This window comes from Pseudomonas sp. GYB4201 (assembly GCF_056312595.1).
Map to the genome: position 1 here is coordinate 1 of NZ_JBWGIG010000001.1, position 226,312 is coordinate 226,312.

Genomic DNA, 226,312 nt, shown 5'->3' on the forward strand with positions numbered 1-226,312 from the left:
AGCGCAAGGCCCGAAGGTCCCCTGCTTTCTCCCGTAGGACGTATGCGGTATTAGCGTTCCTTTCGAAACGTTGTCCCCCACTACCAGGCAGATTCCTAGGCATTACTCACCCGTCCGCCGCTGAATCAGAGAGCAAGCTCTCTTCATCCGCTCGACTTGCATGTGTTAGGCCTGCCGCCAGCGTTCAATCTGAGCCATGATCAAACTCTTCAGTTCAATACTGCAATCGGGTTTTGAGAAAACCCTATAAACTTGGCTCAGCAATCGTTGGTTAAACCATGATTTCTCGTGGAGTAACTTATGATGCTGATAATCTTTTTGACTATCAGTCTGAGTCACAAGCACCCACACGAATTGCTTGATTCAATTGTTAAAGAGCGGTTGGTTGATTCTTTCGTCTCAACCGAGGCGCGCATTCTACGCCTTCCTCAGAGCCTGTCAAGCGTTTATTTTGAAGTTTTTCAGAGAATCCCTAACAACTTCAACCACTTGGCTCGCTTCGATCTCTCGTTAGCGGGAGGCGAATTCTACAGCAACTTGCGTTGCTGTCAACTGCCTTTTTCACCGCTTTCGACGTTGATATCGAAACCCTTCGGAACTGCTTACTTCGGTTAACTCGTTGAGTTTCAAGGAGTTTTCCGTTTCGGTTGCGCCGGAAGTGGGGCGAATTATAGAGAGATCTGCGGGGGCGTCAAGCGTTGTTTTCACAGAAATGCCATATAGATCAAAAGCATCCCCGCCGGTGACCGCATCAGGGCCACCAGGTGCATGTCGGGAGAGGTTCATGCCTCATGGCATCGAGCGCCGCCCGCGCGGCGCGACCCGGCCTGCGGCCGGTGCTACCCGTTTGTTTCGGGCCAGTTATGTCAGTGGCATCTCCCGGGGACGCCTTGGTGGTACTAATGGAGATTTGTAGTGAAACAAAAAGGCGGGCCTTGCGGCCCGCCCTTTTCTCACGCTACAACCTTAGAGGCTGGGGAACGCGAACTGCGACGCCTCGTGGCTGGCCCGCTGCGGCCAGCGCTGGGTGATTGCCTTGCGGCGGGTGTAGAAGCGCACACCGTCCGGGCCATAGGCATGCAGGTCGCCAAACAGCGAACGCTTCCAGCCGCCGAAGCTGTGGTACGCCACCGGTACCGGCAGCGGCACGTTCACGCCGACCATGCCCACTTCAATCTCGTCGCAGAACAGCCGCGCCGCTTCACCGTCACGGGTAAAGATGCAGGTGCCGTTGCCGTATTCATGGTCGTTGATCAGCTTCATCGCCTCTTCCAGGCTGTTCACCCGCACGATGCACAGCACCGGGCCGAAGATCTCTTCCTTATAGATGCGCATTTCAGGGGTGACGTTGTCGAACAGGCAGCCGCCCAGGAAGAAGCCGTCTTCATTGCCCGGCACGACCAGGCTGCGGCCATCGACCACCAGCTTGGCGCCAGCCTGCACGCCGTCTTCGACATAACCGGCAACCTTGTCACGGGCCTGGCCAGTGACCAGCGGGCCCATGTCCAGGCCGCAGGAGGTGCCGGCACCGATTTTCAGCGCCTTGATCTGTGGCACCAGCTTGGCCACCAGGGCATCCGCCACCTGGTCACCCACGCACACGGCTACCGAGATAGCCATGCAGCGCTCGCCGCAGGAACCGTAGGCCGCGCCCATCAGCGCACTGACGGCGTTGTCCAGGTCGGCGTCGGGCATCAACACGGCGTGGTTCTTGGCGCCGCCCAGTGCTTGCACGCGCTTGCCGCGCTTGGTGCCTTCGCTATAGATGTACTCGGCAATCGGCGTGGAACCCACGAAGCTGAGGGCTTTGACTTCCGGCGCCTGGATCAGCGCGTCCACCGCCACCTTGTCGCCGTGCACCACGTTCAGCACGCCAGCCGGCAGGCCGGCTTCCAACAGCAGCTGGGCGATGAACAGGGTGGAGCTTGGGTCGCGCTCGGACGGCTTGAGGATGAAGCAGTTGCCGCAGGCGATGGCCAGCGGGTACATCCACAGTGGCACCATGGCCGGGAAGTTGAACGGGGTGATGCCGGCGACCACGCCCAGGGGCTGAAAGTCGGACCAGGCGTCGATGTTCGGGCCGACGTTGCGGCTGTACTCGCCCTTGAGGATTTCCGGCGCGGCGCTGGCGTACTCGACGTTCTCGATACCGCGCTTCAGTTCACCGGCTGCGTCTTCCAGGGTCTTGCCGTGCTCTTCGCTGATCAGCTGGGAGATCTTGGCTTCGTTCTGCTCCAGCAGTTGCTTGAAGCGGAACATCACCTGGGCACGCTTGGCCGGCGGCGTGTTGCGCCAGGCCGGGAATGCGGCCTTGGCCGAGTCGATGGCTTGCTGCACGGTTTGCAGGTCGGCCAGCTGGAGCTTGTGGATAACCTGGCCGGTCGATGGGTTGTAGACGTCGGCGGTGCGGTCGCCGCCGGAAACCAGATCACCGTTGATCAGGTGCTGAATGCTGCTCATGTGAAACTCCTGGAATAGATGCCAGGAAGCGGCGCGTGCCGCTTCCTATATAAAGAGGGGATCAGTCGATCGCGTTCAGCGCCTGGCCAACGGCATCGAACAGGCGGTCCATGTCCTGGGCCTTGGCGTTGAAGGTTGGCCCGAACTGCAGGGTGTCGCCACCGAAGCGCACGTAGAAACCTGCCTGCCACAGCTTCATCGAGGCCTCGTAAGGGCGGACGATGGCATCACCGTCGCGCGGGGCCAGCTGGATGGCGCCGGCCAGGCCGAAGTTGCGGATGTCGATGACGTTCTTGCTGCCCTTGATGCCATGCAGCGCTTTTTCGAAATGCGGCGCCAGTTCGGCGGCCTGTTGCACCAGGTTTTCCTTCTGCAGCAGGTCCAGTGCGGCCAGGCCAGCAGCGCAGGCCACCGGGTGGGCCGAGTAGGTGTAGCCGTGGGGGAATTCCACCGCGTACTCGGGCGTGGCCTGGTTCATGAAGGTCTGGTAGATCTCGGTGCTGGCGATCACCGCGCCCATGGGGATGGCGCCGTTGGTGACCTGCTTGGCGATGCACATCAGGTCCGGGGTGACGCCGAAGGTGTCGGCACCGAACATGTTGCCGGTGCGGCCGAAGCCGGTGATCACTTCGTCGAAGATCAGCAGGATGTTGTGCTGGGTGCAGATCTCGCGCAGGCGCTTGAGGTACCCCTTGGGCGGCGGCAGCACGCCGGCGGAACCGGCCATGGGCTCGACGATCACCGCGCCGATGTTCGAGGCGTCGTGCAGCTCGATCAGCTTGAGCATTTCATCGGCCAGGGCGATACCGCCCTCTTCCGGCGCGCCCTTGGAGAAGGCATTGCTGGCCAACAGCGTGTGCGGCAGGTGATCGACGTCCATCAATTGGCCGAACATCTTGCGGTTGCCGTTCACGCCACCCAGGCTGGTGCCGGCGACGTTCACGCCGTGGTAGCCACGGGCGCGGCCGATCAGCTTGGTCTTGGTGGCCTGGCCTTTCAGGCGCCAGTAGGCACGCACGATTTTCACCGCGGTGTCGCAGCACTCGGAACCGGAGTTGGTGTAGAAGACGTGGTTCAGCTCGCCGGGGGTCAGCTCGGTGATCTTCTCGGCCAGCTGGAACGACAGCGGGTGGCCGTACTGGAACGCCGGGGAGTAGTCCAGCACGCCCAACTGGCGCGCCACCGCTTCCTGGATTTCCTTGCGGGTGTGGCCGGCGCCACAGGTCCACAGCCCGGACAGGCTGTCGTAGATCTTGCGGCCCTTGTCGTCCGTCAGGTAGCTGCCTTCGGCGGCGACGATGATACGCGGGTCGCGCTGGAAGCTGCGGTTGGCCGTGTAGGGCATCCAGTGCGCGTCGAGTTTCAGCTGGCTGGCGATTCCGTGCGGAGCGTTTTCGGGCAAGTTCATGCGTGCAAGACCTCGAATCGGAAGTAACGAGTGTTGTTGCAGCTACGTTGTCACGGCGATAAAGTCTGGAAAATCCTGTTTTTCCAATCTTTGGTTAGGCGATGACTAAACTATGAGCCGACGTCCCGATCCCCTGGCGCAGGTCAGCGATTTCGACATTCGCCTGCTGAAAATCTACCGCAGCGTGGTGGAGTGCGGCGGCTTTTCCGCAGCCGAAAACGTGCTGGGCATCGGCCGCTCGGCCATCAGCCAGCAGATGAGCGACCTGGAACAGCGCCTCGGCCTGCGCCTGTGCCAACGCGGCCGCGCCGGCTTTTCGCTGACCGAGGAAGGCCGTGAGGTGTACCACTCGGCGCTGCAACTGCTCAGCGCCATCGAAAGCTTCCGCACCGAGGTCAACGGCCTGCACCAACACCTGCGCGGCGAGCTGAACATCGGCCTCACCGATAACCTGGTGACCCTGCCGCACATGCGCATCACCCATGCCCTGGCCCAGCTCAAGGACCGCGGCCCGGACGTGCGCATCCAGATCCGCATGATCGCCCCCAGCCAGGTGGAACAAGGCGTGCTCGACGGCAGCCTGCACGTGGGCGTGGTGCCCCAGGCCAGCCCGCTGTCGGGGCTGGAATACGCACCGCTGTATAGCGAGCGCTCGCTGCTGTACTGCGCCGTGGGCCACCCGCTGTTCTACGCCGCCGACGCCGACCTGGACGACGCGCGCCTGAACGCCCAGGACGCCATCGCCCCAACCTTCCGCCTGCCGGCCGATATCCAGGCGCACTACCAGGCGCTGCATTGCACCGCCAGCGCCTCGGACCGCGAGGGCATGGCGTTCCTGATCCTCACCGGGCGTTTCATCGGCTACCTGCCCGACCACTACGCCAGTTTCTGGGTGCAGCAAGGGCGGCTACGCGCGCTGAAACCGGACAGCCGGTTTTATGACCTGAGCCTGTCGTGGGTGACGCGCAAGGGCAGGCGCCCACATTTGGTGCTGGAGAGCTTCCTGGAAAGCCTGGCGGCCACACGCTAGTGCACGTTGCTAGCAACCGAGTGCAGTTGGAACCTCGTCAAAGCGGCCGTAAAAACTTTTAATCCTTTGATTTACAAGGGCTACAGGTTAAACACCCATTTCAAACCTGAGCAGTTGGACAGCTTTTTGCAACAGGACGTGTCATCCGATACACGCCCCGTGCCGAGAGCTTCCCATGCCACCAGAATCATCGTCGCCCAACGAACTGATCTACGGTCTGAATGATCGCCCCAACCCCATGGCCGCCGTGCTGGCCGCGCTGCAGCACGTGCTGGCGAGCTTCGTCGGCATCATCACCCCGCCGCTGATCATCGGTTCGGCCCTGGGCCTGACCGAGCACCTGCCCTACCTGATCAGCATGGCGCTGATGGTGTCCGGCGTAGGCACGTTCATCCAGGCCCGTCGGCCGTTCGGCATCGGCGCCGGCATGATCTGCCTGCAAGGCACCAGCTTCGCCTTCCTCGGCGCGGTGCTGTCCGCCGGCTTCATGGTCAAGCAGCGCGGCGGCAGCCCCGAGGACATCATGGCGATGATCTTCGGCGTGTGCTTCTTCGGCGCCGCCGTGCAGATCGTGCTCAGCCGCTTCATCGGCCAGCTGCGCCGGGTGATCACGCCGCTGGTGACCGGCATCGTCATCACCCTGATCGGCATCAGCCTGATCAAGGTGGGCATGACCGACCTGGGCGGCGGCTTCAACGCGCCGGACTACGGCGCCCCCGGCAACCTGGCCCTGGGCGCGTTCGTGCTGCTGGTGATCATCCTGCTCAACCGCTCGAGCACGCCGTGGGTGCGCCTGTCGGCGATCATCATCGGCCTGGCAGTGGGCAGCATCGCCGCCTGGTTTACCGGCAAACTGGTGCCCCAGGCGCTGCCGCCACTGCCCCTGGTCAGCCTGCCGATCCCGTTCAAGTTCGGTTTCAATTTCGACTGGGCGGCGTTCTTCCCGGTGGCCTTGATCTACCTCATCAGCACCATCGAGACAGTCGGCGACCTGACCGCCAATTGCATGCTCTCGCGCCAGCCCATCAGCGGCCCCACCTACATTGCAAGGCTCAAGGGCGGCGTGCTGGGCGACGGCTTCAGCTGCATGCTGGCCGCTACCTTCAGCGCGTTCCCCAACACCACCTTCGCCCAGAACAACGGCGTGATCCAGCTGACTGGCGTGGCCAGCCGCTACGTGGGCCTGTACATCGGCGCGATCCTGTTCCTGCTGGGCCTGGTGCCGGTGATTGGCGCGGTGCTGCAGCAGATTCCCAAGCCGGTGCTGGGCGGTGCCACTCTGGTGATGTTCGGCAGCGTCGCCGCCGCCGGCGTGCGCATCCTGGCCCAGGGCCCGCTGGACCGGCGCAACATGCTGATCATTGCCACCTCGTTCGGCGTCGGCCTGGGCGTGGCGGCGCAGCCAACCCTGCTGCACCTGTTGCCCAAGCTGGTGCAGAACCTGTTCGATTCGGCCATCACCAGCGGCGGCATCACTGCCCTGGTGATGTGCCTGCTGCTGCCCGAGGGCAAGCCCGTGGCCACTATGCCGGCGGTTGAAAGCGAAGGACTTGAAACTCGCGTTTGAAGGTTTTCGGCGCCAGGCCTTGTCTGGATCACGTGGGTGCGTTATCAACGCATCACGATGCACCCACACGATCTGTTCGGAACCGCCCATGACCCTCGAAGTCCCCGCGCACAGCGCCCACGCCTCCGGCAAACCTGCCAGCCGTATTCGTCAGAAGAACGAAGAGACCATCATCCAGGCTGCCGAGGACGAGTTCGCCCGCCACGGGTTCAAGGGCACCAGCATGAACACCATCGCCCTCAAGGCGGGGCTGCCCAAGGCCAACCTGCACTACTACTTCACCAACAAGCTGGGCCTGTACATCGCGGTGCTGAGCAACATCCTCGAACTGTGGGACAGCACCTTCAACACCCTGACCGTGGACGATGACCCGGCCCAGGCGCTGACCCGCTACATTCGCGCGAAAATGGAGTTCTCGCGGCGCCAGCCGCAGGCCTCGCGCATCTTCGCCATGGAGATCATCAGCGGCGGCCAGTGCCTGAACGAATACTTCAGCCAGGACTACCGCGCCTGGTTCCAGGGCCGTGCCGGGGTGTTCCAGGCCTGGATCGACGCCGGCAAGATGGACCCGGTAGACCCCGTGCACCTGATTTTCCTGCTGTGGGGCAGCACCCAGCACTACGCCGACTTCGCCACGCAGATCTGCCGCGTCACCGGCCGCACGCGCCTGACCAAGCAGGACTTCGAGGAAGCCGGCGAGCAATTGACCCGTATAATCCTCAAAGGCTGTGGCCTCACCCCTGTCCAATGACTGTTTGCGCGGATCTGCCCTGAATGCCCTCGACTTTGCTCGGCCCTTGCGAATTTCGTGAAGAGATCCGCAAGAGCCGCTTCATCACCCTCGCCGCGCCCATCGCCAGCGTGGCCGACGCCCAGGCGTTTCTCGACCAGCACAGCGTGCCCGACGCCACCCACAACTGCTGGGCCTGGAAGCTGGGCGAGCAGTACCGCAGCAACGATGACGGCGAGCCAGGCGGCACAGCGGGCCGGCCGATACTGGCGGCCATCGAGGCGCAGGATTGCGACCAGGTGGTGGTGTTGGTGATTCGCTGGTACGGCGGCATCCAGCTGGGCACCGGCGGCCTGGCCCGCGCCTATGGGGGCGGCGCCAACAAGTGCCTGCAGCAGGCGGAAAAACGCGTGCTGGTGAGCCGCATCGCGGTGACCTGCTCGTGCAGCTTCAGCGAATTGGCCCTGGTGAAACTGCGCCTGGCCGAGCTGGACGGGCTGGTGGTGCAGGAGGACTTCACCGCCAACGGCGTCGACCTGCAACTGGCCCTGGGCCGCGAGCACGTGGCGCGCTTGCAGCAGCAACTGGCCGACCTGAGCCGCGGCCGCATCCTCCTGGAACTCCCCTCTACCCCGTAGCAGCTGCCGAAGGCTGCGTCATGGCCCTGACGCGGCCTGCGGCCGCTGCTACAGGGGCCGGCGTCATGGCCCCGACGCGCGCCCTTTCGGGCAAAACTGCCCACATCTACTGTGCACCCGGTTGTGGATAAGCTCTGCGCAATCAGCGCCAGCCCTTGTGATTCAAGGCCTGCAGACTTCTGTACGTTATTTGACCAATTGCCTTATCCACAGCGGAAAACGACGCCCGTTCAAACACTTATGCACAGTTATCGCCGTTCGAACATAGCCCGCCCGGGCTTATACCCGCGCTTTCCCCTTGCGCACAAAAACTGTGGAGCAGTCTGTGGATAAGCCGTGCAAGCCTGCGCCAGCCGCAGGCTGCACGGCCTGCACAGGCAGCTGATCATTTTTTAACCAGCACGATTTCGATGCGCTCCTCCCTGCGCCGCCCTGGCTTGGTGCCCTTGCACCACGGCGAAAACCGCGGAAACGCAGGCGCCACGCATTTCCTGACTCACTGGCCAGGAAATTGCTTATGCACCAGCGTCCCATTCCAACCGAGCCTGTCATGTCCAACCCTGCGAACACCCCGCGCCTGCAATTGCGCGCGATCAGCAAGCGTTACCCCGGCTGCCTGGCCAACGACAGCATTGACCTGAGCCTGCAGCCCGGCGAGATCCGCGCGTTGCTGGGCGAGAACGGCGCCGGCAAAAGTACCCTGATGAAGATCATCTACGGGGTCACCCAGGCCGACAGCGGCAGCGTGTTGTGGCAGGGCCAGCCGGTGCGCCTGCGCAACCCGGCCCAGGCGCGCCAGCTGGGCATCGGCATGGTGTTCCAGCATTTCTCGCTGTTCGAGACCCTGACAGTGGCGCAGAACATCGCCCTGGCCATGGGCCCGGGGCAGACGCCGGCGCAGCTGGAACCGAAGATTCGCGAGGTGTCGGCGCGCTACGGCATGCCGCTGGCGCCTGACCGCCTGGTGCACAGCCTGTCCATTGGCGAGCGCCAGCGCGTGGAGATCGTGCGCTGCCTGATGCAGGACATCCGCCTGCTGATCCTCGACGAGCCCACCTCGGTGCTCACCCCACAGGAGGCCGACGACCTGTTCGTGACCCTGCGCCGCCTGGCCGCCGAGGGCTGCAGCATTCTGTTCATCAGCCACAAGCTGGGCGAGGTGCGCGCCCTGTGCCACAGTGCCACGGTGCTGCGCGGTGGACGGGTGTCGGGCCACTGCGTACCGGCCGAGCGCAGCGACCTGGAACTGGCGCGGCTGATGGTCGGCGACGCCGAGGGCCTGGTGGCGCAGTACCCGAAAGCCGAGGGCGGCGCGCCGTTCCTCAGCGTCACCCAACTGAACTGGAGCAACCCCGACCCGTTCGGCTGCTCGCTGCAGGGCGTCAGCCTGCAGGTGCGCAGCGGTGAAATCGTCGGCATCGCCGGCGTGGCCGGCAACGGCCAGGACGAACTGCTGGCCCTGCTCAGTGGCGAACAGCGCCTGAAGCAGCCGGCTACCATCAGCTTTGATGGCGAGCCCGTGGCCCACCTGCGCCCCGACCAACGCCGCGCCCGCGGCCTGGCCTTCGTGCCGGCCGAGCGCCTGGGCCACGGCGCCGTGCCGGACATGAGCCTGGCCGACAACGCCCTGCTCACCGCTTTCCAGCAAGGGCTGGTGAGCAAGGGCATGGTGCACACCCGCAAGGTGCTGGCCCTGGCCGACGAAATCATCCGCCGCTTCGCGGTGAAAACCCCGGACGCCCAGGCCGCCGCCCGTAGCCTGTCGGGCGGCAACCTGCAGAAATTCATCCTCGGCCGCGAGATTCTCCAACAGCCACGCCTGCTGATAGCAGCGCACCCCACCTGGGGCGTGGACGTGGGCGCGGCCGCCACCATCCACCGCGCGCTGATTGCCCTGCGCGATGCCGGCGCGGCGATCCTGGTGATCTCCGAGGACCTGGATGAACTGTTCCAGATCAGCGACCGCCTTGGCGCCCTCAGCGGCGGCCGCCTCAGCGCCCTGCAAGCCACCGCGCAGACCACCCAGGTGGAACTGGGCGGCTGGATGGCCGGGCGCTTCGCTGACCTTCCATCCCCCACCCCTGCCCTGGCCGGTTAACGGAGCCTTCCATGTTGCTTTCCCTCGAACCCCGCGGCCAGCAGTCACGCCTGATGCTCTGGTGCTCGCCGTTGCTGGCCGCGCTGCTGACCCTGGGCTGTGGCTCGCTGCTGTTCATCGCCCTGGGGCATGACCCGCTGCAAACGCTGCATACCTTGCTGATCGAGCCGATCAGCGACCTGTACGGCGTCAGCGAACTGCTGGTCAAGGCGCTGCCGATCCTGATGTGCGCCCTGGGGCTGGCGGTGGCCTACCAGGCGCGCATCTGGAACATCGGCGCCGAAGGCCAGCTGCTGATCGGCGCCCTGGGCGGCAGCGCCGTGGCGGTGAGCATCATCGGCGTGGACAGCCGCTGGGCGCTGGTGCTGGTGCTGCTGGCCGGCACCCTTGCCGGTGCCGCCTGGGCCGGGCTGACCGCCTGGCTGCGCACACGCTTCAACGCCAATGAAATCCTCACCAGCATCATGCTCAACTACATCGCCCTGAACCTGCTGCTGTATTTCGTCCACGGCCCGCTGCGCGACCCCGCCGGGTTCAACTTCCCGCAGTCGGCCATGTTCGGCGACGCCAGCCGCCTGCCGCTGGTGTTCGAGGGCGGGCGCCTGCACGCCGGGCTGTACTTCGCCCTGCTGGCGCTGGTGGCGGTGTGGGTGTTGCTGCAGAAAAGCTTTTTGGGTTTCCAGATCAAGGTACTGGGCCTGGATCAGCGCGCCGCCGGCTTCGTCGGCTTTCGCGAGAAACGCCTGGTGTGGTTGGCGCTGCTGGTCAGCGGTGCGCTGGCGGGCCTGGCCGGGGTGTGCGAGGTGACCGGGCCAATCGGCCAACTGGTGCCGCAGGTGTCGCCCGGTTATGGCTACGCGGCGATCACCGTGGCCTTTCTTGGCCGCTTGAACCCTATTGGCATCGTGTTCTCCAGCCTGCTGATGGCGCTGCTGTACCTGGGCGGCGAGAACGCGCAGATGGCGATGAACCTGCCCCAGGCCATCACCGAACTGTTCCAGGGCCTGATGCTGTTCTTTTTGCTGGCCTGTGACGTGCTGATTCTCTACCGCCCGCGCCTGAACGTGCGCTGGGCCCGCCGTACCACCGCGGTCGCCACCGCAGGAGCGCTGTGATGGATATCGATCTGCTGGGTAACATTCTCTTCGCCATGGTGCGCTGCGGCACGCCGCTGCTGCTGGTGGCCCTGGGCGAATTGATCTGTGAAAAGAGCGGCGTGCTCAACCTGGGCCAGGAAGGCATGATGCTGTTCGGTGCGGTGGTGGGCTTCATCGTCGCCTTCAGCAGCGGCAACCTGTGGCTGGGCGTGGTGCTGGCGATGGTCGCCGGCATGCTGCTGTCGTCGCTGTTCGCCCTGGTGGCGCTGGTGTTCAACGCCAACCAGGTGGCCACCGGCCTGGCGCTGACGATTTTCGGCGTGGGCTTGTCGACCTTTGTCGGTGCCGGCTGGGTGGGCAAGCCGCTCACTGGCTTCGACCCGGTGGCGATCCCCGTGCTGAGCAGCATTCCGCTGATCGGCCGCATGCTGTTCGCCCAGGACCTGCTGGTGTACCTGTCGTTCGCGCTGTTCGCGCTGGTGGCCTGGGTGGTGCTGAAAAGCCGGGTGGGCCTGATCATCCAGGCCGTGGGCGAAAACCCCGACGCGGCCAGCGCCATGGGCCTGCCGGTGCTGCGCGTGCGCACCCTGGCGGTGTTGTTCGGCGGCGCCATGGCCGGCTTGGCCGGGGCGTATTTGTCGTTGGCATACACGCCCATGTGGGCGGAAAACATGAGCGCCGGCCGCGGCTGGATTGCCCTGGCGCTGGTGGTGTTCGCCAGCTGGCGGGTGTGGCGCGTGCTGCTGGGCGCCTACCTGTTTGGCCTGGCGAGCATCCTGCACCTGGTGGCCCAGGGGGTTGGCCTGTCGATTCCGTCGAACCTGCTGGCGATGCTGCCGTACGTGGCGACCATCGTGGTGCTGGTGCTGCTGTCACGTGATGGCGTGCGCACGCGGTTGTATGCGCCGGTGTCGCTGGGGCAGCCGTGGCAGCCGGGGCGGTAGGCCCGGACGCGGCCTGCGGCCGCTGCTACGGGATGTGTGTGGTGGCGGTGTATGCTGATGCTCTTTGCCTGCCAAGGGACATCCATCATGAGCAAGAACGCATTGATCATCGGCGCTTCGCGCGGCCTGGGCCTGGGGTTGGTGCAGCGCCTGCGCGAGGACGGCTGGAACGTCACCGCCACGGTGCGCAACCTGCGCACCGCCGACGCGCTGCAAGCGGTACCGGGCGTGCGCATCGAGAAGCTGGACATGGATGACGCCGGCCAGCTGGCGGCGCTGGCGCAGACGCTGCAGGGCCAGACCTGGGACCTGCTGTTCGTCAACGCCGGGGTCAAGGGCCCCAACGACCAGGGCGTCGACAAGGTCAGCCCCGAGGACATCGGCGCGCTGTTCTACACCAACGCCGTGGCGCCGATTCGCCTGGCCAACCACTTCAAGGACCAGGTCCGGCCCCAGGGCGGCGTGATCGCCTTCATGAGTTCGGTGCTGGGCAGCGTGACCATGCCAGATGCGCCGGAACTGGCGCTGTACAAGGCCAGCAAGGCGGCGCTGAACTCCATGACCAGCACCTTCGTCGGCAGTTTGGGCGACACCGCGCTGACCGTGCTCAGCCTGCACCCCGGCTGGGTGAAGACCGACATGGGCGGCGAAGGCGCGGAAATCGACGTGCAGACCAGCACCCGCGGGCTCATCGACCAGGTCAACGCCTACGCCGGCAAGGGCGGCCATCACTTCGTGAACTATCGCGGCGAGACCATCCCTTGGTAATATGCCCACGCGCCTGACGGCGCCCCTGGATCAGCAGACAGGGCAATCACTGAGCTGGCTTACCTCAATCAACTGACAGAGGAGCCGGCTCATGCCCGCACCCCGTATCTGGATCAAGCACCCCCTGGCCCTGTTCACCGGCAACGACCTCGACGGCCGTGGCGGCCTGGTGCTGCAAGACGGCCTGATCAGCGAAGTACTGGCCGCCGGCCAGCAACCGTCGCAACCCTGCCAGCAGGTGTTCGACGCCCGCGAGCACGTGGTACTGCCGGGGCTGATCAACACCCACCACCACTTCTACCAGACCCTGACCCGCGCCTGGGCGCCGGTGGTCAACGAGCCGCTGTTCCCCTGGCTCAAGACCCTGTACCCGGTATGGGCACGGCTGACCCCGGAAAAACTGGCGCTGGCCACCAAGGTGGCGCTGGCCGAGCTGCTGCTGTCGGGCTGCACCACCGCCGCCGACCACCATTACCTGTTCCCGGACGGCCTGGAACAGGCCATCGACGTGCAGGTGGAGGTGGTGCGCGAGCTGGGCATGCGCGCCATGCTCACCCGCGGGTCCATGAGCCTGGGCGAGGCCGATGGCGGCCTGCCGCCGCAGCAGACGGTGCAACAGGGCGAAGTGATCCTGGCCGACAGCCAGCGGCTGATCCAGCGCTACCACCAGCGCGGCGCCGGCGCCCAGGTGCAGATCGCCCTGGCGCCCTGCTCGCCGTTCTCGGTCACCCCGGAAATCATGCGCGCCAGCGCCAAACTCGCCGAGGAACTGGACGTGCGTCTGCACACGCACCTGGCGGAAACCCTCGACGAAGAAGACTTCTGCTTGCAGCGCTTCGGCCTGCGCACCGTGGACTATCTGGACAGCGTCGGCTGGCTGGGCCCGCGCACCTGGCTGGCCCACGGCATTCATTTCAACCCCGACGAAATCGCCCGGCTGGGCGCGGCGGGCACCGGCATTTGCCATTGCCCGACCTCGAACATGCGCCTGGCCTCGGGCATCTGCCCCACCCTCGACCTGCTGGCCGCCGGCGCGCCGGTGGGCCTGGGCGTAGACGGCTCGGCGTCCAATGATGCCTCGAACATGATCCTCGAAGCGCGCCAGGCCCTGTACATCCAGCGCCTGCGCTACGGCGCCAAGGCCATCACCCCCGAGGGCGTGCTGGGCTGGGCCACCCGCGGTTCGGCGCGGCTGCTGGGGCGCGATGACACTGGCGAGTTGGCAGTGGGCAAGCAGGCCGACCTGGCGCTGTTCAAACTGGACGAACTGCGTTTTTCCGGCAGCCATGACCCGCTGAGCGCGCTGTTGCTGTGCGCGGCGGACAAAGCCGACCGGGTGATGGTGGGCGGCGAATGGCGGGTGATCGATGGGCAGGTCGAAGGGCTGGATGTGCAGGGGTTGATCGCCGATCACCGCCAGGCCGCTGCGGCGTTGCTTGGCGGCGCCTGATTCCGTAGGAGCCGAGCTTGCTCGCGATGCAGGCACCCGTAGGAGCCGAGCTTGCTCGCGATGCAGGCACCGCTAAAGCCCCAAGCACGCCAGCATGATGAACGTGGCGAACAGCACGAAGTGGGTCATGCCCTCGATCGCGTTGGTCTCGCCGTCGTTCAGGTTGATGGCGCTGACCACCAGGGTGATGGCGATCATCACCGTCTGCACCGGGGTCAGCGCCATGTGGAACGGCTGCCCGGTGTACAGCGCCATGGCCTCCATCACCGGCACGGTCAGGATCACCGTCGACAACGACGCCCCCAGCGCCACGTTGACGGTGGACTGCATGCGGTTGGCCAGGGCCGCGCGCAGGGCGGTCAGAATCTCGGGCGCCGCCGAGATGGCGGCGACGATGATCGCCATCAGCACCGGCGGCGCGCCGCTGCCCTCAAGCCCATAGTCCAGGGTCTTGGACATCACCTCGGCCAACGCGCCGATCACGAACACACCGAACACCAAGGTGCCAATCGACAGTGGCAGGCTCACCGGCAGCGGTTGCGCATCCGCGCCCTGGCGGCGTTTTTTCTTCGGGTAGCTGTAGCTGAAGAAGTAACTGTGCGGCCCCACCTGCATGCGCAGGAACACCGTGTAGAGGATCACCGTGGCGCCAATGGTGAAGGCCGAATACAGCTTCCAATCCGCCTCGGGAATGAACTCGGGCACCACCATGGAAATGCCCATGGCGGTCATGATCATCACCCCGTAGGAGCGCGCGGAGTCGTCGTTGTACACCTGCTCGCCATGCTTGATGCCGCCCATCAGCGCGCACAGGCCAAGGATGCCGTTGATGTCGAGCATCACCGCCGAATAGATGGTGTCGCGCACCAGGGTCGGCGAGGCCTCGTTGCTCATCATGATCGCCAGGATCACCACCTCCACCAGCACCGCCGACAGGGTCAGGATCATGGTGCCGTAGGGGTCGCCGACCTTTTCCGCCAGCAGCTCGGCGTGCTGGGCCACCTGCACCGAGGCGCACACCACCGCCACCACCAGCACGATGCCGGCCAGCAGCGCCACGCCGTGGCCATGGCCCATCAGCCACGGCTCCAGCGGGTAGGCCGCGCAGGTGACGATCAACGCCAGCAGCAGGTATTTCTCTTGCTTGAATAAGGTCAGCATCGGGGCGCCCGGCGTTTGGCTCGTTGTGTAGTGACTGTAGACCGGGGCAGATGGTTTCCTTCGCACCAGTACAAAGCAGAGGTTGCCGGCCCATGCACTACGCCAACCCGTAGCCGCTGCCGCCAGGCTGCGCTGGCCTCGTCGTACACCTGGGATTTCAACGTTGCAATGCGGGCCAGCGCAGCCTGGCGGCAGCGGCTACAGGGGCGCGAAGGCTTTTTTGTCCTGTTGGTCAATTTTTTGCATTGGCCTGCTGCACACACAACAACATGGAGCTTCGCCACACATGCACACACGCCCGTTGAAGACGCTGTTGGGGACACTGGCCGCCGCTATCGGCCTGGCCACCAGCCTGGCGGTCAGCGCCGCCGACCCGCTGAAGATCGGTTTCGTCTACGTGGGCCCCATCGGCGACCACGGCTGGACCTACCAGCACGAGCTGGCCCGCAAGCAACTGATGGAAAAGATGGGCGACAAGATCAACACCACCTACGTGGAAAACGTGCCCGAGGGCGCCGACGCCGAGCGCGTCATCCGCAACATGGCCAAGGACAAATACGACCTGATCTTCAGCACCTCGTTCGGCTACATGAACCCCACCGCCAAGGTCGCCCAGCAGTTCCCCAACGTGATCTTCGAGCACGCCACCGGCTACAAGCAGGGCAAGAACCTGGGCACCTACCTGGCCCGCACCTATGAAGGCCGCTACGTGGGCGGTTTCCTGGCGGCGAAGATGACCAAGACCAAGAAGATCGGCTACGTGGCCTCGTTCCCGATCCCCGAGGTGATCCGCGACATCGACGCCATCCAGCTGGCCCTGAACAAGTACAACCCCGGCACCGAGCTGAAAGTGGTGTGGGTCAATTCCTGGTTCGACCCGGGCAAGGAAGCCGACGCCGCCAACGCCCTGATCGACCAGGGCGCCGACGTGATCTTCCAGCACACCGACAGCCCCGCGCCCATCCAGACCGCCGAACGCCGCGGTGTCTACGCCGTGGGCTACGCCTCGGACATGGCGCACTTCGGGCCCAAGGCCGTGCTGACGTCCATCGTCAACAACTGGACCCCGTACTACACCCAGACCACCCAGCACGTCATCGACCACAGCTGGAAGTCGGAAGACTACTGGGGTGGCCTTAAGGACGGCACCGTCGAGCTGCCGATCAGCGACATCGTCCCCGCCGACGTGAAAGCCGAGGCCGAGAAGCTGATCGCCAGCATCAAGAGCGGCGAGTTCCAGCCCTTCACCGGCCCCATCAAGGACCAGGCCGGCGTGCTGAAAATTCCCGCCGGCAGCTCCGCCACCCTGGCTGACCTTGCCGGCATGAACTACTACGTGGAAGGCCTGAGCGCCAAGCTGCCCCAATAACAATGAAGCGGGCCGCCCCGGTGGCGGCCCCACAGGACCCAGCAGATGGACACACTTCCGATCATCGACATTGCCCCGCTGTACGCCGCCGACCGCGACGGCTGGCTGGGCGTGGCCCAGGCCATCGACCGCGCCTGCCGCCAGTGGGGCTTCTTCTACATCAAGGGCCACCCCATCAGCCCGCAGCGCATCGAGGCGCTGCAACAGGCGGCGAAGACCTTCTTCGCCCAGCCCCTGGCGGACAAGCTGAGCATCGACATCACCCAGACCCGCCACCACCGCGGCTACGGCGCCATCGCCACCGAACAGCTGGACCCCAGCCTGCCCAGCGACCTGAAGGAAACCTTCGACATGGGCCTGCACCTGCCGGCCGAGCACCCGGACGTGCTGGCGGAAAAACCCCTGCGCGGGCCCAACCGCCACCCGCAACTGCCGGGCTGGCAAACGCTGATGGAAACCCATTACCAGGACATGCAGGCCCTGGCCCAGACCCTGCTGCGCGCCATTGCCCTGGCCCTGGACATCGACGAGGACTTCTTCGACCAGCGCTTCGAAGATCCGGTCAGCGTGCTGCGCATGATCCATTACCCACCCCGCCAGACCGCCAGCTCCCCCGAGCAGCAGGGCGCCGGCGCCCACACCGACTACGGCTGCATCACCCTGCTGTACCAGGACAGCGCCGGCGGCCTGCAGGTGCGCAACGTCGATGGCCAGTGGATAGACGCGCCGCCCATCGACGGCACCTTCGTGGTCAACCTGGGCGACATGATGGCGCGCTGGAGCAACGACCAGTACGTCTCCACCCCGCACCGGGTGATCAGCCCGCTGGGCATCGACCGCTACTCCATGCCGTTCTTCGCCGAACCCCACCCCGACACGCGCATCGAGTGCCTGCCCGGCTGCCAGGGCATCGGCAACCCGGCCAAATACCCGCCCACCACCTGCGCGGATTTCCTGCTGTCGCGCTTCGCCGACACCTACGCCTACCGGCGCGAGCAGGCCGAGGCGATCTGAACCGGCTGGTCAGGTTATCGCTCCAACGGGCGATAACCTCTGTAGAATGCGGCCCATTGCACCTTAAGAGACACCTTTATGTACGATTGGCTGAACGCCCTGCCCAAGGCAGAACTGCACCTTCACCTGGAAGGTTCGCTGGAACCCGAACTGCTGTTCGCCCTGGCCGAGCGCAACAAGATCGCCTTGCCGTGGAACGACGTGGAAACCTTGCGGGCGGCCTACGCCTTCAACAACCTGCAGGAATTCCTCGACCTGTACTACCAGGGCGCCGACGTGCTGCGCACCGAGCAGGACTTCTACGACCTGACCTGGGCCTACCTGCAGCGCTGCAAGGCGCAGAACGTGATTCACACCGAGCCGTTCTTCGACCCGCAGACCCACACCGACCGTGGCATCCCGTTCGAAGTGGTGCTCAACGGCATCACCCACGCGCTGAAGGATGGCCGCGAGCAACTGGGCATCGGCAGCGGCCTGATCCTCAGCTTCCTGCGCCACCTGAGCGAAGAAGAAGCCGAGAAAACCCTGGACCAGGCCCTGCCGTTCCGTGACGCGTTCGTGGCCGTGGGCCTGGACAGCTCGGAAATGGGCCACCCGCCCAGCAAGTTCAAGCGCGTGTTCGACCGCGCCCGTGGCGAAGGCTTCCTGACCGTGGCCCACGCCGGCGAAGAAGGCCCGCCCGAGTACATCTGGGAAGCCCTGGACCTGCTGAAAATCCAGCGTATCGACCACGGCGTGCGCGCCATCGAGGACGAACGCCTGATGCAGCGCATCATCGACGAGCAGATCCCGCTCACCGTGTGCCCGCTGTCCAACACCAAGCTGTGCGTGTTCGACCACATGAGCCAGCACAACATCCTCGACATGCTCGAGCGTGGCGTGAAGGTCACCGTGAACTCGGACGACCCGGCCTACTTCGGCGGCTACGTGACCGAGAACTTCCACGCGCTGTACAAGGATTTGGGCATGACCCAGGACCAGGCCAAACGCCTGGCGCAGAACAGCCTGGACGCCCGCCTGGTCAAACCGTGATCTGACGGACTCCCCTCCGCCTGACGGACGCTACGCAAATCGACTGTAGCCGCTGCCGAAGGCTGCGCTGGCCCTGCTCCACGCTGAAGATCTTCAGTGTACTCGAGGGCCAGCGCAGCCTGGCGGCAGCTGCTACGGGGTTTCGGTCAACTCCTCCAGGGTGCGGCCGCGGGTTTCCACGCCGAACAGCCACACCACCAGCGCCGCCAGGGCAAAGCATGCCGCCCCCAGCGCGAACACCCCGCCCTGCCCCGTCAATGGAAACACCAGCCCGGTGACCATCGGCCCCAGCAACGACCCCACCCGGCCAATGGCCGAGGCAAACCCCGAGCCCGTGGCCCGCGAAGAAGTGGGGTACAACTCAGGCGTGTAGGTGTAGAGCACCGCCCACATGCCGAACAGGAAGAACTGCATCAGCAACCCCGAGCCGATCAGCAAACCGACGTTGCCGCCAAACACCGCGCTCTGCCCATAGACGAACGCCATGGCCCCGCCGCCCAGCAAGGTCACCACACAGGTAGGCTTGCGCCCCCAGCGCTCCACCAGCCAGGCCGCCATCAGGAAACCCGGGATGCCCCCCAGGGAAATCAGCACGGTGTAATACACCGACTGCGTCACCGCGAAACCGGACTGCTGCAACAGCGCCCCCAGCCAGGAAGTCAGCCCGTAGAAGCCCAACAGCGCGAAGAACCACAGGCTCCAGATCATCACCGTGCGTTGGCGATAGAGCGGCGACCACAGGGCTGCGAACGCCGAGAAAAAACCGTTGGCGGCCGCCGGCTGCCGGGGCATGGCCACGGGCTCGGGCAGTGGCCCGCCGCCCAGGGAACGCTGGACCTTGGCCTCGATGCCCTTGAGCACCCGATCCGCTTCGTCGTGCCGGCCCGAGTGCTCCAGCCAGCGCGGCGACTCGGGAATGCAAAAGCGCACCGCCAGCACGAACACCGCCGGCACCGCCAGCACCAGGAAGATGTCCCTCCAGCCGATCAGCGGCAGCAGCCAGTACGACAGCACGCCGGCGGCGACGAAGCCCAGCGGCCAGAAACCGTCCATCAAGGCGATATAACGCCCCCGCTGGCGCGCCGGTACCAGTTCCGACAGCATCGACTGGGCAATGGGAAACTCCATGCCCATGCCGAAGCCCAGCAATACCCGGAACAACGTCAGGCTGTCCAGGTGCTGGGCGGTGGAACACAGGTAACTGGCCAGCCCCCACAGCACAATGCTCCACTGGAACACCGGCTTGCGGCCGAAACGGTCGGCGAGCATGCCTGACAGCGACGCGCCCACCACCATGCCGAAGAAACTGGCGCTGGCCAGCACCCCGGCCTGGGCGCTGCTCAGGCCGAACTCGGCTTTGATGGAGCCCAGCAGGAAGGTCATCATTGCCAGGTCCATGGAGTCGAACAGGAAGGCCAGGGCAATGACGATGAAAATCACCCGGTGGTAGCCGCTGATGGGCAGCCTTTCCAGGCGCTCCGCGGCGCTGAAACGATGGGTGGGCATGGGCGGCTCCTCGATGCTGTAGGCTTGCACCGAGTGTGCGTGATCGCCATGGCCGGCGATGTCTGACAGCGACCCCTGCCGCCGCTGTGAACGACGCCGACAGCTCTGGGCTGCGGGCGCCGTGGCGGAAAGTGAGCTAAACCACGTCGGGCAATGCCACCTCGCAGGCTATCTTGCCGATCTCGCGCACGCCCGCCTGGGTCACCTGCAGCACCCGGGTCTCGTCACTGATGCGCAGCCACCCCGATTGCAGGAACAGCCTGAGCAGGCTGGCACCCAGCGCGCCACCCAGGTGCGGTCTACTGTTGCTCCAGTCGCAGCAGGTGCACACGGCATGGTCCTGCTGGCGCGCAAGTGCCTGCAAGTAGATGCCTTGGGCGGCCAATTGCTCTATCCCCTTCTGCGTGACTTCCAGGCGCCGGTCATGCTGCTCCAGCCAGGCGGCGGCGAGCAGTCGCTGCAGCAGTTCGGCGGCCAATTCGCCCCCCAGGTGGTCGTGGCATAAACGTGCCCGGCGCATGGACGGCGGCGTCGGTGGCAGGCTTTCCAGCGCCAGCCCGGCCGGTATGTCCGCGCGCCCCGCCCAGACGCTGGCCAGCGCTTCCACGGCGGTACCGACCTGCGGGGTTGCCAGACGGAAAAAGCGCTTGCGCCCGCGTGCCTCCAGTTTCAGCAGGCCGCCGGCGGCCAGGCGGGCCAGGTGCGCGCTGGCCGAGGAAGGGGTCAGCCCCGCGAGCCTGGCCAGTTCTTCGGACCCGCGCGCAGAGCCGTCGATCAATGCCCAGATCATGGCGCTGCGCTTGGGGTCGGCCAATAGCATGGCGATTTGGCTGATGCTCGGTGCAAGTTCCATGTAATAACTCCCTGTCGAAACATTCGTCTATTTGACCGCTGAGGTCAGCGATCACTGAAACAGCTCCAACGAAAGAGGTTACAAGTGCCAAAAGCCGATAAACTCCAGACTATTATGTGAGCAAGTTATTCACAAAAAAGGCTGCCGCTCAAATGAACGAGGCACTCTGCTCCAAGGCTGTCCTCTCTCGGTGGCAATGGCTGCCCAGTTATTATAATCGTACGAATTTGTACAACTAGGTATAAGACACGAAACGCCTTCGGCGGGTGCGCTGTGTAGGCAGACCAGAACCATATTGCATCCGGAAATAAACCCATTGAAACTTGCGCCCGTTGATTCACAGGTGAGTAATGGCAACGCTTTCCTCGGGTACAAGCAGCACACTTGTTTTATTGCCTGGTAGTAAATACCTACAGCACGAGTGCAAAAAACTGGCAATAAAAGTCCACTTTAACTACGCCCCCGGATAACTTCTGGACAGTCCGGTACATCCTTTTCGCAAGGTATCGCGCAACAAGTTGACCGACTTGCTCAATTGCGCCCGGTGCCCGCACAGCAGGTTCAATGGCGTGCGCTCACCCACCAGGTGTGGCATCAGCACCAACAGGCGGCCTGCCAGCACATCCGCCGCCACGTCCAGCCAGGACTTGTAGGCAATGCCAACACCCGCCAGTGCCCAGCGGCGCACCACGTCGGCGTCGTCGCTGAAGCGATCGCCGGTCACGGTCAGGGCCAGCTCGCGCTTGCCGTCGGTGAAGCGCCAGTGGTCATGCACGCGGCCGCCCAGCATGAACAGCAGGCAATTATGCTGTGCCAATTGCTCCACCTGCATCGGCTGGCCGTGGGCCGCCACGTAGCCGGGGGACGCGCACAGCACGCGGCGGTTGTCGGGGCTGATGGGCAAGGCCACCAGGCTGGAGTCCTCCGGTTCGCCGTAGCGCAGGGCCAGGTCCACGGGCTGGCGGAACAGATCGGCGATACGGTCGCCCAGCAGCAGCCGCACCGATAACCCCGGGTGCTCGCGCTGCAGGTCGTCGAGCCAGGGCAACAGCACGTTGCGGCCGAAGTCCGAGGGTGCCGACAACTGGATCACGCCGCTGACCTGCTCCTGGCTGCGCGCCAGGGCCTGGCGCCCTTCCTCAAGGCTGCCCAGCGCCGCCCGCGCATACTCCAGGAAATGCTCGCCCTCGGCAGTAAGGCGCAGGCTGCGCGTGGAGCGCGCCAGCAAGCGTGCGCCCAGTTGCGCTTCGATGCGTTTCAGCGCCGCGCTGGCCACGGCGGGCGACAGGTCCATGACCCGCGCAGCGGCGGACAGGCTGCCGAGGTCGGCGGCGCGGACAAACAGTTGCAGGTCATCGAATCGCAGCATGGCCATTATCAACAAAATATTGAAAGAGCCTGTGCTTTTAGCCGGTTTTACCCCGTTTGAAAATAGCTAATCATGGGCACACATTTCTGGAGAGCTACCATGAAAGCCATCGCCTACTACGCCTCGCTGCCCATCACCGACCCGCAATCGCTGCAAGACATCGAACTTCCCGCGCCGCAGCCCGGCCCGCGCGACCTGCTGGTAGAGGTCAAGGCCATCTCGGTGAACCCGGTGGACACCAAGGTGCGCCTGAACATGCCGCCCGAAGGCGGCAACCCGAAGGTGCTGGGCTGGGACGTGGCCGGCGTGGTGCAGGCGGTCGGTAGCGACGTCAGCCTGTTCAAGCCCGGCGACCGCGTCTACTACGCCGGCTCCATCGCCCGCGCCGGCGGCAACAGTGAGCTGCACACCGTGGATGAGCGCATCGTCGGGCGCATGCCGGCCAGCCTCGGTTTCGCCGAAGCCGCGGCGCTGCCGCTGACCGCCATCACCGCCTGGGAGCTGCTGTTCGAGCGCCTACAGGTGCAGCCGGGGCATGTGGACGCCGGGCAGAGCCTGCTGATCGTTGGCGCCGCTGGTGGCGTGGGCTCGATCCTCACGCAGTTGGCCAGCCAACTGACCGGCCTGACGGTGATCGCCAGCGCCTCGCGCCCTGAAACCCAGGCCTGGGTGCGCGAGCTGGGCGCCGACCACGTGCTGGACCACAGCCAGCCGCTGAGCGCCGAGCTCAAGCGCCTGGGCCTGGGCCCGGTCACCCACGTGGCCAGCCTGACCCAGACCGACCAGCACCTGGCCGAACTGGTGGAAGCCCTGGCGCCACAAGGCCGCCTGGCCCTGATCGATGACCCCAAGGCGCTGGACGTGGGCCTGCTCAAGCGCAAGAGCCTGTCGCTGCACTGGGAGTTCATGTACACCCGTTCGCTGTACGAGACGCCGGACATGATCGAGCAGCATCACCTGCTCAACCGCGTGGCCGAGCTGATCGACGCCGGCACCTTGCGCACCACCGTGGGCGAGCATTTCGGCCGCATCGACGCGGCGAACCTGCAACGCGCCCATGCCCTGCTGGAGAGCGGCAAGGCGCGTGGCAAGATCGTGCTGGAAGGCTTTTGACCGATAGGACGCGGCCGGCATATTTCCCGTAGCAGCGGCCACCAGGCCGCGTCCTGCCCCGGGCACCGAATGACCGTCAGTCCAAAGGTTGCGCTGAATCAATCCACGCCGCCTGGGCAGCGCTACACTTGAGGCCTCTGACCCTGCGGAGGCATTCAGCCATGAAGATAGTGCTTACTGAACTGGCAAGGGAACACGGTAGCCAATGGCAGGTACGCCTTGATCAACATGTAGTGACCTTTCGTACCGAGGCCGAGGCCCGGGCGTTCATCGACACCCTGGAATCCCGGCTGGCAGCCCCCCACCGGCTGCCTTATCGCCAACAACGCGTTGCTCAGTGAGCGGGGCGCGAGCGCCGCAGCCACTGGGTCACCAGCGCCAACATCACGGCCAGCAGGCCACAACCGCTGATCACCAGGGCCATGGGAATGGCGCTGCCGTCATACAGCGCGCCCACCAATGAGGCGGAACCTGCCGCCACGCTGAACTGCAGGCAGCCCAGCAGCGCCGAGGCACTGCCGGCGCGCGCGCCCTGGCCGTTCATGGCACAGGCCGAGGCGTTGGGAATGATGCAGCCCAGGCTGGCGATGCAGATGAACAGCGGGATCAGCAGCGGCCACAGTTGCGTGGTGTGCAGCGCGCTCACGGCCAGCAGGCTCAGCGCCGCAGCCAGGTAGACCCACACTGCCCGCGACAGCATGTGCGCCGGGCCGCGCTTGGCCAGCAGGCGCGCGTTCACCTGGGCCACCAGGATGAAGCCGGCGGCGTTGCTGCCGAACAGCCAGCCGTAGTGCTCCGCCGGCACGCCATAGAGCTTGATGAACACGAACGGCGAGCCCGCCACGTAGGCGAACATGCCCGCCATGGCGACGCCGCCGGTCAGGGCATTGCCGAGGAACTGCGGGTCCTTCAGCAGGCCGAAATATCGGCCCAGGGCGCCGCTTAGCGGCTGGCGCGGGTGGTGTGCAGGCATGCTTTCCGGCAGGCCCAGGGCCACCGAAAGCCCGGCCAGGGCGCTGAACGCGGTCAGCAGCAGGAAGATCCACTTCCAGCCCAGGGTGTTCACCAGCAACCCGCCGAGCATCGGCGCCAGGATAGGCGCCAGGCCCATCACCAGCATCAGCTGCGAGAACACCTTGGCCGACCCCACCGCATCGCACTTGTCGCTGACGATCGCCCGCGACAGCACCATCCCCGCGCAACCGCCCAAGGCCTGGATGAAACGCGCGGCAATCAGCCACTCAAGGCTCGGCGCAAACGCGCAGGCCAGGGACGACAGGGTGAACAGGGTCACGCCCACCAGCAGCGGCACACGGCGGCCGAAGCGGTCGGCAATCGGCCCGTAGGCCAGTTGGCCGATGGACAGGCCGAGGAAATACACCGCCAGGGTCAGCTGGATGTGCTGCTCGTCGGTGCCGAAGGCCTGGGCCATGGCCGGGAAGCCCGGCAGGTAGAAATCGATGGCCAGCGGCCCGAAAGCGCTGAGCGCGCCGAGAATGAGGATGGTTCTGAGGTTCATCAAGGATCCAGTGTGGGTGCTGCGAACAGGGCAACGGTACAGTTTAACCGCTCTGGATCCCGTGGGGCCAAAACCGCGACGCTATGTCACTCAAGCCACGGCGTAGCCTTCTTCCTTGATCGCCTCGACGATGGCCGCCTGGGGTTGCTGGCTTTCCACCCGCACCTTGGCGTTGGCCAAGTCCACCTCGACCACGGCGGCCGGGTCCAGGGCCTGCACCGCCTGGGTGACGGCGCGCACGCAATGGCCGCAGGTCATGCCTTGAACGTTGAACTCTTGCATGGTGATGCCTCCTGAAGGTGATGAAGGTATAGCTTCAACCTTGCCATCATGACAAGGTCAAGTTCTGGCGTTGCCTGCCGGGGTGGAAATTAACGGGCGCGTCCGCCAAGCTTGGGCATCGAAGATTTCCACCGCAGGAGAAGTGCGCCATGCGCAGGTCCGTTTTCCGCCTTCTGGGCGCCCTGGGTCTGTTGACCCTGTCGCTCGGCGCCTACGCCGAGAGCATCCAGGACTACAGCGTCCTGATCGTGTCCCGTGAACGCCTGGAGGTCGGCACGCCGTGCGAACTGAGCATCTACATCGGCGATAACAAGGTCGGCCGGCTGTTCCAGGAGCAGGAGGTGTCGTTCAACCTGCCGCCGGGCAAAGTGGTGGTGCGGCTGATGCAGGAGCCTGGCCAGGTGGGCGGTTGTGCCCCGGGCTTGCCGGCGCCCAACGCCACCGCCATCGAACTGCACGCCGGCGCGGTGCAGAAGTACCGCATCGCCAACGGGCCGAACGGCCTGTACCTCAAGCCTGCGCCCGAGGACCAGTACTGAGGTTGCCTGACGCTTGACCTTGCCAAGGTGGCAAGGTTGATTCTAGGGTCCTCTGCCAAGGAGGACTTCTCATGTCCAACGCCCTTACCCTCGAACTGCCCATCAGTGGCATGACCTGCGCCAGCTGTGCCGGCCGGGTGGAACGCGCCCTGAATAAAGTGGACGGTGTGAAGCTGGCCAGCGTCAACCTGGCCAGCGAGCGGGCCCACGTCGAGCTGGTGACGGCCATGGACCCGGCCACGCTGATTGCCGCCGTGGCCAAGGCCGGCTACAGCGCCAGCCTGCCCGACGCACCGCCCGTGGACCCGGCCAAGGCGTTGCTGCGCGAACGCCTTGCACTCGTTGCCGCCCTGCTGCTGGCGCTGCCACTGGTAGCGCCCATGCTGGCCCAGCCGTTTGGCCTGGACTGGATGCTGCCAGCCTGGCTGCAGTGGGCGCTGGCCACCCCGGTGCAGTTCATCCTCGGCGCCCGTTTCTACATTGCCGCCTTCAAGGCGGTGCGCGCCCGCGCCGGCAACATGGACCTGCTGGTGGCCCTGGGCACCAGCGCCGGCTACGGCCTGAGCCTGTACGAATGGGCACGCACCCCGGCGGGGCACATGCCGCACCTGTATTTCGAGGCCTCGGCAGTCGTCATCGCCCTGGTGCTGCTGGGCAAATATCTGGAAAGCCGCGCCAAGCGCCAGACCGCCAGCGCCATCCGCGCCCTGGAACAGCTGCGCCCCGAGCGCGCCACCCGCCTGCGCGACGGCGTGGAGCAGGACGTGGCCATCGCCCAGCTGCGCCTGGGTGACCACCTGGTGGTGCGCCCCGGTGAGCGCTTCGCAGTCGACGGCCAGGTGCTGGAAGGCCGCAGCCACGCCGACGAATCGCTGATCAGCGGCGAGAGCCTGCCGGTACCCAAGCAGGCCGGCGATGCGGTGATCGGCGGCGCCATCAATGGCGAAGGCCGCCTGCTGGTGCAGGCCACGGCCCTGGGCGGCGAAGGCGTGCTGGCGCAGATCATTCGCCTGGTGGAAGACGCCCAGGCCGCCAAGGCGCCGATCCAGAAACTGGTGGACCGCGTCAGCCAAGTGTTCGTGCCCACCGTGCTGGTGCTGGCGCTGCTGACCCTGGCCGGCTGGTGGCTGCACGGGGCGCCGCTGGAAACCGCGATCATCAACGCCGTGGCTGTGTTGGTCATTGCCTGCCCCTGCGCCCTGGGCCTGGCCACTCCGGCGGCGATCATGGCCGGCACCGGCGTAGCCGCCCGCCACGGCATCCTGATCAAGGACGCCGAAGCCCTGGAACGCGCCCAGGCGGTGACCCGCGTGGTGTTCGACAAGACCGGCACCCTCACTTCCGGCGCCCCGACGCTGGTGCACTGGCAGGCGCTGGGCATTGCCGAAGCCACGCTGCTGCAGTGGGCGGGCAGCCTGCAACGCGGCAGCGAACACCCACTGGCCAAGGCCGTGCTGCAAGCCTGTGCCGAGCGCCAGCTGGCAGTGCAAACGCCTGCCGACAGCCAGGCCCTGGCCGGCCGCGGCGTCAGCGGCACGGTGCAGGGCCAGCAACTGGCGTTGGGCAACCGGCGCCTGCTGGAGGAGGCAGGCCTGAACAGCGAAGGCCTGCCGGCCCAGGCCTGGGAAGACGAAGGCCGTACTCTCAGCTGGCTGCTGGCGCTGGGCGATACCCCGCGGGTGCTGGGCCTGCTGGCCTTCGGTGACAGCCTGAAACCCGGCGCGCGCGAGGCCGTGGCCCAGCTACAGGCACGGCACATCAGCAGCCACCTGCTGACCGGCGACAACCAGGGCAGCGCCCGGGTCGTGGCCCAGGCGCTGGGCATCGACGATGTGCACGCCCAGGTGCTGCCCGCCGACAAGGCCATCATGGTTAAGCGGCTGACAGCCGACGGCGTGGTGGCCATGGTCGGCGACGGCATCAACGACGCCCCCGCGCTGGCCGCAGCCGACGTCGGCATCGCCATGGGCGGCGGCACCGACGTGGCCATGCAGGCCGCGGGCATCACCCTGATGCGTGGCGACCCACGGCTGGTGCCGGCAGCGCTGGAGATCAGCCGCAAGACCTACGCGAAAATCCGCCAGAACCTGTTCTGGGCGTTTGTGTATAACCTGATCGGCATACCGCTGGCCGCCTTCGGCCTGCTCAACCCGGTGCTGGCCGGCGCGGCCATGGCGCTGTCCAGCGTCAGCGTGGTCAGCAACGCGCTGCTGCTGAAAACCTGGCGCCCCGGCGGGCTGGATGACAAGGAATGAAAGCATGAACATGAACATCGGCCAGGCCGCCCGCCACAGCGGGCTGAGCGCCAAGATGATCCGCTACTACGAGGCCATCGGCCTGCTCAAGCCGGCATTGCGCACCGACAGCGGCTACCGCCTGTACCAGGACGATGACCTGCACACGCTGGCGTTCATCAAGCGCTCGAGGGACCTGGGGTTTTCGCTGGAGGAAGTGGCGCAACTGCTGACCCTGTGGCAGGACCGCGGCCGCGCCAGCGCCGACGTCAAGGCGCTGGCCCATCGGCACATCGACGACCTGAACCGGCGCATCGCCGAACTGACCGGGCTGCGCGACACCTTGCAGAACCTGGCGTCGCACTGCCAGGGCAATGACCGCCCTGACTGTCCGATCCTGGCGGACCTGGCGTCGGGCGGCTGCTGCAACTGAGCTGTAGCCGCTGCCGCCAGGCTGCGCTGGCACCTGAGGACACTGGAGATTTCCAACGTGGACAAGGGCCAGCGCAGCCTTCGGCAGCGGCTACGGATCTATTGCAACCAGGGCGGTGGCGGTTCCTCGGCCTTGGACGGTGGCGCGTCGTCGGCGCTGCGGGCCGCCTGGCGACGGGCTTCGTCCAGCCGCGCCGCTTCGATCTCGCGCATGACGCTGTTGACGTCGGCCACGCTGTCGTCGTCAGCAAACTGGCCGGTCAGCACGCTGGCCGGGTGCAGCTTGCCTTCCTCGTACAGCGCCCACATTTCCCGCGCATAGCGGGTGTCGCGCAGTTCCGGGGCAAAGCGGCCGAAGTAGCTGGCCATGTTGCCCACGTCGCGCTCCAGCATGCTGAAGGCGTGGTTGTTGCCCGCTGCATCGACCGCCTGGGGCAGGTCGATGATCACCGGGCCGTCCGGGCCCAGCAACACGTTGAACTCCGACAGGTCACCGTGCACCAGGCCGGTGCAGAGCATCAGCACGATCTGGCGAATCAGGAACTCGTGGTATTCGCGCGCCTGTTCGGCGTCCAGTTCCACGTCGTTCAACCGTGGCGCAGCGTCGCCGTACTCGTCGGCCACCAACTCCATCAGCAGCACGCCTTCCAGGAAGTCGAACGGCTTGGGCACCCGCACCCCGGCGTTAGCCAGGCGGAACAAGGCGGCCACCTCGGCGTTCTGCCAGGCCTCCTCGGCTTCCTTGCGGCCGAACTTCGACCCCTTCGCCATGGCCCGGGCCTGGCGGCTGTTACGCACCTTGCGGCCTTCCTGATACTCGGCCGCCTGACGAAAACTTCGTTTGTTCGCCTCCTTGTAGACCTTGGCGCAGCGCAGTTCCTTGCCACAGCGCACCACATAGACCGCCGCTTCTTTACCACTCATCAGTGGGCGCAGCACCTCGTCGACCAGACCGTCTTCGATCAGGGGTTCAATGCGTTTTGGAGTCTTCATCAGCTTTTATTGTGGGTCCTTTGTAACCAAACACGCGGGAATGCAATGGTTCGGCGGCCATCCTCTCATAGTGGCGGCACAATGCCGACTTTTCCGGAGCAAAGGTAATGCCAGGCATTGCCGGCACGGCTGTCAGCTGAAGCGTTTGACCCCGGCGCGGCTGAAAATTCACCTCAACATTTTGGTATACCAGCCGACAATGCTCGATGCAGGCTCCAAAAAAACCAACGCCTGCCGCGCACGTTTTGTTTTCGATGAACTGCCCCTTTTTATATAAAAAAGATTCTGGAGCACGGATGAACATCAAACAGAAACTGACCTGGGCCTTCGCGGTGATCGCGTGTCTGCCCATTGTCCTGGTCGCCACCCTGGTCATCTTGAATCTGCGCAGCGATGCCAGGTCCAACTTCGTCGACGGCAGCAGCCGCGAGATCCGCCAGGTGGCTAACGCCATGCAGCTGTTCTTCGAAGGCATCAGCCAGAACGTCGATTTCCTGGCCAACCACCCGCTGGTAAAAGCCGCCGACGCCAACCTCAAGAGCTACCAGGGCGCCGACGCACCGAACATCCCCATGGGCGAGCAGGACAAGCAATTGTTCGACTTCTTCGCCAGCCTGGCCGCCAGCCACCCCAACTATTCCTACGTGTCCTACGGTACCAGCGCCGGTGGCTATGCGTTCTGGCCGGGCGACCCGAAAATGGCCAACTACGACCCGCGCCAGCGCCCCTGGTACAAGACCGCCATGGCCAACCCGGGCAAGACCCTGCGCACCTCGGCCTATTACTGGGCCGGCGACGACGCCGTGCTGGTCAGCACCGTGCGCGCCGTGGCCAACCAGCTGGGCAGCCAGGGCGGCGTGGTCAACATCGACGTCTCGCTCAAGGGCCTGACCGAAATCGTCAAGCAGATCAAGCTGGGCGAAAGCGGCTACCTGATGCTGATGGAGCGCGACGGCACGGTGCTGGTCGACCCCAAGCAGCCGGAACACAACTTCAAGGCGCTGGGCAGCCTGGGTGAGGGCTACGCCGAGCTGGCCAAGGCCGGCCCGGGCCTTGTGGAAGTACAGATCAACGGCGAGCGCTACATGGCCAACGTCTGGCCATCGGAACAGCTGGGTTGGACCTTCGTCGGCCTGATCAAGCAGAGCGAGGTGATGAGCGGCGCCACCCAGCTGACCTGGCTGATCGGCGGCATCGCCGCCGTGCTGGCGCTGATCTTCGCCGTGGTGGGCGCCAGCTTTGCCACCCTGATCGTGCGGCCGATCCGCAGCGTGGCCAGCGGCCTGGAAGGCATCGCCCAGGGCGAGGGTGACCTGACCCAGAACCTGGCCGTGCGCGGCAGCGACGAAACCGCGCAACTGGCCAACTGGTTCAATCAGTTCCTGGGCGCCATCCGCAGCCTGATCCAGAGCATCGGCGGCGCGGCGACGAAAATTCTTGCCAGCTCCAGCAGTTCTACCCAGGTGTCGGCAAACATGGCCGACGCCGCCGGGCGCCAGCGCGAGGCCGTGGACATGGTTTCCACCGCCTTCCACGAAATGGTCGCCACCGCCAACGAGGTCGCGCGTTCGTGCAGCCAGGCCGCCGACTCCGCCGACAGCGGCCAGCGCCAGGCCCGTGAAGGCCAGCAGCAGATCGACGCGGCGGTGAACAGCGTCGACCGCCTGAGCCACGAGATCGAACAGTCGGCGCAGTCCATCGCCCAACTGGAGCGCGACAGCAACGATATCCAGTCGATCCTCGGCACCATCCGCTCCATCGCCGAGCAGACCAACCTATTGGCGTTGAACGCCGCCATCGAGGCCGCCCGTGCCGGCGAGCAGGGCCGCGGCTTTGCCGTGGTGGCCGATGAAGTGCGGGCGCTGGCCAAGCGCACCGCCGACTCCACCGCCGAAATCGACGGCCTGCTGGGCAACCTGGCCCAGCGCACCAGCCAAGTGGCGCAGCAGATGCACGCCAGCCTGGAAGTGTCGCAACAGTCGGTGGAACGCATCGGCCAGGCGCGCGCCAGCTTCGGGCAGATTCGCGAGTCGGTGGACGTGATTCGCGACATGAACACCCAGATCGCCACGGCGGCCGAGGAACAGCACCAGGTGGCCGAGGACATCAACCGGCACATCAGCCAGATTCACGGGGATGCGCAGTTGGTGGCCGAGCTGGCCAACACGGCGCGCAGCGATTCCCAGAGCCTGGCGGGGCTGTCGAACGAGCTGGATGCGCTGGTGCGCCGGTTCAGAACGTAAAGACGCGGCCTTCGGCCGCTGCTACGCGGTTCGTAGCAGCGGCCGCAGGCCGCGTCACAGGCTCAAAACGCGTAGCGCATGCCCACGTTCAGCCCGTAGGGCTGCTCGACGCGCTTACCCTTGGCGTATTCGACATCGGCGTTGAGCTGCACCCGCTGCGACACCTGGGCGGCCAGGCCGACGCCGTACTCGTAGCGCCCACCGGCCAGGTCGTTGCGGTAACGATCACCGGCTACGAACACTTCATTGGTATCGGCAAACTCCCGCGCATACGCCACCCGTGCATACGGCTGCATGGCGCCGCCCCGCGTGGTTTCAAGCTTGCGGCCTACCTGCAGGCCGGCCTTGCCCTGCATGGAGTGGCTGTTCTCGGCGTGGGCATCCAGGCCGTAGTTCAGCTCGTAGTCCTTGCCCTGCACGGCAACTGCCGCCATCTGCCCGAACGGCTTGACGTACCACCCCTCATCCAGCGTGATGACTTTGCCCGCCTCCACCGAAGTACCCAGCGCCAGGTTGCGATACTGGCCCTTGATCCGGTATTCGCCATGGCTGGATTTCAGGTCGTTGCGCAGCTGGTTGGCCTTCACCAGGCCGTCGACGTAGTAGCCCTGCTCGTTCATCCAGGTGCCGTAGGCGCCCAGGTAGTAGCTGGACAGGTAGGCACTGTCGGGCCCTGTTATGCTGAGGGAAGAACGGCTGTAGCCGCCCATCAGCCCCACCCGCGCCTCATCGCTGAGGCTGGCGTCGATGCCCAGGGTGAAGCCGCCCTGGCGCTGGGTGTAGTCGGCACCACTGGTGGGCGAATAACGCGCCTTGCTGTTGAGGGTACGCACCCACAGGCCTTCCTGGCCGCCCTGGTTGCGCAGTTCATCGAAACGCCCGCGAACGCCCGACAGTTCGCCGTACCAGGCCTGGGTGTCGGCGCTGGCAGCGGCCAGCATGGCGTGTTCGCCCCGGAAGAAGTCTGGCGGGGCGGCTTGCGCCGCCTGGCTCAACGCTGCGGCACCGGCCGCCAGTAGTGCGAGGGAAAAATACTTGCTCATGTTCAACCTTCCTTAGTTGTGATTGCCGTTGGCCAAGACAAACTACGGAGGTCTGGAGCGTATGCATTTAGGACTGGGCCGACATGCGGCGCGGGAATGGTCTGACGATCAAGCCTGGGGCCTACCCCCCCGGCGTGGGAAAACAGCCGCGGCTACCTGAACAGCTCGCCAGGGGTGATGCCGAACAGGCTCTTGAACGCGGCAATGAACGCCGACGTGGAGTCGTAGCCGCAGGACAGCGCCGCGCTGGTCACGCTGTGGCCCTGCTCCAGGCTGTCCAGCGACGACAGCAGGCGCATGCGCTGGCGCCAGCCGCGAAAGCTCAGGCCGGTCTCGCGCTGGAACAGGCGCATCAGGGTTTTCTCCGAGGTGCCCAGGCGGCTGGCCCAGTCGCTGAGGGTGACGGCCTGGTCGGGGTTCTCGATCAGCTCGTTGCACAACCCCAACAGGCGCGGGTGGCGCGGCAACGGCAGCGAGAAGCCCACTTCGGGCAAGCTGGCCAACTGGTCCAGCAGCACCTGGGCCAGGCGCGCTTGGGCGGTGTCGCCCTCGGGGTAGTCCACCGGTAGCTGGCAGAAGCTCTTGATCAGCTCGCGCGCCAGCGGCGTCACCTCCAGTACCCGGCAGCGCGGCGAGGCCCACGGGGCGTCCTCGCGGCGCACGTACAGGCTGCGCATTTCCGCGCGCATGGAGGTCACCACTTCGTGCTCCAGCCCGGCGGGAATCCACACGCCCCACTGGGGCGGGGCGAAGAAGCTGCCCTCGGCGGTGTGCACGCCCAGCACGCCACTGATGGCGTAGGAAAACTGCACCCAGTCGTGGCTGTGGCGTGGGGTCCAGGAGCCCGCGTGCAGGCTCTCGGCCCGGGCGTAGAGCGGCCGGGGCAGCGCCAGCAGCTCGGGAATGCGGCGGGGCAGGCCGGTTTGTCCGTTAGTCGGCATCGATTGGCCTTGTGTCGCAAGACGGCAGAAGATTGCTCACGGTAATCTTTGCGACCAATGATTACAAATCCGTCCGCAGGATCCTGTTATGCAAGCGCTCAAACACCTTAAACGCGTAGTGACCGATTGGTTCCTGCTCGGCATGTTCCTGGCCACGCTGCTGGCCTACTTCTTCCCACGCTTCGGCGCCAGCGGCGGTTCGATGCATGCGGAATACGTGATCAACGCCGGTGTGTTCATCGTGTTCTTCATGCACGGCATCAATCTGTCGGGCGAGCAGATCCGCCACGGCCTGAAAAACACCCGGCTGCACATCATGGTGCAGGTGTTCACCTTCGTGGTGTTCCCGCTGATCTGGCTGGTGTGTGACAAGCTGTTTGGCCACTTCGTGTCGCCGACGCTGATGCTGGGCTTCTTCTACCTGTGCGCCCTGCCCTCGACCATTTCCTCGTCGGTGGCGCTCACCGGCAGCGCCTCGGGCAACGTGCCGGCGGCCATCCTCAACGCCAGCCTGTCCAGCGTGCTGGGCATTTTCATCACGCCGTGGCTGGTGAGCCTGGTGGTGGGCACCGGCAGCGGCGGCATCGACCTGGGCAAGACCCTGCTCGACCTGTGCGCCATGCTGTTGCTGCCGTTGGTGTTGGGCCAGCTGATGCGCCCGCTGCTGGGCAAGTTCTTCGCGCGCTACAAGAAATACACCAACGTCATCGACAAGCTGGTGATTCTGCTGCTGGTGTACGCCGCGTTCTGCAACTCCATGGTCTCGGGCATGTGGCAGCAGCAGGGTGACAGCGTGCTGGTGACGGCGTTCGTCGGCACCGCGATCCTGCTGGCGGTGATCCTGGTGCTGACCACCCGCAGCGCCAAGGCCCTGCATTTCAACCACGCCGACGAGGTGGCGGCGGTGTTCTGCGCCACCAAGAAATCCCTGGCCGCCGGCGCGCCCATGGCGGCGTTGATCTTCGGCGCCAACCCGGGCCTTGGCCTGATCCTGCTGCCGATCATGATCTACCACCCGCTGCAGCTGATCGTCTGCTCGGTGATCGCCGAGAGCTACTCGCACCGCATCAAGGCGCGGACCCTGGCCGAGATCGACGCCCAGGCGCCGGTCAGCGCTCGATAATCGCCGTCACCCCCTGGCCGCCGGCGGCGCAGATGGAAATCAGCCCGCGGCCGCTGCCGGCCTGGGCCAGCAACTTCGCCAGGTTGGCGACGATACGCCCGCCGGTGGCGGCGAACGGGTGGCCGGCCGCCAGCGAGCTGCCCTTGACGTTCAGCTTGCTGCGGTCAATGGCGCCCAGCGGCGCGTCCAGGCCCAGGCGCGTGCGGCAATAGTCCGGGTCTTCCCAGGCCTTGAGGGTGCACAGCACCTGGGCGGCGAAAGCTTCGTGAATCTCGTAGTAGTCGAAGTCCTGCAGGCTCAGGCCGTTGCGTGCCAGCAACCGCGGCACGGCGTAGGCCGGGGCCATCAACAAGCCCTCCTCGCCCTTGACGAAATTCACCGCGGCAGTCTCGCCGTCGCGCAAGTACGCCAGCACCGGCAAGCCGCGTTCCCGCGCCCAGTCTTCGCTGCCCAGCAGCACCACCGAGGCGCCATCGGTAAGCGGCGTCGAGTTGCCCGCCGTCAGCGTGCCCTTGGCGCTGCGCTCGAACACCGGCTTCAGGGCGGCGAGCTTTTCCAGGGTCAGGTCAGGGCGCAGGTTGTTGTCGCGGGTCAGGCCCAGGAACGGCGTCACCAGGTCGTCGTGCCAGCCGTCGCTGTAGGCGCGGGCCATGTTCTGGTGGCTGTGCAGCGCCAGCAGGTCCTGGGCTTCGCGCGGAATCTGCCAGGTCTGCGCCATCAGCTCGCAGTGCTCGCCCATGGACAGCCCGGTGCGCGGCTCGCCGTTGCGCGGCAGTTCCGGCTTGAAATGATGCGGGCGCAGCTGCAATAGCGCGCGGACCTTGGCCCCGGTGCCCTTGGCGCGGTTGGCCTGCAAGAGGATCTGGCGCATGCCTTCGCTGACCGCAATGGGCGCATCGGAAGCGGTGTCGACGCCGCCGGCGATGCCGCATTCGATCTGCCCCAGGGCGATCTTGTTGGCCACCAATAGCGCTGCTTCCAGCCCCGTGCCGCAGGCCTGGCTGACGTCATAGGCTGGCGTCTGCGGCGACAGGCGCGAGCCCAGCACGCACTCGCGGGTCAGGTTGAAATCGCGCGACAGCTTCAGCACCGCCCCTGCGGCCACCTCACCCATCCGCAGGCCGTGCAGGCCGAAGCGCTCGATCAGGCCTTCCAGCGCTGCCGTGAGCATGGCCTGGTTGCTGGCCTTGGCGTAGGGGCCGTTGGCGCGGGCGAAGGGGATGCGGTTGCCGCCGATGATGGCGACCCGGCGCGGTGCATTCATGTGAAGACTCCCTGTACGGCTGAACAAAGTGGTTTGAGCGTAGGCGACCCAGCCGATGCTTGATCTTGATCTTGATCTTGATCTTGATCTTGATCTTGATCTTGATCTTGCTCTTGCTCTGGCTTTTGACGTTGATCTTGGCCCCGTAAAGCGCCAGGGCCGACTGGAGGCGTTGATCAAGCGGTCCACGGCGTAGCCGTGGAAGACGGAACCGGAGGCGCTTCTATTCCGGGCCGTCGTCCGCTTGAGCGACGCCGGAGGGAGGGGACCCGTAGCGCAGCGAAGGGCCCAAGCAGGGGCGAGCCCTTTTTGGTGACTTTTTGGGGCGACTGCCAAAAAGTTACTCGGCGTAAGGCCGAAACGGTCGGTGGTCGCACCGCGAAAATGGATGTATCCAGAATCGCCAGAAGCAGGATCCGACCATCGTGAACATATCCATTACCGAGGTGATGCAAAATCACCTTTCCGCCCTTACGCCGACTCACTTTTTGTCAAACGCCACAAAAAGTAAGCAAAAAACGCTTGCCCCTGCTTGGGCCCTCCGCTGCGCTACGGGTCCCCTCCTTCCGGCGCCGATCAACGGGCAGACGGCACCCGCTATAGAAGCCTGCGGGTTACCGTCTCTTCGGCCTACGGCCTCGGCCCTTCGGGCAGCCCGTTGATCGACACCTCCAGTCGGCCCGGGCGCTTTACGGGGCATACAATCAAGATCAACAGCCAGATCAATAGCCAGATCACAAGCCAGATCAAAGGCTGGATCACAGCCGCTCAACAGACCGAACGACCAGGTCGCCAACGTGGTCCACACTTTGAACTCAATCTGCCGGAGAGCGTTCCATGTCCGACCGTTATATCGACTTCGCCAATTCCGACCTCGGCCGCCGCCTGGTGGGCGCCGTAGGGCTGCCCACGCCGGCCCGGCTGGAGCGTTGGCAGGCCGGACGCCTGCGGCCCATCGACGGCACCCTGGTGGTGGGCGGCGGCCCCTTGGCGGCTAACGTCGCCGAACTGGCGCCGCGGCTCACCGACAGCGCCTTCGGCTTTGCCACCGACAACACCAGCCTGCCCGCCTGGACTGCCGGCCTGGGCCCGAAGATCAAGGCCGTGGTGTTCGACGCCAGCCACATCAGCGACAGCGCCGAGCTCAAGCAACTGCGCGAATTCTTCCAGCCGCTGATCAAGAGCCTCGACAACAGCGCCCACCTGCTGATCCTGGGCCGCGTGCCCGACGGCCTGGCACCTGCCGCGCACATCGCGCAGAAGGCCATCGAGGGCTTCAGCCGCTCGCTGGCCAAGGAGTTGCGCAACGGCGGCGTGCTGCAACTGCTACAGCTGGACGATGACGCCGAGCTGGAAGGCGCCCTGCGCTTCTTCCTCTCGCCGAAAAGCGCCTACGTCGACGGCCAGGTGCTGCGCCTCAGCCGCTGTGCCAGCCAAGTAGCGGACTGGACCCGACCACTGGCCGGCAAGAAGGCCCTGGTGACCGGCGCTGCCCGCGGCATCGGCGCCGCCATTGCCGAAACCCTGGCCCGCGACGGCGCCGAGGTGGTGCTGCTGGACGTGCCCCAGGCCAAGGCCGACCTCGACGCCTTGGCCGCGCGCCTGGGCGGGCGCACCGTGGACCTGGACATCTGCGCAAGCGATGCCGCGCAGCAGCTGATCGCCGCCCTGCCCGACGGCATCGACGTGGTGGTGCACAACGCCGGCATCACCCGCGACAAGACCCTGGTCAACATGACCCCCGAATACTGGGACTCGGTGCTGGCGGTGAACCTCAACGCCCCGCACCTGCTGACCCAGGCGCTGTTCGACAGCGGTACCCTGAAGGACCACGGCCGGGTCATCCTGCTGTCGTCCACCAGCGGCATCGCCGGCAACCGCGGGCAGACCAACTACGCCGCCAGCAAAGCGGGGCTGATCGGCCTGGCACAGGCGTTCGGGCCCACCCTGGCCGCCCGTGGCGCCAGCATCAACGCAGTGGCGCCGGGCTTCATCGAGACCCACATGACCGCGCAAATGCCCTTCGCCCTGCGCGAAGCCGGGCGGCGCATGAACGCCCTCGGCCAGGGCGGCCTGCCCCAGGACGTCGCCGAGGCCGTGGCCTGGCTGGCCCAGCCGGGCAGCGGCGCGGTCAACGGCCAGGTGCTGCGCGTGTGCGGCCAAAGCGTGGTGGGGGCCTGAGCATGAGCGTGCATTGGCAAGACCTCGACCGCGTCGACGGCCTGTCGGGCCTATACACCCGCGCCGCGCTGCGCCGCAAGATCAGCGGCACGCAGTTGCCCGACACCGGCCTGCGCGCCTGGCTGACGGTGGATAACGCGCGCCTGGCCGCCTACCGCCAGGCCTGCGGCTTCGGCGAAAGCGGCCTGCTGCCGCCCACTTATCCACACGTGATGGCCTTCGCCCTGCAGATGCAACTGTTGACCAGCCACGAGTTTCCCTTTCCCTTGCTGGGGCTGGTGCACCTGAGCAATCGCATCTGCGTGCTGCGCCCGCTGGGCGGCTTGAGCCGGGTGCACGCCAGCGTGCATGTGGAAAATCTCGAGCCACACGAAAAAGGCGCGACCTTTGGCCTGGTGACCCGGGTCGACGACGCCCTGGGCCCGTTGTGGGAAGAACACAGCGTGATGCTGTGCAAGGGCGTGAAACTGGACGGCGCGCCCCCGGCACAACTGCAGCCCAGCGTGGCGCCGCTGATCGAGCACTCGCGCTGGTACGCCGGCAACGACTGCGGCCGCCAGTACGCCAAGGTCTCCGGCGACTACAACCCCATCCACCTGAGCGCCGCCAGCGCTAAGCTGTTCGGTTTCCCCACGGCCATCGCCCACGGCATGTGGAGCCTGGCACGCTCGCTGGCGGCGTTGCGCGAGCAGCTGCCTGCGGCGAACGTCGAGCTGCACGCGCAGTTCCGCAAACCGGTGCGGCTGCCCAGCGAGCTGATCCTGTGGGCCAGCACCGGCGGCTCCAGCGGCCAGTTCGAGCTCAAGGGCAAGGCCGACCTGCTGCACATGGAGGGCGGCTGGTCGCCCGTCGCCTGATGGCCCGGGGCTGCACAAAGCTTCTAGACAGCCCCCGGCGCGCGCGCGATAAGCTTGGCCCATGAACCCATCCAACTGGATCGACCTGGCCCAGGACCGGGAAACCGGCATCGAGACCCTGCGCGCCCACTTCTACAAAGGTCATGCCTACGACCCGCACTGGCATGACAGCTACCTGGTGGGCGTCACCGAGCAGGGCGTGCAGCGCTTCAACTGCCGGCGCACCCTGCACGACAGCACACCGGGCAAGATTTTCCTGATCGAGCCCGGCGAGATCCACGACGGCGAAGCTCCCGATGACGCCGGCTTCACCTACCGCATGCTGTACCTGGACCCGCACTGGCTGGAGCGCGAGCTGGCCAGCCTGTTCGAGGAAGCCCCTGCCAACCACGCCCTGAGCTTCGCCGAGACCCTGACCCAGGACCCGCGCCTGGCCCACGCCGCGCTATTCGCCTTTAGCGCGCTGCACGGCCAGGAACTGCGCATCGTGCGCCAGAGCGCGCTGGACGGCCTGCTGGAGCGCCTGACCACCCACACCCAATGGCGCCAGCGCCAAAACAGCGACCCGCGCCTGCCGCTGGTGGCCCAGCGCGCCCGCGATTATTTGCACAGCAACTGCTTCCGCGACCTGGGCATGGACGAACTGGCCATGGCCTGCGGCGTCGACCGCTTCCGCCTGACCCGCGCGTTCAAGGCCGCCTTCGGCCTGCCGCCCCACGCCTACCTGGTGCAACTGCGCCTGGCCCGCGCCCGCCGCCTGCTGGCCGGGGGCGCCTGGCCAGCGGACGTGGCCAGCGACCTGGGTTTCGCCGACCAGAGCCACCTGGGGCGCTGGTTCATGCGCGCCTACGGCATGACCCCGGCGGCGTACCGCAAGCGCTGCTCAAACCTTCCAGACTGAACACCGCGCAGCGCCGATCATGGCCACTCCCCGTTTTCGGAGCCTGCCATGCTCGCCTTCATGCTGTTTGCCTTCGTCGCTTCCATCACCCCCGGCCCCACCAACATCCTGGTGCTGAGCAACAGTGCGCGCTTCGGCCTGCGCGCGGTGCTGCCGATCATCCTCGGTGCCTGCGCGGCGGCGGCGCTGATCGTGCTGGCGGTAGGCACCGGCCTGGGCCGCACGCTGATGACCCTGCCCTACGTGAAACCGGCCATGACCGTGGCCGGCCTGCTGTGGCTGACCTCGCTGGCGTGGAAAATCTGGGCCGCGCCGGCAACCGCCGTACACGCTGACGACGAGCGCCGCCTGGGCCTGGCCAGCGCTGCCAGCCTGCAACTGGTGAACCCCAAGACCTGGATGATGGCCCTGGCGGTAGTCAGCGTGTTCAGCGCCCAGGGCCTGGCCGTGCAGTGGCTGGCGCTGGCGTTCTTCCTGGTGTCGCTGCCGTGCATGGGCTGTTGGGCGCTGCTGGGCGCAGGCTCCGCGCGCTGGCTGCGCTCGCCCCGGGCCATGCAGCGCATGAACCGCACACTGGCGGTACTGCTACTCATCTCCACCTGGCTCACCGTCATCCTGTAGCAGCGGCCAAAGGCCGCGTCCCGGACGGCGCGGTTTCCAGGATTCATCGCGTCGGGGCCGGACGCAGCCTGCGGCAGCTGCTACGACGATCAGCGGGCGTCGCGGTTTCGGGGAATTTGCACAGGTTTCAGCCGCCATACAGATTTTCATTCGCGTTGCTCTTGCGCGCCGCGCGCCTGCGCCCCAAGCTTTAGGCACAGGAGAGCCCCATGAACCTCGAAGAACTGACCCAACGCCTGCATCGCATCCGCGACAACAATGACTGGCGTGGTTTCCACAGCCCCAAGAACCTGGCCATGGCCGCCAGCGTCGAAATGGCCGAGCTGGTGGAAATTTTCCAATGGCTGAGCGAAGACCAGTCGCGCCAACTGCCGGCGGACAAGCTTGAGCACGCCGGCCAGGAAGTGGGCGACATCGTCCTCTACCTGTTGCTGCTGTGCAGCGAACTGGGCCTGGACATGGACGCCGTGGTGCGCGCCAAGCTGGCCCACAGCGAACGGCGGTTCGCCAAATGAGCGACCGTCACTTCGATGAGCTGGCCACCCGCTTCGCCGAGAAGATCTACGGCGGCGCCAAGGGCGCCATCCGCCTGGCCGTGTTGCAGACTGATCTGACCGAAGCCCTGCCCCAGCGCCCGTTGCGGGTGCTGGACATTGGCGCCGGCCTGGGCCACATGTCGCTGTGGCTGGCCCAGCAAGGGCACCAGGTAACCCTGGCCGAGCCCGCCGAGCCCATGCTCGAAGGCGCGCGCCAGCGCTTCGCCGAGGCCGGCCTTGCCGCCACGTTCATCCAGGCGCCCTGGCAAAACCTGCCCGGCCTGCTGAGCGAGCAGTACGACCTGGTGATCTGCCACGCCGTGCTGGAGTGGCTGGCCGAGCCGTTCACCATCCTGCCGGTGTTGCGCAGCCTGGTGGCACCGGGCGGCTGGCTGTCGCTGGCGTTCTACAACCGCGACGCGCTGGTGTACCGCAACCTGCTCAAGGGCCATTTCCGCAAGCTGCGCAGCAACGACATGGCCGGCGAAAAGCAGAGCCTCACCCCGCAAATGCCCTTGGACCCGCGCGAGCTGCAAGCGCAACTCGACGGCCATTGGCAGGTCGAAAGCAGAAGCGGCGTACGGGTTTTTCACGATTACATGCCGGTCGACTTCCAGAAGAAAGCGGCGCTGGACGACCTGCTGGAAATGGAACTGGCCTACCGTCGCCACCCGGCGTACGCGGGCCTTGGCCGCTATCTGCACTGGATCTGCCGTCCCGTCTGACGCTGTGGAGATCACCATGTACCGCCCACTTGCCTTGAGTCTGATCGTGCTGGCCCTGGTCGGCTGCGAAAGCCCCAACCCCTATACCGCCAGCTCCAACCCGCTGCCGCCGGCGCCCCCGCAGGCGGCGCAGACCTTCGACCGCAGCGCCTACCCGGCACAGCCGCGAGATTTTGCCAGCTACCGCAGCTGGACCTGGTTCAACCACCAGCCGCCGCCGGGCAGCCCGCTGGCTGAATCCGACCAGATCGCCGAGGCCGTCAGCGAGGGCCTCGACCAGCGCGGCCTGCGCCCGGCGCGCAACGGCCCGGCGGACCTGCTGGTGAGCACTGACGTGCGCATGGAGAAGCGCCTGCGCCAGGTGCAGGAAGATTACGGCCCGGGCCCAGGTTACGGTCCCTATGGGCCTTACGGCGGCTATCCTCCTGTAGTGCGCACCTACGAGGTGCAGGTCATGGTGGTGCGCATCAACCTGTTCGACGGCGCCACCGGGCAACCGGTCTGGAGCGCCAGCGCAGAGACAGACGGCCAAGGCAGCATCAGCCAACGCGGCGACGCCTTGCGCGGCGCCGTGAACAAGGCCCTCGCGGCCTACCCCCCACGCTAGGTAACTGGAGAACATCATCATGTTCCGCCGTCTTGCTTTACTGTCAGTGGTGGCGCTGTTGCTCAGCGCCTGCGAAAGCAACCAGGTCAACCACGACTTCGACGCCAGCCGTGACTTCGGTGCCTACCGCAGCTGGAGCTGGAAGGAGCCGGCCCTGCAATACCGCCCCGATGACCCGCGCATCAAGAGTGACCTCACCGAGCAGCGCATCCGCGAGGCGGTGGCCAGCGAACTCGACCAGCGCGGCCTGCGCCCCGCCCAGGCCGGGGCCCGGGGTGACCTCAGCGTGCAGACCTACCTGATTGTCGAGAACCGTCAGCAGCAGATCACCACCAACTACGGTGGCGCCTGGGGCGGTTACTGGGGAGGCTACTGGGGCGGGCCGATGTACAACGAGACCCGCAGTGTGGACTACAAGGTAGCGACCATCCAGGTCGACCTGCTGGACGGCCGCGACGGCAAGCTGGTGTGGCGCGGCAGTTCCGAGCAGATCATGAACAGCTACCCGCCCAGCCCCGCCGAGCGCACCGCGGCCATCCAGAAGACCGTGACCAAGGTGCTGTCCACCTACCCGCCCAAATAACCCCCGTAGCAGCGGCCAAAGGCCGCGTCCGGACCGTGTCACGGCGGGACGCGGCCTTTGGCCGCTGCTACGGGTGCAACCGCGCCACCTGCTGCTACGCTGAAACACACCCACTGGACGTGACAGTGTCGGCAAGGAGTGCTCGATGGTCCCGCGCTTTGCTTCCCCGTACCGGCAACGCGGTGCGATCGGCCTGATGGCCGCCATCACCCTGGGCATGGCCTTGTTGTTCATGCTGCTGATCATCGACAGCGGCAGGATCTACCTTAACAAGCGCCAGTTGCAGAGCGTCGTCGACGCCGCCGCCCTCGAGGCGTCGAACATGAACGCCGTGTGCAGCGGCACGGGCGTCAACGCCCTCACCCAGGCCACGACCAGCGCCGCGCGCAACGGCTTCACCCTGGGCTCGGGCAACACCCTCACCGCCACCTGCGGCACGCTGACCACCGGCAGCAACAACCTGCGTACCTTCACCAGCAGCATCACGGCCACCCAGGCGATACAAGTCACGGCCACCGAATCGGTCACCTCCAGCGTGGCCTATGGCATATGGAGCCTGATGACCGGCGCCGGCGTCAGCACCACGACCACCCTGCACGCCACGGCCACGGCAGGGTACGTGGGCAACCCGCTGGCACAGTTGAATATCCGCAGCAGCCTGGCCACCGTCGACTCCAGCCAGTCCCCGTTGCTCAACGCCTTGCTCGGTGGCCTGCTGGGCGGCAGCCTCAACCTCAGCGCCGCGCAGTACAACGGCCTGCTCAGCACCAACGTCAACCTGCTCAGTTACTTGAACCAGGCCGCCATCACTGCCGGCATAACGGCGGGTGACTACACCACGCTGCTCAACACCAACTTGAGCGTGACCACTCTGGTTCAGGCCGCAGCTACCCTGGTACAGCAGAACGGCGCCGCCGCGACGGTGACCACCGCGCTGGGGCAGATTTCAGCGATTGGCAGCGGTTCGACGATCAAGTTGGGGGATTTGATCCAGACCACTACCGGCTCCAGCACTGCGGGCCTGAACGGCAACTTGCAACTGTTTCAGTTGGTGCAGGGCATTATCCAGGTGGCAGGGTCGGGGAAAGCCGTGGACATCAGCGCCGGGATCAACCTGGGCAGCCTGGCGACGGTCAGCGTGAAAGTGGGCATCATTGAACCGCCGCAGTTTTCCGCGATTGGCAACCCGGCCCTGGCCAAGGCCAACCCCACCGGGCCGAACCAGATCTACGTGAACACGGCCCAGGCTCGGATCCTGGTTTCATTCCAGTCAGCCGCCATTAACGGCCTGCTAAACGGGGCGCTGTCGACACTGAATGCGGCCCGCGTGCTGTGTGTGCTGGGCGGGTGCAACGTTCCCGACGTGGTGGTCAACACCACCATCGGCGTTGGGGTGCTGGCGGGTAACGGCAGCGCCTATGTCACAGACTACAACTGCCAGGGCACCGCCCACTCGCTGACCACGCAGACGAATCAGTCGGCCGCCACCGTCATGGTCGGCAACATCAATTCGGCGAGTTTCTTTTCTTCTTCCACACCTGTCGTAAATACGCCACTGACCCTGCTGGATATCGGCAGCGTGTACTGCAGCGGAGTATTGGGGACGGGGTGCGGCACCACACACACCGTTGGCACTTTCGGCACGCTGACCCTGGGCGCCAGCAGCACGGTCGCGGGCAGTTCCACCGCCTATACCTACACGCCAACCCCCAACGTCGGCCAGGCTTCGCTGTACCAATCGTTCTCCAGCTCCAATGTAGTGACCAGCCTGGGCAACACTCTGGCGGGCATTTCGCTCAGCTACGTCGCAGGCTCCGGTGGGGGGTTGTTGAGCGCCATTCTGAGCCTGGTCACTTCGACGGTATCAACACTGCTGGGCACGCTGCTACCGCTAATCACCAGTGTGCTTGGCGCAGTGGTTGACCCGCTGATCAACAGCCTACTGTCGTTGCTGGGCATCGACCTGGCCACGGTGACGGTAGGCGCCAACCTCACCTGCCAGACCGGCCGGGCGCAGCTCGTGCTTTGACGCGGCCTGCGGCCGCTGCTACAGGGGACGGCGTGGTTATTCGGGGTGGGCGATGGGCAGTTCGATGCAGAAGCGTGCGCCTTCGTCAGTGTTGGTCACGCTCAGGCGGCCGCCCATGTTCTCGATGATGCCGTAGCTCACCGACAGCCCCAGCCCGGTGCCGACGCCCACGGGCTTGGTGGTGAAGAACGGCTCGAAGATTTTCTCCAGCAGGCGCGGCGGGATGCCGCCGCCGTTGTCCTGCACGTAGAGGCGCACGCGCTCGTCGTCGGCCTCGGCGGTGGTTTCGATCCAGGGCTCCAGTTCGCGGTTGCCTTCGCGCTTGGTCAGCAGCGCGTCGCGGGCGTTGACCATCAGGTTGATCAGCACCTGTTCCAGCTGGTCGACGTGGCCACGCACCACCACCTCCAGGGTGATTTCCGGCACGCGCAGCTCCACGCCCTTGCCTTTCATGCCCTCGGCCAGCAGCGACAAGGTGCCCTCCACTGCCACCTTGGGGTTGAACAGCTGCATCTCGATTTCCGAGCGGCGGCCGAACACCCGCATGTGGTCCACCACCCGCGCGGCGCGTTGCACCTGGGCGTCGATGCGGTTGAGCTTGTCCTGCAGGTAGTCGATCTGCACGTCGCCGTTGCCCAGGCGCTTGAGCACGTTGACGATGGCCATGCGCATCACGTTCAGCGGCTGGTTGATCTCGTGGGCAAGGCCCGTGGCCATCTCGCCCAGAGTGGCCATTTTCGCGCTCTGGGTCAGCTGCTGCTGGGTGCGCCGCACTTCGGTGTTGTCGCGGCCCACGGCCTGGATCTCGATCAGTTGCCCGCGCTCGTCGAACACGCCACGGTCAGACCACACCCACCAGGCATGCTCGCGGCCGGGCAGTTGCAAGGCAATTTCCGCGGCGCTGACCGGTTGCTGCGGGGTCAGCGTGGCCAGGCGCGCCACGAAGGCGTCGCGCTGCTCGTTGGACAGCCAGTTGCCCAGGTTGATGCCCGGCAGCTCTTCGGTGCTGCACTCCAGGTACTTGGCCAGCGGCTGGTTGCCGAAGGTCAGGGTCAGGTCGGGGCGGTAGCGGCAGATCATCGCCGGCGAGTCTTCCACCAGGATGCGGTAGCGCTCCTCGCTCTGGCGCACCAGCTCGCTGGCGACGGTGGCTTCGGTCACGTCCAGCCACAGGCCAACGGCTTCCACGGGCATGCCCAGGTCATCGCGCAGCAGCCGGGCTTCGTCCAGCACCCAGTGGTAGTTGCCCTGGCGGTCACGCAGGCGGTAGCGGCTGCGCACCGCGCCTTCGCGCAGCAGTTGGCGGGTGCGCTGGAAGTAGCCGTCGCGGTCGTCGGGGTGCACCCACTGGGCCATCTCGCCGTCCTGGCAGTCTTCCAGGGCCCAGCCCAGCAGCGGCCGCAGGCTGTCGCTGAAGAAGGTGGGTTGCAGCGCCCCTTCGGCGTAGCGCTGCACGTAGATGACCGCCGGCGAGCTGGCGATCACGTTGTCCAGGCGCTTGTGGGCGGCGGCGGCCTGCTGTTGCTGGTTCTTGATATCGCTGATGTCGAGCATCATGCCCACCACGCGGCGGATGCGGTCACCCTCCAGCACGCGGCCCTGCACCCGGAACCACACCGGCGGGTCGCCCTTGTGCAGGCGCACGCTGAGGCTCAGCTCGTGGCCGCGCTGCACGTCACGCAGGCGGCTTTGCAGCTCGGCGCGGTCGGCGGGGTGGACCAGCGCCAGCCAGTCCTGCAGCGGCAGTTGTTGCGGGGCGTCCAGGGCCTGGGCCAGGCCGGGGGCCAGCTGCAGGCTGTCACGTTCGGGGAAGAACTCCCACCAGCCAGTGCCCATCAGCCCCTGCAGGGTTTCCAGGCGCTCGAGCTGGTGGCGATGGCCGCGCTCGGCCAGGCGCGCCAGCACCGGCCCGGCAAGGGCCGCGAACAGCGCCTGGCCATGTTCTTTCAGCACAACAGGCACGCCCGTGGGCGGCAGCGCGCACAGCAGCCAGGCGGCGACGCCGTGGTTTTCGCGGTACGGCACCAGGCAGCCCAGGGCCGGCGCCAGCAGGTCGCTGTCCAGCAGGCCATGGCTGTCCAGCCCGGGCAGGCTGCGGTTCAGGCGCGTTTCGGCGGGCCACAGGGTCAGTTCGCCGGGGCGCAACCAATCGCTGAACACCTGCCACTGGGCCGCCTCGCCGGCACGCAGCAGCAGGGCCACGCCCGGCAGCTGGCACTGGCTGGCAATGCCGTGCAGTTGCTCGGCGATCACTTCATCCAGGCGTTCCAGACTGCTCAGGCGCAGGCGTTCGGCAATCTGCGCCAGCAGGCGCTGGAACTGGCCGTGCGCTTGCTGCTGGCCACGCTCGGCCAGCAGGTCGCCAACATCGAACACCTGCAGCACCCAGCCTTCCGCCTGGTGCTGCACCCAGCCACGGGTGTGCAGGGTGCCGTCGGCGGCCTTGAAGTCCAGGTCCAGGGTCTGGCCCTGCCAGTCCGCCGGCTCGCCCTCCACCACCAGGCAGCTGTTAGGCTGCAGGTAGTTGGCCAGGCGGCGGTCGGCGCTGGCCGCTGCGGCCAGTTGGTGGCGCAGGGGGCCGCTGAGGCGCAGCACCTGGCCCTGGGGGTCGAGCAGCAGTTGCAGGCCGCTGGCCACCTGGGGCGCCACTTCCAGCGCCACCGGCAGCACGGGCGGCGGTTGCGAGCGCCAGCGCCCGAACAGCTTCTCGCCGGCACTCAAAGCATGATGCTCGAAGAGACCGTCATGGTCGCTGGCAGGTTCGGCACCTGCCCCAGCCCCGGCAGGGTCAGGAACGGCATGACTGCATTCAGGTTGCTGCTGGGGTAATTGATGGCCACGGTGAGCAGGTTGCCGGCGCCCGCGTAGGTAACGGAGATGTAGCTGGACGAGAAGTTCAAGGCCGTGGGCAGCCATGAATTGGTCATGGCTTTAGTGATTGAATTGGTGGCCGTGGACTTGACCAGTGCGGTATAGCCGCTGCCAGAGGTGGCCGGGTCGACCGCCACGCTCTGGCGCACGGCCTCGGCCGTGGCCTCGTTGAAGGTCTGCATCATCAGCAATGGCAGGCTGTAGGCGACCACCCCGTAGAACACCGCGAAAAAGATGACGAAGACCAGCGCGAATTCAATCGCGGCCGCACCTTTTTGCTTGTGGGGGAGGCTTGCATGCATGATCGCGTCTACCCTGACAGTACACCTGTGTTAGAGCATAGAATCATTCGACGAAAAGGGACGTTTTTTACCGGATGCCAAGCCTAGTACTATTGATCTGGTTTACCCTCTGCGCCGAACAGGACATCCGCCACCGGCAGATTGCCAACGGACTGACTTTTGGCGGAGCGCTGTTCGCGCTGTTCTTCCTGTTCTACAGCGGCCACACGTGGCTGGGCGGCACCGCCGAGGAAGCCGGCCTGGCACTGGCCATCGCCATGGTATTGACCCTGCCCGGCTACATCAGCGGCCGGCTGGGCGCAGGTGACGTCAAATTGCTATGGGCCCTGGCTCTGGCCACCGACCGCATGCATGTGCTGGCCACGTTCATAGGCGCCGGGGTGACCATGATCGCCTGGATGCTGCTGGGTCCGCGTGTATGGAAACGCCTCAGCCCACGGCTGCGCAAACGCTTGCAGAACCTGCAGCCGGATCCCCAGGTCAAGCCGCCCTTCGTGCCGTTCCTGCTCGCGGGCTTCCTGGCGTCACTTCTTTGGATCCACTGATCGATAAACACGCCTGCCTCTATGTACTTAGTCGGAAAGTACAGCTAACGTCAAAAGGTAGTGGCTGGCCATCATGTGCCACTACTTCAAGAGACCTTGCCTATCAGTTGCCAACAGGGAGTTGCTCGTGAACAAGCACGTCTCGTCCGTCAAAGTGCTGGTCGTCGACGATGAACCCGAGATCGTCGAACTGCTCTGCGAGCTGCTGGAGACCAGCGGTTACCAGTGCGTGCCCAGCCTCAGCAGCCAGCAGGCGCTGGAATGTTTTGCCCGCGACCCCGCCATCGGCCTGGTGCTGTGCGACCTGCACATGCCCGGCCTGGACGGCATCGAACTGGTCCAGCAACTCAAGCGCGTGGCAGGCAAGGGGCGCCCGTTCGAGCCCATCATGATGACCGGGCGCGCCGACAAGCAGGATGTGATCAAGGCCATGCGCGAGGGTTTCGTGGACTATTACCAGAAACCCGTGGATATCGACGAACTGCTGGAAGGGCTGCAGCGCCACGAGGCCAACCTGGCAAGCCGCCTGCAGACTGTCCAGCACCTGGGCCACCTGAACGAAAAGCTGCAGTTCCTCGCCAGCTCCATCAATGACCTGTACCAGGACCTTGAACAGGTGCGCGAGCAGGCGCTGGAAGCGCCGGCAACTGAAGCAGCACGGGCGATACCGGCCGGCTTCGACCAGCTCTCGCCGCGGCAAATGGCCGTGGCGCAACTGGTGGGCAGAGGCCAGACCAACTACCAGATCGCCTGCGAGCTGGGCATTACCGAGAACACCGTCAAGCTTTACGTGAGCCAGGTGCTGCGCCTGACCCACATGCATAACCGTACGCAACTGGCCCTGGCGCTGGCGCCCAACCAGCGGCAGCGAGCCACTGCCTACTGACGCTAGTGCTCGATCTTGCCGGAGTCATCCCTGACATACCACTGCGGGATCTTCAGCTTGTAACTGTCCAACCAGCGCTGCATCGCCGCCTCGCGCTCCACGGCGGTGGTCGGCTGCGGGTTGCGCGAAGCCGCCTGGCCGCTGCTTTGCAGCAGCAGCCATTGCTCCGTGCCCTGCTGCGCCGCTGATGCCGGGCCGGGCTCGATGGCCCATGCCGGGCTGGTGCACAGCGCCATCATCACGGCCAATGCCTTGATTCCCATGCTGCCTCCTGACTATTTGACCGGTGAAACCGGTGCCTCGATGGTCGCCACCACCTTGCCGCCTGTCTTGAGTTTATCGGCGCGCACCTGGGCCTCGCCGACCTGCTCGGGCGTGAGGTTGGCGCGCGTCGTCAGTTCGGCGGCCTGCTGCCATTTGTCCTGGTAAATCAGCAAGGTCACCATATTCACTGCCGCCAGGCTGTCCCCCTGCTTGAGTTCCATGGCGGTGAGGAACTCGAAGCGCGCATCTTCCAGGCGTAGCTGGTTGAGGTAGACCACGCCCAGATCATTGCGGATTTTCTCGTCGGTGGGCGACAACCGTGCCGCACGCAGCAAATGGCTCATGGCCAGGCCATTGTCGCCCTTGGCGGCCGCCAGCTGGCCAAGGCCGTGCTCACCCTCGGCTGCCATGCAGGTACCCAGCAGGCCGCGGTACAGCGGTTCGGCCTCCCCGCGCCCCAGCAACCGCATCACCCGCGCCTTGCGCACGCGCACTTGCACCAGGTTGTCGGGCAGCCCTTCGAGGTTGGCCAGGCTGGCGTGCAAGCGGCCTTCGTTGGCCATGTCGTCGGCCAGGTTCAGCGACAGGTCCTGCTCGGGCGTAGGCTTGGGGCATTGCCCAGGCTTGCCGTTGAGGGCCTGCAGGTCAAAACGGCCGTCGGCGGCACAGCCGGTCAGCGCCAGCAGCAGGGTGGCCATCAGCAATGCTTTCATCAGTACGTGTCCGTTGCAGGGTTCAATGGGTAAAGGCTCTGGAAATGGCGACCATTCCCGGACCCGCCAACACAATCAGCAACGCTGGAAACAGGAACACCATCATGACCACCGACATCTTGCCCGACAGCTTCGAGATGTATTCCTGCTGGGTGGTGAGGCGCCGGTCATCGAGCAACTGCTTCAAGGCGAGCAGAGACTTCATTGCCCCGCCCCCCTGGTTGATCAACTGCCGCAGGATGACGCAGGTGTCGGTGAACTCATCCACCGCCAGCAGCCGCGCTATCCCGTCCAGCTGCTCGCCCAGCTCCAGGCCAGAATCCACGCGGGTCAGCGCAAGGCGCAGCTCGCTGCTGAGCACCGGTAGCAAGCCCTCGGACTCATGGGTAAGGATGCGCAGTGCCTGTTCAACGGCCAGGCCGGACTCAAACAGAATGCGCAGCAGCGGAATCAGCGTGGAAACCTCACGGGCAACTTGTTGCTTACGGCGGTTCGCCGCCCACGCCAACACCCGTTTGGGCAAGATATAGCCGATGCCCAGGGCAAAGAATGGCGCGAGCATCTCATGCTCCACCGGCAGGAAGAACAAGGTCTGCACCGTCCACACCAGGCCCAGCGCCAGCAATGGCGAGCTCACCTGCCAGGCGGCGAAACGTGCGCGCTGGCTGGCCCGGCGCCAGCCGATGCGGTCGAGCAGCACCTGAGTCTCGCTGTCCATGCGGATCGCCCGCTGGCCCAGGCCGCTTTCGCCCAACAGTTGCAACCAGCTGCCCACACGGTTGTCCCGGTCCCGCTGGCCGCGCAGGCGGCGCGCCACCAGGCGCTGGCGCTGGACCTGCTGCCGGTAGTACAGGACGAAGACACCACTGCCCAGCAGCAGCAAAAGCGCACTCAAGAGCAAAGGCATATCAGATGCTCCTCAGCATGCGCCACAGCGCCACGCAGCCACCGACCTGCAACAGCAACGCGGTCAACAGCAGGTGCTGGCCCGTCGGCTGGTGCCACATGCCTATCAGGTACCCAGGATTGGTCAGCAGGAAGTAGCCCACCAGCAACACCGGCAGCGCAGCCAGCACTGCCGCCGTCATGCGCGTTTCACCGGTCATCGCCGACAATTGCCGCGCGCCCTGCTCGCGTTCGCGGATAAACTTGATGAGGTTCTCCAGCAACTCGCTGGCATTGCCGCCAAAGCGCTGGTTGATCCGCAGCCCAAGGGCGAACAGACGGAATTCATCGCGATCGAACAGCTCGGCGAAGTCATCCACCGCCTCGTCGAGGCTGACGCCCAGGCGAACGTTGCGGTCCACCCGCATCATCGCCTCGCGCAACGGGTCGGTGCTGGCGTCCATGGCCCCCAGCACGGCGTCGGCGAGGGTGCGCCCGGACTTGAGGCTGCGCACCGTATAGTCGAGCAGCGAAGGCAACTGCTGGATCATCCGTTGCACACGACGCTCATAGCGCCAGCTGACATAGGCGCGCAGCACGAACGGTGGCGCCAGCAGCATGGCCGCCAAGCCGAACCAGCCGCCCAGCAAGCCGCCCAGCAAGGCCAGCCCGGCCCATATTGCCAAAAACAGGCCCACGCGCTCACTGGCGCGCCCCAGCCCTGCGCGCAGGAAACGCCGCTCCATCCATTGCATCAACGGCTGGGTGCTGGCCGGCTCGGCCTGCCCTTGCCCCAGGCGCGCCAGCACCAGCTTGTCGCCCTTGTGCCGCAGCCCCAGCAGAAAAAACCGTGCCGCCAGCGTCAGCAGGCCCAGGCTCAGCAGGTACATCGCGATCGCCAACAGCATGCGCGCCCCCCGGCCTAGTGCACGTGGGTGAAAGAGTCCCGGCGCAGCTTGTCGCCAGCCGGGTTGATCGCTTCGCGCACAAAGCCGTAGCCGGTCTGGCGGTCGAGGCGGAACAGGGTGTTGGTGACGTAGACGTCGTCACGCACGGCCACTACTTCCACGACCTCGCTCACACAGCGGCGGCCATCGGGGCGGCGGGTGAGCTGGATCACCACGTCCAGGGCGGCAACAATCATCTGCCGCAGGGTTTTCTCGGCCACGGTGCGCCCGGTCAGGCCCACCAGGGTTTCCAGGCGCAACAAGGCATCCTGGGCGTTGTTGGCGTGCACGGTGCTCATGGAACCATCGTGGCCAGTGTTCATGGCGGTGAGCACGTCCACCACCTCTACCCCGCGGATCTCGCCAAGGATGATGCGGTCGGGGCGCATCCGCAGGGCGTTGCGAATCAGGTCGGCGGACTTTACCTCGCCGTGCCCCTCGGCGTTGGGCGGGCGCGTTTCCAGGCGCACCACGTGGGGGTGGTCCAGCTGCAGCTCGGCCACGTCCTCGATGGTGACCAGCCGTTCGTGCGGGCTGATCAGTTGGCTGAGGATGTTGAGCATGGTGGTCTTGCCGGTACCGGTGCCGCCACTGACCAGGATATTGCAGCGCTTGCCCACGGCTTCCTGAATGAAGTCGTAGATGGCCTGGTCGATGGTCTGGGTGGCCATCAGGTCGGTGCTCTTGAGCATGTCCTTGCGAAATTTACGAATCGACAGGCACGGGCCATCCAGGGCGATGGGCGGGATGATGGCATTGACCCGGCTGCCATCGGGCAGCCGCGCGTCGACCATGGGCGAGGACTCGTCCAGGCGCCTGCCCAGCGGCGCAAGAATACGCTGCATCACCCGCTCCACATGGTGGGCGTCGATAAAGCGCAGGTCCGTGTGGTGCAGCACCCCCTGACGTTCGACAAACACTCGATGGGGGCCGTTGACCAGGATCTCGGTCACGCTGGCATCGCGCAACAGCACCTCCAACGGGCCGTAGCCGGTCAGCTCATCCACCAGCTCCTCGGCCAGGCGTTCCATTTCATAGCGCGACACGGCCAGGTGGCGGCGGGCGATGTAGTCGCCCACCCGGTCCATGACGAACTGGGCCAGGACCGGGCGGGAGCCTTCCAGCAGGTTTTTGCCCGACTCTTCGATGGCATCGATGATAAAGCGGTGCAGCACCAGCTTCAGGCCCTGGGGGTCGCCGCTTGTGCCCTGGCCACGTGGGCCGCCGAACAGTTTTTCGCTCATTCCTTGCCCCCCCACAGACGGTTGAACCAGCCCGCCCCTTGCGGTTTCACCGCCTCGGAGCGTTTGGCCAGGCGTTCCCCCAGGGCCTTGAGGCCGTTGGTCAGGGTTTCCCGCGGGGCCAATTCGAACAGGCTGGTACCCTGGTTCTTGGCGTTCATGCGCACCTCCGGGCTGAACGGCAGCACCGACAGCACTGGCAACCCGTAGCTTTTACCCAGGGCGTCGGAATCCGGCGCCACGGCCCGCAGGTAGCGGTCCACCAGCAGGCGTGCGTGCTGCAGTTTCATGCCCTTCTCCCGCCACAGGTTGAGCACCGCCAGGTTGCGCCGGCACTCCACCACGTTCTGGTCGGTGTACCAGAGCAATTTGTCGCAGTGGCTGACGAAGGTGCGCAAGGCTTCACTGTCGGGCTGGCCCATGAGGTTTACCACGATGTGCTGGAAATGCTGGCGCAAGGCGCTGAGCAACATGTACAACTCGGCGGCACTGGTCTCTTCCAGCGGTTCATCCTTTTCGCCATAGGCCAGGATGCTCATGCCCGAGGGGGCCCGCGGGAACGCACTGTCGATCATGGTGCCGTCCAGGCGCCGCAAGTTGCGCAAGGCGTCGCCGAAATGGAAGGTGGTCTCCAGGTTGAGCATTGCCAGGCTGCTGCCACGCGGCAGCCCCAGGTCCAGCAGCAGCGTATGTTGTTTACTGCGGTGCACCACCAGGCCCAGGTGCGCCGACAGCAGCGCACCATCGCCATCGGCCTGGGCGCCGTACAGCACGGTCAGGGCACCCAGGTTAGGGTTGGTGGCCACCGGCGGCAGGCGTTTGCTCAGGCGGCGCACCAACCCGGCCACTTCGCTGGAGCGCGACCCGTAGGCCACAAAGTCACGGGCGCCGGCACGCATGGCATTGAGCACCAGCTGGTTGTCCATGCCATCGCCCAGGGCCACGACCGCCAGCATCGGCTTCGCCTCCAGTGCGCCCTCGATGAGTGCGCACTGGTTGCCCACCTGGTCGCGGTCCAGGCCAATGAACACCAGGCTGGCGAAGGTCACGTCCACCAGCGCCAGCAATTCATCGAGGCTGCCGCTGGCGGCGCCCACCACCTGGCCCAGCGGCGCCAGGGCGCCCTGCAGCCACTCCAGGTCACCATCGTTGCGGGTGATGGCAAGAAACGTCTGACTCAGGCTCTGGCTCATTTGGACAGCCCACTCATTCGGTCGAAATCGCCACTTTCGAGGAAGTACATCCGGTACCAATTGGGGTCGTAGTTGTGCAGGTTCTCGCCGGGCATGTTCGGCAGCCGCGCATTGGCGGCCAGTGGCCTGACCAGGTGCGGGGTGACGACCATCAGCAATTCCTTTTCCTCACGGGTGATGTTGGAGGTGCGAAAGAACGCACCCAGCACCGGGATATCGCCCAGGCCGGGAAACTTGCTCACATCGGAGGTGGTCTTGTTGCTGATCAACCCACTGATGACGAAGCTCTCGCCATCAGCCAGGGACACGCTGGTGTCGGTGCGGCGCACGTTCAAGGCCGGCACCGTGGTACCGGCAATGGTAATGCCGGCGGTGTAGTCCAGTTCGCTGACCTCGGGCGCCACCTTCAGGGAGATGCGGTCGCCGCTGACCACCGTCGGCGTCAACGTCAGGCGAATACCGAATTCCTTGTATTCGATGGAGATGTTGTTGCTGCCGCTGCTGGGCACCGGGATAGGCACCTCTCCACCGGCAAGGAAACTCGCGCTCTGGCCACTGAGCGCTACCAGGCTGGGGCGTGCCAGGGTGTAGGCGAAGCCACTGCTTTCCAGGGCGTTGATCAGGCCCAGCACCTTGCCGCCGCCAAAGGCAATGTTGAAGCTGCCGCTGGCCAGGGTCGCGGCGCCGGCCACGCTGCCGATGCCACCGGGGGCAACGGTGCCGCTGACGGTATTGGGTGAGCCAAACAGGAAGTTCGAGCCCTTGCCGAAAATCGACGTGCTGGCCTCCTTGAGCTTGGTGCGGCTGACTTCCACGAAACGAATGTCGGTCTGCACCTGGCTGGGCAAGTCGGGGTCGCTGACAGGCGGCCCGCTGAGTGGGTCGAGGCCGGCGGTGGCGGCACCACGGACAAACACCATGCTCTGCCGGGGTGCGCTGGAACAGTCGGTCCATACCGTCAGGCTGGTAGTGCCCTGGGCCACGCCCGTTACCACGAAACCATTGGCCCCGGCAGCGCGAACATCAGCGATTTTCGGCTCGCCAATCGCCACGCGGGTGATGGCAACCGGGGTGTGCACCTCGTTCTGCAAGCCTTGGGTCACTTCCATCACGCCTGGCAGCGTAGGCAACTGCGCACAGCCAGCGCTAGCCGCCTGAACAGCCGGCACACAACTGCCCGCCAACAGCACGCTGCAGATCATTCGCTGGAAAAGCGGCACGGTACGACTGCTCATTCAAGGCATCCTTGCTGTCATTCAGGGCGTTTTATCGGGCTTCTCGTTTCCGCGAATCACTTCCATCTCGCGCCGCGCCGGGGCTTGGCCAGCACTGGGCGATGCCGCGCTGCTCATGGCCAACTGACTGAACTGCAGCAACTGGCGGTTGGTGGTTTCCACCGCCTGCGCACTGTCCTTTTCACCTGACCAGTAGCGCGCCAGGCGGTTTTCGTCGGCGCTGCGCACCGCCAGGCGCAAGGTCCCGGCCTGGGCCCCCAGCATCAACCGGCTGGCCAGCGCCTGGGGCACGGCCAGCACCACGGTACGGGCGCCCTTGCGGTTCTTGTCATCGTTGCCGGCACCCGGCACGGCCGCATGGCCGTCGTTGGCCAGGCCCAGCTGTTCCCCTACGCTGAGCACCCGCACCGCAGGTATCACCACCTGGGCGGAGGCCAGCGGATTGCTCTGTTGCTGGGGCAAGTACAGCATCACATCGACATAATCGCCCGGCGCCACTTGACCAGCGGCGCCGATGACCTCATCGACGCCAACGGCCAGCGCCCGCTCATCGGCGCGAATCATGCGCGCCAATGGCCCGCCTGCGCTGAAGGCGTCGTCACTGAGCCAGGTCCCTGCCGCCAGGCTTCGCGAGGTGCTGCGCCCCATGGCCTGGTCCACCGAGGCAAAGCTGCCTGGCGGGGCAATGTGCACTTTCTCGATGGCCAGGTCCGCGGCAGCCAGGGGGGTATTGGGGATGATGTCGCGGGCCAGGACCACCACAGATTGGGTCAGCTCGCCTGGTGCGGCGGCCGACGCCACGGGTTCCGGGCACGAGAGGGCCGTGTTACTGGCAGGGGTCACAGGCGATACGGCAGGCTTGCTCAGCACGATGCCCCAGTAGGCCGCCACCAGTGCTCCCATCAGAAACAGGCCCGCCAGAATCATGGTCAATCGACTGCTCAACTGCGCGCCTCCTTATGCCTTGTAACCGTCAGCCTTCCCAAGCCTGGCTCACCGCGGGTGTTAAGTGCGTGAAACTATTTCGCTATTTCAAGGTAGTAGAGGTAGGACGAAACGCCATTACCGGGGTGAACAAAATCCACGCAAACGTTGGCGGTTTGAAAAAACAACAACTTGTTGACGCAGCAGCGCCGACTATCGCTTTAGTGATAATGCTTTCTTACAGTTGCTGGGCGTCATTATGTTGCCGATGCTGAAGACCAAGGGATCCACGTCACGTTCGGCATCCCTTGCCATCAGCGCCCGGGGCGCCAAGGAGATGTCTTCATGTCCCTCTTCAAGAAAACCAAGACTGAAATCGTGCAGTTCTGGCAAGACAAAGGCGGCGCGTCAGGTATCGAATACGCAATCGTCGCCGCGATGGTGGCGGTGGTCATCGTCGCGTTCATCAGCCCTATCTCAACCTTGGTCAAAGGGATTTTCACCACCATCCAAGCTTCCCTTTGATGGCCTACACTGAGGTGAACCATTGTTGAGCTGCCACGGCAACAGTCTCATGTTCTCACCCGGCATCAGGTATTTTCTATGAGCCCCTCTCCACCCCCACGCCAACAACTGCTTCTGGTGGACGACGAAGAGGACGCACTGCTGGAGCTCGCCGAGCTACTGGAGGGCGAGGGCTTCTGCTGCTTCACGGCGACCTCGGTCAAGCTCGCCCTGCACCACCTCACCCGCAACCCCGATATCGCCCTGGTGATCACCGACCTGCGCATGCCGGAGGAAAGCGGCATGTCGCTGATCAAGCGCCTGCGCGAACACACCTCGCGCCAGCACTTGCCGGTGATCGTCACCTCGGGCCACGCCGACATGGAGGACGTCAGCGACATGCTGCGCCTGCAGGTGCTGGACCTGTTCCGCAAGCCCATCTACCACGTGCGCCTGCTGGAAACCCTCAACAACCTGTTCCCCGAGCCGAAAATCCACCTGGTCGGCCATTAGAGCTGTCACCGCAACCACTTCTTACCGCCTGTAGCAGCTGCCGAAGGCTGCGTCACGTCCAGACGCAGCCTTCGGCAGCTGCTACGGGTCGGCGCGTTGCGCATCATCCGGCTACGATGTAGTTGAACTTGGTGCCGTTGGTCGTGCCCAAGGCTCTGGCCGGCAGCACGCCGGTAATCGATCGGGAAACACACATGCACGCAGACGGTTTTTTCGAATGGCTGGGCCAGGCGCTGGGCGCCATCATTCGTTTCGTGGTCGACAGCTTGAGCTGGCTGTTCAACCTGCTGGCCCACGCTGGCGGCAATTTCGTCGACGGCCTGTCGCGCACCCTGGGCATGGACGCCTCGCTGATCAGCATCATCGCCCTGGTGATCGGCCTGATGTTCCTGTATTCGGCCTTGCGCGCGTTCATGCGTGCCTCGATCTTCCTCGGGGTGATCTGGTTGATCCTGGGCCTGTGGCTGCTGAGCTGGATCATTCACTGACGCCAATCAGGTAGGATGGCGGGCCCGCAAGGAGCCTGCATGAGCACACTGCTGAACGACTGGCGCGACCGCCCCACCCACCGCCGGGTGTGGGCCCTGGCCGCGCCGATGATCCTCTCCAATATTTCCGTGCCGCTGGTGGCGCTGGTCGACAGCACCGTCATCGGCCACCTGCCCCACGCCCATCAACTGGGGGCTGTGGCCGTGGGCGCCAGCCTGTACGGTTTCCTGGCCTGGGTGATGGGCTTCCTGCGCATGGGCGCCACCGGCTTCGCCGCCCAGGCCGCCGGGCGCAACGATGGCGCCGGGCTGCGCCAGGTGCTGGCCCAGGGCCTGATCCTGGCGCTGCTGTTTGCGCTGCTGCTGTGGCTGCTGGCCCTGCCCTTCAGCCACCTGGCGCTCAGCTTGATGCAACCCTCCGGGGCGCTGGCGCAAAGCACCCAGGCGTTCTTCCAGGTGCGCCTGCTGGGCCTGCCGGCGGCGCTGGCCAGCTACGCGCTGGTGGGCTGGTTCCTGGGCACCCAGAACGCCCGCGCGCCGCTGGCGATCCTGCTGGTGACCAACATCACCAACATCATCCTCAACCTGTGGTTCGTGCTGGGCCTGGGCTGGGGCGTGATCGGCTCGGCCTGGGCCTCGGTGCTGTCGGAGTGGTTGTCGGTGGCCATCGGCCTGGCGCTGACCCGCCCGGCGCTGCGTGCCTATCCCGGCCAGGTGGCGTGGGCGGCGCTGCGGCGGTGGCGGAACTGGCAGCCGATGCTGGTGGTGAACCGCGATATTTTCCTGCGCAGCCTGGCCTTGCAACTGGTGTTTTTCCTGATCACCGTGCAGGGCGCGCGCCTTGGCGATGCCACCGTGGCGGCCAATGCGCTGCTGCTCAATGGCCTGATGGTCACCGCCTACGCCCTGGACGGCCTGGCCCACGCGGTGGAAGCCCTGTGCGGGCATGCCATCGGCGCCGGCCAGCGTGACGAACTGCGCCGCTCCATGACCGTGGCCTGCGGCTGGTCACTGCTGGCCAGCGTCGTCTTCGCGCTGGTGTTCCTGTTTGGCGGGCACCTGTTCATTGCCGCGCAGACCAACATCCCCAGCGTGCGCGCGACGGCTGACATCTACCTGCCGTACCTGGCGGTGCTGCCGTTGATTGCGGTGGGCAGTTATTTGCTGGATGGGCTGTTCATTGGCGCCACCCGCGCGCGGGAAATGCGCAATGCCATGCTGTTGAGCGTGGCGCTGATGCTGCCAGTGGGGGTGGTGACCATGGGGTTGGGCAACCATGGGCTGTGGCTGAGTTTCCTGTTGTTCATGGCGCTGCGCGCGCTGACCTTGGGCGTGGTCGGTTGGCGACTGCACCAGCGCGACGGTTGGTTTACCCCATAACGAGGACGCAGCCTTCGGCAGCTGCTACGGGGCGGCGATGAAATGCACCACATCGGGTAGCACCGGGGCCAGCCAGCGCAGCGGCTTGGCCAGGCTGCCCACCAGGGTGACGTGGTTGATGCGGTCGTAGTAGAAGTCCTGCACCGGCACGCCCAGCGCGCGCAGGCGCCCGGCCAATTGGTGGGTGTTGCGTTGCGGGTTCACCAGGCTGTCGCTGTTGGCGGCAATCAGCAGGGCCGGCGGCGCGCTGGCGCTCAGGTGGTTGATGGGCTGGGAATCGGGCGGCTCGTGCGGGGCGAAGAACACCGGCTTGGCCTCGGGGTTCTCGATGGGCAGGAAGTCATAGGGCCCGGCCAGGCCGATCCAGCCATGCAGGATGGCCGGCGTCAGGCCCTCGGCCGCCAGCCAGCGCGGGTCCAGCGCCAGCATCGCGGCGTTGTAGGCACCCGAGCTGTGGCCCATCAGGAAAAAGCGCTGGGGGTTGCCGCCGTACTCGCCGATGTGGCGGTAGGCCCAGGCCACTGCCGCGGCGTTGTCCTCGAGAAACGCCGGGTAGCGCACCTGTGGATACAGCCGGTAGTCGGCCACCACCGCCACGATGCCCTGGGACGCCAGCGCCTCGCCGACGAAGCGGTACTGCTGGCGCGAGCCGCTGTTCCAGGTGCCCCCATAGAAAAAAACCACCACCGGATGGTCCGGCAGTGGTTTCAGAGGCTGGTAGATGTCGAGCATCTGCCTGGGGTCGGGGCCGTAGGCCACCCCCGCGGTCAGCCGGTAGCTGTCCGAGGGGGTGACGCGGTCCACCAGTTTCAGCGGCGAGCAGGCTGCCAGGGCAGCCAGCATCACGCCGCCCAGGACTGCCAGCAGCCCCTTCACCGGTTACGACGACAGGTACGAGGAACGGGTCAGGCCCAGGCGCAGTGCGTCCAGGTACTGGGTGCGTTCACGCGGGCTGATCTTGGCGCTGGCCACCTTGTCGCGGTAGTGGTTCATCAGCTCCTCGGGCGACAAGTGCACGTAGCGCAGCATGTCCTCGATGGTGTCGTGGGTCTCGATGCCGGCGCTGTAGGCGCTGCCGTCGGCGTTCTGGTAGATGTTCACCGAATCGGTGTCACCGAACAGGTTGTGCATGTCGCCGAGGATTTCCTGGTAGGCGCCCACCAGGAAGATGCCCAGCAGGTAGTCCTCGCCTTCGTTGACCGCGTGCACCGGCAGGCTGGTCTCGATGCTCTGCTCGTCGACGTACTGCTTGATCTTGCCGTCGCTGTCGCAGGTCAGGTCCTGCAGCACCGCACGGCGCAGAGGCTCTTCGTCCAGGCGGTGCAGCGGCAGGATCGGCAGTACCTGGCCGATGGCCCAGGTGTCGGGCAGGCTCTGGAACACCGAGAAGTTGCAGATGTACTTGTCGGCCAGCTTGTCGTTGAGTTCGTCCAGCACCATGCGGTGCGAGCGCTGGCGGGCTTTCAACGAGTTGTGCAGGCGGCGGCACACGGCGAAGTAGCACTGTTCGGCCAGGGCCTTCTGCGCCAGGGTGATCTTGCCGTCGGCGTACTGGGTGGCCACGTCGCTCATGTAGTGCGTGGCGCGCCAGTAGGTCTCGGTGACCATCTCGATATCGGTCGGGCCCAACAGGTCCACCAGCCACTGCACGGTCTCGGGCAGGCTTTCCTTGTCGAGGATTTCCGGCACTTCGTCGTTGTGCTTCTCGACGTCGGTCACCTGCACCACCAGCATGGCGTGATGCGCGGTCAGCGAGCGGCCGCTCTCGGAGAAGATGTGCGGGTGCGGCAGGCCCTGGGCGTCGCAGAACTCCTTGAGCATGCCCACGACCACGCCGGCGTAGTCGTCCATGTCGTAGTTGATGGAGCTGGCGTTGCGCGAGTGGGTGCCGTCGTAGTCCACGCCCAGGCCGCCGCCCACGTCGATGTGGTCAACCGGCAGGCCCAGGGCGCGCAGTTCGCCGTAATAGCGAATGGCTTCCTTGAAACCGTGCTGGTAGTCGGCCAGGTTGGCGATCTGCGAGCCCATGTGGAAGTGCAGCAGGCGGATGCCGTCGTCCAGGCCGGCAGCGCGGAAGCGCTCCACCACCGAGATCAGCTGGGCAGCCGAGAGGCCGAACTTGGACTTCTCGCCACCGGTGTCGGCCCACTTGCTGGAAGCCAGGGACGACAGGCGCACGCGCAGGCCCACCTGCGGCTTGACCTTGAGCTCGGCGGCCTCTTCGATCACCAGGCCCACTTCCGACTCTTTCTCGATGACGATGAAGACGTTGTGGCCCAGTTTCTGGCCCATCAGCGCCAGGCGAATGAATTCGCGGTCCTTGTAGCCGTTGCAGACGATGGTGCCGCCCTTCGGCGCCAGGGCCAGCACGGCCAGCAGCTCGGGCTTGGAACCGGCTTCAAGGCCGATGGACACGTCCTGGGTGGCGATGATGTTTTCCACCACCGCTTCCTGCTGGTTCACCTTGATGGGGTACAGCGCGGTGTACTTGCTCTGGTATTCCAGGCGCTCGATGTTGGCATCGAAGGCGCCGGTCAGTTGGCGCACGCGGTCCTGCAGAATGTCCGGGAAGCGCACCAGCAAGGGCAGCGACAGGCCGCTCTTGCGCAGTTCGTCTACCTGTTCGAACAGGTCGATGGGCGCGCTTTTCGGCCCATTGGGACGCACTTCCACGCGCCCGGCCTCGTTGATCGCGAAGTAACCGGCCCCCCAATGGCGTATCCCATAAACGCTGCGGCTGTCCGCAACTGTCCATTGGCTGCCATCGTCTTTGCGTGTGCGTCGTACGGACATCGAAGTCCCCTATAGAAAGTCAGAAACCACCGGTGATTCGGCCGGTGCAGTGTAATAAGCGAAGATGACGATTACCTGCCAGTGCAGGGTAGACCCTGCTGGCCGCGTCAAGTTTAGAAATGGCAACGCGTGGGGCTGGTCAGCCGCCAGACTTTTTGGCCTTGAAACCCTGCTTGACCAGCTCGGCGAGCAGCAGCTCGACGTGGTCGCCCTGGATTTCAATCACGCCATCCTTCAGCGCGCCGCCGGTACCGCAGCGGCGCTTGAGGGTGGTGGCCAGTTCCTTGAGGTCGTCGGGCGCCAGCGGGACGCCGGTGATGGTGGTCACCGTCTTGCCGCCCCGGCCCTTGCTTTCACGACGCACACGGGCAATCCCGTCACCTTCGGGGATGACGGTCTGCTTGCAGATGCAGGCATCTATGGGTTGACGACAGTCCGGGCAATGCCGGCCAGCATCGGTGGAGAACACCAGGCCGCCGAGAGCGGCGAAGGATGTGGTTTTCTTGGCCACTGGCAATCCTCAGTTGAGGACGAAAAAACTGGCCGGCGCACAGGGCGGGTTCCGACCGCGAAGCCCCACTCAGGCAGGGGCAGCGCTACTGCGCCATGGGGATGGCTGCAGCTTGAAAAGGTCGCGCAGTGTAACGGCAAATGCAAGGCTTGCTAAGTGCCAAAACGCGCCATTTATCAAAGGATTCGCGACGTGTGCGGCCGCCTACATTCCGTAGCCGCTGCCGACAGGCTGCGCTGGCCAGTGTGAACCCTGGAGATTTTCAGCGGGGCACAGGGCCAGCGCAGCCTGCGGCAGCGGCTACAGGGCGGTTATCCGGCGACTACGCGCTGCAGGGCCACCAGGGAATCGGGGCAGTAGGGGCGGGTCTCGCTTTCGGCCAGGGCCTGGGCCACGGGGATGAATTTCGCCTCCAGCACCTCTTCGGGCTGCACGTTCAACGGCCCGTCCCACACGGCCGAGAACACCGCGCACCAGGCGCGGTTGTCGGGCTGGTCGAAGAAGAACTGGCCGTGGGCCGTCAACGGCACGCCGGCCACGCCCAGTTCCTCGTGCAGTTCGCGGGCTGCCGAATCGGCGTAGCTTTCGCCGGCGCCGACCATGCCACCCGCGGCCACGTCCCAGTAACCGGGGTACACGGCCTTGCTCAGGGTGCGCCGGTGCACGCACAGCTCGCCGGCAGAGTTGAACAGCAGGATGAAGGTGGCGCGGCCGATCAGGCCGCGCTCGCGCAGTTGCTGGCGCGGCAGGGCGCCCAGCACGTGGTCCTGCTCGTCCACCCAGGCGATGGCCTCGGCGTCGGAGGCGGCGCGGTGCGCCGCTTCTTTATCGGAGTACGACATCCGTTACCCCTGGGACAGCAGTTGGCGAAGGTCGATCACCGCGGCGTTGGCGCGCGAGATGTAGTTGGCCATCACCAGCGAGTGGTTGGCCAGGATGCCGAAGCCGCTGCCGTTGAGGATCATCGGGCTCCAGACCGGCTCCTGCGAGGCTTCCAGCTCGCGGATGATCTGGCGCACGCTGACCGTGGCGTTCTTTTTCGCCAGCACGTCGGCGAAGTCGACCTCGATGGCGCGCAGCATATGCGACAGCGCCCAGGCCTGGCCGCGGGCTTCATAGAAGACGTTGTCGATCTGCATCCATGGGGTCTCGACGATTTCCTCCTCCAGCTGCGGCGCCTGGCCCGGGACGATGGTCTCGGTCTTGGAGGTGGTGTTGAGCTTCACCCGGCCAACGCTGGCCGACAGGCGCTGGGACAGCGAACCCAGGCGCGTGGCGACGTCACCCAGCCAGTTGTTGAGGTTGTCGGCACGCGGGTAGAACAGCGCGCCGGTCTGGTTGGGGTCGGACAGGCGCGCCTGGTAGCGGCTCAGGGAATTGATGCCATCCTGGAACTCGGACTCGCTGGACGGCCAGATCCAGCTCTTGTTGTCGAAGTTGAACTTGGGCTCGGCGCGCACCAGGTCGGCGTCTTCAGCCGACTGCGACTGGGAACGGGCGAAGTCCTTGCGCATGGCCCGGGTCAGGTCGCGCACCTGCACCAGCACGCCGTATTCCCAGCTGGGCATGTTGTCCATCCACAGGCCAGGCGGGAAGCGATCGTTGGAGATATAGCCACCGGGCTTGTTCAGCAGGGTGCCGGCCACGGTCTTGAGGGTTTCCACGGTGGTGTAGCCCACCACCATCTTGTGGCCTTCGCGGGCAGCGGCCTCCTGGGCGTGCTGCTGCACCGGGAACAGCGCCGGCTCCTCGCTCCAGTACCAGCCCAGCAGGCCGGTGACCACCAGGTACAGCCCCACCACCGTCAGCAGCGCGCGGCTGACCAGCAGGCCGCCCAGGTAGCTGCGGGGTGCGGCCTTGGCAGGGCCCTTGCTGTTGCTGTCGGCGGGCTCGCGCGGTTCGCCCTTGCCTTTGCCTGTGCGGTTCTTCCAGTCCAGCATGGCTATATCCTTTCGATCACTGAATTCAAAGGTTCGACCGCAAGCCCTTGGCATCGTGCCAGTGGGGCTGTCGATCCTGGGTGCACTATAAAGGATGCGACGCCGCAGGCATAAGCGACTAGCCAGTCATTAAATGAATACACAAACTGAAGGGTTATTTTCCGGATGACAGTCGCGTGAAAGGAAATGAGTGCTAGCATAGAGCCACTATCGAGTCGCAGCACCCCCAATAAGTAGTCAGGACATGACCGAAGCAGACGATCCCGGCCGCGAACGCCTCAAGCATCACTTTGCCCAGCGGGTCATCCATCAGGCCCGGCAGATCCTGGAAGTCTGGCAGCGCCTGCAGCGCAGCGAGTGGTCCAGCGAAGACCTGTGCGAGCTGAACGAGGCCAACCTGCGGCTGCTGCGCTTCGCCGAACGCTTTGAGCAACCCGAGCACATCACCATCGCCCGCAGCCTCAACCAGGCCCTGTTGGCCGTGGAAGACAACCGCGGGCGCCTGAGCAGCGAACTGATCCACGAGCTCAACCGCCTGATGCAGCGCCTGTCGCGCACCGGCCTGCGCCATGGCGACGAGCTGGACCACACACTGCTGCCGCCGCTGCGCAAGCCGGTGTATGTGCTGCTGCAGGATGCCGAACGCGGCGAGCGGCTGGCCACGCAGCTGGAATTCTTCGGCCTGCACGCCCAGGCCCTCGACAGCGCGGCGGCGTTCCAGGCCTCGATGCAGGAGTGCACGCCGGCGGCCATCGTCATGGACGTGGACTTCGGTGGCTGTGGCGTTGGCCTGCAGCTGGCGGCCCAGGCCCAGGAAGGCCAGGAGCCGAGGCTGCCGCTGTTGTTCTTCAGCCTGCTGGACACCGACACCCCTACCCGCCTGGCCGCCGTGCGCGCCGGTGGCCAGGAGTTCCTGACCGGCGCGCTGGAGGCCTCCAGCCTGCTGGAGAAGATCGAGTCCCTGACCTGCGTGGCCCAGTACGAGCCGTTCAAGGTGCTGGTCATCGACGACTCCCGGGCCCAGGCCATGTACACCGAACGCCTGCTCAACGGCGCCGGCATTGTCACCCGCACCCTCACCGACCCCATCGGCGCCATGGCCGAGCTGGCCGATTTCCAGCCCGACCTGATCATCCTCGACCTGTACATGCCTGCCTGCACCGGCCCGGAGCTGGCCAAGGTGATCCGCCACAACGACCGTTACGTCAGCGTGCCGATCATCTACCTGTCGGCCGAGGATGACCTGGACAAGCAGCTGGACGCCATGAGCGAGGGTGGTGACGACTTCCTGACCAAGCCCATTCGCTCGCGGCACCTGATCACCACCGTGCGCAACCGCGCCTCGCGGGCGCGCAACCTGAAGTCGCGGATGGTGCGCGACAGCCTCACCGGGCTGTACAACCACACGCATATCCTGCAATTGCTGGAGGACTGCGCCTTCCGCGCACGCCGCGAGGCCAAGCCGCTGAGCTTCGCCATGCTCGACATCGACCATTTCAAGAAGGTCAACGACAGCCACGGCCACCCCATGGGCGACCGGGTGATCAAGAGCCTGGCGCTGTTCCTCAAGCAACGGTTGCGCAAGACCGACTTCATCGGCCGCTACGGCGGCGAGGAATTCGCCATCGTCATGCCTGACACTGACCTTGCCGCCGCCCACGACGTGCTGGACGAAATCCGCCAGCGCTTCGCCGAGATCCACTACCCGGCGCAGCCCCAGGACCTGCGCTGCACCTTCAGCGCCGGCGTGGTGCAGATGGCTGCCGACAGCGACAGCCTGAGCATGGCCGCCCAGGCGGACGAGGCGCTGTACCGCGCCAAGGGCGCCGGCCGCAACCACGTGCAAACGATTTCGTAACGAGCTGCGACACGGCAGGTAACAACCCTGTCACCTGCACGCCCACCCTCGCTGGGCTATGATGCGCAGACTTTTGTGTTGCGAGATTGCCATGCGCCGCCTGCTTTGCCTCCTGTTACTGGTGCTGACCCTGCCCGCCATGGGCGCCAGCCTGCTGGACAGCCGCCCCAGCGCCACCCTGGGCAGTGCCCTGAACAACAGCAGCGACTTCCTGCCGGTGCACCAGGCGTTCCAGCTCAACCTCAGTAAAACCACGCCAGAGGCCATTACCCTGCAGTTCGTGGCCACCGATGGCTACTACCTGTACCGCCACCGCTTCGCGTTCAAGCCCACGCCTGCCGACATCAAGCTGGGCGCGCCGCAGATCCCCGACGGCGAGAAGAAACACGACGAGTACTTCGGCGACGTCGAGGTGTACCACGGCATCGTCGAGATCACCCTGCCCCGCGACCCCAAGGACACCCGCCCCTTCACCCTGGCCGTGACCTACCAGGGCTGCGCCGACAAGGGCCTGTGCTACCCGCCGGAAACCGAGAAACTGGCCATCGACGGCGGCGCCAGCGCGACCGCCGCGGCTCCTGCCAGCACCCCGGCCAAGGGCTGGGACTGGAAGGAACTGCTGCTGTACCTGCTGGGCGGCATCGGCCTGACCTTCACCCCCTGCGTGCTGCCCATGCTGCCGATTCTCTCGGCCGTGGTAATGCGCGGGCAGACCAGCCGCCTGCGCCGCTACAGCCTGGCGCTGGCCTACGTGCTGCCCATGGCCCTGTGCTTCGCCCTGCTGGGCGCACTGATGGGCCTGTTCGGCGCCGGCCTCAACCTGCAGGCGCGCCTGCAGTCGGCCTGGGTGCTGGGGCCGTTCGCACTGTTCTTCGTGCTGTTCGCGGTTTCGATGTTCGGCGTGTTCGAGCTCAAGCTGCCGGCCGCCCTCACCCACCGACTGGACCGCATTGCCGGCAACACCCAGGGCGGTTCGCTGTGGGGTGCGGCGGTGATGGGCGTGCTCTCCAGCCTGCTGGTCTCGCCTTGCGTATCGGCGCCGCTGGCCGGCGCGCTGCTGTACATCAGCACCACCGGCGATGCCTTGGGTGGCGCCTTGAAACTGTTCGCCCTGGGCCTGGGCATGGGCATTCCGCTGATGCTGGTGGCCATTGGCGGCGTCACCTGGCTGCCGAAAAGCGGGCCGTGGCTGGTGGTGGTCAAGAACGCCATTGGCGTGCTGCTGCTGGGCCTGGCCATCGGCCTGCTCAGCCGCGTGCTGCCAGGCCCGGTCACGCTGGTGCTGGTGGGCCTGCTGGCGGTCGGCGTCGGCCTGTTCCTGGGCGCCCTGGAATTTGTCTACAAGGCGCCGCGCCAGCGCCTGGCGCAACTGCTGGGCCTGCTGTTGCTGGTGTACGGCCTGGCCTGCTGGTACGGCGCGCTCAGCGGCCAGGGTGATCCGCTGCGGCCCCTGCCGGCGCCGGCGAATGCCATTGCCGCCACTGCAGCTGCCAGCACGTGGCAGACGGTCACCACCCCGGCGCAACTGGACCAGGCCCTGGCCGCGGCCAAACAGGCCGGCAAGCCACTGGTGCTGGACTGGTACGCCGACTGGTGCATCAGCTGCAAGGTCATCGAGCACGAGGTGCTCACCGACCCCGAGGTGAAAGCGCGCCTGGCCGGCTACCAGCAGGTGCGTTTCGATGTCACCGACAGCAACGCCGAACAACGCGCCCTGCTGGACCGCTACAAGCTGTTCGGCCCCCCTGCGCTGATGTTCTTTGCCGCCAACGGCGACGAAATCCACGAGGCCAAGGTGATCGGCGAGATCAATGCCGCCGATTTCGTTGGCAAGATCGCCATCGCCGACGGCAAAAAGACGCCATGACCCGCCAGGCCGGAGCAATTCCGGCCTAAATGACCGTCAATAGCAATTTAGTCACAAATTTCAGGCGAACATCGGGCAACGTGCTGGCTATTGTGCTTGACTGGACAGTCGTTGCCCCGTTGCGGCATAGTCACCCCGCCAGCACCACCTGGCCCATGCAGGGAGCCCGCGAATGAAGATGATCCACCGGTTTTCGCTTGAGTTGCCCTTGGTATCAACGCAAAACGTGACGCGCCGCCAAGAGTGAGCATCCCACTCTTCGACGTGCGATTGTCCGACAGGCCATTCGTAGAAATCTTTGCCATCGCCCCGGCACGGCCTCACGGCCACCGGGGTGATCAGCGACCTTGGCGCCAGCGCACACGCAGACTGGCTGGGAGGTCGCCCTGGAACTGCTTGAAACACTACCTGAACGCCCCTGACCGACCCTTGGGAGTTGATGATTAATGGATATTCGCAAAGTAAAGAAACTGATCGAGCTGCTGGAAGAATCCGGTATCGACGAGCTGGAAATCCGTGAAGGCGAAGAATCCGTACGGATCAGCCGCCACAGCAAGACCCCGGCCCAGCAGTACTACGCGCCAGCCCCGGTTGCCGCGCCAGTAGCCGCCCCGGCTGCCGCTGCTCCAGCCGCCGCTGCCGCCGACGCGCCAGCCGCTGCACCGAAGCTGAACGGCACCGTTGCCCGTTCGCCAATGGTCGGTACCTTCTACCGCAAGGCTTCGCCAGCCTCGCCAGCCTTCGTTGAAGTCGGCCAGACCGTGAAGAAAGGCGACACCCTGTGCATCGTCGAAGCGATGAAGATGATGAACCACATCGAAGCTGAAACCAGCGGTGTGATCGAATCGATCCTCGTGGAAGACGGCCAGCCGGTTGAGTTCGACCAGCCGCTGTTCACCATCGTTTGAATCGCGGAGAGCCAACGATGTCCCAACCTGCGAAATTGGAAAAAGTCCTGATTGCCAACCGCGGCGAAATCGCCCTGCGGATCCTGCGTGCCTGCAAGGAACTGGGCATCAAGACTGTTGCCGTCTACTCCAAGGCCGACAAGGAGCTGATGCACCTGGGCCTGGCAGACGAGTCCGTTTGCATCGGTCCGGCACCGGCTGCGCAATCCTACCTGCACATCCCGGCGATCATCGCGGCCGCCGAAGTGACTGGCGCCACCGCCATTCACCCAGGCTACGGCTTCCTGGCTGAAAACGCCGACTTCGCCGAACAGGTGGAGAAATCCGGTTTCGCCTTCATCGGCCCGAAAGCCGACACCATTCGCCTGATGGGCGACAAGGTATCGGCCAAGCACGCCATGATCGAAGCTGGCGTTCCTACCGTTCCAGGTTCCGACGGCCCGCTGCCGGAAGACGAGGAAGAAGCCCTGCGCATCGGCCGTGAAGTCGGCTACCCGGTGATCATCAAGGCCGCCGGTGGCGGTGGTGGTCGCGGCATGCGCGTGGTGCACAAGGAAGAAGACCTGATCGCCTCGGCCAAGCTGACCCGTACCGAAGCCGGTGCTGCGTTCGGCAACCCGATGGTGTACCTGGAGAAGTTCCTGACCAACCCACGCCACGTGGAAGTTCAGGTGCTGTCCGACGGCCAGGGCCACGCCGTGCACCTGGGCGACCGCGACTGCTCGCTGCAGCGCCGTCACCAGAAGGTGCTGGAAGAAGCGCCGGCCCCGGGCATCGACGAAGAAGCCCGGCAGATGGTCTTCGCCCGCTGCGTCAAGGCGTGCATCGACATCGGCTACCGTGGTGCCGGTACTTTCGAGTTCCTGTACGAGAACGGCGCGTTCTATTTCATCGAAATGAACACCCGCGTCCAGGTAGAGCACCCGGTTTCGGAAATGGTCACCGGTATCGACATCGTCAAGGAGATGTTGAGCATCGCGGCCGGCAACCCATTGTCGTTCACCCAGGATGACGTGGTTATCCGCGGTCACTCGCTGGAATGCCGTATCAACGCCGAAGACCCGAAGAACTTCATTCCTAGCCCAGGCACGGTCAAGCACTTCCACGCCCCAGGCGGCAACGGCGTTCGCGTCGATTCGCACCTGTACAGTGGTTATGCCGTTCCGCCGAACTACGATTCGCTGATCGGCAAGCTGATCACCTACGGCAAGGACCGCGACGAAGCCATGGCGCGCATGCGCAACGCCCTGGACGAGATCGTGGTGGACGGGATCAAGACCAACATCCCGCTGCACCGCGACCTGACTCGCGACGAAGGCTTCTGCAAGGGTGGCGTGAACATCCACTACCTGGAACACAAGCTGGCTGCCCAGAAGTGATCCACGGTTGTAGATAGCTGCACCAGAAACCGGCCCCAGTGGCCGGTTTTTTATTGCCTGCGCCCCGGGCGCCGCCGACGCAGCCTGCGGCAGCTGCTACGCGAAATCTGTAGCCGCTGCCGCCAGGCTGCGCTGGCCAGCCTGTGCCCCGGAGATTTTCAGCGAGGCACAGCTTTTGCCTGCGCGCTCTAGTAAACTGCCCCGCTTTAGTTCCCGATTCCAAAGGTACCCGCCATGCCCTGGCTACAAGTCCGTCTGGCCATCAGCCCAGAACAAGCCGAAACCTACGAAGACGCCCTGCTGGAAGTCGGCGCCGTTTCGGTCACCTTCATGGACGCCGAAGACCAGCCTATCTTCGAGCCAGAGCTGAACACCACGCCGCTGTGGACCCACACCCACCTGCTGGCGCTGTTCGAAGCCGACGCGGAGCCGGCCAGCGTGTTCGCCCACCTGCAACTGCTGACCGACGCGCCGCTGCCCGAGCACCACGCCGAAGTCATCGAGGACCAGGACTGGGAACGCAGCTGGATGGACAACTTCCACCCCATGCGTTTCGGCCAGCGCCTGTGGATCGTGCCAAGCTGGCACGCGGCCCCCGAGCCTGGCGCGGTGAACCTGCTGCTGGACCCGGGCCTGGCCTTCGGCACCGGCACCCACCCCACCACCGCGCTGTGCCTGGAATGGCTGGACGGCCAGGACCTGGCCGGCTGCAACGTGCTGGACTTCGGCTGCGGCTCGGGCATCCTGGCCATCGCCGCGCTGCTGCTGGGCGCCGAGCATGCCGTGGGCACCGACATCGACGTGCAGGCGCTCGAAGCCTCGCGTGAAAACGCCGGGCGCAACGGCGTGGCCGAGGAGAAATTCCCGCTGTACCTGCCTGAAGACCTGCCGCAAGTGCAGGCCGACGTGCTGGTGGCGAATATCCTGGCCGGCCCACTGGTGTCGCTGGCGCCGCAACTGAGCACCCTGGTGAAGAGCGGTGGCCGCCTGGCGCTGTCGGGCATCCTCGCCGAACAGGGCGAGGAAGTGGCTGCCGCCTACGCCGCCGACTTCGACCTGGACCCTATCGCCAACCGCGATGGCTGGGTACGCATCAGTGGTCGCCGCCGCTGAGACGGCCTAGAATGCCTGTCTGCATAAACCGGATCCGCGCATGACCGACAGTTTCGTCACCCAGTGCCCCCATTGCCAGACCAGCTTCCGCGTCAGCCACAATCAGTTGAGTGTGGCCCGCGGGGTTGTGCGTTGCGGCGCCTGCCTGCAGGTGTTCAACGCTGCCCGCCAGCTGCTGGAGCAAAGCACCGGCAAGCAGCAGCCCGCCGCCCCCGAACCGGCCCCTGCGGCCCCGGAGCGGCGTGCCACGCCTATCAGCCTGCGCGAGTGGTCAGCCAACGAACTGGACCTGGACAAGCTGGACCTGGACGGCGAACTGGCACGCCTGGAACAGCGCGAAATCCAGCCGGCCAAGGCCTTCCGCGACCAGCCGGGCCGGGAAGAGTCCTTCAGCGCCAGCCGCGACGAAGCGTTGGACGAGTGGCACGACCAGCCGTTCGGCACCCACGCCGACGAGGAAGAGCTGCACGAGGACGACCCGGCACCGCCGATCATCGAGCGCGACCCGCCGCTGGACGAAGCCCCTGCCGCCCCTGAGGCGCGTACCGAGCCTTCGTTGACCCTGGCGCCCATCGAGGCCAGCGAGCCGGGCATTGGCGCCCTGCATGCCGACGATGACGTGCCGGCCAGCCAGCGCCTGTCCGCACTGGATGCCGACGACGAGGACGACGAGCCTCGCGAAGCCCCGGTGCGCCAGGGCAAGCAGAAGCACGAGCGCAGCGAGCCGAACCTGCGCGACGCGCCGCTGCTGGACCTGGTGGACGACCCGCTGCAACTGGACTGGCAGAAGCGCCGCACGCCCTGGGGCAAGCGCCTGCTGTGGCTGGCCCTGACCCTGGTCGCCGCCGCGGCGCTGGCCGGGCAGTACGTCTGGTACCACTTCGACGAGCTGGCCCGCCAGGACCAGTACCGCCCGTGGTTCCAGCAGCTGTGCCCGAGCGTCGGCTGCACGGTGCCGTCCAAGGTCGACATCGACAAGATCAAGAGCAGCAACCTGGTGGTGCGCAGCCACCCGGACTTCAATGGCGCGCTGGTGGTGGATGCGATCATCTACAACCGCGCGGCATTCTCCCAGCCGTTCCCGCTGCTGGAGCTGCGCTTCGCCGACCTCAACGGCCACCTGATCGCCAGTCGTCGGTTCAAGCCCGGCGAGTACCTGTCGGGCGAGCTGGCCGGCCAGGACGAGATGCCGCCGCAGACGCCGATCCATATCTCCCTCGATATCCTCGATCCGGGCCCGAAAGCCGTGAACTATAGCCTCAGCTTCCGTTCCCCGGAGTGACCCCCAACGCCGCCCGTAGCAGCTGCCGCAGGCGGCGTCCGGCCGCCACGCCGACCGTCGCGCAACAACCAAACCACCCGGCATAAGCCAATAGTTGTTCAGATTTTATCCAAAACGATCTTTATCCGGTCACCGAGAGCGGGTATTATGCCCACCCTTTTTCGAACTCTAATGATCCGGCCCCACAACAGGGAACACCTATGTCGGCGGTACGCATCGGCCCATATACATTGAACAACGCCCTGATCCTTGCCCCGATGGCAGGGGTCACGGACCAACCCTTCCGTCAACTTTGCCGACGGATGGGGGCAGGCCTGGTGGTCTCGGAAATGGTCACCAGCGACATGAGCCTGTGGAACAGCCGCAAGTCGCGCCTGCGCATGATTCACGAAGGTGATCCCGAGCCCCGCTCGGTACAGATCGCCGGCGGTGACGCGCAGATGCTGGCAGCGGCCGCCCGGGCCAACGTCGAGATGGGCGCCCAGATCATCGACATCAACATGGGCTGCCCGGCGAAGAAAGTCTGCAACAAGGCGGCAGGTTCCGCTTTACTGAAAGACGAGGCACTGGTGCAGGAAATCCTGCACGCCGTGGTAGCCGCCGTCGAGGTGCCGGTCACCTTGAAGATTCGTACCGGCTGGGACCGGGCGAACAAGAATGGCATCACGGTTGCACGCATTGCCGAACAGGCAGGCATCAGCGCCTTGTCGGTGCACGGGCGCACACGCGCCGACCTGTATACCGGTGAAGCCGAGTACGACACCATCGCTGCCATCAAGCAGGCGGTGTCGATCCCGGTCTTTGCCAATGGCGACATCACCTCGCCGCAAAAGGCCCGGCAGGTCCTCGACGCCACCGGCGCCGACGGCCTGCTGATTGGCCGGGCCGCCCAGGGGCGGCCGTGGATCTTTCGCGAGACCGAGCATTACCTGCGTACCGGCGAACTGCTGCCGGCGCCGCAATTGAGTGAAGTGGAACAGATTCTGCTGGAGCACCTGGCTGCGCTGCACGCCTTCTATGGCGATGTGATGGGCGTTCGAATCGCCCGCAAGCACGTCGGGTGGTACCTGGCAACCTTGCCGGGCGCCAAGGAATTTCGCGCCCAGTTCAATCGTTTGGAAGATACGGAAGCGCAGTGCGCCAACGTTCGCCGGTTCCTCAGCGAATGTAACGAGAGCCCTGTGAAAGGGGACGGACAGGGGGTGGCCGCATGACGATGATGACCGAGACTTTAGTGAGTGGAACAACGCCCGTGAGCGACAACGTCAACTTGAAACAGCACCTCAACACGCCCAGCGAAGAGGGTCAGACCCTTCGTGGCAGCGTCGAGAAGGCGCTGCACAATTATTTCGCCCATCTTGAGGGCGCTGCCGTCACTGACGTGTACAACCTGGTGCTTTCCGAAGTCGAGGCCCCCTTGCTCGAAAGCGTGATGAATTACGTCAAGGGCAACCAGACCAAGGCCAGTGAGATGCTGGGCCTGAATCGCGGTACCTTGCGCAAGAAGCTCAAGCAATACGATCTGCTGTAAGCATGCATTCAAACCAGAAAAGGCGACCTGTCCAGGGTCGCCTTTTTTGCTGACTCCTCTGCTTTAGACGGAAATTGAAATGACCGACCAGACTACCCGCCTGCCCGTCCGCCGCGCTTTGATCAGCGTCTCCGACAAGACCGGTATCCTTGAATTCGCCCGTGAACTCGAAGCCCTGGGCGTCGAGATCCTGTCCACCGGCGGTACCTTCAAGCTGCTTGCGGACAACGGCGTTGCCGCAGTGGAAGTGGCGGATTACACAGGTTTTGCCGAAATGATGGACGGCCGGGTGAAAACCCTGCACCCGAAAATCCACGGCGGCATCCTGGGCCGTCGCGGCATCGACGACGCCATCATGAGCGAGCACGGCATCAAGCCGATCGACCTGGTCGCGGTCAACCTCTACCCGTTTGAAGCCACCATCAGCAAGCCAGGCTGCGACCTGCCGACCGCCATCGAGAACATCGACATCGGTGGCCCGACCATGGTCCGCTCCGCTGCCAAGAACCACAAAGACGTGGCCATCGTGGTCAACGCCAGCGACTACGGCCAGGTGCTGGAAGGCCTGAAAGCCGGCGGCCTGACCTACGCCCAGCGCTTTGACCTGATGCTGAAGGCGTTCGAGCACACCGCCGCCTACGACGGCATGATCGCCAACTACATGGGCACTGTTGACCAGGCCGCCGAGACCCTGAGCACCGAAGGCCGCAGCGAATTCCCGCGCACCTTCAACAGCCAGTTCATCAAGGCCCAGGAAATGCGCTACGGCGAGAACCCGCACCAGAGCGCGGCGTTCTACAAGGAAGCCAAGCCGGCCGAAGTGGGCATCGCCACCGCCACCCAGCTGCAGGGCAAGGAACTGTCCTACAACAACGTCGCCGATACCGACGCTGCGCTGGAATGCGTGAAGAGCTTCGTCAAGCCTGCCTGCGTCATCGTCAAGCACGCCAACCCGTGCGGCGTGGCCGTCAGCCCTGACGCCGAAGGCGGCATCCGCCAGGCCTACGAACTGGCCTACGCCACCGACACCGAATCCGCGTTCGGCGGCATTATCGCCTTCAACCGCGAGCTGGACGCCGAGACCGCCAAGGCCATCGTCGACCGTCAGTTCGTGGAAGTGATCATCGCCCCGTCGGTCAGCGACGAAGCCCGCGCCATCGTTGCCGCCAAGGCCAACGTGCGCCTGCTGGCCTGCGGCGAGTGGTCGGCTGACCGCGCCGCTGCCTGGGACTACAAGCGCGTCAACGGCGGCCTGTTGGTACAGAGCCGTGACATCGGCATGATCAGCGCCGACGACCTGAAGGTCGTGACCAAGCGCGCGCCAACCGAGCAAGAGATCCACGACCTGATCTTCGCCTGGAAAGTGGCCAAGTACGTGAAGTCCAACGCCATCGTCTACGCCAAGAACCGCCAGACCATCGGCGTCGGCGCCGGCCAGATGAGCCGCGTCAACTCCGCGCGCATCGCCGCCATCAAGGCCGAGCACGCTGGCCTGCAGGTGCAGGGTTCGGTCATGGCCTCGGACGCGTTCTTCCCGTTCCGTGACGGCATCGACAACGCCGCCAAAGTGGGTATCACTGCCGTTATCCAGCCAGGCGGCTCGATGCGCGACGCTGAAGTCATTGCTGCTGCCGACGAAGCCGGCATTGCCATGGTGTTCACCGGCATGCGCCACTTCCGCCACTAATCACGGCCCCGTAGCAGCGGCCGCAAGGCCGCGTCCGCAGGCGCCACCCAGTGCGCCCCGGACGCAGCCTGCGGCAGCTGCTACGGCCTAACCAGAGAATCCTGTTATGAACGTATTGATCATCGGCAGCGGCGGCCGTGAACACGCCCTGGCCTGGAAAGTTGCCCAGGACCCACGCGTCGAGAAAGTCTTCGTGGCCCCCGGCAACGCCGGCACTGCCATTGAAGCCAAGTGCGAAAACGTCGCCATCGACGTGCAGGCCATCGAGCAACTGGCCGACTTCGCCGAGAAGAACGTTGCCCTGACCATCGTCGGCCCGGAAGTGCCGCTGGTGGCTGGCGTCGTCGACCTGTTCCGCTCGCGCGGCCTGGACTGCTTCGGCCCGACCAAGGGCGCGGCCCAGCTGGAAGGCTCCAAGGCGTTCGCCAAGGACTTCCTGGCGCGCCACAAGATCCCGACTGCCGAATACCAGAACTTCACCGAGATCGAGCCAGCGCTGGCCTACCTGCGCGAGAAAGGCGCGCCGATCGTGATCAAGGCTGACGGCCTGGCCGCCGGCAAGGGCGTGATCGTCGCCATGACCCTGGCTGAAGCCGAGGACGCGGTGCGTGACATGCTGGCAGGCAACGCCTTCGGCGACGCCGGTTCGCGCGTGGTCATCGAAGAGTTCCTGGACGGCGAGGAAGCCAGCTTCATCGTCATGGTCGACGGCAAGAACGTCCTGCCAATGGCCACCAGCCAGGACCACAAGCGCGTCGGCAACGGCGACAGCGGCCCGAACACCGGCGGCATGGGTGCCTACTCCCCAGCCCCCGTGGTGACTGCCGATGTGCACCAGAAGGTCATGGACCAGGTCATCTGGCCGACCGTCAATGGCATGGCGGCCGAAGGCAACGTCTACACCGGCTTCCTGTACGCAGGCCTGATGATCGACAAGGCCGGCAACCCGAAAGTCATCGAGTTCAACTGCCGCTTCGGCGACCCGGAAACCCAACCGGTGATGCTGCGCCTGCAATCGAGCCTGGTGCTGCTGGTGGAAGCCGCCATGGCCCAGGCCCTGGACAAGGTCGAGGCCCAGTGGGACTCGCGCCCGAGCATGGGCGTGGTGCTGGCCGCTGGCGGCTACCCGGGTGACTACGCCAAGGGCGCCGTCATCGGTGGCCTGGACGCCGCTGCCCAGCTGCCTGGCAAGGTGTTCCACGCCGGTACCGCGCTGAAGGACGGCCAGGTAGTGACCGCTGGCGGCCGCGTGCTGTGCGCCACCGCCCTGGGCAACACCGTGGGTGAAGCCCAGCAGCAGGCCTACGCCCTGGCCGGCAAGATCGACTGGGACGGCTGCTTCTACCGCACCGACATTGGCTACCGCGCCATTGCCCGCGAAAAAGGCGAGTAAAACCCCCTGCCCTCCCCCTGAAGTACCGGGTTTTCCCCGGTACTTCAGGCCGTTCGACCACTAGCCCTACGCTTTCTCCGCCGCGCATAGTTATACTCAGTCATTAACCTTCGAAGGGATTTCGCTGTGCGCTGGCTCAGGATCGCCATTTCATCGATAGTCAGTGTGCTGACACTGCTCTGCGCGTACCCGGCTTTTGCCGAGTCCAGCAGTGGCTGGTCGGTATTGCTCGATGAACACGCGCGCCTGCAACTGAGCGACGTGCGCTCGGACCGCTACCAGAACCAGTTCAGCCCCCTCGAGCTCAGCCAGCTGGTGCCCAGCGGCCCCAATGCCGCCCAGTGGCTGCACTACCATTTGCCCCCCGCAGCCCATGAACAGGTGCTGCGCATCTACGCCCCCGACCTTGCCGACCTGGACTTCTACGTGCTGGACGGCGACACCGTCATCCGCCAGCAACGCAACGACGCCGGGCGGCCCGGAGGCGAGCCGTCGTTCGCCAACACCGACATCCTGCTGCCCGTGCCGGTCAGCCAGAAGCCGCTGGACCTGTACCTGCGCCTGGCGTCCGAGCACCAACTGCGTCCCAGCGTCAGCATGATGCCCGCCGTCAGCGCCGCCGCCGACCAGCGCCAGACCCTGATCATGGGCCTGCTGTTCGGCTGCCTGGGCATGCTGGTCATCCACAACCTGGCCCGCTACACCTACAGCCGCTCCAGCAGCAGCCTGTGGCTGGCCGGCGCCGAGACCCTGCTGACCCTGAGCGCCGCCATCCTGCTCAACCTCAGCGGCCCCTGGTTCGACACCTGGCATTCGCTGCGCACCACCGGCAGCTTCGTCACCTTGATGCTGGCGGCCATCTGCTGCCTGATGTTCACCCAACGCTTCTTCGCCCCGCGCTCCACGCCACTGATCGACCGGCTGCTGACCGCCGCCAAGCTGCTGATCGGCCTGAGCGGGCTGATGGTGCTGCTGATGGACGGCTTGCCGATCAACTCCATCACCTACGCCATGATGGTGGTCGGCGGCCTGGGCATGCTGCTCACCTCCGGCTACCACTGGCAGCAGGGCTACCGCCCGGCACGGCTGTTCACCTGCGCCATGCTGTTGCTCAACCTGGGCGTGCTGATCGTGCTGCCGGCCCTGCTGGTGCTCACCCGCACCCCGCCGCAGTGGCTGGTGCTGGGGCTGATGGCGGTGGGCGCGCTGACCGGGCTGATGCTCAACACCGCCCTCAGCGAGCGCCTGCGCTTCATCAGCGAGGACCGCTTCAGCGCCAGCCGCGAGCTGGCGGCCAGCAACGCCGAGGTCAACGCCAAGGCCGAGTTCCTGGCACGCATCAGCCACGAGATCCGCACCCCCATGAACGGCGTGCTGGGCATGACCGAGCTGCTGCTCGGCACGCCGTTGTCGGTCAAGCAGCGCGACTATGTGCAAACGATCCACAGCGCCGGCAACGAGCTGCTGACGCTGATCAACGAGATCCTCGACATCTCCAAGATCGAGTCCGGGCAGATTGAACTGGACGACGTGCAGTTCGACCTCAGCGCGCTGATCGAGGACTGCCTGAACATCTTCCGCGCCAAGGCCGAGCAGCAGAACGTCGAGCTGATCAGCTTCACCCAGCCCCAGGTGCCGCAGGTCATCAGCGGCGACCCCACGCGCCTGCGCCAGACCCTGCTGGCCCTGCTCGATCACGCCCTGAAGAAGACCGACGAGGGCGAGATCCTGCTGGTGGTGGCCCTGGACCAGCGCAGCGGCGAACCACGCCTGCGCATCGCCGTGCAGGACAGCGGCGTGCCTATCCCGCGTGACGAGCGCGAGGCGTTGCTGCACAGCGAGCTGCACAGCAAGAACCTGCTGTCGGGCAACGAGGTGGGCGGCCACCTGGGCCTGGTCATCGCCCGCCAGCTGATCCTGCTGATGAAGGGCGAGTTCGGCATCAAGAGCGGCAGCCAGCAAGGCAGCACCCTGTGGCTGACCCTGCCGCTGGACCCCGAGCGCCTGGAGCACCCCACCCTGGACCTGGACAGCCCGCTGCGCGGCGCCCGCGTGCTGGTAGTGGACGACAACGACACCTGCCGCAAGGTGCTGGTGCAGCAGTGCGGCGCCTGGGGCCTGAACGTAAGCTCGGTGCCGTCGGGCAAGGAAGCCCTGGCCCTGCTGCGCACCAAGGCCCACCTGCGCGACTATTTCGACGTGGTGCTGCTGGACCAGAACATGCCCGGCATGACCGGCATGCAGTTGGCGGCGAAGATCAAGGAAGACCCCAGCCTGAACCACGACATCCTGATCATCATGCTCACCGGCATCAGCAACGCGCCGAGCAAGATCATCGCTCGCAACGCCGGGGTCAAGCGCATCCTGGCCAAGCCGGTGGCCGGCTACACGCTCAAGACTACCCTGGCCGACGAACTGGCCCAGCGCGGCCAGCACCCGGCCCAGCCGGCGCCGCTACCGTCGGTGGCGGCGACGGCGATTTCGGTGCCGGCGGACTTCCGCATCCTGGTGGCCGAGGACAACAGCATTTCCACCAAGGTGATCCGCGGCATGCTGGGCAAGCTCAACCTGTCCCCCGACACCGCCAGCAACGGCGAGGAGGCGCTGCGTGCCATGAAGGCCCAGCGCTACGACCTGGTGCTGATGGACTGCGAAATGCCGATCCTCGACGGCTTCTCCGCCACCCAGCAGCTACGCGACTGGGAGCTGGGCACCCAGCGCGAGCGCACGCCGGTGGTAGCGCTGACCGCGCACATCCTCACAGAACACAAGGAACGCGCGCGCCAGGCCGGCATGGACGGCCACATGGCCAAGCCCATCGAACTGTCGCAGTTGCGCGAGCTGATCGAGCACTGGGTAGCCCAGCGCGAAATGGGCCAGGACCAGGCCAGCAATTCCTGATACCCCGGACCGCGGTGAACCCGTGGACGCAGCCTTCGGCAGCTGCTACGGGGCGTACGCAAGGCAGGACCATGATACCTCGTAGCAGCGGCCGCCAGGCCGCGTCACAGCCGCTGCGGTGCAACCGGGGACGCAGCCTTCGGCAGCTGCTACGGGACGTACGCAAGGCAGGACCATGATACCCCGTAGCAGCGGCCGCCAGGCCGCGTCACAGGCGCTGCGGTGCAGCCGGGGACGCAGCCTTCGGCAGCTGCTACGGGGCGTACGCAAGGCAGGACCATGATGCCCCGTAGCAGCGTGCCGCCAGGCCGCGTCACAGGCGCTGCGGTGCAACCGGGGACGCAGCCTTCGGCAGCTGCTACGGGACGTACGCAAGGCAGGACCATGATACCCCGTAGCAGCGGCCGCCAGGCCGCGTCACAGGCGCTGCGGTGCAACCGGGGACGCAGCCTTCGGCAGCTGCTACGGGACGTACGCAAGGCAGGACAATGATACCTCGTAGCAGCGTGCCGCCAGGCCGCGTCATGGGCGCTGCGGTGGAACCGGGGACGCAGCCTTCGGCACCTGCTACGGGAAATACCAAAGGGTGGTGGCTGGGCGGCGCGCGCTATAGACTTTGCCATCGCCCACCCCAGCACGAGCCCGGCCCATGCTTCAGACGTTGTTCAGCGTTTACCTCAAGATGCTAGTGCTCTACAGCCCATTCTTCGTGCTCTCGTGCTTCATCGGCCTGTCACGCGGCTACTCGCTCAAGGAGCGTAAGCGCCTGGCCTGGAAAGTGGCACTGGGGGTGCTGGTGTCCAGCGTGCTGCTGTACCTGTTCGGCCGGGTGATTTTCAGCGTGTTCGGCATCACTGCCGACGCCTTCCGCATCGGCGCCGGCAGCGTGCTGTTCATCTCGGCGCTGGGCATGGCCCAGGGCAAGTCGGGGGTGCAGACCGACAACGTGCAGCAGGACGTGACCATCGTGCCGCTGACCATCCCCATCACCGTCGGCCCCGGCACCATCGGCGCCCTGCTGGTGATGGGCGTCAGCCAGCCGCACTGGGACGACAAGCTGATGGCCATCCTCAGCATCGCCCTGGCCAGCGCCACCGTAGGCCTGGTGCTTTACCTGTCCAACCGCATCGAACGGCTGCTGGGTGAACAGGGCCTGCAGATCGTCAGCCGGTTGATGGGGCTGTTCGTCTGCGCCCTGGCGGCGCAGATCATCTTTACCGGGATCAAGGGCTACCTGGTGTCCTGACCGCCATGGCTCACAGCTCCATGCGCACCAGCTGGCCCAAGGCCTTGTCCCGCAGGAGATCGCGTACCTCCTGGCGGTAAAACGCTGCATACCCGTGTGCATCGAATACATAGACGCCACCGCTGATTTTCAACACGATCTCGCGGTCCAGCGGCCCTCTGCTACCGCCCGCTCGCTCGCCCATCTTCGTGCGCAGCGACAAGCCAAAGTTCATCAGGATTATTTCCCCCCGCCCATTGATCTCGCAGGGGGCCACCTGCCAGGACAGTACTCGGTCCCCCGCCTGGCCCTGCCGAAAGAAGCGCTCGGCAAATGCATGAATCCCTAACGTCTGCAGCACCAGGCGAGCGAGTTCGAATAACCGTTGCGGGTCATCGTAGCTGGTGATGTTCAGGTTGATGGAGTCAAGCTCGGAAACCTCGTGGATAAACAGAGTCGGGGTGCTGACAACGCTTAGCGACTTGCAAAAATGCTTCTGGAGTACCTGCTGGTGATAATGCAGCCAGCTGTTCCAATACAGCTCCCGGCTGTAGGCATGGCTGGCGAAACCCTCCGCGTAAAGCAGAAGATCGCAGATATCGTCACGAGTATCGCGCCCCAATCCCGGGCCGAAGGGAACGATGCTGCTGCCGGGCTCAATCATGATTGCCGGTCTCTTTCGCCCCAAAGCTGGCATCGACGCGCACAGGGGCCTGGTCGATACGCTTGGCCAGACGTTGCTCGATCACTGGCTGGAACCGTGGATACAGTAACGGATGCGGCTCGCTGCACAGCCAACTGAGTTTGACTTCGCCCTGTGGGGCCAACTGCCCGACACCATTGCCAAGCAAGTCAGCCATTGACGCCCCAGCCACCTTGAAGTTGATCATCAGCGTATCAAGGCGCCCATCGCCATGGGCGTTGCCGAGCATCAATACTACGTCGTCGCCGACTTGCGACTGCCGTGCCCAGTGCAACAATTCCGGCAGCGGGGTGTGGCTGGCCTGGCGCTCGAACAACCACTGCAAGCCGGAGACATTGGCCACCGTGCCACGGCTGGCGAAACCGACGAACAAGCCGGCAAGGTCGAACGCCTTGGGTTTGGCCGCGTACTCGCCACGCTCCACCACCTGCCAGCCGAAGTTGCGCGTGACGTCCTCGAACTTGTGGAACCAACCGTGGGGATTACTCAAGCGCTCGACCTTGGTCGATGCATACAGCTGGAAATACAGCGCGGACTTGAGCACCGCGTCCTTGGCGAGGGGCGCCATGGCCTTTTCGATGCAAATCAACTGCCCGCCATCCAGCCAGGCTTCATAGGGGTCAGACATGGAAAGCTTCCTTGCGCGGATACCCGGCGCAGGCCCGCAAACCTGCGCCAGGCAAGGGGTCAGATGTCGTATTCTTCGATCTTGCTGAGCAAGTTGGATGCAAGCTTATTGGCAATCAGCTGGCGAGAAACCGAGATCAGCTGGCGATTCATGATGAAGCTGCTGGAGCCTTGGTAAATCTGCACGTCTGCGCTGTCCCAGTTCGAGAACAGCACGCTGGTGGCGTTGGTGTCCGTGGAGTAGTGCAGGCTGCCGACGTTGAGGATGACGTCGCCTTCAGGCGTCTGCAGGGCACTGGACAAGCCCAGGTTGCCACCACGATCGCTGCGCACGTAACGATCGAACAACTTCAGCGGGCCGTCCTTCTTGCCCAGGGCATCCAGGGCCTTGCGCGCAGTGTCCAGGGCAACAACGGCTGACGCACCCGACATGGCGGCGGAAACCACCGCACCCTTGAGGATCTCGACGGCTACTTCCTCCAGGGTGAAGGTGCGTTTCTTGCTGGAATGCTGGCGGTAGTCGGAACGGATCTCTACCCAGCCGCTTTGCTTCATGACCGTGCAGAACCAGGTAAACCACTGCTTGCCTTCGCGCGAGGGTACTTTCTTGTCCGCAACCATGGTTGCGTACAGGTAAGTGTTCATCGCGTCCTGCTTGGCCACCGCCTCGATGCCGGTGACGAAGGACATCACGCCGTTTTGTACCACCGCCGCCGATTCGTTGGTGTCCGCCCCGGCCCCGATGTCGTACGCGGCAAGTTGGCTCAGATGCTCGTTTGCCGCTCTGTAATCATTCATGCGCATATCCCTTGCGTGTGCGGACCCGACAGGGGTCCGATGGGCACAAGGTAGGGCAGCATCCGCTGCACCGGCATTGGGAAAAAACGCCCGGCTGCAGCAGTAGCCCACGTGTCGGTGAATGACCTTGCGTGGCTACCCCTGCATGCACATGTTCAGGCTGGCTTGTTGGGATACCAGCGCGGCGTGTACACCCAACTTCCACCTTCCGCACGGGGGAAGGTACAGGTGGTGGAAGAGCCCACCAGCACCATGGTGCGCATGTCCACCTGTTCAGGTGTCAGCTCACCCAGGGTGATGTTGCGCAAGGTCTGGCCCGGGCGGCCAATGTCGCGGCCCAGCACCACCGGTGTGGCCGGGGTGCGGTGCAGGCGCACGATTTCCAGGGCGCGGCCCAGCTGCCAGGGGCGCGAGCGCGAGATGGGGTTGTAGAACGCCAGCGCCAGGTCGGCCTGGCAGGCCAGGTCCAGGCGCTTCTCGATGATGTCCCACGGCTTGAGGTTGTCCGACAGCGACATCACGCAGAAGTCATGCCCCAGCGGCGCGCCGGCCTGGGCGGCGGTGGCCAGGCTGGCCGAGACGCCCGGCAGGATCTCCAGCTCGACGTTGTGCCAGGCGCTGTCGCTGGACTCGTGCAGCGCTTCCAGCACGGCCGCCGCCATGGCGAACACGCCCGGGTCACCGGACGACACCACCACCACTGAACGGCCCTGGGCCGCCAGCTCGAAGGCATGCCGGGCGCGCTGCATTTCCTCGCGGTTGTCGGTGCAGTGCATCACCTGGTCAGGGCGGAACGGGCCGGCCATGCGCACGTAGGTCTCGTAGCCGAGCACGTCGTTGGCACGCGCCAGCTCGGCCTTCACCGCCGGCACCATCAGCTCGGCAGCGCCAGGGCCCAGGCCGATCACGGCCAGGCGGCCACGCACGCGGCCAATGCTGGCCACGTCCAGCGGCTGCTTGGCCACGGCGATGGCCAACTGCGGGTTGACGCTGAGCGCCGGCAGCAGTTGCGGCACGGCCTGTTCGGCCAGGGCGCTGACGCTGGTTGCCGGCGCAGCGAAGCGCAGGGCCACACCCAGTTCACTGGCGGCGTCACGCAGGGCGGCGCTGGCCATCTGCGTGTCGCAGGCCAGCAGGCAGGCCAGCGACGGCAGCGCGATGCGCGCCTGTTGCAGCGCGGCACGCACGCTGGCGGCGATGTCCGCCAGCCCGGCGTCGACGGCCACCAGCACGTTTTTCGGGTAGATCAGCAGCTCGTTGGCCGCCGGCTCACGCGCGGTGCAGCCCACGTGAATGGCCAGCTGCGCGTGCTCATCCTCAGGCAGGTGCGCCTGGGCCAGCCACGGCGCAGCGCCTTCGATGCGCACGCTTTCGCCGGCCAGCAGGTCGCTGACGAAGCGCTTGCCCAGCTCCAGGTCCGCCAGGGCGTAGCCGGCGGGCGGGTTGAGCAGACAGGTGCCGAAACGCAGCTCGCCGCTGGTGGTGATGGCTGCGGCCACCCCCAGCCCGGCGCCCAGCTGCCGGGCGATGACGTTGACGCCGCCCAGGCCGCCGAGCAGCGGCACCACGGCGCTGCCGTCCTCGGCCACGGCCAGTACCGGCGGCTCGGCGCCCTTGTCGAGCAGCACGCTGGCCAGGCAGCGAATGACGATACCGGCAGCGCACAGGGCGATGATCGGCGTGTCCTGCTGGTACAGCTGGCGCAGGGTGTCGCCAAAGTCGTGGTAGTCACGGTCCGCGCCTTCCACCCGCGCGGCCAGGCCGTGGATCAGGGCGTCAGGGTAGATCTGCTGGATGCGGCGCGCAGTGGCCAGGCTGCCATTGCCGAGGATGACGATGGCCGGTGCATTGGAATTCATCAGCCCTGCCACCTTTCGCCTGGAACAATGATCAGCGAGAAGTACGGCGACGACGTCGGGTCCACCTCATCGATAGGCACGATCTTCTGGTTGGCCATGGTCGCGCGCTCCACGTACAGCGCACGCTCGGCCAGGCCCAGCTCGGCCAGCACTTCACGCACCTTGGGGAAGTTGCGCCCCAGCTTCATGATCACCGCCGCGTCGGCGTCGGCCAGGCGGCGCTTGAGCTCGTCGGCCGGCAGCACGCCGGACAGCACCGACAGGCTCTGGTTGCGATACACCAGCGGCGCGCCCAGCACCGAGGCGCCGCCGAGCATGGAGCACACGCCAGGAATGACCTGGGCTTCATAGCGGTCGGCGAGGCGGTCGTGCAGGTACATGTACGAGCCGTAGAACATCGGGTCGCCTTCGCAGATCACCGCCACGTCCCGGCCGGCGTCCAGGTGCGCGGCCACGTCCAGGCTGGCAGTGTCGTAGAAGTCGCTGATCACCTGTTCATAGGACAGCGGCGCCGGCAGCACCTCGGTGGTCACCGGGTACACCAGCGGCAGCAGGGTCTGCGCCTGTTGCAGGTGCGCCTCGATGATGCCGAAGGCGTTGCCCTTCTTGCCCTTGGCGACGAAATAGGCCACCACCGGCGATTCACGCAGCAGGCGCAGGGCCTTGACCGTGATCAGTTCCGGGTCGCCCGGGCCTACGCCCAGGCCCAGCAAACGTCCGCGAGCCTGCATCATTCGACCTCCGTGGCCAGGGCATTGACCGCAGCCGAGGCCATGGCGCTGCCGCCGCGACGACCTTCGACGATGACGAAGGGAATGCCACGACTGTCAGCGGCGAGCATGGCCTTGGATTCGGCGGCGCCGACGAAGCCCACCGGGAAGCCGAGGATCAGCGCTGGCTTCGGCGCACCGGCGTCGATCATTTCCAGCAGGTAGAACAGTGCAGTCGGCGCGTTGCCGATCACCACCACCGCGCCTTCCAGGTGCGGGCGCCACAGCTCCAGGGCCACCGCCGAGCGGGTGTTGCCCAGTTCCTGGGCCATGGCAGGCACGCTTGCGTCGCGCAGGGTGCAGATGACTTCGTTGTTGGCGGGCAGGCGCGCGCGGGTAATGCCCTCGGCCACCATGCGCGCGTCGCAGAGGATCGGCGCGCCCTTGGCCAGCGCGTCACGGCCGGCCTTGCCGGCACCGGGCGAGAAGCGCAGGTACTGCACCACGTCCACCAGGCCGCAGGCGTGGATGACCCGCACGGCGAGTTTCTCCAGGTCTGCGGGGATGCCGCTCAGGTCCGCCTCCGCGCGAATAATGGCGAAGGAGTTGCGATAGATCTCCTGACCGTCGCGGATGTAATCAATCATGGTGTTGCTCCGTGGGCAGGCGTGCCAGCAGGTCGCTGGCGGCGTGCAGGTCTAGATTGCGCGCGCGCAGGGCACCGAAGCCCGGTTGCCCGGCGTCACGCAGATACAGGTCGTAATGGCCGGCCGAGGTGGCCAGCAGGGTGGCCGGCGCCACGTGGGCGGCGGCGCAGGATCGGGGGCAGCCACTCAGGTGCACGGCTTGCGCGGCAGGCAGCAGGGTGGCCAGCAGGCGGGCGTCGGCCTTGGTATCGGCCAGGCCCTTCTTGCAGCCATCGCTACCGGTGCAGGCGATCAGTTGCGCCAGCGGCTCGCTGGCGCTGCACAGCAGGCCCAGGGCCTGCAGGTCGGCAGTCAGCGCCGGGGCTTCCTCCACGTTGGGGATGACCAGGCTTTGCCAGGGCGTCAGGCGCAGGCTGCCGTCGCCATACTGCTCGGCCAGCCGCGCCAGCCCGCGCATCATCGGCGGATCAAGACGGCCCAGGGCTGGCGCAGCGCCGACGAACACTTTGCCAGCCTGGCGCTGTGGATAAGTGCCCAGGCAATCGCTGCCGGCCTTGGGCACCGGGAACGGCCCCAGGCGCATCGTGACGGCCAGCGGGGCAATGAACGCCTGGGCGCTGACGTGCTCCAGCACATGGCGCATGCGCGTCTGCTGCGGGCTGGCCAGGTCGAGGAAGCGCTCCAGCACGGCCATCACCAGGTCATGGCCCTGGTGTAGCGGCACCGCCGCCAGCGCCTGGCCCGGGCAGCCCGCCAGGCCGAAGCCCAGCCAGGTGGCGCCGTCCAGCTGCACCGGCGCCAGCCACAGGTCATGGGCATGCTCGTGCATGGCCAGGGCCTCGCCGCCGTCCAGCAACACGGCGAACTTGGCCGACAGCTCATGCAGACGCTCGCGGCTTTGCAGGCTGTCGAGAATCTGCGCGGCCAGCGGGCGGGTGTCGAACAGCATCTGCGGGTCGATGCCGGCGCTGGGGCTGAGCATCAGGTTGCGCACGTCGTCGCCACCACTGCTGTCGCTGTTGCGTGGCCCCAGCCCGGCGGCCAGCAGGCCTTCGAGCATGGCCGGGTGCGAGCCGCGAATGCCTCGGATCTGCAGGTTGGCGCGGTTGGTGGCCTCGATCACGCCGCCGGCGAAGCGCTCGGCGGCATCGGCCACGGCGCGCGCCTGGTCGGCGCTCAGTTCACCACCGGCCAGCTTGATGCGGCAGATGCCGCCATCCAGCGCCTGGACGATGCGCAACAACCCCGGGCAGGCCGAGGGGCGGATCGAAGCAGTGGGCTGAGGTGGGCTCAAGAGGGCATCCGGCAATCGTGAAAAGGCGTTGTGAGTGTAGAAGGCGCGGTATTATGCCTGCTTTGTCCGAGCGCATGAAAAGCCTGCCGGTCGGATTAGCTGGTTATGAGGAAGATTCATGTCACCCTGGCTGACTATCGTGGGGATTGGCGAGGACGGTTACCCCGGCCTCGGCAAGGCCGCGCGCCACGCCCTGTTGAACGCCACACGTGTTTTCGGCAGCCCGCGCCAGCTTGAATTGCTGCCCCACTGCATCCGCGCCGAGCGCCAGCAGTGGCCCAGCCCATTTTCCCTGGCAGCGGTGCTGGCGTTGCGTGGCAGCCCCGTGTGCGTGCTGGCCAGCGGCGACCCGATGCTGTTCGGCGTGGGCGCCAGCCTGGCGCGCCAGGTGGCCGACGACGAACTGCTGATTCACCCGGCGCCCTCGTCGCTGTCGCTAGCCGCCGCCCGCCTGGGCTGGCCGTTGCAGGACGTCGTGACATTGTCGGTGGTCGCGCGCCCGGTGGCCGCGCTGAACGCACAACTGGCCAACGGCCTGCGCCTGCTGGTGCTGAGCAACGACGGCAGCAGCCCTGCGGCCATCGCCAGCCTGCTGCGCGAGCGCGGCTACGGCGCCAGCCTGATGAGCGTGCTGGAACACCTGGGCGGCCCGGCTGAACACCGCCTGGCCTTTACCGCCAACGACTGCCCCGAGGCGCCCGTGGCTGACCTCAACGTGGTGGCTATCGACTGCCGCGCCGCCGTCGACGCCCCGCGCCTGTCGCGCCTGGCCGGCCTGCCCGACAGCGCCTTCCGCCACGACGGCCAGCTCACCAAGCGCGACGTGCGCGCCATCACCCTCGCCCGCCTGGCGCCGCAGCCCGGCGAACTGCTGTGGGACGTGGGCGCTGGCAGCGGCTCCATCGGCATCGAGTGGATGCGCGCGCACCCCAGCTGCCGCACCCTGGCAGTCGAGAGCGACGACGGCCGCCAGCAGTTGATCGAGCACAACCGCGACGCCCTTGGCGTGCCCGGCCTGCAACTGGTCCGTGGCCGCGCGCCCCAGGCGCTGGAAGGCCTGGAACGCCCGGACGCGATCTTCATCGGCGGCGGCGTCACCCGCGAGGGCGTGTTCGAGGCCTGCTGGCAGCAACTCAAGCCCGGCGGCCGCCTGGTGGCCAACGCCGTCACCCTGCAAAGCGAGCTGGCCCTGGCCCACTGGCGTGAGCAGCACGGCGGCGACCTCACCCGCATCCACGTGGCCCAGGCGCAGCCGCTGGGCGCGTTCGACACCTGGCGCCAGGCGCTGCCCATCACCCTGCTGGAACTGGTCAAACCCCTCGATGCGTGACGAAACCGCCGAACAACCCGCGCCCCTGCGCAGCGGCCTGACCACCGGCAGCTGCGCCACCGCCACCAGCCTTGCCGCCGCGCGCCTGCTGCTGACCGGCCAGGCCCTGGACGCCGCGCAAATCACCTTGCCCAAGGGTAAGCAGGTGGAAATGCGCCTGGAGTTCTGCCGGTTGCTGGAGGGCGGCGCCGAGGCCGGCACCTTGAAAGACGCCGGCGACGACCCGGACGTGACCCACGGCGCCCTGCTGTACTCACGGGTACGCCTGATCGACGCCGGCATCCGCTTCGTCGCCGGTGACGGCGTGGGCACCGTCACCCGCCCCGGCCTGGTGCTGGGCGTGGGCGAGCCGGCGATCAACCCGGTGCCACGGCGCATGATCACCGAGCACCTGACCGCCCTCGCGACGGAATGCGGCTACACCGGCGGCTTCGAAGTGACGGTCAACGTGCAGGACGGCGCCGCCCTGGCGCTGAAGACCATGAACCCGCGCCTGGGCATCCTCGGCGGCCTCTCTATCCTGGGCACCAGCGGCATCGTCCGGCCGTTCTCCTGCGCGGCCTACATCGCCTCGATCCACCAGGGCATCGACGTCGCCACCACCAATGGCTACATGCACATCGCCGCCTGCACCGGCAACGCCAGCGAAGACACCATGCGCCGGGTGTACAACCTGCCGGAAATAGCCCTGATCGAGATGGGCGACTTCGTCGGCGCGGTGCTCAAGCACCTGCGCAAGGTGCCTGTGGATAAGCTCAGCCTGTGCGGCGGCTTCGGCAAGATCAGCAAGCTGGCGGCCGGGCACATGGACCTGCACAGCCGCCATTCGAGCATCAACTTGGAGCAGTTGGCACAGTGGGCGGCCGATATCGGCGCCGATGGCGACCTGCAGGCGACCATACGCGCGGCCAACACCAGCCAGCAGGCCTTGGCCATGGCCAGCGCCGTCGGGGTCAAGCTGGGTGATGAAGTGTGCCGCCATGCCCTGGCCTTCGCCCGCAGCGTGGTGCCGGCGCAGGTGCAGGTCGAAGTCTTCGCCATCGACCGGGTGGGCGGCATTGTGGGGGAAGCGCGTTGAAACGGATTCTGTTGCTGGGCGGCGTCACCGAGGCGCTGGCGATTGCCCGCACGCTGGGGCCGGAACATATCTACAGCCTGGCGGGTGTGGGCCGGGTACCCACGGACCTGCGCTGCCAGGTGCGAGTGGGTGGTTGCGGCGGTGCCGAAGGGCTGGCGGCGTTCATTCGTGCCGAGGGTGTGGACCTACTGATCGACGCGACCCATCCCTATGCGGCGCAGATCAGCGCCAATGCCGTGTTGGCGGGCTCACTGGCGGGCGTGCCCTGCTGGGCCTTGCGCCGCCCGGCCTGGCAGGCACAGGCCGGCGATGACTGGTGCGAGTTCGACGGTTGGCCGGCGTTGATCGAGGCGCTGAAACCCTTCGAACGCCCCTTGTTCACCTTGGGCCGCGAACCGTTGCAGCATTTGCACGAGATTCCCGAGCATCAGTTCTGGACCCTGCGCGCCCTGGAAAGCTGCCCGGGCAACGAACGCTGCGAGGTGATCGGCGCGCGCGGGCCGTTCCATCTCGAGGATGAGCGGGCGTTGTTCGAGCGGCGGCAGATTGATGTGTTGATCAGCAAGAACAGCGGCAGCGGTGCCACCGAGCCCAAGCTTGAGGTGGCGAGGGAGTTGCGCGTGCCGGTATTGATCCTGGCTCGGCCGCCGCTACCTGCCGCCGACCGTGAATTCAATTGTGTCACCACATTGCTCGAAGCCCTGTAGCAGCTGCCGCCAGGCGGCGTCCTCGGCTGAACCCGGGACTTCTGGCGGGCAGCAGAACCGCTGACGCGGCCTGGCGGCCGCTGCTACGGGGGCTGTCGTGGAGCAATCGCCGCGGTTGTCCGCCAGTGCCCGCTTCAAACCCTCAACGTTTAAATTCAAGAGGTTCCATTACAAACTGCCCTGCAAGCACGGGGCCGGCTTCAACTGCGGCCAACTTCAATAGCCGGTCATCCCACTGCGCAATCTTTTGGCTATTGAAAATTTCCTCAACACCCACATTGAATTGAAAACGAAAACGCAATTCGCCGGAGATGTCAGGAATTTCGAAAATCCGCTCATAATTCAGCCACGCTTCGGTAACTACCCTGAAATCACTTAACAGTGCACCTTCGCCTTGAGGATTGGTGATCAAAGCTCCATAACCAAAAACCCTGGACGGCTCCGTATCAGCATCACGTGCCCAGGCTCGCGCCCTGAGTGACAGTTTGAACAAGCCCGGCGACACGGTAAATGTCTGGAGAAGAATTTTTCGTGGGTCGCGGGGATACAGCAGCGCGTAATACTTTCCTTCTTCCTCTACGCGCTTGACGGACTGGCCATCGACTCTCCACCCCTTCCAGTCAGGGTCTTGAAAATCGCCGTTCACAAAATAATTGGTTGTCATATCAACCTCCGCCCAGCACTACCAGCAATCAGGCTAGCGCGGATGCTTGAAAGGCTGGATGGCCATGGCTCTCCCGCTTTTCGGAAATCCACTTTTGGATGATCCTGATGACGATTTTCACTTGGAAAAAGCTCAAAGTCACGTACCAGTGCCGGCCCCTTGCGAAATTCCCCTACATCACCGAACAACACGTTGACGCCAAGGGAAAACCTTATATCACTACCCAACTCATCAGCATTGACATCAAAATTAACCCGTTCAAATCGAAAGGTGGGGCTCGCACTTAAAAACCCTTGCACAAAAAGGGTATCATCTGCCCCACCGATAGCCAGCATATAAATAACCAGCCGCAACGTTTCTTCCTCACCTTCGAGCCTATCGGCTGCATACCCAAAGCTTAAAGTATGAGGCCCGGTAGCTAAACGTCCTTGCTGGCCAAAAACCACATTATCTGATGACAACGGCGCCAGCCTGGCAAAATAATCGTTACCATCTTCCCGCAAGGAAGTCTCGTTCGGAGATACGTCCCACCCTTGAAAGTCGCCAGTTCCGAAGCTGCCATTTACAATAATGTTGTTCATGATTGTCCCTCCGGCAAAAATTGAAATTAGTCCCGCAGCGATATAAATCGCAAGTCATGTATAAACATTTTCGACATAAACAGTTTCTTTGCTCTTGTTACTCCATGTAGCCGCAGCCTGGCGGCAGCGGCTACAGTGGATGCGCGCCACGGGTGTATCGTGGATAATCCCCCGCTGCCGTCATCCCACACGCTGCTCATGGAAAGCCACCATGCTCAAGAAAGTGCTGTTAGCGTTGACCCTGCTGCTGCCCGCCTTCATGGCCCAGGCCAAGGACATCCAGGTGCTGCAACCCTGGTCCCAGGAACTGCCACCCAACGCCCCCACCGTGGCGGCGTACTTCACTATTCGCAACGACGGCAACAGCGCCGACCGCCTGCTGGGCGCCGACAGCCCGATTGCCGGCAGCGCCGAGATCCATCAGCACATGGACAGCGACGGCATGATGAAAATGGCCCCCGTGGAAGCCGTGAACATCGGCGCCGGCGAGCAGGCTACCTTCCAGCCCATGGGCTACCACGTGATGCTGCTCAACCTCAGCGACCGCAGCCAGTTGCACGATGGCGGCCAATTCCCGCTGACACTACACTTCAAGCAAGCCGGTGATATCACCGTGCAAGTAGTGGTCATGAAGCAGCCCCCGGTAGCCAACCCTTAAACCATGAGCCGCGCGCACCACCACAGGCCCCATGCCCCGCCCAATCGGCGGGCGACCTGGCTAAGCCTGTTCGCCATGCTGATGATGTTCATCGGCCCGCTGGTTTCCCAGTCGATGCCGATGGACCACGACCGCGCCATGCCCATGGAAATGTCCATGGACATGCCGGGCATGGACATGGGCGGCCATCATGGCGACCCCTCGCTGCACCCCATCTGGGAAAAGTGCGGCTATTGCAGCCTGTTCTTCCACACCCCGGCCCTGCCCCAGGCGCCCGGCTACCTGCCACTGGCCAAGCCACTGCCCGTGGCCGGCCTCATCGCCCCCACCCGCCAGGGCCACGCCGCCCAGGCCGTGTTCCCCGGCGCCCGTACCCGCGCCCCGCCTGCCATCCGCTTCGCCTAGCCCCTGCTCACGTCGTGTTTCCCACGCTGCCCTCGCGGCGGCGGGCGTGCACCCGTGCCTTTGTGACTGATCGAAGTTGGATAAACCATGTCCAGGTCTACTGCTACCTTGTTGCTGTCCCGTAAACGGACGGCCGCCGCGCTGTGCGGCACGCTTTTCTGCCCTGCGGCCTTTGCCGCCGAACTGGTCGACGCCACCGAACTGAGCCCTACGGTGATCACCGCCGTGGCCCCCAGCTCGCCCTTGACCGTGGTCACCAACCCCAAGGACCCGCGCCAGCCGGTGCCGGCCAGCGATGGCTCCGATTACCTGAAGACCATTCCCGGCTTCTCGGCCATCCGCAGCGGCGGCACCAATGGTGACCCGGTGCTGCGCGGCATGTTCGGCTCGCGGCTGAATATCCTCACCAACGGCGGCAACGTCTTGGGCGCCTGCCCCAACCGCATGGACGCGCCCACCTCCTACATCGCCCCGGAAACCTTCGACCGCCTGACCGTGATCAAGGGCCCGCAAACCGTGCAATGGGGCCCCGGTGCCTCTGCCGGCACCATCCTGTTCGAGCGCGAGCCCGAGCACTTCGGCGCGCTGGGCAGCCGCTTCAACGCCAGCCTGCTGGCGGGCTCCAACGGCCGCTTCGACAAGGTGGTGGACACCGCCGTGGGCAACGCCGACGGCTACGCCCGCTTCGTCGGCAACACCTCCCAGGCCGATGACTACAAGGACGGCAACGGCGACACCGTGCCCTCGCGTTGGAACAAATGGAACGGCGACGTGGCCCTGGGCTGGACGCCTGACGCCGACACCCTGCTGGAGTTGACCGCCGGCAAGGGCGACGGCGAATCGCGCTACGCCGGGCGCGGCATGGACGGCACCCAGTTCAAGCGTGAAAGCCTGGGGCTGCGCTTCGAGAAATCGAACATCGGCGAAGTGCTGGACAAGGTCGAGGCCCAGGTCTACTACAACTACGCCGACCACGTGATGGACAACTACACCCTGCGCACCCCGTCCGGCACCGGCATGATGGGTGGCGCCATGGCCAGCAACCCCGACCGCCGCACCCTGGGCGCACGCATCAAGGCCACCTGGAAGTGGGCCGACTGGCAGCTGCTGAGCGGCATCGACGCGCAGACCAGCCAGCACCGCAAGCGCAGCGCCATGGGCGTGGACGCTTACAAGGACGTGCCGCGCAGCAAGGACGCCGACATGCAGGACGTCGGCGTGTTCAGCGAGCTGACCTGGTACGCCAGCGGCAACGACCGGGTCATCGGCGGCGCCCGTGTGGACCGCGCCCAGGCGCGCGACTATCGGCAAACCACGGGTTCCGGGATGAGCGCCATCGCCAACCCCACGGCCGATGAAACCCGCGAACAGACGCTGCCCAGCGGTTTCCTGCGCTACGAACATGACTTGGCTGCCGTGCCCGCCACCACCTACATCGGCCTCGGCCATGTGCAGCGCTTCCCGGATTATTGGGAGCTGTTCTCCCCCACCTCCGGCCCGGGCGCGGTCAACGCCTTCCACGACCTGAAACCGGAAAAAACCACGCAACTGGACTTCGGCGTCCAGTACAAGACCGAACAGCTTGAAGCCTGGGCGTCCGGCTACGTCGGCCAGGTGCGCGACTTCATCCTGTTCGACTACAGCGGCATGAGCTCCCAGGCGCGCAACATCGACGCCCGCATCATGGGCGGCGAACTGGGCGCCGCCTACCGGCTCACCGAGCGCTGGAAAGCCGACGCCACCCTGGCCTACGCCTGGGGCAAGAACAGCAGCGACGGCCGCGCCCTGGCGCAAATGCCGCCGCTGGAATCACGCCTGGGCCTGACCTACGCCCAGGACAACTGGAGCGCCGGCGCCCTGTGGCGCCTGGTGGCTGCGCAGGACCGCGTCGACATCGGCGCCGGCAACGTCGTCGGCAAGGACTACGAAAAGAGTCCCGGCTTCGGCGTGTTCTCGCTCAACGGCGCCTACCGCATCAACCCGCACCTGAAGGTCAGCGCCGGCGTCGACAACCTGCTCGACAAAAGCTATTCCGAGCACCTGAACCTGGCGGGCAACGCCGGCTTCGGCTACCCGGCCAGCGACCCGCAGGCCGTGAACGAAACCGGCCGCACGCTGTGGACCAAGGTTGATTTCAGCTTCTGAACCCTTCGGCGGCGCGCCTGGATCGCGCCGCCTTTTTGCTACCGTGGAGCGCTCCGTGATGAGCAAGCCAACTACTAATTTCTACAACCTGGCCTGGCGCTGGCACTTCTACGCCGGGCTGTTCGTCGCCCCCTTCATGATCCTGCTGGCGATCACCGGCATCATCTACCTGTTCAAACCACAACTTGATCCGTTGATGTACCGCTCGCTGATGGTCCTCACCCCTGCCGAGCACGCGCTCAGCGCTGACGAACTGATGCAGCGCGTGCACAGCAGTTATCCACAAGACGGCATCACCCAATACCTGCCGGCCACCGCCGCCGACCGCAGCGCGCAATTCGTACTGACGGCCAAGGGCCGCGACCTGAACGTGTTCATCAACCCCTACACGGGCGCGGTGCTGGGCGACCAGAACGCCAAGCTCAACCTGCAGGCCATTGCCCGCGCCCTGCATGGCGAGCTGATGATCGGCACCGTCGGCGACCGCCTGGTGGAACTGGCCGCAGGCTGGGGCATCGTGCTGGTGGTGTCGGGCCTGTACCTGTGGTGGCCGCGCGGCAAGGCCGGCGCCGGCGTGCTGTGGCCACGCCTGAATGCCCGCGGCCGGCTGTTCTGGCGCGACCTGCATGGCGTGCTGGGCTTCTGGGGTTCGGCATTCCTGCTGCTGATGCTGCTCAGCGGCATGACCTGGACCGGCCTGTGGGGCAAGCAATTCGCCCAGGTGTGGAACACCTTCCCCGCCGCCATGTGGGACAACGTGCCCAAGTCCGACGTGCAGGCGGGCGAGCTGAACAAAGCCAACCGCCAGACCGTGCCGTGGGCGCTGGAAAACACGCCCATGCCCATGTCCGGCGGCGCCCATGCCGAGCACATGGCCCACGGCGGCCACATGCAGATGCCGGCCGATCCGGCGATCAGCCTGCAGCAGGTAGTGGACCTGGCCACCGCGCACCGCGTCGAGCCGGGCTACAGCATCACCCTGCCGACCACCGATACCGGCGTGTTCACCGTCTCGGTGTTCGCCGACGACCCGCGCAATGACGCGACCCTGCACGTCGACCAATACACCGGGCAAGTACTGGCCAACGTCGGCTGGAAAGACTACGGCCCCGTCGCCCGCGCCACCGAGGCCGGGGTGATGCTGCACGAAGGGAAGATGTTCGGGCCGTTCAACCAGATCGTGATCCTGCTGGTGTGCCTGATGATCCTGCTGGGCTCGGCGAGCGGCTTGATCATGTGGTGGAAACGCCGGCCCGTGGGCCAACTGGGGGTACCGCCGTTGCGGCATGATTTGCCGAAGTGGAAAGTGGCGATCGGCATCATGGTTGCGCTGGGGGTGATCTTTCCGCTGGTGGGGGTGTCGTTGGCGGTGGTGTGGGCAATCGAATGGGCGTTGGCGCGTATTCCAAGCTCGAGCGCGGTGCATTCGTAGCCGCTGCCGCTAGGCTGCGCTGGCCCCGGAGTACGCTGAATATCTGCTGCGCGGCGTAGGGCCAGCGCAGCCTTCGGCACCGGGTACTGACTAGAGGCACGAGGTACTTGCGCATCAACCGGAAATAAAAACAGGGCTAACAATCAAGGATCAAGCAATGTCGTTTATTTCCTGAGACAGCATCCGAAGCCCGCAGGGGAGCGATCTCTGCGGGCTTTCGTGTTCATAGCCCTAGCTCCAGATGATAATTTCGCAACGTTGAAAATTTATAGTTACGTTCCAAGACATTTCTGTCCTGCTTCGCGACGACCTCGACATACCTGCCTACATACTTTGAAAACTTTCGCTGAATAATGTGAGCAGCATCCTTGATTTTAACAAACTCAGCAGCTGGAATCATGAATGGAGAAGATGAGATATATTCATCCTTGAGAAGCAGCAGGGCCTTTGAAAAATCAAGACCTTTGTTATCAGCCGTTTTGAAACAAAATTTATGGTTGATATGAGAGCGGAGCGGTATGCCAAAACGCAGGCTATTCAGCTCGATAAGCAAAATTCCGTAACCTCGCTTCTTCTCGTCGTCCCAGACACCATGCTTTTTGTCCAGAACCTCTTGGAGATGTGCGTTCTCAGTGAAAAATGATTGTTCTAATTTTTTTATCAGCATATTTCCTTTGCCCAAAAAAAAAGCCCCAATTAAGGAGCTTTTTCATTCAAGATGGATAACTTCTTTTTTTAACGTGGGAATTATCCTTTCACCACATCTTTCAACTGGGGACTTCTTTATTTAACGTGGGGATCACCCTTCCACCACATCATCGGCATTAATTCTATGGCTCATGGTCTGCTGCGTCAATCGCTCCCCATCGGGAAAAATGTAACAGCTCATGCTTTTACTATACGTCCTACAAGGTAACGTCATTTTCGGAAACGTCTGACTTGAGGTCATGGGGCACCAGGGATAGCCTCCCAGGGTCGCTGAAATCAGCGGCCAGGCGTGCAAGCCTGAACCACATCAACAGCAACTGTTAGAATCGTCGCTGGCGTATTCGTACGCCACGATGATGCTCATGGTAGCTGTTCGCGGGAGGGGTCAACCCTGCCGGAAGTGGTGTGGTCCGGTCTTGCACACCTGCGAACAGCTGCCACCCAACCGTGTGCAAGCGGCAGGGTGGGCCATCCACATCATTGAGTTTTTTACCATGAGCTTCGATTTACCCACCACGCGCCTCCACCACTTCGGCCCCCTGGACCGAAACAACCAACGCCTCTTCTCCGTCCGCACAGGCACGAACGCCGACGACGCGCTTGCCCATGCCTCGCTGTTGCTCGGCTACGCCGGGGCCATTGCCTATGAAGCCGCCGACTGCGATGGCGTGGACGGCAAATTGCTGGCCCGCGGCGTCATTCCATTGATTGATGCCGCCAAGGCGCTGGTGGACGCCTGCACCGCAGGCTGATCGCGGCGTGGCCGGACGCCGCCTGGCGGCAGCTGCTACGACCCGTGTAGCAGCGGCCACAGGCCGCGTCCGTGGATGTGCAGCAATACCGCTAGCAATGCACCAGCAACGCCCAACCCCACGCACCACCGCGCCAAACGCGCACCAGCCCGGTGCAGGCCTGCGACCTCTACAGCCCTCAAAGCGCCATCCCACGGCCCCGCACCACTTCGGCACACCCCTTGCAATCTCCCAGGCAGAAGTCGCCATCTGCCCCACTAAAAAATCAAATCATTTGGAGATTGCACCATGAAGCGTCGTAGCTTGATCAAGGCGTTTACCCTCACGGCGTCCATCGCCGCCATGGGCATGAGCTGGACTATCCAGGCCGCCGAGACCATCAAGGTCGGTATCCTGCATTCGCTGTCGGGCACCATGGCAATTTCCGAAACCTCGTTGAAAGACGTGGCGCTGATGACCATCGACGAGATCAACGCCAAGGGCGGCGTCAACGGCAAGAAGCTGGAACCGGTGGTGGTGGACCCTGCGTCCAACTGGCCGCTGTTCGCCGAGAAGGCCCGCCAGCTGCTGACCCAGGACAAGGTGGCCGTGGTGTTCGGCTGCTGGACCTCGGTGTCGCGCAAGTCGGTGCTGCCAGTGTTCGAAGAGCTCAACGGCCTGCTGTTCTACCCCGTGCAGTATGAAGGCGAAGAAATGTCGCCCAACGTGTTCTACACCGGCGCCGCGCCGAACCAGCAGGCCATTCCTGCCGTGGAATACCTGATGAGCGAAGACGGCGGCAGCGCCAAGCGCTTCTTCCTGCTGGGCACCGACTACGTCTACCCGCGCACCACCAACAAGATTCTGCGCGCCTTCCTGCACTCCAAAGGCGTGAAGGACAGCGACATCGAAGAGGTCTACACCCCGTTCGGCCACGCCGATTACCAGACCATCGTCGCCAACATCAAGAAGTTCTCCGCTGGTGGCAAGACTGCGGTGATCTCCACCGTCAACGGCGACTCCAACGTGCCGTTCTACAAGGAGCTGGCCAACCAGGGCCTGAAGGCGACCGACGTGCCGGTGGTGGCGTTCTCGGTGGGCGAGGAAGAACTGCGCGGCATCGACACCAAGCCTTTGGTGGGCAACCTGGCCGCCTGGAACTACTTCGAGTCGGTGGATAACCCGGTCAACACCAAGTTCGTCGCCGACTGGAAAGCCTACGCCAAGGCCCACAACCTGCCAGGCGCCGACAAGGCGGTGACCAACGACCCGATGGAAGCCACCTACGTGGGCATCCACATGTGGGCCCAGGCCGCCGAGAAAGCCAAGTCCACCGATGTGGATAAAGTGCGCGAAGCCATGGGCGGCCAGACCTTCGCCGCGCCGTCGGGCTTCACCCTGACCATGGACAAGACCAACCACCACCTGCACAAGCCGGTGATGATCGGCGAGATCCAGGACGACGGTCAGTTCAACGTGGTGTGGCAGACCAAGGAGCCGATCCGCGCCGAGCCGTGGAGCCCGTTCATTCCAGGTAACGACAAGAAGCCGGACTACGCAGTGAAGAGCAACTAACTCCCCCAACGTAGCCGCTGCCGAAGGCTGCGCTGGCCCTGCGCCCCGCTGGAGATTTTCAGCGTACTCAAGGGCCAGCGCAGCCTGGCGGCAGCGGCTACGGGTGTGAAGCCGCCGATTTTCTCCGCTTTTCAGGACGCTGCCATGTCCCTTTATCGCCTTCTGCTCTCCCTCATCCTGCTGCTGCCCCTGGCCGCCCACGCCAGCGACGGCGACGACTTCGTCGCTGGCGACTCTGCGCAGCAGGCGCAACTGCTGGAAACCTGGGCTGCCCAGCCCATCCCCGAACGCCTTGAGCTGCTACAGGCCCTGCAGGACGGCCGCGTGGCCATGGACGCCGACAAGCACGCCGTCATCGAAAAGGCCAACGCCCCCAGCGACAGCAACCTGCGCAAAGTGCGCCTGAACAACCGCCTGCGCGGCCTGGTGGACAACGCCATGGCCAGCCAGCAACTGCTCAACAACGACAAGGCCACGCGCTTGGCCGCCGCCCAACAGCTGCAGAAAAGCGCCCAGCCCGCCCAACTGAAACTGCTGGACCACGTGGTGGCCGGCGAGCAGGACAGCACGGTCAAGACCGCCCTGAGCCTGGCCCTGGCCAACCTGCAACTGGTCGACCCGGATCCGGCCGTGCGCCTGGCTGCCGTGCGCCTGCTGGGCGACACCGGCGAGCCCATGGCCCGCACCCGCCTGGAAAACCTGCTGCAGCCCGACGTGGAAAAAGACCCCGGCGTGCGCACCGCCGCCGAAACCAGCCTGGTGCAGGTGAAACGCAAACTGATGATCGGCGACCTGCTGGGCCAGGCCTTCAGCGGCATGTCCCTGGGCTCGATCCTGCTGCTGGCGGCGCTGGGCCTGGCCATCACCTTCGGCCTGCTGGGCGTGATCAACATGGCCCACGGCGAAATGCTGATGATCGGCGCCTACTCCACCTACGCCGTGCAGCTGCTGTTCCAACGCCTGGCCCCGGGCGCCATCGAGTTCTACCCGCTGGTGGCGCTGCCGGTGGCGTTCTTCGTCACCGCCTGCATCGGCATGGCCCTGGAACGCACCATCATTCGCCACCTGTACGGCCGCCCGCTGGAAACCCTGCTGGCCACCTGGGGCATCAGCCTGATCCTGATCCAGGCGGTGCGCCTGATCTTCGGCGCGCAGAACGTGGAAGTGGCCAACCCCGAATGGCTGAGCGGCGGCATCCAGGTGTTGCCCAACCTGGTACTGCCCTACAACCGCATCGTCATCATCGCTTTCGCGCTGTTCGTGGTGGTGCTGACCTGGCTGCTGCTGAACAAGACCCGCCTGGGCCTGAACGTGCGCGCCGTCACCCAGAACCGCAACATGGCCGCCTGCTGCGGCGTGCCCACCGGGCGCATCGACATGCTCGCCTTCGGCCTGGGCTCGGGCATCGCCGGCCTTGGCGGCGTGGCGTTGAGCCAGATCGGCAACGTCGGCCCCGAACTGGGCCAGGGCTACATCATCGACTCGTTCCTGGTGGTGGTACTGGGCGGCGTCGGCCAGCTGGCCGGCAGCGTCTCGGCGGCGTTCGGCCTGGGTATCGCCAACAAAATCCTGGAACCGCAGATTGGCGCGGTGCTGGGCAAGATCCTGATCCTGGCGCTGATCATTCTGTTTATCCAGAAACGTCCGCAGGGCCTCTTTGCATTGAAAGGACGGGTGATCGACTGATGAACCAACCATTGATGGTAACCGCCGCGCAAAAGGCCGGCCCCAAGGCCACTATCGCCATCGGCGCCCTGGTGGTGCTGGGGTTGGTGGCCCTGGCGCTGATGTCGCTGCTGCCTGACACCAGCAGCCTGCAGGTGTCGGCCTACACCCTGACCCTGGTGGGCAAGATCCTCTGCTACGCCATCGTCGCCCTGGCCCTGGACCTGGTGTGGGGCTACGCCGGGCTGCTGTCCCTGGGCCACGGCCTGTTCTTCGCCCTGGGCGGCTACGCCATGGGCATGTACCTGATGCGCGAGTCGGCCGGCGATGCCCTGCCGGCGTTCATGACCTTCCTGTCGTGGACCGAGCTGCCGTGGTACTGGACCGGCACCCAACACTTCCTCTGGGCCATGTGCCTGGTGGTGCTGGCCCCGGGGCTACTGGCGCTGGTGTTCGGCTTCTTCGCCTTCCGCTCGCGGATCAAGGGCGTGTACTTCTCGATCATGACCCAGGCGCTGACCTTCGCCGGCATGCTGCTGTTCTTCCGCAACGAGACCGGCTTTGGCGGCAACAACGGCTTCACCAACTTCCGCACCCTGCTGGGCTTCGACATCACCTCGCAGGGCACCCGCGCGGTGCTGTTCCTGCTCACCGTGGCCTTGCTGGTGGGCAGCCTGCTGCTGGGCTGGCGCCTGGCACAGAGCAAGTTCGGCCGCGTGCTGACCGCCCTGCGTGACGCCGAGAACCGGCTGATGTTCTGCGGCTACGACCCGCGTGGTTTCAAGCTTTTCATCTGGGTGCTGAGCGCCGTGCTGTGTGGCCTGGCCGGCGCGCTTTACGTGCCCCAGGTGGGCATCATCAACCCCAGCGAAATGTCGCCGACCAACTCCATCGAAGCCGCCGTGTGGGTGGCCCTGGGCGGCCGCGGCACGCTGATCGGCCCGCTGCTGGGCGCAGGCCTGGTGAACGGCATGAAGAGCTGGTTCACCGTGGCTTTCCCTGAATACTGGCTGTTCTTCCTCGGCGCGCTGTTCATCATCGTCACCCTGTACCTGCCCAAGGGTGTCATCGGCCTGATCAAGCAAAGGGGCGAACAATGAAGACCACGCCGACTCCCGAGTTCATGCTCGAACCCATCCTGGAACCCAACCGCGACGCCGGCACCAGCCGTGACGCCATCGGCCTGGGCCAGCGCGTGGACGGTGCGCTCAGCGCCCGCCACGGCACCATCCTGACCCTGGAAGACATCAGCGTCAGCTTCGATGGCTTCAAGGCGCTGAACAACCTCAACCTGTACATCGGCGTCGGCGAGCTGCGCTGCATCATCGGCCCCAACGGCGCGGGCAAGACCACGCTGATGGACGTGATCACCGGCAAGACCCGCCCCAGCCACGGCAAGGCCTGGTTCGGTGAAACCCTGGACCTGACCAAGATGAGCGAGGTGCAGATCGCCCAGGCCGGCATCGGCCGCAAGTTCCAGAAGCCGACGGTGTTCGAGGCCCTGAGCGTGTTCGAGAACCTGGAGCTGGCGCAGAAGACCGACAAGTCGGTGTGGGCCAGCCTGCGTGCGCGCCTGACGGGCGAGCAGAAAGACCGCATCGACGAGGTGCTCGACACCATTCGCCTGACCACCTCGGTGCACCGCCCCGCCGGCCTGTTGTCCCACGGCCAGAAGCAGTTCCTGGAGATCGGCATGCTGCTGGTGCAGGACCCGCAACTGTTGCTGCTGGACGAACCGGTGGCGGGCATGACCGACGCCGAGACCGAATTCACCGCCGAGCTGTTCAAGCGCCTGGCCGGCAAGCACTCACTGATGGTGGTGGAACACGACATGGGCTTCGTCGACACCATCGCCGACTACGTCACCGTGCTGCACCAGGGCAGCGTGCTGGCCGAAGGGTCGCTGCAGCAGGTGCAGGCGGATGAGCGGGTGATCGAGGTTTACCTGGGCCGCTGAGGCCAACGCACACACGATGGGAATCACGCATATGCTCCAGGTCGAAAAGCTTCACCAATACTACGGCGGCAGCCACATCCTGCGCGGCCTGTCCTTTGACGTGAAGGTCGGCGAGGTCACCTGCCTGCTGGGTCGCAACGGCGTGGGCAAGACCACGTTGCTCAAGTGCCTGATGGGCCTGATCCCGTCCAAGGAAGGCAGCGTGCAGTGGGAAGGCAAGCCCATCACCGGCTTCAAGCCGCACCAGCGCGTGCACGCCGGCATCGCCTACGTGCCCCAGGGTCGGGAGATTTTCGGCCGGCTTACCGTGGAAGAAAACTTGCTGATGGGCCTGTCGCGCTTCAGCGCCAGCGAGGCCAAGGAGGTGCCGGGGTTCATCTACGAGCTGTTCCCGGTGCTGCTGCAGATGAAACACCGGCGCGGCGGCGACCTGTCCGGCGGCCAGCAGCAACAACTGGCCATCGGCCGCGCCCTGGCCAGCCGCCCGCGCCTGTTGATTCTCGACGAGCCTACCGAGGGCATCCAGCCGTCGGTGATCAAGGAAATCGGCGCGGTGATCAAGAAGCTTGCCGCCCGCGGCGACATGGCGATTCTGCTGGTGGAACAGTTCTATGATTTCGCCGCAGAATTGGCCGACCAGTACATCGTCATGTCCCGGGGTGAAATCGTGCAGCACGGGCGAGGTGAAAATATGGAGGCCGAGGGTGTACGCGGCCTGGTAACCATTTAATCTGCACACAAACCAATAACGAACACGCCTATGAACCTGCCCGCTTCCACCGCCCTGTACACGCCCAGCTGGCACGCCGAGCTCGAGCTGGGCTACGGCCGTTTTGGCGACACCACCCGGCCTACCCAGCGCCGCCACCTGGGCCCGCTGCGGGTGCAGAAGCACCTGTACGCCGAAGGCCCCGAGGTGTGCCAGCACATCATCGTGCACCCGCCGGGTGGCATCGCCGGCGGCGACCGCCTGGATATCAACGTCGACGTCGGCACCGGTGCCTGGGCGCAGCTGACCAGCCCCGGCGCCGCCAAGTGGTACCGCGCGGCCGGGCCCGCCTACCAGACCCTGAACCTCACTGTGGCCCCCGGCGCGACCCTGGAGTGGCTGCCCCAGGAAACCATTGTCTACAGCGCCGCCCAGGCAGAACTGCAGACGAGCGTCGAGCTACAGGGCGACGCGCGCCTGGTGTACTGGGACATGGTCGCCCTGGGCCGCCCGGCGTCGGACGAGCGCTTCGAACGCGGGCATTTCCAGAGCCGCGTGGACATCCGCCGTGACGGCCAGCTGCTGTGGCACGAACGCCAGCGCGTGGTCGGCAACGACGGCCTGCTGGAGTCGCCCATGGGCCTGGACGGCCACACCGTATTCGCCACCCTGCTGGTGACCGCCGACATCAGCCCTGAGTTGCTTGAACAATGCCGGGCCGTGGAAGGCCAGGTGCGCGGCGACCTCAGCCAGCTGCCCGGCCTGCTGGTAGCCCGCTGCCTGGCCCATGAAGGCCTGCACGCCCGCGACTGGCTGATTGCCCTGTGGAAACTGCTGCGCCCCGAGGTGCTGGGCAAAGAAGCCCTTGCCCCAAGAATCTGGAGCACCTGACATTCCCGTAGCAGCTGCCGCAGGCGGCGTCCCCAGCCACCGCGCAGCCCCTGACGCAGCCTGCGGCAGCTGCTACGAAACCTTGATTTGTTACTGCCCACGAATGGACACACCATGGACCTGACACCCCGCGAAAAAGACAAGCTGCTGATCTTCACCGCCGGCCTCGTGGCCGAGCGCCGCCTGGCCCGGGGCGTGAAGCTCAACTACCCGGAAACCATGGCCTACATCTCGGCAGCGCTGCTCGAAGGCGCCCGCGACGGCCAGACCGTGGCCCAGTTGATGCACTTCGGCACCACCCTGCTGACCCGCGACCAGGTGATGGAAGGCATCCCGGAAATGATCCCCGAGATCCAGGTGGAAGCCACCTTCCCCGACGGCACCAAGCTGGTCACCGTCCACCAACCCATCGCCTGAGGCCTGCCATGACCTTCCGCATTCGCGACGCCATACACGCCGACCTGCCCGGCATCCGCGACATCTACAACGACGCCGTGGCCAACACCACGGCCATCTGGAACGAGCAACCGGTGGACCTGGGCAACCGCCAGGCCTGGTACAGCGCCCGCCAGTCCCAGCACTACCCCATCCTGGTGGCGGTGGACGCCAATGATGTCGTGCTGGGCTACGCTTCATTTGGTGACTGGCGTCCCTTCCAGGGTTTCCGCCAGACCGTCGAACACTCGGTCTACGTGCGCAACGATCAACAAGGCAAGGGCCTGGGGCCCGCACTGATGAACGCCCTGATCGAACGCGCACGCGGCTGCGACAAACACGTGATGGTGGCTGCCATCGAAAGTGGCAACGTAGCCTCCATCCGTCTGCACGAGCGACTCGGTTTCACGATCACGGGGCAGATGCCACAAGTGGGCAGCAAGTTCGGCCGCTGGCTGGACCTGACCTTCATGCAACTGATCCTGAACCCGGGCGCCGAACCTTCCCCGACTCCCGTGGAGTAAGCCGCCATGAATGCCGCCCAATTGCGCCGCGTCACCGTTGAAAGCTTTGCCCACTACCGCCAGGGCCTGGTCGAGTTGCTGCTGGACTCGGTCAAGCAAGGCGCCTCCATCGGCTTCCTCGCCGACGTGGACGCCCATGAAGCCAACAGTTTTCTAGACGAAGTGAAGAACCGCATCGCCATCAATGACCTGGTGCTGTGGGTGGTAGTGCGTGACGAGCAGGTGCTGGCCAGCGCGCAATTGGTGTTCTGCAAGCGCGTGAACGGCTTGAACCGTGCCGAGGTGCAGAAGCTGATGGTGCGCAGCGATGCCCAGCGCCGCGGCATGGGCCAGCAGCTGATGGAAGCGGTGGAAGTCGCCGCCCGCCAGTACAAGCGCGGCCTGCTGCACCTGGACACCGAGGCCGGCTCGCCCGCCGAGGCGTTCTACCTGTCCCAGGGCTACAAGCGCGCGGGGCAGATCCCCGGCTTTGCCTGCCGCCCGGATGGCGAATACACCGCCACGGCGTTTTTCTACAAGACTCTTTGAAGGAAGCCTGAATGATCCCCGGCCAATACCAGATCCAACCCGGCGACATCGAACTCAACGTCGGCCGCCGCACCCTCAGCCTGACGGTGGCCAACAGCGGCGACCGGCCCATCCAGGTGGGCTCGCACTACCACTTCTTCGAAACCAACGACGCCCTCGCCTTCGACCGCGCCGCCAGCCGCGGCATGCGCCTGAACATCCCGGCCGGCACCGCCGTGCGCTTCGAGCCGGGCCAGAGCCGCGAGGTGGAACTGGTGGACCTGGCCGGCCACCGCCGCGTGTTCGGCTTCGCCGGCCGCATCATGGGCGATTTGTAAGGCCCCCGCGGGGTCATGAAATTGGAATTCAAAGGCAGACAATGAAAATCTCGAGACAAGCCTACGCCGACATGTTCGGCCCCACCGTCGGCGACAAGGTGCGCCTGGCCGACACCGACCTGTGGATTGAAGTGGAAAAGGACTTCACCACCTACGGTGAAGAAGTGAAATTCGGTGGCGGCAAGGTGATCCGCGACGGCATGGGCCAGGGCCAGCTGCTGGCCGCCGAGGTGGTGGACACGCTGATCACCAACGCGCTGATCATCGACCACTGGGGCATCGTCAAGGCTGACGTGGGGCTGAAGGACGGCCGCATCGCCGCCATCGGCAAGGCCGGCAACCCGGACATCCAGCCCGACGTGACCATCGCCATCGGCGCCAGCACCGAAGTCATCGCCGGTGAAGGCATGATCCTCACCGCCGGCGGCATCGACACCCACATCCACTTCATCTGCCCGCAGCAGATCGAAGAAGCGCTGATGAGCGGCGTCACCACCATGATCGGCGGCGGCACCGGCCCGGCCACCGGTACCAACGCCACCACCTGCACCTCGGGCCCGTGGCACATGGCGCGCATGCTGCAGGCCGCCGACTCGTTCCCGATGAACATCGGCTTCACCGGCAAGGGCAACGCCAGCTTGCCCGAACCGCTGATCGAGCAGGTGAAGGCCGGTGCCATCGGCCTCAAGCTGCACGAAGACTGGGGCACCACCCCCGCCTCCATCGACAACTGCCTGAGCGTGGCCGACCAGTACGACGTGCAGGTGGCCATCCACACCGACACCCTCAACGAGTCGGGCTTCGTGGAAACCACCCTCGGCGCGTTCAAGGGCCGCACCATCCACACCTACCATACCGAAGGCGCCGGCGGCGGCCACGCCCCCGACATCATCAAGGCCTGCGGCTTCCCCAACGTGCTGCCCAGCTCCACCAACCCGACCCGGCCGTTCACCCGCAACACCATCGACGAACACCTGGACATGCTGATGGTGTGCCACCACCTGGACCCCAGCATCGCCGAGGACGTGGCCTTCGCTGAAAGCCGCATCCGCCGCGAGACCATCGCCGCCGAGGACATCCTCCACGACCTGGGCGCCTTCTCGATGATCAGCTCTGACAGCCAGGCCATGGGCCGCGTCGGCGAGGTGGTGACGCGCACCTGGCAGACCGCCGACAAGATGAAAAAGCAGCGCGGCCCGCTGGCCGAGGACGCGCCGGGCAACGACAACTTCCGCGCCAAGCGCTACATCGCCAAGTACACCATCAACCCGGCCATCACCCACGGCATCAGCCATGAGGTAGGCTCCATCGAAATTGGCAAATGGGCCGACCTGGTGCTGTGGCGCCCAGCGTTCTTCGGCGTGAAGCCGACGCTGATCCTCAAGGGCGGCGCCATCGCGGCCAGCCTGATGGGCGACGCCAACGCCTCGATTCCCACCCCGCAGCCCGTACACTACCGGCCGATGTTCGCCAGCTACGGCGGCTCGCGCCATGCCACCAGCATTACCTTCATCAGCCAGGCAGCACTGGACGCCGGCGTGCCGGAGCAGCTGGGCTTGAAGAAGCAGATTGGCGTGGTAAAGGGGTGCCGCACGCTGAAGAAGACCGACCTGATTCACAACGGCTACCTGCCGGCGATCGACGTCGACCCGCAGACCTACCAGGTGAAGGCAGACGGGGTGCTGCTGTGGTGTGAACCGGCGGAGACGCTGCCGATGGCGCAGCGGTATTTCCTGTTTTAAACGCGAACCCGCGTAGCCGCTGCCGCCAGGCTGCGCTGGCCCTTACCCACACCGAAGATCTATAGCGTGGCACAGGGCCAGCGCAGCCTGGCGGCAGCGGCTACAGGCCTTGCACGTAGCGCCCCAGGCGCTGGCGCAGCCGGGCGTTCTCGGCGCGCAGGTCGCGCACCTCTTCCAGCAGCTCCAGCGCCAGCGCCACGCCTTCCCATTCCAGGTCCAGGTCGTGATGCAACTTCGCCGCGCGCCGCGCGATCAATGGGGAAAAGTCGTCGAACAACCATTCCTCCGGGGACCGTCCCGTGGGTTCCACTATGCCGTGCTCGACGATTTCAATCACATAGGCCGCCGACATCTCAGTGGCCTGACAGAACGCTTGCATGTCCAGTTGAACGTAGCGGGACGTTTCCATGATCAACGACTCCAGTTGGCTCGGGGGTCGAATGCCGCCTTCTCCGACAGGGTTTTCCACAGCGCTTGCGTGGCTTCGTCGGCATGCGGGGGCATTACCACTTTCAGTTGTGCGTAGAGGTCACCGCGCTCGCCCTGCTTGCGCTGCAGGCCATTGCCTTTCACGCGCAGGCGCTGGCCGCTCTGGCTGTCGGGGCGGATGGTGAGGTTGATGCGCCCGGTGAGGGTGGGCACCGCCACCTTGGTGCCCAACGCCGCTTCCCACGGTGCCAACGGCACGGTGATGATCAGGTCGTGGTCTTCCACGTCGAACATCGGGTGCGGGGCGAACCGCACGATCAGGTACAGGTCGCCGTTCGCCCCACCACCCACGCCCGGCGCGCCCTGGCCCTTGAGGCGGATGCGCTCGCCGTCGGTGACGCCGGCCGGGATCTTCACGTTGAGGGTCTTGGTGGTGTGCCCGGTCTGCTGGCCGGCAGCGTTGTGCTGCGGCACCTGGAAGCTGATCTGCTTCGACTCGTTGGCCAGGGTCTCCTCGAGGAACACTGCAAGTTCCATTTCCACGTCTTGTCCTCGCCGCCCGGCGCTGCGTTGCTGGCCACGGCCAAAGGGGTTGCCATTGCCACCACGCCCGGCCGAGCCGAAGATGGAGCTGAAGAAATCGGAAAAATCGCCGGCGCTTTCCTCGAAGCCGCCGCCACCGCGGCCCTGCCAGCCTGGCGGGCCCTGGAACGGACGGCCGTGCTGGCCGTACTTGCGAATCTCGTCGTACTCGGCACGCTTGTCGGCGTTGCTCAGCGCTTCATAGGCCTCGGAGGCCTCCTTGAATTTGTCCTCGGCGTCCTTTTCCTTGCTGACGTCGGGGTGATATTTGCGTGCCAGCTTGCGGTAGGCGGTCTTGATCGCCTTCTCGTCCGCAGTCGGCTCCACGCCCAATATCTTGTAATAGTCTTTGAAGTCCATCGAAGGATCACCATCCGTTTATCGGGATCGCGCGGTCAGTCCACTTAGTGTAGAGACCTGGCAATGGGGTGTAAGTTTATCGACTGCCGGTACGCTTTGCTGAAGCCGCAGCGGCGCAGTCGTAGGGGATGACTGCAAGATTGGGGGGCCGAGGCGCGCTTTCAAGGTGCGACCGTGTGGCAATTAAACGTCCCATGGCCTTGATTATCGCTACCACTGGCATAAACTGCGCGGCCGTTTTTTGCACAGAATCCGGCAACGACATGACCAACCAAACCCCGGCCCGCGCCTGCGGCATCGACTTCGGCACCTCCAACTCCACCGTCGGCTGGCACCGGCCGGACGTCGAGACCCTGATTGCGCTGGAAGACGGCAAGATCACCCTGCCGTCGGTGGTGTTCTTCAATATCGAGGAGCGTCGGCCGGTGTACGGCCGCCTGGCGCTGCACGAATACCTTGAAGGCTACGAAGGCCGCCTGATGCGCTCGCTCAAGAGCCTGCTGGGCTCCAAGCTGATCAAGCACGACACCAGCGTGCTGGGCACCGCCCTGCCGTTCAAGGACCTGCTGGGCATGTTCATCGGCGAGCTGAAGAAGCGCGCCGAAGCCAACGCCGGCCGTGCCTTCGACGAAGTGGTGCTGGGCCGCCCGGTGCATTTCGTCGATGACGACAAGGCCGCCGACCAGGAAGCCCAGGACACCCTGGAAGAAGTGGCGAAGAAAATCGGCTTCAAGGAAGTGTCGTTCCAGTTCGAGCCCATTGCCGCGGCGTTCGACTACGAGTCGAGCATCCAGCGCGAAGAGCTGGTGCTGATCGTTGACATCGGCGGTGGTACCTCGGACTTCTCGCTGATCCGCCTGGCCCCCGAGCGCCACACCATCGACGACCGTCATAGCGACATCCTCGCCACCGGCGGCGTGCACATCGGTGGTACCGACTTCGACAAGCAGCTGAGCCTGCAGGGCGTGATGCCGCTGTTCGGCTACGGCAGCCGCATGAAAAGCGGCGCGTTCATGCCCACCAGCCACCACATGAACCTGGCCACCTGGCACACCATCAACTCGGTGTACTCGCAGAAATCCCAGCTGGCGCTGGGCAGCATGCGCTACGACATCGAGGACACCGCCGGCATCGACCGCCTGTTCAAGCTGATCGACCAGCGCGCCGGCCACTGGCTGGCCATGGAAGTGGAAGAGACCAAGATCCAGCTGACCCACGCCGACAACCGCCTGGTACCGCTGGACCGCATCGAGCCGGGCCTGAGCGTGGACATGAGCCGCTCGCTGTTCGAAGCGTCCATCGACACCCTGCTGGAGCGGGTGCGCGGCAGCGTCACGGCGCTGCTGAACGATGCCGGCGTGGGCGTGGCCCAGGTCGATACCGTGTTCTTCACCGGCGGTTCCAGCGGCATCCCGGCGCTGCGCAACAGCGTGGCGGCCATGCTGCCCAACGCGCGGCACGTGGAAGGCAATATCTTCGGCAGCATTGGCAGCGGTCTGGCCATTGAGGCGCGCAAGCGCTACGGCTAAACACCGCGCCGCGACCATCGCGGGCAAGCCCGGCTCCTACGCATTCGGTAGGAGCCGGGCTTGCCCGCGATGGTCCATCACACCAACTCGGCGCGGCGCAGCTCGCTTTTCAGGTACGCGTAGTAGATAGGCCCCGCTACCACCCCCGGCAACCCGAAGGCCGCCTCGAAGATCAGCATCGCCAGCAGCAGCTCCCACGACTTGGCGCGGATCTGGCTGCCCACGATGCGGGCGTTGAGGAAGTATTCCAGCTTGTGAATCAGCATCAGCCAGCCCAGCGCCGCCACGGCCACCCAGAGCGACACCGACAGGCCGATGATGGTGATCAGGGTGTTGGAGATCAGGTTGCCGATCACCGGTAGCAGGCCAAGGATGAAGGTCAGCACCACCATGGTCTTGTGCAGCGGCAGCTTGATGCCGCACAAGGGCAGGATGATCAGCAGGAATACCGCGGTGAACACGGTGTTCAAGGCGGCAATCTTGATCTGCGCGAAGACGATATTGCGGAACGCCTGCACCAGCAGGGTGAGGCGGGTCAGCAAGGCGCCCGCCAACGGCTTGTGCTCAGCCTCGGGCGGAATGCGGTTCAACGCCACGATAGCGCCCAGCACCATGCCGATCAGCAGGGTGACGAAGGTACGCACCGCGTCCTTGCCCACCAGTTGCAGCTCGGCCAGGTGCTTGCTGACCCAGTCGCTGATGGCCGAGCGGAACTCGGTGACGTTGGCCGGCAGGTAGGCATCGATGGACGGCGGCAGTTGCCCGCGGGCGCGGTTGAGCACGTCCATGAACTTGTCGAGGAAGGCCCCCGGGTTCTCGGCCTCGTGCATCAGGAAACTGATGGCCAGGGCGAAGATCACCGCCAGCAGGCTGACAATCACCGTGCCCAGCAACGCCACCGCCACCCAGCGCGCGCGCGGCCCGGAGATCAGGTGCTCGAGCTTGGGCGTGAGCATATTGACCAGTTCATACACCAGCAAACCCGCCAGCAGGCTGGGCAGCAGGCGCAAAGGCATCACCAGCAGCAGACCACAGAACATAATGATCAGGCTGGCCCATAACACGTGACGCTGGGAAAACGTTGGCATACAGCCTCGAACACGTACGACATGGAAGGACCCGGCAGTCTGCCAGCCTTCGCCTGGCAGAGCCAGTGGCGGCAACCGTCGTAGCAGCTGCCGAAGGCTGCGTCCAAGGCCTCGGGACGCGGCCTGCGGCTGCTGCTACGGGGGTTATTTCTTCAGGCAACTGCTCATGAAGGTCTTGCGCGCATCGCCGCTCAGGTTCTGGGTCTTGGCGGTGGCGTTGCAGGTGGTCATTTTCTGCTGCTGCGGGGTCAGGGTCTTGGTGGTGCTCGCCGCCGGGGCGGCTTTCAGGCAAGTGCTCATGTAGGTCTTGCGCTCATCGCCCTTGAGGCCCTTGGTGGTGGCATCGGCGTTGCAGGTGGTCATCTTGTTCTGTTGCGCGGTGGCGGCAAAGCCTTGTGAACACAGCAGCAGGCCGAGCACCAGCAGGGGCGCGTGCAGCATTTTCATGGAGTTTTCTCCTTGTCGCCGCGCTGGGCCGCGCGGCCTCGCCTGAAGTGTAGACAAACTTTGCAACAGCCCTTGGCGGCGCAGATTGTCGGATTCGCACGGTCGGTTGACGGCTTGGCGGTAGGTGCGCGCGGCGCAAAGCGGGGATAATCGCGCCTTATCGACTGACAGGCGTTCCCCATGCAATACGCGTTTCCGTTGCTGGCCATTCTGATCTGGGCCGGCAACACCGTAATCAACAAGATGGCCGTGGGCGCCATCTTCCCCGCCGAAATCGGCTTCTACCGCTGGCTGCTCGCCGGCCTGCTGTTCACCCCGTTCCTGCTGCCCAAGGTGTGGGCCAACCGCGCGGCGATCCGCCCGCACCTGGGCAAGGTATTCGTGCTGGGCCTGCTGGGCATGGCGGTGTACCAGAGCCTGGCGTACTTCGCCGCGGCGCTGACCAGCGCCACCAACATGGGCATCATCCTCTCGCTGATGCCGCTGATGTCCCTGGCCCTGGCTATCGTCGCCCTGGGCCAGCGCCTCACTGCCGGCGCGCTGTTCGGCGCGGTGCTGTCACTGGGCGGGGTGCTGGTGGTGGTTTCGGCCGGGCAACTGGGCAATCTGCTGGCCCACGGCCTGAACCGTGGCGACGCGATGATGCTGCTGGCCACCCTGGCCTACGCGGTGTACAGCACGCTGCTGAAGAAATGGCAGCTGCGCCTGCCAGCGCTGCAACTGCTGTACCTGCAGGTGCTGGTGGCGATTATCGTGCTGCTGCCGCTGTTCGTGCTGTCGCCCAAGGTGGGCCTGGGCATGGGCAACATCGGCCTGGTGCTGTACGCCTGCCTGCTGGCCTCCATGGTTGCGCCGCTGGCGTGGATGCAGGCGGTCAGCCGCCTGGGCCCCAGCCGCACCACACTGTTCTTCAACCTGCTGCCGTTGATCACCGCGCTGATTGCCGCCGCCGTACTGCATGAGCAACTGGCGCCGTACCACCTGGTGGGCGGCCTGCTGACCCTGGGCGGGGTGATCATGGCCGAGCGCTGGACCACGCCGCTGGGCCGCGTCCGGGGCTGCGCCTAGAGCCCGGCCTGCGCCAGCCGGGCGGCGTGTTCGGTGAACAACCGCACCGGCTCCACCCCCTTGCCCACCAGGCCCAGGGACTGGTTGACGATGTCCAGGTGGTCCATGGGGTAGTCATCGCCAATCACCTGGCCCAGGTGCGAGCTGAAGCGCCCGACCATGCCGTCGCACTGCCCCGCCTCGCGCACGAAGGTGCGGGCGAACAGCTTGCAGCTGCGGTGCGAGCCGTCCAGGCGGTTGCCGCCGCCGTCGGCCAAGGGGTGCTGCAACACCCCCGACCATGAGTAGTAATGCACGCCATTGACCACTGGCTCGCCCTGCCCGCCCCAGGTAGCCGGCAGGCCCTGTGGATACGCCTGGTTGAAACGCGCCACCCCGGCGCAGGTCAGGGAATTGTGCGACCCGTGCACGTCGATGGGCAGCAGCGGCCCGCGCCAGCCGGTTTCCAGCACGCCCATCAACAGCCCCAGCAGGTACAGGACGACATGCAGCAGGCGCCCGCCCACCGAGTTGTGCGGGTAGCGGCGCTCCAGGTAGTCGGCCAGCTCCGAGCCATGGTTGGGCCCGGCCACCGAGGTCACCGACGCCACCCAGTCCGGGCGTTTGGCCGCGGCATAGCGGGCGGTCAACGCGCCCTGGCTGTGGCCGATCAGGTTGACCTTGGCCGCGCCGGTCTCGTGGCGAATGCGCTGGATGATCAGCAACAGCTGCTCGCCGCGCACCTCGGTGCTGTTGATCGGCGACACCTGCACCGGAAATACCTGCGCGCCGCCACGGCGCAGCGCCCGGACGATGCCGAACCAGTAGGGGTACAGCAGCAGCCGGACAAAGCCGAGCATGCCGGGCACCAGGATGACGGGGTAGCGAGTAGCGCCGGGCTTGGCCATGGCGTGGGCATCCTTGGGGGGCAAGCCAACATACTAGCGCACTGACATCGAACTCCTGCGTGGCGCCGTTGCCACAGTATTACGGGGCCACTATTGGCTCATTCGAAGGAGCGACACCTATGTACAAGCAAACCCTGGCTGCAGTGTGCGTACTGGCTTCGCTGGCGGGCTGCGCCAACACCAAGGTCGAAAACCCCGTGGACTTTGTCACCTACCGCAACGAGCCGCTGGTCAAGCAGGTGGACACCGGCATGACCATGCAGCAGGTCATCGCCATCGGCGGTACCCCCTCCAGCGTCGTGGATGGCAACGGCAAGACCGCCGCCGGCACCTGCAACAACTACGTGCTCAACACCGACGGCAAGCAGCAGGCCTACTACGTGAGCTTCGACGGCACCGGCCACGTGGACAGCAAGGGCTTCATGACCTGTGCCCAGCACAAGGGCAACGTCAAGGCGATGCCCTGATGTCGCGCGGATAAAACTTTCCGGTACCTGGCGCACTCACACCCTCTGTACCGATCGAGCCGGGCGCCCGTCAGCCAATGACGGGCGCGATAGAGCCTGACGGCCCCAACCGTATAGCCTGGAGAATGTCATGACCATTGCACTGACCGACAAGAACACCCTGCGTGAAACCGCTCGCAAGAATGTTGACCAAGGCGCCGTGACCGAAGGCTATGACGCCGACCGCCAGGAGGTGCTGCGCCTGCTCAACGACTCGCTGGCCACGGAGCTGGTGTGCGTGCTGCGCTACAAACGCCATTACTACATGGCCAAGGGCGTGAAGGCCCACGTGGCCGCCGAGGAGTTCCTGGAGCACGCCGGCCAGGAAGCCGAGCACGCCGACAAGCTGGCCGAACGCATCGTGCAGCTGGGCGGCGAGCCAGACTTCAACCCCGACAGCCTCAGCAGCCGCTCCCATGCCGAATACAAGCCGGGCAGCAACCTCAAGGAAATGGTGTACGAGGACCTGGTAGCCGAGCGCATTGCCATCGACAGCTACCGCGAGATCATCCAGTACATCGGCGACAAGGACCCTACCTCGCGCCGCCTGTTCGAAGAGATCCTGGCGCAGGAAGAAGAACACGCCGATGACATGGCGGATATTCTGGATGGGCTGTAAACGGCCCCCTGCAACCGAAAACGCGGCCAATGGCCGCGTTTTTTTTAATGGTCAACGGGTACTGGGCACTGTCTTCGGCGCTTTACCCGCCTTCATCTGCTCCAGCAATGGCGTGCACTGGTTAGGCTCGCCACCGCTGGGTGCCACAAGCGCCAACAGCCCTGCCGCCGGGGCCGCCACCACGCCCAAGGCAATCATCCCCGCGCCACGCAGCAGCAACGGCACCGCTTGCACGCCAGCGCTTGGCTTGGCGAACGGCCCGCGCACGTACAGCGGCGAACGCAGCGACAGCAGGCGGAAGCCCTTGGATTCGGGAGTGATCTTCAGGTCCAGCTGTTCGGTCTTGAAGTTCACCGTGCCATCGATGTAGATAATCGCGTTCTCGGTGTCGAACACGAACAGCCGTGGCGCCGCCAGGCCATCCTTGATGCCCAGGTCGGCGGCGGCGCAGTTGATCTTCACTTCCTTGTCGCCAAAGATCTTGCCCATCACGTAGTTGCCCACGTTCAGCCCGGCAATCTCCATCAGGCTGCGGCTGACCGCGCCATCGTTGATCAACAGCTTCAGGTCGCCGTTGGCGCTGCCCAGCAAGGCCGCCACCGAGTTGCCCGTGCCGGCGATGTCGGCGTCACCGTTGAGCTGGCCGAAGCTGGTCTTCATCGGTTCGAAGGTGGGGAACAGCTGTTTCAGCTTGAAGCCGCGCGCGGTCAGCTTGGCCCGGCCCTGCAACGGCGTGGTGCGGCCGTTGAGGCCGATCTGCGCGTCGAGGTTGCCACCCGCCACGCCAAAGCGCAGGGGTTGCAGGTTCAGTTGGCCGTCATCGAGCACCAGGTGCGTGTAGAGGTCGGTGAACGGCAGCTCCTTGCTCTGCACGATCTTCTTGCCGGTGAACTCGACGTCGGCGTCCATGGTGCGCCAGCGCTCGGTGCGGAACTCTTCCACCGGCAACACCTTGCCCGCCGGTTGCTTGCTTTCGCTGCCGCGCGCGGCCTGCTTGGCATTGGAGTCGGCGCCGATCAGCGGTGCCAGGTCGGTGAACAGCAGCTGGTTGGACACCAGCTTGCCGGTCAGCTTGGGCCGCGGCTGGCTGGCGACGAAGCTCAGGTCGCCGTGGATATCGCTGTTGCCGATCTTGCCGTTGAAGCCCTGGTATTCGAAGGTGGCACCGCTGGGCTCATGCAGCTTGGCCTGCAGGTGGCCGTCGGTGGAATACGGCGGCGAATCGGGCAGCGTCACCCCGGTCAGTGGGTACAGCTTGCTCAGGCTGGCGCCTTCCAGCTTCAGGCGCAGGTCCAGGGCGCCGAGGTTGCGCGGGTCGGTCAGGGTGCCAGCGACGGCCACGTGGGTGTCGGCAATGCGCACGTCGGCCTGCACCGGGAACGGCTTGGCCGCGTCCTGCAGGGCCAGCAGGCCGCCGATCTTGCCGGTGCCGTTGACGGGCTGGTCCTTGTAGCGGCCAGTGACCTTGAAGCCGAAGGCGTAGTCCTGGGCGCTGCCGCCCTGGTCGCTGACCTTCTTCGCGGCGCCGCTGCCGACGATGTCACTGAACGGAATCGGCTTGCCCAGCGGGTCGATCAGCACGTCGGCGTGGGCTTTCAGGGTCACGTCGTCATACACCACGTGGCCCTTGTCGAAGCCGATGGCGCCGATGTCCATCACCCATTTCGACGGTTCGGCGTTGGGGTCCTTGGGCCCGAAGTCGAAAGTCCAGTTGGCGCGGCCGTCGGCCAGGCGTTGCAGGTTGGCGTCCGGCTGGGTCAGGTCGATGCGTGGGATGACGATGCGCTCGGCCAGCAGCGGCAGCGGCGACAGGCGGAACGCCACGCGCTTGAGGCCGACCATCTGCGGCTCTTTCGACCATTCGGGGTTGCCCAGGGTCAGGTCCTCAGCCTCGAAGTGCGGCCACGGCACCCAGGCGCGCCAGCCGCCCTCGTCGGGCTCGCGGCCCCACTGCACGGCCAGGTTGCCGTTGATGGCGAACGGGCGGTGCAGGGCTTCGGACACCTTCGCGTTGAGCGTCGGCTTCACCCGGTTCCAGTCAAAGGTGGCAATGACCACCACCAGTACGACGATCAGCAGCACCAGGGTGCCAACTGTCCAGGCCAGGATCTTGCGGGGGCGCGTCATGCACGAATCTCCAAGTGACAGCGAGCCGGAAAACGGCGGCCCGCCTGGTTGCAGCAATTACCTTAGGACTGGCAAACCGCCCGGGGGTTTAACCCGATTGATGAAATCGCCGAACACTTTCATCGATGGACGTTCCATGAAAGCGCAGCCGCCGCGGAAAATCCCCGCGACAGTGCAGGCGAAACCCGCGTAAGGCCTTGATTAGACAGCCCCAGGGCAAACAATCAATTCCGTTGATTGTTACCATTGTCCTTATGAACTTTTATATCTAATTCTCAAGAGTAGCATTGGCTTCGTACCCACTTTTCAGCCCTCCAAAGGAGCGCCAAATCATGAAACGCCAATTGCTGCTGACCCTGACCCTCTCTGTACTGGCCGCCAACGTGTTCGCCGCCAGCAACGTCCAACCTGCCGTTGCCCAGCACAGCGCTGCGGTGATCGTGGCCCAGGATGGTTCGGATCGTACCCTGAACCGCGTCGCCCAAGACGGCTCCGACCGCACCCTGAACCGCGTCGCTCAAGACGGCTCCGACCGCACCCTGAACCGCGTTGCTCAAGACGGCTCGGACCGCACCCTGAACCGCGTTGCTCAAGACGGCTCGGACCGCACCCTGAACCGCGTTGCTCAAGACGGCTCGGACCGCACCCTGAACCGCGTCGCTCAAGACGGCTCGGACCGCACCCTGAACCGCGTTGCTCAAGACGGCTCGGACCGCACCCTGATGCGCGTCGCCCAGGACGGCTCCGACCGTACCCTGAACCGCGCGAGCTGAGCCTTGGCTGCCCTGGAAAAAGCCCGGTCCCCGTACCGGGCTTTGATTTTTCCGCCGATTTGCTAGAGTGCTGCGCTGCCCTTCACAGAATCCCGCACCATGTTGCCCCGCGCCGAACAGAAACAGCAGACCCGCCACGCCCTCCTCGATGCCGCCCGGCAATTGATCGATGCCGGCCGTGGGTTCGGCAGCATCAGCCTGCGTGAAGTGGCCAAGGCCGCGGGCATCGTGCCCACCGGCTTCTACCGCCATTTCGACGACATGGACCAGTTGGGCCTGGCCTTGGTCAATGAAGTGGGCGAAACCTTCCGCGAAACCATCCGCCGCGTGCGCCGCAACGAGTTCGAGCTCAAGGGCCTGACCGACGCCTCGGTGCGCATCTTCCTCGACAGCGTGGCCGCGCACCGCTCGCAGTTCCTGTTCCTGGCCCGCGAGCAGTACGGCGACTCGCGCCCGGTGCGCCAGGCGCTGACCTGCCTGCGCGACGGCATCAGCTCGGACCTGGCCGCAGACCTGGCGCTGATGCCCAAGTGGCAGCACCTGGACAGCGCCGCCCTGGCGGTGATGGCGGACCTGGTGGTGAAGACCGTGTTCGCCACCCTGCCCGAGCTCATCGACCCGCCCGCCGAGGCTCTACCCCGGCAGTTGTCGCCCCAGGCGAAGATCACCCAGCAGCTGCGCTTCATCTTCATGGGCGCCAAGCACTGGCACGGTTTGAGCAGTATTGACGACTGACCCAGCTTGGTGCCATACAGGCTGAAGCGCACCAATATGTAACATTTTGTTGCCCCAAGTTCTGGCGCAAGGCCGGCATTCGCAGCGCTCGCATGTTGGCAAGATGCTTGCTGTCAGCAAACTATCGCACTCAGCCGGATGCCTGAAAATGCTGGTGATCCACCGCAGAACCGAGCCAAAACCTGACTGGTCGGCCGAATTACACCTGAATTTCGAAGCGCGCAGCAAAAGCCGCCTGCGCTGTTTTAGTGCCGACGGCGAAGACGTCGGGTTGTTTCTGGAGCGCGGCCAGCCGCCGCTGCACGACGGCGAATTCCTCGAAGCCCAGGACGGCCGCGTGGTGAAAGTCGTGGCCCGCCCCGAAACCCTGCTGCACGTGACCTGCGCCAGCGCCTTCGAGCTGACCCGCGCCGCCTACCACCTGGGCAACCGCCACGTGGCCCTGCAAGTGGGCGATGGCTGGCTGCGCCTGCTGGACGACTATGTGCTGAAAGCCATGCTCGACCAACTGGGCGCCACCACCGAGGTCATCGAAGCGCCCTTCCAGCCCGAGCATGGCGCCTATGGCGGCGGCCATCATCACTCGCGCCATGGCGAGGAAGATTTCAACTACGCGCCCAAGCTCCACCAGTTCGGCGTGCGCACGTGAACCCGGCCTGGGCCCTGCTGCGCCTGGCCAGCCCGCAACTGCCGATTGGCGGCTACAGCTATTCCCAAGGCCTGGAGATGGCGGTGGAACAAGGCACGGTCAAGCAGGCCGACGACGCGCGCCGGTGGATCAGCGATCAGTTGCTGCTCAACCTGGCACGCTTCGAGGCGCCATTGCTGCTGGCCCACTGCACCGCCGCCGCGGCAAACGATTGGCCGGCCCTGCGCCAGTTGAGCGACGAGCACCGCGCCAGCCGCGAAACCCGCGAGCTGGCCCAGGAAAGCCGGCAGATGGGCTATTCGCTCAAGCAGTTGCTCGACGGCCTGCCCGAACTGGACAGCGCCGCCCGCGACTTCCTCGCCGCCACGCCCGAACCGCACCTGGCCCTGGGCTGGGCGCTGGCCGCGCGCGCCTGGAATATCAGCCCCGCCGACGCCCTGGCCGCCTGGCTGTGGAGCTGGCTGGAAAACCAATTGGCGGTGCTGATGAAAACCCTGCCACTGGGCCAGCAAGCCGCCCAGCGCCTGACCAGCGAGCTGCTGCCCTTGCTGCAGCAGGCCCAGCAGCACGCCAGCGAACTCGACCCCCACCACTACGGCAGCGCCGCCTTCGGCCTGTCCCTGGCGAGCATGGCCCATGAGCGCCAGTACAGCCGCCTGTTCCGTTCCTAGGAGATGACAATAATGAATACCCAGCCCCTGCGTGTCGGTATCGGCGGCCCGGTCGGTTCCGGCAAGACCGCCCTCACCCTGGCCCTGTGCCTGGCCCTGCGCGAGCGCTACAACCTTGCCGTGGTCACCAACGACATCTACACCCGCGAAGACGCCGACTTCCTGGTGCGCAACGAGGCCCTGGCGCCCGAGCGCATCATCGGCGTGGAAACCGGCGGCTGCCCGCACACCGCCATCCGCGAGGACGCCTCCATCAACCTGGAAGCCGTGGACCAACTCAACCGCCGCTTCCCGGGCCTGGACCTGATCCTGGTGGAGTCGGGCGGCGACAACCTCTCGGCCACCTTCAGCCCCGAGCTGTCGGACCTGACCATCTACGTGATCGACGTATCGGCCGGCGACAAGCTGCCGCGCAAGGGCGGCCCGGGCATCTGCAAGTCGGACCTGCTGGTGATCAACAAGATCGACCTGGCACCGCTGGTGGGCGCTTCGCTGGAAATGATGGACGGCGACACCAAACGCATGCGCAACGGCAAGCCGTTCGTGTTCAGCAACCAGAAGACCGGCCAGGGCCTTGAAGAGATCATCGCCTTCATCGAACGCCAGGGCCTGCTGACTGCCGCCTGAGCCACCACACCCCCGTAGCCGCTGCCCACAGGCTGCGCTGGCCCTGAGCCCCGCTTGAGATTTGCAGTGTACTCAGGGGCCAGCGCAGCCTTCGGCAGCGGCTACACACCTACCAAGGAAGCCACCCATGACCCTGAAAAAACTCTTCGGCGCCGCCGCCCTGCTGCTCACCCCGGCCCTGGCCTTCGCCCACCCCGGCCACGGCGAACATGGCATCGTTGCCGGCGTGCTGCACCCGCTGACCGGCATCGATCACCTGCTGGCCATGCTGGCCGTGGGCCTGTGGGCCGCGCAGCAGACCGGCAAGGCGCGCTGGGCGCTGCCCGCCACCTTCGTCGGCACCATGCTGCTGGGCGGCGTGCTTGGCTTTGAAGGCCTGCAGTTGCCAGGCCTGGAAAGCGGCATCGCCGCCTCGGTGCTGGCCCTGGGCCTGGCGGTGGCCCTGGCCATTCGCCCACCGGTAGCCCTGGCCATTGGCGCCACCGCGCTGTTCGCCCTGTTCCACGGCGTGGCCCACGGCCTGGAGCTGCCGGAGATGTCCAGCCCATGGGCCTACGCCGCCGGTTTCGTTGCCGCTACCGCCGCGCTGCACGCGGTCGGCTATGCCGTGGTGCGCCTGCTACCCCAGGCCGCCAGCCCGCTGGTGCGCATCGCCGGCGCGCTGTCCGCGCTGACCGGCGCGTGGCTGCTGGCCGGCTGACCCCCCCCGTAGCAGCGGCCGCAGGCCGCGTCCCAAGGCCCCGCGTATCCCCTGGAACCACGCAGGCCCGGGACGCAGCCTGGCGGCAGCTGCTACGGGGCGCTTCATCCCTGTTACCATGTCGCTCAAACAGCCGCTTTGACGACACCTTTCATGCTCGATCACTCCCCGCAAGCCGCCTTCACCGCCGTGCATGAGCACTTCCTGAAGACCATCGTGCCCCTGTGGCAAGGCCCCGGCTGGAACGCCGACCTGGCGCTGCCCTACGAGGCGCTGGCGCCCGACCACACGCCCATGCCGGTGCAACGCTACCGGGCCATGGCCTGCGCGCGGCAGCTGTACCTGTTCGCCGGGCTGATCGAGCAACCGGGCGCGCGCGAGCACGCAGCAGCGCTGTTCCGCTCGCTGCAGAAGCATTTCCACGACGCCGAGCACGGTGGCTGGTTCTACAGCATCGACGCCCAGGCGCGGCCGCTGGACCGCACCAAGGACCTGTACACCCACGCCTTCATCATCTTCGCCTGCGCCCACTACTGGCGGCAGTCCCGCGACCCGCTGGCCGAGTCGGTGCTCAACGCCGCGCTCAACGTGGTCGCCACGCGGTTCGCCAGCGGCGATGGCCTGTACGAGGCCGCGCTGGCCGAAGACTGGGCGCCACTGGGCAGCGGGCCGCTGCAGAACCCGCTGATGCACCTGGCCGAGGCCTTCCTGGCGACCCTGGCAGTGCGTGATGATGAAGCGGTGAGCGAGGCGCTGCTGGCCCTGTGCGCGGCCATGCAGGCGCGCTTTGTCGATGGTGCTTCGGGCTTCCTGATGGAGAAACCGTGCGGCGCTGTGGATAACTGGTGGGAGCCAGGCCATCAGTTCGAATGGTTCTATCTGCTGGAATCATCCGAGCTGCTGCGCGGTGGTGCGCTGCATGCGTCGCTGGACAAGGCGTTCGCCCCTTCCGAGCGCATGGGCGTGAAGCAGGGCGGCGTGCTGGCGATGCTCGACGTCGACGGCGGCGTGCGCGATGCCACCCAACGCATCTGGGCCCAGGCTGAATACCTGCGGGCCCTGACCCTGCGCCCCGGCGCCGATGTGGCCGGGCAGCTGCAAGTGCTGCAAGCGCGCTTCCTGCATGCCGGTGGCTGGCACGAGTGCCGCGATGCCAGCGGGGCGGTGAGCCGGCCGGATATGCCGTCCACCACCCCGTACCACCTGGCTACGTGCTACGAGGCGTTGTAGCGCCTTACGCCTTGTGCGGGCGCTCGATGGCGAAGCCCGCCCAGCTCTGGGTCACCGGCATCAGTTCCAGGCTGTTGATGTTGACGTGCGCCGGGGTGTTCAAGATCCAGAAGATAGTGTCGGCAATGTCCTGCGGCTGGATCGGCTCAGCGCCCGCGTAGGTGGCGTCGTAGCGCGCCTGGTCGCCGTTGAAGCGCACCAGCGAGAACTCGCTTTCGCACAGGCCCGGCTCCAGGTTGGTGACGCGCACGCCAGTGCCCTGCAAGTCGCAACGCAGGTTCAGCGAGAACTGTTTGACGAACGCCTTGGTGGCGCCATACACGTGGCTGCCCGGGTAGGGGTAGTTGCCCGCCACCGAACCGAGGTTGACGATGCTGGCGCCGCGGCCCTGGGCGATCAGGCGTGGCAGCAGCAGGCGGGTGCTGTACATCAGGCCTTTGACGTTGGTGTCGACCATGGTGTCCCAGTCGTCCAGGTCGCACTTGGGCGCTGGGTCCACGCCCAGGGCCAGGCCGGCGTTGTTGATCAGGCCGGTGAGCTTGTCGAACTCCGGCGGCAGGCCGGCGATGGCAGCTTCCATAGCCTTGCGGTCACGCACATCCAGCACCAGGGCGTGCACCTTGGTCTGCTTGGAGAGTTCCTCGGCCAGGGCGTTCAGGCGCTCCTCACGGCGACCGGTCAGCACCAGCGACCAGCCGGCCTCGGCAAAACGGCGGGCACAAGCTTCGCCAAACCCGGAAGTGGCGCCAGTGATAAACACGGTGGAAGTCATTGCATGCTCCTGGAAGGCTGTGGGTAAAGTCGATTTCAAAGCATGCCCGCGCGGCTGCGCGACGGCAAGTAAAAGGCGCACCTGATCAAAAAATGATCGCCGGCCGCAAACCCTTGTGCCAGCTGGGCCGCCGCCACTTTTGCGCACGTTATCCACAGGCCCTTGCACAGTATCCGTGGGCAACTGTGCTGTGCACAAAGCCTTGAATGGCGGGGCTTGTAGCGGGGTGCAGCGGCTTTTCGGCTTGACCTTGACCGCGCAGTCAGGTAGCCCCGCCAGCGGTCACGCGTGAGGGATAACCATGGGGATGGCGCCAGGCCAGTAACTACGCCGCTCCGGGCAGTCTTTCCAAGGCTTGCCCACAGAGTTATCCACAGGCTTTCAGGCCCCGGACGAGCGGTATTGGCCGGTGGATAAGGGCTTGACAAACACCCCGGCAGCAGGCTGGAAAAACGCTGATCAAAAAACAACCACAACCCTGCAGGCCACGCCGTTAAAGGCCTTGGGCAATGTACACCCAAGTTACCCACAGCCAGCTCCACAATAACCGGGGACAACTGCTTTACATGACAAAACAATGAATTGGAGTGGTTTTATGTCGCAGTGGGCGAGCAAGCAAAAAGGGTTTTCCACAATCCTGTGGAAAACCCTTTTTTACGCCAAACCCGTAGCAGCTGCCGCAGGCTGCGTCAGGGCGTCATACAGGTCAGTGGCCGCCGAGATAAGCGTTACGCACCTCATCGTTACTCAGCAGCTCCGCCCCCGTGCCCGTCAACCGAATCTCGCCGTTGACCATCACATACGCCCTATCCGACAGCTTCAGCGCATGGTTGGCGTTCTGCTCCACCAAAAAGATCGTCATCCCCGACTTCGCCAGCTCGCGCAGGGTGCTGAAGATCTGCTTCACCACGATGGGCGCCAGGCCCAGCGACGGCTCGTCCAGCAGCAACAGCTTGGGCCGGCTCATCAAGGCGCGGGCAATGGCGAGCATCTGCTGCTCGCCGCCCGACATGGTCATGGCGCGCTGGTTGCGGCGCTCCTTGAGGCGCGGGAACAGCTCGAACATGCGCTGCATGTCTTCGCTGGCGAACTTGTCGCCGATGGGGATGGTGCCCATCAGCAGGTTCTCTTCCACCGACATGTCGGGGAACACCCGCCGGCCTTCCGGCGACTGGGCGATGCCGTTGGAGGCGATGTAGTGCGAGGACTTCTTGGTGATGTCGGTGCCGCGGTAGATGATCTGGCCGTTGGCGGCGCGCGGCTGGCCGAAGATGGACATCAGCAGGGTCGACTTGCCGGCGCCGTTGGAGCCGATCAGGCTCACGGTCTCGCCCTCGTTGATGTGCATCGAGACCTTTTTCAGGGCCTGGATGGGCCCGTAGAACACGTCGAGTTCCTTCAGTTCGAGGATCGGGGTACTCATACCAGCTCCTCTTCATCCGCGCCCAGGTAGGCGGCGATCACTTTCGGGTCGTGGCGAATCTGCTCCGGGCCGCCTTCGGCGATCACGTTGCCGTGGTCCAGCACCACGATGTGGTCGGAGATGCCCATGACCATGCCCATGTCGTGCTCGATCAGCACGATAGTCATGTCATGCTCGTCGCGCAGCAGGCGGATCATGCCGCTCAACGCTTCGGTTTCCTGCGGGTTGAGGCCGGCAGCCGGTTCGTCCAGGCAAATCACCTGGGGCCGGGTGCACATGGCCCGGGCGATTTCCAGGCGGCGTTGCTGGCCGTAGGAAAGCTCGCCGGCCAGGCGGTTGGCGCAGTCCACCAGGTCCACCACTTCCAGCCAGTAGAACGCGGTGTTGAGCGCGTCTTCCTCGGCCTTGCGGTAGCCCCGGGTGTTGAGGATGCCGGCCACCATGTTGCGGTTCACCCACATGTGCTGGGCCACCAGCAGGTTTTCCACCACCGACATTTCCCGGAACAGGCGAATGTTCTGGAAGGTGCGGGCCAGGCCTGCGCGGTTGACCAGGTGGGTGCCGCCGAACATCTTGTAGTACAGGCGGCTGGCGAAGCTGCGCGGCGAGACGAAGTCGGTGGGCTGGAAGGGCTCGCCCAGCAGCTTGATGACGTTGGTCTTGATGCCACGGGTCTGCAGCTCGATACGCCCGCCAGTGGCCTTGTAGAAGCCGGTCAGGCAGTTGAACACGGTGGTCTTGCCGGCGCCGTTGGGGCCGATCAGGGCGAAGATCGAATTGCGCTTCACCTTCAGGCTGACATCGCTGAGCGCCTTGATGCCACCGAAGTGCATCATCAGGTTTTCAACCGTGAGTACATATTCACTCATGGCGCCACTCCTTTACGCGGGACCACACCGGTACGGCTGATACGAATCAGGCCGCGCGGTCTCCAGATCATCATCAACACCATCAACACGCCGAACAGCAGCACACGGTACTCGGCGAACGAGCGCAGCAGTTCGGGGGCCACGGTGAGCACGAAGGCGGCGATCACCACCCCGACAGTGGAACCCATGCCGCCCAGCACCACGATGGCCAGGATCAGCGCCGACTCGAAGAAGGTGAACGAGGTGGGATTGACGAAGCCCTGGTAGCTGGCGAAGAACACCCCCGCCAGGCCCGCCGTGGAGGCGCCCAGGGTGAAGGCCGAGAGCTTGACCAGCACGTGGTTCAGGCCCATGGCGCGGCAGGCGATCTCGTCTTCGCGCAGGGCTTCCCAGGCGCGGCCCACCGGCATGCGGGTAAGGCGGTGCTTGATGTACAGCACGCCGATCACCACCAGGAACAGCACCGCGTAGATGAACACGAATTTCAGGTCGGGGTTGTAGTCGATGTGCAGGAACTCATGGATAGGGATGCCGCCCTCCTTCGCCTTGCGCCCGAACTCCAGGCCCAGGAAGGTCGGCGATGGCACCGGCACGCCGTTGGGGCCGCCGGTGAACGACAGCCAGTTGTTCAGCACCAGGCGGATGATCTCGCCGAAGCCCAGGGTGACGATGGCCAGGTAGTCACCGTGCATGCGCAACACCGGGAAGCCGAGGATGCAGCCGGCGAACGCCGCGGCCAGGGCCGCCAGCGGCAGCGCCGACCAGAAGCCCAGGCCCAGGTACTGGTAGCCCAGCGCCAGGCCGTAGGCACCGATGGCGTAGAACGCCACGTAGCCCAGGTCGAGCAGGCCGGCCAGGCCCACCACGATGTTCAGGCCCAGGCCCAGCAGCACGTAGATCAGGCCGAGGATGACGATGGTCAGCACGTACTTGTTGGCGAACGCCGGGAAGACGATGGCCAGCACGATCACCAGCGGGATCACCCAGCGCAGCGCCGACTTGTGGCCGGGGGCAAGCACGTGCACGCCCGAGCCGCCGCGCTCCATGCCCTGGGAAATGCGCAGGCCGCGGGGCGTCTGCAGGAACAGGCTGATGAGGAACCGGCCGATCACCACGGCCAGCACCAGCCAGGCCACGCGGGAGGGTTCCAGGTTGAAGCTGTAGCCTTGCAGCACCACGCCGACGATCGGGCCGAAGACGATCAGCGCCAGCAGGCCGGCGATCACCGCGTCGATCACGCTTTGCTTGATATCGATGGGTTTGATTGGGGCACCAGACATAAATTACACCTTCGCCACGAGTGGTCGACCCAGCAGGCCCTGGGGTCGGAAGATCAGGATCAGCACCAGCAGGGCGAAGCTGAACACGTCTTTGTAGTCAGAGTTGATCAGGCCCGAGAACTGCGACTCGGCAACCCCAAGGATCAACCCGCCGAGCATGGCCCCCGGCAGCGAGCCGATGCCGCCCAGCACCGCGGCGGTGAAGGCCTTGATGCCGATGATGAAGCCGGCGTAGAAGTCGAAGGTGCCGTAGTTCACGGTGATCAGCACGCCCGCCAGCGCCGCCATGGCCGCGCCGATGATGAACACGTAGGAAATCACCCGGTCGGTGTTGATGCCCAGGATCGAGGCCATCTTGCGGTCTTGCTGGGTGGCCCTGCACATGCGGCCCAGCTTGGTGTACTGGATGATGTAGGTCAGCACGGCCATGCCGGCGAACGCTGCCACCAGGATGAACAGCTTGGTGTAGGTGATCTGTACGAAGCCGGTGCCGATGTCGAAGCGCCAGCCGCCGCTGAGCAGCGTGGGCACGCCTTGCTGGTTGGGGCCCTGGGCGATCTGCGCGTAGTTCTGCAGGATCAGCGAGATGCCGATGGCGCTGATCAGCGGCGCCAGGCGCGTAGAGTTGCGCAGGGGCTTGTAGGCCACGCGCTCGATGACGAAACCGTAGACCCCGGTGACGACGATGGTGAACACCAGCGTGCCGAGAATCAGGAAAGGGAAGGACTCGACGCCAAAGAACGACAACACCGCCAGGCCGATGGCCGCCAGGTAGGCAGAGATCATGTACACGTCGCCGTGGGCGAAGTTGATCATGCCAATGATGCCGTAGACCATGGTGTAGCCGATGGCGATCAGCCCGTAGACCGACCCGAGGGTCAGGCCGTTGACCATTTGTTGCAGGAAAATACCATCCATCATGCACGCTCACGAACTTCTGGGCCGCACGGGTCCGCGCGGGCAAGCCGGGCCTGCCCACTCGAGACGCGAGCGGTGGTAAGAGAACTGACGGGCCTGGCCACGAGCGGCCGGGCCCTGTTTGACCCAGCCTGGGGCTTAGCCCCGGGCCAGGCCGACGTCATGTCATTTCTGCTTGTCGAGCTGGTGGTATTTGCCGTCCTTGTCCCACTGGTACACCACGTAGTCCGAGACTTTCAGGTCGCCCTTGCTGTCCCAGGTCTTAGTGCCCATCACGGTGTGGACAGGGTTGGCCTTCAGCCATTTGGCAGCGTCTTCGCCCTTGTCGGACTTGGCGCCATTGAAGCCTGCGGCCAGGGCCTGGATCGAGGCGTAGGCGTACAGGGTATAGCCTTCAGGCTCGTAGCCGGCCTTGCGGAACTGGTCCACCACCGCCTTGCTGTCTGGCAGCAGGCGCGGGTCGGCGCCGAAGGTCATGTACACGCCATCCACGTACTGGGCGCCACCGGCGGTGGTCACCAGTTCGTCGGTGACCACGCCGTCGTCGGACATGAACTTCACGTCTTTCAGGCCTTGCTCGCGCAGTTGGTGCACCAGCGGGCCGGCCTCGGGGTGCAGGCCACCGAAGTAGACCACGTCGGCGCCAGCGGCGCGGATCTTGGTCACCAGGGCGCTGAAGTCTTTCTCGCCGCGGGTCAGGCCCTCTTCCAGCACCGGCTTCACGCCACGGGCGGTCAGCTGCTTGGCGGTGGCGTCGGCCAGGCCCTTGCCGTAGGTGTCCTTGTCGTTGATGACCGCGACTTTCTTGCCTTTGAGCACGTCGACGATGTAGTCACCGGCGACCACGCCCTGCTGGTCGTCACGGCCGCACATGCGGAACATGGCGGTCAGGCCGCGCTCGGTAACCTGTGGGTTGGTGGAGCCTGGGGTGATGGCGATGATGCCAGCGTCCCCGTAAACCTCAGAAGCAGGAATGGTGGACGAGGAGCAGAAGTGACCGACCACGCCGGCGACCTTGTCCTGGTCAGCCAGCTTGTTGGCCACCGCCACGGCCTGTTTCGGCTCACAGGCGTCGTCGCCCTGCACCAGGATGATCTTGCCGCCGTTCACGCCGCCGTGGGCGTTGATCTCGTCGGCCGCTGCCTGGGCACCTTTCATGTATTGCAGACCGAAGGATGCGTTGGCACCGGTCATGGGGCCTGCCACGCCGATCTTGATGTCGGCTGCCTGTACAAACGAAGAAACACCCAACGCAGTAGCCACTGCGAGAGCCAGAAAACCTTTCCTGTAAAACGTCTGCGACATGAGGTGGTGCTCCTGAGTTTTTTTGGTTGGCACTACAACTTCAGCAATAGCTCTGAGCAAGCGCCGTGCCATCCCATTTTCCAATGTGGGACGCCAGGCGCCGTTTTGCGCGCGCAGGCCCTGCGCCCGCCTTTTTGCGGCTCGTGCAACCGTCTGGCTCGGGCCTGGTAACACCGGGTTGCAAAAAAGGCGCAACCACAAAGTGCCATCATTGCAACCTGCTAGCACTTGCGCGTGCAACCGACCTGTAACAGGCTGCGTAACCGAAGTGCACATCAGCGGTGCGCAATTGCTACGCCACGCACCATTACAGGCTAGCTGGTGCCTGGAAAAACACAGAGTTAGTTAGGAAACTACTTATAGTGGCGGCGAAAAGGCGATGCCAGAGGCTTTCGCGCCAGGCTCAAGCATTCGGCGGCCAGCACAAAAGACTGGCAGAATGAGCCTTTACTGTGCGCCACTATCGATTCCGTCATGCCGCCAGGCCCAGTTGGAGCCCTCAATGAGCGAGAGCGTATTCGCTGATCGCATCGTGCAGAACCTGCTCGACACCGATTTGTACAAGCTGACCATGATGCAGGCCGTCCTGCACAACTACCCCAACGTCGAGGTGGAGTGGGAGTTCCGCTGCCGCAACGGTGAAGACCTGCGCCCGTACCTGGCCGAAATCCGCTACCAGATCGAGCGCCTCTGCGAACTGAGCCTGAGCAGCGACCAGCTGGGGTTCCTGGAGCGCATCAACTTCATGAAGCCGGACTTCCTGCGCTTCCTGGGCCTGTTCCGCTTCAACCTGCGCTATATCCAGACCAGCATCGAGAACGACCAGCTGAGCATCAAGCTGCGCGGGCCGTGGCTGCACGTGATCCTGTTCGAAGTGCCGCTGCTGGCCATCGTCAGCGAAGTGCGCAACCGCGTGCGTTACCGCGAGGTCACCCTGGGCCAGGCCCGCGAGCAGCTGTACCGCAAGTTCGACTGGCTGGCGGCCAACGCCTCGGCCGACGAACTGGCCGAATTGCAGGTAGCCGATTTCGGCACCCGCCGGCGCTTTTCCTACAAGGTTCAGGAAGAAGTGGTGTCGGTGCTCAAGCACGATTTCCCCGGGCGCTTCGTCGGCACCAGCAACGTGCACCTGGCGCGGGAAATGGACATCAAGCCGTTGGGCACCATGGCCCATGAATGGATCATGGCCCACCAGCAACTGGGCCCGCGGCTGATCGACAGCCAGAGCGCGGCGCTGGATTGCTGGGTGCGTGAATACCGTGGGCTGCTGGGCATCGCCCTGACGGATTGCATCACCATGGACGCCTTCCTCAGCGATTTCGACCTGTACTTCGCCAAGCTGTTCGATGGCCTGCGCCATGACTCGGGCGACCCTGTGCAGTGGGCGGAAAAAGCCATCGCCCATTACCAGAAGCTGGGCATCGACCCCATGAGCAAGACGCTGGTGTTCTCCGACGGGCTGAACCTGCCCAAGTCGCTGGACATCTTCCGCGCGCTGCGCGGGCGCATCAACGTCAGCTTCGGCATTGGCACCAACCTGACCTGCGATATCCCGGGGGTGGAACCGATGAGCATTGTGCTGAAGATGACCGACTGCAATGGCCAGCCGGTGGCGAAGATCTCGGACGAGGCGGCGAAGACCCAGTGCCGGGATGAGAACTTTGTGACCTACCTGCGCCACGTCTTCAAGGTCAAACCCTGACCTGTAGCCGCTGCCGCCAGGCTGCGGCTACGGTGATGAGGTGATCAATCCACCAGGGTGACCGCGCCTTTCATCATCGAGATGTGGCCCGGGAACGAGCAGAAGAACGCGTAGTCAGTCCCCGCCTGCAGCTTCGACACGTCGAAGGTCACCGAATCCTTCTCGCCGGCACCGATGATCTTGGTGTGGGCCAGGATGCGCTCGTCGCCATCCTTCAGGTAGTTCTTGTCGATGCCGGCAGCCATGCCGTCGCTGGCCACGCCCTGGGCGTCGGCAGCCTTGCTCAGCACCCAGTTGTGGCCCATGACGTTCTTGGCCAGCGAGCCCGAGTGGCCCAGGTTGACGGTGAAGGTCTTGCAGGTCTTGCTGATTGCGATGGCTTTGGTGTCGAAGGTCATGCTGTCGGTGGAATCGACGTCTACCTTGCAATCAGCGGCAAATACCTGGCCGGCAGCGAGGGCAAGCAGGGAGGCGGCTACGACTTTTGCGAACATGGTGGATCTCCAGGACAGTTATTAAGCAAGGCTTCTTCTATGAGCCCTATCGAAAATGGCAACAAGACAAACCTTACACGCACCTAATATTGTATACAATATCAATCACGGAGCGTTTACATGAACAATTTCCTGCGCAGCCTGCTCGCCGCCTACGCCTGCGGCAACACCGGCACCGAACATCTGGACGACTGAACGAAAAGCTGGAGCCAGAGCGCCTGCGGATTTACCCTGTGGCCCCCAACGTGCCAGGAGCCACCCCATGCCTTTGACTTCAGTCTGTGTTTTCTGCGGCGCCAGCAGCGGCAACAACCCGGTATACCGCGAGGCGGCCATCACCCTGGGCCGCGCCCTGGCGGCGCGCAAGCTGACGCTGGTCTACGGCGGTGGCGCCGTGGGCCTGATGGGCATCGTCGCCGATGCCGTGCTGGAAGCCGGCGGTGAAGTGATCGGCATCATCCCCCACAGCCTCAACGACCTGGAAATCGGCCACAAGGGCCTCACCCGCCTGGAAGTGGTGGACGGCATGCACGCACGCAAGGCGCGCATGGCCGAGCTGGCCGACGCCTTCATCGCCCTGCCCGGCGGCCTGGGCACCCTGGAAGAGCTGTTCGAGGTGTGGACCTGGGGCCAGCTGGGCTACCACGGCAAGCCGCTGGGCCTGCTGGAGGTGAACGGCTTCTACAGCAAGCTCACCGGCTTCCTCGACCACCTGGTGGAGGAAAACTTCGTCCGCGAGCAGCACCGGGCGATGCTGCAGGTGAACGACTCGGCCAACGACCTGCTCGACGCCCTGGACGCCTGGCAGCCCACGGTGCTGCCGAAGTGGACCGACAAGAAGCCGGACTGATCAGCCCGCCAGCTCGCCCAGCGGCGTCACCGTGACCTGCACTTCCGGGTCATGGCTGCCGCCGCCCAGGATCACCCCGCGCAGTGGCGAGACGTCGGAGAAGTCGCGGCCCCAGGCCAGGGTGATGTGCTCCAGCGCCGGCTGCACGTTGTTGGTGGGGTCGAAGTCGACCCAGCCCAGCGGCGGGCAATACACCGACACCCAGGCATGCGAGGCGTCGGCGCCGATCAAGCGCGGCTGGCCGGGCGGTGGCTGGGTCAGCAGGTAGCCGCTGACGTAGCGCGCCGCCAACCCGCGCGACCGCAGGCACGCCAGCATCAGGTGGGCGAAGTCCTGGCACACGCCGCGGCGGCGCTCCAGCACTTCCACCAGCGGCGTCGCCACCTGGGTGGCCTCGGCGTCGAAGGTGAACTCCTCGAAGATCTTTTCCATCAGCGCCCGCGCACCTTCCAGCAACGGCCGGCCGGGCGGGAAACAATCGGCGGAAAAGGCCACGAAGCTCTGCTTGAGCCGCACATAGGGCGACTCGAAGCGGTAGCGGCAGGCCTTCATCAGGTCCTCGGCGATGGGCGCGCTGTTGTAGCACAGGGCGTTGCGCACCTTTTCCCAGCCTTGCGAGGCGGCGAAGTCCGGCGTGGCCCGCGCCAGCACCTCCACTTGCAGGCGTGCGCTGACTTTCAACTCGTCGTGGGGCCGCTCGAAGGTCAGGCGCGTCAGCGGGTTGCCGAATACGTCGAAGTCATCCACGCGCCAGCTGGGTTCGGGGCTGATGACCAGGCTCTGCTCGCGGCAGATCTGCCAGGCGCAGGGCCGCGGCCACAGGTGCGCCAGCTGCTGGGCCAGGGACACCGGGCTGTCGTAGTGGTAATGGGTGTCGTGAAGAATCTGGTACTGGGCGCTCATACCGACACCGTCCGTTGGCTGACATCATCGACGTGGGCGAAATGGCGCAGGGCCAGGCGGTCAGAGACCTGGCCGCTGGCTTCGTTGATGGTCTGCAGCAGGTCGGCCAGGCCGTCGAGCACCGCCTGCACGCTGGGCGCGCCGAACAGCGAGTGTTCCAGGCTGCCCAGGTCGAAGCCGGCCAGGCGCTCGATGAGCATGGCCAGGCCGCGCTCGCGGGGCGCACCGAATTCATCGTTGAGGCGCCGCAGCGCGCGGTTCACCAGCTTGAGCTGGAAGATCACCGCGTGGGGGTTCTGCTCGTCCAGCAGCAACAGGTCGAGCACCGGGATCAACTGCGGCACCGCCAGGTAGCGCGAGCGGTAGGTGATGCTGCTGTTGCCCAGTTCCAGCAGCCATTCAAGGCCGGCCTGGTCGGTCACCGCCACGCCGCGCAGGAAGCCGGCCAGGCTGGTGCTGAGGAACTGCAGGCGCTCGATGCGCCGGCCGATCATCAGGAAGCGCCAGCCCTCGTCGCGGGTCATGTCGTCGAGGGCGAAGCCCGACAGCGCCGCCAGCGACATCACCAGGCGGTTGAGGAAGTCCAGCAGCTCGCCCAGGTCGGGCTCTTCCACGTCCAGGCTCTGGGCTTCGCGCTGCAGCTCCACCAGCGCCTGCCAGTTTTCCCTGGACAGCTTGCCGCGCACCTGCGAGGCCGCCCACTGCAGGCGCTGCAGGTTGGCGCGCAGGCTGAACGGCCACTCTTCGCCCAGCAGCGCGGCCAGCAGGCGTTCTTCCAGCTCGCCCTCCTCGGGCAGCAGCGACAGGCGCTCGGCCAGCTCCACCGCGGCGTCCAGCGCCAGCGGGTCGTCGCCGTCGATGTAGCGGCCAAGGATGATGCGCAGCAGCCGCGCGCTGTCGTCGCAGCGCTCGCAGTAGCGGCCGAACCAGAACAGGTTCTCCACCACCCGCGACGGCAGGTACGGGTCGACCCGCACCACGTCGTGCACGCCGATGGTTCGCTGGGCCTTCCACTGTTCGCCGATGGGCACGCGTTCGCCCAGCACCCAGGTGTCCTTGCTGGCACCGCCGCGCTGCATCGACACCACCTCGGCGTCAGCCTCGGCGGCCACCCGCGTCAGGGCGCCGGGCAGCACCCGGTAGCCGTCGTAACCAGCCACCGCGTACACGCGCATGCCGATGGCCCGCGGCGCCAGTTGGCCGTTGTCCTGCCACACCGGCGCCTGGCTTAGCTGCGCCAGCTCCTGGGCCACGTAGGCGTAAGGGCGCGCCTGGATGCGCTCGGCCATGGCCTTGCGCTGCTTGGCATCAAGGTCGCGGCCGAACACCGGGGTAAAGCTTTGCGAGGGGAACGCCGGCTTGATCAGCAGGTTCGGCAGCTTTTCCAGGGCCTGGGCCATCACCGGCGGCTCGCCGCACCACCAGGTGGCGATGGACGGCAGGATCAGCTTCTCGCCGAACAGGTGCTCGTTGATGGTCGGCAAAAAGCCCAGCAGCCCAGGCGATTCCAGCACGCCGCTGCCCAGGGCGTTGGCCACCAGCACGCGGCCCTGGCGCACGGCTTCGAGCAGGCCGGGCACGCCCAGGGCCGAGTCGGTGCGCAGTTCCAGCGGGTCGCAGAAGTCGTCGTCCAGGCGCCGCATGATCGCGTGCACCCGGCGCAGGCCGTTGAGGGTCTTGAGGTACACGGTGGCGTCGCGCACGGTCAGGTCGCTGCCTTCCACCAGCGGGTAGCCCAGCTGGCGCGCCAGGTACAGGTGTTCGAAATAGCTCTCGTTGAAGCGCCCGGGGGTCAGCAGCACGATCAGCGGGGTTTCGTTGCCGCCCGGCGCCAGGCGCCGCAGGGTGTCCTGCAGGGTGCGGAAATAGCCCGCCAGGTGTTCCACCTTGAGGTCGCGGTACAGCTCGGGAAAGGCCCGCGACACGCTCATGCGGTTTTCCAGCGCATAGCCTGCGCCCGAGGGCGCCTGGGTGCGGTCGGCGGTCACCCACCAGCGGCCGTCGGGGGTGCGCGCCAGGTCCACGGCGCACAGGTGCAGGAAGGTGTCGCCGGGCAGCTTCAGGCCTTGGCACGGCCAGAGGAAATTGTTGTGGCCGTACACCAGCTCCGCCGGCAACAGGCCCTTGCGGATCAGCTCCTGGGGGCCATAGATGTCGGCCAGCACCGCGTTGAGCAGACGCGCGCGCTGGGCGATGCCGGCGCGCAGGTGCTGCCACTCGGCGGCGGGAATCACGTGGGGCAGCAGGTCCAGCTCCCACGGGCGGTCGGCGCCCTTGGGGTCGGCGTAGACGTTGTAGGTCACGCCGTTTTCCTGGATCTGCCGGGTCAGCAACGCCTGGCGCTGGGCCAACTGCGCCGGGCTACTGCGTTGCAATTGGTCGAACAGCTTGCGCCAGTGCGGGCGCACCGAGCCGTCAGCCGCGAGCATCTCGTCAAAACTTCCCGCCGTCAGCGGGTATCGGTCAAGCAGGTCTGGCATGGAACGCTCGGCGCAGGCAGTAAGACATCAGAAAAAAGCGGCAGGCCGGTTGCCCGGCCGCCCTTTCAGGTGCGACGCATGTCCAGTGTCATCGGCAGCTCGTCATTGTTCGTGAGTGTAGGCGCAGGCTGCGGGCCGGGGCTATGGCCCAGGCGGAAGAATCGCGACAGGCGCCGGCTCTCGGCTTCGTTGGCGTTCACCGGCAGCGTCTCGTAGTTGCGCCCGCCCGGGTGCGCCACGTGGTACTGGCAGCCGCCCAGGGAGCGCTGCATCCAGGTGTCGTGGATGTCGAAGGTCAGTGGCGCGTGCACCGGGATGGTCGGCTGCAGGCAGTTGAACGGCTGCCAGGCGCGGAACCGCACGCCGGCCACGTACTCGCCGACCTTGCCGGTGGGCTGCAGCGGCACGGTGCGGCCGTTGCAGGTGAGCACGTAGCGCTGCGGCGACAGGCCGTTGAGCTTGACCTGCAGGCGCTCCAGCGACGAGTCGACGTAGCGCACGGTGCCGCCGGCGCCGCCCTCCTCGCCCAGCACGTGCCAGGGCTCCAGGGCTTGACGCAGCTCCAGTTCGATACCCGCTACCGCATAGTCGCCGATCTTCGGGAAGCGGAACTCCAGGTGCGCGGCGAACCATTCGGCACGCAGCCCGTAGCCGGCGCCGTTGAGGTCGGCGATGACGTCGGCGAAGTCCTGTTCGATGAAGTGCGCGAGCATGAAGCGGTCGTGCAGCTCGGTGCCCCAGCGCGCCAGCTTCGGCGGCGCATAGGGCTCGCGCCAGAAGCGCGCCACCAGGGCACGCAGCAGCAGTTGCTGCACCAGGCTCATGCGCGCGTGGGGCGGCATTTCGAAGCCGCGCAGCTCCAACAGGCCGAGCCGGCCGGTGGCGCCGTCCGGGGAATAGAGCTTGTCGATGCAGAACTCGGCGCGGTGGGTGTTGCCGGTAACGTCGATCAGCAGGTTGCGCAGCAAGCGGTCCACCAACCACGGCGGGCATTGCTCGCCGGGCGCGGGCATCTGCTGGAAGGCGATCTCCAGTTCGTACAGCGAGTCGTTGCGCGCCTCGTCCACCCGCGGCGCCTGGGAGGTCGGCCCGATGAACAGGCCGCTGAACAGGTAGGACAACGACGGGTGGTTGTGCCAGTAGCTGATCAGGCTGCGCAGCAGGTCCGGACGGCGCAGGAACGGCGAGTCGGCCGGGGTGGCGCCGCCGAGCACGAAGTGGTTGCCGCCGCCGGTGCCGGTGTGGCGGCCGTCGATCATGAACTTCTCGGTGCTCAGGCGGGTTTCCCGCGCCTGTTCGTAGAGGAACTCGGTGCGCTCTACCAGCTCGTCCCAGCTGGCCGAGGGCTGCACGTTGACCTCGATCACGCCCGGGTCGGGGGTGATGCGGAAATTGGCCAGGCGCGGATCGTAGGGCGGCTCGTAGCCTTCCAGCAGCACCGGACACTTGAGTTCCTCGGCGGTGGCCTCGATCACTGCCACCAGCTCCAGGTATTCCTCGGCCTTGGCCAGCGGCGGCATGAACAGGTACAGGCGGCCGTCGCGGGCCTCGGCGCACAGGGCCGTGCGGGTCAGCCAGCTGGCCGACTCGTCCAGCTTGGGCACGCGCTCGTCGGCGGCCTGGGCCGGGCTGGCGACCTGCAGCTGCACCGGGGTGGGCAGCGCGCCCAGGTCCTGGTTGGGGTCGCGCGGGTGCACGAAGGGGTATTCGGCAGCGGTCACCCAGGGCTGCGAGGCCAGGGGCAGGCGGTAGCCCAGCGGCGAATCGCCTGGCACCAGCCGGCAGTGGCTGTCACGCAGGTACCAGCGGCCGCTCTGCCATTGCTCTCCATCAGCCGTGCGCGCCAGCGGCAGCACCTGGCCGATGACCTTGTCCAGGCCCTGGCTGAACACTTTGCGCAGGCGTTTGCGCTCCATTTCCTCACCCAGGCGCGAGTCCTCGGCGCTGACGTTCACCGGCAGCGCGCCTTCGCGCCACAGGTAGTAGAAATTGTCTTCGTAGGCCGGGAACACGAAGCGCGGCGGTAGCTTCAGGCGCTCGGCGACGCTGGCCAGGAAGCGCCCGGCCAGCTCGCCGGTAGCGCCGTAATCACGGGTTTCATCGGCGATCAGCGCGTCGTTGTGCCAGATCGGCTCGCCGTCCACGCGCCAGTAGGCGTTCAGCGACCAGCGCGGCAACTGTTCGCCGGGGTACCACTTGCCCTGGCCGAAGTGCACCAGGCCCTTGGGCGCGTAGCGGGCGCGCAGGCGCTGGTACAGCTCGGCGGACAGCTTACGCTTGACGTCGCCCAGGGCCGCGGTGTTCCACTCGGCGCCATCGGGGTCGTCGATGGACACAAAGGTCGGCTCGCCGCCCATGGTCAGGCGCACGTCGCCCTCCACCAGGTCGGCGTCGATCTGCAGGCCCAGCGCCTGGATCTCCTGCCATTGCTGTTCGCTGTAGGGCCGGGTGACGCGCGGCGCCTCCCAGATGCGCTCTACCGCCATTTCATGGCTGAACTCGCATTCGCACGGCTCCACCAGGCCGCTGATGGGCGCCGCAGAGGACGGATCGGGACTACAGGCCAATGGGATATGCCCTTCACCGGCGAACAGCCCAGAGGTGGCGTCCAGGCCGATCCAGCCCGCACCGGGCAGGTACACCTCGCACCAGGCGTGCAGGTCGGTGAAGTCCACCTCGGTGCCGGACGGGCCGTCCAGGGCTTTCACATCTGCCGTCAGCTGGATCAGGTAGCCGGACACGAAGCGCGCGGCCAGGCCCAGGTGGCGCAGCAACTGCACCAGCAACCAGGCCGAGTCACGGCAAGAGCCCGAGGCGTTTTCCAGAGTTTCTTCCGGCGTCTGCACGCCGGGCTCCATGCGGATCAGGTAGCCGATGTCCTGGCTCAGCCGCTGGTTCAAGCCCACGAGGAAATCCACGGCAGGAATCGGCGTGCGGTCGATACCTTTCAGGTACGCCTCAAACCTGGGCGACAGCGGCAGCTTTTCCAGGTACGGCGCCAGTTCGTGCTTCTCGTCCTTGGCGTAGGCGAAAGGGATATTTTCGGCGTAAGGCTCGAGGAAGAAGTCGAAGGGGTTGAAGACCGCCATCTCGGCGACCAGGTCCACCTCGACGCGGAACTCGTCGGTTTTCTCTGGGAACACCAGGCGCGCCAGGTAGTTGCCCTGGGGGTCCTGCTGCCAGTTGATGAAGTGCTGCTCGGGCAACACCTTCAGCGCATAGGACAGCACGCGCGTGCGGCTATGGGGCGCGGGGCGAAGGCGGACGATCTGCGGGCCAAGTTCAACCGCACGGTCGTAGCGGTAATGCGTGACATGGTGCAATGCGACATGGATCGACACGGCGTGCCTCCTGCGAGCCTTAACGGTAAGCGCACCGCGCAAGGTTTATGCCACGTGGGCAAAGCCAAGCACTAGAGCGCCTGCTCATTCAAGCACAGCACCAAGATCGTGCCATGCCCGATTAGCATCGCAAGGGTTGCACATTTATCGGGCAGGCACATGACGCAAGCGAAGGAGGCGGTTGGCCAAGGCGTTATCGCTGCCGACGCAGCCACAGGAAGTGTTGGCGCATTTCGCGATGGCGTCTCGAATTCAGCAGCAACAACCCCGTGAGCGGCGACAACACCGCTACCGCGAAGACACCGAGCGGTGGCTGGTAGAAATAGCTGGGGAGCACCGTGACCAGGCAGGCCAGCAACACGGCGGCAATAACCCAGGTCGCCGCGAGCCGGCCCCTGACCATCAGGAAATGGCTGATGAAAACTGCCACCCCCACCGATGCCCCGCCCCACAGCAGCCCCGGCCCCTTGAGCGGCTTGAGCGGCACGCTGGCCAGATAGGAGAAGCCGACAATGGCAACTACCGTACCAATCGCAAGGCAACAACATAGGACGACGCCTATGAACGCTGGGTAATATTTTGCCATCCAGCTGAGCGAGCCATGCTGGTCAGTCATTCACCGTCCTCCTCATACAGCCCGACGGCTAACCCAGCTCAGCACCGCCCCCGTGCAGGCCAACCCGGCATTGAGCGCTTCCTGCAACACCCGCGAGTCACGGCCGTCGTTGTGTACCTGGCTGATGAACTGCTCGGGCGTAGTGTGGCGCTTGGCCTCACGCAATATCACCCGCTTCACCGCCTTGCTGCAGATCGGCTGGAACTCACGCAGGGTGACCACGTTGAAATCGCTGTCGATATACACCACCCCGGCGCCGACGATTCCGGGGTCGGCGTCGATGGCGGCGAACAGGCGTGGCAGGTTGATGCGGCTTTCGATGCGCTGGCGGGCGAAGTGCTGAGAGGGGGTGGTGAAGGACGGATTGAGAGCGGTGCTCACTGGACGGTTCCTTGTTCAGTGGGAGGAGCGCGGTACGTAGCAGCTGCCGAAGGCTGCGTCACGGGTTATGCGGCGTTAGTGACGCGACCTTGCGGCCGCTGCTACAGGTGTGGGGGCCCAACGAAATATTGCGTAGGCCGGCGGTGGGGCGCAAGGGGAAATGCAAAACCGGGTGTAACCGAAACTTTCGGTTACACCCGGCTTCACATCAGCGCGGCAGCACGGGCTGGCGCGAAGGTTTCTTCTTGCCCTTGCCACCCTTGGCGGCGTCGTGGCGGGCCTTGGCGGCTTCCTTGGCGCGGGCTTCGGCGGCGGCCTTGGCCTGTTCGCGCTTGTCCCACGGCTTGGAGCCGTCGCTGCCACGCGGCGGCAGGCCGGTGTGTTGGGTCAGGATGCGGGTTTCCTTGGCCACCTTGTGGCTGCCGGCCGGCGTCGAGTTCTTGCGACGGGCACTCTGGTAGGTGTCGGTCGCCGGCTGGTGCAGCGGGATCAGCTGGTGCTTGCCCGGGCCAATCAGGTCGGCGCGGCCCATGCGTTCCAGCGCTTCGCGCAGCATCGGCCAGCCCTTCGGATCGTGGTAGCGCAGGAAGGCCTTGTGCAGGCGGCGCTGCTCCTCGCTCTTGACGATGGTGACCGCGTCGCTCTTGTAGGTGACCTTGCGCAGCGGGTTCTTGCCCGAGTGGTACATGGCGGTCGCCGACGCCATCGGCGAGGGGTAGAACGCCTGCACCTGGTCGGCGCGGAAACCGTTGCCCTTGAGCCACAGCGCCAGGTTCATCATGTCTTCGTCGGTGGTGCCCGGGTGCGCGGCGATGAAGTACGGAATCAGGTACTGCTCCTTGCCTGCTTCCTTGGAGTACTTCTCGAACATGCGCTTGAACTTGTCGTACGAGCCGATGCCCGGCTTCATCATCTGGTTCAGCGGGCCTTCTTCGGTGTGCTCCGGGGCAATCTTCAGGTAGCCGCCCACGTGGTGGGTGACCAGTTCCTTGACATACTCCGGCGATTCCACCGCCAGGTCGTAGCGCAGGCCCGAGGCGATCAGAATCTTCTTCACCCCCGGCAGGGCACGGGCGCTGCGGTACAGCTGGATCAGCGCCGAGTGGTCGGTGTTCAGGTTCGGGCAGATGCCCGGGAACACGCACGACGGCTTGCGGCACGCCGATTCGATTTCCGGGCTCTTGCAGGCAATGCGGTACATGTTGGCGGTCGGGCCGCCCATGTCCGAGATCACCCCGGTGAAGCCTGGCACCTTGTCGCGGATCTCTTCGATCTCGCGAATGATCGACTCTTCCGAGCGGTTCTGGATGATGCGGCCTTCGTGCTCGGTGATGGAGCAGAAGGTGCAGCCGCCGAAGCAGCCACGCATGATGTTCACCGAGAAGCGGATCATGTCGTAGGCCGGGATCTTCTCCTTGCCATACGCCGGGTGCGGAATGCGCGCATAGGGCATGCCGAACACGTAGTCCATTTCCTCGGTGGTCATGGGAATGGGTGGTGGGTTGAACCACACGTCCACTTCGCCATGCTTCTGCACCAGCGCACGGGCGTTGCCCGGGTTGGTTTCCAGGTGCAGCACGCGGTTGGCGTGGGCGTAGAGCACGGCGTCACCGCGCACTTTCTCGAACGACGGCAGGCGGATGACGGTCTTGTCACGGGTCATGCGCGGGCTGGCCAGGATCTGCACGACCTTGGGCTCGTTCGGGTCTTCCACCGGGCCCTTTTCCTGCTCGATGGCGCAGGCCTGGGTGTCCTGGGTGTTGACGTACGGGTTGATGATCTTGTCGACCTTGCCCGGACGGTCGATACGGGTGGAGTCCACCTCGTACCAGCCCTGAGGCGTGTCGCGGCGCACGAAGGCGGTGCCGCGGATGTCGGTGATTTCTTCGATCTTCTGCCCGTAGGACAGGCGCTGGGCCACTTCGACGATCGCGCGTTCGGCGTTGCCGTACAGCAGGATGTCGGCGCAGGCGTCGATCAGGATCGAGTGGCGAACCTTGTCCTGCCAATAGTCATAGTGGGCGATGCGGCGCAGCGAGGCCTCGATGCCGCCCAGCACGATCGGCACGTGCTTGTAGGCTTCCTTGCAGCGCTGGCTGTACACCAGGCTGGCGCGGTCGGGGCGCTTGCCCGCCAGGCCGCCAGGGGTGTAGGCGTCGTCCGAGCGGATTTTCTTGTCCGCGGTGTAGCGGTTGATCATCGAGTCCATGTTGCCGGCCGCGACGCCGAAGAACAGGTTCGGCTCGCCCAGCTTCATGAAGTCGTCTTTGCTGGTCCAGTCCGGTTGGGCAATGATGCCCACGCGGAAGCCCTGGGCCTCCAGCAGGCGGCCGATGATGGCCATGCCGAACGACGGATGGTCGACGTAGGCGTCACCGGTGACGATGATGATGTCGCAGGAATCCCAGCCGAGCTGATCCATCTCCTCCCTGCTCATGGGCAGGAATGGCGCTGGCCCGAAACACTCGGCCCAGTACTTTGGATAGTCGAATAACGGCTTGGCTGCTTGCATGTCGATGACCGTGTGGCTACATGTTGAAAAAACGCGGGCGCGGAATATAGCACAAATTTTGACCAATTCCGACGACCACTGTCGGAATTCAGCCCGCTCGATAAAAACCCCGGGTTATTCGTCGTCGTCGAAGTTGTAGCTGCCTGGCGCCAGGTTCTCGAAGCGCGTGTACTTGCCGATGAAGGCCAGGCGGATGAAGCCGATGGGGCCGTTACGCTGCTTGCCGATGATGATCTCGGCGATGCCCTTGTGCTCGGTCTCGGGGTGGTACACCTCGTCGCGGTACACGAACATGATCACGTCGGCGTCCTGCTCGATCGCTCCCGATTCCCGCAAGTCGGAGTTCACCGGGCGCTTGTTGGGGCGTTGTTCCAGGGAGCGGTTGAGCTGCGACAGCGCCACCACCGGGCAGTTGAATTCCTTGGCCAGGGCTTTCAACGAGCGGGAAATCTCCGAGATCTCGTTGGTACGGTTGTCGCCGCTGGAACCGGGAATCTGCATCAGCTGCAGGTAGTCGATCATGATCAGGCCGATGTCGCCGTGCTCACGCACCAGGCGGCGCGTGCGCGCGCGCATTTCCGACGGACTGATGCCGGCGGTATCGTCGATGAACAGCTTGCGGTCGTTGAGCAGGTTGACCGCCGAGGTCAGGCGCGGCCAATCGTCGTCGTCCAGGCGGCCGGAACGCACCTTGGTCTGGTCGATGCGGCCCAAGGAAGACAGCATACGCATGACCAGCGAATCACCTGGCATCTCCAGCGAGTAGACCAGTACGGCCTTCTCGCTGCGCAGCACGGCGTTTTCCACCAGGTTCATGGCGAAGGTGGTCTTGCCCATCGACGGACGGCCGGCAACGATGATCAGGTCGGCAGGCTGCAGGCCGCTGGTCTTCTCGTCCAGGTCGGTGTAGCCGGTGGACAGGCCGGTGATGGCCTCGTCGGTGTTGAACAGCGTGTCGATGCGGTCGATGGCCTTGGTCAGCAGGTCGTTGACGCTGACCGGGCCGCCAGTCTTGGGCCGCGCCTCGGCGATCTGGAAGATCTGCCGTTCGGCCTCGTCGAGGATCTCGGCGGCGTTGCGGCCCTGGGGGTTGAAGGCGCTGTCGGCGATCTCGTTGCTGATGCTGATCAGCTGGCGCAGGGTGGCCCGCTCGCGGACGATCTGCGCATAGGCCTTGATGTTGGCGACCGACGGCGTGTTCTTCGCCAGTTCGCCCAGGTAACCCAGGCCACCGACCTGGGTGCTCTGCCCTTCCTTGTCCAGCTGCTCGTGAAGGGTGACCACGTCGAACGGCGTGTTCAAATCCGCCAGGCGGGCAATGGCGCGGAAGATCAGGCGGTGGTCATGACGGTAGAAATCGCCATCCGAAACTTGATCGAGCACGCGTTCCCAGGCGTTGTTGTCCAGCATCAAGCCACCGAGCACGGCCTGTTCGGCCTCGATGGAATGCGGCGGCACCTTGAGGGCGGCGGTTTGCAGATCGTACTGTTCGGGTTGCGATATCTCGTTCATGGCCACTTGAAATCAGAGGGTACAGAAAGACAAAGGGCACGACCTGTAGACAGGATCGTGCCCAATGTTACCGGCTGTTACCCAAGGGTGCCAGCCGATAGGTAGTGCCTTAAGCAGCTACAACAACAACGCGTACGGTAGCTTCTACGTCGCTGTGCAGGTGCACGGCAACGTCGTATTCGCCAACGTTACGGATGGTGCCGTTCGGCAGACGAACTTCAGCCTTGGCAACTTCAACGCCCGAGGCGGTCAGTGCGTCAGCGATGTCGTGGGTGCCGATCGAACCGAACAGCTTGCCTTCGTCACCGGCGGTGGCAGTGATGGTCACTTCCAGCTCAGCCAGTTGGGCAGCGCGAGTTTCAGCCGAAGCTTTCTTGTCTGCAGCCAGTTTTTCCAGCTCGGCACGACGCTCTTCGAACGCAGCCAGGTTGGCTGGGGTCGCGGCGGTAGCTTTGCCGTAAGGCAGCAGGTAGTTACGGCCGTAACCAGCCTTAACGTTTACTTTGTCGCCCAGGTTGCCCAGGTTGGCGACTTTTTCCAGAAGGATCAGTTGCATGTGGAAATCCTCTAACTTTTAACCTTCACCGTTCGCATTGCCAGCGTCTTTCGACGCCAGACGTCCGCGAAAATCAATCAGGCTGTCGACAATGGCCAACACCACGAGCAACGGATAGATCAGCTGCATGAACACCAGCAGCGTCACGTACAGCCCCACCAGCCAGAACCGCGCCAGGCGCTTTGCAGCGACCAGGGCATGGATCAGGGCCAGGCCTGCGAACAGCAGCGGCACACTGCACAGCGGCGTGAGCATGGCCAGTTGAGTGCCGAAATTCGGCCCCACCAGCATGCACGCCAGCAGCAGCAATGCCGGCCCCCGCGGGATGCGCACGGTGCGAAACTCGCGACCGAACCCACCCGGGTTGTACAACAACGCTTGCCAGTACCGGCCCAACATCAGGCACAGCACGCTGACAATCTGCAGCATGGCCGCTATCAGGCCGGTCAGGACCGGTGGCAGCAGTGCGCTCAGGCGCGCTCGCTCTTCTACCGACAATTGCTGGTAGAGATCACCGAGGGCCATGGGCAGGACCTTTGACAGTTCCTGCGCCATGCCGTCGATGTGAGGGCGGAAAACCGCGCCCAGCACCACTGCATACACCAACCCCAGGGCTATGCTGACCAGCAGCACGCGGATCCAGGACTCACTCGAGCGCAGCACGTGCGCGAGGGTCGCCGAGCCCAGCAGCACCAGAAGTGCGCGGGGGTCGTGGTCGCTTCCCAGCAGCCACCACGCCAGAGCGGGCAGCAGGCCGAGGGCGAGGACACTCTTGGCATCCTGAAATCCGCGCCGCAGAAGCACCAGGCTTCCCGCGGCAGCACCCAACCAGAACAACAGCGGCATGACTGCCGATATGGCCACCACCAGGGTGGCCTGCATGCGTCCGCGCATGATGAAATCAGCTATGGCGCGCATGCATTCAATCCCTTGCTACTTGTCGACGACCCGGTCTCAGCGGCCGTGGCTGTCGGTGTAGGCCAGCAGGGCCAGGAAGCGGGCGCGCTTGATAGCGACGGCCAGCTGACGCTGATAACGAGCTTTGGTACCGGTGATACGGCTTGGAACGATTTTGCCGGTTTCGGATACGTAGGCTTTCAGGGTGTTGAGATCTTTGTAATCGATCTCTTTCACGTCTTCAGCGGTGAAGCGGCAGAATTTACGACGACGGAAGAAACGTGCCATGTAATTGGCTCCTCAAAAGGTCCGTGGATTACTCGTCAGCGTTATCGCTGGCGTCGCTGTTGTCGCTGTCATCGCCATCGGCGCTGTCAGCATGCTCAGGACGGTCACGACGCTCACGGCGCTCGCTGCGGTTTTCTTCGGCCTTGAGCATCTCGGACTGACCAGTTACGGCTTCGTCGCGACGGATGACCAGGTTACGGATCACGGCATCGTTGTAACGGAAGTTGTCTTCCAGCTCGGCCAGGGCCTTGCCAGTGCACTCAACGTTCAGCATCACGTAGTGAGCCTTGTGAACATTGTTGATTGCGTAGGCCAGTTGACGACGGCCCCAGTCTTCCAGACGGTGGATTTTGCCGCCGTCTTCTTCGATCAGCTTGGTGTAACGCTCAACCATGCCGCCGACTTGCTCGCTCTGGTCAGGGTGGACCAGAAAGATGATTTCGTAATGACGCATGAATGCTCCTTACGGGTTGTAGCCTGCCGCCAGGGCGGTCAGACAAGGAGTGAATGACACTGTATGTCTTGCTCGCGGAAAAGGTGATGGCGATGAACTGCCGGCACCTGCCGTCGAGGCAAGGGGCGCAATTGTAGAGAAGGGAGTGGGGACAAGCAAGGGAATTGGCGAATATTTGAACAGCTTTCGCCGGAGTGCAAATCCCCGTAGCAGCTGCCGCAGGCGGCGTCGCCTATTAACAGCGACGCAGCCTTCGGCAGCTGCTACGGGGGTTGGGTTACTTCTTGGTGTTGCGCTGACGGACGGCTTCGAACAGGCAGACGCCCGTGGCCACCGACACGTTCAGGCTGCTGACGCTGCCGTGCATCGGCAGCTTCACCAGGTAGTCGCAGTGCTCGCGGGTCAGGCGGCGCATGCCCTTGCCTTCGGCGCCCATCACCAGGATGGTCGGCCCGGTCATGTCGTGCTGGTACAGCTCCTGCTCGGCTTCACCGGCAGTGCCCACTACCCACAGGCCGCGCTGCTGGAGTTTCTCCAGGGTGCGCGCCAGGTTGGTCACGGCCACCAGCGGGATCACCTCGGCCGCGCCGCAGGCGACTTTGCGCACTGCCGGGGTCAGGGTGGCCGACTTGTCCTTGGGCACGATCACTGCCAGCACGCCGGCGGCGTCGGCGGTGCGCAGGCAGGCGCCGAGGTTGTGCGGGTCGGTCACGCCGTCCAGCACCAGCAGCAGCGGCGCACCTTCGGTGCGGTCCAGCAGCTCGTCGAGCATGGCCTCGCCCCACACCTGGCTTGGGCTGACTTCAGCCACCACGCCCTGGTGCACGCCTTCAACCCAGGCGTCCATCTCGCGACGCTCGGCCTGGCCCACCGACACGCGGTTTTCCGCGGCCAGGGCGATCAGCGGCTGCACGCGCGGGTCGTTGCGGCTTTCCGCCAACCAGATCTGCTTGACCCGCTTGGGGTGGTGACGCAACAGGGCTTCCACGGCGTGTACGCCGTAGATCTTTTCCAACTGACTCATGACTTCGCCTTCGGTTTACGGGCGCCCGATTTCGACGGCCCCTTGCGGTGCGTGGTGGGCTTGCTGGCGCCGCCGGACTTGTCCGAACGCGCCGGCTTGCCCGCGCCGCCCTTGGCCTCGGCCAGCAGCGCTTTTTTCATTTCACGGCTCTTGCGCACATCGGCGTTGTTGGCCGCGGCATCCGACGCACGGTAGGCGCTGGCCGACTCCGAGGACTTGGCCGGGCGCTTCGACGGCTTCGACAGCGGGGCTGCCGGTGCCGGTTTTTCGTACACGGGCTTGTCGTAGGACTTGGCCGCCGGCTTCTTGTCCGCCGACTTGCGCTCAGGCGCTTTCTTCGCTTCAGGCTTTTCGGCCTGGCGATTCTTGCGACCCACAGGTGCGCTGGCGGATTTTTCCGACATGCCGAAGTCGATCTTGCGCTCGTCCAGGTCGACGCGCATCACCTGCACTTCCACTGTGTCGCCGAGGCGGAAGCTACGCCCGGTGCGCTCGCCCGCCAGGCGGTGGTGCACAGGGTCGAAGTGGTAGTAGTCGCCCGGCAGCGCGGTGACGTGCACCAGGCCTTCGACGAAGATGTCGGTCAGCTCCACGAACAGGCCGAAACCGGTCACGGCGGTGATCACGCCGGGGAAGGTCTCGCCCACGCGGTCTTTCATGAACTCGCACTTGAGCCAGTTCACCACGTCGCGGGTGGCCTCGTCGGCACGGCGCTCGCTCATCGAGCACTGTTCACCCAGTTGCTCCAGGGCCGGCTCGTCGTACGGATAGATGCGCGCTTTCGGAATGGTCATGGCACCGGCACGCTTGACGTGCGGGGTGTCCATCTTCGAGCGAATCACACTGCGGATGGCGCGGTGGGTCAGCAGGTCCGGGTAGCGACGGATCGGCGAGGTGAAGTGGGTGTACGCCTCGTAGTTCAGGCCGAAGTGGCCGTTGTTCTCGGCGCTGTACACCGCCTGGCTCAGGGAGCGCAGCATCACGGTCTGGATCACGTGGAAGTCCGGGCGGTCCTGGATGTTTTCCAGCAGCGCGCGGTAGTCCTTGGGCGACGGACCATCCTTGCCCTTGTTGATCGACAGGCCCAGCTCGCCGAGGAAGGCGCGCAGTTTTTCCAGGCGCTCAGGCGGCGGGCCGTCGTGCACGCGGTACAGGGCCGGGATTTCATGCTTCTGCAGGAACTCGGCGGTGGCCACGTTGGCGGCCAGCATGCACTCTTCGATCAGCTTGTGGGCGTCGTTGCGCACGGTCGGCTTGATTTCGGCGATCTTGCGCTCGGAACCGAAGACGATGCGGGTTTCCTGGGTCTCGAAGTCGATGGCGCCACGGGCATGGCGGGCACCCAACAGCACCTTGTACATGGCGTACAGTTGCTTGAGGTGCGGCAGCACATCGCCGTACTCGCCGCGCAAGGCCTTGGCCTCGCTGGTGCGCGAGTGTTCGAGCATGGTGCTGACCTTGTTGTAGGTCAGGCGCGCATGGGAGTGGATCACCGCCTCGTAGAACTGGTAGTCGGTCATCTCGCCGGTCTTGGAGATGGTCATCTCGCAGACCATGGCCAGGCGGTCGACGTGCGGGTTCAGCGAGCACAGGCCGTTGGACAGCTCCTCCGGCAGCATCGGGATCACGCGCTCGGGGAAGTACACGGAGTTGCCGCGCACCTGGGCTTCTTCGTCCAGGGCCGAGCCCAGCTTGACGTAGCTGGACACGTCGGCGATGGCCACATACAGCTTCCAGCCGCCATTGAACAGGCGCAGCTTGCTCTTGGCTTCGCAATAAACGGCGTCGTCGAAGTCGCGGGCGTCTTCGCCGTCGATGGTGACGAACGGCAGGTGGCGCAGGTCAACGCGGTTCTGCTTGTCCTTTTCCTCGACTTCCGGCTTCAGCTTGGCGGCTTCCTTCAGCACGGCCTGTGGCCATACGTGCGGGATGTCGTAGGTGCGCAGCGCGACGTCGATTTCCATGCCCGGCGCCATGTAGTTGCCGACCACTTCAATCACATCGCCCTGGGGCTGGAAGCGCGGGGTCGGCCAGTGGGTGATTTTCACCTCCACGAACTGGCCGATCTTGGCGCCGGCGTTGCGGCCCGGGGTAATCAGTACTTCCTGATTGACCTTGGGGTTGTCCGGCGTAACGAAGCCGATGCCGCCCTCTTCAAAGTAGCGGCCGACGATGGTCTCGTGACCACGGGACACCACTTCGACGATCACGCCTTCACGACGACCACGACGGTCCAGGCCGGAAACACGGGCCAGGGCACGGTCGCCGTCGAACACCAGGCGCATTTGCGCCGGGCTCATGAACAGGTCGTCGGAGCCGTCGTCAGGGATCAGGAAGCCGAAACCGTCGCGGTGGCCGGCGATGCGACCAGCGATCAGGTCCAGCTTATCCACAGGGGCGTAGGTGCCGCGGCGGGTGTAGATCAGTTGCGCATCGCGCTCCATGGCGCGCAGGCGACGACGCAAGGCCTCGACCTGGTCCTCGGTGGTCAGCCCGAACTCGTCTACCAGCTGCTCGCGGCTGGCGGGTGAGCCGCGCTCGTCGAGGTGCTGGAGGATCAGCTCGCGGCTGGGAATAGGGTTTTCGTATTTTTCCGCTTCACGAGCGGCCTCGGGATCGAGGGACTGCCAATCGGCCATTAGAGAAATTTCACCTTGTCTATATAAGGGTTAGTTTGGCATACGCGTATTGAAACGGGAAATTTCACGGTTTGACAGCCCCGCATTGCCGCATCTTCCAGTAAAAAAGGCACCGCGTGGAAGAAACCTGGAAAAAACCTAAACTTTTTTAACAACAGGGGTTTACAGGTCAAAAGACTGCCCGTATAGTGCGCGCCATCGACAACGCAAACGCGCTGAAGATGATGCCCAGATGGTGAAATTGGTAGACACGCCAGCTTCAGGTGCTGGTGACCTTACGGTCGTGGAAGTTCGACTCTTCTTCTGGGCACCAATTTCTGGCTTGAGATTACAACATCTTGAGCCACTCACAAGAACCCGCGAAAGCGGGTTTTTGCGTTTCAGGGGTCTGAAAAGATTCTTTGAGAAATTTTTGAAAAAAAGTGTTTTCGGGGGTTTACAGGTGTTTGAACCCTCCGTATAGTGCGCACCACAACGACGGACAACGTCGAAGTAGCTGCCCAGATGGTGAAATTGGTAGACACGCCAGCTTCAGGTGCTGGTGACCTTACGGTCGTGGAAGTTCGAGTCTTCTTCTGGGCACCAATTCAGATTCACAGATCAACGATCTCTGAATCATCTCAAAAACCCGCGAAAGCGGGTTTTTGCGTTTCTGCCCTTCAGAAAACCAGTCCCCCGGACGCGGCCTGCGGCCGCTGCTACGGGGGATTGGTGTCAGGCTTTAAATTGGCCGATGCTGGCGCGCAGTTGCGCAGCCAGGTCATCCAGCACCTTGCTGCTGGCCGTGGTGTCAGCCACCACCTTCGCCGCGCGTTGTGCCTGGGCGTGGATATTCTCCACCCTGCCCTTCACCGCCTGCGCGCCATCGGCCTGCTGCTCCGCCGCACGGGTGGCCAGGCCTATCGCCGCATGCACCTGCTCCACCGACGCCTGCACGCTTTGCTGCAACCGCGCGCTGTCGCGCAGCACCAGCAAACCTTCGCTGGCCTGGCGCCCGGCCTGGCTGATGGCGGTCACCGCTTCACGGGCGCCCGATTGCAGCGCAGCAATGTGCGCCTGGATATCACCGGTGGAGCTTTGTGTCTTGCTGGCCAGCGCCCGCACTTCGTCGGCGACTACCGCAAAACCGCGCCCAGTCTCGCCCGCCCGCGCCGCCTCGATGGCGGCGTTCAGGGCCAGCAGGTTGGTCTGTTCGGCGATGCTCTGGATCACGCTGAGCACCACTTCAATCTGTTGGCTTTGCTCGGCCAGCCGCTCGATGACCTGGGAGCCGTTTTGCACCTGCCCGGCCAGCGCCTCGATCAGGCCGCCCACCTGCGCCGAGGCCTGGGTGTTGGCGTCAGTGGCGGTGCGTATTTCTGCCACCTGCTGCAACGCCGACTGCATGGCGCGGCTTTCGGCCTGGGCCTCGTCGGCCATGGTCGACAACGCCTGGAGGCTGGCGGCCACTTCATTGCTCTGCAGCTGGGCGGCTGCGTCGGCGCCGGCGTTGCGGCGGGCCATCAGGTCGATCTCCTGGCCAGTGCGCTGGGCCACATCACCCGCCTCGCGCACAATGGGTTGCAGCTTGTCGACGAAGCGGTTGACTGCCGCCGCCATGTCGCCGATTTCGTCATGGCTGTCGAGGCGCACACGGCGGGTCAGGTCGCCCTCCCCCTCGGCCAAGTCGTTGAGCGCGGTGATCAACAGGCGCAGCTTGCTCACCACCCGCCGGCCAAGCACCACCGCCACCAGCAGCAACACGCCCAGGCCGACCAGCGCCAGGGCCATGCCGATGCGCCAGCGCAGGGTGGCCGCCGCCTCCTGCACGCTGCGGGTGGCGTTGCCTTGCATGGCCGCGGCGCTGCCCTGCGCCGCTTCCAGGCGCGCCCTCAGGGCCTTGGAGCTGTCGGCGGAGGCGCCCAGCAGGCTGTCGCCCACCAACAGGTCGCCGCTGGCGATCAGGGCGGCGAAGCGCTTGTCCAGCGCACTCAACTGGGCCTCGACATTGGCGGTGGAGACGCCCATGCGCACCTTGCCGATCTCTGCGCCATTGGGGCTGATGGAGGCCTCCACGTAGTACACCGACGGATCGTTCTTCGCCGCGTCCAGCACCTTGTCCAGCGGCCGCTCGCCGGCGCCCTTGGCCAAAAGGGCCTGGTTGATGGGGTTTTCGCGATTCAGGTAGCGGGTCAGGTGCTCGCCCTGGGCGTCGTCGTAAATCACGAACAGCACGCTGGGGTTGCGCTGGGCCTGGCGGGCGAATTCGGACAAGGTGGGCACGTCGTTGTCCCAGATGGCCCGCGGCGCCACCGAGGCCAGCAGTTGGGCCATGGCGTTGGCGGAGTCCTTGAGGTCCTGCTCCAGGGTAGTGCGTATCTGCCCCTGCTCTTCTTCAAGGCGCAAGGACAACCCGGCACTCAGGCGCTGGCGAGTGCTGGCCGAGAGGCCATCGAGCCCGGCGCTGACTTCCTTGCCAGCCTGGTCGAGCTGATCGGTGAGCTGATGGGTGTCCGCCTGCAGGCGCTGGCCCAGGTCGGCCTCCAGCGCGCCAACGGTGCTCCGGGTGAGCGCAACGGCTACCAGCACCTGCACCAAAAGGGCAACGCCCAGGGTAATGAACACGGGCCGCAGCAAACGACTGCGCAGAAGAGAAAGTACGGCCGACACGGGTGATTCCTCTTGTTCCGGGGAGGCCATCAAAATGATGGCACCAACAAGGAATCCTCCCAGCAATCGCCATGCCGCACAGCAGGCAGAAACGACAAAGGGCCCCATCGGGGCCCTTTGTGGTGCAACTCAGCGTTTCTTAGGCGAACGGGTGACGCAGCACGATGGTCTCGTTGCGGTCCGGGCCGGTGGAAACGATGTCGATCGGCGCGCCGACCAGCTCTTCGATGCGCTTGATGTACGCACGGGCAGCGGCTGGCAGTTCGTCCAGGGACTTGGCGCCCAGGGTCGACTCGCTCCAGCCTGGCATCTGCTCGTACACCGGCTCCAGGCCGATGTAGCTGTCAGCGTCGGTCGGTGCGTCGATGACGGCGCCGTCGGCGTTCTTGTAGCCCACGCAGATGTTGATGGTTTCCAGGCCGTCCAGCACGTCCAGCTTGGTCAGGCAGATGCCCGAGATGCTGTTGACGTCGATGGCGCGACGCAGGATGACGGCGTCGAACCAGCCGCAACGACGGGCACGGCCGGTGGTGGCACCGAACTCGTGGCCACGCTTGGCCAGGAAGGCACCGACGTCATCGAACAGCTCGGTAGGGAACGGGCCCGAACCGACGCGAGTGGTGTAGGCCTTGGTGATGCCCAGGATGTAGTCCAGGTACATCGGACCCACGCCCGAACCGGTGGCGATGCCGCCAGCCGTGGTGTTGGAGCTGGTGACGTACGGGTAGGTACCGTGGTCGATGTCCAGCAGCGAGCCCTGGGCGCCTTCGAACATGATGTCCTTGCCAGCGCGACGCAGCTCGTGCAGTTCGGCGGTGACGTCGAGCATCATCGGCTTCAGCAGCTCGGCGTATTCCATGCACTCGTCCAGGGTCTTCTGGAAGTCGATGGCCGGCTCTTTGTAGTAATTCACCAGGACGAAGTTGTGGTAGTCCAGCAGCTCGCCCAGCTTGGCGGCGAAACGCTCGCGGTGGAACAGGTCACCGATGCGCAGGCCACGGCGTGCCACCTTGTCTTCGTACGCTGGGCCGATGCCGCGGCCGGTGGTGCCGATCTTCAGCTCGCCACGGGCTTTCTCGCGGGCCTGGTCCAGGGCCACGTGGTAGGACAGGATCAGCGGGCAGGATGGGCTGATGCGCAGGCGCTCGCGCACCGGTACGCCCTTCTCTTCCAGCTTGACGATCTCACGCAGCAGGGCGTCGGGTGCTACCACCACGCCGTTGCCGATCAGGCACTGCACGCCTTCGCGCAGCACGCCCGACGGAATCAGGTGCAGGACGGTTTTCTCACCGTCGATCACCAGGGTGTGGCCAGCGTTGTGGCCACCTTGGTAGCGCACTACGGCGGCTGCATGTTCGGTCAGCAGATCAACGATCTTGCCTTTGCCCTCATCACCCCACTGGGTGCCCAGGACTACGACATTCTTACCCATGACACTTGTCCTCATTCGCGCAAACTTGGTGCCGGCGTTGGCCGGCAGGAAAACTCAAGAAGCCAGCGGCAGTACCTGCCACAGCCCGTTCTGCTGAATCAATTGGCGGTCGCAATCGGCCTCGACGGCCGCGCTCAACGCCTGCCCAGGCAACGCCTGGACCACACGCTGGCCTTCACGACGCAGCTGGCAGACCTGCTGCCAGAGTGCCGCATCGGTGCTGTCTGGCATCCAGATGCCACCGCTAGGCAGTTCCACTTCGGCGCGACCCAGGGTAACCAGGGTCTTGAGGTCGGTGGAGAAGCCCGTTGCCGGGCGCGCACGACCGAAGTCGGCGCCGATATCGTCATAGCGACCGCCCTGGGCGATCGACTGGCCGACACCCGGGACGAATACCGCGAACACCACACCGGTGTGGTAGTGGTAGCCGCGCAGCTCGCCCAGGTCGAAATACAGGGGCAGCTCGGGGAAACGCGCAGCCAGGCGCTCGGCGATGGCTTGCAGGTCGTCCAGGGCCGCGATCACCGGGGCCGGGGCGTTGGCCAGGCGCACGCGCGCCTCGGCGAACACTTCCGAACCACCGCACAGCTCCACCAGGGCGCGCAGCATGCTCGCCAGGTCGGCCGGCAGGCCTTCGGTCAAGGCAATGACTTCGTCGATGGCCTTGCGCTGCAGGGCATCGAACAGTTGTTGCTCGACGCTGCCCGACAGGCCGGCGGCGCGCGCCAGGCCACGGTAGATACCCACGTGGCCCAGGTCCATGTGCACATCCGGCACGTCTGCCAGTTGAAGCATAGCCAGCATCAGGCTGATGACTTCGACATCGCTGCTCGGGCTGGCGTCGCCGTACAGCTCGGCACCCAGCTGGATGGGGCTGCGCGAGGACGACAGGGCACGCGGCTGGGCGTGCAGCACGCTGCCGGCGTAGCACAGGCGGCTCGGGCCTTCACGGCGCAGGGTGTGGGCGTCGATGCGCGCCACCTGCGGGGTGATGTCGGCACGGAAGCCCATCTGGCGCCCGGATTGCGGGTCGACGACCTTGAAGGTGCGCAGATCCAGGTCCTGGCCGGCGCCGGTGAGCAGCGACTCCAGGTACTCGATATGCGGGGTGACGACGAACTCGTAGCCCCAGCTCTGGAACAGATCCAACACCTGGCGACGCGCTACTTCGATGCGCGCCGCTTCCGGCGGCAGTACTTCTTCGATGCCATCTGGCAGCAGCCAGCGGTCTACCGTTGCCATTACGCCTTTCCCCTATGATCCGGGCGGCACGCGTTCTTGCGAGCCTTGAGTGAAGCAGGCAACGGCGAGGCAACGTGCGGCGGTTTTCATGCCGCCCTGCCTGCTTGAGCCATTGCCCTCGATTACTTTGGAAACAGTCTGAAACACTATGCAAAAGACTGGCACGAAGGGCCAATCGATCTTGCAGACGCAAAAAAGCCGGGAATTTCCCGGCTGCCGCATCATAACACGTTTTCAGATTTGGTCACCCCGCCGGGCGATTTGACCGCCCGGCGGGTGCCTTCATCACGGCTTGTACTTTTCCATGTAGCGGAAGAAATCGCTGCTTGGGTCCAGCACCAGCACGTCGCTCTTGTTGGAGAAGCTTTGACGGTACGCCTGCAGGCTACGGTAGAAGGAGTAGAACTCCTGGTCCTGGCCGTAGGCCTTGGCGTAGATGGCGGCCGCCTGGGCGTCGCCGTCACCGCGGGCTTCCTCGGACTCGCGATAGGCCTCGGCCAGCAACACGCGGCGTTGACGATCGGCGTCGGCACGGATGCCTTCGGCCAGCTCGTTACCCTTGGCGCGGTGCTCGCGGGCTTCACGCTCGCGCTCGGTGCTCATGCGGTCGAAGACGCTCTTGTTGACTTCCTTCGGCAGGTCGATGGCCTTCACCCGCACGTCGATGACCTCGATGCCCAACTCGTCGTTGGCCATCTTGTTCAGCGACTCGGTGATGCCCGCCATCAACTCGTCACGCTGGCCCGACACCACTTCGTGCAGGGTGCGCTTGCCGAATTGGTCACGCAGGCCCGATTCCAGGCGGCGGGACAGGCGGTCGTCGGCGATCTGCTTGATACCCGAGGTAGCGGTGTAGAAACGCTCGGCGTCCTTCACGCGCCACTTGGCGTACGCGTCGACCATCACCGCTTTCTTCTCCAGGGTCAGGAACCGCTGGGTCGGGGCGTCGAGGGTCATCAGGCGCGCGTCGAACTTGCGCACCTGGTTCACGTACGGCACTTTCACGTGCAGGCCGGGGGCTACATCGGCCTGTACCACGCGGCCGAAGCGCAGCAGCACGGCGCGCTCGGTCTGGGACACGATGTAGAAGCTGTTCCACGCCACGATGGCCAGTACCACGCCAACGATCAGGGCGATCAGTGATTTATTGCCCATCAGCGACTCTCCCTGGAACGCAGTTCACGTTGTTGCTGTTGCAGATCGGCCGCTGCACGGGCGCCCGCCGCGTCGGTCACCGACGGCGTCACGCTGCCCGACGCCACTGGCGCTGGGCCATGGCTGGCATTGACCATCTTGTCCAGCGGCAGGTAGATCAGGTTGTTACCCCCTTTCTCGCTGCTCACCAGCACCTTGCTGGTGTTGCTGTAGACGTCCTGCATGGTTTCCAGGTACAGGCGCTGGCGGGTGACTTCCGGTGCCTTGCGGTACTCGGTCACCAGCTTGGTGAAGCGGTCGGCCTCACCCTTGGCGCGCGACACCACTTCATCGCGGTAGCCGTTGGCGTCCTCGATGATGCGCTGCGCCTGGCCACGGGCCTCGGGCACCACGCCGTTGGCGTAGGTCTCGGCCTGGTTGCGCGAACGCTGCTCGTCTTCACGGGCACGGATCACGTCGTCGAAGGCTTCCTGGACTTCACGCGGGGCGGCCGCGCTCTGCACGTTGACCTGGGTAATGGTGATACCGGTCTTGTACGTGTCCATGAAGCCCTGCAGGCGCTTCTTGATCTCGCTGGCCATCAGCTCGCGGCCCTCGGTCAGCACCTGGTCCATGGTGGTGGACCCCACCACGTGGCGCAGGGCGCTGTCGGTGGCGTGCTGCAGGCTGACTTCCGGCTGGTCGACGTTAAGCACGAAGTCCTGCAGGTTGCTGATGCGGTATTGCACGGTCAGCGGCACCTCGACGATGTTCTCGTCCTCGGTGAGCATCTGGCCCTGCTTGGTGTACGTACGCTCGCGCGTCACGTTTTCCAGGTACTTCTTGTCGATGGGCGGGAAGTAGATATTCAGGCCCGAACCGACGGTCTCGTAGTACTTGCCGAAGCGCAGCACCACGGCCTGCTCCTGCTCGTCCACCACGTAGATGGCGCTGTACAGCCAGATAGCCGCCAGCACGACCAGCCCGATCCCGAGCAGGCCGAAGCCACCGCCCCTGGACGAACCGCCGCCATCACCCGTGCGTTTTTTTCCACCACCGAACAAACCGTTCAGGCTTTCCTGCAGCTTTCGGAAGGCTTCGTCGAGATCCGGTGGCCCCTTGCGGTCGCCCCCACGGCGCTTACCACCCCAAGGATCCTGATTGTTCGAGTTGCCACCCGGCTCATTCCAAGCCATAGCGCTCTCCATCTGATAAAGCAAAGACGCACCCACGGCGCGCCAACCAATGCTACAGAATGCCCGAGCTCGCGGCATCGCCGCATTGCAGGGCTTTTATTGCAAAGTGTGTTGCTCGATGAATTCCAGCGGTTCCATCCCTGCCCGGCTGACCAGACGGTTGAGTTCGACACGAGGCACGCGCACCGCCAGCAGGCTGGCGCCCTCCTCGTCATGCGTCTCGCTCTGCACCACACCCATCTCGAAGAACTGCGCTCGCAGGCGCCCCATGCGTTGCGGCAGGCGCAGGGTGGCGACGAACAGGTCGTCACCCAGCAGCTCCGCCACGGCCTGTTTCACCAGGTCCAGGCCACGCCCGTCACGCGCCGAAACCCAGACCCGCTGCGGCTTGCCGTCGGCATCGCGCTGGATCTGCGGCTCTACCCCCTCAAGCAGGTCGAGTTTGTTATACACCTCCAGGATCGGCAACCCTTGGGCACCGATCTCGGTGAGCACCGCCATGACCTGTTCGATCTGCGCCATGCGCTCCGGCTCATGGGCGTCGATCACGTGCAGCAGCAGGTCGGAGTTGCTCGACTCTTCGAGCGTAGCCCGGAAAGCCTCGACAAGCTTGTGCGGCAGGTGGCGAATGAAACCCACGGTGTCGGCGAGGATCACCGGCCCCAGGTCGTCCAGCTCGAGGCGACGCAGGGTCGGGTCGAGGGTGGCGAACAGTTGGTCGGCGGCGTACACCTCGGACGAGGTCACGGCGTTGAACAGGGTCGATTTGCCGGCGTTGGTGTAGCCCACCAGTGAAATCGAAGGGATGTCGGCACGGCGCCGGCCACGACGGGCCTGCTCGCGCTGGCTGCGCACCTTCTCCAGCCGCCCCTTGATCTGGCGCAGGCGTACCCGCAGCAGGCGGCGGTCGGTTTCCAGCTGGGTCTCACCCGGGCCACGCAGGCCGATACCGCCTTTCTGGCGCTCAAGGTGGGTCCAGCCGCGAACCAGTCGCGTACTCATGTGCTCGAGCTGGGCGAGTTCCACCTGCAGCTTGCCTTCATGGGTGCGCGCCCGCTGGGCGAAGATATCCAGGATCAGACCGGTACGGTCCAGCACGCGACACTCGAAAGCACGCTCGAGGTTACGTTCCTGGGAAGGTGTGAGGGTGTGATTGAAAATCACCAGATCTACCTGTTCGGCTTTGACCCGGTCGCGCAATTCCTCGACCTTGCCGCTGCCAATCAGGTATTTGGCCGTGGGCTGATGCCGCGCCACGTTGACGAACGCGACAGTTTCGGCGCCGGCCGACGTGGCCAGCTCCTGAAACTCCTGCGGATCTTCGCGCGCCTCAGGGTCCTGACCATCCAAGTGAACGAGAATTGCCCGTTCACCACCACCGTGGCGCTCAAAGAACAAAGCAGACTCCTATCAGGCGTTACCTGGTTCGACGTCGCCATGCTCGGATTCGGTTGCGCTAGGCAGACGGATCGGGCGTACGGGAACGACGGTGGAGACAGCGTGCTTGTAGACCATCTGGCTGACGGTGTTCTTCAGCAGAATCACGAACTGGTCGAACGATTCGATCGTACCTTGCAACTTGATACCGTTAACGAGATAGATCGAAACACCGACCTTCTCTTTACGCAATGTATTCAAGTAAGGGTCTTGTAGCGAATGCCCTTTTGACATGTGCCGCACTCCTTTAAGGATCAATAGTAAGAAAAATCAGAAAAAATGATGGCTTAGGCCGTCTCACCCCAAGGATAGACGGCAATTACAAGGACTCAGCTCAATATGGAGACCGTTCCAAGGTATTTCAAGGTGCGTGGCAGATTGTCACAAGCCAGACTGTCCAGCCAGTGAAGATCACCGAAGCTTCTAAGCCAGGTGAACTGTCGCTTGGCCAGTTGGCGTGTAGCGATGATGCCCCGCTCCTGCATTTCCACCGAGCTCAGCTTGCCATCCAGATGATCCCAGACCTGGCGATACCCCACCGCACGTATAGACGGCAGGCCCGCGTGCAAGTCACTTCTGGCACGCAGGGCTCTGACCTCGTCGACGAAGCCCTGTTCCAGCATTTGCCGAAAACGCAGGGCAATACGGTCGTGCAGCACCTTGCGATCGGTTGGCGCGATCGCCAGGCTGGCAACAGTATAGGGCAATTGACCGCCGCCCGGAGCGCCTGCGTCGGTACTTTGCGCAGATTGACGCGCGCGGTGCTCGGTCATGCTGGAACCGCTTACCCGGTAAACCTCCAGTGCACGGATCAGGCGCTGGGGGTCGTTGGGGTGGATGCGCGCCGCCGATACCGGGTCCACGCGGGCCAGTTCATCGTGCAAGGCCTGCAGCCCGCCGGCCTGGGCCATGGCTTCGAGCTCCTCGCGCACGGCGGCGTCGGCGGCCGGCATGTCGGCCAGGCCATCCAGTAACGCCTTGAAATACAACATCGTGCCGCCAACCAGCAACGGGATGTTTCCGCGCGCGGTGATCTCGGCCATCGCCTGCAGGGCGTCGGCGCGGAATTCGGCGGCGGAATAGGCCTGGGCCGGGTCGAGAATGTCGATCAGGCGGTGCGGGTGGGCGGCCAGCAGCGCCTTGGAAGGCTTGGCGGTGCCGATGTCCATGCCGCGGTAGACCAGCGCCGAGTCGACGCTGATCAGCTCGCAGGGCAGCACCTTGCTCAGTTCAATGGCCAGGTCAGTCTTGCCGGCGGCCGTGGGGCCCATCAGGAATATCGCAGGGGGTAACGCACTCATCGCAATCAACGGCCACGCAGGAATAGTTTGTCCAGATCATCCAGGCCCATCTGGGTCCAGGTCGGTCGGCCATGGTTGCATTGGCCGCTGCGCTCGGTGTTTTCCATGTCGCGCAGCAGGCCGTTCATTTCCGGGATGGCCAGGCGCCGGTTGGCGCGGATGGCGCCGTGGCAGGCCATGGTGCCCAGCAGTTCGTTCAGGTGCGCCTGGATACGGTCACTGGTGCCGTATTCCATCAGGTCGGCCAGCACATCGTGCACCAGGCGGTTGGCCTCGGCCTGCTTGAGCAGCGCCGGGATCTGGCGGATAGCCAGGCTTTCCGGACCCAGGCGCTGCAGCTCGAAGCCCAGGCGCTGGAACCAGCCCGCGTGCTCCTCGGCGCAGTCGGCCTCGCGCTGGCTGACGGCGATGGACTCGGGCACCAGCAGCGGCTGGCCGCTGAGGCCTTCGCTGGCCATGGCCACCTTCAGGCGCTCGTACATGATGCGCTCGTGGGCGGCGTGCATGTCCACCAGCACCAGGCCCTGGGCGTTCTCGGCAAGAATATAGATGCCCTTGAGCTGCGCCAGCGCGTAGCCCAGCGGCGGGATATCGCCCTGCCCCTCGGGCAGGCTTGGCGCGGCAACCCCGGCTTGCTGGGGCAGCGGGGCGTAGAATTCGCGGTAGGCGGCCTGGGTCTCGGCCGTGGGCATGGGCTGCGCCGGGCGCGGCACGTACTGGTAGCCGGCGCCCGAGCTGCTGCTGTAGCCGCGGCTGGCGGGCTCCTGCTGCTGTTGTTCGAGCAGGTTGGCCGCCAGGCGCATCTCGCCCTGAGGGCCGAACTCACCGGCGGCCAGGCCGCTGGGCCGGGCCACGGGCTCGGCGGCAGCGGCCGTGGGCAGCTGGTCTTCGGGACGCACGTCAGCCAGGGCACGGTGCAGGGTGCCATAGAGGAAGTCGTGCACCATGCGCCCGTCACGGAAGCGCACTTCGTGCTTGGTAGGGTGCACATTGACGTCGACCACCGTGGGGTCGACCTCGAAGAACAGCACGAACGTGGGGTGGCGACCGTTGAACAGCACGTCGCGGTAGGCCTGGCGCACCGCGTGGGCCACCAGCTTGTCGCGCACCGCACGGCCATTGACGAAGAAGTACTGCAGGTCGGCCTGGCTGCGCGAGAAGGTCGGCAGGCCCACCCAGCCCCACAGGTGCAGGCCGTTGCGCTCGATCTCGATGGGCAGCGCCTGCTCCAGGAAGCCCGGGCCGCAGATGGACGCCACGCGGCGCGCGCGGGCGATCTCGTCGTTGGCTTCGTGCAGGCTGAGAATGGTCTTGCCGTTGTGGCGCAGGTGGAAGGCCACGTCGAAACGCGCCAGCGCCAGGCGCTTGATCACTTCCTGCAGGTGGTCGAATTCGGTCTTTTCGGTCTTGAGGAACTTGCGCCGCGCCGGGGTGTTGAAGAACAGGTCGCGCACCTCCACCGAGGTGCCCACCGGGTGCGCCGCCGGCTGCACGCGCGGGGCCATGTCGCGGCCTTCGGTCTCCACCTGCCAGGCCTGGTCGGCGTCGCGGGTGCGCGAGGTCAGCGTCAGGCGCGCCACCGAGCTGATCGAGGCCAGGGCCTCGCCACGGAAGCCCAGGCTCATCACCCGCTCCAGGTCTTCCAGGTCGCGGATCTTGCTGGTGGCGTGACGCGCCAGCGCCAGCGGCAGGTCGTCGGAGGCGATGCCGCCGCCGTCGTCGCGCACGCGCAGCAGCTTGACGCCGCCCTGCTCGACTTCCACGTCGATGCGCCGGGCACCGGAGTCCAGGCTGTTTTCCAGCAGCTCCTTGATCACCGAGGCCGGGCGCTCAACCACCTCACCGGCGGCAATCTGGTTGGCGAGCCGCGGGCTGAGCAGCTCGATGCGTGCAGACGACGTCATTGCTGGGCCGCCAGTACAGTGGCCGGGATATTCAAGGTCTGGCCTATCTTCAGCTCGTCAGTGGTGAGGTTGTTGGCGCTGCGCAAGGTAGCCACCGACTGGTTGTAGCGCACGGCCAGCATCGGCAGGGTTTCGCCGGGGCGCACCACGTGCTCGGTGGGGCCCTGGGCCAGCTTGCCGCTGTCACGCAGCCAGGCGATGTAGGTGCCCGGTGGCGGGTTCTGCTGGAAGAACTGGCGCACGCCGCTGGTGATGGAACGTGCCAGGGCCTGCTGGTGGCTGGAGCTTTGCAGCTTGGCCGCCTCGCCGGCGTTGGAGATGAACCCGGTTTCCACCAGGATCGACGGAATATCCGGCGACTTCAGCACCATGAAGCCGGCCTGCTCGACCCGCGCCTTGTGCAGCGGCGTCACACGGCCGATGTTGCTCAGCACCTTCTGGCCGACGTTGAGGCTGGAGCTGAGCGAGGCGGTCATGGACAGGTCCAGCAACACGCCGGCGAGCATCTTGTCCTTGTCGTCGAGGCTCACGGCCCCGGCGCCACCGATCAGGTCGGAACGGTTTTCGCTGTCGGCCAGCCAGCGCGCGGTCTCGGAGGTAGCGCCACGTTCGGACAAGGCAAACACCGAGGCGCCCACGGCCGCCGAGGATGGCGCGGCGTCGGCGTGAATGGACACGAACAGGTCGGCGCCCTTCTTGCGGGCGATCTCGGTGCGCTGGCGCAGCGGGATGAAGTAGTCGCCGGTGCGGGTCAGTTCGGCGCGGAAGCCTTTCTCGCCGTTGATCTGGCGCTGCAGCTCGCGGGCGATCTGCAGGGTGATGTCTTTTTCGTGCTGGCCGCGCGAGCCCGAGGCACCCGGGTCTTCGCCGCCGTGGCCGGCGTCGATGGCGACGATGATGTCACGCTTGCCGTTGGGCACCGGCGCCAGCTTGATGGCCGGCTGCGCAGGCGTCACCGGCACTGCCGGGGTGGTGGCCACGGTGGGTTCCGGCGGCTGCGGCGCGGCGTCGGCGGCGTTGTCGAACAGGTCGACCACCAGGCGGTTGCCGTACTGCTGGTTGGGCGCCAGAGAGAAGCTTTTCGGCGTCACAGCCTTCTTCAGGTCGATGACCACGCGCAGGTCGGTGGGCGTGCGCTGGGCCGAACGCACCGAGGTGATCGGCGTGTTGGCGATGGGCAGGTTCAAGGGGCCGGCCAGGGTGGCGCCGTTGATGTCGATCACCAGGCGGTCCGGGGACTGCAGGGTGAACAGGCTGTGTTCCACCGGCCCCGACAGGTCGAACACCAGGCGCGTGTTATCCGGCGCTCGCCACAGGCGAACGCTCTTGACCTGAGAAGCCGCAAACGCGTCGACGACAACTGTCGCCAACAGCAACCCCACGAACGCGACCAGCGCGCGAATGCGCATACAGACACCCACCCAAAATTATTTGATTTCCTGTGCCAGGACGGCACACCACGACTCGCCACGCGCGCCCTGTGGCGTCAGAGTCAGTGAACGGCCGCCCGCGTGGGGGCGTATGGTAATGGTCAGGTCAGGCTTTGGCAAAAAGCCCGCGCCACGCTGAGGCCACTCGATCAGACAGAGAGCGTCACCTTCAAAGTAATCCCGAATGCCAAGAAATTCCAGTTCTTCGGGATCGACAAGGCGATACAGATCAAAATGATAGGCCCGAAAGCTCGGGAACTCGTAAGGTTCCACCAGCGTGAAGGTCGGGCTTTTCACTGCGCCCTCGTGCCCCAGGCCCCGGATCAGGCCCCTGGAGAGCGTGGTTTTGCCTGCGCCCAGGTCGCCTTCGAGGAAAATGACCCCCACCGCCTGGGTAATCTTCGCCAGGCGCCCGCCAAACTCGACCATGGCGTTTTCATCGCCCAGAAACAGCTCTACTTCAGACACGGGGACAACTCCTCAAACAACTGACGAATGGCTGGAATCAGATCGGTGGCCGCCAGCCCGCGGCCATTTACGCCTTGCTGCTCGCCGGCGCGGGCGTGCAGCCACACGCCCAGGCAGGCGGCATCATACGGGGCCAGGTGCTGCGCCAGAAGCGCCCCCAGCACACCGGCCAGCACGTCGCCCAGGCCGGCCGTGGCCATGGCCGGGTGGCCGTGGGCGCACAGGGCCAGGCGGCCATCGGGGGCGGCGACCAGGCTGCCGGCGCCCTTCAATACACAAATTGTTGAAAACTTTTTGGCCAGGGCCAACGCCGCGTGGGCACGGTCGGCCTGTACCTGGGCGGTGGTCACACCCAACAGGCGCGCGGCCTCGCCAGGGTGCGGCGTGATGATCGACCCTGCCGGCAATTGCACCAGGCCCTGGGCCAGCTGATTCAATGCATCGGCATCCCACACCTGGGCTTTAGCGGCGGTGGCGGCGATGGACAGCAGGCTGCGGCCCCAACTGGCCTGGCCCAACCCGGGGCCGACTACCAGTACGTCGGCTTTTTCCAGCGGGTCCAGCAGCTGGTTGGACGAACGCACGCCCAGGGTCATCACCTCGGGCAGGCGGGTCAGCGCCGCAGCCACGTGTTCGGCGCGGGTGGCCAGGCTGACCATGCCGGCGCCGCTGCGCAGCGCGGCCTCGGCGCTCATCAGGGTGGCGCCGCCGGTGCCGTGGTCACCGCCGATGACCAGCACCTGGCCGTACTGGCCCTTGTGCGCGGTCATGGGCCGCGGTGCCGGCCGCGGCAGCGACGCAGGGCTCAGGCGCCGGGCCACGGCCGGGCTGGCGGCGACGATGGCGGTGTCGGCCTGGAGGCTATCGAACAGCAGCTGGCCGACGTGATCGGCGGCCTGGCCGCTGAACAGGCCGAACTTGAGGCCGATAAAGGTCACGGTCAGGTCGGCGTGCACCGCCTGGCCCAACGCCTGGCCGGTGTCGGCGCACAGCCCCGAGGGGATATCCACCGCCAGCACTGGCTGGCCGCTACCGTTGATCGCCTCGATGGCTTCGGCGTACGGCGCGCGCACGGCGCCCTTGAGCCCGGTGCCCAGCAGCGCGTCCACCAGCACGCCCCGCAAGGCCACGCCTGGCAGCCACGGGAGGATGTCCACCTGGGCCGCCCTGGCCTCGGCCAGGGCGCTGGCGGCGTCGCCACTCAGCGCCGAGGTGTCGCCCACCGCAAACACCGTCACCGCCCAGCCGGCGCGGCGCGCCAGGGCGGCCATGAGGAAACCGTCGCCGGCATTGTTGCCGTGGCCGGTCAACACGGTGATCTCGCCAGCCTCTGGCCAGCGCCGGCGCAAGGCGCGCCAGGCGCCGTGGGCGGCGCGCTGCATCAATTCAAAACCATCGGTACCGGCCGCGATCAGGGCGGCATCCAGCGCGCGCACCTGGGCCGCGCTGTACAGCAAGTCGGGCATATCGTCGTCTGGCAGTGGCATGTTTGAACGTTCGCTGGCGATGTCTGGCAGAATTATACCTACCTCAGCACCGGTTTCCCTCTTCGCATGTCCGCCCTTACCGCCGATCTCCCCGCCCTGGCCCTCTCCATCAAGGAATGGGGCCGCGAACTGGGCTTCCAGCAAGTCGGCATCGCCGGCCTGGACCTGGGTGAGCACGAACACCACCTGCAACGCTGGCTGGACGCCGGCTACCACGGCGACATGGAGTACATGGGCGCCCACGGCAGCAAGCGCTCGCACCCCGACGAGCTGGTGCCCGGCACCTTGCGCGTGGTGTCGCTGCGCATGGACTACCTGCCCGGCGACACGGCCATGGCGCAGCTGCTGGCCCAGCCCGAGAAGGCCTACATCTCGCGCTACGCCCTGGGCCGCGACTACCACAAGCTGATCCGCAAGCGCGTGCAACAGCTGGCCGACCGCATCCAGCAGGCCATCGGCCCGTTCGGCTTCCGCGCCTTCGTCGACAGCGCCCCCGTACTGGAAAAAGCCATCGCCGAACAGGCCGGCCTGGGCTGGCTGGGCAAGAACACCTTGATCCTCAACCGCAAGGCCGGCAGCTACTTCTTCCTCAGCGAACTGTTCGTCGACCTGCCGCTGCCGGTGGACGAACCGCATGCCACCGAGCACTGCGGCCGTTGCAGCGCCTGCCTGGACATTTGCCCCACCAACGCCTTCGTCGGGCCGTACGTGCTGGACGCCCGCCGCTGCATCTCGTACCTGACCATCGAGCTGAAGACCGCCATACCCGAGGACCTGCGGCCGCTGATCGGCAACCGCGTGTTCGGCTGCGACGACTGCCAGATCGTCTGCCCGTGGAACCGCTTCGCGCGGCCCACCGGCGAGAGCGACTTCAAGCCACGGCACAACCTCGACAACGCCGGGCTGGCGGAGCTGTTCCTGTGGGATGAAGAGAAATTCCTCAGCAGCACCGAGGGCTCGCCCCTGCGCCGCGCCGGCTACGAGCGCTGGCTACGCAACCTGGCGGTGGGGCTGGGCAACGCGCCGTCGACCATTCCGGTGCTGGAAGCGCTGGAGGCGCGGCGCGATTACCCGTCGGAGCTGGTGCGCGAGCATGTGGAGTGGGCGTTGAAGCAGCACGCTGCACGCGCCTGACCGCGGCGCCCGGGACGCGGCCTGGCGGCCGCTGCTACGGGGTTTTTGCGTAATTGACGGGCGCGGTGTGCGGGTCAGAACTTGATGAAATGCTGGCGGTAGTGCCGCAGCTCGGCGATGGACTCGCGGATGTCGTCCAGGGCCAGGTGGGTGCTGCCTTTCTTGAAGCTGTCCTTCACCTCCGGCGCCCAGCGCGCGGCCAGTTCCTTGAGGGTGGAGACGTCCAGGTTGCGGTAGTGGAAGTAGGTTTCCAGGCCGCGCATGTGGCGGTACAGGAAGCGGCGGTCCTGGCAGATGCTGTTGCCGCAGATCGGCGACTTGCCCTTGGGTACCCACTGCTCCAGGAAGGCGATGGTCTGGGCCTCGGCCTCGGCCATGCTGATCTTGCTTTCGCGCACGCGCTGGGTCAGGCCCGAGTTGCCGTGGGTGCGGGTGTTCCACTCGTCCATGCGCGCCAGCACTTCGTCGCTGTGGTGAATGGCGATGACCGGGCCTTCGGCCAGAGTGTTGAGGTCACTATCGGTGACGATGGTCGCCATTTCGATGATGACGTCGCTGTCCGGGTCCAGGCCGGTCATTTCCAGGTCGATCCAGATCAGGTTGTTCGCGTTTTGCATGGGGGAGACTCCTCGGCTTGGCTGCGCAGTTTAGCTCAGCCGGGCATGCTAAACTCGTCGCCGTTTTAATTACCCCCTGCACGGAACACTCATGGCCAAACGCCAGCTCAACCGTCGCCAGAACTGGCGCATCGAAAAAATCCAGGGCGAGCGCGCCGCGCGTGCCGCCAAACGCGAGTCCCACACCCTAGAGGTGCTGGAAGGCGGCGACCTGGGCCCTGAGCAGACCGGCCTGGTCATCGCCCACTTCGGCGTGCAGGTCGAGGTGGAAGCCCAGGAAGGCGAGCTGGCGGGCCAGGTGTTCCGCTGCCACCTGCGGGCCAACCTGCCGGCACTGGTTACCGGCGACACCGTAGTGTGGCGCGCCGGCAACCAGGGCATCGGCGTGATCGTCGCGCAGCTGCCGCGCACCACCGAGCTGTGCCGGCCCGACAGCCGTGGCCAGCTGAAGCCTGTGGCGGCCAACGTCGACCTGATCGTGATCGTCTTCGCGCCCATGCCCGAGCCGCACGCCAACCTTATCGACCGCTACCTGGTGGCCGCCGAGCACGCCGGCATTCGCCCGCTGCTGCTACTGAACAAGGCCGACCTGATCGACGAGCAGAACGCCCCGGCGCTGAACGCGCTGCTGGCCGTGTACCGCCAGCTGGGCTACCCGCTGCTGGAAGTGTCGGCGCACCATGGCGACGGCATGCAGCAGCTGCAGGCGCAGCTGGACGGGCACATCAGCGTGTTCGTCGGCCAGTCGGGCGTCGGCAAGTCGTCGCTGGTCAACAGCCTGCTGCCGGAAGTGCAGACCCGCGTGGGCCCGCTGTCGGAGCTGTCCGGCCAGGGCACCCACACCACCACCACCGCGCGGTTGTTCCACTTCCCCGGCGGCGGCGAGCTGATCGACTCCCCCGGTATTCGTGAATTCGGCCTGGGCCACGTGAGCCGCGCGGACGTGGAAGCGGGCTTCATCGAGTTCGACGACCTGCTGGGCCGCTGCCGCTTCCGCGACTGCAAGCACGACCGCGAGCCGGGCTGCGCACTGCTCAAGGCGCTGGAAGAAGGCCGCGTGCAGCAGCAGCGGATGAACAGCTACCGCTCGATCATTGCCAGCCTGCCCGAAGACACCTACTAACCCACCTCCCCTGTAGCAGCGGCCGCAGGCCGCGTCGCTCGCAGAAGCGACGCAGCCTGCGGCAGCTGCTACGGGAAGGCTGTACCTGTGGGAAATTTCTGTAGGAACTTTTACCGTGTGATGTAGGAACGGTCTCTTTTTCCTGCCATCTATTGCCCCATGAAACACATCTGAACGATTGTCAGCCCTGCCATTCACCACGACGGAAAGGGACTGCCATGTCGACCTATCACCTGTTCATCAGCCAATCCTGGCGCTACTCGGACGCCTATGAACGCCTGCAGGACCTGCTGCAGATGGAGCCTGCGTTCACCTTCCAGGGCCACAGCGTGCCGGCGCCGCACCCGGTGATCGAGCTGGATGCGCAGGCCTTCGAACAGGCCATCGTCGAGCACCTGCGGCCCTGTTCGGCGCTGGTGATCATGGCCGGGGTGTACCCCACCTTCGGCAAGTGGATCGACAAGGAAATCGAGGTAGCGCAACGGCTAGGCAAGCCAATCATCGCCGTCAAGCCATTCGGCCCGGAACGTATTTCGCCCACGGTGCGCAACGCCGCCAACGCCGAATGCGGCTGGAGCACCCGCACCATCGTCGGCGCCATCACCCTGCATGCCTGAAACGCACAACGCCCGCCGCGACAGGGTCGGGGCGGGCGTTGGGGGAAGTGCCGGTGGCTTACTTGGCCGGCTCGTCCATCTTCAGCGTGCCGTCTTCGAACAGGTTCAGCTTCTGGCGTAGCTCGTGGGGCTGCACCGGCGCGTTCGGGTCGATGGCGGCACCCGGCTTGCCAGCGGCACCAGGGGCAGCCGGCGCGGCAGGCTTGCCATCTGCGCCAGGCGCTGCGGGTGGCGCATCCGGCTTGGCCTCGCCTTCAATCTCGCGCTGGGCCTTCTTGGTCAGCACCACGATGTCGATACGGCGGTTGACCGGGTTCAGCGGGTTCTTGCGGTCAAACAGCGAAGAAGAGGCATAACCCACCACGCGCGCCACTTGGTCGTCCGGGTAACCGCCACCTTCCAGCGCGCGACGCGCGGCGTTGGCACGGTTGGCCGACAGCTCCCAGTTGCCGAAATCGCCCTGGCCGGCGTACGGCTGGGCGTCGGTGTGGCCGCTGACGCTGATCTTGTTCGGCACCGCCTTGATGGTGTCGGCCATGGCCAGCAGGATGTCTTCGAAATACGGCTTCAGGCGTGCGCTGCCGGTGTCGAACATGGGCCGGTTCTCGGCGTCCATGATCTGGATGCGCAGGCCTTCCTGGGTGATCTCGAAGAGGATCTGGTCCTTGAACTTCTGCAGCTGCGGGTTCTGGTCGACCTTGTTCTGCAGCTCCTGCAACAGCAGGTTCAGGCGTTCCTGGTCGATCTTCTCGGCAGCGGCCTCGGCGTCGTTCTCGTTGATCTTGTCCGGCGTCTGCGGCGTCGGCGGCGAGCTCTCGATGTCCGGGTTCAGGGTCTTGTCCGGCGCCAGCTTAGGCGTGCCGCCCATGTCGATGATGTAGGGCGAGCCACTCTCGGAGAAGCCCACCGGGTCCTGGAAGTAGCCGGCGATGGCCAGCTTCTGCTCCGGGGTGGCGGTGGACAGCAACCACAGCACCAGGAAGAACGCCATCATCGCCGTGGCGAAGTCGGCGAAGGCGATCTTCCAGGCACCGCCGTGGTGGCCGCCGGCGAAGCGCTTGACGCGCTTGATGATTATCGGCTGGTTATTTTCCATGACTCAGCGACCGCGAACTGCTTGTTCCAGCTCGGCGAAGCTTGGGCGGTGGGCGGGGAACAGCACCTTGCGGCCGAACTCCACGGCCAGCGACGGCGGCATGCCCGAGGCCGAGGCCACCAGGGAGGCCTTGATGGCTTCGTACAGGTTGACCTCTTCCTTGGCGTCATGGCCCAGGGAGGTGGCCAGCGGGCCCATGAAGCCGTACGCCGCCAGAATACCGAAGAAGGTACCGACCAGCGCGCCGCCCACGTGGGCACCGATCACGGCCTTGTCGCCATCACCCAGGGACGCCATGGTCACCACGATACCCAGTACCGCGGCCACGATACCGAAGCCGGGCATGCCGTCGGCGATGCCGGTCACGGCGTGGGAAGTGTGCTCGAGCTCTTCCTTCATGCTCTGCAGTTCCATGTCGAACAGGCCTTCCAGCTCGTGGGGCGCCATGTTGCCGGAGGACATGATGCGCAGGTAATCGCAGATGTAGGCGGTCATGCGCTCGTCTTTGAGCACGGTGGGGTACTTGGCGAAAATGGGGCTGGCAGCGGCGTCCTCGATATCGCTCTCGATCGCCATCATGCCTTCGCGACGGCTCTTGTTGAGGATCTCGTAGACCAGGCCCAGCACTTCCATATAGAAGCTGTGCGAGAACCGCGACTTGAACATGCCCAGGGACTTCTTGATGACCTTCATGGTCATGTAGCCCGGGTTGGCCTGCAGGAAGGCACCAAAGGCGGCACCACCGATGATCAGCACTTCGAAAGGCTGAATCAACGCTGCGATCTTACCGTGGGACAGAACGTATCCGCCGAGCACACTCGCGAATACGACGATGATGCCGATAATTTTAGCCATAGATTGGAAGCACTTACATGTCGTGGTCAGGGTGAGGGCGCAAGATTCTAAATCTCTTGTTCTACTTATCGGCAGTTCTGCGCCAGACTATAGCCTGAAAAGGTGAAAAGCCAGTTCGGTCCCAACAGCATGCCAATTGAGCCCAACGTGCCTACCAAGACTCCCCGTACCCTTCCAGACTGGCTCAAGCTGCTCGACAGCGTGCGTTTGCCCATCCCCATGGCAAGCCATGAGCGGGTGCAGGCGGCCCTGGGCGACAGCCGCAGTTCGCTGCGCGACATTGCCGAGCTGATGCAGGATAGCCCAGCCCTGGTGCTGAGCGTGATTCGCGAGGCCAACCACCCGGTGCACCAGAGCCTGGCCGAGCCGGTGGAGAGCCTGGAAATCGCCCTCAACCGCCTGGGGCTCAAGCGTACCGAGGAGTTGCTGGAGCGCCTGCCCACCGCGCTACCCGAAGACATCCCGCGCGGCCTGCGGCAGTTGCTGCTGATCAGCCAGCACGCCGCGCAGCAGGCCAACGGCCTGTTCGCCGCACGCCTGGCGCGCCTGTGGCAGGAGATCCACTGGGGCAGCCTGCTGTTCCTGTCGCCCCTTTGGCCGCTGGCCATCACCCACCCCAGCCTGCTGGAGGAATGGGAACTGCGCGTGGTGCACAAGGGCGAAGCCGTGGCCCAGGTCGAGCTGGAGCTGTTCGGCGTGCGCCTGCTGAACCTGTGCCAGAGCCTGGCCCAGTTGTGGCGCCTGCCCGCCTGGATTCACCACGGCTACAACCTGCTGCTGGACGAGCAGCGCGAGTTCGTCAAAGTGCTGCACATTGCCCGCGACGAAGAGCACCGCCTGCGCCAGCAGCAACGCCTGGACGACGACCCTGGCCTGCGCCGCTGGCTCAACCAGCCGGCCAACACCGTGGTGCTGGCCAACGGCCTGGCCCTGGCCGCCCAGGAAGCCTGGGACACCCCGCACATCCTGCGCTGGCAATACCTGACGTGCATGTACCTGCAGATGCCGCTGGATGAACTGCAACAGCAGGTGCACCAACAGGCGGTGCAGAACGCCCGTCATTACGCCGCGCCCGGCCTGTGGCACCCGGCCGAGGCGTTGATCTGGCCCTGGGGCACCCGCCGCGTGCACCGCGGCCTGCAACCCGCGCCGCCGCCCACCGCCGAAGACCTGGCCACCTGGCGCAAGCATTGTACCGAGCTGCTGGTGGAGCCCAGCCGCTTCACCAACGCCATGCACCTGACCACCTTCGCCCGCGATGCGCTGCTGGCCTGCGGCATGCGCCGGGTGATGCTGCTGATGCTCGACAAGAACCAGACCAACCTGCGCGTGCATCAGGTGGCCGGCCTGCCCGAGGAAGCCGCCAGCCTGAACCTGCTGGTCAGCCAGAGCACCGTGCTGCAACGGCTGCTGAGCAAGCCGGCGCAGATCCGCCTGACCCCGCAGAACAACGCGCAGTTCTCGGCGCTGCTTCCTTCCAGCCTGCGCGGCCTGTTCAAGGGCGAGCACCTGCTGCTGCGCTCGCTGGCCAGCAACGAACGGGTGGTGATGCTGCTGGTGGCCGACCAGGGCGGCCTGCCCTTCGCGGAAATCTCGGTGCAGGCCTTCGCCAGGACGGCCCAGTGCATCGAACGCGCGCTGACCCTGTTCAGCAAGCGCGGCGCCTGACGCATGCGCTACAATCGCTCCCCTCTTTTCCATCTGGAGACCTCACATGGCTGATTTCTCGGGCCTGCCGCTGGTGATCGAAGCCGCTCAGCTGCAACAGCGCCTCGATGCTCCAGAGCTGATCCTGGTCGACCTCACCAGCGCCGCGCGCTATGGCGCCGGCCACATCCAGGGTGCCCGCTTCGTCGACCCCAAGCGCACCCAGCTGGGCCAGCCACCCGCGCCGGGGCTCATGCCCACGCTGCCCGCGTTGCAGGCGCTGTTTGGCGAATTGGGCCACAACCCGGACGCGGTCTACGTGGTGTACGACGACGAAGGCGGCGGCTGGGCCGGCCGTTTCATCTGGTTGCTGGACGTGATCGGCCACCGGAAATACCACTACCTGGACGGCGGCGTGCTGGCCTGGGAAGCGGCGCAGCTGCCCCTGACCCAGGACGTACCTGCGGCCCACGCCGGCAGCGTCGCCCTGACCCTGCACGACGAGCCCACCGCCACCCGCGAATACCTGCAGAGCCGCCTCGGCGCCGCCGACCTGGCCATCTGGGACGCCCGCGGCCCGCTGGAATACAGCGGCGAGAAAGTGCTGGCGGCCAAGGGCGGGCACATCCCCGGCGCGGTCAACTTCGAGTGGACCGCCGGCATGGACAAGACCCGCGAGCTGCGCATCCGCACCGACATGCCTGAAATCCTTGAGGCCCTGGGCATCACCCCGGACAAGGAAATCATTACCCACTGCCAGACCCACCACCGTTCCGGTTTCACTTACCTGGTGGCCAAGGCGCTCGGTTACCCGCGCGTCAAGGGCTACGCCGGTTCATGGGGCGAATGGGGCAACCACCCCGACACGCCCGTAGAAGTTTAAGGACATTCGATGAAATCCCGCTTGTTTATCCTCAGCCAGTACCTGCTGCCGCACCACCTGCTGTCCCGCCTGGCCGGCTGCGTGGCCGAATGCCGCGTGCGCTGGTTCAAGAACGCCTTCACCGCCTGGTTCGCCAAGCGCTACCAGGTGGACATGTCCCAGGCCCTGGTCGAAGACCTGACCGCCTACGAGCACTTCAACGACTTCTTCACCCGCGCGCTGAAGCCCGGCGCCCGCCCGCTGGACCCAACCCCAGGCGCCATCCTGAGCCCGGCCGACGGCGCCATCAGCCAGTGGGGTGCCATCGAGCACGGCCGCATCTTCCAGGCCAAGGGCCACAGCTTCAGCGCCCTGGAACTGCTGGGCGGCGACCCAGCCCTGGCCGCGCCGTTCATGGGCGGCGAGTTCGCCACCATCTACCTGTCGCCCAAGGACTACCACCGGGTGCACATGCCCCTGGCCGGCACCCTGCGCGAAATGGTCTACGTGCCTGGCCGCCTGTTCTCGGTGAACCAGACCACCGCTGAAAACGTGCCGGAGCTGTTCGCCCGCAACGAACGCGTGGTGTGCCTGTTCGACACCGAGCGCGGGCCGATGGCCGTGGTGCTGGTGGGCGCGATGATCGTCGCCTCGGTGGAAACCGTGTGGGCCGGGCTGGTGACGCCGCCCAAGCGCGAACTCAAGACCGTGCGCTACGACGAAGCTGCCCGCGCGCCTATCCACCTGGAGAAGGGCGCCGAGATGGGCCGCTTCAAGCTGGGTTCCACCGCCGTGGTGCTGTTTGGCCCGGACCAGGTCAAGTGGGCCCACGAACTGGGCGCCGGCTCCGTGGTGAACATGGGCCAGCGCATCGGCCAAGGCGTCGACAGCGCCGCCTGATGTTCATGCAGCCGCTGCCTCACGGCAGCGGCTACAAGCAGCGCCAAGGGCGTGCAGTCTTTGACGCAAAGGGTGACAATAGGCCGCCCAAGCTCGACTGACTCAACGGGAACCGCTCGATGTCCGCTACCCCGCCACCTCTTTTGCGCGCCCCCACGCCCTCGCAGGCCAGCCTGACGTTCTGCGAAGCCACGCCCCGCGACCTCAAGCGCTGGATTGCCGCGCTGCCCAAGGCCAACCTCGGCGAGACCGCCCGCCAGCTGTACCAGGGCCTGATCGAACTCAACCAGCTGATCACCCCCAGCGAAAACCGCCTGCAGTTGCTGGAGCTGCTGCGCCCGGAAGTCTATTTCGTCTGCAACCACCTGGAACGCCACTTCCTCAACCAGTCGGTGGTGCTGGACGAACGCGCGCGCAAGATCGCCAACCTGTGCCAGGCCCTGCAGAACCTGCTGGGCGTGGGCTACAAGCAGATCGTGCTACGCGTCTCGGCGCGCCTCAAGGACCGCAACCTGCTGCTGGCCACCGCCATCCAGCGTGCCATGCATGCGCTGAAAGGGCCGCTGGTGCGCGCCAGCCTGCTTTACTGCCCGGTGCCCGAGGGCCTGTGGCTTGAGCTACACCAGCTGTATCAGGTGGCCAGCCGCTTCCAGCTGCACCGCACCTTCGTCACCGATGACCTGGTCAGCCAGGCCCATCATCAAAGCATCGAGCAGACCTACGCCACCGCCCTGCTGATGGGCAGCTCACGCTGCAACCAGATGCGCCAGCAGGCCATCGTGCAACTGGCCAACGTGCTGGAACCCTGGAGCGCGCTGACCCGCGTAGTGCCCGCCAGCGCTGCCGAAGCGCAGTTCGCCGTGGCCCCCGACGCCGATGCGCCGCCACGCTACAAGAGCCTGTTCCCCGCCAGCCAGCTGCCGCAAATGGTCGGCCTGGACCCGCAACCACTGGTCAAGGCCATCACCGCCTGGCTGCACCTACCGGTGGACAAGCGCGGCCAGTCCAGCCTGCTGGTGCCACCCGGCCTGACCGTGGACATGCTCCAGCACCTGGCGGCGGCCTGGGGCGACGTGGCCGAGCGCACCTTCCAGCGCACCCCGGGCCAGGGCAGCATGAGCCTGTGCGTTGGCATGAGCACCCTGCACTACTACCTGGGCGGCCAGCGCAGTTTCGCCGACCTGCTCAAGCGCCCCGAGGCCGGAATGAACGCCAGCTTCGCCAGCGGCAAGCCCAGCGGCCCGAGCGACAGCTGGACCCTGGCCTTCGACGCCGCCGGCAGTGGCACCAGCGACTCGATGCTGCCCTATGAAGAGATCGACTACCCGGCCATGGACCTGGAGGGCGGCAGCGGCCAGGCCGACCGCGACTACCCGGTGCACGAGCTGCAGATCGTCAACCACAGCCCCGGCGGCTACTGCCTGGCCTGGCCCAAGGACGTCCCGGCGCAATTGCAGGCTGGCGAGCTGGTAGGCATCCAGGACGCACCGGCCCAAGGCTGGAGCGTGGCGGTGGTGCGCTGGATTCGCCAGGTGCGCGGCGGCGGCACGCAGATGGGCATTGAGCTGATCGCCCCGCACGCCGACCCGTGCGGCCTGCAACTGCTGCGCAGCGACCAGCAGCACAGCCAGTACGTGCGCGGCCTGCAATTGCCGGAAATCCGCGCCATCGACATCAAGGCTTCGCTGATTGCCCCGCGCCTGCCGTTCCAGGAAGGGCAGAAGGTGATGATCAACAACCACGGCGAGGAAAACCGCGCGCACCTGGGCCGCAAGCTCAGCTCCACGGGCAGCTTCAATCAGTTCGAGTTCAGGTTGCTGGAAACAGCGCCAGCGGCGGCGCAGGCGGGCAGCGAGTTCGAGTCGCTGTGGAAGGAGTTGTAGCGGACGCAGCCTGCGGCCGCTGCTACGGAGGGCATCCTGTAGCAGTGGCCGCAAGGCCGCGTCACCGTCACGCCTGGCTGTCGCGCACGCCCAGCAGGTAGAGCACGCCGTCCAGCCCCAGGGTGGTGATGTTGTGGCGGGCCGACTGCTTCACCAGCGGTTTGGCGCGGAACGCCACGCCCAGGCCGGCCTTGGCCAGCATCGGCAGGTCGTTGGCGCCATCGCCCACGGCAATGGTCTGGTCCAGCGCCAGGCCTTCCTGCTCGGCCAGTTGCACCAGCAGGTCAGCCTTGCGTTGCGCATCCACGATCGGCTCCACGGCCACGCCCGTGCACTTGCCGTCCACCACCTGCAGCTCGTTGGCGAACACGTAGTCGATACCCAGTTTGGCCTGCACCTGCTTGGCGAAGTAGGTGAAGCCGCCCGAGAGGATGGCGGTCTTGTAGCCCAGGCGCTTGAGCTCGGCAAACAGTACCTCGGCGCCCTCGGTCAGGCGCAGCGAGGCGCCGATGGCATCCAGCACGCTCACGTCCAGGCCCTGCAGCAGCGCCATGCGCTCCTTGAAGCTGGCGCGGAAGTCCAGCTCGCCGCGCATGGCCCGTTCGGTGATTTCCGACACCAGGTGACCAACGCCGTGGGCCTTGGCCAGCTCGTCGATGACCTCGGCCTGGATCAGCGTGGAGTCCATGTCGAACACCGCCAGGCGGCGGTTGCGGCGGTAGACGTCGTCCTGCTGGATGGCGATGTCGGCGTCCAGCAGCATGGCCGCGGCCAGGAAGTCGCGACGCAGCGCGCCCAGGTCGGCCGGCACGCCGCGCGCCAGGAACTCAAGGCACGCCTTGCCTTCGGCGGATGGGGCGGCCAGGCCGACGCGACCCGACAGACGGTCGATAGCCTCGACCACCAGGCCATGGCGGTTGGCAATTTCGGTCACGCCCTGCACTTGGGCGGCGGTGATTTCACGGCTCATCAGGGTCAGCACATGGCGGTCGCTGGTGCCCGCGCCGGCCCAGTCCAGGTAGGCCTGTTCCGACAGCGCGGTGAACTGCGCGTGACGGCCGGCCACGGCGGTAATGCGCTCGCGCACCGCCGCCAGGCGGGTTGCATCGTCGGCGCAGGCAACCACGGCCAGCGCCAGGGCGCCGTGCTGCACCGACTGGGCGATGTCCAGAATGCGCACGCCATCCTCGGCCAAGGCACCGGTGATGGCCGCCAACAGGCCAGGACGGTCGGAACCGGTGATGTTAATCAGGACGATTTCGCGCAAAGGGCACCCCGTTCGTGGAAAAAAATCGCATTCTACCTACTTTCAGTGACCATCGGGCACAGGCAGCGCTTTGCCGCTCTGGGGCCTGTCGCTATACTGCGCAGCAACTTCACGGACATAAAGAGCCGCGCTCAGTGAACCGGCCCACGCCAGTAAAAACCGACAATTTCTTCCTGCTGATCTTCCGTGCCCTGCGTCACCGCCGCGCACCGATAGCTCTGCGTATCGCCAGCCTCAACGTACTGCTGGTCGCCCTGGCGCTGGTGGTGTATGCCTGCGTGATGGGTTTGCAGTTCAAGCAGGCCATGCACCAGCAGGCCGACGCCCTGGGTCAGAGCCTGACCACCCAGACCGCGACCTCGGCCACCGAGCTGTTGGTGTCCAACGACATCCTCAGCCTCAACGTGCTGCTCAATAACCTGGTGAAGAACCCGCTGGTGGCCCATGCGGCCATCTACAGCGTCGACAACCGCATCCTCGCCGAAGCCGGCAGCCGCCCGAAAAGCGGCCTGCTGGGCGAAGCGGGCGGCCTGTACGAGACCAAGATCACCTTCCAGGACGTCACCGCCGGCCACCTGCGCATCAGCCTGGACATGACCCAGTTCCAGCAGCCGATGACCATCAGCCTGGAAAGCATGGGCATCCTGGGCGCCATCCTGCTGCTAGTAACCCTGATCCTCAGCCTGCGCCTGGGCCGCAACCTGTCCACCCCGCTGCTGCAACTGCGGGTGTGGCTGCGTGAAATCGACGAACACACCCCGGCCACCCAGCGCCAGGACGAGATCGGCGACCTGGCCCGCGACCTGCACCAGCGCTACGCCCCCGAGCCTGCGCCGGTGCCCGAGGTGGAAGAGCCCGAGTTCGACGAAGAGGAAGACGAAGGCCCGGCCTTCGAGGTGCGCAACCTGCGCGACGCCCGCTTCGATGAAAGCACCCCGGTGCCGGTGAAGCCTGCGCCCAAGCGCGTGGTGCATGCCGAAGAAGACGAGGACGAGGACGACGAAGACCCCTTCGCCGACCTGCGCGACACCGCGCCGGTCGCCGCCAAGCAGGCCGCCCCTGCCCCGGTGGCGCCGAAGGAGCCCCAGCACAGCGCGGTATTGGCCGTGCAACTGGGTGGCCAGGAACAACTGCGCCGCCTGCCCCGCGCCCGCCTGCTGGAGCTGCTGGAGCGCTACCGCGCCTGCCTGGACCAGGCCGCCTCGCTGTACGAAAGCGAGCTGCACACCTTGAACGACGGCAGCACGCTGATGCTGTTCAACAGCGACAGTAGCGGCGAGGACTACCTGACCAACGCCATCTGCTGCGGCGAGCTGCTGCGCGCCCTGGGCCATCAGTTGCAGATCGAGGTGGCCGACAGCGGCATCACCCTGCAACTGCAGCTGGGCCTGGTGCTGGGCGATGACCTGGCCGGCATGAGCCAGATCGACCTGCTGCTGACCGAACCGGCCCAGGACGCCCTGGCGCTGTCGCAGCACAGCCGCAACCTGCTGCTGGTGGAACGCCGTATCAGCGACGACAGCCTGGTGCGCCAGCGCGCCCGCATCCGCCCCATCGCCAGCCCCGAGGGTGCGTGCTGCGTGGAGCGGCTGCTGGAGCCTTACCCGTCGTTGCTGGAGCGCCAGTTGGCGCGCATGCACGAGACGCGCGTTTAAACCCGTGACGCGGCCTGCGGCCGCTGCTACGTCAATCGCCGCCACGTTTGACAAGCGCCCACAAAAAAGCCCGCATCGCTGCGGGCTTTTTCGTTAGAAGCGGAACACTTCCATGTCGGTGCGGATCGGCGAGGCGATCGGCATCTTCGGTTTGTCCGGCTCATCCTTGGCCACTGGCTTGGCCGCAGGCTTCTTCTCTTCCACCAGCGCCGGCTGGTTGGCCAGCGGCTTCAGCGCCACGCTCAGCTGTTCGGCCAGGCGCTGCAGCAACACGCCCTGGGCTTTCACCTGGGCCGCGGTGCCGCCAGCGTGCTTCTCTTCCAGGTGGACGATGCGGTTGTCACGCACCTGGCCACGGCGGTCGAGCAGACGCCACTGGGCATCGAGAATGGCCGGCTGCGAATCACCGGAATCCAGGCGGGTGATCGACAGCAGCACCTGCACGTCCGGCGTACCGGTGTTGGTGGCAGGCGCCAGGGTCACGCGCTGGCTGTCCAGGCGCCACGCCAGTTGGCGCAGCAGCAGTTGATCGATGTCGGAAGACAGGCTGCCGGCCCAACGACCATCGGTCGCCGCGCTGAGGCTGCCATCAGGCTGGCGCTGCAACAGGGTTTCGCGTTGCAGGTAGTCGGCCACGGAAACCGGGCCCAACAGTACCGACATGCCGGTGCTCTGCTTGGGTTGGCCGGGGTTGCCGCTGTCGAGCTGGTAAAGCGCGACCGGCTGGTGAGCGGCGCAGCCCGCCAGGGCCAGGACACCGGTCAGCAATAAAACAGGAAGGCGCAAAAAAGTCATCATTCCATCCAGGCGGCAGCCACAAGGCTCACCGCAGTGATACTCAACGAATTCGTCCGGGTACTCAGCCACGCCGGTACCTCAAGAAGACATATCATCCGCGAATATGCGCTACGACTCCAGCGCTTAAGCGTCGAACTGCGCTTAAAAAGCGCATCCAACCGCTCTAGCGTGCTGTCTGGGAGCGATTCCCAGACAGCACCATCGCGTCAGCCGGCGTTTTCCACCAACAGGGCATCCACTCGCTGGAAACCACGCGGCAGCTTGTTGCCGCGCCGCCCGCGCTCGCCCTTGTAATGCTCGAGGTCCTCGCCCTTGAGCGACAATGTACGCTTGCCGGCTTGCAATACAAGCGTTGCGCCATCGGAAATCACCGCCAAATCAGTGACGTATTCCTCACGGCTGGCCACGCGCTCACCGGGAATGCCGATGATTTTGTTGCCCTTTCCTTTGCCCAGCTGCGGCAGGTCGGCCACTTTGAAAACCAGCAGGCGGCCTTCGGTGGTGACCGCTGCCAGCCAGTTGTTCTCGCGGTCCGGCACCGGCCGTGGGGCCAGCACCTTGGCGCCGTTGGGCAGGCTGAGCAGGGCCTTGCCGGCCTTGTTCTTGGCCTGCAGGTCTTCGCCCTTGACCACGAAGCCGTAGCCGGCGTCCGAGGCAATTACGTACAGGGCATCGTCGTCGGGCAGCAGCACGCACTCGAAGGCGGCGCCTGGCGGCGGTGTCAGGCGCCCGGTCAGCGGCTCGCCCTGGCCACGGGCCGACGGCAGCGTGTGCGACGCCACCGAATAGCTGCGGCCGGTGGAGTCGATGAACACCGAGAACTGGTTGGAGCGCCCCATGGCGGCGGTCTTGAAGCCGTCGCCGGCCTTGTAGGACAGGCCGGTGGCGTCGATGTCGTGGCCCTTGGCGCAACGCACCCAGCCCTTCTCCGACAGCACCACGGTGACCGGCTCGGTCGGCATCAGCTCGTTTTCCGACAGGGCCTTGGCCTCGGCGCGCGCCACGATCGGCGAGCGACGGTCATCGCCGTAGGTCTCGGCGTCCTTGATCAGTTCGCTGCGCACCAGCTTGCGCAGTTTGCTCTCGCTGCCCAGCAGGGCCTGCAGCTTGGCTTGTTCCTTGGCCAGCTCGTCCTGCTCGTTGCGGATCTTCATCTCTTCCAGGCGCGCCAGCTGCCGCAGGCGGGTCTCGAGGATGTATTCGGCCTGGGTCTCGGTCAGGTCGAAGCGGGCGATCAGCGCGGCCTTGGGGTGTTCCTCGGTGCGGATGATGTGGATAACTTCATCCAGGTTGAGGAACGCCACCAGCAAGCCTTCCAACAGGTGCAGGCGGCGCTCCACCTTGTCCAGGCGGAACTTGAGGCGGCGGCGCACGGTGTTGATGCGGAATTCCAGCCACTCCAGCAGCAGCGCGCGCAGGTTCTTCAGCTGCGGGCGGCCGTCCAGGCCAATGATGTTGACGTTGACGCGGTAGGTGGATTCCAGCTCGGTGGTGGCGAACAGGTGCTGCATCAGCTGGTCGAGGTCCACCCGGTTGGAACGGGCGATGATGACGATGCGGCACGGGTTCTCGTGGTCCGACTCGTCACGCAGGTCGGCGACCATCGGCAGCTTCTTGGCCTGCATCTGCGCGGCGATCTGCTCCAGCACCTTGGCGCCGGAGACCTGGTGCGGCAACGCGGTGACGACGATGTCGCCGTCCTCGATGCGGTACACCGCACGCATGCGCACCGAGCCACGGCCGGTCTCGTAGATTTTCAGCAGCTCGCTTTGCGGGGTGATGATTTCCGCTTCGGTGGGGTAGTCAGGCCCCTTGATGTGCTCGCACAGCTGTTCGATCGTGGCTTTCGGCTCGTCGAGCAGGCGCACGCAGGCGCTGGCCACTTCGCGCAGGTTGTGCGGCGGCACGTCGGTGGCCATGCCCACGGCGATGCCGGTGGTGCCGTTCAGCAGGATATTCGGCAAACGCGCCGGCAATACGGCCGGTTCATCGAGGGTACCGTCGAAGTTCGGCACCCAGTCCGCGGTGCCCTGGCCCAGCTCGCTGAGCAGCACTTCGGAATAGCGCGACAGCCGCGCCTCGGTGTAACGCATGGCCGCGAACGACTTGGGATCGTCCGGCGCACCCCAGTTGCCCTGGCCGTCCACCAGGGTGTAGCGGTAGCTGAACGGCTGCGCCATCAGCACCATGGCTTCGTAGCAGGCCGAGTCGCCGTGCGGGTGGAATTTACCGAGCACGTCACCCACGGTACGGGCCGACTTCTTGTGCTTGGAATCGGCATCCAGCCCCAGCTCACTCATGGCGTAGACGATACGACGCTGGACCGGCTTGAGGCCGTCGCCGATGTGCGGCAGGGCCCGGTCCATGATCACGTACATGGAGTAGTTGAGGTAGGCCTGTTCGGTGAAGTCAGCCAGCGAGCGGCGTTCTACGCCGTCCAGGCTGAGATCAAGGGAGTCGCTCATGCGGGCCTCATCATTGTGTAGTCTGGCGCAGCAGCATGGTGCCGCCGCGCTGGGAAAATTCGAGTTGTTTCAGGGCGCTCATGCCGAGCAGCACCTGGTCGCCATCCATGTCGGGGATGGCCACGGCGCGCACGTCCTTGAGGACGATGTCGCCCAATTGCAGGCTGGCCAGCCGCGTGCGGTAGCCCTGGGCCTGGCCGTTGGCGGTGTTCACCGTGATCGGGTAGCCGTAGGGCAGCTTCAGCTGTTCGGCCAGGGCCTTGCTCACCGCCACGTCGGTGGCGCCGGTGTCGAGCATAAACTGTACCGGCGTGCCGTTGATCATGCCGCTGGCCACGAAGTGCCCTTGGCCATTGCTGGCCAGGCGCACTTCGATGTAACCCTGGCCGTGCTCGCTGGCCACCACCGGGTTGGGGTTCTCGCGGGCCTGCTGGAAATGCCCGAAGAACCGCGTGGCCAGGAACAGCAGCGCAGCCCAGGCCAGGATCAGGAAGATCCGCCCGGCGCGCTTGCCTGCGGGTTGCACACTCACGGGGCAGCATTCCAGCCGGCTGCGGGCGCGGCAAAGCGCCAGACGATGGGGCGCACCTCACCGTCGGCACGGGCGCCGTCGTTGTTGTCGATGCCCACCCAGGCGCCGGTGTCGTCGACGATCAGCGCTTCGGCCAGCCCGTATTCCTGGGAATACTGGCGGTTGGGCAGCAACGCCTCGTCGGCGAACGACCAGCAGTGCTCGACCTTGGCGGTCTGCAGGTCGCGGCGGCAGATCTGGTAGATATTGCGCTCCAGGGTGTACAGCTTGCCCTTGTACAACGACAGGTCGGCGAAGTCGCGAGACACCATATGGGCCTTGGGCAACTTGTCGGGCTGCATTTCGGTGCCGCCCTCGTTCAGCAGGATGCAGCTGCCTTTGCAGCCCCAGGTGCCGTCCGCCTGCTTGTACACCGACAGCAGGCCGCGGTGCTGGCGCTCGGCGGCCAACCACAGGTGGTCGCCGGCGGCATTGATGGCCAGCCCTTCGAAAATGGCGTTGAAGTGGCGCAGCATGCCCTTGGCGTTGGCTTCGCGGATTATCGCGGGGTCGATCTTCAGCCAGTTCGGCTTGCCGTCCACGGGCACCTGCAGCACGGCGGCAAAACCTTCGCTGACCAGGTAGCGGTTGCCCTGGGCGTCGCAGCTGATGCCTTCGAAGTCGAGAATGCCGCCGCGAATCACCGCGGCCGCATGGGCCGTGGCGCGCAGCATCATCGGCAGGCCGGTGTCGGCCGGTGGCGGCGGCACGTCGATGAGCACGTTCTCGGCCTTCCACACGGTGTTGGTGGTGTCGAGCCGGTAGATGATGCCGTCGTCGCGGTCCGATTCCGTCCACAGCCGGTCGCCGCAGGCGGCGATGCCCGATAGGTTGCCGCCGACCATCCCGTCCACCGGGTGCTCGGCCAGCAACTTGAGCTGCTCCACTGGCGCGGCGTGCGCCAGCAGCGGCAGCACGGTCAGCAGCAGCGCTGCCAACGCGTGCCGCATCAGGCCAGCACCTCGGCCAGGTTGCCCTTGGATTCCAGCCACGTCTTGCGGTCGCCGGCGCGTTTCTTCGAGAGCAGCATGTCCATGATCTTCGCCGTGTCCTCGAAGTCACCCAGGGTCAACTGCACCAGGCGGCGAGTGTTGGGGTCCATGGTGGTTTCGCGCAGCTGTGGCGGGTTCATCTCGCCCAGGCCCTTGAATCGGGTGACCTGGGGTTTGCCACGCTTCTTCTCGGCCACCAGGCGGTCGAGGATGCCGTCGCGCTCGGCCTCGTCCAGGGCGTAGTAGATCTCCTTGCCCAGGTCGATGCGGTACAGCGGCGGCATGGCCACGTAAACGTGGCCGGCGTCCACCAGCGGGCGGAAGTGCTGCACGAACAGCGCGCACAGCAAGGTGGCGATGTGCAGGCCGTCGGAGTCGGCGTCGGCGAGGATGCAGATCTTGCCGTAGCGCAGCTGGCTCATGTCCGCGGCGCCCGGGTCGACGCCGATGGCCACGGCGATGTTATGCACTTCCTGGCTGGCCAGCACTTCGCTGCCGTCCACTTCCCAGGTGTTGAGGATCTTGCCACGCAGCGGCAGGATGGCCTGGAATTCCTTGTCCCGCGCCTGCTTGGCCGAGCCGCCGGCGGAGTCACCCTCCACCAGGAACAGTTCGGAGCGCATCGGGTCCTGGCCGGCGCAGTCCGCCAGCTTGCCCGGCAGCGCCGGGCCCTGGGTGATGCGCTTGCGCTCGACCTTCTTGCTGGCCTTCAGGCGGCGGCCGGCGTTGCTGATGGCCAGTTCGGCCAGCTGCATGCCCAGCTCGGGGTGGGCGTTGAGCCACAGGCTGAAGGCGTCCTTGACCACGCCGGAAACGAAGGCCGCAGCCTCGCGGGAGGACAGGCGTTCCTTGGTCTGGCCGGAGAACTGCGCGTCCTGCATCTTCATCGACAGCACGAAGGCGATGCGTTCCCAGATGTCTTCCGGCGCCAGCTTCAGGCCGCGCGGCAGCAGGTTGCGGAACTCGCAGAACTCGCGCATGGCGTCCAGCAGGCCCTGGCGCAGGCCGTTGACGTGGGTGCCGCCCTGGGCCGTGGGGATCAGGTTGACGTAGCTTTCCTGCACGCTGTCGCCGCCCTCGGGCAGCCACAGCAGCGCCCAGTCCACCGCCTCCTTGTTGCCGGCCAGGCTGCCGCAGAACGGCTCGTCGGGCAGGCGGCTGAATTCGGTGACCGCGTCCACCAGGTAGGAGCGCAGGCCGTCTTCGTAGTGCCATTCGACCTTCTCGCCGGTGCCTTTGTCTTCAAAGGTCACCGACAGGCCCGGGCACAGCACGGCCTTGGCCTTGAGCACGTGCTTGAGGCGGCTGACCGAGAATTTCGGCGAATCGAAGTATTTCGGGTCTGGGGCGAAGTACACGCTGGTGCCGGTGTTGCGCTTGCCCACGGTGCCAATCACTTCCAGGTCGGTGGCCTTGAAGCCATCGGCGAAGGTCATCTGGTACTCATTGCCGTCGCGCTTGACCTTGACCCGCACCTGGTTGGACAGGGCGTTGACCACGGAGATGCCCACGCCGTGGAGGCCGCCGGAGAACTGGTAGTTCTTGTTGGAGAACTTGCCGCCGGCGTGCAGCTTGGTGAGGATCAGCTCGACGCCGCTCACGCCCTCTTCGGGGTGGATATCCACAGGCATGCCGCGGCCGTCGTCGCTCACTTCCAGCGAGTGGTCGGCGTGCAGGATCACCTGGATCGACTTGGCGTGGCCGGCCAGCGCTTCGTCGACACTGTTGTCGATGACTTCCTGGGCGAGGTGGTTCGGCCGCGTGGTGTCGGTGTACATGCCCGGGCGTTTGCGCACCGGGTCGAGGCCCGAGAGGACTTCGATGGCGTCTGCGTTATAAGAGCTAGCGCTGGGATTGGCCATGGGTTCTCGTCGTCAGTCGTTCATGAAAAATAAACAGCTCAAAGCTGGGCAAAATCGATGCCGCGGTACAGCCCGGGCTCGATCCCGGCAAAATTCAGCAGGCTCGGCAGCTGCGCGCCGAAGCCTTGGTAGCCGTGGTCGCCACCGGCCTGGATGCGCAGCGCGCAGGCCCGGTAGAAACGCTCGGCCTGGCGGTAATCAAGGGTTTCATCGGCCGTCTGCAGCCACACTTGATAACGCAGGGGGTCTTGCGGGGCCGCCACTTCCAGGGCGGCCAGGGCGTCCACGTGGTCCAGGGTCAGTTCCCAGCTCTCACCGGTATACAGGTTTTGCTGGGTGCCGAGGAAACCGTCGAACAGGCGGTGCGGGTTGACCACCGGGTTGATCAGCAGGGCCTTGAGGCCGTGGCGCTCGGCCAAGTGAGTGGCATAGTAGCCGCCCAGCGAGCTTCCCACCAGCAAGGGCGCGCCCAGCTCGGCGATGGCCGAGTCCAACTGGCCAATGGCCTCACGTGGATGATGGTGCAACGCCGGCACCCGCAGCTGCCCTTCCAGGCCCATGCGCTGCATGACCTCGGTGAGCATGCTGGCCTTCTTCGACGCCGGCGCGCTGTTCAAACCGTGGATATAGAGAATGGAACCCGTCACGCCGACACCTCCCTTGCAAAAGGCGCCCAGTTTACAGCGCCTTGGTGACGTTTAGGCAGGGGAAGAGGTTCTGTAACGATTTTATGGCTCGCTGACCACCGTAGCCGCTGCCGCCAGGCTGCGCTGGCCCGGGTTTTCGCTGGAGTTTTTCAGTGTACCCAAGGGCCAGCGCAGCCTCCGGCAGCGGCTACGGTGCCGGCTGCGAGTCGTTGCATCCTGGCAGTTCACTCTGTTCATCGCTACCCCAGGTTTTCAACCATCTGCTGACTTGATCTCCGCTCGAATGATTACCGGACTGCTGGTAATCCCTCCAAGACTCCAGAGCCTCAATGCAGAAACACTTCTGCAAACTCTCTTGGGCATGGGCGCCGACGGTGCTGCCTTCGACGATCAGTACACTGACATCCTGGCGTCGCCCTAATTTGGTGCCTCGCGATTCGTCATCCATGGCTATTAATACCCTTCGGCGGCCATGTCCGGGGTGAACTCGAAACCTTCGAGCCGCGAAACCCCGGTCTCGATCCTGCCGTCCGGCAGCAACCGCAACCACCGGTACCCCGGCGCCAGCTCGTCCAGGGCGAAATCCTCGCTGCGTGGCTTGAACTGGATGCAGGTGGACGGCGAGGCGATCAGCCGCACGCCGTTGCGCTCGCGCTCGAAGTCCTGGTGGATGTGGCCCCACAGCAGCGCGCGGGCCTGTGGGAAGCGGTCGAGCACCTCGAACAGCGCGTGGGGGTTGCGCAGGCCGATGGGCTCCATCCATGGACAGTCGATGGACACCGGGTGGTGGTGGAAGCAGATCAGGTGGTGGCGCTCCGGCGCTTCGCTGAGGGCCTGGGCCAACAGTTGCAACTGGTCGTCGGCCAGGTAACCCGGTACCGAGCCGGTCACCGACGAATCAAGCAGGGTGATACGCCAGTTGCCCAGGTCGACCACCGGTTGCAGGTAGTCACGGCCCTGCGCGGCCTGCTCCATCGGCAACGGCTCGTCGTGGTTGCCGGCGAACCAGCGCTTGGGCGCCTGGATGGGCGCGGTCAGCGCCTCGAAGCGCTGGTACGACTCCAGGCTGCCGTCCTGGGACAGGTCGCCGCTGGCCACCACCAAATCGATGCGCGGCTGCTCGGCCAGCACCTTCTCGACCACCCGCGCAAGGCTGTCGGCGGTCTTCAGGCCCAGCAGGGCGCCGTCGACGTCGGCGAACAGGTGGCTGTCCGAAATCTGCACCAGCAGCACGGCTTCGTCGGTGGTGGGGGTGGGTGCGCTCGGCAAGGCCGTCTCCTTCAGGGGGTACCAGCAAGGATTATGGTGGGGATGCGGGCAGGGGGCAAACGCAGGGGCGGGATGTGGCTCACATCTGCGGATAAAAAGCCTGAGCGTACTCAGGCCTGGAGGTGCACGGCGCAGGTTTTGAGGGGTTTGCTAGCGCACATACTCATACTCATGCCCACACGCCAGGCAATGGCTCAGCCACTCCCCCAGGAACAGGTTCAACTGCGCCTTCTCGTCGGGCTGGTGCATGCTGGCGTTGGGGTACGGGTACACGCTGCGGAAGCGGCGGGCGTGTTCGGCGCTGACCACTTCGGCCATGCGCGCGTCGTGGTAGACCTGCACTTCCAGCTGCGGCACCGGCAGCCAGGGCAGGCTGTGCTCCTGGCGTACGCGCAAGGTGGTGGTATAAGGGCAGGCGAGCAGCACTTCCAGGGTGAGCACGCCCAGCATCTGCTCGCCCTGGGTCATGGCCACTTTGCGCGAATGCTGTTCATGGCGCATGTTCGGCAACAGGCGCATCAGGCGCGCGTAGTTTGCCTCGCAGGCTGCCTGCAGGCCGACCAGGTCGACACGGTAGCGGTCGCGCAACAGGTTCACTTCCACAGCCCCCTGACTTCCTCGCGGTTCAACGCCAGCCACTGCAGGGCGATGATCGTTGCCGCGTTGATGATCTTGCCATCGCGCACGGCCTGCAGGGCGTCTTCGAACGCCCATACCGTGACGCGGATGTCCTCGTTCTCGTCCTTCAGGCCGAACAGGCCGCCCACGCCTTCGCTGCTGCAATGCCCCAGGTACAGATGCACGAACTCGGTGCTGCCGCCTGGCGAAGGGAAGTACTTGGTGATCGGCCAGAGCGACTGCAGCACAAGCCCAGCTTCCTCCTCGGCCTCGCGGTGCGCAACTTCTTCCGGTTGCTCGGCCTTGTCGATCAGACCGGCAACCATCTCCACCAGCCAGGGGTTGGCAGTTTTCAACATGGCGCCGACGCGGAACTGCTCCAGCAGCACCACTTCGTCGCGCTTGGGGTCGTAGGGCAGCACGCACACGGCGTCGTGGCGCACGAACACTTCGCGGGTCATGTCCTTGCTGGTGCCGCCATCGAACAGCTCATGGCGCAGGTGCAGGCGGTCCAGTTGGTAGAACCCCTTGTAGCAGTTCTCGCGCTTGAGGATCTCGACCTTGGTCGGCTGTGCCCTGTCTGTCATGTAAAACCTCGTCATCGTCCGTGCAGCTTCGCGCCATCCTAACTGCGATGCCAGCGCTTTGCAGCCCCTTTGAACCGCCATTCGCGCCCGGCAAGATAGGCGGCAGGGCCCCGGCCCGTTACTATTGAGCTTAGTGGCGAACTGAAGGCGATGCCGAGAGTCGAAGCACGACAACATTTGCCCGCAACCCCCTTCCTGACCGTCAAGGAACACCATGTCGCTTCTGAAATTCACGTCCATGGCCGCCGTGGCCCTGACATTGGGCGCCTGCCAAAGCCTGTTTCAGCCGAGCATGAACAAACCGCTGGACACCCGCCGCGACGCCTTCGAGCACACCAAGCCTGGCTGCACGGCGCCGGACTGCCCGCTGTTCAACCTGGACGTGATCCATTTCCCTGGCGAGCCGGCCCTCGACCCGATCATGGAACGCGGCATGCTGCAGCTGACCCGCACCGACGCCGACGCGCCGCTGCCCACGTCCTTGAAAGCCTACGAGGACAGCTTCCTGGCCCACGCGCCCAACCGCTACGGCAGCTACCTGCAATCCAAGGTACGCGACCAGCATGACGGGCTGGTGATCGTGGAGGTGTCGAGTTACCTGGACACCGGCGCGCCCGAGGGCGTACCCGGCCGCGACTTCATCAACTGGTCGCGCCAGCAGCACAAGGTGCTGACGCTGGCGGACATGCTGGTGCCCGGCGAAGAACCGGCGTTCTGGAAGGCCGCGGAAGAGGCCCACCGCGGCTGGCTGGTGGACAACGGCCTGGCCAGCGACCCCAAGTTCGTCAAGGACTGGCCGTTCAAGCACACCACGCACATCGCCCTGACCTCGGCAGGCATCATCCTCAAGTATGACGTCAACACCATCGCCCCCTATGCGCTGGGGCAGGCCGAGATCAAGGTCGACTACCAGCGGCTCAATGGCGTGATCAAGCCGGCACTGTTTCCCGGCCGCGGCTGAAGGCCGCCAGCACCGCGTGCAGCACCCCGGCCAGCAGCAGTGACGGCAGGGTAGCGCCGACCTCGGGGTAGAGGTTGGCCAGCACGTGGTAGGTGGCGATGCCGCCCACCCAGGCCACCAGCGCGGTCCAGCGCAGCGGCACGGCCTGGGCCTGGCTGCTGCGCTTGCGCAGGATGAAGTGGTCCACCAGCACCACGCCGAACAGCGGCGCGAACACCGAGCCAATCAGCAGCAGGAAGTTCTGGTACTGCGCCAGCGGCGCGAAGCAGGCAATCAGCGTGCAGACGATGCCGATGGCCAGCGCCAGGTGCTCGACCTTCAGGCGCACCAGCAGGCCGGTGGACACCGCTGCCGAGTGAATGTCGGCGAAGGCGTTTTCCGACTCGTCCAGCAGGATGAGCAGCAACGGGATGCCCAGCCCGGCGCCGGCCAGCGCCAGCAGCAACGCGTTGGTCTCGCCGCTCGGCGCGAACGCCAGGGTGTAGGCTACGCCCAGGCTCATCAGCCAGAAGTTGCCGATGAAGAAGCCCAGCACGGTGCCACCGAACACGCCCTTGGCCGCACGGCCGAAGCGCGAGTAGTCGGCGATCAGCGGCAGCCACGACAGCGGCATGGCGATGGCGATGTCGAAGCCCACCGCGAAACTCATGCTGCCGTCGCCGGCCTTGGCCCACAGGGCGCCCAGGTCGGCCTTGGCGAACAGGTTCCAGGTCAGCCACAGGCAGGCCGCCAGCAGCAGCCAGATGCCCCATTTGCGCAAAAACTTGCGCACGAAGGTCAGCGGGCCGCTGACCGCGAGCAAGGTGGCCAGGGCACCGAACACCAGGGTCCAGAGCATCGGGTGGGTGAGCGCGCTGCCCTCGCCAAACGCCCGCGCGCCGAGCAGGCTGGCGGCGTCGCGCATCACGATGATTTCAAACGCGCCCCAGCCGATCAGCTGCAGCAGGTTGAGCAGCGCCGGCAGCGCGGCGCCATGTTGGCCCAGACTCAGGCGCAAGGCGGCCATGGACGACAGGCCGGTGTCACTGCCAATCACGCCGACGGCGGCCAACAGCACCACGCCTACCGCGGTGCCGAGCAGAATCGCCAGCAACGAACCCGACAGGCCCAGGCCCGGCGCCAGCAGCGCACCGGTCTGCAGCACCATCAGGCCAATGCCCAGGGAGAACCACAGGGAAAACAGGTCCCGCGCGCCGAACACGCGCTGGGACGAAGGGACGGCAACGTCCGGAGAGTAATGGCTGGGTGTGTTCAATTTGGATCTCGGGTGAGGTGGACAAGCCGTAGCCGCTGCCGCCAGGCTGCGCTGGCCCGGCTGTGCACTGAAGATTTCCAGCGAACATCAGGGCCAGCGCAGCCTGGCGGCAGCGGCTACGCGGTATCGTTGATCAGACCTTCTGGTACAGCTGGCTGCCTTCCTGCTTGAAGCGCGCGGCCTGCTCGCGCATGCCCTCCTCCATGGAGATATCCACAGCCTCGATCTTCTGGTTCGCCGCGTATTCGCGCACTTCCTGGGTGATCTTCATCGAGCAGAACTTCGGCCCGCACATGGAGCAGAAGTGCGCCACCTTGGCCGAATCCTTGGGCAGGGTTTCATCGTGGTAGGCGCGCGCGGTATCCGGGTCCAGGCCCAGGTTGAACTGGTCTTCCCAGCGGAACTCGAAGCGCGCCTTGCTCAGGGCATTGTCGCGGATCTGCGCGCCGGGGTGCCCCTTGGCCAGATCGGCGGCATGGGCGGCGATCTTGTAGGTGATGATGCCGGTCTTCACGTCATCCTTGTTCGGCAGGCCCAGGTGCTCCTTGGGCGTGACGTAGCAGAGCATGGCGCAGCCGAACCAGCCGATCATCGCCGCGCCGATGCCCGAGGTGATGTGGTCGTAACCGGGGGCGATGTCGGTGGTCAGCGGGCCCAGGGTGTAGAACGGCGCCTCGTCGCAGCACTCCAGCTGCTTGTCCATGTTCTCCTTGATCAACTGCATGGGCACGTGGCCCGGGCCTTCGATCATGCACTGCACGTCATGCTTCCAGGCGATCTTGGTCAGCTCGCCGAGGGTTTCCAGCTCGCCGAACTGCGCCTCGTCGTTGGCATCGGCAATGGAGCCGGGGCGCAGGCCGTCGCCCAGCGAGAAGCTGACGTCGTAGGCCTTCATGATCTGGCAGATTTCGTCGAAGTGGGTGTAGAGGAAGTTCTCCTTGTGGTGCGCCAGGCACCACTTGGCCATGATCGAGCCGCCGCGGCTGACGATGCCGGTGACGCGCTTGGCGGTCAGCGGCACGTAGCGCAGCAGCACGCCGGCGTGGATGGTGAAGTAGTCCACGCCCTGCTCGGCCTGTTCGATCAGGGTGTCGCGGAACAGCTCCCAGGTGAGGTCCTCGGCCACGCCGTTGACCTTCTCCAGCGCCTGGTAGATCGGCACGGTGCCGATGGGCACCGGCGAGTTGCGGATGATCCACTCGCGGGTTTCATGGATGTGCTTGCCGGTGGACAGGTCCATCACCGTGTCCGAGCCCCAGCGGATGCCCCAGGTCAGCTTGGCCACTTCTTCCTCGATGGAGGAACCCAGGGCGCTGTTGCCGATGTTGCCGTTGATCTTCACCAGGAAGTTGCGGCCGATGATCATCGGCTCCAGCTCGGTGTGGTTGATGTTGGCAGGAATGATGGCGCGGCCGCGGGCGATCTCTTCGCGCACGAACTCGGCGGTGATCTCCTTGGGGATGCTGGCGCCGAAGCTGTGGCCCTTGTGCTGTTCTTTCAGCAGGCCGGCGGCGCGAGCCTCGGCCAGCTTCATGTTCTCGCGGATGGCCACGTACTCCATCTCGGCGGTGATGATGCCCTGGCGCGCGTAGTGCATCTGGCTGACGTTGGCGCCGGCCTTGGCCCGGCGCGGGTTACGCACGTGGGCGAAGCGCAGCTTGGTCAGCTCTTCGTCGTTGAGGCGCTGCTGGCCGAAGTGGGAGCTCAGGCCGTCCAGGCGCTCGGTGTCGCCACGGTCGTCGATCCACGCCGAACGCACGTCGGCCAGGCCCTTGCGCACGTCGATCACAACGTTGGGGTCGGTGTAGGGGCCGGAGGTGTCATACACGGTGACCGGGGCGTTGATCTCGCCACCGAAGTCGGTCGGCGTCACGTCCAGGCTGATTTCACGCATGGGCACGCGGATGTCGGGGCGCGAGCCCTGCACGTAGACTTTTTGCGAACGGGTGAACGGCTTTACCGATTGCGCGTCGACCTGGGCCGATTCGCTCAGGTGGGCAAGGTTTTTTTCTTGTTTACTCATCACAGGCTCTCCAGACAGCATCCAGCAGTGGAATGTCGGGAGTGGAACCTGAAAAAGGCACGGACTGCACCTGGGGCGGTGCTGTGCTTTGGCCGTCGCAAACTGCTCACAAAATGAACAATTTCCCGGACGAAGCACAAGAGGACTCGCCGGGAGGACGAGAAATCTTGTTCCCTACGCAGGCGCTAACCTGATCAGGTTCAACGGGATCCGGATTAACCGATCTCAGCCTTTCACTCAAGGCACCCCGACAAGAACCCGGTCAGTCTAGACGCCCGGCCCGCAAAACGCCAAGGGTTGTGTAATGGTGCTGGATAAATGGCGGATATGCCGGATTGTTGCAGCACGCCCGTGCAACTACACTCGCACAGCGTTTAATTACAAGGATTGAATCATGCTGCGCAAAATTGCACTGGCGATTGCGGTGTCAGGTGCGTTCAACGCAATGTTACAGGCAGCAGAGATTGCGCCACTGGCCAGCCGTACCGACCTGGTCAGCGTGTATCAGGAAGCCGTGAACAACAACGCCGACCTGGCCGCCGCCCGCGCCGACTACGCCGCCCAGAGCGAAGTGGTGCCCCAGGCCCGCGCCGGGCTGCTGCCCAACCTGTCGGCCGGCAGCGACATCACCAACGTGCGCACCCAGCTCGACGAGCCGGCGCAGACCACCACGCGCAGCGGCACCAGCTACCAGGCCACGCTCAGCCAGCCGATATTCCGCGCCGACCGCTGGTTCCAGTTCAAGGCGGCCAAGGCCGTGAACGAACAGGCGGCCCTGCAGCTGTCAGCCACCGAGCAGAACCTGATCCTGCAGACCGCCGAGGACTATTTCAGCGTGCTGCGCGCCCAGGACACCCTGGCCGCCACCAAGGCCGAGGAAGCGGCGTTCAAGCGCCAGCTCGACCAGTCCAACGAGCGCTTCAACGTGGGCCTGTCGGACAAGACCGACGTGCTGCAATCCCAGGCCAGCTACGACACCGCCCGCGCCAACCGCATCCTCGCCCAGCGCCAGGTGGACGACGCCTTCGAGGCCCTGGTGACGCTGACCAACCGCGACTACAACTCGGTGCAGGGCGTGGTGCATACCCTGCCGGTGCTGCCGCCCAGCCCCAACGACGCCAAGACCTGGGTCGAGACCGCCTCGCAGCAGAACCTCAACCTGCAGGCCAGCGCCTTCGCCGTCACCAGCGCCGAGGAAACCCTGCGCCAGCGCAAGGCCGGCCATGCCCCCACGGTGGACGCGGTGGCCAAATACGAGAAAGGCGACAACGACCTGCTGGGCTTCAGCAACCCCAGCGCCTTCCCCGGCGTGACCTACCACGGTGACGTGGAACAGCGCACGGTCGGCCTGCAGGTGAACATCCCGCTGTACAGCGGCGGCCTCACCAGCTCCCAGGTGCGCGAGGCCTACCAGCGCCTGAGCCAGAGCGAGCAGCAGCGCGAAGGCCTGCGCCGCCAGGTGGTGGAGAACACCCGCAACCTGCACCGCGCGGTGAACACCGACGTGGAACAGGTGCAGGCGCGCAAGCAGTCGATCATCTCCAACCAGAGCGCGGTGGAAGCGACCGAGATCGGCTACCAGGTGGGCACGCGCAACATCGTCGACGTGCTGGATGCCCAGCGGCAGCTGTACTCGTCGGTGCGCGACTACAACAACAGCCGCTACGACTACATCCTCGACAACCTGCGTTTGAAGCAGGCTGCGGGTACGTTGAGCCCGCAGGATCTGCAGGACCTGGCGCGCTGGCTGAAGCCTGACTACAACCCGGACAAGGACTTCCTGCCGCCGGACCTGGCCAAGGCTGCGCAGGAGTTGCTCAAGCCCGCGAAGAAATAACCCGCGTAACGGCCGGACGCCGCCTATCGGCAGCTGCTACAAGACCCTGTAGCAGCGGCCGCCAGGCCGCGTCAGGGGCGCAACAATTTGCTCAGACCAACCAACAACCGCTCCAACGCCCCCTGGTTGGCCTGCATCACCGCCAGCCCCGCCTGGCCAATGCGCCGCGCATCCTGCGGCAACTCGATCAACTTGCGCACCGCCTCCGCCAACCCCGCCGCATCGTCCACCTCGATCAACGCACCGGCCTGGCGCAGCATCGCCGCGATTTCCAGGAAGTTGAACAGGTGCGGCCCGCTCAGCACCGGCTTGGCCAGCGCCGCCGGTTCCAGCAGGTTATGCCCGCCATTGGGTACCAGGCTGCCGCCGACGAAAGCGCTGTCAGCCAAGGCATAGAGAAACAGCAGTTCACCCATGGTGTCGCCGACCAGCACCTGGTGCTGCGCCCCCACCACCTCGCCACTGGAGCGGCGCACACTGGCGAACCCTTGGCCCACGCTGAGCTCGAACACGCTGTTGAAGCGTTCCGGGTGCCGTGGCACCAGGATCAGCAAGGCGTCGCCATGCAGGGCCAGCAACTGACGGTGGGCCGCCAGGACAATGGCGTCCTCGCCCTCGTGGGTGCTGGCGGCGATCCAGATCGGGCGGCCGCTGGCCTGCCATGCCTGGCGCAACTGCGCTGCGCGCTCAAGCAGGTGGCTATCGACCTTCAGGTCGAACTTGATCGAGCCAGTCACCTGCACGCACTCGGGGCGCGCGCCCAGTTGGCGGAAGCGTTCGGCCTCGGTCTCGGTCTGCACGGCAATCAGGCTCATCTGCGCCAGCATCGGCGCCGTCAGCTTGGCGAACTTCGCATAGCCGCGCGCCGAACGCTCCGACAACCGCGCGTTGGCCAGCGCCACCGGAATACCGCGCAGGGCGCACTGGTGAATGTGGTTGGGCCACAGTTCGGTTTCCATGATCACCGCCAGGCGTGGCTGCACATGATCCAGAAAACGCCCCGCCGCCCACGGCAGGTCATACGGCAGGTAGCAATGCTGCACCCGTGGCTCGTTGCCGAACATCGCCTGGATGCGCTCGGAACCGGTAGGGGTCATGCAGGTGATGGTGATGGGCAGCCCGGGATGGCGCATCAGCAGTTCGCGAATCATCGGCGCGGCGGCGATGCTCTCGCCCACCGACACCGCGTGCACCCAGATACCGCCGGTGCGCATGGCCGGCAGGTTGCGCGCGAAGCGCTCGCCGATCCGCTTGGCATAGGCCGGCGCCTTGCGTGCACGCAGCCACAGCCGCAACGCTACCAGTGGCAGCCCCAGGTGAAACAGCAGGGTATAGAGAGTTCTGTTCATGGCGGCGGAGTTTACTAGCAGAGCAGCCGCTTAACCAATGGCCCGCAGGTGCCAGGTAAAGCACTCGGCCAGGTAACGCGCGGCCGGGCCCAGTGGTTCGTCGCGGCGCCACACCAGTTCAACCACCAGCGCCGGTGGCACCCATTCGCTGTTCAGTTCCACCATCTGCTGCTGGTACGCCGGGTACTGCACTACATGCCGTGGCAGCCAGGCCCAGCCCAGCCCGCGCATCAGCAGTTCGGCCATCACATAGAAGCTGTCGGCGCGCCAGATCTGCGGGCTGATGGGGTCGCCGCCGGGGTAGCGGCTGCTTTCCAGGGCCACCAACAGCTGGCGGTGCCGGGCCAACTGCTGGCGGGTGACGTGGGCGTGGCTGGCCAGGGGATGGTCGACCGAACACACGGTGACCATCTCGACGCTGCCCAGGGCGCGCCGTTCCAGGGCCGCGGGCATGTGTTCATGGTGGAACAGCAGGCCCAGGTCGGCGCGGCGCTCCACCAGCTTGCGCGCCACGTCGCCCGGCGCACTGTTGGCCAGTTGAACTTCGACGGCGGGGTAGCGGCCCGCCAGCTTCTCCAGGCTGTCGAGCACCGGCTGGTAGGGCATGGCCTCATCCTGGGCCAGGCGCAGCTGCGCCTCCTGGCCGCGGTGCAGGGCCAGGGCGCGACCGTCCAGGCGCTCGCATTGGCGCAACAGCTCACGGGCCTCTTCCAGCAGCGCCCTCCCCGCCTCGGTGAGCTGCGGCTGGCGGCCGCTGCTGCGGTTGAACAGGCTCACGCCCAGGTCGTCCTCGAGCAGGGCAATGGCGCTGCTGACTGCCGACTGGGCACGGCCCTGCTGCCGCGCCACGGCGGAAAACGAACACTGCTCGGCCACCTGCACGAACAACTGGATCTGCTCCAGATTCCATTGGATGCCCATGGCAACCTATCTCCAATAGCGATAGGTATTCACTTTACCTCATCTGCCCAGCCTCTAGAATGCGAGCCATCTCAAGAGGGTTCACACATGACTGCCTACTACTTCCTCGCTATCGCCATCTGCTGCGAAGTCATCGCCACCACCAGCATGAAAGCCGTAAAAGGCCTGAGCACGCCGCTGCCGTTGATCCTGGTGATCTGCGGCTACGCAATCGCGTTCTGGATGCTGATCCTGGTGGTGCGGGTGATTCCCGTCGGCGTGACCTACGCCATCTGGTCGGGCATGGGCATCGTGCTGGTGAGCATCGCCGCGCTGGTGGTCTACGGGCAGAAACTGGACATGCCCGCCATTGCCGGCATGGGCCTGATCCTGCTGGGCGTGGTGGTGATCCAGCTGTTCTCGAAAACTGCCGGGCACTGAGTCTGTATACTGCGGGTCTGTTTTCGCCTGCGAGGTTGCTTGATGTCTTCCGCTATTTCCACTGACGTGCTGATTGTCGGCGCCGGCATCGCCGGCCTGTGGCTCAACGCCCGCTTGCGGCGCCTGGGCTATTCGACCGTGCTGGTGGAAAACGCCAGCCTGGGCGGCGGGCAGAGCCTCAAGTCCCAGGCCATCATCCATGGCGGCGCCAAGTACGCGCTGCACGGTGCACTGACGGGCGCCAGCGAGGCCATCGCCGACATGCCGCGGCGCTGGCGCGAGGCCCTGGCCGGCACCGGCGAGGTGGACCTGGCCGGCGTGCGCGTGCTGTCCCAGGCCCATTACCTGTGGTCGCCGGGCACTATCGCGGGCAACCTCACCAGTTTCTTCGCCAGCAAGGCCGTGCGTGGCCGCGTCGACCAGGTCAAGGGCGACGAACTGCCACCAGCGCTGCAGGACAAGGCCTTCAAGGGCAAGGTCTACCGCCTGGCCGAGCTGGTCATCGACACCCCCGGGGTGATCGAGCGCCTGGCGCAACTGGGCGGTGACGGCCTGCTGGCCGGCGAACGCCTGGAACCGCTGTTGGACAACGGCCAACTGGCCGGCCTGCGCGTTGACGGCCGCGAGATCCGCGCCCAGCGCGTGGTGCTCAGCGCCGGTGCCGGTACTGCCGAGCTGCTGGCCAGCCTGGGCGTGGACCAGCCGGCCATGCAACGCCGGCCGCTGCACATGATTTTGGCCAAGGGCGCCAGCCTCAAGCCGCTGTACGCCCACTGCCTGGGCGGCGGCACCAAGCCCCGCATCACCGTGACCACCCACCCGGCGGCCGATGGCCAGTGGGTGTGGTACCTGGGCGGCGACATCGCCGAGGCCGATGGCGTGGCCCGCTCGCCAGCCGAGCAGATCGCCACCGCGCAGAAGGAACTGGGGCAGTTGCTGCCCTGGGTCGACCTCAGCCAGGTGCAATGGGCCACCCTGCGCGTGGACCGCGCCGAGCCGGCACAGTCCGGCCTGGTGCGCCCCGACAACGCCTTCCTGGCCGAACAGGGCGCGCTGCTGGTGGGCTGGCCGACCAAGCTGGCCCTGGCGCCGGACTTCGCCGACCGGGTCATCGCCAGCCTGGAAGGCGCCGGCATCAAGCCGGGCAGCCACGCACCGCTGCCGGCCCTGCCCCGCCCGCCCATGGGCCAGACCCCCTGGGAGCAACTGCTGCCATGACCGTCGCCACCTTGCACGACCTGCACCGCCCGCTGGGCAGCACCGGCCTCAGCGTCTCGCCGCTGGGCCTGGGCACCGTCAAGCTGGGCCGTGACCAAGGGGTGAAATACCCCAACGGCTTCACCATTCCCGACGACGCGCAGGCCCGCCAGTTGCTGGACCAGGCGCGCCAGCTGGGCATCAACCTGATCGACACCGCGCCTGCCTACGGCACCAGCGAAACCCGCCTGGGCCCGCTGCTGCGCGGCCAGCGCCAGGACTGGGTGATTGTCAGCAAAGTGGGCGAAGAGTTCGAAGCCGGCCAGTCCCACTTCGACTTCAGCGCCGAACACACGCGCTTCTCCGTGGAACGCAGCCTCAAGCGCCTGGAGACCGACTTCATCGACCTGGTGCTGGTGCATTCGGACGGCAACGACCTGGCCATTCTCGAGCAGACCGGGGTGTACGAAGCCCTGGCGCGCCTGAAGCAGGAAGGCAAGATCCGCGGCTTTGGCTTCTCCGGCAAGACCGTGGCCGGTGGCCTGAAAGCGCTGGAGGCCGGCGATTGCGCCATGGTCACCTACAATCTCAACGAACAGGGCGAACGCCCGGTGCTGGACTACGCTGCCACACACGGCAAGGCCATCCTGGTGAAGAAGGCCCTGGCCAGCGGCCACGCCTGCCTGAGCCCGGGCACCGACCCGGTACGCGCCAGTTTCGAGCTGCTGTTCGCCCACCCGGGTGTCGCCAGTGCTATTGTCGGCACCATCAACCCGTTGCACCTGGCCCACAACGTGGCCACCGCAGCCGCTGTGATACGCGGGAGCTGACACATCCGGAGCCGCCCACGCGGCCGACCCCGACGCAAGGAGGAGCCGACATGCCGCGTACCCTGATAAGAAAAAACCCCAGCAACTTCAAGACCCTGCCGCTGTTCGTCGAAGCCACGCCCGAAGGCCTGAGCTATCAGAGCATCGGCATGCCGCTGAACTTCGCACAGACCCTGCAACGCCGCCGCCAGGTGGCCGTCGAAGACCCCCAGCGCTTCTCCCTGGAGCTGGCCAACCTGGGCGTGTCGGTGCGCCTGACCCTGACCTGGCAGAACCGCGACTACTGGATTCTGGTGCGCCAGCGCCGCCAGGACCGCGGCGACGTGGTGCTCAAGCTGATCTCCGGCTACGTGCCGGCCCACGAGCTGAACCTGCCGTTGCTCACCGCCATCCAGGAGGTGGCCGAGGAATGCCTGCTGGAAACCAGCGAAGGCTGGCTGGTCGGCAAATTCAACGACACCTGGCTGCCCACGCCCTACACCGGCGCCCTGCACTACCGCGAGAAACTGCCGTTCAAGCTGCGGCCGCTGTCCGGCGCGGCGCTGCCGGTGCGCACCGGAAGCTTGAACCTGATCGAGCGGCCACGCGCCTACGTGCACCTGCCCACGGCGTCGCTGCAGCTGGTGTACGACTTGCGCCTGGAAGTACCGCGGGAGGCAAAGTTGCTGAGCCTGTTCCACGTTGACGAGCGCTTGGAGAAGGATCAGTTGGTGGCCCGGCTGGATCGCAGCAAGCCCGACCTGTACCTGATGCCCCTCACGGACGGCAAGCCCTGCGCCGAGCTATACATGCTCAAGAAAGGCCAACTGCAGCCGGCCAGCACTCGCGGGGTGTGCCTCGCGGAAAGCTTTGCGGCGCAGGAGGGCTGGGTGGTACACGATGAGCGTATTCGCTGGAAGGACTGGCTGGTGCAGCAGGGCCTGGCCCCCGTGAAGAAGAAATCGCGCTCCAAACTGACGCGCCTGCGGGTCAAGGCACGCCAACTGGTGCGCCTGGTGCGCAGCGGGCTACACGGTTAGCCTTCGGCCTGATCCTTCAGCCGCTTGTCGGCCCAGGTGCGCAAGCGGGCGAACAGGTGGAAATAGCGGTTCTCCCGACGCCCCATGCCGTGCCTGGACGAAAATGACTCCTCGGCGAATTCACCGGTAATGCGCACTCGTGAGGCCGTGGTGTCCATGGTGCACACCTTGGCGCCAGCTTGCTGCAGCACGTACTTGAGCAGCCGTTCGGAGTGCAGCTTGCGCCCCGTGGCCTCGCAGAACTGGAAAATCTGCTCGACGCGCTTGCCATACGCCCGGTAGGCGTCACGCCCGCAAATGGCGAACCGGTCGTTGAGACCGCCCCACCACTGCCAATCCGGAATGTACACATTCAGCCGGCGCGCCTGCGGCCGCTTGAAGGCATAGGCCGGAATGGCCGAGTGGTAAAGAATGTCAGGCCGTGCGAAGACCACGAAGTCAGGGTCGAACGGCTCGATCATCGACGTCACCTGATGCAACGAATTGAGCTGGTAGATCAAATTGCGCAACGAGGCGAAATTATCGGCCCAGGTATCGCCCTGGGCCTTGACCCGTTCGAAATCCCAGCGCTCCAGCACCCCATCAGTGGAATCAAGCTTACCCGTCATGCCCTGGAAGACGTCGTAATTGGTACCGCGCAGTTCACCCTGCTCACCGGAACGCTGGTTCTGCACCTGATCAATTTTGTACAGGTGGTAGAAACACTTCACCTCGCTACCCTTCGGCAATTGCGCCAACAGGTTCTGCTCAATGGAAGGAAAGCAGATTTCGGAATTTCGCGGGATACCAAAGAATGCCACTGCAACTTTCAACACTTCGCGCCACCTTGGAAATATGTTCGATTACTTCGAGCGGCCTGTCCCGCAGGCGTCTACTTGATACGGGTAAACAACCGCTGCCACCAGGGGCGCGGCTGCAGCTTGATACTGGTGACGTCCGAGGCCAGCAACCACTCACGCTCGTAGTCCCAGGCATGGCCGCTCCACAACTTGCCGGCCTCGTTGGAAAACCCCAGGGTAGCTAGTTGATAGTGGTAGCCAGCCTGATGACGTAGCCAATCCAGCAGCACCAAGGCATTGAAGCCCGTGGAAGGGCCAACGTAACGTTTGCCGTCTGGGCGGTTGCGCGGGTAGTTCCACAAGGGTGCCAGGGGGATGCGCTCGCGCAGCAGGGTTACCTGCGGCAGCGGTGACAGGGCCGCCGTGCAGCCCACCAGCACGGTGAAACAGCGCGCCTGCGGGTGCTCGATCAACTTCATCGCGTCTGGTCCGTAGGGCAGGCCGAAAAAGTAGGCATCGGGTGCGTTGAAACCGTGCACGAACACATGAGTGCAGGAGGGGCTGAGCAAGCCCGCCTTGATGCAGGTATTGAAACTGACCACCACATCACCCACGCCCAGGTCCAGGGCGTCTATGTCCGCCGTACTGATGGCTGGGTTATTGGCCACCAGCACAACCCTTGATGCGCTGGCCAGGCAGGCCTTGAGCCCATCAGGCAGGGCGGCAAACACATCCTGGTCGCCACCGGGTAGCGCGTTTACTGCCACTTCGTTGCAGGCTCCGTCCTGTGGCCGCTCCATTCAACCAGCCACCTTCAGGCCATGACGCAGTTTTACCAGCAAGCGGGTCACGGCCGAGGGCTGCGGCCAGGGACGCATGGGGCGCTGGATTTCGGCTGCAAGATCAACGCCCACGCGGGTGAACGAGTAGCGGCTCTCGGCAAATGCCTGGCCGTTGCGGGCAATGCGCGCGGCCAGCTCGGGGTCGTCCTGGAGCATCTGCAGCTTCTCCAGCGCCTCGTCCTCGGTGCGATAGAACACAGTGTTGTGCATGTCCTCGAAGCCCAGCAGGCGGTCTTCCTCGCCCTGGCTATAGGCCAGCAGCACGCAGCCACAGGCCATGGCTTCGAAGTTCTTGATCATGAACTCGCCCATGCCGATATCGGCACTGACGAACACCTTGATGCGGTTGAGCATGTCCAGGTATTCATCCCCCGATTGGGTACGGGTCACCAGCATGCCAGTGCGGCTGGCCAAAAACTCCAGGATCGCCTTGCGCTGCGCGTATTCCTTGCTTTTCAGGCTACCCAGGAAACCGATGGGGATGTCGCGCGGGCCGTTGAGGTTGCGCAGCATCTGCTCGTCGTAACCCTTGGAGACGAATACCGCATCGATACCCTCATCCACCAGGCGTCGCGCCACCACGGCCCCGGACACCAGCGCGCGGCACCATGGCAGCGCCGAATAGAGGCGCGAGTAGGCCGTGCGGTACTTACTGCCAGGCATGTAGTTCTGGTAGGCATCGTGCTCCAGGAAAATCAGCCCCGGGATGCACTTGAGCACATTGAGCTGCGGCAACAGGCGCTTGACCCGGGAGAAGATCACCACGCGGTCAAAGCTCTGATAGTCCACGGAGGCCAGGAACCGCCCCAGTTTCAGCTGCTGTTCCTTGGTCAGGCGGTAGATAATGCACTCATCACAGTTCTGCTGGACGATCTCGTACAGACGGTCAAGGATCACCCGTTGTTCGCCCATCACCAAGAGCATGACTTTCATATATCGACTTACCACATGACAAAAGAAGGACTTCGTCGCCGGGATAGGGCGACGGGAGGCAACTGAACCCAAGCGGGCCGGCCTGCTCACGCAGGCCAGGCACGCACTCAACGACTGCGGATTTTCTCGACAATGGCCGTGGTCGAACTGTTTTCCACCAGGCCCAACACCTTGACGGTACCGCCATAGGCCGTGACGATGTCGGCGCCCACTACCTGGTCTACGGAGTAGTCGCCGCCCTTGACCAGCACATCCGGGCGCACGTGGGCCAGCAGGCTTTCCGGGGTGCCTTCGGCAAAGCTGATGACCCAGTCCACTGCCCCCAGGCCTGCCAGCACGGCCATGCGCCGGTCGACGCTGTTGATTGGGCGGCCAGGCCCCTTGAGGCGGCTCACCGAAGCGTCGTCATTGACGGCCACGATCAAGCGATCGCCCTGGGCGCGCGCTTGTTCCAGATACGTCACATGGCCGGCATGCAGGATATCGAAGCAGCCATTGGTGAACACGATCTTCTCGTTGTGCGCACGCGCATCTTCAATGGCCAGTTGCAACTGGCCAAGGCTGAGCACGCCACGCTCCGAGCCTTCCTCGCGCTGGATGGCACGGCGCAGTTCCGGGGCGCTGATGGCTGCGGTACCCAGCTTGCCAACCACAATGCCGGCGGCCAGGTTGGCCAATGCCACGGCATGGGGCAACTCCTCACCAGCGGCCAGTGCGGCAGCGAGGGTGGAAATCACCGTGTCGCCGGCACCGGTGACGTCAAACACTTCGCGGGCACGGGCCGGCAGGTGCAGCGCAGGGTGGCCTGGGCGCAGCAGGGTCATGCCGTGCTCGCCACGGGTGACCAGCAGCGCGCCCAGCTCCAGTTCGCTCATCAACCTGGCACCCTTGGCAACCAGTTCGGCCTCATCGGCACAACCGCCGACAATGGCTTCGAACTCGCTGAGATTAGGCGTGATCAGGCTGGCACCACGATAGATGCTGAAGTCCTTGCCCTTCGGGTCCGCCACCACGGGAATACCACGGCTGCGAGCGGCCTCGATCAGCGCCTGGTGATTCTTCAACGCACCTTTGCCGTAGTCGGACAGCACCAGCACCTTGACGCCTTCAAGCAACCTGTCGACTTCGGTCCCCAGGGCCAGCGGGTCGGTGGCAAAGGGTTCTTCGAAATCAATGCGCAGCAATTGCTGATGACGGCTCATGACCCGCAGCTTGACGATGGTCGGCTGGTGCGCAATGCGCTGGAAATGGGCGCGCACGCCCGCAGCCTGCAAGCTGTTGGACAGGCTGGTGGCAGCCTCGTCTTCGCCCGTCACGCCAATCAGCGAGGCAGGCGCGCCGAGCGCGGCGATGTTCAGTGCAACGTTTGCGGCACCGCCTGGACGGTCCTCGATCTGCTCGACCTTGACCACCGGTACCGGGGCCTCGGGAGAAATCCGTGAGGTACCACCATGCCAGTAGCGGTCGAGCATGACATCGCCGACCACCAGAACAGGGGCTTGATCGAATCGCGGCATGGACAACTTCATGGGCAACCCACATACAAAATTAACAAGGGCGGGATCTTATCACAGGGCATGGGCAAAGCTGCCTCGGCACCGATAATCAGGTGCCTGGATGACTCCTACCACCAGCCGCAGGCGCCGCCGCAGTGGGGCGGGGGCACCGCAGCACGTGAGACACCCCTGCCTGGCACGGCAGGCAGGGCGCTAGTCGTCCAGGCGGCGCACCCAGAACAACTCATGCCGGCGGACGGCCTTGCGGAAAAACTCGTTGTCGCCAGACGCAGGCCAGCGACGCGCAGCCAGGACATGCTGGATCCAGCGTCGCAAGCGGCGCTTGAACGGCAGCGGCCCTTGCAGGTCGTGCTGCATGCCGAGCGCCATGGCCTTGTCGACCTGCTGCCCCAGGCTCAGGGATGGACTCCACAGGCCATCAGCCGGCAGCGGCTGGACCGCGGGCGGCAGCGCTATACCGGCGCCCGCCGGGCCCATGGGCCAACGATCGTTGTCCGGCAGGTGATTGGCATACAGCAGCGCAATTTCGCAGCCCCCAGTGCCTTGCAGCGCCTCGCGAAACGCCAGGCCGGTGGCCACGTGATCGGGGTGGGGGTCGAGTTCGGGGTGGGGCATTACCACTACCTGTGGGCGGAAGTGCTCGATCAACCCGCGCAGATCGGCCACCAGGTTGTCCCAGGTGGGCTGCCCATCGGTGTCGCCCGCCAGGCGCAGCGGATTAAAGCGGCGCACCGAGCGGATATCGGACTCGCCCGACTCTCGCGAGCCGAACGGGGTCTGCCGTGCGCCCGCCATGGCCTGCAACTGCAGGCAGTAGTAGCCCAGCTGCACGCAGGCACTTTGCGCGACCCCCCCCCACAACGGCACCGCCAGGCTGTCCCAGGTCCGCAGCCGGCCCTTGAGCCGTGCGGCCTGCTGGCCATCAAGGCCCAGCGCACGAAACGCCTCGGCCTCGATTTCACCTTGGGTGAGGGTCACGATACTGACTTCGTCGGTGCGGCTATAGAGGCCGAAGGCGGCCAGTTCAGCGTCATCGGCGTGCGGCGCCAGCACCATGACACGGCGGCGACTGAAATCAGGGTTCTCCAGCACCACCAGGCGGGCGTCGGGTGCCAGTCGGCAGTGATGACCGCGCAGCCGCAGGGTGCCACCCGCCAAGGCGTCACGTTGCCCTGACAGGTTAAGGTAGCGGCGCCCCGCCACCCCTCGCTCGAAGTCCTGGCAGTCGTCACCCACCTGCACATACGGGTCCACCACACGGCCCCACAGGCCAGCCGTGAGGTTCACTTCCAGCAGCAGGGTGTCGCCCGCAGGCAATGGGCCGCTCAACACCAGCGCGCCATCGTTGCCCAGGGCTACCGCACAGGAATGGGCGGCATCAGGGAACGCGTACTGGTAGTCATCACTGGCACGGTAGAACAGATGGTCGGAGAACCACGCCTCATGGGCCACCCAGGCCAGCAGCAGCAACAGCGGGGCCGACCACCACGGCGCGAACACCGCCACCACGATCACCACCACCAGCGCCACGATCAGCGCCATGCGCTTCTTTCGCCGGTAGGCCTTGAGCAGTTGCTGCTTACGGTCGGACATGGAATTCACACCTGATAGACCGGCACCGTATGGCACCATCGATCCTTGTATTCGCGATCGGCACGGCCGAACGAGTAACGCAGTGGCTTGCCCAGCGCCCTCGCCGACTCCCACTCCTGCTGGGTGTTGACGAAGCTCAACACACTGCCAGGGCTGAACTCGCGGCTCTGGGGGTCGACGCCGCCATTGATGTACTCCAGCGACACCCAGCCCGGGGCTTCAACCTTGTACAGAATCTGCACAGCCACGGGGGCGTCGCCCAGCAAGACCACCGAGCCGGTCATGAATTCGCGCATCAATTCGAACACCGTGCCCAAATGCTCCAGGCCCGGCGCCGGCTTGCCCCAGCGGCGCTGGAACAGGTCGGCGTAAATGCCGGCCAACTGCTGCGGGCTGTAATCGGCCACCGGCCGCAGTTGGCCACCGGCCTCCTCCAGCAGGCGCATCTCGCGACGCTGGTTGTAACGAAATTTCTTCGAGTAATCCTCAGGCTCCCGCGCCAGCGCCAGCCCCTCCGGTTGTGGCCTGAGGGTAGTGATGCCGGTCTCGTTGAGCTGCGAGATGTAGCGCCCCTGCTGACGCACCGGCACCTTGGCGCCGCTGTCGATGGGCAGGATGATCTCGGCATTGCCCAGGTCGAATAGCCCTCGCTGGCCGCGGCGCTTGAGCACATCCTTGGACAGGGCCAGGGTTCGCCCCCAGCAGGCCACGGCGCCAACCTGCTCGCTACCCTGCTCGAAACCCAGGTAGCGCACCGGAATGCCGGCCAGGCCCGCCAGGCGCTCCACCACTACCGGGTGGGTGGCAACGCTGCCGCCGTGGCGATGCCACGCCTGGGCGTAGTCAGCAGCATCTATCTGGGTCCAGCCACGCTCACGCCAGCAACGAAGGCGGTTCAGCACAGGTCAACCGCCAGCGCTGCGGAGTCGTCACCCTTCTCGAACTGACGCGAGTGCAACCGCGCGTAATAACCTTGCATCGCCAGCAGCTCGGCATGAGTGCCCCGCTCCACGATCTTGCCCTGGTCCATGACCAGAATCAGGTCGGCCTTTTCGATGGTGGTCAGGCGGTGCGCAATGACCAGCGTCGTGCGATTTTTCATCACCTCGTCCAGGGCGCCCTGAATGTGCCGTTCGGACTCGGTGTCGAGTGCCGAGGTGGCTTCGTCGAGGATCAGCAAGGGCGCGTTCTTGAGCAAGGCCCGCGCAATTGCCAGGCGCTGGCGCTGGCCACCGGACAGCAGCACGCCGTTCTCGCCCACCAGGGTGTTATAGCCGTCGGGCATCTTGTCGATGAACTCGTCGGCGAACGCCAGTTGGGCGGCACGCTTGACGTCCTCCAGCGGCGCGCCGCAGAGGTCGCCGTAGGCGATGTTGTTGGCAACCGTGTCATTGAACAGGGTGACAGCCTGGGTGACCAGGGCGGTGTGTTTGCGCAGGTTGCGCAGCGTGTAGTCCTGGACTTCGACGCCATCGAGCAGGATCTGACCCTCGGCGTGTTGGTAGAACCGTGGCACCAGGCTGGCCAGGGTCGATTTACCGCTGCCCGAACGCCCTACCAGGGCCACCATCTGCCCGGATTCGGCGACGAAGCTGATGTCATCGAGCACCTTTTCCTGCTTGCCAGGGTAGGCGAAGCTCAGGTTGCGCACTTCCAGGCGACCGCTGACGCGGTCCACTTCCACGGTACCGCCGTCCACTTCGGTCGGCTCGTCCAGTTGCTCGAAGATGCTCTCGGCACCGGCGACACCCTTCTGGATGGTGGAGCTGACTTCCGACAGTTGGCGAATCGGCTTGGGCAGCAAGCCGGCCATGGTGATGTATGCCACCAGGTCACCCGCCGACGAGTCGCCACGAAGGTAAAGCACCAGGAACATCACCGCTGCCATGCCGCTGTAGGTCACCAGTTGCAGCATGGGCGTGTACACGGCGCCGGTCTTGGTCATCTTCAGCTGTTTGTCGGTGTTGCTCTGGCTGGCCTTGCGGAACCGCTCCCGCTCATAGGCCTCGCCGCCAAAGCTGCGCACCACTCGGTAGCCATGAATGGTCTCGGAGGCCACATGGGTCACATCGCCCATGGCCACCTGGATTTTCTTGCTCTGCTTGCGGAACTTGCGGCTGGTGCTGCCGACCATCAGGGCAATGACAGGCAGGATGGCCAGCATCACCAGGGTCAGCTTCCAGTTCATCCACAGCAGCGAAATGAACAGGAAGATAACGGTCATGCCTTCGCGCACTACCACCTTGATAGCGTCGGTAGCGGCGCCGGTGACCATGGTCACGTTGAAGGTGATGCGCGAAATCAGGTGGCCGGAATTGTGATTGTCGAAGTACCGGTTAGGCAGGTCCAACAGCTTGTTGAACAGCACGATGCGCAAGTCCTGGATCAGGCCCAGCGACACGCGTGCCAGGAAGAAGTTGCCCAGGTACGACCCCACGCCCTGCCAGGTCGCGATCAACACGATCATCAGCGGCACGGCCTGCAGCAGTTGCAGGTGCGCCAGGAACGGAATGTTGGGGAACAGCGAGGCTTCGGGATTGGCAAGGCCATCGACGAAGTACTTGAGGATATACGCCAGCATAGGCTGCGTCGAAGCGAAGATCAGGAAGCCGACGATGCTCAGCACAAACAGGCCAATGTAGGGACGCACATAGGTCAGCAGGCGCAAATAAATCGTGAGTGTCGATTGCGCTTGAGGTTCTGGGCTGCTCATAGGGATCCGCACACGAAAAAACGCAATGCTAACACAATGAACAATACCCTTGAATGAGCTAGGCGACAGGTGAAAACAGGCCAAGTCGGGTAAGATGCTCGACTGTTTTTCGAGGACGCCCCATGCAATCGCTCAACCATTCTTCCTACCTGGCGCTTCGCGAGGGCGCCAAAGTACTTGAGGCAGACGGCTCGGGCGACAAGGTTCTGCTGTTGGCCGACGGCCGCTTCCTGAAATTGTTCCGGCGCAAGCGGCTATTCACCTCGGCGGCGCTGTTCCCCTACGCCCAACGTTTCGCCAGCAATACCCAACGCCTGCTCGAGCGGGGTATTGCATGCCCCACCGTGCTGAATGTCTATCGCATCCCCAGCATCGAGCGCGATGGCGTGTACTACGAGCCACTGGCGGGTGACACCCTACGCCAGCTGATGGCTGACCCGGACGCGGCACAGGGGTTGCGCACCCAGTTCGGTGCCTTCGTCGCTCGCCTGCATGATCAGGGCGTGTACTTCCGCTCCCTGCACCTGGGCAATGTGGTGCTCACCCCGCACGGCACCCTCGGGCTGATCGACATCGCCGACCTGCGCTGCTACCGCCGGGCGCTGTCTGCGAGCAAGCGGCTGCGGAATTTCCAGCACATGTTGCGCTACCAGGCAGACCTGCAGTGGCTGCGCGGCGAAGACAACGCACAGGCCTTCCTGGAGGGCTACCGCCAGGCATTGCCGACAAAGCTCGCCACGTCCGGGCTGATGCCGCGCTTGAGCGCCGCCCTGGCCTGACCAGGGCAGGGATGAAACGCAACCCGCGGGGCCGGGCGCATTTCATGGCCAGCCTAGTGCCCGATGACCACCATGGCGGAGTGCTTGCGATTGGCAAACCGCGCCAACACCTGCATGTGGTTGTCGGCCAGCCACGCCTGCAACCACGGCTCGTTGGCGTCGGCGTCGAGTACAAAATACTGATAGTGCTGGCTGGCCGGGGCCGCCATGGCCTGCTCACGGGTCACCAAGGGCAGCGTATAGCCGCGCTGGGCGTAATATGACACGCGCCCATCCTCGTAGTAGATGGTGGCGTCCGGTGCGGTGTGCTCGGCCACCCAGTGTGCGGTCTGGATGTACTGGGTCTTGGCCGCGCCCAATGACACCACATTGGACAGCATCACCAAGAGCCCGATGCCCACCAGCCACTTCGCCAACCGTGGACAGGCCTGCGCGAACGCACTCAGCAGCACCGCGTACAACGGCACGGCGAGCAGGTTGAGCTCGCTCAGGTAGCGGCCGTTGAGGAACTGCATGCGCACGTAGAAAATCATCAGCACCGCGAGGTACAACACCGCGATCCACGCCGCCAGCCTGAAATCGCGCCAGTACACAGCGAAAGCACGCCATTGGCGACTCTGCAGCAATGGCAGGGAAAACGGCCCCATCAGGCTGACGAACTTGATCACCAGCGAGGCCACCAGGCCGAAGAAAATGATACGTCCCGCCTCGTCCGCCGAGTACTTGTAGATCAACGAGTCGGCAAACTGTCGGGACAGCTGGTTGAATGCTGCAAACAGGGTGCTGGGGCGCAGCATCTCGAGGTAGGCACCCAGCCGTCGGATCTGCACATGCCCCACCAGCAATGCCGCCAGCAGGCCGGCCAGCGCCAGGGCCGGCAGCCAGAACAATTGCAGGCACGCGCGACGGCCCGCCGCGTTACGCAGGCCAGGCAGCTGCCACAGCAACAGCGCCGGGTACAGCACGACCGCCTCGAGACGAAACAACGCCCCCAGCAAAATCGCCGCGTTCACGGCAACCGCCCGCCACCAGCCGCCCCGATCGCTCCAGCGCATCGCCAGCCACAGGGCAAGCGTACAGAAAAACCAGAAGCCGAACTCACGAATGATGTCATCGCGAAACTGGTTGACCGCAGGCATGCCCAACACCACCAGGCAGGCCCAGTGCGCTGCCCTTGGCGCGCGCTGGCGCACGCAGTCGACCAGGAGCGCACAGGTACCGGCCAGGAACACTACGCTCCACAGGTAGGCGGCCGCCTCCATGGGAAGCCGGAGCACCAGATGGGTACCGGCGAGCAGGAACGTGTACCAGGGCCAGTCGAAGGCCGCCCAGCCCCTGCTCGGCCCATGCAGCGCAACCTGCTGGGAAATATCCATGTAGAAGGCGGCATCGCGTGCCAGCACATCGACGCCCAGCAGGGCGATACAAGACAACAGCACACTGCCCACGAAGGCCAGGCGAACCGCAGAAACATCAGCCAAGCGCCCCAACAGGGCGGGCAATACTGTCGAGCGCATGAATTCAGGCCTTGAACAATAGTCGCAATGCTTTACTGAGATAGGGCCAACGCGTCGCCTGGCGCAGGCTGAGCTTGAGGGCCTTACGGTAGAAAATACGTGCAGTGGCATAGTCACGCGCCTGGTAGGCGGCGCGGAACAAGGAAAGGTAACGCTGCGCTACATAGCGCGGACGAAGAAACTGGCAACTCTGCGGCAGCGAGGAGAACACTTCCTCGGCCATCTCCAACGCATACACCTCTTCGTTGGATCGGTCGTTGCGCAAGCTGTCGGCGTGCTTGTAGATCTTGGCGACCACCCGATCGGTCACGATCGTCTGGCCGTTGACCAGGATAAACGCAAAGACCGGGACGTCTTCGCCGGTGCGCAGACGTTGGGGGTAGGGACGCTGGGCGAGCAATTCGCGCCGCACCAACGTGCAACTATGGGAAATTGAAATGCACTTGTGCAGCAGGTAGGCACGTGCAATATCCGGAGGGGTGGTGCCACGCACTGGCGCGGGCACCCTGAGGCGTTCGCGGCCATCGGGCATCACTGAGAGGTGCCCGGCCAGCACCAGGTCAGCCCCAGGCTGCGCCGCAAGCATGGAGCGGAATACCTGCAACGCCGACGGCACCAACTCGTCGTCGGCGTCCAGGGGCAGCACATACTGCCCCCGGGCGTTGCTCACGCCAAGGTTGCGCGCCGAGGCGGCGCCGCCGTTGCTCTGCTTGATCACGCGGATCGACGGCGAGCGCTCAAGATACCGAGCCAATACGGCGTCGGTATCATCTGTGGATCCATCATCAACGATGACTAGCTCTAAATCATCTGCCCACTGACCCAAAATCGAATCCAGAACGCGCGGCAGATAGTGCGCGTAATTATACGTAGGTACAACGACGCTGATCAGCTTGTCATTTGATGTCATTCGGTCCCGGCATCCTTTACCACCAAAATATCTTCCATTATTAAATACTGCAAATCGGAGCCGAAGAACATATTTAACGCATCGGTTGGCGAGCAGATCATCGGCTCACCCCGGCGGTTGAGGGAAGTGTTCAACGACACTCCGTTGCCGGTCAAGTCCTCAAGCGCCTTCATCATGTCGTAGTAGCGCGGGTTGTACTCGCGCTTGAGCACCTGGGCACGCGAGGTCCCGTCCTCGTGCACCACTTCCGGCACGCGGGTCTTCCACTCTTCAGCCACTTCGAAGGTGAAGGTCATGAACGGCGCCGGGTGATCGATCTTGATCATTTGCGGGGCCACGGTGTCGAGCATCGACGGGCAGAAAGGCCTCCAGCGCTCGCGGAACTTGATCTGGTGGTTGATGCGGTCAGCTACGCCGGGCACGCTTGGGCAGCCAATGATCGAGCGGCCACCCAGGGCGCGCGGGCCAAACTCCATGCGGCCCTGGAACCAGGCTACAGGGTTGCCTTCGACCATGATCCTGGCGATCTCTTGCGGCATGTTCTCAAGCTTGCGGAACGCCGGCTTGTTCGGGTGACGGGCACAGGCGGCGATCACGTCTTCGTTGCTGTACGACGGGCCGAGGTAGACGTGCTCCATCTTCTCGACCGGCACGCCACGGGCGTGGGACACGTAGGCAGCAGCGCCCACGGCGGTGCCGGCGTCGCCGGAAGCGGGCTGCACGAACAGCTCCTTCACGTCGTTGCGGGCGATGATCTTCTGGTTCAGCTTGACGTTCAGGGCGCAGCCGCCGGCGAACGCCAGCTTGCCGGTTTCCTTGAGCACGTCGCCCAGGTAGTAGTCGATCATCTGCAGCGCCAGCTTCTCGAACAGCGCCTGCATGCTGGCCGCGTAGTGGATATACGGCTCGTCGGCGATGTCGCCTTCGCGCTTGGGCCCCAGCCACTCGATCAGTTTGGGCGAGAAGTAGAAGCCCTTGCCCTTCTCCTTGTAGCGGCGGATGCCGACGACGTTGGCGTAGTCGGTGTTGATCACCAGTTCGCCATTCTCGAAGCTGGCCAGGCGCGAGAAGTCATACTTGCTGGCGTCGCCGTACGGCGCCATGCCCATGACCTTGAACTCGCCGTCGAGCATCTCGAAGCCCAGGAACTCGGTGATGGCGCCATACAGGCCACCCAGCGAATCCGGGTCGAAGAATTCCTTGATCTTGTGGATCTTGCCGTTCTCGCCGTAGCCGAAGAACGTGGTGGCGTACTCACCCTTGCCATCGATACCCAGGATCGCGGTTTTTTCCTTGAAACCCGAGCAGTGGTAGGCGCTGGAGGCGTGGGCCAGGTGGTGCTCCACCGGCTCGATCTTGATTTTCTTCGGGTCGAAGCCCAGCTGCTCCAGGCACCACACGATCTTGTTGCGGTAGCGCTTGTAGCGGCGGTTGCCCATCAGCAGCGCATCGAGGGCACGGTCCGGTGCGTACCAGTAGCGCTTGGCGTAGTGCCAGCGGGCCTTGCCGAACAGGCTGATGGGCGCGAACGGAATCGCCACCACGTCAACGTCGGAAGGCTTGATGCCGGCCTGCTCCAGGCAGAACTTCGCCGACTCATAGGGCATGCGGTTCTTTGCATGTTTGTCACGAACGAAGCGCTCTTCTTCGGCAGCCGCGATCAGCTTGCCGTCGATGTACAGGGCTGCGGAAGGATCATGGCTAAGGGCGCCGGACAGGCCAAGAATCGTCAATGCCAAGGGTCTAGCCTCTTTCAACGGAATATATGCGCCGAGGGCCGTGGGGCTGTCGGCGGCGAAAGGGCGGGATTATAGCGCATTCACGGTGGCGGCTGCATATGGGGGCATGGCCTTGGTGTCGCGGACTGAGCCTTCCTGCTCAAGAAGCGCGACGGCGGCTTGCGCCACTTCATCAGCTGTACCTTGTACTCGCTCCGGCGGTAGGTGCAGCCGAGCTTGAACGCGTACATGCCACACGTGAAGCAGGTACGAAGGTAGCTCGGGTGACAGCCGAAACCCTGGTCGGCAGCCCATTCCATTGGGGCGCAGCCGGTGAGAAGGAAACCGCCCAGGGGCAAGCGAACGAATCTACACATCGCGCCACCGCTTGCCGGGAAAGGGGGTGCTGGTGGTTGGCGCATGAAAACCGAGGGGATGCAGCCGGCGGAATCCGTTGAGCAGGAAGGTCAATTCCGAAAGACCTGAGCGATTATTCCTACCCACCAATTCCACTAAGCCTTACGACGAGCGGCGAAGCCGATAATCCTCCGCATGCCCCGGCAACTTATGCGCACACCCAAACCGCCCCCCATCCCCATGGCATTGATACGGCTGGACAGGCTCCGGCCAACGCTCGCCGGGTTCGACGACATCAAAATCTGCACAGCCCGCCAACAGGGCCAGGCTCAAGAGCAATGCACCGCGAACTAGCATGAAGCGATCCTCCAGGTTCAGGTTGGGAACCCGGAGCCTATGGCGAATGCCGACAGTTGAAAGCCAGCCATTTCCCACACAATCGTAGGACCAAGCCCAAACCCCGTAGCAGCGGCCGCCAGGCCGCGTCCCAGGCGCTGCGGTTATCCAGACACGCCGCGCGCGGCAGACGCAGCCTGGCGGCAGCTGCTACGGGACCGGTGGGGCTCCAGAGTTGGTAAACTTGTCCGATTCAGTACATATCTTCACTTGCGGACCTTTCCCCACGATGACTTCTGCCCCACCCTTCCTGCGCCGTCGCTCCCTGCTCACCGGCCTGTTGCTGGCCAGCCCCCTGGCCCAGGCGGATGCGCCCGAGATCGTGCTCGACTCGGTGGTGGTCAGCGGCGCGCGCAGCGAGAACAGCAGCTTCGACCTGCCCTACTCGGTGGACAGCGTCGGCGCAGAGCAGATTCATGACGGGCAGCTGGGCATCAATGCCTCGGAGGTGCTACAACGCATTCCCGGGCTGGTGGTGCAGAACCGCCAGAACTACGCCCAGGATCTGCAGATTTCCTCGCGCGGCTTTGGCGCGCGCTCGGCGTTCGGGGTGCGCGGGTTGAAGCTGATTGCCGACGGCATTCCGGCCAGCACGCCGGACGGCCAGGGCCAGGCGGCGACGTTCAACCTCGACACCGCCGAACGCATCGAGGTGCTGCGCGGGCCGGCGGCCACCATGTACGGCAGCAACGCCGGTGGGGTTATCCAGATGTTCTCCCGCGACGGCAGCGGCGCGCCGAAGGTGGGCGCCGAGACGGTGATGGGCAGCGATGGCATGAGCAAGAACCACGTGTACGCCGAGGGCGGCATCGACGCCGACACCGGCTTCGTGCTGGACGCCTCGCGCATGGACACCGACGGCTACCGCGACCACAGCGCCGCACGCCGGGACACCACCTTCGCCAAGCTCAACCTCAAGCCCGACGAAGACAGCAAGCTGGCGCTGATCTACAGCAGCCTGGAGCAGAACGGCACCCAGGACCCACTGGGCCAGACCTGGGACGCCTACAAGGCCGACCCGCGCTCGGTGGCCGCTGCTGCATTGAACTACAACACGCGCAAGAGCATCGACCACCAGCAACTGGGCCTGAACTACGAGCGCTACATTGGCGACGCGACGCTGCAGGTCACCAGCTACTACGGCACGCGCAGCGTGATCCAGTACCTGTCGATTCCCAAGGGCACGCCGGCGGACACCCGTGGTGGTGGCGTGGTCAACTTCGACCGCACCTTCTACGGCGGCAGCCTGCACTGGATTCAGCCGATTCTGGCCGCCCCCGGCGACCTGAAGATCATCGCCGGCCTGGACTACGACCGCAGCCAGGACGACCGCCAGGGCTACCAGAACTACGTGGGCAGCACCCTGGGCGTGAAAGGTGCCATGGCCCGCGACGAGATCGACACCGCCACCAGCCTCGACCCCTTCGTGCAGGCCAACTGGGCCCTGGGCGACTGGACCCTGCAGGCCGGCGTGCGCCACAGCACCATGCGCATGGACGTGGACGACAAGTTCCTCAGCAACGGCGACGCCAGCGGCAGCAAGGACTACCAGCAGAACACCCCGTCGCTGAGCGTGATGTACGCCTTCACCGAGAACCTGCATGGCTACGTCAGCGCCGGCAAAGGCTTCGAAACCCCGACCCAGGCGGAAATGGCCTACGCGCCGGGCAACATCGAGGGCTTCAACTTCAACCTCAAGCCCTCGGAAAGCCGCCAGTACGAAATCGGCTTGAAAGCCAAGGTCGGCGACAGCACCCGCATCAACGCGGCGTTGTTCCAGATCACTACCGACGACGAGCTGGTGGTGGCCGAATCCACCGACGGCCGCACCAGCTACCAGAACGCCGGCCGCACCCTGCGCCGCGGCCTGGAGCTGTCGCTGGACAGCCAACTGACGCCCACCTGGAGCACCCAGCTGGCCTACACCCACCTCAACGCCACCTACGACAGCGATTTCACCAGCGGCAGCGGCACCACTGCCAAGCAGGTGGACAAGGGCAACTACCTGCCCGGCGTGCCCAAGGACACCCTGTTCGGCGAGTTGAAATGGCAGCCGCAGGACTGGGTCAGCACCGCGCTGGAAGGCATGTACCGCAGCAAGGTCTACGTCGAGGACACCAACCAGGACAAGGCTGCGCCCTCCTACGCGGTGTTCAACCTGCGCACGCGCTTCGAACAGAAAGTCGACCACTGGACCTTCCACCAGATCGTGCGCCTGGACAACCTGCTGGACCGGCAGTATGTGGGTTCGGTGATCGTGGGCGACAGCAACAAGCGCTACTACGAGGCGGCGCCGGGGCGGTCGTGGTATGCGGGGGTGGGGTTGGAATACGGGTTTTAAGCCAATGACGCGGCCTGCGGCGGATGGCCGCCCCGCCGCTGCTACGGGATTGGCGTAGCAGCTGCCGCAGGCGGCGTCAGGGCAAACGCGGCAGGCGCTGGTCCAGCAACTGGGCCAGGGCGCTGTCCGCCGGCCAGTTGCGCAGGAAGCGCGCGCGGTCGCGGGCGTAGGCTGGCGCGAAGCTGGCCTGGCTGCTGTGCTGGCACATGGCATCGAGGTCGATCAGCGCCCAGCGGCCGCTGTCCCAGAACAGGTTGTGGCCCTTGAGGTCGCCGTGGCTGATGCGCTCGCGGGTCAGGTCGGCGAACAGCTGGTCCAGGGCGGTCAGCTCGGCTTCCGGCACGGCGGCGTTATCCACATAGGGCACGAAACGCTCGATCAAGTCGGGGCCGGCCAGGTGCTCGGTGACCAGGTAGGCGCTGCGGCGCAGCCACAGGAAGCGCTTCTCCAGCACCGCCAGCGGCTTGGGCGTGGCGATGCCCAGGAACGCCAGGCGGTTGCCCTGCACCCACGAATGCCAGGCGCGGCTCGGGCGCCAGAAACGCTTGAGCCAGTGGGCGAAGTGCTTGATGTTGTAGCGCTTGATCACCAGCGGCCGGCCGGCCACCTGCACCTGGCCGACACTGGCGGCGCCACCGGTCTTGTACAGGTGGCCCTGGTCCAGCAGGGCGTCGGCCTGGGCCAGCACCGGTAGCATGGCCGGCTCCTCCTCGCGGCGGATGGCGCGCAGCATGAACGCCCCACGCTTGACCGCGAACAGGCTGCACTCGCGGCCCACCTTGGCCAGGAAGTCCTTCAGGCGCCAGGCGCGCACCTTGTCCACCTGCTTGAGCAAGGCCTCCAGCGGCAGCGCGTGCTCGCCGTTGGCCAGCAGGTAATACACCAGCAGTTCTTCGATGAAGGGCTCGAACGGCTTGGGCAGCTGGGCGAAGAACACGCCCAGATTCTGCAGCACGCGCTGGCGCGACAGCGGCTTGCCGGGCTCTTCCACGCAGATGCCGGCGCCATCGATCAGGTACAGCTGGCCGTTGTGGCGCAGCAGGTTGTCCAGGTGCAGGTCTTCCTGCCACAGGCCCTTGGCGTGCATGGCGGCGACGGCGGCCAGCGCCTCGCCCAGCACCTCGGTCTGCGCATCGGCCAGCACCGGCAGGTTTTCCACCGCTGCCCAGGCCTGGGCCAGGCTTTGTGCGCCTTCCAGGTATTCGAACAGCAGCCAACCGCCCTCGCCGTCCTGCAGCCCTTCGGCCAGCAGTTGCGGGGTGGTCAGGCCTTGGGCGGCCAGGTGCTTGACGCCATCGCGCTCACGCTGAAAGTGCCGCGCCGCCTTGGGCCCCACCAGCAGCTTGGCCAGCACCGTGCGGCCACGCCACACGCCCGCACCAACGTAACGCTGGCCGGGCAGCACGCGCAGCAGGCTCAGCAGTTGCAGCTCGGCGCTGCCGGCGGCGTCGGCCAGGGTCAGGCTCAGGGGCACGGCCGGCGCGCGGCCGGCCCTGGTCAGTTCGGCCAGGCGCATCAGCGGCCCTCCTTGTGGCTGCGGCGGCGGGTCAGGCGTTGCAGCCAGTCCTGTACCAGCGGGCTGGCGGCGTCCTGGTTCAGGTAGGCGGCCAGGAATACGCGAATGTCCGCCTCGCCCCACATGGGCGCGCGGCGCAGCAGCGGCTCCAGGTCGCGCACGCGGTCACGCCGGCCAAACAGCGCCGGGCGGGTTTTCTCCAGGTCGATCAGCTGCGCCTGGTAGCCATGGGCACCCTGGCGCAGGAAGATGTGCTTGGGGTAGAAACAGCCATGCACCTGGCCAGCACCGTGCAGCGTGCGCGCCAGTGTGCCGCAGGCGGCCAGGATGGCCTGGCGCCGCGACGCGGTGGAGGCACTCCACTCCAGCAGCAACGCGTCCAGGTCGGTCCAGCCGTCCAGCGCGCGGGTCATGAGGATGGCGCACAGGTCGCCGTCCAGCTTGCGCTGCCCGTAGTAGGCCGCCTGCAACGCGGGGATCGCCAGCTGCTGGTAGCGCCGGATGTTGCGAAACTCGCGGGAGAACGTCGGCTCGCCCAGCGGGTGGTGCAAGGTACGGGTCAGGTAGCCACGCTGGCGCTTGAGGTAATAGCCCTTGCCTTCCAGCTCCAGGCGGAACACCTGGCTGTAGCCACCGCGGGCGGTGTTGGGTTCGTCCACCGGGTCCAGCTGCAGGGTCCACAGCGCATCGAAACTGTCCAGGCCATGACGCTGCAGCAAACCCTGCTCGGCGTCGGCGATGAAGTCGCTCATTCGCGGCCCTCGAAAAACGTGATGATGTGACGGATACGGCGCTTGTCCGAAGCGTTCAAGTGCTTGCGGTTGCGGTACTGCAGGTAGAAACGCAGGCGCTGGGTGTTGGACAGCTGGTACTTGGCCACCTTGTCCAGGCAGGCCAGATCCTTGGTGATGCGGTAGCGCAGCCAGAAGCTGATCCAGAACGCGCCGTTGGGGCAGTCGATGAAGAACAGCGTGTTCTTGTCGTCCACCAGCAGGTTGCGCCACTTCAGGTCGTTGTGGGTGAAGTGCTCGTCGTGCATCGCCCGTGTGGCGCGCGCCAGCTGGCGGCTGATGACATCGACCCAGGCGCGGTCTTGCAGGCGCGGGTCGTGCTGGTCGGCCAACGCCGACATGTCCACGGTGTTGGGCAACTCGCGGGTGATGAGTGCGCCACGGTGGAAGGCCGCGCCCTTGCGCTCCAGGCCCCAGCCGACGATCTGGGCGGTGGGAATGCCCCACTTGGCGAAGCGCTTGAGGTTCTGCCATTCGGATTTCACCCGTGGCCGCCCCAGGTACCGCCGCAGGCCCTTGCCGGCGCCGGTGTAGCGCTTGACGTAGTAGTTCACGCCAGCGACGTTGACGCGGCTGACTTCCGACAGCGGGTCGCGGGTCAGGTGCTCGCCCTTGAGCGCGAACACCGCGTCCAGGGTGCCGAACTCGGCGTGCAGGTGCGCATATTCAGGCGCAAGGTTCCAACCCGCCATCAGAGCGCATCCCCGTAGCGCAGCTTGCGCGCGTAAAGCTTCTCGGCCTTGCCTTCCAGCCAGGCCAGCAGGCGCGCTTCGTCCTTAAGGACCTGGCGCAGCGGCTGCTGGAAGTAACCGCGCAGGAAGCGCAGCTTGTCGCGGCGCGTCAGGCCGATGTCCAGCGCCGAGAAATACAGCGCGGCCAGGTCCTTGTTGCGCCAGCGGCGGGTGATGGCCGGGCGGGTCTGGGCGCGGTGCAGGTCGATCACCGACAGCTTGAAATCGTCCGGTGTCACCGGCTTGTCGGTGTGCAGCAGGAAGTGGCAGATGTAGCAGTCGCGGTGGTTGACGCCGGCGCGGTGCATCATGCCGACCATGCGCGCCACCTCGGCGATCAGCGCGCGCTTGAGGCGCGGCTGCGGCGGCTCGGTGCGCCAGTTGATGCTGAAATCTTCGAGGCTGACGGTAGGTGCCAGTTCTTCGGTGATGATGAACGAATGCTGGTCGGCCGGGTTGCTGTTGCGCTCGCCGTAGGCCACGCCGGACATGGTCGCCACGCCCGCTTGCTGCAGGCGTTCGATGGCCTGCCACTCCTGGCCGGCGCCCAGCACCGGCAGCTTGGCGGTGACCAGGTTCTTGATGATCTCGCCCCAGCCGATGCCGCGGTGGATCTTGACGAAATAGCCGCGGCCATCCACTTCGGTGCGCAGCGTGCGGCGCGCTTCCAGCTCGCGGTACACCTCGCCCTGCAAGGCCTCCACGGCCTCGAACGGGTCGCGCCCGGCCCACAGCGTCTTGAACGGCTCGGCAAGGATCAGCTTCATGAGGCGGCTCCGGCCAGGATCACGTCGGCGGCGTGCTGCGGCATGCTGTACAGGTCAGCGCTGTCGGCGAACGCCAGGCCGTTGCGGCCCCAGTCGGCGCGCGCCTGGCCATCGCTGAGCATGCGCACCAGGTACTGGTTCAACTGCGCCTGCTCGAACGGCTCGTCCAGCACCAGGCCGCAGTCGGCCTCGGCGATGTAGTGGGCGTAGCCGCACACCGCCGACACCAGCACCGGCAAGCCGGCCACGGCGGCTTCCAGCAGCACGGTGCCAGTGTTTTCGTTGTAGGCCGGGTGAATCAGCAGGTCGGCGCCCAGCAGGAAGCGCGGGATATCGCTGCGCCCCTTCATGATCTCCACCTGGTCGCTGAGGCCCAGGGCAGCAGCCTGCAGCTGGAAGAACTTGGGCTCGTCCTGGCCGATGACGAACAGCCGCGTGCGCTTCTTCAGCTCCGGCGGCAGCGCCGCCAGGGCCTTGAGGCTTCGGTCCACGCCCTTGGTCTTGAAGCCGGAGCCGATCTGCACCATCAGCAGGTCGTCGGCGCCCAGCTTGAACTCGGCGCGGAACTCGGCGCGGATCTGCGCGGCGTTGGCCGGCGCCCGGCGGTCCAGGGAAATGCCCGGCGGCAGCAGGTGAAAGCGCTGCAGCGGGGTGTGGTAATGCTTGATGAACAGCGGCTGCTGCACCTCGGAAATCATCAGGATTTCGGTCTTGGCCTGGGGTGCGAACACCGCGCGCTCGAACTCGGCGAAATGCTGGTAGCGGCCCCAGAAACGGTACATGGGGTTGCGCAGGGTCTGGGCCTTGTCCTCGTAGCAGCCGTCGGCGGCGTAGTACACGTCCAGGCCCGGCAGCTTGTTGAAGCCGATCACGCGGTCGACCGGGCGCTTGGCCAGGTCCTTGTCCATCCAGGCGCTGAACTTGATGTTGCGGCGGTGGTTGGAGAACGCCTTCACCGGGCCCACCAGCACCTCGAAACCGGGCGGCACCTCGCCCTCCCAGATCAGCGTGTACACGCGAATCTGGTGCCCGCGCTTCTGGCACTCCAGGGCAATGCGCATGAAGTCGCGCTGCAGCCCGCCAAACGGGAAATACTTGTATAGAACAAACGCCAGTTGCATCAACGAAGATCCTCAGCCAGTAACAATGCGCTTAGTCGGCTCGCCACACGCTCGGGATTCAGGCGAGTGAAGCACAAGGGCCACTCGCGTTTAAGATCGAACCGACGCTGGTCTTCCGGCGTCGGCTGATAGGTACAGGTCTTGGACAGGCACGGGGCACAGGCGAAGTCGCTGGCCAGGTGCTCCTGGTCGCGGCCATAGGCCCCGGTCAGCCCCGGGTTGGTGGGGCCGAACAGGGAAATGGTCGGCACGTCCAGCGCTGCGGCCAGGTGGCCCAGGCCGGTGTCCACCGCCACGCAGGCGCGCGCCGCCACCAGCACTTTCGCCACGCCTGCCAGGTTCAATTTGGGCAGCACCACGGCGTTTTTCAAGCCTGCGGCAATGCGCTCGGCGCGCTCGTGCTCCACCGGGTTACCCCAGGGCAGGCGCACTTCGATGCCGGCATGGCCCAGGCGCTCGGCCATTTCGCGCCAGTAGATCTCGGGCCAGTGCTTGGTGTCCCAGGTGGTGCCATGCAGAAACACTACGTAGGGCACGCGCGACTTGCCGTTGCCCAGGCGCTCGGCCGCCAGGCCGTATTCACCCGGGCCGGGGGCCAGGTCGTAGCCCAGCGCCAGGGCGAACAGCCGGCGCAGGCGCTCCACCGCGTGCTGGCCGCGACCCACGGCCAGGCGCCGGTCGTAGAAGCGGCTGGCCAGGGATTCGCGCGCCGACTCACGGTCCAGGCCGGCAATCGGCGCTTTCACGTAGCGGGTCAGTAAGGCGCTTTTCAACAGGCCCTGGGCATCGATCACCAGGTCGTACTTGCGCTCGCCCAACGCCTGCTTGAAGCGCCGCCATTGGCCGCTCTTGATGGTTTCCCAAACGTTCTTGCGCCAGCGGCGGATGGCCACCGGAATGACTTTATCCACAGCCGGGTGCCAGGTAGGGATCTCGGCGAAGCCTTCTTCCACCACCCAGTCGAAACGGATGCCCGGGATGGCCCGGGCAGCATCGGTCAGCGCCGGCAGCGCATGGATGACATCGCCCAGGGACGAGGTCTTGATCAACAGTACCCGCAACTTAATCGACCCCGACCGTCAGTTCGACCGTGGCCGGCCCTTCCAGCTTCTGCAGGGCATCGGACACCCGTTGCGGCTCCAGCAGGCGCAGGCAGTTGTAGTGGCCGAAGCGGCAGGTGCGGTCAAAGCACGGGCTGCAATCCAGGCCCAGGCGCACCACTTCCACCTGGTCGGCGAGGGGAGGCGTGAAGCCCGGCGAGGTCGAGCCGTACACCGCCACCAGCGGGCGGTTCAGCGCCGCGGCCACGTGCATCAGGCCCGAGTCGTTGGACACCACGGCGTCGGCGCAGCTCATCAAGTCGATGGCCTCGGCCAGCGAGGTCTCGCCGCTGAGGTTCACCGACTCTTCGCGCAGGCCCGGGATCAGCCGGCCGCGAATGGCCTCGCCCACCGGGTGGTCCTTCTTCGAGCCGAACAGCCACACCTGCCAGCCTTCGCGGATTTTCATCTCGGCGACCTTGGCGTAGTGCTCCGACGGCCAGCGCTTGGCCTCGCCGAACTCCGCACCCGGGCACAGCACCAGCAACGGCCGGTCCAGCACCAGGCCGAACTTGGCCAGGGCCGCGTCGCGGCTGGCCGGGTCGATGCGCAAGGTGGGGCGCGGGTACGGCTTGGGCAGCTCGGCGCCCGGCTCGAAGGCCAGGGCCATGAAGCGTTCGATCATCAACGGGTACCGGGCCTTGTCCAGGCGCCGCACGTCATTGAGCAGGCCATAGCGCAGCTCGCCACGCCAGCCGGTGCGCTTCGGAATGCCGGCAAAGAACGGCACCA

General features: G+C 65.2%; 202 protein-coding genes, 2 tRNA genes, 1 rRNA gene, 6 pseudogenes and 1 riboswitch (1 of these 212 cut by a window edge). Of the genes and pseudogenes, 99 read left to right on the forward strand and 112 right to left on the reverse strand.

What is annotated here, in order from left to right; genetic code table 11:
* The 3 genes from AC0Z2B_RS00005 to aptA all read right to left on the reverse strand — a co-directional run.
* A 16S ribosomal RNA gene (locus tag AC0Z2B_RS00005) occupies positions 1–216 on the reverse strand; the annotation flags it as partial.
* 750 nt (positions 217–966) lie between these two features.
* Complete coding sequence (locus tag AC0Z2B_RS00010; RefSeq protein WP_027979577.1) at positions 967–2,460, reverse strand: CoA-acylating methylmalonate-semialdehyde dehydrogenase; 1,494 nt, start codon at positions 2,458–2,460, stop codon at positions 967–969.
* A gap of 61 nt (positions 2,461–2,521) precedes the next feature.
* Entirely contained in the window at positions 2,522–3,868 is a 1,347-nt protein-coding gene (aptA, locus tag AC0Z2B_RS00015; protein ID WP_416422292.1) for an omega-aminotransferase AptA, read from the reverse strand.
* 112 nt (positions 3,869–3,980) lie between these two features.
* Here aptA and AC0Z2B_RS00020 point away from each other — a divergent pair, with 112 nt between their 5' ends.
* The 9 genes from AC0Z2B_RS00020 (at position 3,981) to AC0Z2B_RS00060 (ending at position 14,190) form a co-directional block, all read left to right on the forward strand.
* Positions 3,981–4,898, forward strand: a complete 918-nt coding sequence (locus AC0Z2B_RS00020; RefSeq protein WP_416422291.1) for a LysR family transcriptional regulator — start codon at positions 3,981–3,983, stop codon at positions 4,896–4,898.
* Positions 4,899–5,073: 175 nt separating this feature from the next.
* Positions 5,074–6,465 carry a uracil-xanthine permease family protein gene (locus tag AC0Z2B_RS00025; protein ID WP_476294685.1) on the forward strand — a complete coding sequence of 464 codons (1,392 nt, stop codon included), beginning with the start codon at positions 5,074–5,076 and terminating at the stop codon, positions 6,463–6,465.
* A gap of 88 nt (positions 6,466–6,553) precedes the next feature.
* Entirely contained in the window at positions 6,554–7,216 is a 663-nt protein-coding gene (locus AC0Z2B_RS00030) for a TetR/AcrR family transcriptional regulator (protein ID WP_416422289.1), read from the forward strand.
* A 23-nt stretch (positions 7,217–7,239) separates the two neighbouring features.
* A complete protein-coding gene (locus AC0Z2B_RS00035; RefSeq protein WP_476294686.1) occupies positions 7,240–7,833 on the forward strand; it encodes an IMPACT family protein in 594 nt (197 codons plus the stop codon).
* 550 nt (positions 7,834–8,383) lie between these two features.
* Positions 8,384–9,931: an ABC transporter ATP-binding protein gene (locus AC0Z2B_RS00040; RefSeq protein WP_476294687.1), complete on the forward strand. Its 1,548-nt coding sequence runs from the start codon at positions 8,384–8,386 to the stop codon at positions 9,929–9,931.
* A gap of 11 nt (positions 9,932–9,942) precedes the next feature.
* Positions 9,943–11,046, forward strand: coding sequence for an ABC transporter permease (locus AC0Z2B_RS00045; RefSeq protein WP_476294688.1), 1,104 nt, complete (start codon positions 9,943–9,945; stop codon positions 11,044–11,046).
* Positions 11,046–11,972, forward strand: a complete 927-nt coding sequence (locus AC0Z2B_RS00050; protein WP_416422285.1) for an ABC transporter permease — start codon at positions 11,046–11,048, stop codon at positions 11,970–11,972. The genes AC0Z2B_RS00045 and AC0Z2B_RS00050 overlap by 1 nt, the downstream gene beginning before the upstream one ends.
* A gap of 87 nt (positions 11,973–12,059) precedes the next feature.
* A complete protein-coding gene (locus tag AC0Z2B_RS00055) occupies positions 12,060–12,740 on the forward strand; it encodes an SDR family oxidoreductase (protein ID WP_476294689.1) in 681 nt (226 codons plus the stop codon).
* Between the two features lie 91 nt (positions 12,741–12,831).
* Positions 12,832–14,190 (forward strand): 8-oxoguanine deaminase, encoded by a 1,359-nt coding sequence (locus tag AC0Z2B_RS00060; protein WP_476294690.1) that lies wholly within the window; start codon positions 12,832–12,834, stop codon positions 14,188–14,190.
* A 72-nt stretch (positions 14,191–14,262) separates the two neighbouring features.
* On the opposite strand, the gene AC0Z2B_RS00065 is transcribed toward AC0Z2B_RS00060, so the two are convergent.
* The gene (locus tag AC0Z2B_RS00065; protein WP_476294691.1) at positions 14,263–15,351 is read right to left on the reverse strand and encodes a calcium:cation antiporter; all 1,089 of its coding nucleotides are present in this window, start codon (positions 15,349–15,351) and stop codon (positions 14,263–14,265) included.
* A gap of 286 nt (positions 15,352–15,637) precedes the next feature.
* Here AC0Z2B_RS00065 and AC0Z2B_RS00070 point away from each other — a divergent pair, with 286 nt between their 5' ends.
* From AC0Z2B_RS00070 to AC0Z2B_RS00080, 3 genes are all read left to right on the forward strand, one after another.
* Positions 15,638–16,720 (forward strand): BMP family ABC transporter substrate-binding protein, encoded by a 1,083-nt coding sequence (locus AC0Z2B_RS00070; protein WP_416422281.1) that lies wholly within the window; start codon positions 15,638–15,640, stop codon positions 16,718–16,720.
* Between the two features lie 45 nt (positions 16,721–16,765).
* Positions 16,766–17,734, forward strand: a complete 969-nt coding sequence (locus AC0Z2B_RS00075; protein WP_476294692.1) for a 2-oxoglutarate and iron-dependent oxygenase domain-containing protein — start codon at positions 16,766–16,768, stop codon at positions 17,732–17,734.
* Between the two features lie 78 nt (positions 17,735–17,812).
* Positions 17,813–18,766 carry an adenosine deaminase gene (locus AC0Z2B_RS00080; protein ID WP_416422279.1) on the forward strand — a complete coding sequence of 318 codons (954 nt, stop codon included), beginning with the start codon at positions 17,813–17,815 and terminating at the stop codon, positions 18,764–18,766.
* Positions 18,767–18,898: 132 nt separating this feature from the next.
* Here AC0Z2B_RS00080 and AC0Z2B_RS00085 read toward each other — a convergent pair whose 3' ends face one another.
* The 3 genes from AC0Z2B_RS00085 to AC0Z2B_RS00095 all read right to left on the reverse strand — a co-directional run bounded on the left by AC0Z2B_RS00085 (position 18,899) and on the right by AC0Z2B_RS00095 (position 22,494).
* Positions 18,899–20,272, reverse strand: a complete 1,374-nt coding sequence (locus tag AC0Z2B_RS00085) for an MFS transporter (protein ID WP_476294693.1) — start codon at positions 20,270–20,272, stop codon at positions 18,899–18,901.
* Between the two features lie 136 nt (positions 20,273–20,408).
* Entirely contained in the window at positions 20,409–21,125 is a 717-nt protein-coding gene (locus tag AC0Z2B_RS00090; protein ID WP_476294694.1) for an ArsR/SmtB family transcription factor, read from the reverse strand.
* 454 nt (positions 21,126–21,579) lie between these two features.
* Positions 21,580–22,494, reverse strand: coding sequence for a LysR family transcriptional regulator (locus tag AC0Z2B_RS00095; protein ID WP_476294695.1), 915 nt, complete (start codon positions 22,492–22,494; stop codon positions 21,580–21,582).
* A 99-nt stretch (positions 22,495–22,593) separates the two neighbouring features.
* Here AC0Z2B_RS00095 and AC0Z2B_RS00100 point away from each other — a divergent pair, with 99 nt between their 5' ends.
* Both AC0Z2B_RS00100 and AC0Z2B_RS00105 read left to right on the forward strand, forming a co-directional pair.
* Entirely contained in the window at positions 22,594–23,607 is a 1,014-nt protein-coding gene (locus tag AC0Z2B_RS00100; protein ID WP_476294696.1) for a zinc-binding alcohol dehydrogenase family protein, read from the forward strand.
* A 161-nt stretch (positions 23,608–23,768) separates the two neighbouring features.
* Positions 23,769–23,948, forward strand: a complete 180-nt coding sequence (locus AC0Z2B_RS00105) for a hypothetical protein (RefSeq protein ID WP_416422274.1) — start codon at positions 23,769–23,771, stop codon at positions 23,946–23,948.
* On the opposite strand, the gene AC0Z2B_RS00110 is transcribed toward AC0Z2B_RS00105, so the two are convergent.
* Positions 23,942–25,126, reverse strand: coding sequence for a multidrug effflux MFS transporter (locus AC0Z2B_RS00110; RefSeq protein ID WP_416422273.1), 1,185 nt, complete (start codon positions 25,124–25,126; stop codon positions 23,942–23,944). The two genes, AC0Z2B_RS00105 and AC0Z2B_RS00110, sit on opposite strands and share 7 nt — an antisense overlap.
* Before the next feature lie 90 nt (positions 25,127–25,216).
* Positions 25,217–25,408, reverse strand: a complete 192-nt coding sequence (locus AC0Z2B_RS00115; protein ID WP_476294697.1) for a heavy-metal-associated domain-containing protein — start codon at positions 25,406–25,408, stop codon at positions 25,217–25,219.
* A gap of 149 nt (positions 25,409–25,557) precedes the next feature.
* Between AC0Z2B_RS00115 and AC0Z2B_RS00120 the strand changes: the two genes are divergently transcribed.
* The 3 genes from AC0Z2B_RS00120 to cueR all read left to right on the forward strand — a co-directional run bounded on the left by AC0Z2B_RS00120 (position 25,558) and on the right by cueR (position 28,614).
* Positions 25,558–25,947, forward strand: a complete 390-nt coding sequence (locus AC0Z2B_RS00120) for a hypothetical protein (protein WP_416422271.1) — start codon at positions 25,558–25,560, stop codon at positions 25,945–25,947.
* A gap of 71 nt (positions 25,948–26,018) precedes the next feature.
* Positions 26,019–28,202 carry a heavy metal translocating P-type ATPase gene (locus tag AC0Z2B_RS00125; protein WP_476294698.1) on the forward strand — a complete coding sequence of 728 codons (2,184 nt, stop codon included), beginning with the start codon at positions 26,019–26,021 and terminating at the stop codon, positions 28,200–28,202.
* 10 nt (positions 28,203–28,212) lie between these two features.
* Positions 28,213–28,614 carry a Cu(I)-responsive transcriptional regulator gene (cueR, locus tag AC0Z2B_RS00130; protein WP_476294924.1) on the forward strand — a complete coding sequence of 134 codons (402 nt, stop codon included), beginning with the start codon at positions 28,213–28,215 and terminating at the stop codon, positions 28,612–28,614.
* A gap of 98 nt (positions 28,615–28,712) precedes the next feature.
* Here the strand turns inward: cueR and AC0Z2B_RS00135 are convergent, their stop codons facing one another.
* Complete coding sequence (locus tag AC0Z2B_RS00135) at positions 28,713–29,606, reverse strand: PA4780 family RIO1-like protein kinase (protein ID WP_416422269.1); 894 nt, start codon at positions 29,604–29,606, stop codon at positions 28,713–28,715.
* Positions 29,584–29,910 (reverse strand): hypothetical protein, encoded by a 327-nt coding sequence (locus AC0Z2B_RS00140; RefSeq protein ID WP_476294699.1) that lies wholly within the window; start codon positions 29,908–29,910, stop codon positions 29,584–29,586. The genes AC0Z2B_RS00135 and AC0Z2B_RS00140 overlap by 23 nt, the downstream gene beginning before the upstream one ends.
* Before the next feature lie 148 nt (positions 29,911–30,058).
* Between AC0Z2B_RS00140 and AC0Z2B_RS00145 the strand changes: the two are divergent.
* Both AC0Z2B_RS00145 and AC0Z2B_RS00150 read left to right on the forward strand, forming a co-directional pair.
* Positions 30,059–30,991, forward strand: a pseudogene (locus AC0Z2B_RS00145) (cache domain-containing protein); the annotation flags it as partial.
* A 129-nt stretch (positions 30,992–31,120) separates the two neighbouring features.
* Positions 31,121–31,849 carry a methyl-accepting chemotaxis protein gene (locus AC0Z2B_RS00150; RefSeq protein WP_475507601.1) on the forward strand — a complete coding sequence of 243 codons (729 nt, stop codon included), beginning with the start codon at positions 31,121–31,123 and terminating at the stop codon, positions 31,847–31,849.
* A 62-nt stretch (positions 31,850–31,911) separates the two neighbouring features.
* Here AC0Z2B_RS00150 and AC0Z2B_RS00155 read toward each other — a convergent pair whose 3' ends face one another.
* On the reverse strand, positions 31,912–32,892 hold the full coding sequence (locus AC0Z2B_RS00155; RefSeq protein ID WP_476294700.1) for an autotransporter outer membrane beta-barrel domain-containing protein: 981 nt from the start codon (positions 32,890–32,892) through the stop codon (positions 31,912–31,914).
* 152 nt (positions 32,893–33,044) lie between these two features.
* A complete protein-coding gene (locus AC0Z2B_RS00160; RefSeq protein WP_476294701.1) occupies positions 33,045–33,833 on the reverse strand; it encodes an AraC family transcriptional regulator in 789 nt (262 codons plus the stop codon).
* A gap of 88 nt (positions 33,834–33,921) precedes the next feature.
* Between AC0Z2B_RS00160 and AC0Z2B_RS00165 the strand changes: the two genes are divergently transcribed.
* Positions 33,922–34,956 carry a bile acid:sodium symporter family protein gene (locus AC0Z2B_RS00165; RefSeq protein WP_416422266.1) on the forward strand — a complete coding sequence of 345 codons (1,035 nt, stop codon included), beginning with the start codon at positions 33,922–33,924 and terminating at the stop codon, positions 34,954–34,956.
* On the opposite strand, the gene AC0Z2B_RS00170 is transcribed toward AC0Z2B_RS00165, so the two are convergent.
* The gene (locus AC0Z2B_RS00170; RefSeq protein ID WP_476294702.1) at positions 34,943–36,220 is read right to left on the reverse strand and encodes an acetyl-CoA C-acetyltransferase; all 1,278 of its coding nucleotides are present in this window, start codon (positions 36,218–36,220) and stop codon (positions 34,943–34,945) included. The genes AC0Z2B_RS00165 and AC0Z2B_RS00170 overlap by 14 nt on opposite strands.
* A 55-nt stretch (positions 36,221–36,275) precedes the next feature.
* Between AC0Z2B_RS00170 and AC0Z2B_RS00175 the strand changes: the two genes are divergently transcribed.
* From AC0Z2B_RS00175 to AC0Z2B_RS00220, 10 genes are all read left to right on the forward strand, one after another.
* Positions 36,276–36,416 (forward strand): hypothetical protein, encoded by a 141-nt coding sequence (locus tag AC0Z2B_RS00175; RefSeq protein WP_476294703.1) that lies wholly within the window; start codon positions 36,276–36,278, stop codon positions 36,414–36,416.
* A 641-nt stretch (positions 36,417–37,057) separates the two neighbouring features.
* A complete protein-coding gene (locus AC0Z2B_RS00180) occupies positions 37,058–38,401 on the forward strand; it encodes a 3-oxoacyl-ACP reductase (protein ID WP_476294704.1) in 1,344 nt (447 codons plus the stop codon).
* Positions 38,402–38,403: 2 nt separating this feature from the next.
* The gene (locus AC0Z2B_RS00185; protein ID WP_476294705.1) at positions 38,404–39,258 is read left to right on the forward strand and encodes a MaoC/PaaZ C-terminal domain-containing protein; all 855 of its coding nucleotides are present in this window, start codon (positions 38,404–38,406) and stop codon (positions 39,256–39,258) included.
* Positions 39,259–39,319: 61 nt separating this feature from the next.
* A complete protein-coding gene (locus AC0Z2B_RS00190) occupies positions 39,320–40,159 on the forward strand; it encodes an AraC family transcriptional regulator (protein WP_476294706.1) in 840 nt (279 codons plus the stop codon).
* A gap of 48 nt (positions 40,160–40,207) precedes the next feature.
* Positions 40,208–40,780, forward strand: coding sequence for a LysE family translocator (locus tag AC0Z2B_RS00195; protein WP_416422259.1), 573 nt, complete (start codon positions 40,208–40,210; stop codon positions 40,778–40,780).
* A 209-nt stretch (positions 40,781–40,989) separates the two neighbouring features.
* On the forward strand, positions 40,990–41,295 hold the full coding sequence (locus AC0Z2B_RS00200) for a MazG-like family protein (protein ID WP_416422258.1): 306 nt from the start codon (positions 40,990–40,992) through the stop codon (positions 41,293–41,295).
* The gene (locus tag AC0Z2B_RS00205; RefSeq protein WP_476294707.1) at positions 41,292–42,041 is read left to right on the forward strand and encodes a methyltransferase domain-containing protein; all 750 of its coding nucleotides are present in this window, start codon (positions 41,292–41,294) and stop codon (positions 42,039–42,041) included. Before AC0Z2B_RS00200 ends, AC0Z2B_RS00205 begins: the two co-directional genes overlap by 4 nt.
* 16 nt (positions 42,042–42,057) lie before the next feature.
* Positions 42,058–42,648 carry a DUF4136 domain-containing protein gene (locus AC0Z2B_RS00210; RefSeq protein ID WP_476294708.1) on the forward strand — a complete coding sequence of 197 codons (591 nt, stop codon included), beginning with the start codon at positions 42,058–42,060 and terminating at the stop codon, positions 42,646–42,648.
* Between the two features lie 19 nt (positions 42,649–42,667).
* On the forward strand, positions 42,668–43,231 hold the full coding sequence (locus AC0Z2B_RS00215) for a DUF4136 domain-containing protein (protein WP_476294709.1): 564 nt from the start codon (positions 42,668–42,670) through the stop codon (positions 43,229–43,231).
* A 145-nt stretch (positions 43,232–43,376) separates the two neighbouring features.
* Positions 43,377–45,260: a pilus assembly protein TadG-related protein gene (locus AC0Z2B_RS00220; protein WP_476294710.1), complete on the forward strand. Its 1,884-nt coding sequence runs from the start codon at positions 43,377–43,379 to the stop codon at positions 45,258–45,260.
* Between the two features lie 36 nt (positions 45,261–45,296).
* On the opposite strand, the gene AC0Z2B_RS00225 is transcribed toward AC0Z2B_RS00220, so the two are convergent.
* Both AC0Z2B_RS00225 and AC0Z2B_RS00230 read right to left on the reverse strand, forming a co-directional pair.
* Positions 45,297–47,981, reverse strand: coding sequence for a PAS domain-containing sensor histidine kinase (locus AC0Z2B_RS00225; protein WP_476294711.1), 2,685 nt, complete (start codon positions 47,979–47,981; stop codon positions 45,297–45,299).
* Positions 47,978–48,433 (reverse strand): TadE family protein, encoded by a 456-nt coding sequence (locus AC0Z2B_RS00230; RefSeq protein WP_476294712.1) that lies wholly within the window; start codon positions 48,431–48,433, stop codon positions 47,978–47,980. The genes AC0Z2B_RS00225 and AC0Z2B_RS00230 overlap by 4 nt, the downstream gene beginning before the upstream one ends.
* 74 nt (positions 48,434–48,507) lie before the next feature.
* On the opposite strand from AC0Z2B_RS00230, the gene AC0Z2B_RS00235 reads away from it, so the two are divergent.
* Together AC0Z2B_RS00235 and AC0Z2B_RS00240 are read left to right on the forward strand one after the other, a co-directional pair.
* The gene (locus AC0Z2B_RS00235) at positions 48,508–48,978 is read left to right on the forward strand and encodes a prepilin peptidase (RefSeq protein ID WP_476294713.1); all 471 of its coding nucleotides are present in this window, start codon (positions 48,508–48,510) and stop codon (positions 48,976–48,978) included.
* Between the two features lie 127 nt (positions 48,979–49,105).
* The gene (locus tag AC0Z2B_RS00240; RefSeq protein WP_476294714.1) at positions 49,106–49,864 is read left to right on the forward strand and encodes a response regulator transcription factor; all 759 of its coding nucleotides are present in this window, start codon (positions 49,106–49,108) and stop codon (positions 49,862–49,864) included.
* 2 nt (positions 49,865–49,866) lie between these two features.
* Here AC0Z2B_RS00240 and AC0Z2B_RS00245 read toward each other — a convergent pair whose 3' ends face one another.
* From AC0Z2B_RS00245 to cpaB, 8 genes are read right to left on the reverse strand one after another with little or no spacing between them, the layout of a single operon-like run.
* On the reverse strand, positions 49,867–50,127 hold the full coding sequence (locus tag AC0Z2B_RS00245; RefSeq protein ID WP_473005246.1) for a DUF3613 domain-containing protein: 261 nt from the start codon (positions 50,125–50,127) through the stop codon (positions 49,867–49,869).
* A gap of 12 nt (positions 50,128–50,139) precedes the next feature.
* Entirely contained in the window at positions 50,140–50,841 is a 702-nt protein-coding gene (locus AC0Z2B_RS00250; protein WP_476294715.1) for a hypothetical protein, read from the reverse strand.
* Positions 50,842–50,863: 22 nt separating this feature from the next.
* On the reverse strand, positions 50,864–51,748 hold the full coding sequence (locus tag AC0Z2B_RS00255; RefSeq protein WP_476294716.1) for a type II secretion system F family protein: 885 nt from the start codon (positions 51,746–51,748) through the stop codon (positions 50,864–50,866).
* Between the two features lies 1 nt (position 51,749).
* Entirely contained in the window at positions 51,750–52,634 is an 885-nt protein-coding gene (locus AC0Z2B_RS00260; protein ID WP_473005243.1) for a type II secretion system F family protein, read from the reverse strand.
* A gap of 14 nt (positions 52,635–52,648) precedes the next feature.
* Entirely contained in the window at positions 52,649–53,917 is a 1,269-nt protein-coding gene (locus tag AC0Z2B_RS00265; RefSeq protein ID WP_473005242.1) for an ATPase, T2SS/T4P/T4SS family, read from the reverse strand.
* On the reverse strand, positions 53,914–55,107 hold the full coding sequence (locus tag AC0Z2B_RS00270; protein ID WP_476294717.1) for a CpaE/TadZ family protein: 1,194 nt from the start codon (positions 55,105–55,107) through the stop codon (positions 53,914–53,916). The genes AC0Z2B_RS00265 and AC0Z2B_RS00270 overlap by 4 nt, the downstream gene beginning before the upstream one ends.
* Positions 55,104–56,342, reverse strand: a complete 1,239-nt coding sequence (locus AC0Z2B_RS00275; RefSeq protein ID WP_476294718.1) for a type II and III secretion system protein family protein — start codon at positions 56,340–56,342, stop codon at positions 55,104–55,106. Before AC0Z2B_RS00275 ends, AC0Z2B_RS00270 begins: the two co-directional genes overlap by 4 nt.
* 21 nt (positions 56,343–56,363) lie before the next feature.
* Entirely contained in the window at positions 56,364–57,287 is a 924-nt protein-coding gene (gene cpaB / locus AC0Z2B_RS00280; RefSeq protein WP_476294719.1) for a Flp pilus assembly protein CpaB, read from the reverse strand.
* Between the two features lie 324 nt (positions 57,288–57,611).
* Here cpaB and AC0Z2B_RS00285 point away from each other — a divergent pair, with 324 nt between their 5' ends.
* The 4 genes from AC0Z2B_RS00285 to AC0Z2B_RS00300 all read left to right on the forward strand — a co-directional run bounded on the left by AC0Z2B_RS00285 (position 57,612) and on the right by AC0Z2B_RS00300 (position 60,151).
* Positions 57,612–57,791, forward strand: a complete 180-nt coding sequence (locus tag AC0Z2B_RS00285; protein ID WP_473005238.1) for a Flp family type IVb pilin — start codon at positions 57,612–57,614, stop codon at positions 57,789–57,791.
* Positions 57,792–57,869: 78 nt separating this feature from the next.
* Positions 57,870–58,283 carry a response regulator gene (locus tag AC0Z2B_RS00290; RefSeq protein WP_416422240.1) on the forward strand — a complete coding sequence of 138 codons (414 nt, stop codon included), beginning with the start codon at positions 57,870–57,872 and terminating at the stop codon, positions 58,281–58,283.
* 194 nt (positions 58,284–58,477) lie between these two features.
* Positions 58,478–58,771, forward strand: coding sequence for a hypothetical protein (locus AC0Z2B_RS00295; protein WP_455924164.1), 294 nt, complete (start codon positions 58,478–58,480; stop codon positions 58,769–58,771).
* 39 nt (positions 58,772–58,810) lie between these two features.
* A complete protein-coding gene (locus tag AC0Z2B_RS00300; RefSeq protein ID WP_476294720.1) occupies positions 58,811–60,151 on the forward strand; it encodes an MATE family efflux transporter in 1,341 nt (446 codons plus the stop codon).
* Between the two features lie 24 nt (positions 60,152–60,175).
* On the opposite strand, the gene AC0Z2B_RS00305 is transcribed toward AC0Z2B_RS00300, so the two are convergent.
* The 5 genes from AC0Z2B_RS00305 to AC0Z2B_RS00325 all read right to left on the reverse strand — a co-directional run bounded on the left by AC0Z2B_RS00305 (position 60,176) and on the right by AC0Z2B_RS00325 (position 65,395).
* Positions 60,176–60,994: an alpha/beta hydrolase gene (locus tag AC0Z2B_RS00305; protein ID WP_476294721.1), complete on the reverse strand. Its 819-nt coding sequence runs from the start codon at positions 60,992–60,994 to the stop codon at positions 60,176–60,178.
* Between the two features lie 36 nt (positions 60,995–61,030).
* Positions 61,031–62,944: an arginine decarboxylase gene (gene speA, locus AC0Z2B_RS00310; RefSeq protein ID WP_416422235.1), complete on the reverse strand. Its 1,914-nt coding sequence runs from the start codon at positions 62,942–62,944 to the stop codon at positions 61,031–61,033.
* 139 nt (positions 62,945–63,083) lie between these two features.
* On the reverse strand, positions 63,084–63,455 hold the full coding sequence (locus tag AC0Z2B_RS00315; protein ID WP_473005235.1) for a translation initiation factor Sui1: 372 nt from the start codon (positions 63,453–63,455) through the stop codon (positions 63,084–63,086).
* Between the two features lie 311 nt (positions 63,456–63,766).
* Complete coding sequence (locus AC0Z2B_RS00320) at positions 63,767–64,297, reverse strand: NUDIX hydrolase (protein WP_476294722.1); 531 nt, start codon at positions 64,295–64,297, stop codon at positions 63,767–63,769.
* 3 nt (positions 64,298–64,300) lie between these two features.
* On the reverse strand, positions 64,301–65,395 hold the full coding sequence (locus AC0Z2B_RS00325; RefSeq protein ID WP_416422232.1) for a DUF2333 family protein: 1,095 nt from the start codon (positions 65,393–65,395) through the stop codon (positions 64,301–64,303).
* A 244-nt stretch (positions 65,396–65,639) separates the two neighbouring features.
* Here AC0Z2B_RS00325 and AC0Z2B_RS00330 point away from each other — a divergent pair, with 244 nt between their 5' ends.
* The 12 genes from AC0Z2B_RS00330 to AC0Z2B_RS00385 all read left to right on the forward strand — a co-directional run bounded on the left by AC0Z2B_RS00330 (position 65,640) and on the right by AC0Z2B_RS00385 (position 82,560).
* Complete coding sequence (locus tag AC0Z2B_RS00330; protein WP_476294723.1) at positions 65,640–67,253, forward strand: diguanylate cyclase; 1,614 nt, start codon at positions 65,640–65,642, stop codon at positions 67,251–67,253.
* A 91-nt stretch (positions 67,254–67,344) separates the two neighbouring features.
* Positions 67,345–69,120, forward strand: coding sequence for a protein-disulfide reductase DsbD (dsbD, locus tag AC0Z2B_RS00335; RefSeq protein WP_476294724.1), 1,776 nt, complete (start codon positions 67,345–67,347; stop codon positions 69,118–69,120).
* A 446-nt stretch (positions 69,121–69,566) separates the two neighbouring features.
* Positions 69,567–70,028, forward strand: coding sequence for an acetyl-CoA carboxylase biotin carboxyl carrier protein (gene accB, locus AC0Z2B_RS00340; RefSeq protein WP_473005232.1), 462 nt, complete (start codon positions 69,567–69,569; stop codon positions 70,026–70,028).
* Positions 70,029–70,045: 17 nt separating this feature from the next.
* Positions 70,046–71,407 carry an acetyl-CoA carboxylase biotin carboxylase subunit gene (gene accC, locus AC0Z2B_RS00345; protein WP_027979640.1) on the forward strand — a complete coding sequence of 454 codons (1,362 nt, stop codon included), beginning with the start codon at positions 70,046–70,048 and terminating at the stop codon, positions 71,405–71,407.
* Between the two features lie 234 nt (positions 71,408–71,641).
* Entirely contained in the window at positions 71,642–72,520 is an 879-nt protein-coding gene (prmA, locus tag AC0Z2B_RS00350; RefSeq protein ID WP_476294725.1) for a 50S ribosomal protein L11 methyltransferase, read from the forward strand.
* Positions 72,521–72,560: 40 nt separating this feature from the next.
* Positions 72,561–73,802 (forward strand): DUF3426 domain-containing protein, encoded by a 1,242-nt coding sequence (locus tag AC0Z2B_RS00355; RefSeq protein WP_476294726.1) that lies wholly within the window; start codon positions 72,561–72,563, stop codon positions 73,800–73,802.
* 200 nt (positions 73,803–74,002) lie between these two features.
* On the forward strand, positions 74,003–75,016 hold the full coding sequence (gene dusB, locus AC0Z2B_RS00360) for a tRNA dihydrouridine synthase DusB (RefSeq protein ID WP_455924176.1): 1,014 nt from the start codon (positions 74,003–74,005) through the stop codon (positions 75,014–75,016).
* The gene (fis, locus tag AC0Z2B_RS00365) at positions 75,013–75,333 is read left to right on the forward strand and encodes a DNA-binding transcriptional regulator Fis (RefSeq protein ID WP_008368706.1); all 321 of its coding nucleotides are present in this window, start codon (positions 75,013–75,015) and stop codon (positions 75,331–75,333) included. The genes dusB and fis overlap by 4 nt, the downstream gene beginning before the upstream one ends.
* Before the next feature lie 79 nt (positions 75,334–75,412).
* Positions 75,413–77,020, forward strand: a complete 1,608-nt coding sequence (purH, locus tag AC0Z2B_RS00370) for a bifunctional phosphoribosylaminoimidazolecarboxamide formyltransferase/IMP cyclohydrolase (RefSeq protein WP_476294727.1) — start codon at positions 75,413–75,415, stop codon at positions 77,018–77,020.
* Positions 77,021–77,126: 106 nt separating this feature from the next.
* Entirely contained in the window at positions 77,127–78,413 is a 1,287-nt protein-coding gene (purD, locus tag AC0Z2B_RS00375) for a phosphoribosylamine--glycine ligase (RefSeq protein WP_416422223.1), read from the forward strand.
* Between the two features lie 126 nt (positions 78,414–78,539).
* On the forward strand, positions 78,540–81,314 hold the full coding sequence (locus tag AC0Z2B_RS00380) for a response regulator (RefSeq protein ID WP_476294728.1): 2,775 nt from the start codon (positions 78,540–78,542) through the stop codon (positions 81,312–81,314).
* 649 nt (positions 81,315–81,963) lie between these two features.
* The gene (locus AC0Z2B_RS00385; RefSeq protein WP_416422221.1) at positions 81,964–82,560 is read left to right on the forward strand and encodes a MarC family protein; all 597 of its coding nucleotides are present in this window, start codon (positions 81,964–81,966) and stop codon (positions 82,558–82,560) included.
* Positions 82,561–82,570: 10 nt separating this feature from the next.
* Here the strand turns inward: AC0Z2B_RS00385 and AC0Z2B_RS00390 are convergent, their stop codons facing one another.
* From AC0Z2B_RS00390 to cobG, 7 genes are all read right to left on the reverse strand, one after another.
* Positions 82,571–83,203, reverse strand: a complete 633-nt coding sequence (locus AC0Z2B_RS00390; protein WP_476294729.1) for a hypothetical protein — start codon at positions 83,201–83,203, stop codon at positions 82,571–82,573.
* Positions 83,196–83,870: a hypothetical protein gene (locus tag AC0Z2B_RS00395; protein WP_476294730.1), complete on the reverse strand. Its 675-nt coding sequence runs from the start codon at positions 83,868–83,870 to the stop codon at positions 83,196–83,198. Before AC0Z2B_RS00395 ends, AC0Z2B_RS00390 begins: the two co-directional genes overlap by 8 nt.
* A gap of 59 nt (positions 83,871–83,929) precedes the next feature.
* Positions 83,930–84,667 carry a hypothetical protein gene (locus AC0Z2B_RS00400; protein WP_476294731.1) on the reverse strand — a complete coding sequence of 246 codons (738 nt, stop codon included), beginning with the start codon at positions 84,665–84,667 and terminating at the stop codon, positions 83,930–83,932.
* A 155-nt stretch (positions 84,668–84,822) separates the two neighbouring features.
* Positions 84,823–86,526, reverse strand: a complete 1,704-nt coding sequence (cobJ, locus tag AC0Z2B_RS00405) for a precorrin-3B C(17)-methyltransferase (RefSeq protein ID WP_476294732.1) — start codon at positions 86,524–86,526, stop codon at positions 84,823–84,825.
* Complete coding sequence (locus AC0Z2B_RS00410; RefSeq protein ID WP_476294733.1) at positions 86,526–87,260, reverse strand: precorrin-2 C(20)-methyltransferase; 735 nt, start codon at positions 87,258–87,260, stop codon at positions 86,526–86,528. Before AC0Z2B_RS00410 ends, cobJ begins: the two co-directional genes overlap by 1 nt.
* Positions 87,257–87,883, reverse strand: coding sequence for a precorrin-8X methylmutase (locus AC0Z2B_RS00415; protein WP_476294734.1), 627 nt, complete (start codon positions 87,881–87,883; stop codon positions 87,257–87,259). The genes AC0Z2B_RS00410 and AC0Z2B_RS00415 overlap by 4 nt, the downstream gene beginning before the upstream one ends.
* Positions 87,876–89,177, reverse strand: coding sequence for a precorrin-3B synthase (gene cobG, locus AC0Z2B_RS00420; protein ID WP_476294735.1), 1,302 nt, complete (start codon positions 89,175–89,177; stop codon positions 87,876–87,878). Before cobG ends, AC0Z2B_RS00415 begins: the two co-directional genes overlap by 8 nt.
* A 118-nt stretch (positions 89,178–89,295) precedes the next feature.
* Between cobG and cbiE the strand changes: the two genes are divergently transcribed.
* Genes cbiE through AC0Z2B_RS00435 form a run of 3 tightly spaced genes read left to right on the forward strand, consistent with a single transcriptional unit; the run spans position 89,296 to position 92,292 of the window.
* Positions 89,296–90,507: a precorrin-6y C5,15-methyltransferase (decarboxylating) subunit CbiE gene (gene cbiE, locus AC0Z2B_RS00425; RefSeq protein ID WP_476294736.1), complete on the forward strand. Its 1,212-nt coding sequence runs from the start codon at positions 89,296–89,298 to the stop codon at positions 90,505–90,507.
* On the forward strand, positions 90,500–91,585 hold the full coding sequence (locus AC0Z2B_RS00430) for a cobalt-precorrin-5B (C(1))-methyltransferase (RefSeq protein ID WP_476294737.1): 1,086 nt from the start codon (positions 90,500–90,502) through the stop codon (positions 91,583–91,585). Before cbiE ends, AC0Z2B_RS00430 begins: the two co-directional genes overlap by 8 nt.
* Entirely contained in the window at positions 91,582–92,292 is a 711-nt protein-coding gene (locus tag AC0Z2B_RS00435; RefSeq protein WP_476294738.1) for a cobalt-precorrin-6A reductase, read from the forward strand. Before AC0Z2B_RS00430 ends, AC0Z2B_RS00435 begins: the two co-directional genes overlap by 4 nt.
* A 142-nt stretch (positions 92,293–92,434) precedes the next feature.
* Here AC0Z2B_RS00435 and AC0Z2B_RS00440 read toward each other — a convergent pair whose 3' ends face one another.
* Both AC0Z2B_RS00440 and AC0Z2B_RS00445 read right to left on the reverse strand, forming a co-directional pair.
* Positions 92,435–92,956 carry a carbohydrate binding domain-containing protein gene (locus AC0Z2B_RS00440; RefSeq protein ID WP_476294739.1) on the reverse strand — a complete coding sequence of 174 codons (522 nt, stop codon included), beginning with the start codon at positions 92,954–92,956 and terminating at the stop codon, positions 92,435–92,437.
* Entirely contained in the window at positions 92,953–93,537 is a 585-nt protein-coding gene (locus AC0Z2B_RS00445) for a hypothetical protein (protein ID WP_476294740.1), read from the reverse strand. Before AC0Z2B_RS00445 ends, AC0Z2B_RS00440 begins: the two co-directional genes overlap by 4 nt.
* A 211-nt stretch (positions 93,538–93,748) precedes the next feature.
* Between AC0Z2B_RS00445 and AC0Z2B_RS00450 the strand changes: the two genes are divergently transcribed.
* The 4 genes from AC0Z2B_RS00450 (at position 93,749) to AC0Z2B_RS00465 (ending at position 98,177) form a co-directional block, all read left to right on the forward strand.
* Complete coding sequence (locus AC0Z2B_RS00450; protein ID WP_476294741.1) at positions 93,749–94,195, forward strand: copper chaperone PCu(A)C; 447 nt, start codon at positions 93,749–93,751, stop codon at positions 94,193–94,195.
* A 3-nt stretch (positions 94,196–94,198) separates the two neighbouring features.
* The gene (locus tag AC0Z2B_RS00455) at positions 94,199–94,600 is read left to right on the forward strand and encodes a DUF2946 family protein (RefSeq protein ID WP_473005220.1); all 402 of its coding nucleotides are present in this window, start codon (positions 94,199–94,201) and stop codon (positions 94,598–94,600) included.
* An 87-nt stretch (positions 94,601–94,687) separates the two neighbouring features.
* The gene (locus tag AC0Z2B_RS00460) at positions 94,688–96,745 is read left to right on the forward strand and encodes a TonB-dependent copper receptor (RefSeq protein WP_476294742.1); all 2,058 of its coding nucleotides are present in this window, start codon (positions 94,688–94,690) and stop codon (positions 96,743–96,745) included.
* A 58-nt stretch (positions 96,746–96,803) separates the two neighbouring features.
* Positions 96,804–98,177 (forward strand): PepSY-associated TM helix domain-containing protein, encoded by a 1,374-nt coding sequence (locus AC0Z2B_RS00465; protein ID WP_476294743.1) that lies wholly within the window; start codon positions 96,804–96,806, stop codon positions 98,175–98,177.
* A gap of 223 nt (positions 98,178–98,400) precedes the next feature.
* Here the strand turns inward: AC0Z2B_RS00465 and tenpIN are convergent, their stop codons facing one another.
* A complete protein-coding gene (gene tenpIN / locus AC0Z2B_RS00470; protein WP_476294744.1) occupies positions 98,401–98,844 on the reverse strand; it encodes a type III toxin-antitoxin system TenpIN family toxin in 444 nt (147 codons plus the stop codon).
* A 535-nt stretch (positions 98,845–99,379) separates the two neighbouring features.
* Between tenpIN and AC0Z2B_RS00475 the strand changes: the two genes are divergently transcribed.
* The 13 genes and pseudogenes from AC0Z2B_RS00475 to ureC all read left to right on the forward strand — a co-directional run bounded on the left by AC0Z2B_RS00475 (position 99,380) and on the right by ureC (position 109,959).
* On the forward strand, positions 99,380–99,637 hold the full coding sequence (locus tag AC0Z2B_RS00475) for a DUF3077 domain-containing protein (RefSeq protein WP_473005217.1): 258 nt from the start codon (positions 99,380–99,382) through the stop codon (positions 99,635–99,637).
* A gap of 288 nt (positions 99,638–99,925) precedes the next feature.
* On the forward strand, positions 99,926–101,191 hold the full coding sequence (gene urtA, locus AC0Z2B_RS00480; protein ID WP_476294745.1) for an urea ABC transporter substrate-binding protein: 1,266 nt from the start codon (positions 99,926–99,928) through the stop codon (positions 101,189–101,191).
* Positions 101,192–101,335: 144 nt separating this feature from the next.
* A pseudogene (locus AC0Z2B_RS00485) lies at positions 101,336–101,528 on the forward strand (urea ABC transporter permease subunit UrtB); the annotation flags it as partial.
* 53 nt (positions 101,529–101,581) lie between these two features.
* Positions 101,582–102,877 (forward strand): annotated as a pseudogene (urtB, locus tag AC0Z2B_RS00490) (urea ABC transporter permease subunit UrtB); the annotation flags it as partial.
* Positions 102,877–103,956, forward strand: a complete 1,080-nt coding sequence (urtC, locus tag AC0Z2B_RS00495; protein ID WP_476294746.1) for an urea ABC transporter permease subunit UrtC — start codon at positions 102,877–102,879, stop codon at positions 103,954–103,956. The pseudogene urtB and the gene urtC, both read left to right, overlap by 1 nt.
* Positions 103,953–104,813, forward strand: coding sequence for an urea ABC transporter ATP-binding protein UrtD (gene urtD, locus AC0Z2B_RS00500; RefSeq protein WP_473005215.1), 861 nt, complete (start codon positions 103,953–103,955; stop codon positions 104,811–104,813). Before urtC ends, urtD begins: the two co-directional genes overlap by 4 nt.
* Positions 104,814–104,844: 31 nt before the next feature.
* Positions 104,845–105,543, forward strand: a complete 699-nt coding sequence (gene urtE, locus AC0Z2B_RS00505) for an urea ABC transporter ATP-binding subunit UrtE (RefSeq protein ID WP_416422202.1) — start codon at positions 104,845–104,847, stop codon at positions 105,541–105,543.
* Between the two features lie 30 nt (positions 105,544–105,573).
* Positions 105,574–106,413: an urease accessory protein UreD gene (locus tag AC0Z2B_RS00510; protein WP_476294747.1), complete on the forward strand. Its 840-nt coding sequence runs from the start codon at positions 105,574–105,576 to the stop codon at positions 106,411–106,413.
* 114 nt (positions 106,414–106,527) lie between these two features.
* A complete protein-coding gene (gene ureA / locus AC0Z2B_RS00515) occupies positions 106,528–106,830 on the forward strand; it encodes an urease subunit gamma (RefSeq protein ID WP_416422200.1) in 303 nt (100 codons plus the stop codon).
* An 8-nt stretch (positions 106,831–106,838) separates the two neighbouring features.
* A complete protein-coding gene (locus AC0Z2B_RS00520) occupies positions 106,839–107,372 on the forward strand; it encodes an N-acetyltransferase family protein (protein WP_476294748.1) in 534 nt (177 codons plus the stop codon).
* A gap of 6 nt (positions 107,373–107,378) precedes the next feature.
* A complete protein-coding gene (locus tag AC0Z2B_RS00525; protein WP_027979666.1) occupies positions 107,379–107,900 on the forward strand; it encodes a GNAT family N-acetyltransferase in 522 nt (173 codons plus the stop codon).
* A gap of 11 nt (positions 107,901–107,911) precedes the next feature.
* Entirely contained in the window at positions 107,912–108,217 is a 306-nt protein-coding gene (locus AC0Z2B_RS00530) for an urease subunit beta (protein ID WP_476294749.1), read from the forward strand.
* Positions 108,218–108,258: 41 nt separating this feature from the next.
* Positions 108,259–109,959 (forward strand): urease subunit alpha, encoded by a 1,701-nt coding sequence (ureC, locus tag AC0Z2B_RS00535; protein ID WP_416422197.1) that lies wholly within the window; start codon positions 108,259–108,261, stop codon positions 109,957–109,959.
* 100 nt (positions 109,960–110,059) lie between these two features.
* Here ureC and AC0Z2B_RS00540 read toward each other — a convergent pair whose 3' ends face one another.
* Both AC0Z2B_RS00540 and cbpA read right to left on the reverse strand, forming a co-directional pair.
* The gene (locus AC0Z2B_RS00540; protein WP_476294750.1) at positions 110,060–110,368 is read right to left on the reverse strand and encodes a chaperone modulator CbpM; all 309 of its coding nucleotides are present in this window, start codon (positions 110,366–110,368) and stop codon (positions 110,060–110,062) included.
* Positions 110,369–110,370: 2 nt separating this feature from the next.
* Positions 110,371–111,330: a curved DNA-binding protein gene (gene cbpA, locus AC0Z2B_RS00545; RefSeq protein WP_416422195.1), complete on the reverse strand. Its 960-nt coding sequence runs from the start codon at positions 111,328–111,330 to the stop codon at positions 110,371–110,373.
* 263 nt (positions 111,331–111,593) lie between these two features.
* Between cbpA and AC0Z2B_RS00550 the strand changes: the two genes are divergently transcribed.
* Complete coding sequence (locus AC0Z2B_RS00550; RefSeq protein ID WP_476294751.1) at positions 111,594–112,859, forward strand: Hsp70 family protein; 1,266 nt, start codon at positions 111,594–111,596, stop codon at positions 112,857–112,859.
* A 77-nt stretch (positions 112,860–112,936) separates the two neighbouring features.
* On the opposite strand, the gene AC0Z2B_RS00555 is transcribed toward AC0Z2B_RS00550, so the two are convergent.
* Positions 112,937–113,947: an AI-2E family transporter gene (locus AC0Z2B_RS00555; RefSeq protein ID WP_416422193.1), complete on the reverse strand. Its 1,011-nt coding sequence runs from the start codon at positions 113,945–113,947 to the stop codon at positions 112,937–112,939.
* Between the two features lie 144 nt (positions 113,948–114,091).
* Complete coding sequence (locus AC0Z2B_RS00560; protein WP_473005212.1) at positions 114,092–114,394, reverse strand: PsiF family protein; 303 nt, start codon at positions 114,392–114,394, stop codon at positions 114,092–114,094.
* Positions 114,395–114,574: 180 nt separating this feature from the next.
* Between AC0Z2B_RS00560 and AC0Z2B_RS00565 the strand changes: the two genes are divergently transcribed.
* Positions 114,575–115,462, forward strand: coding sequence for a DMT family transporter (locus AC0Z2B_RS00565; RefSeq protein WP_476294752.1), 888 nt, complete (start codon positions 114,575–114,577; stop codon positions 115,460–115,462).
* On the opposite strand, the gene AC0Z2B_RS00570 is transcribed toward AC0Z2B_RS00565, so the two are convergent.
* Positions 115,459–116,349, reverse strand: a complete 891-nt coding sequence (locus AC0Z2B_RS00570; RefSeq protein ID WP_476294753.1) for an esterase/lipase family protein — start codon at positions 116,347–116,349, stop codon at positions 115,459–115,461. The two genes, AC0Z2B_RS00565 and AC0Z2B_RS00570, sit on opposite strands and share 4 nt — an antisense overlap.
* 119 nt (positions 116,350–116,468) lie before the next feature.
* On the opposite strand from AC0Z2B_RS00570, the gene osmE reads away from it, so the two are divergent.
* Together osmE and AC0Z2B_RS00580 are read left to right on the forward strand one after the other, a co-directional pair.
* On the forward strand, positions 116,469–116,816 hold the full coding sequence (gene osmE / locus AC0Z2B_RS00575) for an osmotically-inducible lipoprotein OsmE (RefSeq protein ID WP_416422189.1): 348 nt from the start codon (positions 116,469–116,471) through the stop codon (positions 116,814–116,816).
* A 130-nt stretch (positions 116,817–116,946) separates the two neighbouring features.
* The gene (locus tag AC0Z2B_RS00580; RefSeq protein ID WP_475505320.1) at positions 116,947–117,474 is read left to right on the forward strand and encodes a ferritin-like domain-containing protein; all 528 of its coding nucleotides are present in this window, start codon (positions 116,947–116,949) and stop codon (positions 117,472–117,474) included.
* A 51-nt stretch (positions 117,475–117,525) separates the two neighbouring features.
* Here AC0Z2B_RS00580 and AC0Z2B_RS00585 read toward each other — a convergent pair whose 3' ends face one another.
* Positions 117,526–119,601, reverse strand: coding sequence for an AsmA family protein (locus tag AC0Z2B_RS00585; RefSeq protein WP_476294754.1), 2,076 nt, complete (start codon positions 119,599–119,601; stop codon positions 117,526–117,528).
* A gap of 332 nt (positions 119,602–119,933) precedes the next feature.
* Between AC0Z2B_RS00585 and AC0Z2B_RS00590 the strand changes: the two genes are divergently transcribed.
* The 7 genes from AC0Z2B_RS00590 (at position 119,934) to AC0Z2B_RS00620 (ending at position 124,986) form a co-directional block, all read left to right on the forward strand.
* Positions 119,934–120,374, forward strand: coding sequence for a phage infection protein (locus tag AC0Z2B_RS00590; RefSeq protein WP_476294755.1), 441 nt, complete (start codon positions 119,934–119,936; stop codon positions 120,372–120,374).
* Between the two features lie 99 nt (positions 120,375–120,473).
* The gene (locus tag AC0Z2B_RS00595) at positions 120,474–121,109 is read left to right on the forward strand and encodes a TetR family transcriptional regulator (protein WP_416422185.1); all 636 of its coding nucleotides are present in this window, start codon (positions 120,474–120,476) and stop codon (positions 121,107–121,109) included.
* 148 nt (positions 121,110–121,257) lie between these two features.
* A complete protein-coding gene (gene ureE, locus AC0Z2B_RS00600) occupies positions 121,258–121,758 on the forward strand; it encodes an urease accessory protein UreE (RefSeq protein ID WP_416422184.1) in 501 nt (166 codons plus the stop codon).
* Positions 121,755–122,429 carry an urease accessory protein UreF gene (locus AC0Z2B_RS00605; protein ID WP_476294756.1) on the forward strand — a complete coding sequence of 225 codons (675 nt, stop codon included), beginning with the start codon at positions 121,755–121,757 and terminating at the stop codon, positions 122,427–122,429. The genes ureE and AC0Z2B_RS00605 overlap by 4 nt, the downstream gene beginning before the upstream one ends.
* 12 nt (positions 122,430–122,441) lie before the next feature.
* Positions 122,442–123,056 carry an urease accessory protein UreG gene (ureG, locus tag AC0Z2B_RS00610; RefSeq protein ID WP_416422182.1) on the forward strand — a complete coding sequence of 205 codons (615 nt, stop codon included), beginning with the start codon at positions 122,442–122,444 and terminating at the stop codon, positions 123,054–123,056.
* A gap of 127 nt (positions 123,057–123,183) precedes the next feature.
* On the forward strand, positions 123,184–123,756 hold the full coding sequence (locus AC0Z2B_RS00615) for a HupE/UreJ family protein (protein WP_476294757.1): 573 nt from the start codon (positions 123,184–123,186) through the stop codon (positions 123,754–123,756).
* 153 nt (positions 123,757–123,909) lie between these two features.
* A complete protein-coding gene (locus tag AC0Z2B_RS00620; protein ID WP_476294758.1) occupies positions 123,910–124,986 on the forward strand; it encodes an AGE family epimerase/isomerase in 1,077 nt (358 codons plus the stop codon).
* Positions 124,987–124,990: 4 nt separating this feature from the next.
* On the opposite strand, the gene AC0Z2B_RS00625 is transcribed toward AC0Z2B_RS00620, so the two are convergent.
* From AC0Z2B_RS00625 to AC0Z2B_RS00650, 6 genes are all read right to left on the reverse strand, one after another.
* Positions 124,991–125,758, reverse strand: coding sequence for an SDR family oxidoreductase (locus AC0Z2B_RS00625; protein ID WP_416422179.1), 768 nt, complete (start codon positions 125,756–125,758; stop codon positions 124,991–124,993).
* A 706-nt stretch (positions 125,759–126,464) separates the two neighbouring features.
* Positions 126,465–127,181, reverse strand: a complete 717-nt coding sequence (locus tag AC0Z2B_RS00630) for an ABC transporter ATP-binding protein (protein ID WP_416422178.1) — start codon at positions 127,179–127,181, stop codon at positions 126,465–126,467.
* Positions 127,178–128,050 carry an ABC transporter ATP-binding protein gene (locus tag AC0Z2B_RS00635; RefSeq protein ID WP_416422177.1) on the reverse strand — a complete coding sequence of 291 codons (873 nt, stop codon included), beginning with the start codon at positions 128,048–128,050 and terminating at the stop codon, positions 127,178–127,180. The genes AC0Z2B_RS00630 and AC0Z2B_RS00635 overlap by 4 nt, the downstream gene beginning before the upstream one ends.
* On the reverse strand, positions 128,047–129,330 hold the full coding sequence (gene livM / locus AC0Z2B_RS00640; protein WP_476294759.1) for a high-affinity branched-chain amino acid ABC transporter permease LivM: 1,284 nt from the start codon (positions 129,328–129,330) through the stop codon (positions 128,047–128,049). The genes AC0Z2B_RS00635 and livM overlap by 4 nt, the downstream gene beginning before the upstream one ends.
* A gap of 3 nt (positions 129,331–129,333) precedes the next feature.
* Positions 129,334–130,248, reverse strand: a complete 915-nt coding sequence (locus AC0Z2B_RS00645; protein WP_416427528.1) for an ABC transporter permease subunit — start codon at positions 130,246–130,248, stop codon at positions 129,334–129,336.
* Positions 130,249–130,413: 165 nt separating this feature from the next.
* Positions 130,414–131,553, reverse strand: coding sequence for a branched-chain amino acid ABC transporter substrate-binding protein (locus tag AC0Z2B_RS00650; protein WP_416422175.1), 1,140 nt, complete (start codon positions 131,551–131,553; stop codon positions 130,414–130,416).
* Between the two features lie 502 nt (positions 131,554–132,055).
* Between AC0Z2B_RS00650 and pncB the strand changes: the two genes are divergently transcribed.
* Positions 132,056–133,255, forward strand: coding sequence for a nicotinate phosphoribosyltransferase (gene pncB / locus AC0Z2B_RS00655; RefSeq protein WP_476294760.1), 1,200 nt, complete (start codon positions 132,056–132,058; stop codon positions 133,253–133,255).
* Between the two features lie 44 nt (positions 133,256–133,299).
* Here pncB and azu read toward each other — a convergent pair whose 3' ends face one another.
* On the reverse strand, positions 133,300–133,749 hold the full coding sequence (gene azu, locus AC0Z2B_RS00660) for an azurin (protein ID WP_416422173.1): 450 nt from the start codon (positions 133,747–133,749) through the stop codon (positions 133,300–133,302).
* A gap of 262 nt (positions 133,750–134,011) precedes the next feature.
* Between azu and AC0Z2B_RS00665 the strand changes: the two genes are divergently transcribed.
* Positions 134,012–134,599, forward strand: coding sequence for an LOG family protein (locus AC0Z2B_RS00665; protein WP_416422172.1), 588 nt, complete (start codon positions 134,012–134,014; stop codon positions 134,597–134,599).
* Here the strand turns inward: AC0Z2B_RS00665 and AC0Z2B_RS00670 are convergent, their stop codons facing one another.
* The 13 genes and pseudogenes from AC0Z2B_RS00670 to rnr form a co-directional block, all read right to left on the reverse strand.
* Positions 134,600–135,502: a transglutaminase family protein gene (locus AC0Z2B_RS00670; protein WP_476294761.1), complete on the reverse strand. Its 903-nt coding sequence runs from the start codon at positions 135,500–135,502 to the stop codon at positions 134,600–134,602.
* On the reverse strand, positions 135,499–137,982 hold the full coding sequence (locus AC0Z2B_RS00675) for a circularly permuted type 2 ATP-grasp protein (RefSeq protein WP_416422170.1): 2,484 nt from the start codon (positions 137,980–137,982) through the stop codon (positions 135,499–135,501). Before AC0Z2B_RS00675 ends, AC0Z2B_RS00670 begins: the two co-directional genes overlap by 4 nt.
* 65 nt (positions 137,983–138,047) lie before the next feature.
* Positions 138,048–141,323 carry a transglutaminase family protein gene (locus AC0Z2B_RS00680; protein WP_476294762.1) on the reverse strand — a complete coding sequence of 1,092 codons (3,276 nt, stop codon included), beginning with the start codon at positions 141,321–141,323 and terminating at the stop codon, positions 138,048–138,050.
* 193 nt (positions 141,324–141,516) lie between these two features.
* The gene (locus AC0Z2B_RS00685) at positions 141,517–141,939 is read right to left on the reverse strand and encodes a hypothetical protein (protein ID WP_476294763.1); all 423 of its coding nucleotides are present in this window, start codon (positions 141,937–141,939) and stop codon (positions 141,517–141,519) included.
* A 30-nt stretch (positions 141,940–141,969) separates the two neighbouring features.
* Positions 141,970–142,320: pseudogene (locus AC0Z2B_RS00690) on the reverse strand (NAD synthetase); the annotation flags it as partial.
* A 208-nt stretch (positions 142,321–142,528) separates the two neighbouring features.
* Positions 142,529–144,832 carry a YgiQ family radical SAM protein gene (locus AC0Z2B_RS00695; protein ID WP_416422166.1) on the reverse strand — a complete coding sequence of 768 codons (2,304 nt, stop codon included), beginning with the start codon at positions 144,830–144,832 and terminating at the stop codon, positions 142,529–142,531.
* A gap of 114 nt (positions 144,833–144,946) precedes the next feature.
* Positions 144,947–146,344 carry a replicative DNA helicase gene (dnaB, locus tag AC0Z2B_RS00700; protein WP_473005202.1) on the reverse strand — a complete coding sequence of 466 codons (1,398 nt, stop codon included), beginning with the start codon at positions 146,342–146,344 and terminating at the stop codon, positions 144,947–144,949.
* A gap of 109 nt (positions 146,345–146,453) precedes the next feature.
* On the reverse strand, positions 146,454–146,900 hold the full coding sequence (gene rplI / locus AC0Z2B_RS00705) for a 50S ribosomal protein L9 (protein ID WP_416422164.1): 447 nt from the start codon (positions 146,898–146,900) through the stop codon (positions 146,454–146,456).
* 18 nt (positions 146,901–146,918) lie between these two features.
* A complete protein-coding gene (locus AC0Z2B_RS00710) occupies positions 146,919–147,818 on the reverse strand; it encodes a YybS family protein (protein ID WP_416422163.1) in 900 nt (299 codons plus the stop codon).
* Between the two features lie 36 nt (positions 147,819–147,854).
* On the reverse strand, positions 147,855–148,085 hold the full coding sequence (rpsR, locus tag AC0Z2B_RS00715) for a 30S ribosomal protein S18 (RefSeq protein ID WP_008368574.1): 231 nt from the start codon (positions 148,083–148,085) through the stop codon (positions 147,855–147,857).
* A 28-nt stretch (positions 148,086–148,113) separates the two neighbouring features.
* The gene (gene rpsF, locus AC0Z2B_RS00720; RefSeq protein ID WP_027979704.1) at positions 148,114–148,539 is read right to left on the reverse strand and encodes a 30S ribosomal protein S6; all 426 of its coding nucleotides are present in this window, start codon (positions 148,537–148,539) and stop codon (positions 148,114–148,116) included.
* A 277-nt stretch (positions 148,540–148,816) separates the two neighbouring features.
* On the reverse strand, positions 148,817–149,563 hold the full coding sequence (gene rlmB, locus AC0Z2B_RS00725; protein WP_416422162.1) for a 23S rRNA (guanosine(2251)-2'-O)-methyltransferase RlmB: 747 nt from the start codon (positions 149,561–149,563) through the stop codon (positions 148,817–148,819).
* A complete protein-coding gene (gene rnr / locus AC0Z2B_RS00730; protein WP_416422161.1) occupies positions 149,560–152,202 on the reverse strand; it encodes a ribonuclease R in 2,643 nt (880 codons plus the stop codon). Before rnr ends, rlmB begins: the two co-directional genes overlap by 4 nt.
* Before the next feature lie 226 nt (positions 152,203–152,428).
* On the opposite strand from rnr, the gene AC0Z2B_RS00735 reads away from it, so the two are divergent.
* Positions 152,429–152,515: transfer RNA gene (locus AC0Z2B_RS00735), tRNA-Leu, on the forward strand.
* 185 nt (positions 152,516–152,700) lie between these two features.
* Positions 152,701–152,787 (forward strand) — tRNA-Leu (locus AC0Z2B_RS00740).
* 129 nt (positions 152,788–152,916) lie between these two features.
* Here the strand turns inward: AC0Z2B_RS00740 and AC0Z2B_RS00745 are convergent.
* The 12 genes from AC0Z2B_RS00745 to AC0Z2B_RS00800 all read right to left on the reverse strand — a co-directional run bounded on the left by AC0Z2B_RS00745 (position 152,917) and on the right by AC0Z2B_RS00800 (position 167,882).
* On the reverse strand, positions 152,917–154,851 hold the full coding sequence (locus tag AC0Z2B_RS00745; RefSeq protein ID WP_476294764.1) for a methyl-accepting chemotaxis protein: 1,935 nt from the start codon (positions 154,849–154,851) through the stop codon (positions 152,917–152,919).
* 139 nt (positions 154,852–154,990) lie between these two features.
* Entirely contained in the window at positions 154,991–156,283 is a 1,293-nt protein-coding gene (locus tag AC0Z2B_RS00750) for an adenylosuccinate synthase (RefSeq protein ID WP_027979707.1), read from the reverse strand.
* A 54-nt stretch (positions 156,284–156,337) separates the two neighbouring features.
* Complete coding sequence (locus AC0Z2B_RS00755) at positions 156,338–157,525, reverse strand: ATP phosphoribosyltransferase regulatory subunit (protein WP_476294765.1); 1,188 nt, start codon at positions 157,523–157,525, stop codon at positions 156,338–156,340.
* Between the two features lie 285 nt (positions 157,526–157,810).
* Positions 157,811–158,680, reverse strand: a complete 870-nt coding sequence (hflC, locus tag AC0Z2B_RS00760) for a protease modulator HflC (protein ID WP_416422159.1) — start codon at positions 158,678–158,680, stop codon at positions 157,811–157,813.
* Positions 158,680–159,855 carry an FtsH protease activity modulator HflK gene (hflK, locus tag AC0Z2B_RS00765; RefSeq protein ID WP_416422158.1) on the reverse strand — a complete coding sequence of 392 codons (1,176 nt, stop codon included), beginning with the start codon at positions 159,853–159,855 and terminating at the stop codon, positions 158,680–158,682. Before hflK ends, hflC begins: the two co-directional genes overlap by 1 nt.
* 96 nt (positions 159,856–159,951) lie before the next feature.
* Complete coding sequence (hflX, locus tag AC0Z2B_RS00770) at positions 159,952–161,253, reverse strand: ribosome rescue GTPase HflX (protein WP_476294766.1); 1,302 nt, start codon at positions 161,251–161,253, stop codon at positions 159,952–159,954.
* A gap of 12 nt (positions 161,254–161,265) precedes the next feature.
* A complete protein-coding gene (gene hfq / locus AC0Z2B_RS00775; protein WP_008368554.1) occupies positions 161,266–161,526 on the reverse strand; it encodes an RNA chaperone Hfq in 261 nt (86 codons plus the stop codon).
* A 95-nt stretch (positions 161,527–161,621) separates the two neighbouring features.
* Positions 161,622–162,593, reverse strand: a complete 972-nt coding sequence (gene miaA, locus AC0Z2B_RS00780) for a tRNA (adenosine(37)-N6)-dimethylallyltransferase MiaA (protein WP_473005201.1) — start codon at positions 162,591–162,593, stop codon at positions 161,622–161,624.
* Positions 162,594–162,598: 5 nt separating this feature from the next.
* Positions 162,599–164,497, reverse strand: a complete 1,899-nt coding sequence (gene mutL / locus AC0Z2B_RS00785) for a DNA mismatch repair endonuclease MutL (RefSeq protein ID WP_416422155.1) — start codon at positions 164,495–164,497, stop codon at positions 162,599–162,601.
* Entirely contained in the window at positions 164,494–165,918 is a 1,425-nt protein-coding gene (locus AC0Z2B_RS00790) for an N-acetylmuramoyl-L-alanine amidase (RefSeq protein WP_416422154.1), read from the reverse strand. Before AC0Z2B_RS00790 ends, mutL begins: the two co-directional genes overlap by 4 nt.
* 6 nt (positions 165,919–165,924) lie before the next feature.
* On the reverse strand, positions 165,925–166,395 hold the full coding sequence (tsaE, locus tag AC0Z2B_RS00795; RefSeq protein WP_416422153.1) for a tRNA (adenosine(37)-N6)-threonylcarbamoyltransferase complex ATPase subunit type 1 TsaE: 471 nt from the start codon (positions 166,393–166,395) through the stop codon (positions 165,925–165,927).
* On the reverse strand, positions 166,383–167,882 hold the full coding sequence (locus AC0Z2B_RS00800) for an NAD(P)H-hydrate dehydratase (protein ID WP_476294767.1): 1,500 nt from the start codon (positions 167,880–167,882) through the stop codon (positions 166,383–166,385). The genes tsaE and AC0Z2B_RS00800 overlap by 13 nt, the downstream gene beginning before the upstream one ends.
* Before the next feature lie 66 nt (positions 167,883–167,948).
* Between AC0Z2B_RS00800 and queG the strand changes: the two genes are divergently transcribed.
* Positions 167,949–169,016 (forward strand): tRNA epoxyqueuosine(34) reductase QueG, encoded by a 1,068-nt coding sequence (gene queG, locus AC0Z2B_RS00805; protein WP_476294768.1) that lies wholly within the window; start codon positions 167,949–167,951, stop codon positions 169,014–169,016.
* Between the two features lie 74 nt (positions 169,017–169,090).
* On the opposite strand, the gene orn is transcribed toward queG, so the two are convergent.
* Positions 169,091–169,633, reverse strand: a complete 543-nt coding sequence (orn, locus tag AC0Z2B_RS00810; RefSeq protein ID WP_476294769.1) for an oligoribonuclease — start codon at positions 169,631–169,633, stop codon at positions 169,091–169,093.
* 91 nt (positions 169,634–169,724) lie between these two features.
* On the opposite strand from orn, the gene rsgA reads away from it, so the two are divergent.
* Both rsgA and AC0Z2B_RS00820 read left to right on the forward strand, forming a co-directional pair.
* Positions 169,725–170,756 carry a small ribosomal subunit biogenesis GTPase RsgA gene (gene rsgA / locus AC0Z2B_RS00815; RefSeq protein WP_416422147.1) on the forward strand — a complete coding sequence of 344 codons (1,032 nt, stop codon included), beginning with the start codon at positions 169,725–169,727 and terminating at the stop codon, positions 170,754–170,756.
* Between the two features lie 218 nt (positions 170,757–170,974).
* Positions 170,975–171,373, forward strand: a complete 399-nt coding sequence (locus AC0Z2B_RS00820; RefSeq protein ID WP_473005196.1) for a TIR domain-containing protein — start codon at positions 170,975–170,977, stop codon at positions 171,371–171,373.
* A gap of 58 nt (positions 171,374–171,431) precedes the next feature.
* On the opposite strand, the gene motB is transcribed toward AC0Z2B_RS00820, so the two are convergent.
* On the reverse strand, positions 171,432–172,469 hold the full coding sequence (gene motB / locus AC0Z2B_RS00825; protein ID WP_476294770.1) for a flagellar motor protein MotB: 1,038 nt from the start codon (positions 172,467–172,469) through the stop codon (positions 171,432–171,434).
* Positions 172,470–172,472: 3 nt separating this feature from the next.
* On the reverse strand, positions 172,473–173,324 hold the full coding sequence (motA, locus tag AC0Z2B_RS00830; protein WP_416422144.1) for a flagellar motor stator protein MotA: 852 nt from the start codon (positions 173,322–173,324) through the stop codon (positions 172,473–172,475).
* A 129-nt stretch (positions 173,325–173,453) separates the two neighbouring features.
* Between motA and AC0Z2B_RS00835 the strand changes: the two genes are divergently transcribed.
* The 4 genes from AC0Z2B_RS00835 (at position 173,454) to AC0Z2B_RS00850 (ending at position 178,616) form a co-directional block, all read left to right on the forward strand.
* The gene (locus AC0Z2B_RS00835; RefSeq protein ID WP_476294771.1) at positions 173,454–174,992 is read left to right on the forward strand and encodes an HDOD domain-containing protein; all 1,539 of its coding nucleotides are present in this window, start codon (positions 173,454–173,456) and stop codon (positions 174,990–174,992) included.
* Positions 174,993–175,038: 46 nt separating this feature from the next.
* On the forward strand, positions 175,039–175,854 hold the full coding sequence (locus AC0Z2B_RS00840; protein WP_476294772.1) for a rhodanese-like domain-containing protein: 816 nt from the start codon (positions 175,039–175,041) through the stop codon (positions 175,852–175,854).
* A 9-nt stretch (positions 175,855–175,863) separates the two neighbouring features.
* Complete coding sequence (asd, locus tag AC0Z2B_RS00845; RefSeq protein WP_476294773.1) at positions 175,864–176,733, forward strand: archaetidylserine decarboxylase; 870 nt, start codon at positions 175,864–175,866, stop codon at positions 176,731–176,733.
* 119 nt (positions 176,734–176,852) lie between these two features.
* On the forward strand, positions 176,853–178,616 hold the full coding sequence (locus tag AC0Z2B_RS00850; protein ID WP_476294774.1) for a molecular chaperone: 1,764 nt from the start codon (positions 176,853–176,855) through the stop codon (positions 178,614–178,616).
* A gap of 67 nt (positions 178,617–178,683) precedes the next feature.
* Here AC0Z2B_RS00850 and serB read toward each other — a convergent pair.
* Together serB and AC0Z2B_RS00860 are read right to left on the reverse strand one after the other, a co-directional pair.
* A pseudogene (gene serB / locus AC0Z2B_RS00855) lies at positions 178,684–179,661 on the reverse strand (phosphoserine phosphatase SerB); the annotation flags it as partial.
* Positions 179,662–179,736: 75 nt separating this feature from the next.
* A pseudogene (locus tag AC0Z2B_RS00860) lies at positions 179,737–179,883 on the reverse strand (ACT domain-containing protein); the annotation flags it as partial.
* 134 nt (positions 179,884–180,017) lie between these two features.
* On the opposite strand from AC0Z2B_RS00860, the gene AC0Z2B_RS00865 reads away from it, so the two are divergent.
* Positions 180,018–181,538, forward strand: coding sequence for a histidine kinase (locus AC0Z2B_RS00865; RefSeq protein ID WP_416422139.1), 1,521 nt, complete (start codon positions 180,018–180,020; stop codon positions 181,536–181,538).
* A 93-nt stretch (positions 181,539–181,631) separates the two neighbouring features.
* Here AC0Z2B_RS00865 and AC0Z2B_RS00870 read toward each other — a convergent pair whose 3' ends face one another.
* From AC0Z2B_RS00870 to AC0Z2B_RS00910, 9 genes are all read right to left on the reverse strand, one after another.
* Positions 181,632–182,333, reverse strand: a complete 702-nt coding sequence (locus tag AC0Z2B_RS00870; RefSeq protein ID WP_476294775.1) for a PqiC family protein — start codon at positions 182,331–182,333, stop codon at positions 181,632–181,634.
* A gap of 209 nt (positions 182,334–182,542) precedes the next feature.
* The gene (gene parC / locus AC0Z2B_RS00875) at positions 182,543–184,801 is read right to left on the reverse strand and encodes a DNA topoisomerase IV subunit A (RefSeq protein ID WP_476294776.1); all 2,259 of its coding nucleotides are present in this window, start codon (positions 184,799–184,801) and stop codon (positions 182,543–182,545) included.
* A gap of 10 nt (positions 184,802–184,811) precedes the next feature.
* Positions 184,812–185,333, reverse strand: coding sequence for a retropepsin-like aspartic protease family protein (locus AC0Z2B_RS00880; RefSeq protein ID WP_476294777.1), 522 nt, complete (start codon positions 185,331–185,333; stop codon positions 184,812–184,814).
* Entirely contained in the window at positions 185,330–186,322 is a 993-nt protein-coding gene (locus tag AC0Z2B_RS00885) for an esterase-like activity of phytase family protein (protein ID WP_476294778.1), read from the reverse strand. The genes AC0Z2B_RS00880 and AC0Z2B_RS00885 overlap by 4 nt, the downstream gene beginning before the upstream one ends.
* Positions 186,322–188,226, reverse strand: a complete 1,905-nt coding sequence (parE, locus tag AC0Z2B_RS00890) for a DNA topoisomerase IV subunit B (RefSeq protein WP_416422134.1) — start codon at positions 188,224–188,226, stop codon at positions 186,322–186,324. Before parE ends, AC0Z2B_RS00885 begins: the two co-directional genes overlap by 1 nt.
* Before the next feature lie 38 nt (positions 188,227–188,264).
* A complete protein-coding gene (locus AC0Z2B_RS00895) occupies positions 188,265–188,873 on the reverse strand; it encodes a YqiA/YcfP family alpha/beta fold hydrolase (RefSeq protein ID WP_476294779.1) in 609 nt (202 codons plus the stop codon).
* 453 nt (positions 188,874–189,326) lie between these two features.
* Positions 189,327–190,142 carry a 3',5'-cyclic-AMP phosphodiesterase gene (gene cpdA, locus AC0Z2B_RS00900; RefSeq protein WP_476294780.1) on the reverse strand — a complete coding sequence of 272 codons (816 nt, stop codon included), beginning with the start codon at positions 190,140–190,142 and terminating at the stop codon, positions 189,327–189,329.
* 150 nt (positions 190,143–190,292) lie between these two features.
* Entirely contained in the window at positions 190,293–190,745 is a 453-nt protein-coding gene (locus tag AC0Z2B_RS00905; RefSeq protein WP_416422129.1) for a DUF1249 domain-containing protein, read from the reverse strand.
* Positions 190,736–191,347, reverse strand: a complete 612-nt coding sequence (locus AC0Z2B_RS00910; protein ID WP_476294781.1) for an NUDIX domain-containing protein — start codon at positions 191,345–191,347, stop codon at positions 190,736–190,738. The genes AC0Z2B_RS00905 and AC0Z2B_RS00910 overlap by 10 nt, the downstream gene beginning before the upstream one ends.
* Positions 191,348–191,561: 214 nt before the next feature.
* On the opposite strand from AC0Z2B_RS00910, the gene AC0Z2B_RS00915 reads away from it, so the two are divergent.
* The gene (locus AC0Z2B_RS00915; RefSeq protein ID WP_416422127.1) at positions 191,562–192,308 is read left to right on the forward strand and encodes an RsiV family protein; all 747 of its coding nucleotides are present in this window, start codon (positions 191,562–191,564) and stop codon (positions 192,306–192,308) included.
* Here AC0Z2B_RS00915 and cytX read toward each other — a convergent pair.
* Both cytX and thiC read right to left on the reverse strand, forming a co-directional pair.
* Entirely contained in the window at positions 192,277–193,563 is a 1,287-nt protein-coding gene (cytX, locus tag AC0Z2B_RS00920) for a putative hydroxymethylpyrimidine transporter CytX (protein ID WP_476294782.1), read from the reverse strand. The genes AC0Z2B_RS00915 and cytX overlap by 32 nt on opposite strands.
* Positions 193,564–193,696: 133 nt before the next feature.
* Complete coding sequence (thiC, locus tag AC0Z2B_RS00925) at positions 193,697–195,586, reverse strand: phosphomethylpyrimidine synthase ThiC (protein ID WP_476294783.1); 1,890 nt, start codon at positions 195,584–195,586, stop codon at positions 193,697–193,699.
* A 154-nt stretch (positions 195,587–195,740) separates the two neighbouring features.
* Positions 195,741–195,846, reverse strand: a riboswitch (TPP riboswitch).
* Between the two features lie 134 nt (positions 195,847–195,980).
* On the opposite strand from thiC, the gene AC0Z2B_RS00930 reads away from it, so the two are divergent.
* Positions 195,981–197,423, forward strand: coding sequence for a TolC family outer membrane protein (locus tag AC0Z2B_RS00930; RefSeq protein WP_476294784.1), 1,443 nt, complete (start codon positions 195,981–195,983; stop codon positions 197,421–197,423).
* A gap of 71 nt (positions 197,424–197,494) precedes the next feature.
* Here AC0Z2B_RS00930 and waaA read toward each other — a convergent pair whose 3' ends face one another.
* Entirely contained in the window at positions 197,495–198,772 is a 1,278-nt protein-coding gene (waaA, locus tag AC0Z2B_RS00935; RefSeq protein ID WP_476294785.1) for a lipid IV(A) 3-deoxy-D-manno-octulosonic acid transferase, read from the reverse strand.
* Positions 198,773–198,802: 30 nt separating this feature from the next.
* A complete protein-coding gene (locus AC0Z2B_RS00940; protein WP_476294786.1) occupies positions 198,803–199,693 on the reverse strand; it encodes a LysR family transcriptional regulator in 891 nt (296 codons plus the stop codon).
* 87 nt (positions 199,694–199,780) lie between these two features.
* Between AC0Z2B_RS00940 and AC0Z2B_RS00945 the strand changes: the two genes are divergently transcribed.
* From AC0Z2B_RS00945 to AC0Z2B_RS00960, 4 genes are read left to right on the forward strand one after another with little or no spacing between them, the layout of a single operon-like run.
* Complete coding sequence (locus AC0Z2B_RS00945; protein WP_416422121.1) at positions 199,781–200,113, forward strand: DMT family transporter; 333 nt, start codon at positions 199,781–199,783, stop codon at positions 200,111–200,113.
* 42 nt (positions 200,114–200,155) lie between these two features.
* A complete protein-coding gene (locus tag AC0Z2B_RS00950; RefSeq protein ID WP_476294787.1) occupies positions 200,156–201,331 on the forward strand; it encodes an NAD(P)/FAD-dependent oxidoreductase in 1,176 nt (391 codons plus the stop codon).
* Positions 201,328–202,140, forward strand: a complete 813-nt coding sequence (locus AC0Z2B_RS00955) for an aldo/keto reductase (protein ID WP_476294788.1) — start codon at positions 201,328–201,330, stop codon at positions 202,138–202,140. The genes AC0Z2B_RS00950 and AC0Z2B_RS00955 overlap by 4 nt, the downstream gene beginning before the upstream one ends.
* 50 nt (positions 202,141–202,190) lie before the next feature.
* Positions 202,191–203,159, forward strand: a complete 969-nt coding sequence (locus tag AC0Z2B_RS00960) for a metal ABC transporter ATPase (protein WP_476294789.1) — start codon at positions 202,191–202,193, stop codon at positions 203,157–203,159.
* On the opposite strand, the gene AC0Z2B_RS00965 is transcribed toward AC0Z2B_RS00960, so the two are convergent.
* From AC0Z2B_RS00965 to msbA, 7 genes are all read right to left on the reverse strand, one after another.
* A complete protein-coding gene (locus AC0Z2B_RS00965) occupies positions 203,156–203,974 on the reverse strand; it encodes a hypothetical protein (RefSeq protein WP_476294790.1) in 819 nt (272 codons plus the stop codon). The genes AC0Z2B_RS00960 and AC0Z2B_RS00965 overlap by 4 nt on opposite strands.
* Before the next feature lie 56 nt (positions 203,975–204,030).
* A complete protein-coding gene (locus tag AC0Z2B_RS00970; protein WP_476294791.1) occupies positions 204,031–204,738 on the reverse strand; it encodes a hypothetical protein in 708 nt (235 codons plus the stop codon).
* A complete protein-coding gene (locus AC0Z2B_RS00975) occupies positions 204,739–205,713 on the reverse strand; it encodes a glycosyltransferase (protein WP_476294792.1) in 975 nt (324 codons plus the stop codon).
* A 107-nt stretch (positions 205,714–205,820) separates the two neighbouring features.
* Complete coding sequence (gene hldE, locus AC0Z2B_RS00980) at positions 205,821–207,242, reverse strand: bifunctional D-glycero-beta-D-manno-heptose-7-phosphate kinase/D-glycero-beta-D-manno-heptose 1-phosphate adenylyltransferase HldE (protein ID WP_476294793.1); 1,422 nt, start codon at positions 207,240–207,242, stop codon at positions 205,821–205,823.
* Positions 207,243–207,422: 180 nt separating this feature from the next.
* The gene (locus tag AC0Z2B_RS00985) at positions 207,423–208,823 is read right to left on the reverse strand and encodes a PIG-L deacetylase family protein (RefSeq protein ID WP_476294794.1); all 1,401 of its coding nucleotides are present in this window, start codon (positions 208,821–208,823) and stop codon (positions 207,423–207,425) included.
* 5 nt (positions 208,824–208,828) lie between these two features.
* On the reverse strand, positions 208,829–209,725 hold the full coding sequence (locus tag AC0Z2B_RS00990; RefSeq protein ID WP_476294795.1) for a GNAT family N-acetyltransferase: 897 nt from the start codon (positions 209,723–209,725) through the stop codon (positions 208,829–208,831).
* Positions 209,719–211,536: a lipid A export permease/ATP-binding protein MsbA gene (msbA, locus tag AC0Z2B_RS00995; RefSeq protein WP_476294796.1), complete on the reverse strand. Its 1,818-nt coding sequence runs from the start codon at positions 211,534–211,536 to the stop codon at positions 209,719–209,721. Before msbA ends, AC0Z2B_RS00990 begins: the two co-directional genes overlap by 7 nt.
* 122 nt (positions 211,537–211,658) lie before the next feature.
* Between msbA and AC0Z2B_RS01000 the strand changes: the two genes are divergently transcribed.
* Complete coding sequence (locus AC0Z2B_RS01000; protein ID WP_476294797.1) at positions 211,659–212,315, forward strand: BUD32 family EKC/KEOPS complex subunit; 657 nt, start codon at positions 211,659–211,661, stop codon at positions 212,313–212,315.
* A 53-nt stretch (positions 212,316–212,368) separates the two neighbouring features.
* On the opposite strand, the gene AC0Z2B_RS01005 is transcribed toward AC0Z2B_RS01000, so the two are convergent.
* Genes AC0Z2B_RS01005 through AC0Z2B_RS01015 form a run of 3 tightly spaced genes read right to left on the reverse strand, consistent with a single transcriptional unit; the run spans position 212,369 to position 216,481 of the window.
* A complete protein-coding gene (locus tag AC0Z2B_RS01005) occupies positions 212,369–213,943 on the reverse strand; it encodes a hypothetical protein (protein ID WP_476294798.1) in 1,575 nt (524 codons plus the stop codon).
* On the reverse strand, positions 213,837–214,742 hold the full coding sequence (locus AC0Z2B_RS01010) for a glycosyltransferase family 2 protein (protein ID WP_476294799.1): 906 nt from the start codon (positions 214,740–214,742) through the stop codon (positions 213,837–213,839). Before AC0Z2B_RS01010 ends, AC0Z2B_RS01005 begins: the two co-directional genes overlap by 107 nt.
* On the reverse strand, positions 214,739–216,481 hold the full coding sequence (locus AC0Z2B_RS01015) for a carbamoyltransferase family protein (protein WP_476294800.1): 1,743 nt from the start codon (positions 216,479–216,481) through the stop codon (positions 214,739–214,741). Before AC0Z2B_RS01015 ends, AC0Z2B_RS01010 begins: the two co-directional genes overlap by 4 nt.
* A 961-nt stretch (positions 216,482–217,442) precedes the next feature.
* Here AC0Z2B_RS01015 and AC0Z2B_RS01020 point away from each other — a divergent pair.
* Positions 217,443–219,554, forward strand: a complete 2,112-nt coding sequence (locus tag AC0Z2B_RS01020) for a TonB-dependent receptor family protein (protein WP_476294801.1) — start codon at positions 217,443–217,445, stop codon at positions 219,552–219,554.
* A gap of 76 nt (positions 219,555–219,630) precedes the next feature.
* Here AC0Z2B_RS01020 and AC0Z2B_RS01025 read toward each other — a convergent pair whose 3' ends face one another.
* The 7 genes in view from AC0Z2B_RS01025 to waaF are tightly spaced (at most 1 nt apart) and all read right to left on the reverse strand, a layout consistent with a single transcriptional unit that may run on beyond the window.
* Positions 219,631–221,070 (reverse strand): lipopolysaccharide kinase InaA family protein, encoded by a 1,440-nt coding sequence (locus tag AC0Z2B_RS01025; RefSeq protein WP_476294802.1) that lies wholly within the window; start codon positions 221,068–221,070, stop codon positions 219,631–219,633.
* Positions 221,070–221,822, reverse strand: a complete 753-nt coding sequence (locus AC0Z2B_RS01030) for a lipopolysaccharide kinase InaA family protein (protein ID WP_476294803.1) — start codon at positions 221,820–221,822, stop codon at positions 221,070–221,072. Before AC0Z2B_RS01030 ends, AC0Z2B_RS01025 begins: the two co-directional genes overlap by 1 nt.
* Positions 221,819–222,553, reverse strand: coding sequence for a lipopolysaccharide kinase InaA family protein (locus tag AC0Z2B_RS01035; protein ID WP_476294804.1), 735 nt, complete (start codon positions 222,551–222,553; stop codon positions 221,819–221,821). Before AC0Z2B_RS01035 ends, AC0Z2B_RS01030 begins: the two co-directional genes overlap by 4 nt.
* On the reverse strand, positions 222,553–223,359 hold the full coding sequence (gene rfaP, locus AC0Z2B_RS01040; protein WP_476294805.1) for a lipopolysaccharide core heptose(I) kinase RfaP: 807 nt from the start codon (positions 223,357–223,359) through the stop codon (positions 222,553–222,555). Before rfaP ends, AC0Z2B_RS01035 begins: the two co-directional genes overlap by 1 nt.
* Positions 223,356–224,480 carry a glycosyltransferase family 4 protein gene (locus AC0Z2B_RS01045; protein ID WP_476294806.1) on the reverse strand — a complete coding sequence of 375 codons (1,125 nt, stop codon included), beginning with the start codon at positions 224,478–224,480 and terminating at the stop codon, positions 223,356–223,358. The genes rfaP and AC0Z2B_RS01045 overlap by 4 nt, the downstream gene beginning before the upstream one ends.
* Positions 224,480–225,541, reverse strand: a complete 1,062-nt coding sequence (gene waaC, locus AC0Z2B_RS01050; RefSeq protein ID WP_416422098.1) for a lipopolysaccharide heptosyltransferase I — start codon at positions 225,539–225,541, stop codon at positions 224,480–224,482. The genes AC0Z2B_RS01045 and waaC overlap by 1 nt, the downstream gene beginning before the upstream one ends.
* 1 nt (position 225,542) lies before the next feature.
* Positions 225,543–226,312, reverse strand: partial view of a lipopolysaccharide heptosyltransferase II gene (waaF, locus tag AC0Z2B_RS01055; RefSeq protein WP_416422097.1) — the 3' portion only. The gene runs 280 nt beyond the window's last position; only the last 770 of its 1,050 coding nucleotides appear in the window; its start codon lies off the right edge, out of view; it ends in the stop codon at positions 225,543–225,545.

Excerpts from the sequence above, each read along its gene's own strand:
- AC0Z2B_RS00010 (WP_027979577.1), bottom strand. The coding sequence starts at position 2,460 with ATGAGCAGCATTCAGCACCTGATCAACGGTGATCTGGTTTCCGGCGGC.
- aptA (WP_416422292.1), bottom strand. The coding sequence starts at position 3,868 with ATGAACTTGCCCGAAAACGCTCCGCACGGAATCGCCAGCCAGCTGAAA.
- AC0Z2B_RS00020 (WP_416422291.1), top strand. The coding sequence starts at position 3,981 with ATGAGCCGACGTCCCGATCCCCTGGCGCAGGTCAGCGATTTCGACATT.
- AC0Z2B_RS00025 (WP_476294685.1), top strand. The coding sequence starts at position 5,074 with ATGCCACCAGAATCATCGTCGCCCAACGAACTGATCTACGGTCTGAAT.
- AC0Z2B_RS00030 (WP_416422289.1), top strand. The coding sequence starts at position 6,554 with ATGACCCTCGAAGTCCCCGCGCACAGCGCCCACGCCTCCGGCAAACCT.
- AC0Z2B_RS00035 (WP_476294686.1), top strand. The coding sequence starts at position 7,240 with ATGCCCTCGACTTTGCTCGGCCCTTGCGAATTTCGTGAAGAGATCCGC.
- AC0Z2B_RS00040 (WP_476294687.1), top strand. The coding sequence starts at position 8,384 with ATGTCCAACCCTGCGAACACCCCGCGCCTGCAATTGCGCGCGATCAGC.
- AC0Z2B_RS00045 (WP_476294688.1), top strand. The coding sequence starts at position 9,943 with ATGTTGCTTTCCCTCGAACCCCGCGGCCAGCAGTCACGCCTGATGCTC.
- AC0Z2B_RS00050 (WP_416422285.1), top strand. The coding sequence starts at position 11,046 with ATGGATATCGATCTGCTGGGTAACATTCTCTTCGCCATGGTGCGCTGC.
- AC0Z2B_RS00055 (WP_476294689.1), top strand. The coding sequence starts at position 12,060 with ATGAGCAAGAACGCATTGATCATCGGCGCTTCGCGCGGCCTGGGCCTG.
- AC0Z2B_RS00060 (WP_476294690.1), top strand. The coding sequence starts at position 12,832 with ATGCCCGCACCCCGTATCTGGATCAAGCACCCCCTGGCCCTGTTCACC.
- AC0Z2B_RS00065 (WP_476294691.1), bottom strand. The coding sequence starts at position 15,351 with ATGCTGACCTTATTCAAGCAAGAGAAATACCTGCTGCTGGCGTTGATC.
- AC0Z2B_RS00070 (WP_416422281.1), top strand. The coding sequence starts at position 15,638 with ATGCACACACGCCCGTTGAAGACGCTGTTGGGGACACTGGCCGCCGCT.
- AC0Z2B_RS00075 (WP_476294692.1), top strand. The coding sequence starts at position 16,766 with ATGGACACACTTCCGATCATCGACATTGCCCCGCTGTACGCCGCCGAC.
- AC0Z2B_RS00080 (WP_416422279.1), top strand. The coding sequence starts at position 17,813 with ATGTACGATTGGCTGAACGCCCTGCCCAAGGCAGAACTGCACCTTCAC.
- AC0Z2B_RS00085 (WP_476294693.1), bottom strand. The coding sequence starts at position 20,272 with ATGCCCACCCATCGTTTCAGCGCCGCGGAGCGCCTGGAAAGGCTGCCC.
- AC0Z2B_RS00090 (WP_476294694.1), bottom strand. The coding sequence starts at position 21,125 with ATGGAACTTGCACCGAGCATCAGCCAAATCGCCATGCTATTGGCCGAC.
- AC0Z2B_RS00095 (WP_476294695.1), bottom strand. The coding sequence starts at position 22,494 with ATGCTGCGATTCGATGACCTGCAACTGTTTGTCCGCGCCGCCGACCTC.
- AC0Z2B_RS00100 (WP_476294696.1), top strand. The coding sequence starts at position 22,594 with ATGAAAGCCATCGCCTACTACGCCTCGCTGCCCATCACCGACCCGCAA.
- AC0Z2B_RS00105 (WP_416422274.1), top strand. The coding sequence starts at position 23,769 with ATGAAGATAGTGCTTACTGAACTGGCAAGGGAACACGGTAGCCAATGG.
- AC0Z2B_RS00110 (WP_416422273.1), bottom strand. The coding sequence starts at position 25,126 with ATGAACCTCAGAACCATCCTCATTCTCGGCGCGCTCAGCGCTTTCGGG.
- AC0Z2B_RS00115 (WP_476294697.1), bottom strand. The coding sequence starts at position 25,408 with ATGCAAGAGTTCAACGTTCAAGGCATGACCTGCGGCCATTGCGTGCGC.
- AC0Z2B_RS00120 (WP_416422271.1), top strand. The coding sequence starts at position 25,558 with ATGCGCAGGTCCGTTTTCCGCCTTCTGGGCGCCCTGGGTCTGTTGACC.
- AC0Z2B_RS00125 (WP_476294698.1), top strand. The coding sequence starts at position 26,019 with ATGTCCAACGCCCTTACCCTCGAACTGCCCATCAGTGGCATGACCTGC.
- cueR (WP_476294924.1), top strand. The coding sequence starts at position 28,213 with ATGAACATCGGCCAGGCCGCCCGCCACAGCGGGCTGAGCGCCAAGATG.
- AC0Z2B_RS00135 (WP_416422269.1), bottom strand. The coding sequence starts at position 29,606 with ATGAAGACTCCAAAACGCATTGAACCCCTGATCGAAGACGGTCTGGTC.
- AC0Z2B_RS00140 (WP_476294699.1), bottom strand. The coding sequence starts at position 29,910 with ATGTTCATCCGTGCTCCAGAATCTTTTTTATATAAAAAGGGGCAGTTC.
- AC0Z2B_RS00150 (WP_475507601.1), top strand. The coding sequence starts at position 31,121 with ATGGTTTCCACCGCCTTCCACGAAATGGTCGCCACCGCCAACGAGGTC.
- AC0Z2B_RS00155 (WP_476294700.1), bottom strand. The coding sequence starts at position 32,892 with ATGAGCAAGTATTTTTCCCTCGCACTACTGGCGGCCGGTGCCGCAGCG.
- AC0Z2B_RS00160 (WP_476294701.1), bottom strand. The coding sequence starts at position 33,833 with ATGCCGACTAACGGACAAACCGGCCTGCCCCGCCGCATTCCCGAGCTG.
- AC0Z2B_RS00165 (WP_416422266.1), top strand. The coding sequence starts at position 33,922 with ATGCAAGCGCTCAAACACCTTAAACGCGTAGTGACCGATTGGTTCCTG.
- AC0Z2B_RS00170 (WP_476294702.1), bottom strand. The coding sequence starts at position 36,220 with ATGAATGCACCGCGCCGGGTCGCCATCATCGGCGGCAACCGCATCCCC.
- AC0Z2B_RS00175 (WP_476294703.1), top strand. The coding sequence starts at position 36,276 with ATGCTTGATCTTGATCTTGATCTTGATCTTGATCTTGATCTTGATCTT.
- AC0Z2B_RS00180 (WP_476294704.1), top strand. The coding sequence starts at position 37,058 with ATGTCCGACCGTTATATCGACTTCGCCAATTCCGACCTCGGCCGCCGC.
- AC0Z2B_RS00185 (WP_476294705.1), top strand. The coding sequence starts at position 38,404 with ATGAGCGTGCATTGGCAAGACCTCGACCGCGTCGACGGCCTGTCGGGC.
- AC0Z2B_RS00190 (WP_476294706.1), top strand. The coding sequence starts at position 39,320 with ATGAACCCATCCAACTGGATCGACCTGGCCCAGGACCGGGAAACCGGC.
- AC0Z2B_RS00195 (WP_416422259.1), top strand. The coding sequence starts at position 40,208 with ATGCTCGCCTTCATGCTGTTTGCCTTCGTCGCTTCCATCACCCCCGGC.
- AC0Z2B_RS00200 (WP_416422258.1), top strand. The coding sequence starts at position 40,990 with ATGAACCTCGAAGAACTGACCCAACGCCTGCATCGCATCCGCGACAAC.
- AC0Z2B_RS00205 (WP_476294707.1), top strand. The coding sequence starts at position 41,292 with ATGAGCGACCGTCACTTCGATGAGCTGGCCACCCGCTTCGCCGAGAAG.
- AC0Z2B_RS00210 (WP_476294708.1), top strand. The coding sequence starts at position 42,058 with ATGTACCGCCCACTTGCCTTGAGTCTGATCGTGCTGGCCCTGGTCGGC.
- AC0Z2B_RS00215 (WP_476294709.1), top strand. The coding sequence starts at position 42,668 with ATGTTCCGCCGTCTTGCTTTACTGTCAGTGGTGGCGCTGTTGCTCAGC.
- AC0Z2B_RS00220 (WP_476294710.1), top strand. The coding sequence starts at position 43,377 with ATGGTCCCGCGCTTTGCTTCCCCGTACCGGCAACGCGGTGCGATCGGC.
- AC0Z2B_RS00230 (WP_476294712.1), bottom strand. The coding sequence starts at position 48,433 with ATGCATGCAAGCCTCCCCCACAAGCAAAAAGGTGCGGCCGCGATTGAA.
- AC0Z2B_RS00235 (WP_476294713.1), top strand. The coding sequence starts at position 48,508 with ATGCCAAGCCTAGTACTATTGATCTGGTTTACCCTCTGCGCCGAACAG.
- AC0Z2B_RS00245 (WP_473005246.1), bottom strand. The coding sequence starts at position 50,127 with ATGGGAATCAAGGCATTGGCCGTGATGATGGCGCTGTGCACCAGCCCG.
- AC0Z2B_RS00250 (WP_476294715.1), bottom strand. The coding sequence starts at position 50,841 with ATGAAAGCATTGCTGATGGCCACCCTGCTGCTGGCGCTGACCGGCTGT.
- AC0Z2B_RS00255 (WP_476294716.1), bottom strand. The coding sequence starts at position 51,748 with ATGCCTTTGCTCTTGAGTGCGCTTTTGCTGCTGCTGGGCAGTGGTGTC.
- AC0Z2B_RS00260 (WP_473005243.1), bottom strand. The coding sequence starts at position 52,634 with ATGCTGTTGGCGATCGCGATGTACCTGCTGAGCCTGGGCCTGCTGACG.
- AC0Z2B_RS00265 (WP_473005242.1), bottom strand. The coding sequence starts at position 53,917 with ATGAGCGAAAAACTGTTCGGCGGCCCACGTGGCCAGGGCACAAGCGGC.
- AC0Z2B_RS00270 (WP_476294717.1), bottom strand. The coding sequence starts at position 55,107 with ATGAGCCAGAGCCTGAGTCAGACGTTTCTTGCCATCACCCGCAACGAT.
- AC0Z2B_RS00275 (WP_476294718.1), bottom strand. The coding sequence starts at position 56,342 with ATGAGCAGTCGTACCGTGCCGCTTTTCCAGCGAATGATCTGCAGCGTG.
- AC0Z2B_RS00285 (WP_473005238.1), top strand. The coding sequence starts at position 57,612 with ATGTCCCTCTTCAAGAAAACCAAGACTGAAATCGTGCAGTTCTGGCAA.
- AC0Z2B_RS00290 (WP_416422240.1), top strand. The coding sequence starts at position 57,870 with ATGAGCCCCTCTCCACCCCCACGCCAACAACTGCTTCTGGTGGACGAC.
- AC0Z2B_RS00295 (WP_455924164.1), top strand. The coding sequence starts at position 58,478 with ATGCACGCAGACGGTTTTTTCGAATGGCTGGGCCAGGCGCTGGGCGCC.
- AC0Z2B_RS00300 (WP_476294720.1), top strand. The coding sequence starts at position 58,811 with ATGAGCACACTGCTGAACGACTGGCGCGACCGCCCCACCCACCGCCGG.
- AC0Z2B_RS00305 (WP_476294721.1), bottom strand. The coding sequence starts at position 60,994 with ATGCTGGCTGCCCTGGCAGCCTGCTCGCCGCTGAAACTGGTGGACCGC.
- speA (WP_416422235.1), bottom strand. The coding sequence starts at position 62,944 with ATGTCCGTACGACGCACACGCAAAGACGATGGCAGCCAATGGACAGTT.
- AC0Z2B_RS00320 (WP_476294722.1), bottom strand. The coding sequence starts at position 64,297 with ATGTCGTACTCCGATAAAGAAGCGGCGCACCGCGCCGCCTCCGACGCC.
- AC0Z2B_RS00325 (WP_416422232.1), bottom strand. The coding sequence starts at position 65,395 with ATGCTGGACTGGAAGAACCGCACAGGCAAAGGCAAGGGCGAACCGCGC.
- AC0Z2B_RS00330 (WP_476294723.1), top strand. The coding sequence starts at position 65,640 with ATGACCGAAGCAGACGATCCCGGCCGCGAACGCCTCAAGCATCACTTT.
- dsbD (WP_476294724.1), top strand. The coding sequence starts at position 67,345 with ATGCGCCGCCTGCTTTGCCTCCTGTTACTGGTGCTGACCCTGCCCGCC.
- accB (WP_473005232.1), top strand. The coding sequence starts at position 69,567 with ATGGATATTCGCAAAGTAAAGAAACTGATCGAGCTGCTGGAAGAATCC.
- accC (WP_027979640.1), top strand. The coding sequence starts at position 70,046 with ATGTCCCAACCTGCGAAATTGGAAAAAGTCCTGATTGCCAACCGCGGC.
- prmA (WP_476294725.1), top strand. The coding sequence starts at position 71,642 with ATGCCCTGGCTACAAGTCCGTCTGGCCATCAGCCCAGAACAAGCCGAA.
- AC0Z2B_RS00355 (WP_476294726.1), top strand. The coding sequence starts at position 72,561 with ATGACCGACAGTTTCGTCACCCAGTGCCCCCATTGCCAGACCAGCTTC.
- dusB (WP_455924176.1), top strand. The coding sequence starts at position 74,003 with ATGTCGGCGGTACGCATCGGCCCATATACATTGAACAACGCCCTGATC.
- fis (WP_008368706.1), top strand. The coding sequence starts at position 75,013 with ATGACGATGATGACCGAGACTTTAGTGAGTGGAACAACGCCCGTGAGC.
- purH (WP_476294727.1), top strand. The coding sequence starts at position 75,413 with ATGACCGACCAGACTACCCGCCTGCCCGTCCGCCGCGCTTTGATCAGC.
- purD (WP_416422223.1), top strand. The coding sequence starts at position 77,127 with ATGAACGTATTGATCATCGGCAGCGGCGGCCGTGAACACGCCCTGGCC.
- AC0Z2B_RS00385 (WP_416422221.1), top strand. The coding sequence starts at position 81,964 with ATGCTTCAGACGTTGTTCAGCGTTTACCTCAAGATGCTAGTGCTCTAC.
- AC0Z2B_RS00390 (WP_476294729.1), bottom strand. The coding sequence starts at position 83,203 with ATGATTGAGCCCGGCAGCAGCATCGTTCCCTTCGGCCCGGGATTGGGG.
- AC0Z2B_RS00395 (WP_476294730.1), bottom strand. The coding sequence starts at position 83,870 with ATGTCTGACCCCTATGAAGCCTGGCTGGATGGCGGGCAGTTGATTTGC.
- AC0Z2B_RS00400 (WP_476294731.1), bottom strand. The coding sequence starts at position 84,667 with ATGAATGATTACAGAGCGGCAAACGAGCATCTGAGCCAACTTGCCGCG.
- cobJ (WP_476294732.1), bottom strand. The coding sequence starts at position 86,526 with ATGAATTCCAATGCACCGGCCATCGTCATCCTCGGCAATGGCAGCCTG.
- AC0Z2B_RS00410 (WP_476294733.1), bottom strand. The coding sequence starts at position 87,260 with ATGATGCAGGCTCGCGGACGTTTGCTGGGCCTGGGCGTAGGCCCGGGC.
- AC0Z2B_RS00415 (WP_476294734.1), bottom strand. The coding sequence starts at position 87,883 with ATGATTGATTACATCCGCGACGGTCAGGAGATCTATCGCAACTCCTTC.
- cbiE (WP_476294736.1), top strand. The coding sequence starts at position 89,296 with ATGTCACCCTGGCTGACTATCGTGGGGATTGGCGAGGACGGTTACCCC.
- AC0Z2B_RS00430 (WP_476294737.1), top strand. The coding sequence starts at position 90,500 with ATGCGTGACGAAACCGCCGAACAACCCGCGCCCCTGCGCAGCGGCCTG.
- AC0Z2B_RS00440 (WP_476294739.1), bottom strand. The coding sequence starts at position 92,956 with ATGACAACCAATTATTTTGTGAACGGCGATTTTCAAGACCCTGACTGG.
- AC0Z2B_RS00445 (WP_476294740.1), bottom strand. The coding sequence starts at position 93,537 with ATGAACAACATTATTGTAAATGGCAGCTTCGGAACTGGCGACTTTCAA.
- AC0Z2B_RS00450 (WP_476294741.1), top strand. The coding sequence starts at position 93,749 with ATGCTCAAGAAAGTGCTGTTAGCGTTGACCCTGCTGCTGCCCGCCTTC.
- AC0Z2B_RS00455 (WP_473005220.1), top strand. The coding sequence starts at position 94,199 with ATGAGCCGCGCGCACCACCACAGGCCCCATGCCCCGCCCAATCGGCGG.
- AC0Z2B_RS00460 (WP_476294742.1), top strand. The coding sequence starts at position 94,688 with ATGTCCAGGTCTACTGCTACCTTGTTGCTGTCCCGTAAACGGACGGCC.
- AC0Z2B_RS00465 (WP_476294743.1), top strand. The coding sequence starts at position 96,804 with ATGAGCAAGCCAACTACTAATTTCTACAACCTGGCCTGGCGCTGGCAC.
- tenpIN (WP_476294744.1), bottom strand. The coding sequence starts at position 98,844 with ATGCTGATAAAAAAATTAGAACAATCATTTTTCACTGAGAACGCACAT.
- AC0Z2B_RS00475 (WP_473005217.1), top strand. The coding sequence starts at position 99,380 with ATGAGCTTCGATTTACCCACCACGCGCCTCCACCACTTCGGCCCCCTG.
- urtA (WP_476294745.1), top strand. The coding sequence starts at position 99,926 with ATGAAGCGTCGTAGCTTGATCAAGGCGTTTACCCTCACGGCGTCCATC.
- urtC (WP_476294746.1), top strand. The coding sequence starts at position 102,877 with ATGAACCAACCATTGATGGTAACCGCCGCGCAAAAGGCCGGCCCCAAG.
- urtD (WP_473005215.1), top strand. The coding sequence starts at position 103,953 with ATGAAGACCACGCCGACTCCCGAGTTCATGCTCGAACCCATCCTGGAA.
- urtE (WP_416422202.1), top strand. The coding sequence starts at position 104,845 with ATGCTCCAGGTCGAAAAGCTTCACCAATACTACGGCGGCAGCCACATC.
- AC0Z2B_RS00510 (WP_476294747.1), top strand. The coding sequence starts at position 105,574 with ATGAACCTGCCCGCTTCCACCGCCCTGTACACGCCCAGCTGGCACGCC.
- ureA (WP_416422200.1), top strand. The coding sequence starts at position 106,528 with ATGGACCTGACACCCCGCGAAAAAGACAAGCTGCTGATCTTCACCGCC.
- AC0Z2B_RS00520 (WP_476294748.1), top strand. The coding sequence starts at position 106,839 with ATGACCTTCCGCATTCGCGACGCCATACACGCCGACCTGCCCGGCATC.
- AC0Z2B_RS00525 (WP_027979666.1), top strand. The coding sequence starts at position 107,379 with ATGAATGCCGCCCAATTGCGCCGCGTCACCGTTGAAAGCTTTGCCCAC.
- AC0Z2B_RS00530 (WP_476294749.1), top strand. The coding sequence starts at position 107,912 with ATGATCCCCGGCCAATACCAGATCCAACCCGGCGACATCGAACTCAAC.
- ureC (WP_416422197.1), top strand. The coding sequence starts at position 108,259 with ATGAAAATCTCGAGACAAGCCTACGCCGACATGTTCGGCCCCACCGTC.
- AC0Z2B_RS00540 (WP_476294750.1), bottom strand. The coding sequence starts at position 110,368 with ATGGAAACGTCCCGCTACGTTCAACTGGACATGCAAGCGTTCTGTCAG.
- cbpA (WP_416422195.1), bottom strand. The coding sequence starts at position 111,330 with ATGGACTTCAAAGACTATTACAAGATATTGGGCGTGGAGCCGACTGCG.
- AC0Z2B_RS00550 (WP_476294751.1), top strand. The coding sequence starts at position 111,594 with ATGACCAACCAAACCCCGGCCCGCGCCTGCGGCATCGACTTCGGCACC.
- AC0Z2B_RS00555 (WP_416422193.1), bottom strand. The coding sequence starts at position 113,947 with ATGCCAACGTTTTCCCAGCGTCACGTGTTATGGGCCAGCCTGATCATT.
- AC0Z2B_RS00560 (WP_473005212.1), bottom strand. The coding sequence starts at position 114,394 with ATGAAAATGCTGCACGCGCCCCTGCTGGTGCTCGGCCTGCTGCTGTGT.
- AC0Z2B_RS00565 (WP_476294752.1), top strand. The coding sequence starts at position 114,575 with ATGCAATACGCGTTTCCGTTGCTGGCCATTCTGATCTGGGCCGGCAAC.
- AC0Z2B_RS00570 (WP_476294753.1), bottom strand. The coding sequence starts at position 116,349 with ATGGCCAAGCCCGGCGCTACTCGCTACCCCGTCATCCTGGTGCCCGGC.
- osmE (WP_416422189.1), top strand. The coding sequence starts at position 116,469 with ATGTACAAGCAAACCCTGGCTGCAGTGTGCGTACTGGCTTCGCTGGCG.
- AC0Z2B_RS00580 (WP_475505320.1), top strand. The coding sequence starts at position 116,947 with ATGACCATTGCACTGACCGACAAGAACACCCTGCGTGAAACCGCTCGC.
- AC0Z2B_RS00585 (WP_476294754.1), bottom strand. The coding sequence starts at position 119,601 with ATGACGCGCCCCCGCAAGATCCTGGCCTGGACAGTTGGCACCCTGGTG.
- AC0Z2B_RS00590 (WP_476294755.1), top strand. The coding sequence starts at position 119,934 with ATGAAACGCCAATTGCTGCTGACCCTGACCCTCTCTGTACTGGCCGCC.
- AC0Z2B_RS00595 (WP_416422185.1), top strand. The coding sequence starts at position 120,474 with ATGTTGCCCCGCGCCGAACAGAAACAGCAGACCCGCCACGCCCTCCTC.
- ureE (WP_416422184.1), top strand. The coding sequence starts at position 121,258 with ATGCTGGTGATCCACCGCAGAACCGAGCCAAAACCTGACTGGTCGGCC.
- ureG (WP_416422182.1), top strand. The coding sequence starts at position 122,442 with ATGAATACCCAGCCCCTGCGTGTCGGTATCGGCGGCCCGGTCGGTTCC.
- AC0Z2B_RS00615 (WP_476294757.1), top strand. The coding sequence starts at position 123,184 with ATGACCCTGAAAAAACTCTTCGGCGCCGCCGCCCTGCTGCTCACCCCG.
- AC0Z2B_RS00620 (WP_476294758.1), top strand. The coding sequence starts at position 123,910 with ATGCTCGATCACTCCCCGCAAGCCGCCTTCACCGCCGTGCATGAGCAC.
- AC0Z2B_RS00625 (WP_416422179.1), bottom strand. The coding sequence starts at position 125,758 with ATGACTTCCACCGTGTTTATCACTGGCGCCACTTCCGGGTTTGGCGAA.
- AC0Z2B_RS00630 (WP_416422178.1), bottom strand. The coding sequence starts at position 127,181 with ATGAGTACCCCGATCCTCGAACTGAAGGAACTCGACGTGTTCTACGGG.
- AC0Z2B_RS00635 (WP_416422177.1), bottom strand. The coding sequence starts at position 128,050 with ATGAGTGAATATGTACTCACGGTTGAAAACCTGATGATGCACTTCGGT.
- livM (WP_476294759.1), bottom strand. The coding sequence starts at position 129,330 with ATGTCTGGTGCCCCAATCAAACCCATCGATATCAAGCAAAGCGTGATC.
- AC0Z2B_RS00645 (WP_416427528.1), bottom strand. The coding sequence starts at position 130,248 with ATGGATGGTATTTTCCTGCAACAAATGGTCAACGGCCTGACCCTCGGG.
- AC0Z2B_RS00650 (WP_416422175.1), bottom strand. The coding sequence starts at position 131,553 with ATGTCGCAGACGTTTTACAGGAAAGGTTTTCTGGCTCTCGCAGTGGCT.
- pncB (WP_476294760.1), top strand. The coding sequence starts at position 132,056 with ATGAGCGAGAGCGTATTCGCTGATCGCATCGTGCAGAACCTGCTCGAC.
- azu (WP_416422173.1), bottom strand. The coding sequence starts at position 133,749 with ATGTTCGCAAAAGTCGTAGCCGCCTCCCTGCTTGCCCTCGCTGCCGGC.
- AC0Z2B_RS00665 (WP_416422172.1), top strand. The coding sequence starts at position 134,012 with ATGCCTTTGACTTCAGTCTGTGTTTTCTGCGGCGCCAGCAGCGGCAAC.
- AC0Z2B_RS00670 (WP_476294761.1), bottom strand. The coding sequence starts at position 135,502 with ATGAGCGCCCAGTACCAGATTCTTCACGACACCCATTACCACTACGAC.
- AC0Z2B_RS00675 (WP_416422170.1), bottom strand. The coding sequence starts at position 137,982 with ATGCCAGACCTGCTTGACCGATACCCGCTGACGGCGGGAAGTTTTGAC.
- AC0Z2B_RS00685 (WP_476294763.1), bottom strand. The coding sequence starts at position 141,939 with ATGACTGACCAGCATGGCTCGCTCAGCTGGATGGCAAAATATTACCCA.
- AC0Z2B_RS00695 (WP_416422166.1), bottom strand. The coding sequence starts at position 144,832 with ATGCAAGCAGCCAAGCCGTTATTCGACTATCCAAAGTACTGGGCCGAG.
- dnaB (WP_473005202.1), bottom strand. The coding sequence starts at position 146,344 with ATGAACGAGATATCGCAACCCGAACAGTACGATCTGCAAACCGCCGCC.
- rplI (WP_416422164.1), bottom strand. The coding sequence starts at position 146,900 with ATGCAACTGATCCTTCTGGAAAAAGTCGCCAACCTGGGCAACCTGGGC.
- AC0Z2B_RS00710 (WP_416422163.1), bottom strand. The coding sequence starts at position 147,818 with ATGCGCGCCATAGCTGATTTCATCATGCGCGGACGCATGCAGGCCACC.
- rpsR (WP_008368574.1), bottom strand. The coding sequence starts at position 148,085 with ATGGCACGTTTCTTCCGTCGTCGTAAATTCTGCCGCTTCACCGCTGAA.
- rpsF (WP_027979704.1), bottom strand. The coding sequence starts at position 148,539 with ATGCGTCATTACGAAATCATCTTTCTGGTCCACCCTGACCAGAGCGAG.
- rlmB (WP_416422162.1), bottom strand. The coding sequence starts at position 149,563 with ATGAGTCAGTTGGAAAAGATCTACGGCGTACACGCCGTGGAAGCCCTG.
- rnr (WP_416422161.1), bottom strand. The coding sequence starts at position 152,202 with ATGGCCGATTGGCAGTCCCTCGATCCCGAGGCCGCTCGTGAAGCGGAA.
- AC0Z2B_RS00750 (WP_027979707.1), bottom strand. The coding sequence starts at position 156,283 with ATGGGTAAGAATGTCGTAGTCCTGGGCACCCAGTGGGGTGATGAGGGC.
- AC0Z2B_RS00755 (WP_476294765.1), bottom strand. The coding sequence starts at position 157,525 with ATGGCAACGGTAGACCGCTGGCTGCTGCCAGATGGCATCGAAGAAGTA.
- hflC (WP_416422159.1), bottom strand. The coding sequence starts at position 158,680 with ATGGGCAATAAATCACTGATCGCCCTGATCGTTGGCGTGGTACTGGCC.
- hflK (WP_416422158.1), bottom strand. The coding sequence starts at position 159,855 with ATGGCTTGGAATGAGCCGGGTGGCAACTCGAACAATCAGGATCCTTGG.
- hfq (WP_008368554.1), bottom strand. The coding sequence starts at position 161,526 with ATGTCAAAAGGGCATTCGCTACAAGACCCTTACTTGAATACATTGCGT.
- miaA (WP_473005201.1), bottom strand. The coding sequence starts at position 162,593 with ATGAGTGCGTTACCCCCTGCGATATTCCTGATGGGCCCCACGGCCGCC.
- mutL (WP_416422155.1), bottom strand. The coding sequence starts at position 164,497 with ATGACGTCGTCTGCACGCATCGAGCTGCTCAGCCCGCGGCTCGCCAAC.
- AC0Z2B_RS00800 (WP_476294767.1), bottom strand. The coding sequence starts at position 167,882 with ATGCCACTGCCAGACGACGATATGCCCGACTTGCTGTACAGCGCGGCC.
- queG (WP_476294768.1), top strand. The coding sequence starts at position 167,949 with ATGTCCGCCCTTACCGCCGATCTCCCCGCCCTGGCCCTCTCCATCAAG.
- orn (WP_476294769.1), bottom strand. The coding sequence starts at position 169,633 with ATGCAAAACGCGAACAACCTGATCTGGATCGACCTGGAAATGACCGGC.
- rsgA (WP_416422147.1), top strand. The coding sequence starts at position 169,725 with ATGGCCAAACGCCAGCTCAACCGTCGCCAGAACTGGCGCATCGAAAAA.
- AC0Z2B_RS00820 (WP_473005196.1), top strand. The coding sequence starts at position 170,975 with ATGTCGACCTATCACCTGTTCATCAGCCAATCCTGGCGCTACTCGGAC.
- motB (WP_476294770.1), bottom strand. The coding sequence starts at position 172,469 with ATGGAAAATAACCAGCCGATAATCATCAAGCGCGTCAAGCGCTTCGCC.
- motA (WP_416422144.1), bottom strand. The coding sequence starts at position 173,324 with ATGGCTAAAATTATCGGCATCATCGTCGTATTCGCGAGTGTGCTCGGC.
- AC0Z2B_RS00835 (WP_476294771.1), top strand. The coding sequence starts at position 173,454 with ATGCCAATTGAGCCCAACGTGCCTACCAAGACTCCCCGTACCCTTCCA.
- AC0Z2B_RS00840 (WP_476294772.1), top strand. The coding sequence starts at position 175,039 with ATGGCTGATTTCTCGGGCCTGCCGCTGGTGATCGAAGCCGCTCAGCTG.
- asd (WP_476294773.1), top strand. The coding sequence starts at position 175,864 with ATGAAATCCCGCTTGTTTATCCTCAGCCAGTACCTGCTGCCGCACCAC.
- AC0Z2B_RS00850 (WP_476294774.1), top strand. The coding sequence starts at position 176,853 with ATGTCCGCTACCCCGCCACCTCTTTTGCGCGCCCCCACGCCCTCGCAG.
- AC0Z2B_RS00870 (WP_476294775.1), bottom strand. The coding sequence starts at position 182,333 with ATGACTTTTTTGCGCCTTCCTGTTTTATTGCTGACCGGTGTCCTGGCC.
- parC (WP_476294776.1), bottom strand. The coding sequence starts at position 184,801 with ATGAGCGACTCCCTTGATCTCAGCCTGGACGGCGTAGAACGCCGCTCG.
- AC0Z2B_RS00885 (WP_476294778.1), bottom strand. The coding sequence starts at position 186,322 with ATGCGGCACGCGTTGGCAGCGCTGCTGCTGACCGTGCTGCCGCTGCTG.
- parE (WP_416422134.1), bottom strand. The coding sequence starts at position 188,226 with ATGGCCAATCCCAGCGCTAGCTCTTATAACGCAGACGCCATCGAAGTC.
- AC0Z2B_RS00910 (WP_476294781.1), bottom strand. The coding sequence starts at position 191,347 with ATGACAGACAGGGCACAGCCGACCAAGGTCGAGATCCTCAAGCGCGAG.
- AC0Z2B_RS00915 (WP_416422127.1), top strand. The coding sequence starts at position 191,562 with ATGTCGCTTCTGAAATTCACGTCCATGGCCGCCGTGGCCCTGACATTG.
- thiC (WP_476294783.1), bottom strand. The coding sequence starts at position 195,586 with ATGAGTAAACAAGAAAAAAACCTTGCCCACCTGAGCGAATCGGCCCAG.
- AC0Z2B_RS00930 (WP_476294784.1), top strand. The coding sequence starts at position 195,981 with ATGCTGCGCAAAATTGCACTGGCGATTGCGGTGTCAGGTGCGTTCAAC.
- waaA (WP_476294785.1), bottom strand. The coding sequence starts at position 198,772 with ATGAACAGAACTCTCTATACCCTGCTGTTTCACCTGGGGCTGCCACTG.
- AC0Z2B_RS00940 (WP_476294786.1), bottom strand. The coding sequence starts at position 199,693 with ATGGGCATCCAATGGAATCTGGAGCAGATCCAGTTGTTCGTGCAGGTG.
- AC0Z2B_RS00945 (WP_416422121.1), top strand. The coding sequence starts at position 199,781 with ATGACTGCCTACTACTTCCTCGCTATCGCCATCTGCTGCGAAGTCATC.
- AC0Z2B_RS00950 (WP_476294787.1), top strand. The coding sequence starts at position 200,156 with ATGTCTTCCGCTATTTCCACTGACGTGCTGATTGTCGGCGCCGGCATC.
- AC0Z2B_RS00955 (WP_476294788.1), top strand. The coding sequence starts at position 201,328 with ATGACCGTCGCCACCTTGCACGACCTGCACCGCCCGCTGGGCAGCACC.
- AC0Z2B_RS00960 (WP_476294789.1), top strand. The coding sequence starts at position 202,191 with ATGCCGCGTACCCTGATAAGAAAAAACCCCAGCAACTTCAAGACCCTG.
- AC0Z2B_RS00970 (WP_476294791.1), bottom strand. The coding sequence starts at position 204,738 with ATGGAGCGGCCACAGGACGGAGCCTGCAACGAAGTGGCAGTAAACGCG.
- AC0Z2B_RS00975 (WP_476294792.1), bottom strand. The coding sequence starts at position 205,713 with ATGAAAGTCATGCTCTTGGTGATGGGCGAACAACGGGTGATCCTTGAC.
- hldE (WP_476294793.1), bottom strand. The coding sequence starts at position 207,242 with ATGAAGTTGTCCATGCCGCGATTCGATCAAGCCCCTGTTCTGGTGGTC.
- AC0Z2B_RS00985 (WP_476294794.1), bottom strand. The coding sequence starts at position 208,823 with ATGTCCGACCGTAAGCAGCAACTGCTCAAGGCCTACCGGCGAAAGAAG.
- msbA (WP_476294796.1), bottom strand. The coding sequence starts at position 211,536 with ATGAGCAGCCCAGAACCTCAAGCGCAATCGACACTCACGATTTATTTG.
- AC0Z2B_RS01000 (WP_476294797.1), top strand. The coding sequence starts at position 211,659 with ATGCAATCGCTCAACCATTCTTCCTACCTGGCGCTTCGCGAGGGCGCC.
- AC0Z2B_RS01005 (WP_476294798.1), bottom strand. The coding sequence starts at position 213,943 with ATGCCACTGCACGTATTTTCTACCGTAAGGCCCTCAAGCTCAGCCTGC.
- AC0Z2B_RS01010 (WP_476294799.1), bottom strand. The coding sequence starts at position 214,742 with ATGACATCAAATGACAAGCTGATCAGCGTCGTTGTACCTACGTATAAT.
- AC0Z2B_RS01020 (WP_476294801.1), top strand. The coding sequence starts at position 217,443 with ATGACTTCTGCCCCACCCTTCCTGCGCCGTCGCTCCCTGCTCACCGGC.
- AC0Z2B_RS01025 (WP_476294802.1), bottom strand. The coding sequence starts at position 221,070 with ATGCGCCTGGCCGAACTGACCAGGGCCGGCCGCGCGCCGGCCGTGCCC.
- AC0Z2B_RS01030 (WP_476294803.1), bottom strand. The coding sequence starts at position 221,822 with ATGAGCGACTTCATCGCCGACGCCGAGCAGGGTTTGCTGCAGCGTCAT.
- AC0Z2B_RS01035 (WP_476294804.1), bottom strand. The coding sequence starts at position 222,553 with ATGGCGGGTTGGAACCTTGCGCCTGAATATGCGCACCTGCACGCCGAG.
- rfaP (WP_476294805.1), bottom strand. The coding sequence starts at position 223,359 with ATGAAGCTGATCCTTGCCGAGCCGTTCAAGACGCTGTGGGCCGGGCGC.
- AC0Z2B_RS01045 (WP_476294806.1), bottom strand. The coding sequence starts at position 224,480 with ATGCAACTGGCGTTTGTTCTATACAAGTATTTCCCGTTTGGCGGGCTG.